This is a genomic window from Desulfobacter vibrioformis DSM 8776 (assembly GCF_000745975.1).
Classification (GTDB): Bacteria; Desulfobacterota; Desulfobacteria; order Desulfobacterales; family Desulfobacteraceae; genus Desulfobacter; species Desulfobacter vibrioformis.
In genome coordinates this window covers 1-230,686 of record NZ_JQKJ01000001.1, presented here as the reverse complement: position 1 = coordinate 230,686, position 230,686 = coordinate 1, and the positions used below count along the sequence as shown (strand labels likewise).

At 48.6% G+C, this 230,686-nt stretch carries 194 protein-coding genes, 2 tRNA genes and 1 pseudogene (1 of these 197 cut by a window edge); 83 read left to right on the top strand and 114 right to left on the bottom strand.

Going from position 1 to position 230,686, the window contains the following annotated elements; translation table 11 throughout:
• Positions 1–1,628, bottom strand: the 5' portion of a protein-coding gene (locus Q366_RS00965) for a hybrid sensor histidine kinase/response regulator (protein ID WP_035235515.1). The gene continues 124 nt to the left of window position 1, outside the view; the window shows 1,628 of its 1,752 coding nt (coding positions 1–1,628); its start codon is at positions 1,626–1,628; the stop codon falls past the left edge of the window.
• A gap of 313 nt (positions 1,629–1,941) precedes the next feature.
• Here Q366_RS00965 and Q366_RS00960 point away from each other — a divergent pair, with 313 nt between their 5' ends.
• Entirely contained in the window at positions 1,942–3,045 is a 1,104-nt protein-coding gene (locus Q366_RS00960) for a GGDEF domain-containing protein (protein WP_035235512.1), read from the top strand.
• Between the two features lie 13 nt (positions 3,046–3,058).
• On the opposite strand, the gene Q366_RS00955 is transcribed toward Q366_RS00960, so the two are convergent.
• The 12 genes from Q366_RS00955 to Q366_RS00905 all read right to left on the bottom strand — a co-directional run bounded on the left by Q366_RS00955 (position 3,059) and on the right by Q366_RS00905 (position 14,784).
• Positions 3,059–3,685, bottom strand: a complete 627-nt coding sequence (locus Q366_RS00955; RefSeq protein WP_035235510.1) for a thermonuclease family protein — start codon at positions 3,683–3,685, stop codon at positions 3,059–3,061.
• A gap of 9 nt (positions 3,686–3,694) precedes the next feature.
• Positions 3,695–4,507, bottom strand: a complete 813-nt coding sequence (locus tag Q366_RS00950; protein WP_035235507.1) for a 50S ribosomal protein L11 methyltransferase — start codon at positions 4,505–4,507, stop codon at positions 3,695–3,697.
• A complete protein-coding gene (locus tag Q366_RS00945) occupies positions 4,494–4,853 on the bottom strand; it encodes a hypothetical protein (RefSeq protein WP_035235505.1) in 360 nt (119 codons plus the stop codon). The genes Q366_RS00950 and Q366_RS00945 overlap by 14 nt, the downstream gene beginning before the upstream one ends.
• Entirely contained in the window at positions 4,846–5,496 is a 651-nt protein-coding gene (locus Q366_RS00940) for a YkgJ family cysteine cluster protein (RefSeq protein WP_035235502.1), read from the bottom strand. The genes Q366_RS00945 and Q366_RS00940 overlap by 8 nt, the downstream gene beginning before the upstream one ends.
• Positions 5,497–5,657: 161 nt before the next feature.
• A complete protein-coding gene (mnmE, locus tag Q366_RS00935; protein ID WP_035235500.1) occupies positions 5,658–7,034 on the bottom strand; it encodes a tRNA uridine-5-carboxymethylaminomethyl(34) synthesis GTPase MnmE in 1,377 nt (458 codons plus the stop codon).
• Positions 7,035–8,003 carry an RNA-binding cell elongation regulator Jag/EloR gene (gene jag, locus Q366_RS00930; protein WP_035235498.1) on the bottom strand — a complete coding sequence of 323 codons (969 nt, stop codon included), beginning with the start codon at positions 8,001–8,003 and terminating at the stop codon, positions 7,035–7,037.
• A 9-nt stretch (positions 8,004–8,012) separates the two neighbouring features.
• Positions 8,013–9,686, bottom strand: coding sequence for a membrane protein insertase YidC (gene yidC, locus Q366_RS00925; protein ID WP_035235497.1), 1,674 nt, complete (start codon positions 9,684–9,686; stop codon positions 8,013–8,015).
• A gap of 91 nt (positions 9,687–9,777) precedes the next feature.
• Entirely contained in the window at positions 9,778–9,990 is a 213-nt protein-coding gene (gene yidD, locus Q366_RS20640) for a membrane protein insertion efficiency factor YidD (protein ID WP_084691647.1), read from the bottom strand.
• Positions 9,991–10,338: a ribonuclease P protein component gene (rnpA, locus tag Q366_RS00920; protein ID WP_035235495.1), complete on the bottom strand. Its 348-nt coding sequence runs from the start codon at positions 10,336–10,338 to the stop codon at positions 9,991–9,993. It abuts the gene before it with no gap.
• Between the two features lie 16 nt (positions 10,339–10,354).
• Entirely contained in the window at positions 10,355–10,492 is a 138-nt protein-coding gene (rpmH, locus tag Q366_RS00915; protein WP_004070715.1) for a 50S ribosomal protein L34, read from the bottom strand.
• A 167-nt stretch (positions 10,493–10,659) separates the two neighbouring features.
• Positions 10,660–12,246, bottom strand: coding sequence for an Rne/Rng family ribonuclease (locus Q366_RS00910; RefSeq protein WP_035235492.1), 1,587 nt, complete (start codon positions 12,244–12,246; stop codon positions 10,660–10,662).
• A gap of 24 nt (positions 12,247–12,270) precedes the next feature.
• Entirely contained in the window at positions 12,271–14,784 is a 2,514-nt protein-coding gene (locus tag Q366_RS00905) for a TIGR03960 family B12-binding radical SAM protein (RefSeq protein WP_035235490.1), read from the bottom strand.
• Between the two features lie 82 nt (positions 14,785–14,866).
• Here Q366_RS00905 and asnS point away from each other — a divergent pair, with 82 nt between their 5' ends.
• The 5 genes from asnS to Q366_RS00880 all read left to right on the top strand — a co-directional run bounded on the left by asnS (position 14,867) and on the right by Q366_RS00880 (position 22,283).
• Entirely contained in the window at positions 14,867–16,246 is a 1,380-nt protein-coding gene (gene asnS, locus Q366_RS00900) for an asparagine--tRNA ligase (RefSeq protein WP_035235489.1), read from the top strand.
• A 274-nt stretch (positions 16,247–16,520) separates the two neighbouring features.
• Positions 16,521–17,108, top strand: coding sequence for a hypothetical protein (locus Q366_RS00895; RefSeq protein WP_051957742.1), 588 nt, complete (start codon positions 16,521–16,523; stop codon positions 17,106–17,108).
• Positions 17,109–17,224: 116 nt separating this feature from the next.
• On the top strand, positions 17,225–18,556 hold the full coding sequence (gene yjjJ, locus Q366_RS00890) for a type II toxin-antitoxin system HipA family toxin YjjJ (RefSeq protein WP_035235486.1): 1,332 nt from the start codon (positions 17,225–17,227) through the stop codon (positions 18,554–18,556).
• 82 nt (positions 18,557–18,638) lie between these two features.
• Positions 18,639–19,703, top strand: a complete 1,065-nt coding sequence (gene corA, locus Q366_RS00885; RefSeq protein WP_035235484.1) for a magnesium/cobalt transporter CorA — start codon at positions 18,639–18,641, stop codon at positions 19,701–19,703.
• Positions 19,704–19,709: 6 nt separating this feature from the next.
• The gene (locus Q366_RS00880; protein WP_051957741.1) at positions 19,710–22,283 is read left to right on the top strand and encodes a mechanosensitive ion channel family protein; all 2,574 of its coding nucleotides are present in this window, start codon (positions 19,710–19,712) and stop codon (positions 22,281–22,283) included.
• A gap of 25 nt (positions 22,284–22,308) precedes the next feature.
• Here the strand turns inward: Q366_RS00880 and Q366_RS00875 are convergent, their stop codons facing one another.
• From Q366_RS00875 to Q366_RS00865, 3 genes are all read right to left on the bottom strand, one after another.
• The gene (locus Q366_RS00875; RefSeq protein WP_035235481.1) at positions 22,309–22,536 is read right to left on the bottom strand and encodes a type II toxin-antitoxin system Phd/YefM family antitoxin; all 228 of its coding nucleotides are present in this window, start codon (positions 22,534–22,536) and stop codon (positions 22,309–22,311) included.
• A gap of 154 nt (positions 22,537–22,690) precedes the next feature.
• Entirely contained in the window at positions 22,691–23,869 is a 1,179-nt protein-coding gene (locus Q366_RS00870; protein WP_035235479.1) for a thiolase family protein, read from the bottom strand.
• Between the two features lie 12 nt (positions 23,870–23,881).
• Positions 23,882–26,290: a 3-hydroxyacyl-CoA dehydrogenase/enoyl-CoA hydratase family protein gene (locus Q366_RS00865; protein ID WP_035235476.1), complete on the bottom strand. Its 2,409-nt coding sequence runs from the start codon at positions 26,288–26,290 to the stop codon at positions 23,882–23,884.
• A 176-nt stretch (positions 26,291–26,466) separates the two neighbouring features.
• On the opposite strand from Q366_RS00865, the gene Q366_RS00860 reads away from it, so the two are divergent.
• Together Q366_RS00860 and Q366_RS00855 are read left to right on the top strand one after the other, a co-directional pair.
• Entirely contained in the window at positions 26,467–27,507 is a 1,041-nt protein-coding gene (locus Q366_RS00860; RefSeq protein ID WP_035235473.1) for a hypothetical protein, read from the top strand.
• A gap of 3 nt (positions 27,508–27,510) precedes the next feature.
• Positions 27,511–28,230 (top strand): acyltransferase, encoded by a 720-nt coding sequence (locus Q366_RS00855; protein WP_035235471.1) that lies wholly within the window; start codon positions 27,511–27,513, stop codon positions 28,228–28,230.
• On the opposite strand, the gene Q366_RS19955 is transcribed toward Q366_RS00855, so the two are convergent.
• Positions 28,208–30,919 (bottom strand): ATP-binding protein, encoded by a 2,712-nt coding sequence (locus Q366_RS19955; protein ID WP_051957740.1) that lies wholly within the window; start codon positions 30,917–30,919, stop codon positions 28,208–28,210. The two genes, Q366_RS00855 and Q366_RS19955, sit on opposite strands and share 23 nt — an antisense overlap.
• A 591-nt stretch (positions 30,920–31,510) precedes the next feature.
• Between Q366_RS19955 and Q366_RS00845 the strand changes: the two genes are divergently transcribed.
• From Q366_RS00845 to rffA, 21 genes and pseudogenes are all read left to right on the top strand, one after another.
• Positions 31,511–33,292, top strand: coding sequence for a hypothetical protein (locus tag Q366_RS00845; protein WP_035235468.1), 1,782 nt, complete (start codon positions 31,511–31,513; stop codon positions 33,290–33,292).
• Positions 33,292–33,852: a hypothetical protein gene (locus Q366_RS00840; RefSeq protein WP_035235467.1), complete on the top strand. Its 561-nt coding sequence runs from the start codon at positions 33,292–33,294 to the stop codon at positions 33,850–33,852. Before Q366_RS00845 ends, Q366_RS00840 begins: the two co-directional genes overlap by 1 nt.
• A 15-nt stretch (positions 33,853–33,867) precedes the next feature.
• Positions 33,868–34,359 (top strand): hypothetical protein, encoded by a 492-nt coding sequence (locus tag Q366_RS00835; RefSeq protein WP_035235465.1) that lies wholly within the window; start codon positions 33,868–33,870, stop codon positions 34,357–34,359.
• A 22-nt stretch (positions 34,360–34,381) separates the two neighbouring features.
• Positions 34,382–36,100 carry a type IV pilus secretin PilQ gene (gene pilQ, locus Q366_RS00830; protein ID WP_051957739.1) on the top strand — a complete coding sequence of 573 codons (1,719 nt, stop codon included), beginning with the start codon at positions 34,382–34,384 and terminating at the stop codon, positions 36,098–36,100.
• A gap of 5 nt (positions 36,101–36,105) precedes the next feature.
• A complete protein-coding gene (locus Q366_RS19950; protein ID WP_051957738.1) occupies positions 36,106–37,758 on the top strand; it encodes an ExeA family protein in 1,653 nt (550 codons plus the stop codon).
• A 24-nt stretch (positions 37,759–37,782) separates the two neighbouring features.
• Positions 37,783–39,491 (top strand): annotated as a pseudogene (locus Q366_RS00820) (GspE/PulE family protein).
• Between the two features lie 3 nt (positions 39,492–39,494).
• Positions 39,495–40,715 carry a type II secretion system F family protein gene (locus Q366_RS00815; RefSeq protein ID WP_035235462.1) on the top strand — a complete coding sequence of 407 codons (1,221 nt, stop codon included), beginning with the start codon at positions 39,495–39,497 and terminating at the stop codon, positions 40,713–40,715.
• Between the two features lie 77 nt (positions 40,716–40,792).
• A complete protein-coding gene (locus tag Q366_RS21685) occupies positions 40,793–41,170 on the top strand; it encodes a prepilin-type N-terminal cleavage/methylation domain-containing protein (protein WP_035235457.1) in 378 nt (125 codons plus the stop codon).
• A gap of 1,991 nt (positions 41,171–43,161) precedes the next feature.
• A complete protein-coding gene (locus Q366_RS21170; protein WP_156968079.1) occupies positions 43,162–43,734 on the top strand; it encodes a hypothetical protein in 573 nt (190 codons plus the stop codon).
• 18 nt (positions 43,735–43,752) lie between these two features.
• Complete coding sequence (locus Q366_RS00800; RefSeq protein WP_211251850.1) at positions 43,753–44,835, top strand: LuxE/PaaK family acyltransferase; 1,083 nt, start codon at positions 43,753–43,755, stop codon at positions 44,833–44,835.
• Complete coding sequence (locus Q366_RS00795) at positions 44,828–46,048, top strand: acyl-CoA reductase (protein WP_035235454.1); 1,221 nt, start codon at positions 44,828–44,830, stop codon at positions 46,046–46,048. The genes Q366_RS00800 and Q366_RS00795 overlap by 8 nt, the downstream gene beginning before the upstream one ends.
• On the top strand, positions 46,045–47,031 hold the full coding sequence (locus tag Q366_RS00790) for a glycosyltransferase (protein ID WP_035235451.1): 987 nt from the start codon (positions 46,045–46,047) through the stop codon (positions 47,029–47,031). Before Q366_RS00795 ends, Q366_RS00790 begins: the two co-directional genes overlap by 4 nt.
• 163 nt (positions 47,032–47,194) lie before the next feature.
• A complete protein-coding gene (locus Q366_RS00785; protein WP_035235449.1) occupies positions 47,195–47,674 on the top strand; it encodes a 3-hydroxyacyl-ACP dehydratase FabZ family protein in 480 nt (159 codons plus the stop codon).
• A gap of 16 nt (positions 47,675–47,690) precedes the next feature.
• Entirely contained in the window at positions 47,691–49,484 is a 1,794-nt protein-coding gene (locus tag Q366_RS00780) for a thiamine pyrophosphate-binding protein (protein ID WP_035235448.1), read from the top strand.
• A gap of 36 nt (positions 49,485–49,520) precedes the next feature.
• A complete protein-coding gene (locus Q366_RS00775; RefSeq protein WP_084691645.1) occupies positions 49,521–50,552 on the top strand; it encodes an N-acetylneuraminate synthase family protein in 1,032 nt (343 codons plus the stop codon).
• 234 nt (positions 50,553–50,786) lie between these two features.
• Positions 50,787–51,509 (top strand): hypothetical protein, encoded by a 723-nt coding sequence (locus Q366_RS00770; protein ID WP_156968078.1) that lies wholly within the window; start codon positions 50,787–50,789, stop codon positions 51,507–51,509.
• A 60-nt stretch (positions 51,510–51,569) separates the two neighbouring features.
• Positions 51,570–53,183: a B12-binding domain-containing radical SAM protein gene (locus tag Q366_RS00765; protein ID WP_084691644.1), complete on the top strand. Its 1,614-nt coding sequence runs from the start codon at positions 51,570–51,572 to the stop codon at positions 53,181–53,183.
• 52 nt (positions 53,184–53,235) lie between these two features.
• The gene (locus Q366_RS00760) at positions 53,236–53,472 is read left to right on the top strand and encodes a hypothetical protein (protein ID WP_035235440.1); all 237 of its coding nucleotides are present in this window, start codon (positions 53,236–53,238) and stop codon (positions 53,470–53,472) included.
• Complete coding sequence (locus Q366_RS00755) at positions 53,456–54,871, top strand: AMP-binding protein (protein ID WP_035235437.1); 1,416 nt, start codon at positions 53,456–53,458, stop codon at positions 54,869–54,871. The genes Q366_RS00760 and Q366_RS00755 overlap by 17 nt, the downstream gene beginning before the upstream one ends.
• A 39-nt stretch (positions 54,872–54,910) precedes the next feature.
• The gene (locus tag Q366_RS00750; protein ID WP_035235434.1) at positions 54,911–55,282 is read left to right on the top strand and encodes an EamA family transporter; all 372 of its coding nucleotides are present in this window, start codon (positions 54,911–54,913) and stop codon (positions 55,280–55,282) included.
• Positions 55,283–55,302: 20 nt separating this feature from the next.
• Positions 55,303–56,448, top strand: a complete 1,146-nt coding sequence (gene rffA / locus Q366_RS00745) for a dTDP-4-amino-4,6-dideoxygalactose transaminase (protein WP_035235432.1) — start codon at positions 55,303–55,305, stop codon at positions 56,446–56,448.
• Positions 56,449–56,598: 150 nt separating this feature from the next.
• On the opposite strand, the gene Q366_RS00740 is transcribed toward rffA, so the two are convergent.
• Both Q366_RS00740 and Q366_RS00735 read right to left on the bottom strand, forming a co-directional pair.
• On the bottom strand, positions 56,599–56,925 hold the full coding sequence (locus tag Q366_RS00740) for a DUF2442 domain-containing protein (protein WP_035235429.1): 327 nt from the start codon (positions 56,923–56,925) through the stop codon (positions 56,599–56,601).
• Positions 56,906–57,142 (bottom strand): DUF4160 domain-containing protein, encoded by a 237-nt coding sequence (locus Q366_RS00735; RefSeq protein WP_035235426.1) that lies wholly within the window; start codon positions 57,140–57,142, stop codon positions 56,906–56,908. Before Q366_RS00735 ends, Q366_RS00740 begins: the two co-directional genes overlap by 20 nt.
• 271 nt (positions 57,143–57,413) lie before the next feature.
• Here Q366_RS00735 and Q366_RS00730 point away from each other — a divergent pair, with 271 nt between their 5' ends.
• The 6 genes from Q366_RS00730 to Q366_RS00705 all read left to right on the top strand — a co-directional run bounded on the left by Q366_RS00730 (position 57,414) and on the right by Q366_RS00705 (position 64,411).
• Entirely contained in the window at positions 57,414–57,668 is a 255-nt protein-coding gene (locus Q366_RS00730; RefSeq protein WP_035235423.1) for a type II toxin-antitoxin system HicA family toxin, read from the top strand.
• Positions 57,665–58,000 carry a type II toxin-antitoxin system HicB family antitoxin gene (locus Q366_RS00725; RefSeq protein WP_035235421.1) on the top strand — a complete coding sequence of 112 codons (336 nt, stop codon included), beginning with the start codon at positions 57,665–57,667 and terminating at the stop codon, positions 57,998–58,000. Before Q366_RS00730 ends, Q366_RS00725 begins: the two co-directional genes overlap by 4 nt.
• A 51-nt stretch (positions 58,001–58,051) precedes the next feature.
• Entirely contained in the window at positions 58,052–60,766 is a 2,715-nt protein-coding gene (locus tag Q366_RS19945) for a GAF domain-containing protein (protein ID WP_051957735.1), read from the top strand.
• 246 nt (positions 60,767–61,012) lie between these two features.
• Entirely contained in the window at positions 61,013–61,228 is a 216-nt protein-coding gene (locus Q366_RS00715) for a type II toxin-antitoxin system Phd/YefM family antitoxin (protein WP_035235419.1), read from the top strand.
• Positions 61,229–61,334: 106 nt separating this feature from the next.
• Positions 61,335–63,008 carry a DUF2868 domain-containing protein gene (locus Q366_RS00710; protein WP_035235416.1) on the top strand — a complete coding sequence of 558 codons (1,674 nt, stop codon included), beginning with the start codon at positions 61,335–61,337 and terminating at the stop codon, positions 63,006–63,008.
• Entirely contained in the window at positions 63,005–64,411 is a 1,407-nt protein-coding gene (locus Q366_RS00705; RefSeq protein ID WP_035235413.1) for a DUF3482 domain-containing protein, read from the top strand. Before Q366_RS00710 ends, Q366_RS00705 begins: the two co-directional genes overlap by 4 nt.
• 139 nt (positions 64,412–64,550) lie before the next feature.
• Here the strand turns inward: Q366_RS00705 and Q366_RS00700 are convergent, their stop codons facing one another.
• Positions 64,551–65,387: a LysR family transcriptional regulator gene (locus Q366_RS00700; protein ID WP_051957734.1), complete on the bottom strand. Its 837-nt coding sequence runs from the start codon at positions 65,385–65,387 to the stop codon at positions 64,551–64,553.
• A 107-nt stretch (positions 65,388–65,494) separates the two neighbouring features.
• Between Q366_RS00700 and Q366_RS00695 the strand changes: the two genes are divergently transcribed.
• Complete coding sequence (locus tag Q366_RS00695) at positions 65,495–65,941, top strand: PACE efflux transporter (RefSeq protein WP_051957733.1); 447 nt, start codon at positions 65,495–65,497, stop codon at positions 65,939–65,941.
• A gap of 276 nt (positions 65,942–66,217) precedes the next feature.
• On the opposite strand, the gene Q366_RS00690 is transcribed toward Q366_RS00695, so the two are convergent.
• From Q366_RS00690 to Q366_RS00675, 5 genes are all read right to left on the bottom strand, one after another.
• Positions 66,218–66,517, bottom strand: a complete 300-nt coding sequence (locus tag Q366_RS00690; protein WP_035235410.1) for a helix-turn-helix transcriptional regulator — start codon at positions 66,515–66,517, stop codon at positions 66,218–66,220.
• A complete protein-coding gene (locus Q366_RS20635) occupies positions 66,507–66,779 on the bottom strand; it encodes a type II toxin-antitoxin system RelE family toxin (RefSeq protein ID WP_084691643.1) in 273 nt (90 codons plus the stop codon). Before Q366_RS20635 ends, Q366_RS00690 begins: the two co-directional genes overlap by 11 nt.
• Before the next feature lie 146 nt (positions 66,780–66,925).
• Positions 66,926–67,001: transfer RNA gene (locus Q366_RS00685), tRNA-Thr, on the bottom strand.
• A 416-nt stretch (positions 67,002–67,417) separates the two neighbouring features.
• On the bottom strand, positions 67,418–68,803 hold the full coding sequence (locus tag Q366_RS00680) for a sigma-54-dependent transcriptional regulator (RefSeq protein ID WP_035235407.1): 1,386 nt from the start codon (positions 68,801–68,803) through the stop codon (positions 67,418–67,420).
• A complete protein-coding gene (locus tag Q366_RS00675; RefSeq protein ID WP_169742914.1) occupies positions 68,800–70,626 on the bottom strand; it encodes an ATP-binding protein in 1,827 nt (608 codons plus the stop codon). The genes Q366_RS00680 and Q366_RS00675 overlap by 4 nt, the downstream gene beginning before the upstream one ends.
• A 256-nt stretch (positions 70,627–70,882) precedes the next feature.
• Between Q366_RS00675 and Q366_RS00670 the strand changes: the two genes are divergently transcribed.
• Complete coding sequence (locus Q366_RS00670; protein WP_051957731.1) at positions 70,883–71,311, top strand: Spy/CpxP family protein refolding chaperone; 429 nt, start codon at positions 70,883–70,885, stop codon at positions 71,309–71,311.
• 93 nt (positions 71,312–71,404) lie between these two features.
• Here the strand turns inward: Q366_RS00670 and Q366_RS00665 are convergent, their stop codons facing one another.
• Both Q366_RS00665 and Q366_RS00660 read right to left on the bottom strand, forming a co-directional pair.
• On the bottom strand, positions 71,405–72,676 hold the full coding sequence (locus Q366_RS00665) for an aspartate aminotransferase family protein (RefSeq protein ID WP_245619834.1): 1,272 nt from the start codon (positions 72,674–72,676) through the stop codon (positions 71,405–71,407).
• 101 nt (positions 72,677–72,777) lie between these two features.
• On the bottom strand, positions 72,778–73,623 hold the full coding sequence (locus tag Q366_RS00660; RefSeq protein WP_035235741.1) for a hypothetical protein: 846 nt from the start codon (positions 73,621–73,623) through the stop codon (positions 72,778–72,780).
• Between the two features lie 273 nt (positions 73,624–73,896).
• Between Q366_RS00660 and radC the strand changes: the two genes are divergently transcribed.
• The gene (gene radC / locus Q366_RS00655; protein WP_035235402.1) at positions 73,897–74,559 is read left to right on the top strand and encodes a RadC family protein; all 663 of its coding nucleotides are present in this window, start codon (positions 73,897–73,899) and stop codon (positions 74,557–74,559) included.
• A gap of 10 nt (positions 74,560–74,569) precedes the next feature.
• Here radC and Q366_RS00650 read toward each other — a convergent pair whose 3' ends face one another.
• The 6 genes from Q366_RS00650 to Q366_RS00625 all read right to left on the bottom strand — a co-directional run bounded on the left by Q366_RS00650 (position 74,570) and on the right by Q366_RS00625 (position 81,145).
• Positions 74,570–75,871, bottom strand: a complete 1,302-nt coding sequence (locus tag Q366_RS00650; protein ID WP_035235398.1) for a TRAP transporter large permease — start codon at positions 75,869–75,871, stop codon at positions 74,570–74,572.
• Complete coding sequence (locus tag Q366_RS00645) at positions 75,868–76,353, bottom strand: TRAP transporter small permease (RefSeq protein WP_035235395.1); 486 nt, start codon at positions 76,351–76,353, stop codon at positions 75,868–75,870. The genes Q366_RS00650 and Q366_RS00645 overlap by 4 nt, the downstream gene beginning before the upstream one ends.
• 10 nt (positions 76,354–76,363) lie before the next feature.
• Positions 76,364–77,383, bottom strand: a complete 1,020-nt coding sequence (locus tag Q366_RS00640; protein ID WP_035235392.1) for a TRAP transporter substrate-binding protein — start codon at positions 77,381–77,383, stop codon at positions 76,364–76,366.
• 99 nt (positions 77,384–77,482) lie between these two features.
• Positions 77,483–78,772 carry a phenylacetate--CoA ligase family protein gene (locus Q366_RS00635; protein WP_035235389.1) on the bottom strand — a complete coding sequence of 430 codons (1,290 nt, stop codon included), beginning with the start codon at positions 78,770–78,772 and terminating at the stop codon, positions 77,483–77,485.
• A 4-nt stretch (positions 78,773–78,776) separates the two neighbouring features.
• A complete protein-coding gene (locus tag Q366_RS00630) occupies positions 78,777–79,325 on the bottom strand; it encodes a 2-oxoacid:acceptor oxidoreductase family protein (RefSeq protein ID WP_035235386.1) in 549 nt (182 codons plus the stop codon).
• Positions 79,326–79,330: 5 nt separating this feature from the next.
• Positions 79,331–81,145, bottom strand: a complete 1,815-nt coding sequence (locus Q366_RS00625) for a thiamine pyrophosphate-dependent enzyme (RefSeq protein ID WP_035235383.1) — start codon at positions 81,143–81,145, stop codon at positions 79,331–79,333.
• A 554-nt stretch (positions 81,146–81,699) separates the two neighbouring features.
• On the opposite strand from Q366_RS00625, the gene Q366_RS00620 reads away from it, so the two are divergent.
• The 6 genes from Q366_RS00620 (at position 81,700) to Q366_RS00595 (ending at position 87,058) form a co-directional block, all read left to right on the top strand.
• The gene (locus Q366_RS00620) at positions 81,700–82,347 is read left to right on the top strand and encodes a class I SAM-dependent DNA methyltransferase (RefSeq protein ID WP_035235380.1); all 648 of its coding nucleotides are present in this window, start codon (positions 81,700–81,702) and stop codon (positions 82,345–82,347) included.
• 155 nt (positions 82,348–82,502) lie between these two features.
• Positions 82,503–83,717, top strand: coding sequence for an ABC transporter substrate-binding protein (locus Q366_RS00615; protein ID WP_035235377.1), 1,215 nt, complete (start codon positions 82,503–82,505; stop codon positions 83,715–83,717).
• 12 nt (positions 83,718–83,729) lie between these two features.
• The gene (locus tag Q366_RS00610) at positions 83,730–84,608 is read left to right on the top strand and encodes a branched-chain amino acid ABC transporter permease (protein WP_051957730.1); all 879 of its coding nucleotides are present in this window, start codon (positions 83,730–83,732) and stop codon (positions 84,606–84,608) included.
• Positions 84,605–85,603 carry a branched-chain amino acid ABC transporter permease gene (locus Q366_RS00605; protein WP_051957729.1) on the top strand — a complete coding sequence of 333 codons (999 nt, stop codon included), beginning with the start codon at positions 84,605–84,607 and terminating at the stop codon, positions 85,601–85,603. Before Q366_RS00610 ends, Q366_RS00605 begins: the two co-directional genes overlap by 4 nt.
• 2 nt (positions 85,604–85,605) lie before the next feature.
• Positions 85,606–86,352 (top strand): ABC transporter ATP-binding protein, encoded by a 747-nt coding sequence (locus Q366_RS00600; protein ID WP_035235374.1) that lies wholly within the window; start codon positions 85,606–85,608, stop codon positions 86,350–86,352.
• Entirely contained in the window at positions 86,336–87,058 is a 723-nt protein-coding gene (locus tag Q366_RS00595) for an ABC transporter ATP-binding protein (RefSeq protein ID WP_051957728.1), read from the top strand. Before Q366_RS00600 ends, Q366_RS00595 begins: the two co-directional genes overlap by 17 nt.
• 465 nt (positions 87,059–87,523) lie before the next feature.
• On the opposite strand, the gene Q366_RS00590 is transcribed toward Q366_RS00595, so the two are convergent.
• The 5 genes from Q366_RS00590 to Q366_RS00570 all read right to left on the bottom strand — a co-directional run bounded on the left by Q366_RS00590 (position 87,524) and on the right by Q366_RS00570 (position 91,514).
• Positions 87,524–88,318, bottom strand: coding sequence for a hypothetical protein (locus tag Q366_RS00590; protein ID WP_156968077.1), 795 nt, complete (start codon positions 88,316–88,318; stop codon positions 87,524–87,526).
• Between the two features lie 47 nt (positions 88,319–88,365).
• Positions 88,366–88,995 (bottom strand): hypothetical protein, encoded by a 630-nt coding sequence (locus Q366_RS00585; protein WP_156968076.1) that lies wholly within the window; start codon positions 88,993–88,995, stop codon positions 88,366–88,368.
• A 4-nt stretch (positions 88,996–88,999) separates the two neighbouring features.
• Positions 89,000–89,791, bottom strand: coding sequence for a TIGR04255 family protein (locus Q366_RS00580; RefSeq protein ID WP_035235734.1), 792 nt, complete (start codon positions 89,789–89,791; stop codon positions 89,000–89,002).
• A gap of 400 nt (positions 89,792–90,191) precedes the next feature.
• The gene (gene tnpB / locus Q366_RS00575; protein WP_035235369.1) at positions 90,192–90,548 is read right to left on the bottom strand and encodes an IS66 family insertion sequence element accessory protein TnpB; all 357 of its coding nucleotides are present in this window, start codon (positions 90,546–90,548) and stop codon (positions 90,192–90,194) included.
• A 93-nt stretch (positions 90,549–90,641) separates the two neighbouring features.
• Positions 90,642–91,514, bottom strand: coding sequence for a hypothetical protein (locus Q366_RS00570; protein ID WP_245619833.1), 873 nt, complete (start codon positions 91,512–91,514; stop codon positions 90,642–90,644).
• Positions 91,515–92,076: 562 nt separating this feature from the next.
• Between Q366_RS00570 and Q366_RS00565 the strand changes: the two genes are divergently transcribed.
• The 3 genes from Q366_RS00565 (at position 92,077) to vapC (ending at position 94,902) form a co-directional block, all read left to right on the top strand.
• Positions 92,077–93,957 carry a DUF294 nucleotidyltransferase-like domain-containing protein gene (locus Q366_RS00565; RefSeq protein WP_035235367.1) on the top strand — a complete coding sequence of 627 codons (1,881 nt, stop codon included), beginning with the start codon at positions 92,077–92,079 and terminating at the stop codon, positions 93,955–93,957.
• A 295-nt stretch (positions 93,958–94,252) separates the two neighbouring features.
• Complete coding sequence (gene vapB, locus Q366_RS00560; RefSeq protein WP_020586094.1) at positions 94,253–94,486, top strand: type II toxin-antitoxin system VapB family antitoxin; 234 nt, start codon at positions 94,253–94,255, stop codon at positions 94,484–94,486.
• A complete protein-coding gene (vapC, locus tag Q366_RS00555; RefSeq protein WP_035235365.1) occupies positions 94,486–94,902 on the top strand; it encodes a type II toxin-antitoxin system tRNA(fMet)-specific endonuclease VapC in 417 nt (138 codons plus the stop codon). Before vapB ends, vapC begins: the two co-directional genes overlap by 1 nt.
• A 118-nt stretch (positions 94,903–95,020) precedes the next feature.
• Here vapC and Q366_RS00550 read toward each other — a convergent pair whose 3' ends face one another.
• Entirely contained in the window at positions 95,021–95,431 is a 411-nt protein-coding gene (locus tag Q366_RS00550; protein WP_035235364.1) for a zinc ribbon domain-containing protein, read from the bottom strand.
• 383 nt (positions 95,432–95,814) lie between these two features.
• On the opposite strand from Q366_RS00550, the gene Q366_RS00540 reads away from it, so the two are divergent.
• Positions 95,815–96,567 carry an MBL fold metallo-hydrolase gene (locus Q366_RS00540; RefSeq protein ID WP_035235361.1) on the top strand — a complete coding sequence of 251 codons (753 nt, stop codon included), beginning with the start codon at positions 95,815–95,817 and terminating at the stop codon, positions 96,565–96,567.
• A gap of 91 nt (positions 96,568–96,658) precedes the next feature.
• Here Q366_RS00540 and Q366_RS00535 read toward each other — a convergent pair whose 3' ends face one another.
• The 3 genes from Q366_RS00535 to tnpA form a co-directional block, all read right to left on the bottom strand.
• Positions 96,659–97,432 carry a class I SAM-dependent methyltransferase gene (locus tag Q366_RS00535; protein ID WP_035235360.1) on the bottom strand — a complete coding sequence of 258 codons (774 nt, stop codon included), beginning with the start codon at positions 97,430–97,432 and terminating at the stop codon, positions 96,659–96,661.
• Positions 97,432–97,638, bottom strand: a complete 207-nt coding sequence (locus Q366_RS00530; protein WP_211251849.1) for a hypothetical protein — start codon at positions 97,636–97,638, stop codon at positions 97,432–97,434. The genes Q366_RS00535 and Q366_RS00530 overlap by 1 nt, the downstream gene beginning before the upstream one ends.
• A gap of 289 nt (positions 97,639–97,927) precedes the next feature.
• Entirely contained in the window at positions 97,928–98,362 is a 435-nt protein-coding gene (tnpA, locus tag Q366_RS00525; protein ID WP_035235357.1) for an IS200/IS605 family transposase, read from the bottom strand.
• A 251-nt stretch (positions 98,363–98,613) separates the two neighbouring features.
• On the opposite strand from tnpA, the gene Q366_RS00520 reads away from it, so the two are divergent.
• Both Q366_RS00520 and tsaA read left to right on the top strand, forming a co-directional pair.
• Entirely contained in the window at positions 98,614–98,832 is a 219-nt protein-coding gene (locus Q366_RS00520) for a hypothetical protein (RefSeq protein WP_035235356.1), read from the top strand.
• A gap of 16 nt (positions 98,833–98,848) precedes the next feature.
• Positions 98,849–99,325 carry a tRNA (N6-threonylcarbamoyladenosine(37)-N6)-methyltransferase TrmO gene (gene tsaA / locus Q366_RS00515; RefSeq protein WP_035235355.1) on the top strand — a complete coding sequence of 159 codons (477 nt, stop codon included), beginning with the start codon at positions 98,849–98,851 and terminating at the stop codon, positions 99,323–99,325.
• 135 nt (positions 99,326–99,460) lie between these two features.
• On the opposite strand, the gene Q366_RS00510 is transcribed toward tsaA, so the two are convergent.
• Positions 99,461–100,636 carry a pyridoxal phosphate-dependent aminotransferase gene (locus Q366_RS00510; RefSeq protein WP_035235354.1) on the bottom strand — a complete coding sequence of 392 codons (1,176 nt, stop codon included), beginning with the start codon at positions 100,634–100,636 and terminating at the stop codon, positions 99,461–99,463.
• Positions 100,637–100,922: 286 nt separating this feature from the next.
• On the opposite strand from Q366_RS00510, the gene Q366_RS00505 reads away from it, so the two are divergent.
• Entirely contained in the window at positions 100,923–101,576 is a 654-nt protein-coding gene (locus Q366_RS00505; RefSeq protein ID WP_035235353.1) for a nitrite/sulfite reductase domain-containing protein, read from the top strand.
• Between the two features lie 36 nt (positions 101,577–101,612).
• Positions 101,613–102,362, top strand: coding sequence for a ParB N-terminal domain-containing protein (locus Q366_RS00500; protein ID WP_035235351.1), 750 nt, complete (start codon positions 101,613–101,615; stop codon positions 102,360–102,362).
• 43 nt (positions 102,363–102,405) lie between these two features.
• On the opposite strand, the gene Q366_RS00495 is transcribed toward Q366_RS00500, so the two are convergent.
• The 4 genes from Q366_RS00495 to Q366_RS00480 form a co-directional block, all read right to left on the bottom strand.
• The gene (locus Q366_RS00495) at positions 102,406–103,137 is read right to left on the bottom strand and encodes a DUF1722 domain-containing protein (RefSeq protein ID WP_035235349.1); all 732 of its coding nucleotides are present in this window, start codon (positions 103,135–103,137) and stop codon (positions 102,406–102,408) included.
• 19 nt (positions 103,138–103,156) lie between these two features.
• Positions 103,157–104,002, bottom strand: a complete 846-nt coding sequence (gene nfo / locus Q366_RS00490; RefSeq protein WP_035235347.1) for a deoxyribonuclease IV — start codon at positions 104,000–104,002, stop codon at positions 103,157–103,159.
• 26 nt (positions 104,003–104,028) lie between these two features.
• Positions 104,029–105,426 carry an MATE family efflux transporter gene (locus tag Q366_RS00485; protein WP_035235346.1) on the bottom strand — a complete coding sequence of 466 codons (1,398 nt, stop codon included), beginning with the start codon at positions 105,424–105,426 and terminating at the stop codon, positions 104,029–104,031.
• A 316-nt stretch (positions 105,427–105,742) separates the two neighbouring features.
• Positions 105,743–106,672, bottom strand: coding sequence for an alpha/beta fold hydrolase (locus tag Q366_RS00480; protein WP_035235344.1), 930 nt, complete (start codon positions 106,670–106,672; stop codon positions 105,743–105,745).
• A gap of 232 nt (positions 106,673–106,904) precedes the next feature.
• Here Q366_RS00480 and Q366_RS00475 point away from each other — a divergent pair, with 232 nt between their 5' ends.
• Positions 106,905–107,348 carry a PPC domain-containing DNA-binding protein gene (locus tag Q366_RS00475; protein WP_035235342.1) on the top strand — a complete coding sequence of 148 codons (444 nt, stop codon included), beginning with the start codon at positions 106,905–106,907 and terminating at the stop codon, positions 107,346–107,348.
• Here the strand turns inward: Q366_RS00475 and Q366_RS00470 are convergent.
• The 5 genes from Q366_RS00470 to Q366_RS00450 form a co-directional block, all read right to left on the bottom strand.
• Positions 107,338–107,763 carry an OsmC family protein gene (locus Q366_RS00470; RefSeq protein ID WP_035235341.1) on the bottom strand — a complete coding sequence of 142 codons (426 nt, stop codon included), beginning with the start codon at positions 107,761–107,763 and terminating at the stop codon, positions 107,338–107,340. The two genes, Q366_RS00475 and Q366_RS00470, sit on opposite strands and share 11 nt — an antisense overlap.
• Positions 107,764–107,814: 51 nt before the next feature.
• Entirely contained in the window at positions 107,815–109,698 is a 1,884-nt protein-coding gene (locus tag Q366_RS00465) for a GNAT family N-acetyltransferase (protein WP_035235339.1), read from the bottom strand.
• 8 nt (positions 109,699–109,706) lie between these two features.
• The gene (locus Q366_RS00460) at positions 109,707–111,434 is read right to left on the bottom strand and encodes a YcaO-like family protein (RefSeq protein ID WP_035235337.1); all 1,728 of its coding nucleotides are present in this window, start codon (positions 111,432–111,434) and stop codon (positions 109,707–109,709) included.
• Positions 111,435–111,455: 21 nt separating this feature from the next.
• The gene (mutY, locus tag Q366_RS00455) at positions 111,456–112,532 is read right to left on the bottom strand and encodes an A/G-specific adenine glycosylase (protein ID WP_245619832.1); all 1,077 of its coding nucleotides are present in this window, start codon (positions 112,530–112,532) and stop codon (positions 111,456–111,458) included.
• Between the two features lie 107 nt (positions 112,533–112,639).
• The gene (locus tag Q366_RS00450; protein WP_035235336.1) at positions 112,640–114,181 is read right to left on the bottom strand and encodes a leucyl aminopeptidase; all 1,542 of its coding nucleotides are present in this window, start codon (positions 114,179–114,181) and stop codon (positions 112,640–112,642) included.
• A 233-nt stretch (positions 114,182–114,414) separates the two neighbouring features.
• Here Q366_RS00450 and Q366_RS00445 point away from each other — a divergent pair, with 233 nt between their 5' ends.
• Positions 114,415–115,290: an HDOD domain-containing protein gene (locus Q366_RS00445; protein WP_035235334.1), complete on the top strand. Its 876-nt coding sequence runs from the start codon at positions 114,415–114,417 to the stop codon at positions 115,288–115,290.
• A 15-nt stretch (positions 115,291–115,305) separates the two neighbouring features.
• Here the strand turns inward: Q366_RS00445 and Q366_RS00440 are convergent, their stop codons facing one another.
• The 7 genes from Q366_RS00440 to Q366_RS00410 form a co-directional block, all read right to left on the bottom strand.
• Positions 115,306–116,661 (bottom strand): sensor histidine kinase, encoded by a 1,356-nt coding sequence (locus Q366_RS00440; protein WP_035235332.1) that lies wholly within the window; start codon positions 116,659–116,661, stop codon positions 115,306–115,308.
• Positions 116,662–116,663: 2 nt separating this feature from the next.
• Positions 116,664–118,034 carry a sigma-54-dependent transcriptional regulator gene (locus Q366_RS00435; protein WP_035235330.1) on the bottom strand — a complete coding sequence of 457 codons (1,371 nt, stop codon included), beginning with the start codon at positions 118,032–118,034 and terminating at the stop codon, positions 116,664–116,666.
• A gap of 171 nt (positions 118,035–118,205) precedes the next feature.
• Positions 118,206–118,655 carry a chemotaxis protein CheW gene (locus Q366_RS00430; RefSeq protein ID WP_035235327.1) on the bottom strand — a complete coding sequence of 150 codons (450 nt, stop codon included), beginning with the start codon at positions 118,653–118,655 and terminating at the stop codon, positions 118,206–118,208.
• Positions 118,656–118,666: 11 nt separating this feature from the next.
• Positions 118,667–120,463, bottom strand: a complete 1,797-nt coding sequence (locus Q366_RS19940) for a methyl-accepting chemotaxis protein (RefSeq protein ID WP_051957726.1) — start codon at positions 120,461–120,463, stop codon at positions 118,667–118,669.
• Positions 120,464–120,533: 70 nt separating this feature from the next.
• Positions 120,534–122,507: a chemotaxis protein CheA gene (locus tag Q366_RS00420; RefSeq protein ID WP_035235324.1), complete on the bottom strand. Its 1,974-nt coding sequence runs from the start codon at positions 122,505–122,507 to the stop codon at positions 120,534–120,536.
• Positions 122,508–122,528: 21 nt separating this feature from the next.
• A complete protein-coding gene (locus tag Q366_RS00415; protein ID WP_035235321.1) occupies positions 122,529–122,894 on the bottom strand; it encodes a response regulator in 366 nt (121 codons plus the stop codon).
• 25 nt (positions 122,895–122,919) lie between these two features.
• Positions 122,920–124,665: a methyl-accepting chemotaxis domain-containing protein gene (locus Q366_RS00410; RefSeq protein WP_156968075.1), complete on the bottom strand. Its 1,746-nt coding sequence runs from the start codon at positions 124,663–124,665 to the stop codon at positions 122,920–122,922.
• A gap of 471 nt (positions 124,666–125,136) precedes the next feature.
• Here Q366_RS00410 and Q366_RS00405 point away from each other — a divergent pair, with 471 nt between their 5' ends.
• The 3 genes from Q366_RS00405 to Q366_RS00395 all read left to right on the top strand — a co-directional run bounded on the left by Q366_RS00405 (position 125,137) and on the right by Q366_RS00395 (position 130,511).
• The gene (locus Q366_RS00405; protein WP_035235315.1) at positions 125,137–127,458 is read left to right on the top strand and encodes a sigma 54-interacting transcriptional regulator; all 2,322 of its coding nucleotides are present in this window, start codon (positions 125,137–125,139) and stop codon (positions 127,456–127,458) included.
• A 329-nt stretch (positions 127,459–127,787) separates the two neighbouring features.
• Positions 127,788–129,590: an acyl-CoA dehydrogenase gene (locus Q366_RS00400; RefSeq protein WP_035235313.1), complete on the top strand. Its 1,803-nt coding sequence runs from the start codon at positions 127,788–127,790 to the stop codon at positions 129,588–129,590.
• Between the two features lie 78 nt (positions 129,591–129,668).
• Entirely contained in the window at positions 129,669–130,511 is an 843-nt protein-coding gene (locus tag Q366_RS00395; RefSeq protein ID WP_035235311.1) for a 3-hydroxybutyryl-CoA dehydrogenase, read from the top strand.
• Between the two features lie 6 nt (positions 130,512–130,517).
• On the opposite strand, the gene Q366_RS00390 is transcribed toward Q366_RS00395, so the two are convergent.
• Both Q366_RS00390 and nifJ read right to left on the bottom strand, forming a co-directional pair.
• Positions 130,518–131,426: an HpcH/HpaI aldolase/citrate lyase family protein gene (locus Q366_RS00390; RefSeq protein WP_245619831.1), complete on the bottom strand. Its 909-nt coding sequence runs from the start codon at positions 131,424–131,426 to the stop codon at positions 130,518–130,520.
• Between the two features lie 176 nt (positions 131,427–131,602).
• Positions 131,603–135,121 (bottom strand): pyruvate:ferredoxin (flavodoxin) oxidoreductase, encoded by a 3,519-nt coding sequence (nifJ, locus tag Q366_RS00385; protein WP_035235307.1) that lies wholly within the window; start codon positions 135,119–135,121, stop codon positions 131,603–131,605.
• A 633-nt stretch (positions 135,122–135,754) separates the two neighbouring features.
• Between nifJ and Q366_RS19935 the strand changes: the two genes are divergently transcribed.
• The 3 genes from Q366_RS19935 to Q366_RS00370 all read left to right on the top strand — a co-directional run bounded on the left by Q366_RS19935 (position 135,755) and on the right by Q366_RS00370 (position 138,722).
• Entirely contained in the window at positions 135,755–137,767 is a 2,013-nt protein-coding gene (locus Q366_RS19935; protein WP_051957725.1) for a methyl-accepting chemotaxis protein, read from the top strand.
• 82 nt (positions 137,768–137,849) lie between these two features.
• Positions 137,850–138,128 carry an autotransporter domain-containing protein gene (locus Q366_RS00375; protein WP_169742913.1) on the top strand — a complete coding sequence of 93 codons (279 nt, stop codon included), beginning with the start codon at positions 137,850–137,852 and terminating at the stop codon, positions 138,126–138,128.
• 108 nt (positions 138,129–138,236) lie between these two features.
• A complete protein-coding gene (locus Q366_RS00370; protein ID WP_035235303.1) occupies positions 138,237–138,722 on the top strand; it encodes a MaoC family dehydratase in 486 nt (161 codons plus the stop codon).
• A 149-nt stretch (positions 138,723–138,871) separates the two neighbouring features.
• On the opposite strand, the gene Q366_RS00365 is transcribed toward Q366_RS00370, so the two are convergent.
• The 5 genes from Q366_RS00365 to tig form a co-directional block, all read right to left on the bottom strand.
• On the bottom strand, positions 138,872–139,624 hold the full coding sequence (locus Q366_RS00365) for a J domain-containing protein (RefSeq protein WP_156968073.1): 753 nt from the start codon (positions 139,622–139,624) through the stop codon (positions 138,872–138,874).
• Between the two features lie 511 nt (positions 139,625–140,135).
• Positions 140,136–142,487 carry an endopeptidase La gene (gene lon / locus Q366_RS00355; RefSeq protein ID WP_035235297.1) on the bottom strand — a complete coding sequence of 784 codons (2,352 nt, stop codon included), beginning with the start codon at positions 142,485–142,487 and terminating at the stop codon, positions 140,136–140,138.
• Positions 142,488–142,503: 16 nt separating this feature from the next.
• Complete coding sequence (gene clpX / locus Q366_RS00350; protein WP_035235295.1) at positions 142,504–143,763, bottom strand: ATP-dependent Clp protease ATP-binding subunit ClpX; 1,260 nt, start codon at positions 143,761–143,763, stop codon at positions 142,504–142,506.
• Positions 143,764–143,766: 3 nt separating this feature from the next.
• Positions 143,767–144,393: an ATP-dependent Clp endopeptidase proteolytic subunit ClpP gene (clpP, locus tag Q366_RS00345; RefSeq protein ID WP_035235293.1), complete on the bottom strand. Its 627-nt coding sequence runs from the start codon at positions 144,391–144,393 to the stop codon at positions 143,767–143,769.
• Positions 144,394–144,492: 99 nt separating this feature from the next.
• Positions 144,493–145,842, bottom strand: a complete 1,350-nt coding sequence (tig, locus tag Q366_RS00340) for a trigger factor (RefSeq protein WP_035235291.1) — start codon at positions 145,840–145,842, stop codon at positions 144,493–144,495.
• Positions 145,843–146,137: 295 nt separating this feature from the next.
• Here tig and Q366_RS00335 point away from each other — a divergent pair.
• Positions 146,138–146,214 (top strand) — tRNA-Pro (locus tag Q366_RS00335).
• A 248-nt stretch (positions 146,215–146,462) separates the two neighbouring features.
• Here Q366_RS00335 and Q366_RS21680 read toward each other — a convergent pair.
• From Q366_RS21680 to Q366_RS19930, 4 genes are all read right to left on the bottom strand, one after another.
• Complete coding sequence (locus Q366_RS21680) at positions 146,463–146,816, bottom strand: hypothetical protein (protein ID WP_211251848.1); 354 nt, start codon at positions 146,814–146,816, stop codon at positions 146,463–146,465.
• An 8-nt stretch (positions 146,817–146,824) separates the two neighbouring features.
• Positions 146,825–147,982 (bottom strand): class-III pyridoxal-phosphate-dependent aminotransferase, encoded by a 1,158-nt coding sequence (locus Q366_RS00330; RefSeq protein WP_035235289.1) that lies wholly within the window; start codon positions 147,980–147,982, stop codon positions 146,825–146,827.
• 247 nt (positions 147,983–148,229) lie between these two features.
• Positions 148,230–148,694 carry a GNAT family N-acetyltransferase gene (locus tag Q366_RS00325; protein WP_035235287.1) on the bottom strand — a complete coding sequence of 155 codons (465 nt, stop codon included), beginning with the start codon at positions 148,692–148,694 and terminating at the stop codon, positions 148,230–148,232.
• 162 nt (positions 148,695–148,856) lie between these two features.
• Positions 148,857–153,290 (bottom strand): response regulator, encoded by a 4,434-nt coding sequence (locus Q366_RS19930; RefSeq protein ID WP_169742912.1) that lies wholly within the window; start codon positions 153,288–153,290, stop codon positions 148,857–148,859.
• A gap of 307 nt (positions 153,291–153,597) precedes the next feature.
• On the opposite strand from Q366_RS19930, the gene Q366_RS00315 reads away from it, so the two are divergent.
• The 3 genes from Q366_RS00315 to Q366_RS00305 are packed head-to-tail and all read left to right on the top strand — an operon-like array spanning position 153,598 to position 157,089.
• Positions 153,598–154,191, top strand: coding sequence for a DUF4158 domain-containing protein (locus Q366_RS00315; RefSeq protein ID WP_035235285.1), 594 nt, complete (start codon positions 153,598–153,600; stop codon positions 154,189–154,191).
• 59 nt (positions 154,192–154,250) lie between these two features.
• Positions 154,251–155,771 (top strand): HAMP domain-containing sensor histidine kinase, encoded by a 1,521-nt coding sequence (locus tag Q366_RS00310; RefSeq protein WP_169742911.1) that lies wholly within the window; start codon positions 154,251–154,253, stop codon positions 155,769–155,771.
• On the top strand, positions 155,764–157,089 hold the full coding sequence (locus Q366_RS00305) for a sigma-54-dependent transcriptional regulator (protein WP_035235281.1): 1,326 nt from the start codon (positions 155,764–155,766) through the stop codon (positions 157,087–157,089). Before Q366_RS00310 ends, Q366_RS00305 begins: the two co-directional genes overlap by 8 nt.
• 17 nt (positions 157,090–157,106) lie before the next feature.
• On the opposite strand, the gene Q366_RS00300 is transcribed toward Q366_RS00305, so the two are convergent.
• The gene (locus Q366_RS00300; protein WP_084691639.1) at positions 157,107–158,090 is read right to left on the bottom strand and encodes a calcium/sodium antiporter; all 984 of its coding nucleotides are present in this window, start codon (positions 158,088–158,090) and stop codon (positions 157,107–157,109) included.
• A 270-nt stretch (positions 158,091–158,360) separates the two neighbouring features.
• On the opposite strand from Q366_RS00300, the gene Q366_RS00290 reads away from it, so the two are divergent.
• From Q366_RS00290 to Q366_RS00255, 8 genes are read left to right on the top strand one after another with little or no spacing between them, the layout of a single operon-like run.
• The gene (locus tag Q366_RS00290) at positions 158,361–160,187 is read left to right on the top strand and encodes a sensor histidine kinase (RefSeq protein ID WP_035235277.1); all 1,827 of its coding nucleotides are present in this window, start codon (positions 158,361–158,363) and stop codon (positions 160,185–160,187) included.
• A gap of 9 nt (positions 160,188–160,196) precedes the next feature.
• Positions 160,197–160,901 (top strand): sigma-54-dependent transcriptional regulator, encoded by a 705-nt coding sequence (locus Q366_RS00285; RefSeq protein ID WP_035235275.1) that lies wholly within the window; start codon positions 160,197–160,199, stop codon positions 160,899–160,901.
• Entirely contained in the window at positions 160,891–161,331 is a 441-nt protein-coding gene (locus Q366_RS00280) for a potassium channel family protein (protein ID WP_035235273.1), read from the top strand. The genes Q366_RS00285 and Q366_RS00280 overlap by 11 nt, the downstream gene beginning before the upstream one ends.
• Positions 161,328–161,990, top strand: coding sequence for a potassium channel family protein (locus Q366_RS00275; protein WP_035235271.1), 663 nt, complete (start codon positions 161,328–161,330; stop codon positions 161,988–161,990). The genes Q366_RS00280 and Q366_RS00275 overlap by 4 nt, the downstream gene beginning before the upstream one ends.
• A 15-nt stretch (positions 161,991–162,005) precedes the next feature.
• Positions 162,006–163,517: a TrkH family potassium uptake protein gene (locus Q366_RS00270; RefSeq protein ID WP_051957723.1), complete on the top strand. Its 1,512-nt coding sequence runs from the start codon at positions 162,006–162,008 to the stop codon at positions 163,515–163,517.
• A gap of 12 nt (positions 163,518–163,529) precedes the next feature.
• Positions 163,530–164,102: a hypothetical protein gene (locus Q366_RS00265; RefSeq protein ID WP_035235269.1), complete on the top strand. Its 573-nt coding sequence runs from the start codon at positions 163,530–163,532 to the stop codon at positions 164,100–164,102.
• Positions 164,099–165,460, top strand: a complete 1,362-nt coding sequence (locus Q366_RS00260) for a TrkH family potassium uptake protein (protein WP_035235267.1) — start codon at positions 164,099–164,101, stop codon at positions 165,458–165,460. Before Q366_RS00265 ends, Q366_RS00260 begins: the two co-directional genes overlap by 4 nt.
• Before the next feature lie 12 nt (positions 165,461–165,472).
• Positions 165,473–166,132, top strand: coding sequence for a potassium channel family protein (locus Q366_RS00255; RefSeq protein WP_035235266.1), 660 nt, complete (start codon positions 165,473–165,475; stop codon positions 166,130–166,132).
• Between the two features lie 20 nt (positions 166,133–166,152).
• Here Q366_RS00255 and Q366_RS20625 read toward each other — a convergent pair whose 3' ends face one another.
• The 7 genes from Q366_RS20625 to cobU form a co-directional block, all read right to left on the bottom strand.
• Positions 166,153–166,407 (bottom strand): helix-turn-helix domain-containing protein, encoded by a 255-nt coding sequence (locus Q366_RS20625; RefSeq protein ID WP_281175455.1) that lies wholly within the window; start codon positions 166,405–166,407, stop codon positions 166,153–166,155.
• 220 nt (positions 166,408–166,627) lie between these two features.
• Entirely contained in the window at positions 166,628–167,434 is an 807-nt protein-coding gene (cbiR, locus tag Q366_RS00250; RefSeq protein ID WP_035235263.1) for a cobamide remodeling phosphodiesterase CbiR, read from the bottom strand.
• Positions 167,435–167,436: 2 nt separating this feature from the next.
• Positions 167,437–168,393 (bottom strand): adenosylcobinamide-phosphate synthase CbiB, encoded by a 957-nt coding sequence (gene cbiB, locus Q366_RS00245; RefSeq protein ID WP_035235261.1) that lies wholly within the window; start codon positions 168,391–168,393, stop codon positions 167,437–167,439.
• Positions 168,394–168,395: 2 nt separating this feature from the next.
• The gene (locus tag Q366_RS00240; protein WP_035235259.1) at positions 168,396–169,490 is read right to left on the bottom strand and encodes an aminotransferase class I/II-fold pyridoxal phosphate-dependent enzyme; all 1,095 of its coding nucleotides are present in this window, start codon (positions 169,488–169,490) and stop codon (positions 168,396–168,398) included.
• Positions 169,491–170,171, bottom strand: a complete 681-nt coding sequence (locus Q366_RS00235; protein ID WP_211251847.1) for a winged helix-turn-helix transcriptional regulator — start codon at positions 170,169–170,171, stop codon at positions 169,491–169,493. It abuts the gene before it with no gap.
• Between the two features lie 145 nt (positions 170,172–170,316).
• Positions 170,317–171,084 (bottom strand): adenosylcobinamide-GDP ribazoletransferase, encoded by a 768-nt coding sequence (locus Q366_RS00230; protein WP_035235257.1) that lies wholly within the window; start codon positions 171,082–171,084, stop codon positions 170,317–170,319.
• Positions 171,081–171,683 (bottom strand): bifunctional adenosylcobinamide kinase/adenosylcobinamide-phosphate guanylyltransferase, encoded by a 603-nt coding sequence (gene cobU / locus Q366_RS00225; protein ID WP_051957722.1) that lies wholly within the window; start codon positions 171,681–171,683, stop codon positions 171,081–171,083. The genes Q366_RS00230 and cobU overlap by 4 nt, the downstream gene beginning before the upstream one ends.
• 106 nt (positions 171,684–171,789) lie before the next feature.
• Between cobU and Q366_RS00220 the strand changes: the two genes are divergently transcribed.
• The 3 genes from Q366_RS00220 (at position 171,790) to Q366_RS00210 (ending at position 174,774) form a co-directional block, all read left to right on the top strand.
• Entirely contained in the window at positions 171,790–172,869 is a 1,080-nt protein-coding gene (locus Q366_RS00220) for an HDOD domain-containing protein (protein ID WP_035235255.1), read from the top strand.
• A gap of 179 nt (positions 172,870–173,048) precedes the next feature.
• The gene (locus Q366_RS00215; RefSeq protein ID WP_035235253.1) at positions 173,049–174,569 is read left to right on the top strand and encodes a sigma-54 interaction domain-containing protein; all 1,521 of its coding nucleotides are present in this window, start codon (positions 173,049–173,051) and stop codon (positions 174,567–174,569) included.
• 13 nt (positions 174,570–174,582) lie between these two features.
• Positions 174,583–174,774 (top strand): YgaP family membrane protein, encoded by a 192-nt coding sequence (locus Q366_RS00210; protein ID WP_035235250.1) that lies wholly within the window; start codon positions 174,583–174,585, stop codon positions 174,772–174,774.
• 156 nt (positions 174,775–174,930) lie between these two features.
• Here the strand turns inward: Q366_RS00210 and Q366_RS00205 are convergent, their stop codons facing one another.
• Positions 174,931–176,184 carry a type I glyceraldehyde-3-phosphate dehydrogenase gene (locus Q366_RS00205; protein WP_035235248.1) on the bottom strand — a complete coding sequence of 418 codons (1,254 nt, stop codon included), beginning with the start codon at positions 176,182–176,184 and terminating at the stop codon, positions 174,931–174,933.
• A 26-nt stretch (positions 176,185–176,210) separates the two neighbouring features.
• The gene (locus tag Q366_RS00200) at positions 176,211–180,443 is read right to left on the bottom strand and encodes a PEP/pyruvate-binding domain-containing protein (RefSeq protein WP_035235246.1); all 4,233 of its coding nucleotides are present in this window, start codon (positions 180,441–180,443) and stop codon (positions 176,211–176,213) included.
• Positions 180,444–180,776: 333 nt separating this feature from the next.
• Between Q366_RS00200 and Q366_RS00195 the strand changes: the two genes are divergently transcribed.
• Entirely contained in the window at positions 180,777–181,328 is a 552-nt protein-coding gene (locus tag Q366_RS00195; RefSeq protein WP_035235243.1) for a hypothetical protein, read from the top strand.
• Positions 181,329–181,573: 245 nt separating this feature from the next.
• On the opposite strand, the gene Q366_RS00190 is transcribed toward Q366_RS00195, so the two are convergent.
• From Q366_RS00190 to pncA, 5 genes are all read right to left on the bottom strand, one after another.
• Positions 181,574–183,277, bottom strand: a complete 1,704-nt coding sequence (locus Q366_RS00190) for a restriction endonuclease subunit S (RefSeq protein WP_084691636.1) — start codon at positions 183,275–183,277, stop codon at positions 181,574–181,576.
• Positions 183,267–183,992, bottom strand: a complete 726-nt coding sequence (locus Q366_RS00185) for a PDDEXK nuclease domain-containing protein (RefSeq protein WP_245619830.1) — start codon at positions 183,990–183,992, stop codon at positions 183,267–183,269. The genes Q366_RS00190 and Q366_RS00185 overlap by 11 nt, the downstream gene beginning before the upstream one ends.
• An 11-nt stretch (positions 183,993–184,003) precedes the next feature.
• Complete coding sequence (locus Q366_RS00180) at positions 184,004–185,470, bottom strand: type I restriction-modification system subunit M (RefSeq protein ID WP_035235238.1); 1,467 nt, start codon at positions 185,468–185,470, stop codon at positions 184,004–184,006.
• Positions 185,471–185,496: 26 nt separating this feature from the next.
• Complete coding sequence (gene hsdR / locus Q366_RS00175; protein ID WP_035235236.1) at positions 185,497–187,881, bottom strand: EcoAI/FtnUII family type I restriction enzme subunit R; 2,385 nt, start codon at positions 187,879–187,881, stop codon at positions 185,497–185,499.
• Between the two features lie 112 nt (positions 187,882–187,993).
• Positions 187,994–188,620, bottom strand: a complete 627-nt coding sequence (gene pncA / locus Q366_RS00170; protein WP_035235234.1) for a bifunctional nicotinamidase/pyrazinamidase — start codon at positions 188,618–188,620, stop codon at positions 187,994–187,996.
• 86 nt (positions 188,621–188,706) lie between these two features.
• Between pncA and pncB the strand changes: the two genes are divergently transcribed.
• Complete coding sequence (gene pncB / locus Q366_RS00165) at positions 188,707–189,870, top strand: nicotinate phosphoribosyltransferase (protein ID WP_035235233.1); 1,164 nt, start codon at positions 188,707–188,709, stop codon at positions 189,868–189,870.
• Positions 189,871–189,895: 25 nt separating this feature from the next.
• Here the strand turns inward: pncB and Q366_RS00160 are convergent, their stop codons facing one another.
• Positions 189,896–192,100 (bottom strand): HDOD domain-containing protein, encoded by a 2,205-nt coding sequence (locus Q366_RS00160; protein WP_084691635.1) that lies wholly within the window; start codon positions 192,098–192,100, stop codon positions 189,896–189,898.
• Positions 192,101–192,326: 226 nt separating this feature from the next.
• Here Q366_RS00160 and Q366_RS00155 point away from each other — a divergent pair, with 226 nt between their 5' ends.
• Positions 192,327–193,916: an imidazole glycerol phosphate synthase HisHF gene (locus Q366_RS00155; protein WP_035235230.1), complete on the top strand. Its 1,590-nt coding sequence runs from the start codon at positions 192,327–192,329 to the stop codon at positions 193,914–193,916.
• Positions 193,917–193,954: 38 nt separating this feature from the next.
• Here Q366_RS00155 and Q366_RS00150 read toward each other — a convergent pair whose 3' ends face one another.
• From Q366_RS00150 to Q366_RS00115, 8 genes are all read right to left on the bottom strand, one after another.
• Complete coding sequence (locus tag Q366_RS00150) at positions 193,955–194,488, bottom strand: single-stranded DNA-binding protein (RefSeq protein ID WP_035235227.1); 534 nt, start codon at positions 194,486–194,488, stop codon at positions 193,955–193,957.
• Between the two features lie 29 nt (positions 194,489–194,517).
• Positions 194,518–196,932 carry a DNA topoisomerase (ATP-hydrolyzing) subunit B gene (gene gyrB / locus Q366_RS00145; RefSeq protein ID WP_035235225.1) on the bottom strand — a complete coding sequence of 805 codons (2,415 nt, stop codon included), beginning with the start codon at positions 196,930–196,932 and terminating at the stop codon, positions 194,518–194,520.
• Complete coding sequence (gene dnaN / locus Q366_RS00140; RefSeq protein ID WP_035235222.1) at positions 196,929–198,050, bottom strand: DNA polymerase III subunit beta; 1,122 nt, start codon at positions 198,048–198,050, stop codon at positions 196,929–196,931. Before dnaN ends, gyrB begins: the two co-directional genes overlap by 4 nt.
• 113 nt (positions 198,051–198,163) lie before the next feature.
• Complete coding sequence (mobB, locus tag Q366_RS00135) at positions 198,164–198,661, bottom strand: molybdopterin-guanine dinucleotide biosynthesis protein B (protein ID WP_035235219.1); 498 nt, start codon at positions 198,659–198,661, stop codon at positions 198,164–198,166.
• 11 nt (positions 198,662–198,672) lie between these two features.
• Positions 198,673–199,284, bottom strand: coding sequence for an FmdE family protein (locus Q366_RS00130; RefSeq protein ID WP_035235216.1), 612 nt, complete (start codon positions 199,282–199,284; stop codon positions 198,673–198,675).
• A 12-nt stretch (positions 199,285–199,296) separates the two neighbouring features.
• Entirely contained in the window at positions 199,297–200,616 is a 1,320-nt protein-coding gene (locus Q366_RS00125; protein WP_035235213.1) for a TRAP transporter large permease, read from the bottom strand.
• Positions 200,613–201,107 (bottom strand): TRAP transporter small permease, encoded by a 495-nt coding sequence (locus Q366_RS00120; protein ID WP_035235210.1) that lies wholly within the window; start codon positions 201,105–201,107, stop codon positions 200,613–200,615. Before Q366_RS00120 ends, Q366_RS00125 begins: the two co-directional genes overlap by 4 nt.
• Positions 201,108–201,112: 5 nt before the next feature.
• A complete protein-coding gene (locus Q366_RS00115) occupies positions 201,113–202,102 on the bottom strand; it encodes a TRAP transporter substrate-binding protein (RefSeq protein ID WP_035235208.1) in 990 nt (329 codons plus the stop codon).
• 278 nt (positions 202,103–202,380) lie between these two features.
• Here Q366_RS00115 and Q366_RS21160 point away from each other — a divergent pair, with 278 nt between their 5' ends.
• Entirely contained in the window at positions 202,381–202,524 is a 144-nt protein-coding gene (locus Q366_RS21160; RefSeq protein ID WP_156968072.1) for a hypothetical protein, read from the top strand.
• A 149-nt stretch (positions 202,525–202,673) separates the two neighbouring features.
• Entirely contained in the window at positions 202,674–203,198 is a 525-nt protein-coding gene (locus Q366_RS00110) for a lysophospholipid acyltransferase family protein (protein WP_245619829.1), read from the top strand.
• On the opposite strand, the gene Q366_RS00105 is transcribed toward Q366_RS00110, so the two are convergent.
• Both Q366_RS00105 and Q366_RS00100 read right to left on the bottom strand, forming a co-directional pair.
• A complete protein-coding gene (locus Q366_RS00105; protein ID WP_245619828.1) occupies positions 203,195–203,965 on the bottom strand; it encodes a phytochelatin synthase family protein in 771 nt (256 codons plus the stop codon). The two genes, Q366_RS00110 and Q366_RS00105, sit on opposite strands and share 4 nt — an antisense overlap.
• The gene (locus Q366_RS00100) at positions 203,966–204,430 is read right to left on the bottom strand and encodes a DUF1285 domain-containing protein (protein WP_035235715.1); all 465 of its coding nucleotides are present in this window, start codon (positions 204,428–204,430) and stop codon (positions 203,966–203,968) included.
• Positions 204,431–204,531: 101 nt separating this feature from the next.
• On the opposite strand from Q366_RS00100, the gene hrpB reads away from it, so the two are divergent.
• Positions 204,532–207,165, top strand: a complete 2,634-nt coding sequence (gene hrpB / locus Q366_RS00095; protein WP_051957721.1) for an ATP-dependent helicase HrpB — start codon at positions 204,532–204,534, stop codon at positions 207,163–207,165.
• A gap of 10 nt (positions 207,166–207,175) precedes the next feature.
• Here hrpB and Q366_RS00090 read toward each other — a convergent pair whose 3' ends face one another.
• From Q366_RS00090 to ilvC, 7 genes are all read right to left on the bottom strand, one after another.
• Positions 207,176–207,595 carry a hypothetical protein gene (locus Q366_RS00090; protein ID WP_035235200.1) on the bottom strand — a complete coding sequence of 140 codons (420 nt, stop codon included), beginning with the start codon at positions 207,593–207,595 and terminating at the stop codon, positions 207,176–207,178.
• 74 nt (positions 207,596–207,669) lie between these two features.
• Positions 207,670–208,251 carry a plasmid pRiA4b ORF-3 family protein gene (locus Q366_RS00085; protein WP_035235197.1) on the bottom strand — a complete coding sequence of 194 codons (582 nt, stop codon included), beginning with the start codon at positions 208,249–208,251 and terminating at the stop codon, positions 207,670–207,672.
• The gene (locus tag Q366_RS22260) at positions 208,248–208,379 is read right to left on the bottom strand and encodes a DUF6880 family protein (protein WP_342668556.1); all 132 of its coding nucleotides are present in this window, start codon (positions 208,377–208,379) and stop codon (positions 208,248–208,250) included. The genes Q366_RS00085 and Q366_RS22260 overlap by 4 nt, the downstream gene beginning before the upstream one ends.
• A gap of 18 nt (positions 208,380–208,397) precedes the next feature.
• On the bottom strand, positions 208,398–211,664 hold the full coding sequence (locus Q366_RS00080) for an AAA family ATPase (protein ID WP_245619827.1): 3,267 nt from the start codon (positions 211,662–211,664) through the stop codon (positions 208,398–208,400).
• 8 nt (positions 211,665–211,672) lie between these two features.
• Positions 211,673–213,001: an exonuclease SbcCD subunit D C-terminal domain-containing protein gene (locus Q366_RS00075; RefSeq protein ID WP_035235191.1), complete on the bottom strand. Its 1,329-nt coding sequence runs from the start codon at positions 212,999–213,001 to the stop codon at positions 211,673–211,675.
• Positions 213,002–213,138: 137 nt separating this feature from the next.
• Positions 213,139–214,380, bottom strand: coding sequence for a PDDEXK nuclease domain-containing protein (locus Q366_RS00070; protein ID WP_051957720.1), 1,242 nt, complete (start codon positions 214,378–214,380; stop codon positions 213,139–213,141).
• Positions 214,381–214,836: 456 nt separating this feature from the next.
• Positions 214,837–216,309, bottom strand: a complete 1,473-nt coding sequence (ilvC, locus tag Q366_RS00065) for a ketol-acid reductoisomerase (protein WP_035235188.1) — start codon at positions 216,307–216,309, stop codon at positions 214,837–214,839.
• Between the two features lie 159 nt (positions 216,310–216,468).
• On the opposite strand from ilvC, the gene ilvY reads away from it, so the two are divergent.
• On the top strand, positions 216,469–217,350 hold the full coding sequence (ilvY, locus tag Q366_RS00060) for an HTH-type transcriptional activator IlvY (RefSeq protein WP_035235184.1): 882 nt from the start codon (positions 216,469–216,471) through the stop codon (positions 217,348–217,350).
• A gap of 39 nt (positions 217,351–217,389) precedes the next feature.
• Here the strand turns inward: ilvY and Q366_RS00055 are convergent, their stop codons facing one another.
• The 11 genes from Q366_RS00055 to Q366_RS21150 all read right to left on the bottom strand — a co-directional run bounded on the left by Q366_RS00055 (position 217,390) and on the right by Q366_RS21150 (position 230,264).
• Entirely contained in the window at positions 217,390–217,995 is a 606-nt protein-coding gene (locus tag Q366_RS00055) for a DUF1007 family protein (RefSeq protein WP_035235181.1), read from the bottom strand.
• A 149-nt stretch (positions 217,996–218,144) separates the two neighbouring features.
• The gene (locus Q366_RS19925; RefSeq protein ID WP_051957719.1) at positions 218,145–220,664 is read right to left on the bottom strand and encodes a methyl-accepting chemotaxis protein; all 2,520 of its coding nucleotides are present in this window, start codon (positions 220,662–220,664) and stop codon (positions 218,145–218,147) included.
• 261 nt (positions 220,665–220,925) lie between these two features.
• Positions 220,926–222,113, bottom strand: a complete 1,188-nt coding sequence (locus Q366_RS00045; RefSeq protein WP_035235178.1) for a BaiN/RdsA family NAD(P)/FAD-dependent oxidoreductase — start codon at positions 222,111–222,113, stop codon at positions 220,926–220,928.
• A gap of 75 nt (positions 222,114–222,188) precedes the next feature.
• A complete protein-coding gene (locus tag Q366_RS00040; RefSeq protein WP_035235176.1) occupies positions 222,189–223,805 on the bottom strand; it encodes an ABC-F family ATP-binding cassette domain-containing protein in 1,617 nt (538 codons plus the stop codon).
• 239 nt (positions 223,806–224,044) lie between these two features.
• Positions 224,045–224,860 carry a formylglycine-generating enzyme family protein gene (locus tag Q366_RS00035; RefSeq protein WP_051957718.1) on the bottom strand — a complete coding sequence of 272 codons (816 nt, stop codon included), beginning with the start codon at positions 224,858–224,860 and terminating at the stop codon, positions 224,045–224,047.
• 143 nt (positions 224,861–225,003) lie between these two features.
• Positions 225,004–225,189: a formylglycine-generating enzyme family protein gene (locus Q366_RS00030; protein ID WP_211251845.1), complete on the bottom strand. Its 186-nt coding sequence runs from the start codon at positions 225,187–225,189 to the stop codon at positions 225,004–225,006.
• Positions 225,183–225,857: an RNA-directed DNA polymerase gene (locus Q366_RS21155; protein ID WP_035235170.1), complete on the bottom strand. Its 675-nt coding sequence runs from the start codon at positions 225,855–225,857 to the stop codon at positions 225,183–225,185. Before Q366_RS21155 ends, Q366_RS00030 begins: the two co-directional genes overlap by 7 nt.
• Positions 225,858–225,881: 24 nt before the next feature.
• Complete coding sequence (locus Q366_RS00020; protein WP_035235707.1) at positions 225,882–226,358, bottom strand: HRDC domain-containing protein; 477 nt, start codon at positions 226,356–226,358, stop codon at positions 225,882–225,884.
• Positions 226,359–226,463: 105 nt separating this feature from the next.
• Positions 226,464–229,157, bottom strand: coding sequence for a formylglycine-generating enzyme family protein (locus Q366_RS21675; protein WP_211251844.1), 2,694 nt, complete (start codon positions 229,155–229,157; stop codon positions 226,464–226,466).
• Positions 229,157–230,116, bottom strand: a complete 960-nt coding sequence (locus tag Q366_RS00010) for an AAA family ATPase (RefSeq protein ID WP_084691631.1) — start codon at positions 230,114–230,116, stop codon at positions 229,157–229,159. Before Q366_RS00010 ends, Q366_RS21675 begins: the two co-directional genes overlap by 1 nt.
• A 1-nt stretch (position 230,117) precedes the next feature.
• The gene (locus tag Q366_RS21150) at positions 230,118–230,264 is read right to left on the bottom strand and encodes a hypothetical protein (RefSeq protein WP_156968071.1); all 147 of its coding nucleotides are present in this window, start codon (positions 230,262–230,264) and stop codon (positions 230,118–230,120) included.
• A gap of 161 nt (positions 230,265–230,425) precedes the next feature.
• Here Q366_RS21150 and Q366_RS00005 point away from each other — a divergent pair.
• Positions 230,426–230,686 (top strand): Druantia anti-phage system protein DruA (locus Q366_RS00005; RefSeq protein WP_169742909.1); only part of this gene is annotated, 261 nt, incomplete at its 3' end.

Sequence of the window (230,686 nt, the reverse complement as noted above, 5' to 3'; positions counted from 1 at the left end):
GCAATAATGGCTTTTTGGTCCGGTCGTATTTTTTTGATCAGCCGGTAAGTTTCAAGCCCGGAAATGGATGTGGTCATGACCATGTCTAAAAGTATTAGATCCACAGGGGTCTGCATGATGAAAGAAATGGCACTGACCCCGTTGGCAACGCTGAAAACCTTGTATCCCAATTCTTTAAGGATGGTTTCTGCAATTTTACGCTGGCTTTCCAGGTCATCCACAACCAGAAGGGTTTCCCCTTTTCCCCTGATCTCCTCGATGGCGGCGGGGTGATTTGCCATGGGCAGCTCCGAGCGCAGGGCCGGAAACAGCAGTGTGAACTTTGTACCGGTTTCATCAGACGCCACAAAGATTTTTCCCCGATGGTCGAGAACCGTATTTTTTACCAGGGTCAGGCCAAGCCCGGTGCCGGATCGGCCCATCTCCTTCTGGATGAAAAAGGGCTCAAAAATTTTATTCAGGCAATCTTGGGGTATCTCTTTGCCGGGGTCCAGCACTTCAAGCATCACATATTCGCCAGGGGACAGATGGTGTTCCGTGTGCCCGTTTTTCTCACTGTCCACATAATAGTTGGCCGTTGAAAGCACGATTGTGCCGTTGCCCGGGCCTGCCGTTGCCGCAATCGACCCAAGTGCATGGACCACAAGATTCATAATGCTTTTTTCAATATGTATATATGAGCCGGATATGGTTAAAAGTTCCGGTTCAAGGTGCATGTCAATCTCCACCTTCCCGTATGCAGCTTTTATTTTTTTAAACTCGGGTCCAGCCATAAATCGCGCAATAATCGTATTGATGTTCAGGATCTGACACTCCTCCCTGATATCGCTGGAAATGGTTAAAAGGTCATTGACCACAGCAGAGGCGTTCTGGCCGGATTTTTTGATAATGCCAAGGCTTTCCCGGACCTTGGGTTCCAGGTTACCTTCGAGAAGAAGTATTTCAGGATAGGTGGCAATGCCTGCCAGAATGTTGTTCAGATCATGGGCAACACTGCCGGCAAGAAGGCCCAGGTTTTTTAATTTTTTTGAGCTGTTCAGTTCTTTTTCAAGGGCCTGCAGTTTTTTTTGATCGGATATATCCCGTATGACGCCGTGAAATATATCCTGCCCGGATCCATGAATGGGCGAGGCCAGGATCTGTACCGGAAGTGTCGAATTTTCACCGTTGGAAATACGGCACTCCATGGAGAAGGGCTGGTTTTCACGGATACGGGTATTAAAGCAATCCCTTGCATCCCCGGGTAAAATGGACGCCAACGGTTTATTTAGAAGCGCCATGGCGGTGTGACCGGATATATGTCCGGGATCTCCGCAAATGGCTGTAACGTTCAGCCGGGAATCCACGGCCCACATCAAATCCCTTGAATTAGACAATATCAATCCGGTCTCTTTCATAAATGTGTTCATGCGCTTAACCCATGAAAGCAACAGGATAATCAATACGCCGTTGAGCATGAAGAAAATCAGACAAAGGGGCTTGCCTGTCAGGGCAGGCAAAAAAAGAATCAACAGAACGAACAAGATAAACAGAACAGCCGAGATCTGCAGGACTCCGGTGATTTTATGTGATAATTTCCTGTATCTGGGGAAAATCAGAGTCGTGTTATTCTTTTCAAAAAACGGCATTAAACCGGGCCTGTTTCATTCATTGACTTGTCAATAGCTAAGGTTATCGAAGTTGCACCCTAATAGATAACTTGAAAAAGCAACAAATGACAAGGAAATATCATGACAGAAAAAATTAGATGTCAGGCCTTTGGCGGAGGTCCGGCAGGCCCCTGACGCACAACCCTGCAAAATTTTCCTGCTTGTTAGATTCGCGTCAAGTGTGGAATTGGGATAATAGCCTGAAATCTAAGGATATAACTTTATATCAAAAGAGTTGGCGCACTTTTTGCTTTAATATTTCAAAAATTAATTTTAAATAATAGGAAGTGCCATGAATAAAACCCTTGATAGATTCAGCCACAGATTATCAGACGTCTTCGGCCTGGTATTCGGATCTTCACTGCACAGGTCCCAGGCACAGAACAAACTGGCCCGTCACATTGTGGCTTTGAATGAAAAAACATCCCCGGCAGAAATTATAAATGAAGTGGCGGACTGCCTGAAAGATATCCTTGGATACAGGCTCTTTGCCTTTGTGAACAAAAAAAATGCCGGGGTGGATGTATGGCTGGACCCCAGAATGTATAAAACCTCCATAGAAGATATTATCATAAAAGATTTCCAGATTATGGATGCCAAGGATCTGGTTTATCTGAATGCCCATGAAGATCAGGATGCGTGCCTGGAAAAATTCAGTCTGGATTCCCTGGTCCATTACGACCATAAAGAAGAAAATTGTTATTCACGAATTTACATGATGCCCAGCAGACCCATCACTTTATTTCATGATGATGTGGTCAATATTGTGCTTAGGGGCTGTTCTGCGGCCCTCTCAAGACAGATTAAGATCCAGCAGCTTCAGAATGCCGCAGCCATTGATCCGTTGACCGGCTGTTATAACCGCAGGGCTTTTGAGGTTCAGCTTAAAGGGCATGCAGCCGGTGCCGACCGGCACAAAAATCCATTATCTGTTTTTATGTTTGATCTGGATCATTTTAAATCTGTAAACGACACTTACGGCCATTTAGGCGGCGATGAGGTATTAAAGGAAGTCAGCCGACTGGTCCGCCAGAATATACGCACAGAAGATGTCTTTGCCCGGTACGGTGGTGAAGAATTTATCGCCATCCTGCCGAAAACCGATAAAACCTATGCCATTGAACTTGCAGACAGACTCAGACAAAAAATATTTGCATTAAACATCCCCTTTAATCATTTAAACATACGGGTTACTGCCAGCTTTGGCGTGGCTCAGTTGGGGGCCGGTGTCGATATTGTAAAACTGGTTGAGGATGCTGATTCCATGCTTTACAAGGCAAAACTCAACGGACGGAATACGGTTATGCCTGGATTGATAAAGCTGCACAGGAATGAGGACGCACAATCATTGACCCAGGCAAAAAAATCACTTTTCTGTACGACGTTACAGGGTTAAATTCAAAAGCATTTTATCTGGGATTTTCTTTCCGCCATGTTTTGGGACTCTTATAAGTCTTCCCCTGGGACCACATGCCTGCATTTCTGCGCCTGGCATCAGCCTCAGCCTTCTTGTAGGGGCCGGGATCAAGATGTTCAGGGAGTCTGCCTCGGTAAACTTCGGCAAGCCCCTGGCGGACCATGGCCAGATTAATGTTGATGCCCTGGGAAAAAATTTCTGCCAGAATCCGGTTGTACCCGCCGGTACCGTATTGTTTCAGCCGGACTTTTTTACCTTGAATGAGTTGCTTTAAAACGTTTTTCGCTTCCTGGGAATAGGGCTGGCCCTTGTTTTTTGATCCGCCGGTTTCCGGGGCGTCAATGGCCACCATGCGAATTATAAATTCAAGATCCTGCCCTTGAACCTGCACCGTATCCCCGTCAAAAACCTTTGTGACCAGAAAATTGGATGTGTCTGCTTTCTTTGGGCCGGAACTGACAGATTCTCGTATTTGTGTTGCCTTTTTTCCCTGGGGAGAACTGACATTGGAAAAGTGTCTGATCCCGTTTTCGTCTGTCCAGCTGTACACATCACATCTGGCCTGGGACACGCCCAAAACCAGAAGCACGGGTACAAGAATTTGAATGGCAGGATGCATGCTTTCCCCTTATGGCTTTTTTGTCAGGGCCAGGGCCCCCCACTGTTTTGCTTCCCGTTCCCAGTCTATGGAAAATCCCATGGCCCTGTAATGGGTTTTCAGATTATCCATTTCCCAGGCCCTGACCCCTGAAAGAATCAGATGTCCGTTGGGTACCAGGATGGAACAAATGTCAGATGCAAGTTGCTTAAGGGTGGGAAACCTTAAATTGGCCATAACAAGAGAAAGCTTTAAATCCTGGGTTGACATGATGCCGTGAATGACATTTACCCTGTTTTCAAGACCGTTGGCTGCCACATTCCTGCAGGCCTCGCAGACGGCATTGGGGTCTGTTTCCCAGGCCATGCATTGGGACATGCCGGCAAGGCAGGCCGCCATGGCAAGCACCCCTGACCCCGTGCCGATATCCCCTGCTTTGCCGCCCTGGAGGTGGCCTGGAAGGCCTGTTGAGAAAAAAAGCCTGTCCAGGGCAGCCAGGCAAAGCCGGGTGGTGGGGTGGTGGCCGGTGCCAAAGGAGATCCCCGCGCTTATCCGGATATCGATATCATTGGGACCGGCAATGCTTTCAATACCAGGGGGCAGAATAAAAAACCGGTCCGTGATCCGGACCGGTTTTGAAAAGCTTTCCATGACATAGGTGGATCCATACAGATCCTGGTAAGCCACATCCTGGCGCGCCACAAGGGATGTAAGCACTTTTTTTGCCTGGAATGGTGTCAGGTCAAATTCCCGGCTGATTTCACGGATATAAGCCCTTGCCGTCAGGCGTGCCGTGGCATTATTCAGAATCTCCAGGGCGCGGTCCCGGTCAAAGGGGATCATGTCCCTCTTTTTCAAGCAGTCTTGTATACCAGTGGGCAAAATCAAACATGCCCCTGATTTTTTCCTCGTCATTGATGATGCCAAGACACATTTCAAGGGCGCCCTGGGCATAGCTGTTGGAATAGTCATCCGCATCAATGGCTGTGAGAAACTCCCGGATCAGCTCCTGGGAAGTCCGTTTGGTTTTATCCTTGCGGATGTCAATGGGATCCTTGGGTTCCTGGAACGGATCCCAGTTGTCATACCCTGTTTTCATGATCTGCCGCTGGCCCCGTTTTCCCATGGCATCGAAAATGGCCTTTTTTCTTTCTTCAATTTCCTCCGGGGAGAAGTAGGTCTCACTCATCTTTTTTCACTCCAAGAAATTCATCGTTAAACAGGGTGACCATGGCCATGGATACAGGGATAAGCAGTTCATGCATCCGAATGTTGGACGAGTTGATCTCCTTGACCAGTTCCGCAGACAAAAGCTGAAGCTGGGTGTAAATTTTGTCCATGTTCAGGGTGGGATAGGCCTTGCCTTGAACAAAATTGGTCCGACCGCAGATGTGGGAGGCTCCGGCCGTGGAGGTGGGTATCCCGTATACCCTGCAGGTAATGGGGCGGTACTCGTACATCAGGCACAGATTGTTTTCACCCAGAAGGGGGCAGCGGACCCGTTCCTGGGACATTTTTGCCACAATTTCAAGCTGGTCAGCCCCGTCCTTGACTTTTTTGTAGGCGTCCCGTTTCATTTTGGCCAAAGCCCGGTCTGTTTTATCGGCAATGGCGATCAGATCAGCTTTTTCATTGCCTGAAAATTTTTCATTAAACTTGTGGTTCAGGTACAGGGCCTCTATCAGGGTCAGATCAAAAATGGCATAGCAGCAGTCAGAACATTTTTCCCTGCAGAACACCTCTTTGGAGAACTCCTTTTTAACCCGGTCAAAGACCTGGTCCACCATACCGACGACCGCTTCATATTTTACAAAATGTTTATCCAAGTCCATGGGTATACCTTTTTTCATGAAACTAAAAACAAGATACAAGAATCAAAATGGCGAAGCGCCTTGGCCGCCCAATGTTATCCTGTATTTTTTAATATCTTTTGTTTCATTGTTTGTTGCGGGCTTCAGCCCGGGTGTTTATAGACCTGACCATCCCATGGCTGTTATTTCCCAATGCAGAAATTATTAAAAACAGCGTCAAGGATATCCGGAGGCGCAGTGTCCCCGGTAATTGTCCCGAGATGGTCAATACAATTTTTAACATCCAGTGCCAGGGTTTCTTCTTCCTGGCCGTTTTCAAGCCCTTCCATCAGCGTTGTCATATGCCCAAGTGCCTGGACCAGGGCGTTTTTATGCCGCAGATTGGGAATGACTGCATCACCTCCAATCTCAAGGTTGCCGATACAGGTTTCCAGAAGCCTTGTTCTAAGGCGATTGATGCCTTGCCCTGTGAGTGCAGAGATTTCCAGGGGGCCAGGATCAGCATATTTCTCAGGCAAATGGGGCGGATCAAGTTCATCAGCCAGGTCCATTTTATTGATGGCAAAAATGACCGGCTTATCTTCTGTAAAGATCTTTGATACGGTTTTCCAGGGAAAGGGTTTTCCCGGTTCAAGCACATACAGAACAATATCCGCAACGTCTATCTCGTCCCTGGCTTTTTCAATGCCGATGATCTCCACAAGATCATCGGTCTGGTGGATACCGGCCGTATCAACAATGACAAAGGGGATACCCTCAATGGTCAGGCTGTCTTCAATGGGGTCCCGGGTGGTGCCGGGAATGGGCGTGATAATGGATTTTTCCTTTTCCAGAATCCGGTTCATGATGCTGGATTTTCCAACATTGGGCTCTCCGCAGATGGCCAGGCGTATGCCGGTTTTCAAAAAACAGGCATCCTTGTGTTGCTGGATAAGCTCCCCTATTCTGTCTGCAACAGATTGAAGCTTGGGTTTATCCTGGCTGGTGTAGGAAAAGGCACCGGCATCATCGGGAAAATCAATGGCAGCCTCAAGCCGGGCAAGAAACTGGGTCAGGACAGATATCATGTCCCGGATACTTTGGCGCAGCACGCCAAGATTCTGGGAGGCGGCAAATTTAAGGGAGGAGTCTGACCGTGCATTGATGATGTCTGCCACAGCTTCGGCCTGGGTCAGGTCTATGCGGCCGTTTAAAAAGGCCCGCCGGGTAAATTCCCCGGGTTCTGCCGGGCGCGCCCCAAGGCTGAACAGCAGGTCTAAAATGCGTCGAAGCACAATGGTGCCGGAATGGGCCTGGATCTCCACAACGTCCTCGGCTGTATAAGACCGCGGGGCTTTCATGGGGATGACAAGCACTTCGTCAACCGTGGTATCCCCGTCACAAATAAAGCCGTGGCTTACCCTGTGGGAAATAAACTGCGGTGCCTTTTTTTCCCCATCGGCCGGCGTCTTTGAAAAAATTTTAGCAGCCAGATCAAAGGACGCGGGTCCTGAAATCCGTATGACACCGATGCCGCCGCTTCCAAAAGGGGTGGCTATTGCGGCAATTGTATCTGTCATTTACTTTTTAAACCGTTTTTTTCCCCGGTACCCATTGCGCTTTTTGGGGAAAATAACCAGACGTCTGTAATATCCATCTCCCATGCTCTGGGTGCGAACCTGGGCATCTTCCTTCAGGGCAAGATGAACAATACGGCGGTCCTGGGCACTCATCTGGTTAATGGTGGCAGGCCGTCCGGTTTTTTTTGCTTTTTCCGCCATTTTCAGAGCCAGGTGCTTCAGGTTGGCCTTCCGGGTCTCCATATAGCCTTCAATGTCAACTTTGACCCTGACCCGGGCCTCGCTCTGGCGGTTGATGATTTTATCCACAAGAAACTGCATGGCGTCCAGGGTCTGACCTTTGCGGCCGATCAGAATGCCGGTGTTTCCGCCATTGATTTGAAGGGTCAGTCTGTCATCTTGCGTTATGGCTTCAACATGGGCGTCTTCGGTGATCAGATCTGCCATTTTTTGTACCGCTTCAACGCCCAGGTCAATGGAGGTCTGGGATACAGGCACCGGCGGCAGTTCCTCTTTGGCAGGCTTTTCAGATCTGGGTGCCGGGTGGGAATCCCATCGGCCGGTATCTTCATCATCAAATTCCGGTTTGGTTTCGGTTTTGATTTCGGGATTCTGAAATTCTTTATCCAGGCTGTCAGGTGCCTCTTCCGGTTCTTTTTCTTTTGGCGGTTTGGGTGCCGGTGTCGGCTTTTTGGGGGCAGGAGCTGTGGTTTGGGGTTTGCTCTGGCCAAAGGCCTCATCCACAATGGAAAGAATGCCTTCCTTGTCTTCCTTAGATTGCGCTGTCGCGTTGGCAGGAACCGTCACCCGGATACGGGCGTCCTTGCGGCCGACAATACCGAAAATACCGGTTGTTCCCGTTGAGACCACATTATATTTTAATTCTTTTTTGGGGATGCCAAGCTGCTTGCAGGCCGCCTCAACTGCTGAAGCAACATTCTTTCCTGTAAATTCAAGAGGTTGATTCATGCGTCCTCCTTAGGCTGAAATCTTTTGTGTGTAATACTGCTGGCCCATTGAGATGATGTTGTTGACAAACATGTACAGGACCAGGCCTGCCGGAAAGTTAATAAACAGAACCGTCATGAATATGGGCATGAGCATCATCATTTTTGCCTGCATAGGGTCCCCGGCCGTGGGTGTCATTTTCTGCTGGAGCAGGAATGATGCGCCCATCAGAAGTGTCAGCACCGGGATACCGTAAGGGGCGTCCATGAAAGGGATGGCAAAATTAAAGTGAAACAGGCGGTCCGGACCGGACAGGTCCCTGATCCATCCCACAAATGGCGCGTGGCGCAGTTCAATGGCCATGTAGAGCATGCGGTACAGGGCAAAGAAAATGGGCATCTGCACCAGCAGCGGCAGGCACCCGGAAGCCGGGTTGACCTTGTAGGTTTTGTACAATGCCATGATCTCCTGGTTCATGCGCTGCTTGTCATTCTTGTACTTTTCCCGGATCTGCGTCATCAAAGGCTGCACTTTTTTCATCTCATTCATGGACTTGTAGCTTTTGGTGCCCAGGGGCCAGAATATCAGTTTGATGAAGATGGTCAGAACAATGATGGCCACCCCGTAATTGGGGATAATATCATGGATGAAGTTCATGGCAATAAGCAGCGGCTTGGCCAGGATATCAAAAAAACCGAAATTAACGGATTTTTTCAAAAGATTGTCATATTGACTTAAAATTTTATGGCTTTTTGGGCCCATATAAAGGGTAAAAGACTGCTGGTTTTGTTTTGCCGGATCTATCCTGGGCATCTGGGAAACCAGCCGGTTGGTTACAACCTCATGGGCAAAAGACAGTTTCAAGGAGGCTGCTTCAGGTGTGTCGGGCATAACCGCCGTCAAGAAATAACGGGAGGTGTAACCGGCCCAGGCCACGGTTCCCGAATAGGTGTCCTTGTCTTCAATATCCTTGGGTTTTATGGTGGTGAATTTGTTGTCAATATAGGCCACCGGACCTTCATATGCGAACCGGGAGCGATGCTTGACCTCGTCATTGAAATGACCGGGAATGCAAATGACCATGGAGTCGCTGATCGGCATGTTCGAGCCGTTCTGAACAAGAATGTTGCAATGGATCAGATAGGAGTCCGCTTCGAAGGTCAGCACTTTTTTTACGGTAATGCCGTCCGGGTTTGTCCAGGAAAATGCAATGTTTTTTTTCCCTTCATTCAGGGAAATATCCGTGCTTTCGGCATCGGCCGAGAAAACAGCATCGGCCAATCCCCTGATGCTTCCCTGGGCCGTATAAACGGAAAAGATCCCGCCGGTAATATCGGCCAGTTCCCGGGGTACCAGCTGTTTTGCGGGAGAGCCTTCATCATTGGTTTCCCTGTAATCCTTCAGGGTCAGGCTTGTCACCGCAGCTTTATGCTCATTGACGGCAATGGTGTAGTATGGGGTGGACAGCGTAATGGTTCGAAAATCCCGCAATTCCGGCCGGGCTGCCGGCGCAGGTTCCGGTTCTGTCCGGGGGGTAAAATCAGAAACCTTGGCGGAATCGGATTCAGACGAATCCATCGTATTTGACGGGGTCCCAGGGTTTTGATTATCAGGCTGCGGTGCGGCGGCGAAAAAAAACTGATAGCCCAAAAGGACTGCAATTGACAGCACCACAGCTAAAAATAATCGTTTTTGCTCATCCATCTTCTCTCCTAAAACAAGGGGGTTGTCTTAAAACTGTAAGAATAAGAAGAGGAAGGCAGGCGACGCTTAACAGGCTGTTTTTAAGGCTGGTTTAAGGGACCGGATCATAACCTCCAGGCCGGAACGGGTGGCAGCGCAATAATCTTTTTATTGCCAACATGCTGCCTTTTGTACTGCCATATTTTTGAATCGCTTCCAGCGCATAGTGCGAACACGATGGCACATACCTGCAATGGGCACCAAGGAGCGGCGATATAAAAATCTGATAAAACCTGATCAATATGGATAACAGCTGTTTGCTCATTTATGTTGATGCTATTTTTTCAAATAGGTTATTAAGCTTTTCATTAATCTGTTTATTGGACAGTGTTGTCAGACCTTTTCTTCCAATTATGCTGATGTCGTTTGTTCCGGATATAAAATCTTTCCTGTGTCTGAAAAACTCTCTTACAAGCCTTTTTATTCTGTTGCGCGCGACCGCATTCCCCACTTTTTTAGATACGGTAATTCCAATTCGATTGTTTTTTTCTGTTCCCTTGGAAACAGCAGCTATGAAATGACTGTTTCGTATCTTTCTGCCATGTTGTGAAAGCGTTACAAATTCGACCCGTTTCCGGAGCCGAACATCTTTGGGTAAAGAAAAGTTACTCAATAAACCCCTGAAAGATTTAAACCGTGGTTAGTCTTTTTCTTCCCTTGGCCCGTCTGGCATTAATAATGCGTTTGCCGCCCGGGGTGGACATTCTTTTCAGGAATCCGTGTTTTCTGGTTCTTTTCCGGTTGCTTGGCTGATAAGTGCGTTTCATAAAGTCCTATTTCCTTGTCCTGTCTTGTTATTATTTATCAATATATCAATTTCATAACCTGCCATAAACATGGAATACTAATCCATATGTTTATTAATGTCAATCAAACTGAAGATGGTTTTTAAAAATCAACCAGAATAATAGAAATTGGCGCTATTGAACGGTCCCTAGGGCAGATTTTCTCCCTTTGCCGGTTTCGGGATAAGGGATTCAAATATGTGGTATTCCTCTATGTGGTAATGGGCTTCCGGGTAAATGGAAATGGGTTTTGAAAATTTTGATTCCAGGGAAACCAGCAGATGGTTTTCACTGCCGTGGAAAAGCTGGGCAATTTCCGGATGTACTTTTACCGTAAACCGGTTGCCCATCATGTCCCTGGCTTCGGCGGCCAGGTCCCTGTAAATTTTGTAGCAGATGGATTTGCCCGACAGCAGATAGCCGTTTCCATTGCAGTAAAAACAGGGCTCACAAAGGGTCCGGGTCAGATTGCGGCGGGTGCGCTTGCGCGTCATCTGAACCAGGCCAAGTTCCGTGAGGGGAAGAATATTTGTCTGGCTTTTATCCTTTTTCATGGCTTCGTGCATCTGGGCCATGACCTTGTCCTTGTGGGCGGTTTTACGCATGTCAATGAAGTCAATGATAATGATGCCGCCGATATTGCGCAGCCGGATCTGGTAGGCGATCTCCTTGATGGCTTCCAGGTTGGTTTTCAGAATGGTTTCATCAAAGTTGCGTTTGCCGACGTAACGTCCTGTGTTTACGTCAATGGCCACTAAGGCTTCGGTTTGCTCAATAACAATATACCCGCCTGATTTGAGCCAGATTTTCTTTTTCAAGGCCCGGGTGATGTCGCCTTCAATATTGTACGCGTCAAAAATGGACTCTTCGCCCTGGTACAACTCAACGGAAAGATTAACATCGGGCATCAGTTTTTTCAAAAAAGTTTGAACCCGTTCATATTCATTTTTTGAATCAATGATCAGTTTGTCCGCTTCATTGGCCAGCAGGTCCCTGACCGCCCGGAAGGTGGCATTCAGATCTTTGTAAACCAGGGCTGTGGCCGAAATGGTCCGGTTTCTTTCCTGGATATCCTGCCAGGTATTGTTTAAAAATTCGATCTCTTTTGACAACGTATGTTCATCAATATCCTTGGCCTGGGTTCTGAAAATATAACCGAAATTATTTTTGCGCAGCCCTTTGAGCATATCCCGCAGCCGGGTCCGTTCCGTTTCGTCCGTGATCCGCCTGGAAATGCCGATGTGATCCACCGTGGGCATAAGCACCATGTACCTGCCGGCCAGGGAAATATGGGTGGTGACCCGGGGGCCTTTGGATCCTATGGATGATTTTGCCACCTGGACCAGGATTTCCTGGCCTTCCACAAGAAGGCCTTCTATGGCGCATTCAGGTGCGGGGGCTTTCCATGATTCGGATTCTTCATCCATCTCATCAACCGCCAGTCCGTCATCATCCCGTTCTTCTACATCTGCATCCTGTTCCAGCTGTCTGCAAAACTTGAGACTGGCGGAATCCAGAACATCATCCACATAGAGGAATGCAGCCTGGTCGAATCCGATATCCACGAACGCCGCCTGCATACCCGGCAGCACCCGCTGGACCCTGCCTTTATAGATGTTGCCTGAAATACTTGTGTCATCCCTGCGTTCATTAAACACTTCGACAATGGTCCCATTTTCCAGCAGGGCGACCCGGGTTTCATGGGGCGCACAATTGACAACAAGCTCTTTGAGCATAACAAATCCTTATGATATATTAAATTACCCTTTAAGTTTTTTTATTCTTGCATCCTTGACAACGGTATCATCAACACCAAATCCCCTGGCCAGAACTTCTGAAGGCCTGACGATACGTTCGTTATAGGATGTCAGCGTCATTTCAAGACAGATAGGGGAGATCAGCCGGACGGATGAAAGCGCTCTTCGCAAATCTGTTTTTCGAATTTTACCTTTTTTGCTGAGATCTTCAACCATAAATTCAGGCAGATCCAAAAACCGGTCCAGTTCGGGCTGGTGGATACAAGGGCGTGCAAATGAAATCTGATAGGTCGCCCGGGGTGTGGGGTTTTGGGGTGTTTTACGGAAAAGCGTGCACTCTGTAATCTGGATTCCCCGGGGAAGCTGGGCATTCAGGGCGGAGATGATTCTGCCGGGTTTCAATCCTTTTTCAAAATAGATGTAAAGCCGTTCCGCTTCGCTTTCCATCCCTAAAGGCAGGGCCGTGGCAAAGGACATACGCATGGACGGGTTAAACCCCCTGGAGTATTTTACGGCAAAGCCGGTGCGTTTGACGGCCCGCTCGAAAATGGTGGCCATTTCCAGGTGGCCGAAAAATCTGGCGTCTTCCAGTTTGGAAAATTCCAATTCATATTTGATAAACGCGTCATCCAAAAGGATGTTTGACGGTTCATTTCTGGGTTTATCCAAAGGCGCGTCCTGAACCCCATCATTTTTTTGAACCACAGGCGCAATGGTTTTAAAGTTGCAAATGCCGCATCCGGTGCAGGCATTTTCCCGGCAGTCCGGTGTCAGGGCCATGTTTTCCGCTTTTTTACATTCGCTTTCCAGAAACGCTTTTTTAATCCCGGAATCAATGTGGTCCCAGGGAAAAGGCTCGTCAGGCGCTCTCTGGCGGGAGGTATAAAAGGCAGGGTCAATACCTGTGGCCTCAAAAGCCTGTTCCCACAGCCTGAAATTGAAAAGATCACTCCATCCGTCCAGGCGGCATCCCAGTTCAAATGCCTTGACCAGTAACGGTGCCAGAGCCCGGTCGCCCCTGGCCCAGACCCCTTCCAGAAGGCTCATTTGAGGGTCCTGCCATTTCAGATTGACCTTGGGGTGCCGCAGATTATCCTTGAGGTACTGCAGTTTTTCACGGGTCTGGTCCAGGGTCATCTGGGCATGGCCCTGGAACGGGGTGTGGGCTTTGGGAATAAAGCAGGTGACCGATACATTGATCACCTGTTTCCCTTTGGTGTAGGTGGCGGCCAGGCGCCGGGAAAGATCGGCAATGCCCTTTATATCACCCATCTGTTCAAAGGGAAGGCCTGTCATAAAGTAGAGCTTGATGTTTTTCCAGCCCAGGGACAGGGCGTTCTCAACAGTCTTTTCAATGCTCTCTTCGGTAAGGTTTTTGTTAATGATATCCCGCAGGCGCTGGGTTCCGGCTTCGGGTGCAATGGTAAAACCGGTTTTACGGACACTTTTGATCAGCGCCATGAGCTGGGGGGTCAGTTTTTCCGCCCGGATGGACGGCAGGCTGATGGCATTGCACTGGCCCTGGCTCAGCATCAGAAGTTCTTCCATTAATGCGGGAAGTTGAGAATAATCGCCGGTGCTCAAAGACAAAAGGGAGATATCCGAGTAGCCCGTGGCAGCCAGGGAGGCTTTTGCGATCTTAAGAAGGTCTTCCAGGCTTCGTTCCCGCACTGGCCTGTAAATCATTCCGGCCTGGCAGAACCGGCATCCCCTGGAGCACCCCCGGGCGATTTCCAGGCGCAGACGGTCATGAACCGGTTTTCCAAAGGGCACGATGGGTGCAATGGGAAAATCGGCAAAGGTCAGTTCCGGAAGAATGGCCCGTTTGATACGGGAATGGTCCTCGTAATGCGGGGTCAGGATCTGGTGGCCGGCATCATCCCGGGATACGGTAAAAAAGGAGGGCACATACACGCCCTCAATCCGGGAAAGCATTCTGAGCAAGGTCTTTTTTTTACCGTCGCCCTCCTTTTTAAAGGCAATAACGGTATCTGCCACCTGGATGATGACTTGTTCTCCGTCGCCGATGACAAAGGCATCGAAAAAATCAGCTAAAGGCTCGGGATTAAAGGCGCAGGGACCGCCGGCAATGATCAACGGAAAGCTGTCATCCCGCTGGTCTGCGTAAAAGGGGATGCCGGACAGATCAAACAGGGTCAGAATATTGGTAAAATTAAGTTCATACAAAAGGCTGACGCCGATGATATCAAAACGATCCAGGGGGGTCCGGGTTTCCATGGAGAGACAGGGCACCTTTTTTTCCCGCATCAGGGCTTCCATGTCCGGGGCCGGGGCAAAGAACCGTTCTGCTGCAACATCTTCCCGGTTGTTCAGAATGGAATAAAGGATTTGAAGCCCAAAGTGGGAGGTGCCGATTTCATACAGGTCCGGAAAGGCCAGGGCAACGGTCAGATCAACCCGGGACCGGTCTTTTTTCACTGTGTTGATTTCATTGCCGGAATACCGGGTCGGGGTCTGGACCCGGTTAAGGATGTATTGATAATTTTGTTCGTGCATGATACTGAATTTCTTTATATTCTAATCTTTACATTACTTGTTTGAAAATCAGTAAATATATATTTTTAAAACGGAAATTGCAATGAAAAGAACCAAGATAAAGGCAGTGCTGGAGATGGCCAACCCACCGGGTGAGGTTTTTGTACAGGGATGGGTCCGGACCAAAAGGGATGCCAAGGATTTTAGTTTTATTGAGCTTAATGACGGTTCCTGTCTGGCCAATATCCAAGTCATTGCCGGAAACGATCTTTCTGAATACAACCAGGTGGAAAAACTGACCACCGGTTCTGCAGCCGGCGTAACCGGACAGCTGGTGGAATCTCCCGGCAAGGGCCAGAAATGGGAAATCCGGGCCACTGCCGTGGATGTTATCAGCATTGCGCCGGAAAATTATCCGTTACAGAAAAAACGGCATACAGACGAATTTTTGCGCAGCATTGCCCATCTTCGGCCCCGGACAAATAAATACGGGGCTGCTTTCAGGATCAGATCCCGGATGGCCCAGGCCATCCATACCTTTTATCTGGACAAGGGATTTTATTATCTTCACTCCCCTTTGATCACAGGCTCTGATTGCGAGGGCGCAGGAGAGATGTTCCGGGTTACAGGTCTTGATCCGGCTGATGTTCAAAAACAGGGGAAAATGGATTTTTCCAGGGATTTTTTCGGGCGGGAAGCCAATCTCACCGTATCCGGCCAGCTCTCTGCCGAAATGTTTGCCCTTTCCCTGGGCGATGTCTATACCTTCAGCCCGGCCTTCCGGGCGGAAAATTCAAACACCCGGCGCCATGCCGCAGAGTTCTGGATGCTGGAACCGGAAATGGCCTTTTGTGATCTTGACGGCGATATGGACCATGCCGAGGAGCTGGTTAAATACCTGGTTGGGCATGCCATGGATCATTGCCGGGAAGATCTGGACCTGTTCATGCATTTTGTGGACAAAACCCTGGGGCCGCAGCTGGAAACCCTGGTCAGTAAACCCTTTGCCCGTCTGCCTTATACCCAAGCCGTGAAAATTTTAAAAAAATGCGGCAAAACATTTGAATATCCGGTTGCGTACGGCATTGATCTGCAGTCTGAACACGAGCGGTTTCTGGCTGAAGAACATTTTAAGACCCCGGTGTTTCTCACGGATTATCCAAAACAGATCAAACCCTTTTACATGCGCATGAACGATGACGGCACAACCGTGGCCGCCATGGATCTGCTGGTGCCGGGCATCGGCGAGCTCATCGGGGGCAGCCAGAGGGAGGAGCGCTTAGGCCCGCTGGAAGCCCGGATGGATGAGATGGGCCTTGATAAGGATGCCTACTGGTGGTACCTGGATTCCCGCAGGTTCGGCACCGTGCCCCACGCCGGCTTTGGCATGGGGTTTGAGCGGTTTTTGATGATGATTACCGGGATTTCAAATATCCGGGATGTGATTGCTTTCCCGAGAACCCCGGGTTCCATTGATTTTTGATCAATGCTTGAATATAATCCTAAAAATTAGGAACAGATTATCCCCGTTGAAAAATTAAGATACCTGACCTTTTTGACCATAAGCATTTGTTTTCAAAATCGTCAATTTTATGACAGTCCAGTTTAAAATTTGAAAGATTAATTCAAGAATATCCCCAGCTATCCGATGTCACAACTAAATACAATAGATTAAGGTTGTTTTGGGTATACTAGTTGCATAGCTCTAAAATAAATCAAAAAGAGTGTATTTAAACTGTATGTTAAAGGAGAATGTCATGAAAAAAATGATTTGCCTTGTTGCTGTGTTGCAATTGCTTTTTATATGTTCCTGTTATTATAGGGCCTATGCCCCCAATACAGCTGGCCGTAGCGTAATTGAAGAAAGCAAGCCGTTGGATAATGACCGTGTTGTAGTGTTTAAAGTTACTGGAAAAGGCATGGCTCCAGAGACTGCTGTACGGCGCGGTGAAGCAATGATTTTAGGAGAAAGGGCAGCAGTGTTAGATGGATACAGATTGCTTTTAGAAAAACTGAGAGGCGCTTTGATAGACACATACTCCAAAAGAACGGGTGTTGATGTCACTATGGATACAATATCCTCGCATGCCCGATCCTATCTAAAAGGCGTTGAGATTTTGGAAACAACGGTTGATGAGTATGGCGTTTGCCACGTAGACATGCAGGTCAGAGTATTTTTTGCCTACAACAATGAGTTAATATGGTGGCCATCTGGACTAAGTACAAGCATCACACCTTACCCTGCAGCAATATACGAAGCAAGAATTGCCCCATCACATTATGTTCGTTGTCAAAACCACCCGTGGTGCGAAGGTTACTACTATTACCAAAACCCAAGTCATTAAAAAATTAGGGCTCATGTCGCGTTTAAGGGTTTTTTGTTGTCAATTTTTTTATAGATATTTTTTGGCAAAATAGTTTCAAAAAGAAAGATCTGACTATATTAGTCACTATTTCAGTTATGCCACTATCAATTATAGAATATTTGGAACGAGGCCCTTCAACTTCGAAAGAGATCCAGGCAGCGACAGGCCTAAGTCAGACTACCATTGCACGAAAGATTAGAAAAATGGAAGATCAGGTCATCGCTATCCCTGAAGGGCGCACAGTCAGATATGCGGCAACGTGTAACGCATTTAACAATGGAAATAATATACCATTGAGTATTGTTGATGAAGTTGGCAAACCACACTTAATTGCCCATATCCGCCCATTGATTCATGGCGGATACTTTGTTGAACCTATTAAAAATATCCCATCTTTATTGCTTGGTGAGAGTCGAATAGGTTTGTATGATGATCTGCCTTATTTTCTTTATGATCTGCGGCCACAAGGTTTTTTGGGGCGGCAGGTTGCTAAACGGATTGCATCCCGATGTGATGATTTTCCATCAGATCCAAGAAACTGGAATAGCAATCACATTGGTCGATATCTTATTTCAAATGGTGATGATCTCCCGGGTAACTTTATATTCGGTGATCGTGGTTTGATTGGGGCCGGACCACAATTTTTACTTGCCACAGAAGAGGATTATCCTGATCTTGCCCAGAAAGCGATACAAGGGGAGATTGCAGGATCATCTGCCGGCGGTGAACAATCTAAGTTCACAGCATTCAATAAGAATTCCCAATGCCATGTAATTGTAAAATTTTCACCCAAAGACAATAATGAAATTGCTGAGCGGTGGCGCGATCTCCTAATCACTGAATATCACGCTGCTGTGGTGCTTAATGAACGGATCTTTTCAGCTGCGGTACCAGGCCTGATTGATATAAATGGTCGTCTGTTTTTGGAATCTCAACGGTTTGATAGAATCGGCACACTTGGACGCAGCTCCATGATATCCCTTCAAACGATTGACTTAGAATTTACCGGTCTTGGGAGCAACTGGCCAAGGGTTATGAAAGGCTTGCTGGAAAAAAACTTAGCAATCCGTGAGGATCTTTTTTATGCAGAATCTTTATGGTGGTTTGGACGACTTATAAATAATTCTGACATGCATTTAGGAAATTTGAGTTTATCGATACATAACGATAGGTTCAGGTTATTGCCCATTTATGATATGTGCTCAATGGGCTTTGCCCCTAAGAGCAGTGGAGAAGTGTCTCCTTTTATTTTTGACCCTCCAGATCTGGATAGTATCGGTTTACCTGAAGATCAGCGCGGGATGGTAATAGAGGCTGCCTATGAATTTTGGGAAAGAGTTTCAATGGATAGTAAAATTTCTGATCAATTCGGGGCATATTTACAGGAAGGCAATCCTGTTGGGCATTTGATTTCAACCCGGAAATGAACCGGATGAAACCGGTTATTTTCAATAGTGACGGCGGTGCATCAAATTTAGAATCAATAGTGAATTGAATGGAAGGTCTACCATGCCCAGGTTTTTTAGGAAATCAGAAAAAAAAGCCGGATCTCCGCCAGGCCTGCAGATTGAGACTCGGGCTGCTTTGGGCACAGGGTCTGATATCTGTGTTTTAAGCTATTCTAAAGATTCGCTTGAAACATACTACCCCCCGGACATTGACGCAGCCCTGCCTTTGATTCAAAAAGAAAAAACCACATGGATTCAGGTGACCGGCATACATGATCATTTTGCCTTTTCAAGGATGGGTGAGTTATTCAATATCCATACCCTGACTCTGGAGGATATGGTTAACCCGGCCCACCCTCCCAAATTTGAAGATTTTGACAACTATTATTATGTCACACTGAAACAACTGGCCTTTGACCCCAGGAATCATGAGATATCAGAGAATCAGGTCAGCCTGGCTGTCATGGATAACCTGGTGATTTTTGTCCAGGACAAACCGTCCCCCTGTCTTAGAGCAGTGGAGAAAAGACTTGAGGCTGGAAGGGGAAACATACGCACGGCCGGTCCCGGTTACCTGGCTTATGCCCTGATTGATGCTGTTGTTGACCAGTCTTTCGATGTGGTAGGACAGATTGTGGAGACCGTGGAATCTGTTGAACGTGATATGCTCGAAAATTTAAATCCCGATCACCTTGAGCAGATACACCGGCTGAAGCGTGAGGTGATCTTTTTCAATAAGCAGCTCCGGCCGGTACGCGGGGCATTGCTCAGTTTGATAAAATCCGAATCCCCGCTTGTTCCCGATGCCACCATCCGTTTTTATGCGGACATTCTGGATCATGTCAATCATATTCTGGATGCGGTCAGTTCCCTTCAAGAGATTTTGTCCAGTATGCTTGATTTTTATATGTCAGCCCAGGGCAACCGTATGAATGAGGTCATGGCCACCCTGACCATTATCTCCACCATTTTCATCCCCTTAAGCTTTCTGGCAGGAATTTACGGGATGAATTTTAAATTCATGCCTGAACTTGAGTGGCAGTGGGGATATTTCGCTTTATTGGGGGGCATGGCAGCGATAGGCGGTGCAATGGTTGTATATTTTAAAAAGAAAGGGTGGTTCTAGAAAAATATGGCATTACATAAAACTGTAGCAAATTTAACTATTCTATTTATTTTTAGATTTTTTGTGATTCTGTTTGCCGGAGTGACTGTTTTCAGCGGATTTTCTGCTGCTTTTGCCGAACCTGGCCAGGACTCGGCATCCCAGTTGATTGATGAACTGGGTACGATCCTTGAGAAATCCCTGAATGCCGAACTCAGTGACCTTGAAAAATATAAAAACCGTATAACAAACGAAGAGCAGGACCAGGTGTCCCTGACAGCGGCATATAACGGGTACCGAGTCCAGTTGTCCTCTTTCCGGAATGTGCTGCTGGCCGAGGATGTTGATGTTGCCCAGCTCCAGAAAAGCAGGGCAGAACTGAAAACCGCCATGATTGACGCCCAGAAGCTGTTTCAGGAGCTGATTCCGGGAGAAGAGGCCCTGAAACAGGAGCTTGAACATCTGGATAATCAAAAGCTTCTTGTTGACAAACAACAGGCGGAACTTGCCAGTGTTAAAGAGAACACCGTTTCCGGTGGCAAGTCCCTGACCATTAAAAAGACGGCAACCCGTCTGGCCCGGGTACTCAAGGAAAAAAAGGAGCTGGTGTTCCGGCTGGATCAGATATACACGGAACGTCTGGACAAGCTGGCGGAAATAAAGGAAGCGTATACAACCCTGGATGCACAATTTGAAAAAACCATTGAACAGAAAAAAGCAAAAGGGTTATTTGAGCGCACAAAAAAGGAAGCGCGATTTGTTGCGCTTAATACGCTTCGGCAGGATTCCAAGACCCTGATTGAACGAATCGGCCTGGTTTTTGATCCCCAGTTCTGGGTCGTGGGGATTCAAAAGCTGTGGCAGAACGCGGAACTTCTGGCGGTATCATTTTTCTTTGTCCTGGCCGCTGTGCTTGTTATTCTGAGGCGGCTCAGAAAAGAGGCTTCGGGGTTAACGAATCTGCCTGTTGTGCAAACGCTTGGCGTCTGGCATCAGATGGCCTCGGATTTACTGGTCATGACCATCATCCCGGCCGGGACTGCCCTGACTATTTTTCTGTACAGTCGTCTGGACCGGATGCTTCTGGTGTCCGGACTTTTTGGGAAGGCTGCCCTGGTGATAATGATTCTGCTTGGGTGTAAATGGATCTGCCGGGCGTTGAAAACAGTTTTTACTGATGTCGTGGGCGGGGAAGCCAATGCCCTGAATCTGATCCGTTTCACCCGTTCTGCTGCTGTTTTTATTCTTGTCCATGGGCTGGTACACGCCGTTTTGGAACAAAGTTCGGGTTTGCTGATCCTGCTGCGCATGACAGGTACATTTATCATGCTTGTCTGGACCCTTAAAACCTGGCGGGATATCAATTTCAATACACTTCAGTCCCGGGGGAAAAATCATCAGGACAGAAATCAGCTGATCCGGCTTCTGACCACCAAATATGCGATGCTTCTGATTTCCGGTGTTTCTCTCATGCTGGACATGACCGGTTATGAACTGCTTGCCGCCCACTGGATACTTTCCTGGATTCAGAGCCTTGTGGTTTTTTTCTGGTGGGCGATTCTTTTTCATCTGTTCCAGGAATGGGATCACTATTACAGGGAGCAAAGCCATACCAGAAAGGAAACCTTTGTTTATGACGATTATCCTGTCCAGTGGCTGGCCATCCGGGCAGGCCAGTTGTGCTGGATGGTTACCCTTTTAATTGTCCTGCTGCTGACCTGGGGTGATCCAAAGACCGTGCTGGGTCATCTGTACCAGGTTCTGGCCCTCCCCTTAAGCATCGGCAACATGCAGTTCAGCTTTTTGGGGGCGGTTAGTTCAGGGCTTGTGCTTATTTTCACCTATGCCCTGGTGCGGATATGGAAATGGCTGTTCCAGAAAAAATTTTTAAGCCGTTCAGGCATGGACCAGGGCCTGCAGGAATCCATCACAACCATCTCGGTTTATATGATCTGGGCATTGGGTCTTCTCATTGCCCTGCATGCCTTTGGGCTGAACACGGCGTCCCTGGCCGTCGCCTTTGGTGCCCTGGGCATTGGTATCGGATTTGGCCTGCAGAACATTTTCAACAATTTTATATCCGGCATTATCCTGTTGTTTGAGCGGCCCATCCAGGTGGGGGATGACGTGGAGGTCAACGGCGTCTGGGCCAATGTAAGAAAAATAAATGTCCGATCCACTATCGTGCAGACCTATGACAATGCTTCCCTGATTATTCCCAATGCCGACCTCATCAGCAACCAGGTGACCAACTGGAGTTTCAAGGACAAACGGATCCGGCGCAAAATCAGCGTGGGCGTGGCATACGGATCTGATGTGGAACTGGTGAGGACGATTTTACTGCAGATTGCCGGGGATGTCCCCAATGTCCTTGGCTACCCGACGCCGGACGTGCTTTTTACGGATTTTGGCGACAGTGCCCTGACTTTTGTGGTGCGGCTCTGGACCGATATAGACCATATGCTGGCGGTGGATACGGAGATCAGGTTCAGGATCGATAAACAGTTCAGGGAAAACAACATAGAGATCAGCTTTCCCCAGCGGGATATTCACATCCGGTCCATTGAAGGGGCTGACCGGTTTTTCAGCCCAAAAGAATGAAAATGTTCGGGGGGTATGGCCGGTATCAGTAGTGGTAACGAAGCTGGGCTATTGACTCCAGCAACCGTTTTGCGTTTTGGGGTGACCGTAAAAGATAGGCTGTTTCTTCAAGGGCTTCATAATCTTCAAGAGACATAATGACCACGGCATTTGAAGATTTTCGCGTTACAATTACCGGCGAGCGGTCATTGCATACTTTTTCCATTGTTTTGGCCAGGTTCTGCCTTGCAAATGTGTAGGATATCGCTTCCATATCAATCCCTCCTGTACATTTTGTTGTACATATTTTTATGGTCTTGTCAATCCGAAGTCAGGGCCTTGGGAAAAATAAAAGACGCTTCATGTTAAAAACCGGTTTTACCCAAAAGGCAAACCGGTTTTTTTAAACGAATTGATTTTACGTACTATCAGAGTTTTTCAAATACCGCAGCAGCACCCATGCCGCCGCCGATGCACATGGAAACAACACCATATTTGCCGCCTACTTCCCTGAGGTTGGCAATGCATGTGGCTGTCAGTTTGGCACCGGTGCATCCCAACGGATGGCCCAGGGCGATGGCGCCACCATGGATGTTGATTTTATCCATGTATTTTTCAATGCCAAGTTCCCGGATGCAATGCAGGGCCTGGGAGGCAAAGGCTTCATTGATTTCATAAATGTCGATGTCGTCAATGGTCATTCCCACCTGTTTAAGCACTTTGGGGATGGCGTATTTGGGGCCAACGCCCATTTCATCTGCCTTGCAGCCCACGGTGGTGTAACCGACCAGCCGTGCAATGGGGGTCAGACCCAGTTCCTTGCATTTTTCTTTGGAAGCGATGATGGAGGCAGCCGCGCCGTCCGTGGTCTGGGAAGAGTTGCCGGCAGTAACGGAACCGTTTACTTTGAATACCGCTCCCAGTTTGGCCAGCCCTTCCGGTGTGGAGAGCCGGATACCGTCGTCATGCTCAACAATAAAGGTCTCTTTTTTGTAGGTACCGTCAGGCTGTACAACATATTTGTAGGCCGGGGTGGGAATGATTTCAGTAAATTTTCCGTTGTCTCTGGCTGCAGTTGCTTTGGCCTGGGATGCTGCGGCAAAGATATCCTGATCTTCCCTGGACACCTTGTAGCGGCTGGCCACGTTTTCAGCAGTGATCCCCATGGATACGTACATTTCCGGGTAGGTTTTTGAATATTCCGGATGGGGCCGGGGAACATTGCCGCCCATGGGTACAAATGTCATGGACTCGCAGCCTGCACCAACGCAGATGTCCGACCAGCCCGCAGATACCCGTACAGAGGCCAGGGCAATGGCCTCAAGGCCGGATGCGCAGAACCGGTTCACCGTGGCACCGGATACCTCGTCCGGGAAGCCTGCCATTTTAGCCGCGATCCGGCCCAGGTTCAGGCCCTGTTCCGCTTCGGGGAAGGCGCAGCCCAGCATGACATCGTCAATGTCTTCGGGTTTCAGGTTAACGGTTCTTTCAACCGCTTCCTTCATGATAAAAGAAATCAGCTCTTCGGGCCGGGTCTGGTTGAACAACCCTTTCTTTTGCTTGCAGCCCGGGGTCCGTACGGATTGTACTATATATGCGTCTCTCATTATTTTGTTCTCCTAGTTTCTAAGCGGCTTCCCGGTTTTCAGCATATGGTCAATTCTGGCAATGGTTTTTTCTTCCCTGCACAAGTCCACAAACGCTTCCCGTTCCAGTTTGAGAATGGCTTCTTCACTGATTTCGCTGCCCTCATTGGCATCTCCGCCGCTTACGACATAGGCAATGCGTTTGGCCAAAAAGGCATCATATTCGCTCATGAAATTACCGTTGAGCAGGTTAAACAGCTCCGCATTGACCATGCCCTGACCGGCATTGCCAATCACTTTGAGCTTTTTTTTCAGCGGGGGAACATATCCGTCATCCACCATTTTCAGCACTTCTTTCTTGGCTTCGCCCACAAGGTTGTCACGGTTCATGACAATCCGGTCGGCAAGGCCAAGAAACCCGTTGTCCCGGGCCTGGGCTGCTGACATGGATACGGCGGCCATGGCGATTTTCATGAATGCCTGGACAAAGAATTTGGCCAGATCCACCTCTTTTACAGTTTTGCCGGGCAGGGCATTTACATATTTTTTCCACAGGTTCATGCAGCCGCCGCCGGCAGGCAGCAGGCCCACGCCGATTTCAACCAGGCCCATGAAAAGCTCGGTATGGGCAACGATGCGGTCAGCGCCCAGGCAGGTTTCGCAGCCACCACCCAGGACCATGCCGTAAGGTGCGGCAACAACAGGGAAGGGTGCGTATTTGGCTCTCTGGATGCCGGCCTGGGCTTTTGCCAGGAAGGCATCGATTTCAGTGTATTTTTTATCGTGGCACAGTTTGGATACAAAGGAGAGATCCGCACCGGCAGAAAAAGCACCGGGCATGCCGCCGGCTTCATTGCCGATAACAAGGCCGGCACCGTTTTCTTCGACATAGTCAAGGGCTTTGCCGATGGAATCAACGATCTCGCCGTTGATGGCATTCATCTTGGTGTGGAATTCAATGCAGAAAACATCATCTCCGATGTCCACCAGCGCTGCAGAGGCATTTTGAAAAACTGTTTTATTATTGCCTTTGGCAGCAGCAATGGAAACCATATTTTTGGAAACCGGAACCGCCTTGTATTCGCCTGCCGGGAAATCATAGTAGTAACGGATACCGTTTTCAAGTTTGTAAAACGATGTTACGCCCTTGGCCAGCATGTCCGTCACATTGGCCGGTACATCAAGGCCTTGGCTTTTCATCCTTTCAACGGCTTGTTCAACCCCATAGGCATCCCAGGTTTCAAAGGGACCCATCTCAAAGTTGTAACCCCATTTCATGGCGTTATCGATTTCGACGATGGTATCGGCAATTTCAGGTACCCGGTTGGCCGCATACTGGAACGCGTTGGCCTGGCATTTCCAGGCAAATTGGGCGCCCTTGTCATCACCTTTGAGTACGCAGGCAAGTTTCTCTTTCAGTGTGGCTTTTTTCCTGGCTTCGGCCAGACAGGGGAACGAGGCTCTTTCAAAGTCTTCATATTCCAGGGTGTCAACATTGAGAACCTTGCGCAGTTTTTTCCATTCCGGGGTCAGTTCTGTTTTGTAAAACCCCCCACGGGTTTTGTTGCCCAGCATATTCTTGTCTACCATTGTGGAGATAAATTCAGGCAGGACAAGTGTGTCGCGCTGTTCGTCGTCTTCGCACAGGTCATAGGAGTTCTGGGCCACATGGAGCATGGTGTCAATGCCAACCAGGTCCGTGGTCTTGAAGATGGCGGTTTTGGGGCGGCCCAGGGCCGGTCCGAACAGGGCATCCACTTCGGGGATGGTCATTTTATCTTCAAGCATGAACTTGATGCAGGCACCAATACCCTGAACACCGATTCTGTTGCCCACAAAGTTCGGGGTGTCCTTGGCCCAGACAATGCCTTTGCCCAGGTTTTTTTCACCAAACCGGGCAATGAAATCCATGACTTCGGGTTTGGTCTCAGCGCCCGGGATAAGTTCGAGCAGATGCATGTAGCGGACCGGGTTGAAGAAATGGGTGCCCATGAAGTGCTCTTTGAACTCCTGGGAAAAGCCTTCACTCATATCCTTGAGGGGAATCCCGGATGTGTTGCTGGTAACAATGGTGCCTTCTTTTCTGACCTTGGCAACCTTTTCGAACAACGCTCTTTTGATTTTCAGATTTTCCACGACCACTTCAACAATCCAGTCGCATTCTGACAGTTTTTCAATGTCATCATCCAGGTTTCCCGTGCTGATGCGCGAGGCGTCTTTTTTGCTGTAAAATAAAGAGGGATTGGACGCCAGTGCCGCTTCCATGCCGGCCTGAACAATGCGGTTTCTTGCCCCAGGGTCTTTTTTTTCTTTATCTGTTAAATCAAAAGGGACAATGTCCAGCAGCAGCACGTCAACACCGGCACCGGCAAGAAGGGCGGCAATTCCGCCACCCATGATTCCGGATCCGATGACTGCCGCTTTTCTGATCTTTCTTACCATGATTTTCTCCTCAGGTTGGGGTATAAATAATCGGAATTAATTATCCTGAATGACTATTCAGTTTTATTTACATAAATGGAAATGGATTGTCAATGATGAATCAGCTTGTAAAATAGAGACGTGTCTGATAATTTGACCTATTTTCATTGAGAATATTATTTTTTTTAAGAGCGTCCATGTACCCTATAAATGCAAAGCTGCACCCTGACTCACCTCTGAACCCCGACTCAGTTGCGCGTATGATTGCCGGTCTTCAAAGGGGAAATGGGGACATCCCCTGGCATGCCGGAGGAAAAACCGATCCCTGGGATCTTGTGGAGTCTGTGATGGGACTGAATATCGGCGGTTTTCATGACCAGGCAATGGCTGCCCTGGACTGGCTGGCCGCGCTTCAGAATGAAAACGGATCCTGGTATTCATCCTATATGGATTCCGTTCCCGCGGACCGGACCACCGAAAGCCACATGGCCTGTTATCTGGCAGTGGGGCTGTTTCACCAGTATTTAATAAAAGGAGAGGCGGCTGATCTGGAAAAATTCTGGTCAACCATGTCAAAAGGTATTGGATTTGCCTTAGATCTCCAGGCGGCCACAGGAGAGATTTACTGGGCAAGAAGCCCCGGGGGAACGGTTGATCCCATGTCCCTGCTGTCAGGCAGTTGTTCCATATTCATGAGCCTGAAATGTGCCCTGGCCATTGCCGGTATCCTTGGCCATGACCGTCCGGAATGGGAGAATGCGTTTAAACGCCTTGGCAGATCCATCAGGGAAAATATTTTTACGTATAACGTGTCCAAGTCCAGATTTTCCATGTACTGGTTTTACCCAGTACTGTCCGGGGCATTGCAGGGAAACAGGGCAGAGACACGTATTGACAGATCCTGGCATAAATATGTCATCAAGGGACAGGGATGCCGCTGCGTGTCCGACCAGCCCTGGGTTACCATTGCCGAGACCTCGGAACTGGTGCTTGCACTCCACGCCATGGGGCGTCGTCAAAAGGCTGGTATTGTTTTTTCATGGATTCATAACCGGGTGTTTGAGGATCAGACCTTCTGGTGCGGGTATACGTATCCGGATATGGTGGTCTGGCCCGGGGAGAAAATATCCTGGACCAATGCCGTGGTGTTGATGGCCGCTGATGCCCTGTACAGCCTGACGCCCGGGGCCCGGTTGTTTGACCATGATGCGTGGAACGGCTGTAAGTTTAAAATGTAAACGATGATCCGGGATAAACGCCCATACTATATTAAACAGGCCTGGTACCGGCTCCAGGATTTTTATGTCCGCCGTTATCTTGTTCCCCAGCTCACGTCCCTGGGCCCCCATCCTTATATAATCAAACCCTGGTATATTGAATTGTTCGGCGGTCCCATCTCCATCGGCAGTCATGTGACCCTGCTGGGATGCCCGGATAAAAGAACCCGGCTGACCGTGTGGTCCCAGGAAAAAGATATTGATGGTATCCATATCGGGGACCATGTGCTTATCTCCCCGGGCGTGCGGATTTCAGCGGCCAACTCCATCTGTATTGCAGACTCCTGTATGCTGGCCAGCCACGCCTACATTACGGATTCAGACTGGCATGGTATTTACGACAGATCGTTGCCGCCTGCCACCCGGTCAAGGGTGGTTCTGGATGAAAATGTGTGGATCGGTGATTCCGCCATTGTGTGCAAAGGCGTAACCATTGGCAAAAATACCATTATCGGGGCCGGGGCCGTTGTCACCTGCGACATCCCTGCCAATACTGTGGCAGCCGGAAACCCGGCCAGGGTCATCCGGGCGCTTGATCCGGCCCGGGCAATCATCACCCGCAAAGACCGGTACAGCGATACGGAAAAGATGACAAAGGTTCTGGAAACGGCTGAAAAGGACTGCCTGGAAGGAAATACATTTTTAGGGTGGATTCGCAGTCTTATCGCTCCCGATAGGGAGTAATCCGGTCGATGGTCCGGATAAAGTATTCAAGAAAGGTCTGGATCTTTTCAATGTCAAAGGTTTTACATAACTGAAAAAGCGCTTCTCCAAACGCGTTGAATGCGTCGATGTTAAAAGCGTTTCCGGTTTCAGAGATCCTTAGGGCAAACCGCTGGACATCGGATATTTTCATTGCCTCCCGGGTTTGCGGGATATGGGGGATAATATCCTTGTGCAATCTGTCCATAAACTCTCCGGACAGACTATCCTGGTCCAGGGTGTCCAGCCGGCTCAGCGCAGCAGCGCCCTGCGTGGAATCAGGCGCCGGGCTGATGAATCGCGTCAAAACGGCCATCAGGTTGTCGATGGCAATGGGCTTGGCAATGGTACAGGCAAATCCCCGGGATTCAAGTTCCTCTTCGGACCACAGCGTCATGCCCGCGGTCATCAGACATATGGGAATATGGGCAATGTCCTGGTCTGCTTTCAAACGGGCCGCGGTTTCCACGCCGTCTATTCCCGGCATCTTCAGATCCATGAATATCAGGGCAGGCTTCTGGGCCCTGGCATGCTCAAGCGCCTGGCAGCCATTTGCCGCTTCAATAACGTCAAGATTGATTTTTTCCAGAACTTCCCTGAGCATGAACCGGATATCTTGCTGGTCATCCACAATAAGAACCCGATCTTTGACAAATTTCCTGCAGGTCCAGGCTGATTTGCCTGCAGCCGCAGGCGCGGGAATGTGAGTGTGATATTTTTCAACACCGGGCAGGAGGATGGTAAAGACACAGCCTTGATACGGTTTGCTTGATACGGAAAGATTCCCGCCCATAATCTCGATCAGTTGTTTGCAGATGGCCAGCCCCAGTCCGGTGCCCCCGAATTTCCGGCTGGTTCCGGCCGATGCCTGTTCAAACGCCTCAAATATTTTATCCTGCTGGGTTTCGCAAATGCCAATGCCTGTGTCTGCCACCTGGATGATAAGGTCAGCGTACTTTTCCTCATTTTCCTGGCTGGCACAAATTTGTGCTTTAAGCGTGATCGTGCCGAATTCAGTGAATTTCAGGGCATTGCCCACCAGATTGGTAATCACCTGGCGTAAACGCATCTCATCCAGAATCAGGGAGCCTGTGTCATTTTCAGGCAGTTCAATGAAAAAGTTCAGATTTTTTGTTTTCAGTTTTACCCTGAACAGCCGGTATATTTCATTGAACAAAGACTTTAACAGGACAGGTTCCCGGTTCAGTTCCAGTTTGCCGGCCTCCATTTTGGACAGGTCCAGGATGTCGTTGATCAGGTCGAAGAGGTTTTTCCCGGCTGTGTTTATGGCTGAAAGGTAGCTGGCCTGCTGTTTTTCACTGATCATTGTTGCCAGAAGTTCGCTGAACCCAAGGATCGCATTCAAAGGTGTTCGAATTTCATGGCTGACATTGGCTAAAAATTCACTTTTTACCTGGTTCGCCCGTTCCAGCTCCTGTTCCTTTTGTTTGCGGATCTGGATTTCATTATTCAAGGCTTTGTTGGCTGCCTGCAGATCCCTGGTTCGCTCCTTTACCCGGTTTTCCAGTTCCTGGTGGGACAGCTTCAGGGCCTGTTCCGCTTGTTTGCGTTTGGTGATATCCCTTAAATTAACAACCATTCCCTTGATGGTGGGGTGATCCATGAGATTTTTGGACGTGCATTCAAGAATGCACCAGTAATTGGCCCTGTGTATGAACCGAATGGCTGTCTGATGTGTCTGGACCAAAGAGGTCACCCTGGGGGTAAATATTTCGGTCAGTTCCTCTTTTTCCCGGGGATGTATAAATTCCTGGAAACAACGGCCCAGAAGTGCTTTAGGCTGATACCCGAGAATCCGGAATGTAGACGGGCTTACATAACGAAACACCCCTTCCCGGTCAAGAATCCAGATCATATCACTGGCATTTTCAATTAAAGCCCTGAAATGCTCTTCATTCTGTTTTAATGCGGCCAGACTGTCCTGGAGCCTGAATGCCATCCGGTTGAATTCCTTTGCCAGAAGACCGAATTCATCGTCGGATTGAATATTGATTCTGGTGTCAAGGTTGCCCTTGCCAAAGGCCTGGGTGCCGATAAGAAGCTCCTTGAACGGACGGGTCAGGCGCGCGGTTAAGCCCATTAAAACCAGGGAAATGATAATGGCGGCTGAAATAAACAAACTATACAGATAGGGCTGCATCCGGTTGATGCCGCCGTACACCTCATCCATGGGGTCCACCGCCAGAACATACCATTCCCAGGGCGCAAAATACCCAAATCGCACAAGAAGACGCTCCCCTGAAAGGTCGATAATTTTTCTGCCCCCTTGATCTGTCAGAGAAGAGAACCATTTTTCACGGCTCAGATCCGTATCACTAAGGCATGTATTGGGATGGAAGATAACAGCACCGCTGCGATCCATTATAAAAATAAACCCTTTATTTCCGATGGTGATGTTCCGGATACGGGCAATTGCGTCCTGTTTTGCCTTGGCAATGCTGGCCGGAATGATTTCCGGGCCGTCGCCATGAAGCATTTTTTCCTGGTCGCGGGTAATTGTCATGGCCATAGCCAGCTGCGTGGAAAGCCAGGCGTCCCCGAGATCAAGAAGGGCTGTACGTGAAAAATGGTAAGTAATTGCAATGGTTACCGCCAGAAAGAAAAAAACGAGCGGGAGCGTTGGAATCAGAATTTTGGTGTAGGTTTTCATGTTAAGGTCATTACAGGCGTGTTTGCAAGCCGATTAAATGTCTAATAAGTTTAAATTGCCGCCTTTCGGACGGGTTGGGTTTCAGTTTTAGGTTTTAGGAAATGGCAATTCCTATACCATCAAATTATGGCATATTTCATGTTGCCTTTGTAGCATTTGCGAATAATCACTATACATAAAAGCATCCGGAAAATAAATTTTAAATATCTATAATTTCAAGAAGTTATAATTTCATATATTTTGCTTTAATATCAACTGATTATATTTTTATAATGGTTGTGTTAGGATAAAAGTTAATGATTCCAATGTCTATGATGACTTGATGGTGAGAATATAATTGACAAAGCCTGAAAAGTCGGATTAAGCTAGTGTCCTTTGATACAAATTGCGTGATTAGTGAAGGTTTTTTAATAAAGAAAAAGCACAGGATTGTTCATTAAGATAAAGCGTGTAAAGTGGAGCTTAATCTTAAACAAAAATAATAAACCGGTGAAATTTTACCGGTACTATTGTTTTTCTGTCAGGTGTATTTTGTTAATTAGTCTTCTTAAGAATATATAACAAAATTTAGAACCATTAAAAGAGGTTGCTGTGACAGATTCCAGTGATTTAAGCTCAACTGAGAAACTTTTGGATTCCATTCGGGGGGGCACCCCGCCCCAGGCATTTTCCCGGGAACCTGTTTCTTCCCTGCCCGAATCCAAGGGGTGCAGTTCCCTTAAGGGCAATACCCTGAATAACCTCTGTGCCGGGGCATACCTGGGGGGCGATTCTCTGTCCCTGGTCCTGGCCGGCGAGACAAAGCGCGGGGGCGCAAAAGAGGTTGTTAAGTGGCAGGTCTTTCCATATCCCGAAACTACGGACATAAAAAGCGAGCGGTTCCCTGCATTCCTCAGATCCGCACTGGCCTCGTTTCTAGCAGACTGTAAAAACGTCCCCATCTGGGCCGCCATTGAAACAAAAGATGTTAAACTAAGACAGCTGACCCTGCCCAACATACCGGATGCCAGGCTGGCCAATGCTGCCATGTGGGCATTGAAAAAAGAAATTGACATAGACCTGGTCAATGAAATTTTTGACTATGAGTTTATTTCAGATGTCCATGGCAGTGGTGTGAAGAAGAAAACTGTGGTGGCGTTTTCCGGTGACAGGGCTGCTGTAAAAGGACTGAAAACCCTGTTCAAATCAGCCGGGTATTCCCTGGCCGGCATTACGGCCACCCCGTTTGCCATCCAGAACTGCATTCTTGCCGGGCAGCCCGACACCGGGGGCCAGCCTGTGGTGATTGTAAATATCCGGCGGCACCGGTCTGAAATCTTCTGTATGTCTGAGCAGGGTATATTGGTGGCAAGGAGTATTAAAACAGGGTCGTACAGCCTTGTGGAACCGTCAATGGAATCCGGGATGGTGGATGGGAAAATTACGGATATTCCCTGGATTTTGGCCGCAAGGGGGCGGCTGGATGACCCCGGATTTGAAGAGATGGAAGCAGCTGCCCGGCGGCTTTTAGGTAAAATTCAGCGCACCGGTGAATACTGCTCCAATATGTTTCTGGAAAATGAACCGGTTGCAAAATATTATTTTTTCGGAGAAACAGACGACAGCCGGGCATTCATAAGCTTCAGTGAAGAAATGATACCTGGCCGGGTTACCCTTTTCTCTCCATTTCAAAATGACCCGGGTGCCATGGGTCTGGCCATGCCCACCAGCGCAGCAGACAGGAACGGCGTTATTCCGGCCCTGGGCATTGCCCTGTCCGACAAAGCCATGACGCCAAATTTTCTTTATACCTATAAGGAAAAGGCCCTTGACGCAAAAGCCCAAAAAATCAATATGGGGATCATCGCTGCAGGAATTGCAGGGCTTCTGATCTGTGCCGGTGTCTGGTTCTGGTTTGACCGGATGGAAAACCAGGAAGTTGCCAAGCGTACATCCGTAGAAACCCAGCTTGCAAAATATGATTTCCAGATCACCAAGGATGTAATGAATAAAAAAAATGACCAGGCTAGAAAAAAAATAGAGATGATCCGTCAGTATGTCAATGACTATGCCTCCTTGTCCGTTATCAGCGAAGTATGCGCGCTGACGCCTGAAAATATAGATATTCTTACCCTGAAAGCCGAACTTGCAGAATCCGTGGATAACGACCCAAAAGCAAAAAATAAAAAAAAACTTGAGGACCGTGTACGGCATATGCGTCTGCAAGGGCTTGTGTCTGCGGAGTTCACCGCCCTTGAATCCACGCTGACAGGATACGTCATGGCCCTGGATGGCTCGCCCCTTTTCGGTAATATTGATGTTGAGAACAAAAAAATAGAACAAAAAAAAGACCTTAATACGCTCAATTTTACTGTGGATATGGAGATTTTCTGATGACGAAAAAGGAAACAGAAAAAATTTCCTCCACAACCCTTGGTCTGATTGTGGGCTGCTTTGTGGTGATTCTTGCCCTTGCCCTGGGCCTGCTTTACCCAAAATTTAAAAATATTCAGGCGGTCAAAGCGGACTGGCTCGCCAAAGCCATTCGCCTGGAAGATCAGAAACAGTTTTATTCGGTATATGCCCAGGCATGTCGCCTGGCAGATACAAAGTTTGATAATGCCCTGCCTCTCCCGCAACGCAAGGCGATTCCCAGGGATGAGGTCTCAGGCCTGACCCAGGTATTTAAACAGATTGCCGAAGGACAGCGTCTGATCCTGTCGGAAAACCGGATGGATACGGAATCTTTTAAAACCGGTGCCGATCTGATTTCCGTGAACATGACTTACAAGGGAGAGTTCCTGCATTTCAGGCCCGCTTTGATCGAACTGATCAAACTGCCCTGCTTCAAACGACTTGAAACCGTTGAAATCCGAACCGATAGAAATAATGTCAGGTATTGCAGTATCCGGTTCAGGATTGCCATAGAACATAATGGTTTTTCTAAAAATTAAGGGCAGACCGGGACAATGAACAAGAGAGAGGTTATAATCATTGGGCTTGCAGGTTTGCTGGCTGTATACGGACTATTGAATTATTTTGTGCTGGATAAAAAGAAAGGCAGTACGGATGAAGAAAAAATTCAAGCGGCCATCAAAGCGGCTGACGCCATCGGCAAAACAGCACAGACAACGATGGCCGCACTAAAAAAAAACGGCGGAAGGGATCTTGCCTATCTCAAAACAAAAGCCGAAGACATATGGTCCAGGGATCCTTTTATCTATTATGGTGAAAATTCAGGGAAACTTGATGATGGGGCATCAGATAAGCTGCCGGATATGGTCTATTCCGGATTTATTCAGCTAGGCGAGAATTTTCTCGGCATAATTAACGGTATGGAATATAGTATCGGAGACCTGGTTATAGACATTGGGTACAAGGTGCTTGAAATTACGCCGACAAAGGTAACGTTGCTGACCCAGTCCAACAGGCAGGTTACGCTATATTTGCAAGAAGATTAAATTAATCGGTGATGGAAATAAAATGAGGAAATATGTTCAAATATATTTTTTGGCACTGATGCTCATGGGCCTTGGTCTTGGGTGTCAGGCCACTCAAAAGGAAGCAAAACCGCCTGACCGGTTTGAAAAGTGGCGGGTAATGGCGGAAAATTCGCCCAAGGTCACGCCGGACGCCCGTCCTTATATTGAAGAGATAGACAGAGACGTCCAGCAAAAAATCAAGGCGCTTGAACAAGCGAATAACGCCAGGGAGCAGAAAACGGAAGACCCGCTTGAACCGCAAAAAAAAATGCCTAAAATGCGGCTGACCATGAAGATGCATGATGTCCCGGTACCTGTCCTTCTACGGACCCTTGCCAGGGCAGCCAACGTCAATATCCTGATTAATGAAACGGTTTCGGGCCAGGCTAAAATCAATATCTCCAACGTACCCTGGGATGAAGCCTTTACCGGTCTTCTGGACTCCTATGGGCTGACGTATAAGTGGAGCGGCGATATTTTGCGGGTGATCACCGTGGAGGACCTGAACAAGGAAATTGCACTCATGGAAGCCAAGCAGAACTATCAGAAAAGTAAAAAAGAACATGCGTTGACCATGGAGGCGATCTCCAGAAAACAGGAGTCATATGAACCGTTGATGACCCGGGTGGTGAAAATCAATTTTGCAGACCTGGATGAGCTGCGTGAGAACCTGGAAAAATATCTCCAGGCCAACTCCAGGGAAGCCGCTCTGGAAAAAGCGGTCACAGAGTCCATTGATAAGAAAAAAGCCCTGGAGAAAACCAATTTCAGAGGGGCTATATTAAAAGATACAAATACGAATTCCCTGGTAATTCAATCTACTCAAACGGAGTTGAATAAAATTCTGCCCATCATCCAGGCATTGGATAAACCCAGTCTGCAGATTCTGATCGAAGCCCATATTGTGGAGGCGACATCGGATACCGCAAGGGAACTTGGTGTCCAGTGGGGCGGGCTTGGTGCCACAACATATGACGGCGGTACAAAGTCCACCCAGAGCATTCTGGGGACATCTGCCTTTAGCTCAGAAACAGATGACGACGGTAATAACACCATGAATTTTATCAGTAATGTTATTCAGGACGGAACAAAGGTGGCAAGTGAGGGTGGTTTGTCTTTTGGTCTGCTGACACAAAAAGCCGGGGAATGGGCGCTTTATACGGAACTGAGCGCCCTGCAGAAAGAGGGCAAGGTCAATATCCTGTCCAAGCCCTCCATTACCACCCTGGATCACCACAAAGCCAGCATTGAGTCCGGCAAGGAAGTTCCCTTCCAGACCGTAGAGGATAGTGAGGTTTCAATTGAATGGCGCAAGGCTGTCATCAGCCTGGAAGTTACGCCCCACGTGATCAACGACAATATTGTCCGGCTGGAAATCATTACCCACAAGGATGAGCTGGATTTCTCCAACACCGTAGACGGCAATCCCACCATTATTACAAAAAATGCCGAGACCATGGTCAATTTGTTTGACGGACAGACCACGGTGATCGGGGGGCTGAACAAGGAAAATATCGAAGAAGGCAAATCAGGGGTTCCGGGATTGATGGATGTGCCGGGTCTTGGATGGCTGTTCAGAAATACAACCAATTCAGCGGACATGGAAGAGCTGCTTATTTTTATTACACCGCATATCCTTAAAGGACAAATAACGCCACCACCTGTGGCAGACGCTGCCGCGGCATCCCAGGTTCCGGCAGTATCCGGAGGAACCAAGTAAGATCCATGGCCTATTACCGGACGTTACATCTGGAAAAGGAACCCTTTTCCAACTCACCTGATCCCGGGCTGTTCTTTAACGCCCGGCAGCATTTAACTGCCCTGCAAAAGCTTGAGATCGCCATCAGGCTGCGCAGGGGGCTTAACGTGATCACAGGGGATGTGGGAACCGGAAAAACCACGGTATGCCGGCAACTGATCCGGAAAATTGATAATGATGAAAAGATCAGGTGTTTTTTGATCCTTGATCCGGGGTTCACTTCTCCGGCAGAATTTCTGGCCTGGATACTTTATCATTTCACCGGTCTACCTCTACCGGCAGATCAGCATGGCAATGAACTTGCGCTCAAGGAAAAGATAAAAGCCAACCTGTTTTCAACAGGGGTTGAGGACGACGTAACCACGGTATTGCTGATTGACGAAGGCCAGAAACTGCCGCTTTACTGCCTTGAAACATTAAGGGAACTGCTTAACTACGAGACAAACGATAAAAAGCTGCTCCAGATCGTCATTTTTGCCCAAAAAGAGTTTGACCGGATGATTGCGGGCATGGAAAATTTTGTGGACCGGATCAATTTCAGGTTCACGTTTTCACCCTTGAGCTTTGCGGAAACCCGAGACCTGATCCGGTTTCGAATCAACCAGGCCGCTTCTCCGGACTATTTTGACGACGACCAGCTTCCCAGGTTTACTTTTTCCGGATTCTGGGCAGTTTACCGGATCACCAAAGGGTATCCCAGAAAAATTATCAACCTGTGCCATCATGTGCTTTTAACCATGATTATTCAGGACCGGCAGTGTGTCGGCTCCTTTTTTGTTCATGCCTGTGCCGGGGAAATTTTTCCGGATTACCAGAAAAAAATAAAAAGGTTTCTGATACCGGCTTTGTCCGTATTTGCCATGGTTTTAATTTTTTTTATTGCGTTTCATGCCAATACAATCGTGCAGGTCATGCCTGAACCGGTTCAACAGAGGGTTGTTCAATGGGTGTCTTCAGATTCTTCCAACGTTCAGCACGCAGATGCCGGACCTGCACCTGCACCGGTTACATTAGAAGTTGTTAAAAAATCTCCGGCACCAGCTCAACCGGATAACCCGCCTTTGGCAACAATTGTTCAACCGGAAACCAGGGCATTGGTTCAACCTGATCCTGATATTCAACAACCGGTTCTTGATAAAACTGCCGAATGTGAACCCAATTTTCTGGGATCTGTAAAAATATCCGGTGAAGACAATTTGTATGCTATGATATCAATTATTTATGGATCATACTCAAAAAAACTTCTCAGGCAGGTTATGCAGGACAATGGCAGCATAAAAGACCCAAGTCTGATCCTTAACGGAGCGCTGATCTGTTTCCGGGTTGTCAGTGATGCGTCCGCACACTGGCGTTCCGGACGGATTTGTTTGACATCAGATAGTTCTGGTGATTTGAGTCACGCCTATGTAAAAGCACGGGAATACAGGAAACAGGGACTGAATATCCGGATTCTATCGTCCTGGAGTGCGGAAAAAGGATTTATGTTTTATGTGGTTTTGAACCAGGTATTCGCAGATAAACCGGCTGCACAGGCCGTTGCAGCAAAGCTATCTGAATCTTTCTGTGAATTCCGGGAGACCGAGATTTCTGCTTTAGTAGAAGGTAGAACGATTTTATGAATTTAAGCGCAAATAAAGAGGATAATGATGGCATCTAAACGCAAACGCCTTGGGGAGATGCTGGTGGAAGCTGGAATGCTCCAAAAGGACCAGCTTGAAAAATCTCTGGCCGGCGCCAGAAATAGTGGGAAACGCCTTGGTCAGTATCTTATTGCGGAAGGAATTGTCAGCGAAAAAGATATTGTAGCGCTTATCTCCTCCCAGATGCATATCAAGCGCTATAATCCCAGTGAATATGCCATTTCCACAGATCTTGCCAATATTTTCGATGTGAATACGGCCCAGAAATTTCAGGCTGCGCCCATCCATAAAAAAGACGGCATACTGCTTATCGCCATGACAGATCCCCTTGACATCAACGCCTACGATCACATAGAGGTTTATACGGATACTGAAGTAGAGGCCGTAATCTGCACGGAACAGGAGTTGTCCACCCTGATTTCTTCGGTTTACGGTACTTACGCCGGTGCTGACGGCGTCATGGAAAATATCCAGGAAATGCAGGAGATGGACGCCAAAGACGAGGTTGAAGATCAATACCGGAAAAACCTCTCCTCACTCATGGACATGGCTGAAGAAGCGCCGGTTGTCAGGCTTGTCAACTCCATCCTTACCCAGGCCGTTAAGGAAAAGGCCTCGGACGTTCACCTGGGACCTGAAAAAGATTATGTTGAAATCCGGTTCAGGGTAGACGGCAAACTGCACCATATCCCTGCACCGCCCAGGAACATGTTCACATCCATTGTATCCCGGTTGAAAATTTTGGCCAATCTTGACATTTCCATATCCAGAATTCCCCAGGATGGCCGTTTTACAGTTTTTGTCCAGGACAAGGAAATCAATATCCGTGTTTCTACCATTCCCACCGTGTATGGGGAAAATATGGTTCTTCGACTTTTGGATACAAGCACAGGCATTTATTCCCTGGACAAACTGGGTATGGCTCCCAAGGATATTGTCATCATTGAAAAAATGATTAAAATGCCCTATGGCCTCGTGCTTGCCACAGGCCCTACCGGATCAGGAAAAAGTACCTCGCTTTTTTCCATGCTGAAAATTATTAATAAACCGGATGTCAACATTATCACCCTTGAAGATCCGGTGGAATACAGATGGAGCATGTGCGCCAGGGCCAGCTCAACAGGAAAGCCGGTATGACCTTTGCGTCAGGCCTTCGTGCGATTCTGCGCCAGGACCCGGATGTGATTATGATCGGCGAGATCCGTGACAGTGAAACCGCAAGTGTTGCGGTCCAGGCTGCTTTAACAGGGCACATGGTGCTCAGCACGGTTCATACAAACGACGCTGCCGGTGCCATCACCCGTTTTGTGGACATGGGTGTTGAGCCTTTTCTGGTCTCTTCGGTTATGCTGATCACCCAGGCCCAGCGCCTTATCCGAAGGGTCTGCCCCCATTGCAGGGAGTCTTATTCCCCACCTGTTGAAGTTCGAAGATTCTGGGGCCTTGAAAATGCCCAGGGTGTGGATTTTGTCCGGGGCCGCGGATGCATGCAGTGCAAGGACACCGGTTACCTTGGGCGTACCGGCCTTTACGAGGTACTCCACGTTAACCAGGATGTTCAAAAAATGATCATAGCCGGCAAATCAGCCCAGGAAATTACGTATATCTGCTCAGAATCCGGTCATCTGAAAACCTTGAAACAGGATGCTGCCCTCAAGGTGGCCAATGGCATTACCAGTCCTGAGGAGGCAGCTTCTGCTGTAATGGTGTAATCCATGGGTACGTATGCCTATACCGCCATTAATGAAACCGGATCCATTGTCAAGGGAGAGATTGAAGCCTCGTCCCGGGAGGACGCTGCTGACAAGGTTGCCCAAAGAGGCTTACTACCTGAAAAAGTAAAGGAAAAATCAGGCAGTGCCTCAAGCTTCTTATCCTCTTTTGAGGATCGATTTACGTCAGTCAAGGCACGTGATCTGGTGCTGTTTACCAAGCAGTTCAAGACCCTGATTCAGGCAGGCGTTCCCATGATGGAAGTCCTGACAACCATGGAGGTCCAGACGGAAAATAAGCGATTGAAAAAGGTTGTTTCACAGATTCGGGCCGATATCCGGGAAGGCGCAAATTTATTCACCGCTTTTTCCAAACACAGAGATGTTTTTTCAGAGCTTTACTGCAACCTGCTGAACGCCGGTGAAGCCTCAGGCGCGCTGCCTGATGTTTTGGAACGGCTCATTTATATCATTGATCATGAAGATAAGCTCAGATCAGATATTAAATCAGCCATGCGGTACCCGATGATGGTAATAGGGTTCCTTGGCGTTGCTTTTTTTATTCTTCTTAATTTTGTCATTCCCAAATTTGTAATCATTTTTCAATCTGCAAAACTTGAACTGCCCTTACCAACAAAAGTTTGTATAATTATGCATAAGGCGATGCATGATTACTGGCTTATTGGAATTATTCTTATTGGTGTAACCTTTTTTCTTGGATACTATTTTTTCTTTAAAATGCCTTTGGGAATACTGCTCAGGGATCAGGCCCTTTTAAAAATGCCCATTGTCGGACCGGTCGCGTCCAAAGCTGCCATGTCCAGATTTGCTTCCATTTTTGCTATTCTTCAGACCTCAGGCATAACGGTTCTCGAATCAATTGATGTGCTGGCTGAAACCATTAACAATGCCGCCATTACAAAAGAATTTATAAAGATCAAGGAGATGCTTACTGCAGGCAAGGGGATTTCCCAGCCCTTGAAATCATCGAAGTATTTTCCTCCCATGGTGATCAACATGGTGGCGATCGGGGAGGAAACAGGAAATCTGGACGATATGCTGGCTGAAATATCCCACCATTATGATGCAGAAGTAGAATATAGCACCAAGGCAATGTCTGAAGCCATTGGCCCTATTCTGGTTGTCGGGTTGGCTACCGTCGTCGGTTTTTTTGCCCTTGCCATTTTTCTGCCTATGTGGGATTTGACGAAGATGGTAAAATAGATGAAGATAGTGAAATAAAGGATGTGCAACGGTTTGTCCCAATTGGGATATTTTAATTATTATTTTAGGAGGAAAACATGAAAAAGGTTCTTAGAAACGAAGAAGGTTTTACTTTAATCGAAATTATTGCTGTATTGATTATCCTTGGTATTCTGGCCGCGGTAGCAGCACCTAAATATGTTGATATGATGGATGAAGCTAGGAAGAAAGCTCTTAAAGGGGCTTTGGGTGCTGGTGTCAGCAATGTCACCTTGGTGTATGGATCAGCGCTATTGTCTAATGGTGGAGACGACTCTGCTGCGCTTACACACGCCGTAGCTAATGCCGAGAAAAGCCTTGGCGATTATTCTGCTTCCTACGGAGAACCAACTCCCGCTGATGGCACGTTTACGGTTTCAGTAGTTGCTTTAGACCCCCCTAGCTCTTCAGACTCAAAGACTTATTCGGCGTATTAATTGTTTAATGGGATTTTATAAAAAAAGGCTGAGCTATAACATCACTTAAACGGCGGGTATAAGCGAGGGAATATCTCCCCTCGCTTTATATTTTATGAGTCATGCATCGTTTGCGTATTATTTTTTGATGCTGTAGATATTTCCGAATTGCTTATCTTGCGGTGATGTTATATGGCTTATCCATAAATTTATTTAGTTTTTATTCCTGTGCCTGAAAAAAACAGGCCAAGTTGTAGAATCCCTTGGAAATATATTTTCCCAAATCAAATTTGTTGCCAGCCTATAGGGTCTTGCTTTTATCTCTATTCACAGGGTTAACTGAAAACATATCATATCCTTTCGTTGGAAACGAGGGCTGCTTTTCGATTGAAGATGATTCCTTTGGGTTCCGCGATAGTAATAATTGCATCGTTTCAGTATTGGATAGTTAAAATATGAAAAATGCCAAGCAATGCTGCAACTCAATTATCTCTCATAAATATTTCCGGCTTGGTTTGCTGCTTGTCGGATTATTGTGGCTTATTCTGAAATCGCCTTTGGTTTTCATTCCATTACTTAATAAATTCCGCCAGGCCGGATTTGCTGAAAACCCGGTGGAAATATATTATTTCTGGATTGAATTCGTGGCCTGGATTTTATGTTTCATTCCCGGCTTTATTTTCATTTTTTCGTTGTTGGATTTAAAAACATATTTATCCAGATATCGAATTTCCATTTTAGTGGTTATTAATTTTTTTTATGCACTGTTCAGAACGTTTAAGACCCTGGATGTCACGGATACCGGGTTCCATTTTACCAAAGCCTGGGGATTATTCCACGGCAGCGTTTCTCAAAATATTGACTTTCTCGTGGGCACAAGTTTTTTTAACGGGTTATGGCTCTCCATGATAGGTGTTCCCAGTGTGTTATGGGCAAGGTTCGGATATGTACTTGTGGTTACAGGGATCGCATTTGTCTCTTTCAAAATCTATTCTCTTTATTTCAAGCGGTTAGTTGCATGGCTTATTTTTGTTATTCTTTCGGTTTTTTTTATTCATTACAATTATTATCTGTCGATCAATTATGATAACCTGCCGGTCTTATTTGCACTCATAGGCATCTGGCTGCTGCTCGGCAGACATACCAGTTTTGTTTCCTGTTTACTCGCCGGCGTATTTTTATGCCTTACATTCTGGGTAAAATTTAACTTCATTTTAATTTTTACATTTCCGCTTATTTATGCCTGGGCGCTATTCGAAACTAATAAACCCTGGATACGTCCTTGTATTTATTTATATTGTGGATATCTAATCTGTCTGATATCCGGGTTTCTTCTGCTGTACAGTAGCGGGAACCTGCATACATATGTCAACTACCTTAATGAGAACTTTATTAATAATGAAGCAAATGGTTCGGCACAAGGTATTGATTCTGCCTCGATGGCCGGGAAAAGTATATTATCAGAAGGCTCTGCATCGACTGTTTCCAGCGACCCTTTTTATTTTTTAGATTCAGACCAAAGAAGCACATCTGAAAGGATGGACCCGCTTTATTCGACTCCCGAAAGAGATTCTCATGGTCTTAGGAGGCTGTTTATCAGCTATTTCGCCAGCGCCTGGTATGTATTGCAAAAAGGCGCTGTCTTAACCGTGTTGATATTTATTTTGCTGTTTATGCTGGGGGAATCTCTTTCGGTAAAACAGGTCGTCATTCTAGTGTTATCCGGATTTATCATCTATTATGTCACCTATTTGCGAATTGAGGGGGCGTTTTTTATATATATGACAGTATCCATTCTGCCGGGATACTTTTTTTATATTTATTCCCTTGGATATGATAAAAAACTTATTACTCCCACGATATTGATTCTTATTTTGGCGTTATTCAGTTTTCCAGGTTCCGACCTGTCCTTTAGTGTTATCTACCGATCCGGTGCGGGCCTATTATTTTTTGCCTTTCCTCTTGCATTTATGATTGATAAGAAAATGACAGTTAACCTTCGGGTTTTGAATATGAACAATTACGTCATTATATTTGTTGCAGCTATCATTTTCGGTATTGTCAATCCCTGGGGATATAACAGGTCCCACAGGGATCTTGGGGACAGGTCGGTTCTTGTAGATATGTTTAAATCCCCCCAGCTTTTCGGCATTCATACCTTTCCCCAGCGGGTCAAAGTCATGGATGAGGCCCTTGAATTTTTCAACCATGAAACATATGAAAGAGATAATACCCCGGCCCTGTTTTTAAGCTGGATACCAATGATGTACTACCTGACCCAGACCAACTGCCTGATGAACAATCCATGGCATGGGTGTATATCTTTCAAGGATTTCCAGGAGGAATTTGAAAAGGCAACGAAAGTCCGCTCTCCCGTATATATAACCTTTTCAAAAATCATGACAAGGAATCCCGGGTGGCCCCTGGAAGATGAAGCGTACAGGAAACGGGACAAGGTATGGATACCGGATTTGAAAAAGTTTGATTATCTCCGGTACTGGATGAAGGATAAAAAGTATTCAAAGGTGTTTGAGAATGATATGTTTGAAGTATATAAACTGTCTCAGCCGCCCTCAATTGAGTGATGATCCGAGGGAATAATTTTGGGACATACTGCAATGCTGGATTATGATCAGATATTGGCTGTCACACCCTATTCTCTGGTAAAAGAGAAAAAAGCGGGGTTTCTTTTGGGTATAATGCAGCATCTCACCGCTCACCATTACGCCAAATGCCCGGAATATCGCAAGCTTCTGGATGCTTTTGGAAAATCCCCTGAAAAGATCAAATCCATGGTTGATGTTCCCTTTCTTCCCGTCCGTCTTTTCAAGGCGCATGCCCTGCGCAGTGTAGAAAAAGATGAGATCATCAGAACCATGACATCATCCGGAACCTCCGGGACAGCGGTGTCAAAAATTTTTCTGGACCGGAAGACGTCGGCCAATCAGACAAAAGCGCTGGCCAGGATTGCTGTGTATAGTATCGGGAAAGCCAGGCTGCCGTTAATTATTCTTGATACCAGTGCGGTGCTCAAAGACCGAAAGATGTTTTCGGCCAGGGGGGCAGGAATCTTGGGTTTTTCCATGTTCGGCAGGGATAAAATCTATGCCCTTGATGAAGATATGAATCTGGACATCAAAGGCATTGAGAAATTTCTTGAAACCCATGCCAATGAAAACATTTTACTGTTCGGGTTTACCTTCATGATCTGGCAGCATTTTTATGAACTGCTTAAAAAACATAAGTTTCACCCGGATCTGTCACAGGGGGTGATGATTCATGGCGGTGGCTGGAAGAAACTGGCGGATAAGGCGGTATCCGCTGAAAAATTCAACCAGGCGCTGAACAGGGTCTGCGGCATTGCCCGGGTGTATGAATATTACGGCATGGTGGAGCAGACAGGGACCATATATATGGCGTGTGACACCGGTCATCTGCATGCAAGCGTCTATTCAGATATCATTATCAGGCGGCATGACGACTTCAGCCCGGCAGAATATGGTGAGAAGGGAATTATCCAAACCCTTTCCGCCCTGCCGTTTTCCTATCCGGGGCATTCCCTGCTTACAGAGGATGAGGGGGTGGTGCTCGGGGAAGATGATTGTCCCTGTGGGCGCAAAGGAAAGTATTTCAAGGTGCTTGGACGGATAAAAAAGGCCGAGATAAGAGGGTGCAGCGATGCCTAGGCAAGCGAATTTTCCACAGGTTAATTTTTTAGTTAAGGGTGATGCCGATCCCGGGCAGATGCCGGGGTTCAAGCCGTTTCCCATTTTTCACCCTGCAATGACCGGTTTTCTGTCTGATCTGTCAAAGGTGCTCAGAAACGATAAAGAGGCCGGGCAATATCCGGATGTTGTTACCTTTGCTTTTTTTTGCAGAAGCGCCAACCTGGCTGCCCTGGAAAAACCATACGCCTCACTTAAAAAAAGTTGTGTGGGTCGGGGTGTAACCTTTCATATTGCCCCGTCCAATGTCCCGGTGAATTTTGCATACAGTCTTGCTGTCGGGCTGCTTAGCGGAAACGCGTGCATTGTAAGGCTTTCGGAAAAACAGTTTCCCCAGGTGGATATTATCTGCAAGGCCATTCAGGGGGTGTTGCACCGGAAAGTCCATGCCGGAATCAGAGATTACCTGGCAATTGTCAGGTATGCACACAGCGATGAAATTAATGCCTGTTTCTCACGGATTTGTGATACTCGAATCATCTGGGGCGGAGATAATACCATTGCCCGGATTCGCCGGGCGCCGCTGCCGCCCAGGGCCTTTGATGTCACCTTTGCCGACAGGTATTCAATGGGTGTGATTGATGCTGAAGCGTACCTGGCGCTGGATGACAAGTATGGGGTTGCAGTCGGTTTTTTCAATGACACCTATCTGTTTGACCAGAATGCCTGCACCTCGCCCCGGCTGCTGGTATGGATCGGCTGCGAGGAAACCGTTGAAAAGGCAAAAGCCGTGTTCTGGGGAGCGGTTGACCGGGTGCTTGCCGATAAAGGGTATAGCAATGAACCTATTACCGTGGTTGATAAGTTATCCGCAGTGTGCAGCGCAGTTTTATGTCTGGCGGACATAAAAGTTGAGAACAGCCGTAAAAACACAGTCATGCGGGTAAAACTCAACAGGCTGGATTCAGCTTTGTCCGACCATGCCTGCGGCGGCGGGCTTTTTTATGAATATGCAGACACTAGTCTGGACGCCCTGATGAAGATCATAAGTCGGAAATATCAGACCCTGACCTATATCGGTTTTGACCCCGGGGCGCTGCGTGATGCCGTTATTGAAAACGGTGTGACCGGCATTGACCGTATCGTCCCTTTTGGCCGGGCATCTGACTTTTCATTGATCTGGGACGGCTATGACTTAATCCGGCAGCTTTCAAGGATGGTTGATGCGCAATGATAAATAACCTGATCAGTTTTGTTATCCCGTGTTACCGCAGTGAAAAAACAATCACGATGGTGATTGATGAGATTATCGATACTGTGGGCCAGAAACCGCAGTTCAGTTATGAGATAATTACGGTCAACGATTTTTCCCCTGACCGGGTGTATGATGTCCTGAAAGGGCTTGCGGCAGAAAACCCAAATATCAAAGTGATAAATTTTTCAAAGAACATGGGCAAACATGCTGCGGTGCTGGCCGGATATGCCGTAGTCCAGGGGGAGTTCGTGGTTGACCTGGACGATGATTTTCAAAGTCCGGTCTGTGAATTGTGGCATCTGATGCAGCCGGTGTTGGACGATGAGTGTGACTATGCCACGGCAAAGTACCCTGAAAAAAAGGAAGCTCGGCTGCGGATTCTGGGAAGTGATCTGAATTCACTGATGTCCTCCTTTCTGCTGGACAAGCCAAGGGGGCTGCGGTTTGAGAATTTCAGCGTGATGAAAAATTTTGTCTGCCGGGAGATAATCAAGTACAAGAACCCGTACCCCTACCTTGAGGGGCTTGTGCTGCGGGTGACCGGCAGGATAAAAACCGTGGAGATGGCTCAACGGGAACGCGCAGATGACAACGCCACCGGCTTTACCCTGCAGAAATGTATGTCGCTCTGGGCCAACGGACTGACCGCTTTTTCTGTTAAGCCTCTCAGGATGGCGTCTCTGCTCGGTGTTGTGTTTGCCGTATGTGGTTTTTTATGGGGCATCGGCACCATTGTCCATAAAATTTTAAATCCAGCGGTACCGGCCGGGTACAGTTCGGTGCTTGCAGCCATACTGCTCTCTTCCGGCATTATTATGGTGCTGCTGGGGTTGATAGGGGAGTACCTGGGCCGTATATACATCTGTATTAATGATTCACCGCAGTATGTCATCAAAGAGACCGTCAATATCGGTGTGGACACGATAGATGCGGATACAGGGGTGCCGGATGAAAGTTGTTAATGCTGCCGGGGAAAAAGAAATCTTGGCGTTGACGGCAATAGATAGCCGTAGAGACCAAAGATGCGGTTCCGACAATAGAACGTGATATTGCAGAGTATTTTAAATGTCACGTCTTTTTTTGAAAAAACTTACGACTCTCGAGTTTTTAAAAGGAATCATTGTAATGGATGAGACACCTATAATTCTAAAAGACCTGGATGTGGTTGTCATTCAGAAATACCAGCAGAACCGGTATCCTTTGCTCTTTGTTGACGGTATTGAAGAGGTGGTGCCGGGGAAAAGTGCAAAAGGATATAAAAACTTTACCTTTAATGAGTGGTTTTTCCCTGCCCATTTTGAGGATGAACCCAATGTGCCCGGATTTGTCCAGATTGAAACGCTGACCCAGGTTTTTTTAATGAGCTTTTTGACCCTGCCCGGCAACAAGGGTAAAAAAACTGGATTTGTCTCCATCAATAATGCCCGGTTTAAAAAGAAAATCGTTCCGGGAGACCGGTTGGATATTGAAGCTGTGTTGAAGTCCTATCGCAGAGGGCTGGCCCAGGGTTCCGTTACCGGGTATGTGAAAGGGGAAACGGCGTGCTGTGCGGATTTGGTCATTGCAATACCGGATGTATTGAATCAATTTAAACCACTTCGTTAAACAGGAGTTCCGGCGTATGATGCGTGTGGCCGATTACATGATTGAAAGGCTTTATGCTCTGGGGGTAAAGCACCTTTTTCTAGTTACGGGGCGCGGCATCCTGTTTCTTTCCGATGCGGCGGCACGGCATAAAGAACTGAAAAGTATCTGTGTCCACCATGAACAGGCCGCCTCTTTTGCTGCCATGGCGTATACCCAGTGTAATGAAACCATCGGGGCGTGTCTGGTCTCCACGGGATGCGCTGCAACAAATGCACTCACCGGCCTGCTGTGCGCCTGGCAGGATGACGTGCCCTGCGTGTTTGTTTCCGGACAGAATAAGCTTGCCCAGACAACCCGGTTTTCAGGCATTCCTTTGCGCACATTCGGCCAGCAGGAAGCTGATATCATCAGTCTGGTTTCTCCCATAACAAAATATGCCGTCATGATTACCGACCCAGGGAAAATCGGTTATGAAATGGATAAGGCCTTTTTCATGGCCCAATCGGGGCGCAATGGACCTGTCTGGATTGATGTACCGCTGGATATCCAGAATATGAGGGTTGCACCGGAAAAACTGGAGCGGTTTGTGCCTGACACTCATGTTAGCTGTTTTAACCCCCAGGGTTCGGATATCGAATATGCTATAGATTGTTTTGAGAATGCACAACGTCCGGTACTACTGATCGGCAGCGGAGTCCGATCGTCTTCCGGCGCATTGGCACAATTAGAGGCGTTCGTTGAAATGTTTCCGGTGCCGGTTACATTTACGGCTTCGGCTGCCGACGTTTATGGTGAAGCGAATAAACTGTCCATGGGCGCTGTGGGGAGTATCGGCGGGACCCGTGCCGGCAATATGGCCCTTCAGAATGCAGATCTTCTTATTGCATTGGGGTCTAGATTGTCGCCCATTACCACAGGGGAGACTTACAGCAAATTTGCACGGAAAGCTTTGATCATTGCCGTGGATATTGACAACGTAGAGCACAGCAAGAATACGGTAAAAATTGACCGGCTCATTGTTTCTGACGCCGGATGTTTTTTAAAGGCGTTAGGGAACAGGGGAATTAGACCCGCCGATCCAGGCTGGATAGATAAATGTCTGCACTGGAAGCAGGTGTTCCCCAAATGCGAAGAAAAATATAAACAATCGGAAAAGGTTGATCTTCACTATTTAGCCGCTTGCCTGTCCCGGCTGTTGCCTGAAAAGGGTGTCTTGATAACTGATGCCGGTTTGGAAGAATTGATTATCCCCTCCACAGTGAGCTTTGGCAAAAGCCAGCGCTGTATCCATCCCGCTTCCCAGGGAGCCATGGGGTATGCCCTGCCTGCAGCCATCGGGGTATATTATGCCCATGGCACCGACATCATTGCCGTGATCGGGGACGGCTCCATCATGATGAATCTTCAGGAATTGCAGACGATTAAATACAATAAAATTCCTGTAAAGATACTGGTGGTTAATAATAACGTATACTCGGTGATCAGAACCCGTCAGCAGGAACTGTTCCGAACCCGGACAATAGGAACGGATCCCGGTAACGGTGTCAGTTGTCCCGATTTTGAAAACGTTGCCCGGTGTTTTGATATACCGTACTTGAAAATCGGCAGCAGTTCGGAATTGTTTGGGTCCCTTGAGCATATCATTAAAACAGTGCAGGGACCGCTGCTTTGTGAGATTATCGCAAGGCCGGATCAGGAATACCTGCACAGTGCCTATGCCCATAACAAAGACAGAAAAATCGTCAGCAGGCCCCTGGAAGACCAGGCACCGTTCATGGACCGGGAGCTGTTTTTATCCGAAATGGTCATTGATCCCATAGACCAGTGATTCAATTCATCAAGAATAAACAATAGCGAGGAAAGTATGGCTAAAAGTGTATTGAGAGACGGAACTGATCTCTCAGATTTTGGAATGCCTTATATTGTTGCGGAAATTAATACCAGCCATAATGGCGACATCGAAACCGCAAAAGAGATGATTGGTGAGGCGAAAAAGGCAGGGTGCTCCTGTGTCAAGTTTCAGTCCTGGTCCAAAGAATCTCTGTACTCTAAAACCTATTATGATCAGAACCCGGTAGCAGGCAGAATAATGGAGAAATTTGCCCTGTCCGAAGCGCAGTTGATGGAGATGGCCGAATACAGCCGACAGTGCGGCATTTCCTTTTCTTCCACGCCCTATTGCAGAAAAGAGGTGGATTTTCTGCTGGAAAAATGTGATGCCGCTTTTGTAAAAGTCGCCTCCATGGAGCTAAATAACTACCCGTTTCTTGATTATATTGCCCGCACAGGAGCCCCCATGGTTCTTGCCACAGGGATGGGCAGCATGGACGATGTAAAAAAAGCGGTTGAAACCATTAAGAATGCAGGGAATACCAGCCTGTGCATATTGCATTGCATATCCATCTATCCGCCGGAACTGAGCACCATTAGGCTGAAAAATATTTTGGGGCTGCGGCAGGCGTTTCCCGATTGTCCTGTAGGCTTTTCGGATCACTCCATCGGCATTGAAGTCCCGGTAGCCGCCGTTGCACTGGGGGCCGCGCTGATTGAAAAACATTTTACCCTGGATAAAACAAAAATAGGGATGGATAATCAGATGGCCACAGAGCCCGACGAGATGTCCCGGCTTGTTCAAAGCTGTCGGAATGTGCAGATGGCGCTTGGAGGCACCGAACGAATTGTCCTGGAAGCCGAACTGGTCCAGCGTCAGAAGATGAGGCGCAGTATTATTGCCTCACGGGATCTGCAGGCCGGAACTGTGATCAGGGAAGAAGACTTGGATGCCAAACGGCCTGGCACCGGTCTTGCGCCTGAGAATATAAAAGACTTAATCGGCAAAACATTAAAAGTGGCTGTGGAAAAAGATACTCTGCTTTATTCAGAGGCTCTTTTTTAAGAGAGCCTGAACTTTTTTGTCACACAGTGAATTCTCTTTATTGAATTTTTTCTGGTATAATAAAGTCAATGCCGTTTCCTTAAGGAACTATAGTTCTGATCAAATGACTTGATATCAAATCTCGACTTTAAATCCTTAAAAAACAGTTTATTAGGATTAAAAATCGGTTTCAAGTCATGTGACCGGAACTATAAAAGAAAACAATTTATATTTCCGTTAATTAAGGGTCAGAAAATGAAAATCGTAAATGCGGTATGGGAAAAAAGAAATCTCGGTGTGGATTGCAATGAAATAACGATTTCACCGGACGATTCTCTTGAAACAATAAAAGATGAAATTTCCAAGTATGAAACGGAATATACAGTCGTAAAAATCCCGACAGGTAATATTGAGGCATTATTTTTATTCCAAAAACTCGGTTATTGTTTCATTGAGACTTTGACAGTTTGTTATCATACTGGAGAAGATTTCAATTTAAACAAGATTCAAAAACGCATACTTGAAAAAATTACCTACCATAAAATGAACAATGACGACATTGATCATTTGTTTAAAGAAATAAAGCAAGGCATGTTCCAAACAGATAGAATATCCATGGATCCGTATTTTTCAACAGTCCAGGCCAATCAAAGATATATTTACTGGATAAATGACGAATTGGATAGAGGATCTCAACTTTATAAAATTTCGTATAATTGTAAAGATATTGGTTTTTTTGCTTTGAAAAAATTGACTGATACAGAGTATTTTGCATTCTTGTCTGGAAATTACTTAGAATATTTGTCATCCGGGTTGGGTTTTTGTGCTTTTTATTGCGAAGTCACTGAAGCAAAAAGGCAAGGAGCTAAAAGAGTGGTGGGATCATATTCATCAAACAATAGAGGAACCACTGCAATTCTTCTTAGCATAGGCCACATTTTACGTATGCAATACTACGTTTTTGTGAAGCATAATTGATAAAAATGGGTAAGACTTGGCCCTTGTAGTAACGCTTTGTACTTTAAAGGTTTATTGAGTATGAAAGATAATATAATTTTCACTGGTCGACGTGAGCAAATAAAAAAATTGGATTCGCTGCCAATAATTAATAGAGGGCTAATAGATTATAAAAAATATAGTAAATTTGTCGGACAATCAGGAATCAAAAATGCGTTTTCAGTCCAGGCGACACGAGGCTGTCCATACAGATGTTTTTATTGTGATGTTCACAATATGACGCCAATTCACAGGCGGAGGTCGGTGGATCATATATTTAATGAAATTATCTTCTTGCATGATTCAGGCGTAAGAAAAATTGAAATTATTGACGATGCTTTCAATGTAAATATAAAACAGTTTATCGCATTTTTTAAAAAAATTATTGAAAGTAAGCTGAAAATAAATTTTTATTTTCAGTCTGGATTGCGGGGCGATTTATTAACGTTTGAAGCAATTGATTTAATGGTTCATGCTGGCGTGAAAAGTGTAAATTTTTCATTGGAAAGCGCATCTGAAAGACTGCAGAAATTGATGCGGAAGAATCTAAATATTGAGAAATTCAAAAAAAATGTTGATTATATTGTAGAAAACTATCCGACTTTGATTATCGGCATGAATGCCATTCATGGCTTTCCAACAGAAACAGAAGAAGAGGCAATTTCTACAATAGAATTTATTAAAAATATTAAATGGTTACACTTTATTCAGTTGCACAATTTGCGAATTTTTCCTGGTTCACTGGCCGAGCAAATAGCGTTGGAAAATGGTGTAACAAAAGAACAAATTAATGAATCTTTGACCATGCCTTATAATATGATCCCTACAACTATCCATTTTGATAAAAATTTTTCAAGAAAAATAAGGCTGAGCCTGCTTAAAGATTATATTTTTAACAAGGAGAGATTGTCATATATAATACCAAAACAATTACAGGTATGTTCTAAAGAAGAGTTAATATACAAGTATAAATCAATATTTCCAACTCAAATAGAAACCTTGGATGATATTTTTAAACTTGCCAAAATAGACAAAGAAGATTTGGCAATAGAAGAAATCGCAGATAATAACTGGGGTGAGTTGGAGATAAATTTTCCTCAACAAAACGATATCAATAAAACACTTCAGTCCGTTCCGCCGTTAAAGTTACTGCTGATTGATGCAAGTCAATATTTCTCAGATAGTAAATTGGCTGAATTAAAAATTTCAGAACCACCATTGGGATTAATGGCTATTCTGAGTTATGTTAATATGTTGTTTGGTGAACAGATACAAGGAAAAATTCTCAAATCATATATAGATTACGATAGTTTTGATGAATTGGAAATTATTTTAAAAGACTTCAAACCTGATATTATCGGCATCAGAACCCTTTCTTTTTTCAAGAATTTTTTTTCTGATACGGTGGAGACTATACGATCATTTGATAAAGATGTGTTCGTTGTTGCAGGGGGACCACACCCTACCATTGATTATGAAAATGTTTTAAACGAGAACGATATTGATGTCGTTGTCATCGGGGAAGGCGAAGTCACATTCAGTGAAATTTTATCGAAGATGATAGATGGCAGACGAACATCCAGGCCCCTTTTGGTCGAGCAACTTCACACAGTGAAAGGGCTTGCGTTTAAGCATGGATGTGGATGTTCGCTTTGAGAACGCCTGACCTTTAATTTTAACACGGTAAATTTAATTTATTGGAGTGCTTATGACAAATATTGAAAAGTATAATAAGGTGTTTATTGAATCCTTTGCGATCACAGAATCCGACCTTAAAAGTCTGGAGTATCAATCCATCGAACAATGGGACAGTGTCGGGCACATGAGCCTGATAGCCGGGCTTGAAGATGAATTTGAGATTATGATGGATACGGATGATATTATAGACTTCAGTTCCTACGTAAAGGGCAAAAAAATCCTGGCAAAATATGATCTGGAATTTTGAAACATTCGGCAGCAATCCTGCGGTTATAAACCAGAACGGTACAACCGTCAGCTATGCCGATCTTCTGTTTGCATCAGACAGGGTGGCACAGCATATTCCCGGGCGATGCCTGGTCTTTAATCTATGCGCTAATGAGACAGGCTCCCTTCTGGGCTATGTGTCGTTTTTAAATAACAGAATCGTCCCTTTTCTGGTTGAGGCTGGCCTGGATTCGGCCCTGTTGGCCTCGCTGTTGGACACCTATCGGCCTGATTTTATATGGTGCCCGTCACGGATGGCATCCGGGTTCAAATCGTTTCGGCCGATCTATCATGATTTCGCCTATTCTTTGTTGAAAACGCCGTACAATAATGAATATCCGTTATATGAGCACCTGGCCCTGCTGCTGACCACATCCGGATCAACAGGCAGCCCCAAGCTGGTGCGTTTAAGTTATGAAAATATTCAATCCAACACTTCTTCCATTGCCCGGTATCTGAATTTATCCAAAACCCAGCGCCCCATTACGACTCTGCCTATGAGTTATACCTACGGGCTTTCCATCATCAACGCCCATCTTTATGTGGGCGCAGCCGTGATTCTTACGGATAAGACATTGATGCAGAAAGCGTTCTGGCAGCAGTTGAAAGCGTTTGAGGCAACCTCTTTCGGCGGTGTTCCCTACACCTATGAGATGCTTGATAAGCTAAGGTTTTTCAGAATGGATCTGCCTGCGTTGCAAACCATGACCCAGGCAGGGGGAAAGCTGTCCCCTGAACTGCATAAAAAGTTTGCAGAATATGCGCTTGCAAACGGCAAGAATTTTATCGTGATGTACGGACAAACAGAGGCCACGGCCAGAATGGCCTATCTGCCCGGGGAGAAAACCCTTGAAAAATGCGGCAGTATGGGCATTGTCATTCCCGGCGGCTGCTTTTCCCTCATTGAGGATGACGGGAAAGAGATTGATGGCCCTGATATGGCCGGCGAACTGGTGTACAAGGGGAAAAATGTCAGCCTCGGGTATGCCCGGTGCGGTGAAGACTTGAGTTTGGGTGACGAGCGAAACGGTGTCCTTGTTACCGGAGATATTGCAAAGCGGGATGCTGACGGATACTATTATGTCGTGGGCAGAAAAAAACGATTTTTAAAGATTTTCGGCACCCGTATCAACCTGGATGAGGTTGAAAGGATGATGAAAACGGCATTCCCGGACGTCGACAGTGCATGCGCGGGCAAAGATGATCTCATGTTTGTTTTTTTAACAGATGACACGCTGCATGATTCTGTGAGGCGCTTTTTAGCGCAAAAAACAGGATTGCATTTTTCTGCGTTTAGGTGTCAGGCTGTGTCACAGATCCCTAAAACCGATGCGGGAAAGACCCTGTATAAAGATTTGGCCCGGTACTATGAGGCCTGATCCGTATTTCATAGATAAAATTTAATCGTGTGGCGAATTATGGACTACCTGTATATTTTCGGATGTATTTTTTTTACCTGCTACGGGCAGATTGTTCTCAAATGGCGGATGGCTCTTCATGGGGCAATGCCTGAAAATCATCTTGATAAAATTGCCTGGCTGATAAAAACCCTGTTTACCGATCCGTTTATTCTGTCAGGTATGGGCAGCGCTTTTGTCGCCAGCCTGTTCTGGATGGCTGTAGTTACAAAGTTTGATTTAAGCTATGCGTATCCGTTTATGAGCGCTTCGTTCGTACTGGTGTTTTTTTTGTCCATAATATTATTCAAGGAACCCTTTTCTTTATATAAACTGTTGGGGTTGCTGTTTATTGTCATGGGGATTGTTATAACAAGCAGGGCACCGTATTAGGAATAAAGGAGAGGAATATCTTGAACGAGTTTATCCCTTACAACAGGCCTTTCATTGCCGGTAAAGAACTCTATAATATTGCCCAGGCTGTTATCAAACATTCCCATCTGGCAGGGGACGGATATTTCACAAAGCAATGCCAGGACTGGCTGCGGAGCCGCCTGGGAAGTCCGGCCCTTCTGACCCATTCCTGCACGGCCGCCCTTGAGATGGCAGCCATCCTTGCCGACATTGGCCCCGGGGATGAGGTGATCATGCCGTCCTATACCTTTGTTTCAACGGCCAATGCATTTGTGCTGCGGGGCGGTGTGCCTGTGTTTGTGGATATCCGGCCCGATACGCTTAATATTGATGAAGCATTGATAGAACCGGCAATAACGGACAGGACAAAGGCCATCGTACCGGTGCATTATGCAGGTGTGCCCTGTGCCATGGATATGATCATGGATATTGCAGGCAGGCATGGGCTCATGGTTATCGAAGATGCGGCCCAGGCCCTGCTTTCTTCGGACAGCGGCCGGTTTCTGGGCACCATCGGGGATATGGGCACCTTAAGTTTCCATGAAACTAAAAACATTATCAGCGGCGAGGGCGGGGCCCTTTTGATTAACAACCCGGATCTGCTGGACCGGGCCCATATTATCTGGGAAAAAGGTACCAACCGGCGCCAGTTTTTCCAGGGTCAGGTGGATAAATATACCTGGGTGGATATAGGATCCTCTTTTCTGCCGTCGGATATGACAGCGGCATTTTTGTATGCCCAGCTTGAGCAGGCTGAAACCATTATTCAAAAAAGACGGGAGATCTGCGACCATTACCGGGCAAGGCTGGTTTCTCTGGAAGAAAAGGGCCTTATCCGCCTGGCCCACGGGGAATCCGCAGCCGGTAGCCACAACGGGCATATATTTTATATTGTCACCGGGGAATTGGAAGAACGGTCCAGATTAATAACCTGTCTTAGAAATGAAAATATTCATGCTGTATTTCACTATATTCCTCTGCATTCATCCCCTGCCGGAAAGAAGTTCGGCAGGGTTGCCGGGGATCTGAAACATACACAAAATTTAAGCGAAAGGGTGCTGCGGCTGCCCCTGTATTACGAAATGAGCCTGGATGATGTGGACAGGGTGGCAGATGTTATCAGCTCATTTTATAGCCGTGGATAGTTCTTCGCACAATTTTATCCTTATTCGTCAGGTGTTTGAATCTTAACCCGGGCTTCACACAAAACCGTTACCAGTTATGCATGCCGAGGTAAGAAACTACCGGTGATACGGCAGGTTAATTTGTATTAATTAACAATAATATCAAGTAGTTCATGTCGCACCCTCTCCAGGGTTTTGTTGGGCTGATCGTTTAGCCAGCCATTTTTTTAATGATAAATTGCTTTCCCCAGATGCTTTCCCAGCTAACAGTCCCTCAACACTAATATCTTCGTCAATATCTTCCCAGTGTATCCCTTCACCCCGGCCAATTATGCGCCAGTTATCCCGTTCTTTCTGATCAGCGTATACTAACCTCGGAAACCAGGCTAATGGGACTGAGATGCTGCGTCCATCGCTTAAATCAATATTTAATAGCTCTGGTGTTACGATAACATCTTGTGCATATGGCACTTCAATTTCAATTGTTAAAGTACTCATTCCAAGCCTCTATAATTTGTTCTTGATTATCCTGAACTTTTTTCTGAAGATCATTAATTTCTCTTGCTCTAAATCCGCCACTCTTTTGAAGTCTTACCGGATCAAGCCAAAATTTTGCAACATTATCTTCTTTTTCGACGTGAATGTGTACCGGCTCATCTCGATCTCCAGAGTAAAAGAAAAATCGGTAAGCTCCTATTTTGAAAACGGTTGGCATTTTAACGCTTTCAACTGGTTTGTATTATTCCAAGTTTTTTATTTTACCTTACTGTTTATACTGTAAGTTTGCAACAAGTAGTGCGCCCATGAGGTTTGGGAACCCAGCAATAATATCATCTGTCGCCCAGGCATAGTTAAACGCGGCATTGAGTAACAGAAGCAGTGGGGTAAAAACCGTTCTAATTTTTATGGTTAAAAATTCCCTGACAGACCTTAACCGATTGCAATCATTGATTGCAATCGATGATAAATGAAATTATTATCAAGGCATGAACACAAAACACCGAAAAATACAGGCAGCTATTTTTCAAGATCCAATAAATAGCAATTTGGAATGGAAAAAAATAGAGTCTTTGTTTGTTGCCGTGGGATGCCGGGTAATAGAGGGCACCGGTTCAAGTGTTACATTCGAAAAAGATGGCGTGAGAGCCTGTTTTCATAGGCCTCACCCCGAAAAAGAGGCCCTGAAATACCGGATTAAAGCAGCCCGTGAATTTTTGATCAAAATAGGAGCGACCCCATGAACGGAATGAAGTATAAAGGCTATTATGCCAGGATTGATTTTGACCCGGACGATAAGATTTTTGTTGGCCGGGTTGTTGGTATTAACGACGTGGTTTGCTTCCATGGGGAAACGGTGCCAGAGCTTGAAGCGGCTTTTGCCGAGTCGATAAATGACTATGTTTCGGCTTGTGAAAAATTAGGGCAAAAACCCAATAAAACATATTCTGGAAATCTTATGTTGAGGATACCGGCGGATATTCATGCTGCGGTGGCGACCGCAGCAGAAATAAATGGTCAAAGCATTAATCAATGGGTTGCCAGGGTGCTTGAGGCGGCTGTCCACGCGCATTGAAACGGGAGGGCTCAGGATAATCGCATATAAAAAAATCAGAGGCAGACATTCATGATCTATCTTGATTTGATAATGAATCTGGCAATGCTGGTATCAATAACAATTATCTCAGGATTTATTGATAAATACAGAGACCGCCATACCATGGCAGGTCTGCTTATGCAAGGGGGGCTCTTTGGCGCCGGCTCAGTTATCGGGATGCTACGACCGCTCAACCTTGGGCCTGGCCTGATCTTTGATGGCAGATCAATCATGATAAGTCTCTGTGCGCTGTTTTTCGGGCCGTGGGCTGCTACATTTGCCTGTGTTATAACAACAGCCTGTCGCGTCTGGATAGGGGGCTCTGGTGCGGTTACAGGTTCACTTGTCATCCTCTCCTCTGCGGCAATTGGACTGTTTGAGCACGTCAGGCTCAGATCAGCGGCTGCGCCACCATCTGCGTTGAGGCTCTACATTTTTGGTATTGCAGTTCATCTTGCCATGCTCTGCCTGATGTTAACGCTGCCAGAAGGGGCTGGGGTGGCGGTTGTAGCGCGTATCGGGCTACCTGTACTGCTCATGTACCCTCTTGCAACAATTCTTGCGGGTAAAATTCTGTCAGATCAGGTGGCTGCTGCCAGAACCATGGCTGACCTGCAACAGGCAAGAGAGAATCTGGAGAAACATCAAAACTACTCTCAGAGTCTGATGCAGATCCGACTGACTCTGCTGGAGTATGTGGCAGACCACACCCTGGATCAATTTCTGACAAAAGCCCTTGATGAAACATGTGAATTTGTTGATAGTCCCATTGGGCTCTATCACTGTGTTGAGGAGGATCAGAAGAGCCTCTCCTTGCAGCAGTGGTCAACGAGCACGCTCAAAAAATTCTGTCAGGCAGAGGGAAAAGGGCTGCACTATGGTATTGATAAGGCTGGTGTCTGGGTGGATTGTATCCACCAGAGAAGAGCGGTTATACACAACGATTACGAGTCTCTGCCACACAAAAAGGGGATGCCCCAAGGTCACGTAAAGGTGATCCGAGAGCTTGTGGTGCCAATTATCCATGCAGATAAAATTGTTGCCATACTTGGCGTCGGGAACAAACCTGCGGACTATACAGAGAGGGATGTGGAGACTGTAAGCTATCTGGCAGATGTCATCTGGCAGATCGTTGAAAAAAAACGGAGTGAAGAGGCGTTACAGAAGAGTGAAGCAAAATACAGAAATCTCTTTGAGAATGCACCGGTCGGCATTTTTACCACCACATCAAAAGGAGAAACACTCTCTGTTAATCTTGCCATGGCCAATATCCTTGGATTCAGTTCACCTCAGGAGACAATATCACATTACAGCTCTCTTCAGAGACACCTTTATGTAAATCCGGATAGGCGCAAAGAGTTTCTCAGAGCGCTTCATGAAAGAGGGAAGGTTGAGAATTTTGAATATCAGGCATATACAGCAGACAACAGGAAACTGTGGCTCAGAATGAATGCCAGAATTTCTCAACAGAACCAGACAAGCGTTCAACAGGAGACAGCGCTTCAGGAACAGGAGATAAATTCTCGGCAGAGCGGGGATAACTTCTTCATTATAGAAGGATTCACAACTGACATAACTGACCAGAAGAGGGTTGAAGAGCAGTTCCGTCAGGCTCAGAAGATGGAATCCGTTGGACGCCTTGCAGGTGGCGTGGCTCACGACTACAACAATATGCTCAGCGTTATTCTAGGCTATACAGAACTTGCCCTGGAAGAGGTTGGACTATCTGACCATCTTTATGACCATCTTCAGCAGATTCTGAAGGCAGGAAGACGTTCTGCTGATATCACACGGCAACTGCTGGCCTTTGCCAGAAAGCAGACTATTGCTCCACGGGTGCTGGCTTTAAACAGCACTGTTGAAGGAATGCTCAAGATGATCCGGCGTCTTATAGGAGAGGATATTGACCTTGCATGGCTGCCAGATGGCCAACACCTGTGGCCAGTAGAGATAGACCCATCACAGCTTGATCAGATTCTGGCAAACCTGTGTGTAAATGCCCGTGATGCCATTCATGGCGTCGGCAGAATAACCATTGAAACAGGCATGGTGACATTTGACAAAGCGTATTGCAACGACCATATAGGCTTTATTCCCGGTAATTTCCTCCTGCTGGCTGTAAGTGATGATGGGTGCGGTATGGATAAAGAGACCTTAGATAAACTTTTTGAACCCTTCTTTACAACAAAAGAGGTAGGCAGAGGCACTGGCCTTGGGTTAGCCACAGTTTATGGTATAGTCAAACAGAATAGCGGTTTCATAAATGTTTACAGCGAGCTGGGCAAGGGGACAACCTTCAGAATCTATCTTCCGCGCCACAAGGGAGAGAGCGTCACCCTTCTTAAAGAACACAAGGAGAAAATTCAGTTCGGCCATGGAGAGACCCTGCTTCTGGTGGAGGATGAACCTTCAATACTGCAATTGGGCCAGAATATGCTTCAACATCTGGGATATATCGTACTTACAGCAAACACAACGAGCCAAGCGCTTGAACTTGCCCACGCTCATGCCAGCGAAATACGTCTTCTAATCACAGATGTTGTTATGCCGGAGATGAACGGCAGGGCGTTGTCAGAACAGGTTATTCAGATAAACCCTGATCTGAAAATTCTCTTCATGTCTGGTTACACGGCAAATGTTATTGCCCATCACGGTGTACTGGATCAAGATGTTCTATTTATCCAGAAGCCTTTTTCCATCAAGGAGCTTGCAGCTAAGGTGCATGAAGCATTGACAATGGCGTAGAACCGCATCTTGCTGTTCCAGCAAGGATTTGATGGATTCCAGCAAAACATCCATATACCCCCCCCATGGGCCGCAAGCCCACAACGAACAATGAAACTAAAGACGCCAACAATGCGGGTCTAAAATGGGCGCTCCAGGCGCTTCGCCCTCTTGTTTCCAGTATCTTGTCTCCAGGTTCTTATAAATTGACATTTCAGGGGTCGAATTGTACAATTCGCTGGTATAAAAATTCAAGGAGGCACAAACATGCAAACCGTTGCCGTAAGTGAATTAAGAGCCAATATGATGAACATTATAAAAAAAATTGAAAGCGGGGCAAGTATTCAAATAAGCTCCCGGGGAAAAGTGGTTGCCAAACTCGTACCTCCTGATCGCAGCAGGGAGTCAGCGAGAAACAAACTGGCCGAGATTGGAAAAAATGCCGTGATACATGATGTTGTTTCTCCTGTTGATGTTGATTAGTGCCACTTCTATATTACAAACACACCATTGATAACAGCCGATAAAAATTTAAGCACATCGGAAAAAATTAAAACTATATGGTAGAAACAGAATTTAAAGAACACTCATGATTCTGCCCCTTAAAGATATTATTGATCTTGATTTCCTTCTAAGCCTGGATGAGGGTCCGGAGAATGTCGATACAGACGCCATTGTGTCCCGGGACAGGGATATCTTCCGCCAGCTTAAAGATGGCGACCGTCTGGATGATGCCGGGCTGATTGCAGGATGGCTGGAATACCGGCGCCTGTTGTTTTTTCATGAGACCGGAAGCGGCGGACCCGGAGCTAAGCTTCCAGGTGCGTTATTTGAGTCTTTTTATGCCTGGACTGCCAGGGGGATGTTTGCCTGCGGCCTGGCTGCCGGAGGCATGGGGGCGTATTCGTTTCTGGCTTACCATGGCAGCCGGCCCGTGAATGTGACCTTGTTTATTGCAGTGTTTGTTTTGTTTCCGGCATTGCTTTGCCTGGCTGCTGCACTGGTGGGGGGCCATCAGTTCCGGTCAGGCCCTGCCGGGTCGGGCTGGGCCGGTGTGATGCATCGGCTGTCCATGCGTCTGTTCATTGATAAGTTTATGGGACGGCTGCAAAAATGGGCTGCACCTGTTCAAAAGCATTTCCCTAAATTTTCAAAGGATGCCGGTGATCTGCTGCATCTGGATACCCGGCCTTTTCGAAGTATTTTGTTCTGGCCGGTGTTCATTGTGCTCTCTCTGGGCGCGCTGGGATTTTCAACCGGTGCGCTTGGCGGTACGTTTTTCAGAATTATAGTTACGGATATGGCCTTTGGGTGGCAGTCCACGCTTTTGACTTCCGGGGAGAGTGTACACCGCCTGGTGAGCTGGATGGCATTGCCCTGGTCCTGGGCCATGCCTGATATTTTTGTACCTACCCTTGAACAGATAGAAGGCAGCCGGATTGTGCTCAAGGAAGGTATTGCCGGACTGGCCAACGAACATCTGGCTGCCTGGTGGCCGTTTCTGTGCATGGGGATGCTGGTGTATGCCCTTATGCCACGAATTATTCTGGTGGGGTTTGCCCATGCTGCCAGGACAATGGCCCTTGCCCGGTTTGATCTGTCCAGGCCCGGGTACCAGCGTCTGCTTATGCGGATGCGTACCCCCCGCATGGGTATGAACATCAAAGAGACCGGGGGCTCCCGGGCGGAATTCAGAGCGCCCTTGCCCAGGCCGGAACCCGCGCCTGGGGTAGAAAAAAATGAAAGATTGGTTGTTATGCCTCAACCCGGTGCGGTTTTAAACACGCCTGAATCTGAGCCTGAACCCCGGCCTCCGGTTGTACCGGATGAATCCCGTGTCAATAATAATACGCCCGGGGCCCTTGTGCTTGGATCGGCCCGGGGCTTTGGGGAAAATGATATGAAACAGATCCGGGCCGGTCTGGAACAGCAGTTTGGTATCCATGTTGCCGCCACCGTTGGCATCCACTTTGATTTTGATGCAGACCAGGATCAGATAGCAGCCCAGGTCAAGGATTTGGGCCGGGGACCTCTGATCGTTCTCCAGGAGGTCTGGCAGCCGCCCATCCGTGGGCTGCTTTATTATTTTGTTCAAATTCGGCAGATTTTTTCTGATTCTCCCCTGTGGATTGTAATGATTCAGACCATGGACCAGGGTGAAAAAAACGTGGTGCCTTCTGATGTGAATTTCCAGGTGTGGAAGAGTGCCGTAAATCAGCTCAACGATCCCCAGATACTCATTGAGCGGTGGGTGTCGCCATGATGGCGTTGCCTGAATTTGCCGTTCTGGGGCACCCCAATGAGGGCAAGTCCTCGGTGGTGTCCACCCTGACCGAAGACGACCGTATCCAGGTCAGCCCGGTGCCCGGTGAAACAAGGGTTTCCAAGTCCTATTCCGTTACCATGGATGACAAGGAGATCATCCGGTTTGTGGATACCCCGGGGTTCCAAGTGCCCCGGCAGACCCTGGCCTGGTTCAGAAAGAATCCCGGCCCCGACATTGCAGCCCGGTTCATTGCCGAACATGAAAAAGACCCGTTCTTTGCCGACGAGTGCGAACTGTTGACACCGGTGGCCAATGGGGCAGGCATTATTTATGTGGTGGACGGGTCCCGGCCCGTAAGGGAAGATGACCTGGCTGAAATGGAGATTCTGCGGCTCACGGGACGGCCCAGGATGGCTGTAATCAATGCAAAATCCCATACCCGGGATAATACAGAGGTATGGAAGGAAGAGTTCCGCAAATTTTTCAACGTGATCCGGATCTTTAATTCCAACCAGGCCGATTTTTATGAGCGAATCCGGCTTATGGAAAGCCTTAAAGCTATTGACCAGGACATTGAACCTTTGATGGAAGGCGTGATCCAGGCCTTTACCGTGGAGTGGGAAAAGCGCAACCGTATGGCCTGCGCCTATATTGTCCACGGCATGGAACAGGGTTTGACCTTTTCTTTGGCCCGCAGGCTGAAAGCCGACATGGATCCCGTGGCCCTCAAGGAAGACCTTACCCGGGAATACCAGGAAAAAATTCGGGGTATTGAACACAAAATGTTTGGCCATATCCGCTCATTGTTCCGCCATCATCTCTATGATTATCCATTGCCTGCCTGTTCCATTCTCAGGCATGACCTGTTTTCAGACCAGACCTGGGAGATGCTGGGCCTGACCCGGGCCCAGGCTGCCACCGCCGGTGCTGTGCTGGGAGGAACTCTTGGGGCTGTGCTGGATACGGCGGCGGCCGGACTGACCTTTGGGATTTTTACGGCCATTGGGTCTGCCGTGGGTGCAGGCTCCGCTTTTGTGGGTATCCGGCGTCTGGCCAATGCGTCATCGGGTTTTGGGGGTGATCGGGTCCAGGTGGGCCCCAATGAAAATATCCAGTTTTTGTATATTCTTCTGGACCGGGCGTTGCTTTACTACACCCATATGAGTCGGCGGGCCCATGGCAGGCGTGATGTCCCTGAAACGGAATCCCAGCTTGTTTCCAAACGGGAAAAGGCCGGTATATCCACCTTGTTGACAGCAAAGCAGCACCGGGTTTGCGTGGAATTTTTCAAAGCCTGCCGGAAAAAGAATTCTATGTCCGGTAAAAAAAATTCGCCGTCCTTTGCCCTGCTGGTGGCGTCTTTGCTGGAAGATATCCTTAAAAGGAATATCAATCCCTGATAATTCAGCAATTATAATCGACTGGCACCCGCCCGACCGCTTTACAGAGCGACATTCCCACGGATCTCAGTAGGTGATCCAGACAGATAGATTTCTTTTTTTGGGCATAAGCATCTTCCTATTTTCTGGTATTTTTCAGCTATAGTATCTTTTCATAGCCGAAAAAAGCCAGTCTCCGGCACGACCCAAAGGACGATCCTTGGATTGGTTTGCGTCCCGCAGATAGGTCATCCTTTATTAAGTGCTCGGGCAGAAGTCCCCAGCCCATCCCCTGGAGTAGGAGATCCCTGATCAAATATTCGTTTTCCACCCACCAAACCCTGCTACTGAACACTGGGAGCTGCGTTTCCTGTTCCCCTCCCCTAGAAGTCACCTCTATTTGTAGAACCAAGTCAAGGGCAGAAATGTCTAATCCGGCCTTTCCCAGACCATATGTGGGGTGGGCCACCGGAATAAAATTCATCTTTCCAACAATTTGAAAATCCGACCGGGACTTCCATCGGTCCAAAAGGAGTTCTGTGGGCATCATCACGCCAAAATCAATCCGGTCGCAATCAATCATATCCCAGACATCATTAAGAGAGCCCGAAAGAATTTCCAGCTCGGTCTCAGGAAACTGGGCTTTAAAGCGCTTGAGCAACATGCCATCCTTAAAGGCGATGTTCGGGAGGGATTCAGAGACAGCCAAGCGGACCCGGCTCTCCATGGTTTCGGACAACACCGCCGCTTTGATTTGCATGGACCGACAACGGGATAATATAATTTCAGCGTCTCTTAGAAACAACTCTCCGGTCAGGGTCAGCACGGGATATTTTTTTGCCCGGTCAAAGAGTTCCAGCCCCAAATCAATCTCCAAATTGGAAATCGCCGTACTCACGGCAGACTGAGCTTTGCCCAGCTTTCTGGCAGCAGCCGAAAAAGAACCTGTTTCAGCACTTGCCAAAAAGGCTTTCAATTGATCCAAGGTAAAATCCATGGAACAAACCTATCAATAATTTAGATAGATCTCAACTTTATTCCATCTATCACCAATGATAATTAAACGTTGTTTCTAATTTTAGTAGTTGAAAGAATGTACTGGATATGAACAAAAAAACTGAAATGAGATCCGGTTTGGATAGACTTCGCCATTCCATTATTTATGAAGGCGTTTTTCTATTTCTCACCGTATTGATCCTCAAGGATATCCTCAATCAGCCTGCCGCCCACATAGGCAGTTTTGGAATCATCATGTCACTCATGGCCATGATTTGGAACTTTTTTTACAATTACGCCTTTGATCATGTCCTGATCTTTTTCAAACACCCCCTTTATCCCAGGGGATTTAAGCTGAGAATTTGTCATTCAGTGTATTTTGAGGTGGGATTCATGCTGGCATCAGTCCCTTTTACGATGATTTGGATGCGTTTTTCTTTTATCCAAGCGCTTACCATGGATATTGTCTTTACCATGGCGGCTCTAATCTACACGTTGATTTTCAATTATGCTTACGACGTTATCTTTCCAGTGCCCCCAGCCGTTCCAGACTGAGCGCCAGGAAGGAATAACAAACGTAGCCAACACCACGAATAATATGTGTTACAGCGTTCAAGTACAGATAACCCACATTGAGCAGGTGATTTTTTTAAAAAAATAATTTACAGGTGCTCACCCGCTAATACTTTGATTATGAAACGGCTCATAGGATAATTAGCATTTTTTCTTTTTCAAAGTATTACCGGGTGAGCACCAAATTAATTATCTGTTCTTGAAAAAAGTTAAAAATCCGTGCAATGAGCCGGCTCCTTGGATTTACCTTGGGGGATTTTATGCCACGGAAATTCTATAATTCAATCCAGCGTCAATAAAAGAATCCTGAACAGCCAGCTGGACCCACATTTTTTCCGATTGCCCTAACTGTTTAGCAATCTTGGCTGCCCGGCGAACGGTGGGAATAGTACGCCCTTTTTCTAAATCACAGAGACTTGAAGATGATATACCCAAAGCGTGTGCTAGTTCCGTCTGGGTCATTTCTTCGCCTTTCCGGTATGCCCAAATGGCACGACCAAAAGTGACAGGTCCATATTCTTTTTTCAATTTTTCGGAAAGTGTTTCTTTAATATTCATGTTTATTTACCTCTATGACTTCAACAATTATATTATCTTCATGTTCAACGTATATTGCTCTGTAGGTTTTTGATAATCTTATCGATCTTTGACCAGACCTTTGTCCCCTCAACGGCTCATCATGATATCCCTGAACGGTTCTTGTACTTCCAATTCCGTTTGACTCAACATCCTGAACCCAGATCTGAAAATTAATTCTTATGTAAGCCGGGATCTTCTTTAACTGTTTTTCAGCTTTTCTATGTAAAATAACCAAATTCATAACAATAATTTACGTTGAACTAACGTAAGAGTCAAATATAAAAAATGGAACGGATTTCACGCTCCTTTTTTTGTCAAAAAACAGAGAAATAAAGAAAAAAGCGTTTCCGTTAAATTTCCAGAAACGCCTGATAGCCTTGATTTTGCTGGAGCCGGCGCGCGGATTCGAACCGCGGGCTTTCTCATTACGAGTGAGATACTCTACCAACTGAGTTACGCCGGCTATTTATTAAGAGTTAACTATATAACAGGGACTTCCATGCTTTTCAATAAAAAATATATCCCGCAAAATGGCGCAAAACAGTTTCTTTTCCCTGCATATGCGGGAAAGATGCGGAAAAAAGAATAAAATTCTCGCTACTTAAAGATCCACAGGGTGATTTATGAAAACAATATCTGAGTTGAAATTGTTGATTAAGGATGGAATGAAACTTCGGTCTGATTCTGATGAGATTACAATACGGAGATTTCCCAATAATATAATCATGATGCACGGGAAATCCATTTCCTGGATCTATTTTCAGGATTTGTTAACAATATGAATATTGTTTATCATTTCAGATAGATAGCATTTACATCAAAATAAGCCCCCCCAAAAAAAACACAACATGAGCCTTAAATTATTCCAAGCCGCTGCAATTATGGATTTGCCGGCAAAATCTTATCCAGATCCAGATTATTCCGCTTAAGCTTGTTGTTCAACGTTGTTCTTGTAATGTTAAGAATCCTGGCCGCTTCGGTTTTGTTGCCCTTTGTCTGCCGAAGCGTCTCAATCAGGGCAATGCTTTCGATTTCATCCAGGGTTTTCCCTCCCCCGGAAAGCGGGTGCCGTACCAGGTTTTCCGGTTCATAATCCTTGATCACATTTGAGGGCAGATCTTTTTCACAGATATACTGCCCCAGACACAGGATAATAGCGCGTTCAATGATGTTTTCAAGTTCGCGTACATTGCCCGGCCAGCGGTATTTGACCAGGGCATCCATGGCCATGGGGGTAAACCCTTTAATGATTTTTTTGTTCTCTTTTGTGTACTTGTTTAAAAATTTCTGGGCAAGCAAAGGGATGTCATCTGCTCTGTCCCGCAATGGGGGCACTTTGACATTAATGACATTGAGCCGGTAAAACAGATCCTGCCGGAAAGCTCCCTTTTCCACCTCTTTTTCCAAATTTTTGTTGGTGGCCACAATCACACGCACGTCAATGCTTTTAATCTTATCAGAGCCCACTTTCTGGATCTCTTTCTCCTGGAGAACCCTGAGCAGTTTTACCTGCATGGATAAGGGGATTTCGCCGATTTCATCAAGAAAAATCGTGCCCTTGTCCGCAGATATAAAAAGGCCGTCCCTGGGTTTGTCCGCCCCGGTGAACGCCCCCTTTTCATGGCCGAACAATTCAGATTCCAGCAGGGTCTCACTTAACGCGGCACAATTCACCGAGATCAACGGGTGTTCTTTTCGTTTGCTGTTTTTGTGAATGGCCTTTGCCAACAGCTCCTTACCGGTACCGCTCTCCCCGGAAATCAAAATGGTGGCATCGGTGGGGGCTGCAATTTTAGCCGTGTCAATGACCTCTTTGATGGCCGGACTTGTACCGATAATTCCGGAAAAGTCCCCATCGCCCAGCAGTTGTGCCTTAAGCTGGCTGTTTTCCAGGGATAATTGCAGATGTTTTGTTACCCGTTCTATGGAGAGTTTGAGCTCCTCAAAATTCAAGGGTTTGGTCAGATAATCATCCGCCCCCAGCCGCATGGCCTCAACCGCTTTATCCACCGAAGAGTATGCTGTCATGATAATAACCGGTATGGCGGGGTTGATGTGCTTTATCTCTTTGAGTGCCTCCATACCGCCCACATTGGCCATCCTGACATCCATGAGAACAAGGTCATAGGGGGTTTCTTGTACTTGCCGGATGGCATCGGCACCGTCTTTGACACATTCAATGGCGTAAGAAAGACTTTTTAAAAGGGTTTCAAGCATTGACAGATGGGCTGCGTCATCATCAACAATCAGTAATCGACCTTTCATATCAGCTCCTCTTTATTCTGACCCGGTTTGTTTTGTTCCAGGGGGATTGAAATCACAAATGTGGTGCCCTTGTTTTTCAGGCTTTCAATGGTGATGGTCCCGCCATGGCTTTCGATGATTTTAAAGGCAATGGCAAGGCCAAGGCCTGTGCCGCGTTTTTTAGTTGTAAAGTAAGGATTGAATATATTGTCCTGGTCCTGGGGCGATATGCCGCTGCCCGTATCCAGGATTTCAAACTGCAGCCTGTTCTCCATGGCCTTAACGTTGACGGTTAACGTGCCACCCGACGGCATGGCCTGGATGGCATTTATAAAAATATTGAGCAGCACCTGGGTCAGCCGGTCTTTATCCACCTCAACTTCGGGCAGATCCGGTTCAACGGAACTGATAATCTTTATACCTGCCGGATCTGCTTCATATTTTATCAGCCGCAATGCCTTGTCCACCAGTTCAAAAATTCTGGTTTTCTTTAATTCCAGTTGAATGGGCCGGGCAAACTCAAGCAGCTCTGAAATGACCCGGTTCACCCGGTCAACCTCTTCAGCCATGATGTTGGCGGCTTTTTTATTATCGCTTTGCGGGTCAAACAGGCTGCTGAAATAGGTGGCGTAACCTTTTATGGAGCTCAGGGGATTTCTGACTTCATGGGCCACACCGGCAGCAAGGATACCCACAGCCGCAAGCTTTTCTTTCTGTTTGATCTCAAGTTCCAGGGCCCTGATCCGGCTTAAATCTTTAAGAATAAAAACATGGCCGATGAAATTGCCCTGGGCACCGACAATTTTTGTAATGGTTACAGTGACCGGAATTGCCCGGCCTGTGTGCTGGGACGGCAGTTTCAATTCCTGTTCTGAAACAAAACCGCCTTTATCCACCTGGTCAAGCCGTGTCAGCAAAAAAGGCGGCAGCACCTGGGCAGCTTTTTTACCTTTTATCTGGCCAAGTTCTTTTCCCAAAAGGATGGCGGCGGTCTCATTGACATAGATGATTTTTGCGGCATCATCCACCGCCACAATCCCCATGGGCAGGCTTGTTACCAATTCTGTGGCAAATGCCCGTGTATCCAGAAGAAGCCTGCGGGAACGGGCATGATTCTGGGCCCAGAACAGGGAAACAATGCCGCCCAGCCCCAAAAATAAAATCAGTACAATGCTTGTGATGCTGTTCTGTATATCTTCCTTCCGGGCGTGTTCAAAGGGTGCAATATCCATCCCGATGAATATGGCCGGCCGGTTTTCAGGGTCTAAAAGTCGCTGCCGGGACAGACCTTTTATCCAGCCTGCCGCACACTGATGGGAATCGCCCATATGGCCTCCCATCATATGTCTCCTTAACCCTTTGCCCTGCCCCCGGCCTTTTAATGCCGGCAGAAAGGTTTTATAAACTTCAAAATAGTCTTTTGAGCCCTGGCCCTTGACTGTGCGCCATTGGGGGTGATCAGAGGGCTGGGCATCGGCTTTGGAAAGGGGAGGCGTAAACGGGGTTCCTATTTTATCCTTTTGATTATGTGCAAGAACAATCCCTGATTGATCCGCGATGATGATATAGGAGATGTCCTCCTGGGCCGCGGTTTCCTCCATTAAGGTCTGAAGATGCGCCTCACTTCCCATCCGGCCCATCATCCCGGTGATGGTTCCCGCCTCAAAGGAGCGAATCAGTGCCGCGCCTTTTTCCGAAAGGATCTGTCCCATATATTTTTTTTCACGGTTATAGTTCATGGCGGCTTGGGTGACCACCACCCCCACAAGGACAACACTGATTCCAATGATCACCCAGGGTGATATGGACCGGTTTAAATAGAGTGCTTTGTTATCTGACATCATAATCATCTTCTGCTGACTGATTAAATTTTAATCACTGGCATCCGGCAAGGTGATTAAAATTTAATCATGACATCTCCTTTTTACAATGGATAAAAATAGATTAAAATAAAAATCTTTTAATTACAATATGTTATATTTTTAAAACCCGTCTGGCATACCGGTTGCAATATCCAGTCCATGAAAGCCATGAAGTTCGAATGGTGTACGCGGTTTAAAAACTAAAATTTTATCATCAGTTAATTAAAAGGAGTTTATCATGAAAAAAACGATCACAGCAGTCACAGCAATTTTTATCGTGGGATTTTTTGCAGTCAGTGCATATGCCTGGGGATGCGGTTACGGATCCGGAACAGGTATGCGCGGATATGGAAAACAATTTAATAATCAGTCCGCGGGCAGCCCCGCAATCAATCAGGAAGACTTGGACGCATTTTTCAAAGATACCCAGGCCCTTCGGGCATCAATCTCCGCCGACCGGGCTGAGTTGAATGCATTGATGGCAGGCACAAACCCTGATCCCAAAAAAGCCAGGGCCCTGTCCGAAAATATCAGCAAAACCCAGAATGAGCTGAGAGCCAAAGCCCGGCAGTACAATATTTCAGGTCCCATGGATGGCCAGGGATACGGTCCGGGGGGCGGGTATTGCGGCGGCCAGTACCGCAATCAATCTGCCAGATGCTGGTAGACCCTGTCTGTGAAAAAAAAGGGAGGCTGATCGTTTGATCAGCCTCCCTTTTTCATGGGAATTGATTTCAGAGACTGAACATCTACTGAACACTTAGGGAACCAGAACCCGTTCCAGTCGTTCCACCATGAAATCCATCTCCTCGTCATTGATGACCAGGGGCGGAGAGATACGAATGGTGTGGCCGTGGCTGTCATTGACAATAAGCCCTTCCTTCATCAGTTTGCGGCAGAACTCCATGGCATTGGCGTCTTTCACTTCAATGCCGATGAAAAGACCCAGGCCCCGGACCTCCTTGACATGGGGAGAGCGTCTGCCAATATCTTCAATGCGTTTTTTTAAACGTGCGCCCTTTTCTGCGGACTGTTCATCCAGTTTTTCTTCCTGGAATACCTTCAGGGCTGCGATACCGGCTACACAGGCCAGGGGGTAGCCACCGAATGTGGAACCGTCAGACCCCTTGGAAAAAATCATATCCATGATTCCGGCGTTGGTCATGAACACGGACAAGGGCACCAGGCCGCCGGAAAGGGCTTTGCCCAGGATTAAGCCGTCAGGTACAATGCCTTCATGCTCAAAGCAGAACCGTTTACCCGTGCGGCCCATGCCCACCTGGATCTCATCACAAACCAGGAACAGGTTGTTTTCATCAGCCAGGGCCCTCAATCCTTTGAGAAACCCTTTGGGCGGAATCACCATACCGCCTTCTCCCTGCAGCGGTTCCACAAGAATACCGCAGGTGTTGGGGGTAACTGCTTTTTTAACCGCGTCCAGATCCCCGAAGGGCACAGAGACAAAGCCCGGTGTTAAAGGAGCAAATCCTTCTCTGTATTTTTTGCTGGAAGAAAAGGAGACCACAGAAATGGACCGGCCATGAAAATTGTTGTTAAATACAATAATTTCCTGGTTGCCGTCTTGAATTCCTTTTTGTTTGAATCCATAGTAACGCATGGCTTTTATTGCCGTTTCAACGGATTCCACACCACCGTTTTTGGCCAGGACCTTGTTGCCGTGCGCTCCGAATCCGGGGGCAAGCTGGGGGGCAAATGCCGCACATTCGGAAAGAAAAATCCCTAAAGGATCAGTGAATACCACATTGGAGATAACCGATGCATAATTGCCGGTGAGTGCGTTGAGCAGCGCATTGGTAATGGTGGGGTGATGGTGCCCCGGATTGGCAGCCGAGTAGGCGGCCAGGCAGTCCAGGTATTTGTTTCCCTTGTCATCGGTGAGCCAGCAGCCTTTGGCGCCTCTGACCACCAGGTTGATCCTGTTATAGTGGTGGGCGCCGAATTTATCTTCCAGATTGAAGATGGAATTGTCGGATTCCGTGGAAAACCCGTTGTAATTATGTATTTTCCTCATACTTGTCATGGGAAGCACCTCTCTGTGGTAAAAATGATGCGGAAAACTATTCAGTTTCTGTCAACGAAGGAATCGGGCAAAAGGGCTGCTTTTCTAGAAAATTATTTAATTGAGACGATAAATGTATGAACCCCCTCAATATTCTTTTGGGGCTCAAATTTCAAAATTTCCTGTGTTGTACGATTTTTAAGAAGCTGACGAATTCTTATCTTGGGAACACGCTGTCCGGCCGGGCCTGTTTTTGTCATTGCAATGGTGATTTTATTTTTGTCCTTGCAAAGCCCACCTATCACGACCCCGGACCAACTCGCTGTGACCGGCTGCTGGGGGACATCGTTAACCGTAACCTGAGCCTGGTAACCATAGCTGAATACATCAAGCAAAGCTGTTGAATACGGCGTCTGGACCAGGGCCGGGGCTGGTTTTATATTTCCGTCCATGGCACAGTCCGGTCGCAGGTCTGACAGATAAAATTGTGTTTTCCGGCCATCATCCTGATACATTGGCTTGTCGCAATTCATGGTAGCGTCCACTTTCCACCCCGACTCCTTTACAAATTTAATGGCGCTGAACGTCACTTTGGATTTGCCGTCAGCGTCTTTTTCTCCTGAATCCCCGGCATATACAAGGCCTGCGGTATCTCCTTTCTCAAGCACCCGGACAAATTCCATTTTGGAAATATCAGGGCTGTATTTTGCAAAACTTTTTATGATTTCAGGGGTTAAAACCCGCTGGGCAGAAACCAGTCTGTTTTTCAAGGCGCAAAGGCTGTAGGAAGACATTGTTTTTTCAAGTTCCGATTCATCTCCTGATCTGCTGGCCTGAAGATAGGCATGCCAGGCATTTTCCAGAGTGGGCTGCAAAGACTGGGCAAAAGCGCCGTCAGAGGTCAGAACCAAAAAGCCTGTAAAAATTACAAAAAAAAGCGTGTTTATCCGTAACGCCATGTTTTGAATCCTCCATTTCCAAGGGTTATTTGTATCAAAATTTTTTTTGAGACCAAATCCATCGATCATCAATTCTTAGGATAGGCACTCCCTTTTGTCAACAAACGCATTGAAATATTTAGCTCATATATGCATTTGCTGCACTTAATGTAAAAAATACCGGAATGAATGTAAGGCGAAATTGAAGATTAAATGCTCATTTATTGTTTGTTTTTTGGGTTGAATTGATTATAGGTAATAAATCGTAGATCCTCTACCGATTAAAGGAAAAAAATGCCAAAACGGATTTCAGATATCCCGGAACAAGACCGGCCCCGTGAAAAACTTCAGAAAAATGGCGCTGATGCGCTGTCAGATCTGGAGTTATTGTCAATTCTGATTGGTTCCGGCACATCAAAAAGCCACGTAACCGCCATAGCAAAAAAAATCGTAAGTGTGATTGATGAAAAAGGAATCCGGCTTGCCGTAAATGATTTGACAAAGGTGAATGGCATCGGGATGGCCAGGGCATCAACCATAATTGCCGCGTTTGAATTTGTCAGAAGAAGAATAAAACCGGAAGGGTTAAAAATAAAAAAACCGGTAGATGTGCTGCAACTTATTCAACATTACGCGGACCGGCCCCAGGAACATTTTATTGCCATTTCTGTAAATGGCGCCAATGAAGTGATGAATATACGGGTAGTTACCATTGGATTGGTAAATCAAAGCCAGGTTCACCCCAGAGAAATTTTCGCGGATATTATTACAGATAGGGCCTCTGCCCTGATCATCGCCCATAACCATCCCTCCGGAAATTTAGCCCCAAGCCGGAATGATATTTTAGTCACTGATAAAATCAAATCAGCCGGTCAAATACTTGGCATCAATTTGCTGGATCACATTATTTTCGGGAAAAAGGGATACTATTCATTTCTTGAACAAAAGCAATTGTAATCGTTGCTTTTTACAGCAGTCCCGGCAAAAAGGTAATAATCCAGGGAAAAACCATGAGCAAAACAATGCAGATCAGGTAGGCCGGCAGAAAAAAAGTAACCCCTTTAAATACTTCATTCAAGGTGCTGCCCTTGGCCATGCCTGCCACCACATAGGTGGTGGCACCCACGGGCGGGGTGACTGCGCCAAGGGTCGTGACCACGGTGATGAGAACCGCAAACCAGATGGGGTCGCAGCCCATCTGGGCGGCCACGGGGAAGAAGATGGGAATGGTGATGAGCAAAAGGGCCAGGGCATCCATGATGGCCCCGCCAATGGCGTACATGCCGAAAATTACGGCCAGGATTACGGGGTCGGGGACGTTCAGGTCCGCCACCCACGAAGCCATGTTAAACGGAATACGGGTGATCGTTAAAAATTTGCCCAGGATCATGGCCCCTGCGATAAGCATGATGACCATGCAGGAAACCCGCAGGGTATCCATGGTGGCCTTTTTGAAATTTTCCCAGGAGAGCGTCCGCTGGACCAGGCTGATGACCACGGCGAAAAAGGCCCCTGCCCCGCCGGCCTCGGATGGGGTGAAGTATCCGGCATACAGCCCGGTCATGATCAGAAAAAACAGAATCAGCATCTCAGTGGCACCGGACAGCGATTTAATGCGTTCGCTGAAATTGGCCCGGGGGCCGGCCGGTCCCCATTCGGGGTTCAGGCGGCAGACCACATAAACCGTGAGCAGCATCAGTAGGCACAAAAGAAGGCCGGCTCCGATACCGCCGTAAAAAAGCCGTGCAATGGACTGTTCCGTGGAAAGGCCGATGATGATCAGCACCACGGACGGCGGGATCACAACCCCCAGGGTAGAGCCGCAGGCAATGGACCCGCAGGAGAGCATGGGCTTATACCTGAAATTGGACATCTGGGGAAATGCCACCGTGGTCATGGTGGCAGCGGTGGCGGTATTGGATCCGCAGATGGCGGCAAATGCAGCGCAGGCCATGATGGTGGCCATGGCAATGCCGCCCCGGATATGGCCGACCCATTTATATGCGGCCTTGTAAAGGCGTTCGTTGACCCCGGAATAAAAGGCAATCTGCCCCATAAATACAAACAAAGGGATCACGGTGAGTCCGTACTTGGAAAACACCGACCAGATCTCCTGGCTGACCATGTTTACTCCGGCATTGAGATTCAGGATATATGAAAAGCCGCCAAAGCCCACCAGGGCCATGGCAAAGCTCACAGGCATGCCGAACACGAACAGCAGCAGCAGCAGGATGGCAATCCCGAGGATGCCCACCAAAGTCAGGCTCATTTGGCACCTTTTAGAAAAAACAGTTTGAGCAGATCAATAAAGAGCATGGCAGCCAGCAGAAAACAGCCGAATGCAACGACAAAGGCAAAGGGGTAATAGGCCATTCTAAGGGTTTCCGATACCTCGCCTGTTTCAAGAAGGGTCATGCCCCGAAGGCACACAAACCAGGCCGCCACAAGGAAAAAAACTGAGCACATCGCGGTGTTCACGGCAAAAACAGCCTTTTTGACGGCCCGGGGAAACCGGCTGATCAAAATGTCCACATGGATGTGCTCTCTTTTTTTCTGGGTAAAGCCCATGGCAAGGGCCGTGATTACGGCCCCTGCAAATCCCATGATTTCATAGGTGCCCCGGATGGGCACCCAGACCCTGCGCAGCACAATATTGCCCATGGTCAAAAGGATCATGACCCCAAGGATGATCCCGGCGATGATCCCGGCCCACCGGTTAAGGATGTCGCTTATTTTTTCAATGGTTTCCATGAGCGTCTGACTATTTTGCGGTGCGTTTTAAAACAAGTGTTTTAATATCTTTTACAATCTGGTCTCCGGGCAGGCCTTTTTCCTTGGCTGTTTTGATCCAGTTTTCCGTAATGGGGGCCAGTTGCGCATTCCATTCAGCCTTTTTTTCAGGTGACAGCGTAATCACCTCAACCTGATGTTCTTTCTTTGACCAGGCAATGGAATCGCTGACATGCTGGTCCATGTATTCGCCGGTCCAGGCAGACTGCTCCTCTATCATGCTGTCCATGACCTGTTTTACATGGCCGGGCAGATTGTCCCAGGTGCCTTTGTTCATGATTACAGCAAAGGGATAGATCACGGTGTCGGTGATGGTGATGTATTTGCAGATTTCAGCAAATTTGAGATCCTTCATGACCTCCAAAGAGGAAAAAAGCCCCTTGACCACACCTTTTTGCAGGGCTTCGGGGGTGTCGGACATGGGCATACCCACCTGATTGGCGCCCCAGGCTTTAAGAATCTGGGCAGCGCCGCCGGAGGCACGCAGGTCCAGCCCCTTGAGGTCGGAAAGCTCGGCCACCGGTGCCTTGGACATGATGTTGGCCGGTGCTGTGACAAACATGGTTAAAACCTTGACCTTGTCAAAGGCCTTGGGCTGGTATTTGTTGTACAGGTCCAAAAGCACCAGGCTGCCGGTTTTGGCATCGGGAATGTCCAGGGGCAGACTTGTGGCATTGGTCACGGTGAAACGGCCAGGCTGGTAGGCCATGCAGATGCAGCCGATGTCGGCCTGGCCATTGATGACCCCGTCCATCATGTCTTTGGCGCCCAAAAGCGTGCCCCCGGGAAAGGTATGGATCTGTACGGCGCCGTCCGTGCGTTTTTCAATTTGTTCTTTCCATCGTTCCATCTGCACGCAGGGAAAGGTGGGGGCCGGGGGGAAATTGGCATAGTTCAGGCTGACTTTTTTGGCCTGAACCGTTCCAGGGACTGTTCCGGAAACAAGGGCAACGGCTGCCAGAACACAGAAAAATAATGATACCTGTTTCATTTTAACTCCTTTGTCTTTCCCCGCAGGGAGTAACTTTAAAGTATAGGAATTTCCATTTCCTAACACCGAAAACTTAACACCCGCCCCAAGGGCGATAATTTATTCAGAGGAGCGGTTGTCAAACACCCGTTTGCTCTTTTTTTCTGTCCGGGGCAGATGGCCGTAATCCACCATTTCAACCCGGGACCTGACCAGCAGTTTTTTACGGATCTGGGCGGACACCTGGTCAGCCAGGCCGTTGTTTTCTCCTGCACCTGCATCCTTGGTGCGCTCCACCCGGATGGTCATGTAGTCCCTGCCGTCGGCATCCTGGTTCAGGTGGATCTGGTACTCGCTGCCCACCCCGTCAATACCGCCCAGGATATGATCAATCTGGCTGGGATAGATGTTTACGGCCCTGAAAATGAACATGTCGTCAGTACGGCCGGAAATTCGGGCATGCCGGGGAAAGGGGTTGCCACAGGCGCATGCCCCGGGGATCAGCCGGGTCACATCATGGGTGCGGTAACGGATTAAAGGCGTACCTTGTTTTTTCAGGGTGGTGACCACAAGCTCTCCTTCTTCTCCGGCGGGCAGCGGTTTCAGGGTGACCGGGTCAATCACTTCAAAGATAAAATGGTCGGCCCAGTAATGGAGCCCTGCGTGTTCTGTGCAGTCAAGGCCGGTACCGGGGCCGTAAAGCTCGGTCATGCCGTAGATATCATGGATATGTTTAGCCCCGGTGATCTCCTGGATGCGTTTGCGCATGGACGCACTGTGGCGTTCGGCGCCCAGGATGATGGTTTTCAGTTTGATTTTGTCCGTCAGTTTGCGCGTTTCAAGCTCTTCGGACAGAAGAAGTGCCATGGACGCAGTGGCGCAGAAAACCGTGGATTCAAGATCCAAAAGCATGTCAATGTGCATGTCCACGTTGGCAGGCCCCATGGGCACGGCCATGGCGCCCAGGCGTTCGCAGCCGTTCTGAAAGCCGACACCTGCAGTCCAGAGCCCGTAGCCCACGGCAATCTGAACCCGGTCCGTTTTGGTGATGCCGGCCAGTTCATAGCACCGGGCAAAGATGTTGGCCCAGTTGTCCACGTCCTCTTTTGTATAGCACAGAATCTTTCTTTTGCCCGTGGTTCCGGAAGATCCGTGGATTCGTACGATGTCGGACATTGGGGCGGACCGCAGTGGAAAAGGGTAATCCTCAAGAAAGTCGTGTTTATCCGTAAAAGGCAGATTTTCAAGATCATCCAGGCTTTTAATATCTTGGGGACGGCAACCTGCGGCTTCTATCTTTTTTTGGTAATAGGGGCTGTTGTTATAGGCGTGGGAGACGGTCCATTTCAGACCCTGTTCCTGGATATCGGCTATTTGTTCGCCGGTTATGTTTGAAGGAATAAAACTCATTAATCTACCTTTTTTCAAATAGTTGCATGCCTGACCCAAGCAGGTTTAATACGTTTTCAGCCACTGCAGGTTTTGCCTGGAACTTCTCCTTGATCATACGGGCAAGGCTGTCCGGGCTGAATATATGGGTGTCATTTTTCATGGCACCCAGGAAAAATCCCAGCATGGCCACGTTTTCACTGCGCACATTGCCGGCTTTTTCAGCCAGGGCAGTGGCGTCTCCACAACATACCCGGTATCTGTCATCTTCAACAGGATTGGGGCTGTTCACCACGGCCAGACCGCCGGGTTTAAGAAAATAAGAATGATGGGCAAAGCTTTCTGGTTTCAGGGCAATCAAGGCATCTGCCGTGGCAGGCCGGATCAGCGGTCCTGAAAATTCGCCGATTTTTAGATAGGAAATCACATTGCCGCCCCGCTGGGCCATGCCGTGGGTTTCCGATGTAAGTACGGGAAGATTGTCCGCCATGGCGGCGCCTGCAAGCAGTTTTGTAATGAAAAGAACCCCCTGCCCGCCCAGACCTGAAATGATAATCTGCTGATTATTTGACATGATATTTACTCCTGATTTTCAAGTACAAGTGCGTCCTTGGGGCAGACAAATGAACAGACAGCGCATCCGGTGCAAAGGCCAGGGTCAATGCAGACCTGTTCGGTATCGTTGTTCAGACCCAGGGCCGGACATTCAAAGTGGCTTACGCAATATCCGCAGCCGTCACAGATATCCTTGTTTACGATTACTTTTTTAAAGGATGCTTTGAGTTCGGCCCTGTCCATGTCCAGCAGACAAGGATGTTCGGCAATGACCACGGCTGGTCCGTTTTCTTTGCAATAGGCTTTTGCCTCTTTGAGAATGTCGATAAATGCGGGCAGATCATACGGGTCTGCAATTTTGATGAAATTCACCCCGCAACCTTTGACAATGGCAGGAATATTCACGGCAATACAGGAATCGCCCGAGGCGTCCCGTCCCGAGGCCGGTGTTGGCTGGTGCCCGGTCATGGCCGTGGTGCGGTTGTCCAGAATCACCAGAACAAAAGGAATTTTTTTGGTGACGGTTTCAATCAAGCCGGGAATACCGGAATGGAAAAAGGTAGAGTCACCAATGGTGGAGAAAACAGGCGGTTGCTTTTCGTTTTTGGCATAGGCAATGGTGAAGCCGGCAGCCTGGCTGATGCCTGCGCCCATGCAGGTGACCGTGTCCACGGCCCCGAGGTTGCAGCCCAGTGTGTAGCATCCGATGTCGCTGGTGAAGATACCCTTGGGGGCAGCCTTTTTAATGGCGTAAAAGCTGGCCCGGTGGGGGCAGCCTGCGCACAGGGTGGGACGTCTTCCCGGCAGCATGGTGATCTGCGGGGCCTGATAATCCACACCGGCAAAGGCGCAGATCCGTTCTTCCACGTTTTCGGGCAATAGTTCGCCCACCGGAGAGATAAAGCCCGTGTTTTTCCCTTTGACCCGGTTTTTGTCTGCCAACTGCATCTCGATGACCCCCCAGGTTTCTTCCAGAACCAGGATCTCGTCGTAGGCATTCATTTGCCTGATAAATTCCTTGTGTAAGGGAAAGGGCTGGACCACCTGGTACACGGGGATGTCCAGGCTTCTTTCTTTAATAATATCCCTGGCATTGGCCGCAGCTACACCTGCCACGACAATGGCCTGGCCACACCCTTTGGCCGTGCCGGATACCAGCCGGGGGCGGGTGGGTTCGTAATCTGCGATTTTGGTAAGTTTGGCCTCCAGTTCCTTGTGGAGCTGGAGCCGGAATTTAGGCGTTGCCGCCCATCTGCCCGGATTTTTGTCAAACGCTGCCTCACGCCGCGTCATCTCAATTTTTTCCACATCCATGCTCTGGCGGGAGTGACACACCCGGGTGGTGGGCCGCAGCATCACCGGAATCTCAAAGGCTTCGGACAGTTCAAAGGCAATACCCGCAAGTTCGGCCGCCTGGCCCGGGGAATCCGGATCCAGCACCGGCAGCTTGGCCATGACGGCCATCAGGCGTGAGTCCTGTTCGGTCTGGGAGGAGTGGGGGCCTGGATCATCGGCGCTGATCACTAAAAATCCGCCCTTCACGCCCAGGTATACGGAACTCATCAAAGGATCGGCAGCCACGTTCAGTCCAACCTGCTTCATGGCAACCGCTGTTCTAAGCCCTGCCTGGGCCCCCGCGTAAGCGGTTTCAAATGCCACTTTTTCATTCACGGCCCACTGGGCGTGAATATCCAGATCCATCTCTTTTTTCAAGGAAACAACAGCGGACAATATTTCCGAAGAAGGGGTACCCGGGTAGGCGCAGGCCATCTGGCAGCCGTTTTTGAGCAAACCATAGGCCAATGCCTCATTTCCCAGTATTAATCGTTTTGTATTCATTATTTATATAAAACCTTAAATCATAGTTATTCGTTTCTGCGGACAGTAACATGTCAAAAAATCAAATAAAAATCAATTTATTTGTGGGAAGTTAAGCGCTTTTGCGCATGGGCCGGCAAAGGCGCTGTATAAAACATGGATTATGCGTGGATGGTATCGTTCCCGGACCTGTATTTTATTTCCAGCACGATATAGTGAATCCGATAGAATCAATCTTGATTCCAACCGGTATAAATATTATATATTTAGAATATTTTAATAATCATAATAGAATGTTGATTTTTTATGCCCGGCATGACACCACCATGCTGAGCCAGCAATAAATACATGTTAAAATGACGTCAAACCGGTCCTAACACAAACAAAATATATCGATCCCTATATATTTTTCCTTGACCTTGTATGGGATATTATGTAGATAAAGTAATGTTAAAAAAAAATATGTGAGAATTAAAATTACAATCGCGTTGATTTTTTACGGGATTTTTAGGTTCTGTATTTAACATAACGGCGGATGAATACCGGTCCGCTAACCAAAAAGTAAGGAGAATGTTTTGGCACTACAAAAAGAAGCCCTGGGCAATGACAAATGGTTTGCAGAAGGTAGTCAGGCAGATAATGAAGTTGAGGAATATTACAACACATGGGGCAAAGACTACGAAGACTCAGTAAAAAGCTGGGATTATGACGCACCGGAAAAAGCCGCTGCACTATTGAAAAAATACACGCAGGTTGACGGCACCGTATGCGATGCCGGATGCGGCAGCGGACTAACCGGTGAAGCGCTGAATGCCAGCGGATTTAAAAGCATTGTCGGTTTTGACCTAAGCCCTGATTTTGCCGCCGTTGCCATGGAAAAGGGGGTGTATGAAGATGTACACATTGTTAATATGCATGAAAAACCCTTCCGTTATGACGATAACCAGTTTGCCAATCTCATCTGCATTGGCACACTCACCTATGTGCAAGATGTGCCTGATGTTGTCCGCGAATTTGCCCGGATTACCACACCCGGCGGCATGGTGATTTTTTCCCATCGTACAGATATGATTGATGATGAATTTACCGGACAACTTGAAGCCATCAAGGCCGACAAGACCCTGGAAGAGGTCCTCGTTTCCTCCCCCAAGCCTTATCTGCCAGGGAATAAAGACTTTTCTGATAAAATAAAAATTGTTTACTACGCATACCGCGTATTGTAATCCTCCCGCCTGAATAAGACGTTTCCATAACGTCTTCAGCCCTGGGACCGGCAGCTGTGCTGCCGGTCCCAGGGGCGACCGTACGGCCGGCACAGCCATTGCTGCCGATGCCGGAAAATAATTTTCGCCAAATTGCTTTACCAGGAGGTTCTCAGATGAAAAGACTTATCACGATTTCATTAAGTATTATGATCGCTGTAATGTTCCTTGCACCCTGTCCGGTGTGTGCAAAAAAGCCTGTTAAAATAGGAGTGCTGGTACCCCTGACCGGAATTGCCGCCCAGGGCGGACTGGAAATGAAGTACGGCATTGAAATGGCTGCCCAGGAAAAAGGAACGGTTCTTGGAAGTCCCATTAAGCTGCTGGTTGAAGATACCCAGGTAAAACCGCCCATTGCGGTTTCAAAGGCGGAAAAACTGGTTTACAAAGATGACTGCAAGGCATTGATCGGTGTTTTATCCAGTGGCGTGGGCCTTGCCCTTGCCAAAAACATTGACAAGCTGAATGTGCCCTTTTTAAGCACCCATGTCATGACCACCAAATTTTATGGTCTGCACCCCATGGTTTTCAGATCCGGACAATTGGCCAATGACCAGACAGCCGTCGGCAATGTCAAGGGAATCCTGGCACGGCCCGACCTGAAAAACCGAACCTATTACGTCCTTGTCCACGATTATTCCTGGGGGCATGATGCCGGGGAAAGATTTATCGCACTGGCCAAAAAGAACGGGATTAAAATTTATAACGAAAACTATGACAAAGCCCCCATCAAGACAAAGGACTGGTCATCTTATATCAGTAAGATCAAGGCGTCCGGAGCAGATGGCGTATACATGGCATTTATCACCAACGTGATTCCGGTTTTTGCCAAACAGGCCGCTGATTTCGGCCTCCAGGGCAAAGTGAAACTGGTTTCCGCCGCAGCCCCCGGCCCCCTGGAACTGGCAGCCGGCGGAACGGCCTGCCACGGTATTTTCGGTGTATCGGACTGGTCCTGGGATGTTAACAACCCGACCTCTGACGACTGGGAGATGCGGTTCTGGAACACATATAAAACCATCCCCTCGGATGCGGCCGTTCACAGCTATGTGGGGGCCATGAACCTGTTTAACGCCATTGACAAAGCCGGGAGTACGGATGCCAAGGCCATTGCGGCAGCCCTCAAGGGAATCAGTTACGACGGTCCCTACGGTACGGTACGGATCTCCGCAAAAGACAACTGCATGCGCAATGATGCCGTTCTGACGGAAACCATGGCCGCACCGGACAATCCTTTTGGTGCCAAGGTATATATGAAAGTGCTGGATACATTCCCGGCAGCCGAGCTTGGCCCTCCTGAACAGGAGACCCATGACGATACAAAGGGATAGTGACCTTAAATTATGAGCGGAACACTGGGTATTATAGTCGATATTACATTGAACAGCCTTGTTCTCAGCGGCGTGTTTCTCATAGTAGCCATCGGTTTGAACATTACTTACGGGCTGAGCCGTATAATGAATATGGGGCACGGCGCCTTGTACGCCGTGGGAGCCTACGTAGGTTTTTCACTTGTGGCATCGGGGTTAAACTTTTTTGCCGCACTTTTGATTGCCCCCCTCATTGTGGGGGTGATCGGGCTGATCATCGAACGCACCATTATTGCCCCCATGCGAAAAAGATCCATGGCATACACCTTGATCCTGACCTATGGCCTGATGTTTTTTCTTGACGGCTCGATCAAATACATCTGGGGGAACAAACCCCGTTTCATCGAGCTGCCGGGATTCATGCAGGGCACCCTGCCCATACTCGGTACGGACTACCCGGTTTTCAGGCTGATGACGCTACTGCTGATTATACTCATCATGGGCGCTTTAATGCTGTTTTTAAACAAGACAAAAATCGGGATTATCCTCAGGGCATCCAGCACAATCCCCGAAATGGTTTCTTGTCTGGGCGTGAACATGAGCTATGTGCATATGGGGGCATTTGTTCTTGGATGCGTCATGGCCGGACTGGCAGGAATTATTGCAGGCCCGCTGACCACCATTGATCCGCTGATGGGCGGGGAAATGCTGATCAGTTCTTTTGTGGTCATTGTTATCGGCGGGCTTGGAAGCCTTCGCGGCGCAGTCATTGCAGCCCTCCTGGTCGGCGTGGTCCAGACGTTGGCTGAATTTTTTATAACAGACCTGGCAATGGTAATTGTTTACATCCTCATGGCGGTTATCCTTGCCTTCATGCCCCGTGGTCTTCTTGGTGAGGGAAAGTTTGAATGATGAATCGCACAACAACCATACCCGGCATCAGATCAGGGTTTCATCCCGTTAAAATTGTTTTTATTATCATTCTCCTTTCCGGCCTGGCCGTGTTTCCTTTTGTCTCGGGCAACCGGTTTTACATCAGCCTCATCACTGAAATGATGATATACGGGCTACTGGCCATGAGTCTGGACGTGCTTTTAGGTTACACCGGCTTGTTGTCGTTCATGCACAACGCCTATCTTGGAATCAGTGCCTATGCGGTGGGATTGTTTTTAATCCATGTATCCCCGACATCCTTCTGGCTGGCCTGTTTGGCCGGCATTGCCTTTACCTGTGTTGTGGCCCTGCCCGTGGGGTGGGTCCAGGTCAGGACCGGGGGGCTGGCCTTTGCCTTGCTGACCCTGGCATTCGGCATGATGTTCCATACCATTGTATGGAAATGGTATGATGTAACCGGCGGGGATGACGGATTAATGGGAATGCCCAATCCGGATATCAGCCTGTTCGGTATCTATATCGGAAATTCCGGGGACCCGCTGGTGATTTACATGTTCACACTGATCATTGTAACCTTTTGTTTTTTCCTCACCCGGAGAATCATCAATTCACCTTTTGGCGCGGCCCTTGAAGCCATTCGCGAAAATGAGAGCCGGGCCGCCTTTATCGGTATTAATGTTAGAAAATACAAACTGCTTGGCTGGATGATGGCCTGCCTGCTCGCCAGCATCGCAGGGGCCTTATTTATCCTGTATAAAGGCTATGTCGGCCCGTCCACCATGAGTGCCTTTGCCGGGGCCGGTGTCCTTATGATGGTCCTTTTGGGCGGCATGGGATCACTTTGGGGTCCTCTGGCGGGTGCGGTCTTCTTTATTTATATCCAGGACTACATCAGTACGATGACAGAGCATTGGGAGATTTTTCTCGGGCTTGTGGTCATCTTTCTTGTCCTGTTCATGCCGACCGGATTTGCCGGCCTGGCCGGTCATATCAGACGATTGAGAAAGGAGTAACCATGAAAGGATTACTTTGTACACAGAATTTATGCTGCCAATTCGGCGGTGTAATGGCAACCCATGATGTTTGTTTCAATGTTGACCACAATGGATTAACCTCGATTATCGGTCCCAACGGTGCCGGAAAGACCACTTTTATCAATATTGTCACCGGAAAAATCGGGGCCAGTTCCGGCAAGGTTTTGTTCAAGGATAAAGACATTACCAACACGCCCACCCATGAACTGGTTAAAATGGGTATCTCCAGGACCTTCCAGATCAACAGCCTGTTTGAAAACTTAAGTGTATTTGAAAACTTGAGAATTGCCAGACAGGCCAAAGTCGGGGGCTCTTTTCGCATATTTTCTTTGAAACAAAAATTAAAACCGGTCATTAAAGATACATGGGCCATGCTGGAACGGCTGGGGTTAGAGAAGATGGCTGCCCTGCCGGCCAAAAACCTGGCCTATGGTGACCAGCGGGTGCTGGAGGTTGCCATTGCCATGGCCGGAGACCCCAAAATTCTGTTTCTGGATGAACCAACAGCCGGCATGTCACCTTCGGAAACCCATCATATTGCAGACTTGATCAAAGATCTGGCCAGTGATATCAGCGTTGTCCTGGTGGAGCACGATATGGATATGGTCATGCGGATTTCAGACCGGATCACGGTCCTCCAGGACGGTTGCATCATTTCAGAAGGTACACCCCAGGAAATTCGCAACAATCAGCAGGTCAGAGAGGCATACCTTGGAAAAGCGGCATAAGATCCTTGAAATTGAAGATATGCAGACCTATTACGGCGACAGCCACGTTATCCAGGGGCTTTCCATGCACGTGTACGAGCAGGAAGCCGTTTCAATTATCGGGCGTAACGGTGCCGGGAAAACCACAACCTTAAGATCCATTATGGGCCTGACCCCGCCCCGGTCCGGCAACATCTATATTGACGGCCGGCAAACCACCCGGTGGCAGCCCCACAAAATTTCCCGGCTGGGGGTAGCCTATGTGCCTGCGGAACGCCACATTTTTCCGGGATTGAGTGTTGAGGAAAACCTGCGCCTGGCAGCCAGGCCAGGCAGCGGTGAAAATGCCTGGACATATGAAAAAGTGTGCGGGCATTTTCCGGTGCTGGCCGACAGATCCCATCAGGACGGCGCCACCCTGAGCGGGGGTCAACAGCAGACGCTGGCCATTGGCAGGGCCCTGATCAGTAATCCCCGGATCATTATCATGGACGAGCCCTCCCAGGGTCTGTCACCGATCCTGGTCCAGACCATTACGGATGTGGTTTTAAAATTTTGCGTCCAATCGGGGATCACCCTTTTGATTGTCGAGCAAAATTACCAAATGGCACTCAAGGTCGCCGACAGGCACTATCTTATGGACACCCGGGGGGAAATTGTCAATAATCTGACCACCCGACAGCTTGAGGATAATCCTGAGATCATTCAATCCCATTTATCGGTTTAAACCCGGCATAGGAAAAATTTTTGATCACCACCACGGGTAAACCGGGCATTTGACCCGGGTCCCCCCCCACACAACAAAATCCGAAAGTCAGCTCCCGGTCTGCCGAAGTGTCTCCCATAAATACGGCACAAAGACAAATCAACACGAAAACAGATATAAAATGAGCTTTCTGATTTCATATTTTCGCACCTTTAAGAGTGCTAATGATGGGCTGAAAATAGCCATGGCTATTAACAATAGTCTGGACCTCTGAACCCATCATTGGAGGGATTCCGGTTTTGACATAGTCTGCAGTTTGAAAGTTGAGCTAATCCCCCACAATGCTTCTGTTATTGAGCGCTGCTTTGAAATAGGCCTTGGCGAGCATAAATAGACATAAGTGTCGCTTTAACTGTTTTAAACTTTAAGAATCAAAAGAGGCGCTCCTTGATTTCTACCTAAATAAGGTGACAACAATAAAGTCCTTTAATATGTAAGCAGCGGTTGTACCGGATCATCACGAAAGCTAAGATAGTCAATATTCCACTTTTTAAGTTGTTGAGATTGAGCATAAGTTATTACCTCATCTGCAATTGGCTGGCAACCGACGAGCTCAATATTTTGCCAACTGCCGCTATCAGCGTTAAAGCAAAACTTTTTAAAGGCTTCGGAAATAGATTGTGCTGCCTTTTGGGTTGCAGCTTCTGCCGCTAAGGGGTTTATCTCTGTGCTATATAAAAGATAAATATCAAGCAGATATAAATCATCAGCTTCTTTTTCAACATTTTCACCATTGTCGATGTCAAAGAAAACAGCGATAATATGCTGACCTAAAGGCTTAAGGGTTTTAAAAATGGCTTTGTACAGTCCCTTCTGCTCTTTAAGACGACGGTCAAATTCATCTGGAAATGCAGAACGATGATACCTTGCTGCCAACCAGCGCTGGAGAGTTAAAAGTTCTTTTCCAAGAAGCTTAAATCCATAATCAGGCTGCAATGGAAGTAGGCTCTGCTTAGATATTGACTGTTTACTCGTCGCCCATAGTTCAAAGTGAGCGTCAGTGTCCCCATGCTTTGCCGATAAATGAAGTTTTCTAGCGTTCTTGGAATGGGTACAATTCCCGTCGATAGCCGTAATGATTGTTCCAATAATGATTTCTATTTCAGGTTCAACTTCTGGGTTGTTGGAGATATCACAATCATGAGAAATGATAATAGGAATTTCTAAACCCTTTTTCTCCGGGGCTACAAGCTTAAGAGTTACAGCGTCATCTCCAGTCATGAACTGTCCTTGCCGCCATAGTATTCCCCCACGCTCCCAATCCACCATTAAATATCAACCTTCTCGTTGAAAACAGGAGTACCAAGATCATCATAGCTGTTACGGGAGAGGCGAGGTCTATTACCAAGCTTTGTTTGCAAGGAATTGCGTTGGCTATCTTCACGACGGAGGATTTCAACCAGTGTATAGGCTGCTGTTTGGGCTGAACCTCCATCTCTAACTATTTCGAAGAAATTTTTTCCTTCTGAGATACGTCTTTTAAGTATCTGTGCAGTTGCAATTAGCCCTTCCTTTGCAAAAACATCCGCCGCTTGAGCAAGATCGGCTAAACGAGCAGCATTTTCTGGCGCGATTGCTTTTCCTGCTTGCCATGAGTAGACTGCTTGACGAGAAACTCCAAGTGCATTTGCAAGGTCTGTCACTGCTGGATGTAAAATACTTCTAATTTGATCAAGATTATCTGCTGGGCTACGCACTCCAGCTAATTTACTTGATGTTATGATTGGGCTATAATTTGCAAATGCATATCCTTTCGTTCCTCTCTCCTTCATGTAAGCGGGAGTGGCTGCGCCACCCGTTCCGACACAAAGGCCAAATGCTATAACTCCAGCAGCAACAGCTTTTTGACCAGGCCAGCGCATCTTCCTGTAATTTTCATCAGATCCTGTTGAATTCATAGAATCACTCCCAGACTTTCAAGGCATTATCCGTAATAGTTAAACGAAAGGCCTTGATAATCTCATTATGTATTGCATCAACACGTTCACGTACTTTTTCCAGGTTAAAAGATTCACGTAGTTCAATAAAGCCATCCGTATCAAGAATAGCATGCAACCCATGTAAATTTATAAATTTTTCGTCAATTTTAAGCATACTCGAATGTATGTCGGGAGGCAAACCCAATTTCCCATTTTGAATAATCGTCCTTGCAAGAAGATTAATTTCATCCTTTCTTACGAGCGTTTCGGAAAATGAATGTATTGTGTTTCCTTCCAATTTATCAGCGATCCCAAGAACTGATTCCGTCAAATACTTAGATAGATTCTCACCATCCTTGGGAAAAACTGCATCAAGATAACGAATGCCAATTCGGTCAACGTAGGATAGTTCAACCACCTCGTGCACTACTTTTAACCCTTTTAAGAAGTCTTCTGAGAACTTCTCAAACGTTTCATATTTTGTAGTTTGAAGGGTCAAGGCGCCCTCATCAAGAATAAACCCCGATGTGCCTTCCATGTTGGAAAACATAAATCGACGAGTTTGGCTCACTGGTATGTGGGGATTACCCTCACCCTCAACCATTGGAGGAGAAATATTTAAGGTGGAGATGACCCCTCGCTTTACATCTGGATACTGCTGTTTCCTCAGACATTCTTGAATCTTTGGTGCATACGATTCCAACGCAAGGATGGAATTGAATCGCACCTGTGCAATAGTAAAATACACTGGAGCATTACTCATTTTTTTGCCCATATCCATCCCTCCCCATTTTAAGTTTACATCTTACTTGACACTTTACATCCTGATTGACAGTGTGTCAAGATTGGGATTTCGTTGAAAACAAAAGTCTCGATTCAGGATCGGTATGCTGACTGTAATTCCAGTGGGAACTAATAATTATTTCTTGGGAATCAATCATAGCGTAGAAACGCGAGGGACACTTTCTTTATTTATTATTTCCGTTACTGTACGAAAACTCACCAAAAACAATTTAATGACATAAAATAGACTGAGCAATTATGGTATTTATGTAGTGTGTAATCCTTGCCAGTAAAGGCGTTGATTTCATTTGTTATTGTGGGCCTGATATGCAAAATCAGGCAGATCAAATCGTAATATTTGAGGCGCTGTTTTCATTTAAAAAAATTGCGCTTTACCGCTTTAGATTCTGAATTGGTTTCCACATATCTGGCATTTTAATTTTGCTGGGATTACCACCCCAAAGCATGATTTGTAGATCTCTTGGCAACAATTGTACAACTTCAGTATCATGAGGCCACCAACTGATTTTTCCCTCTGAGTATCTTTTTATACACCATTGAATTCCATGGCCATCATAGGTTAGTAAGCCTATTTGGATTTCATTTTTATCTCTGAAGGCATAAATATCTCCTGAGAAATAATCTAATCTGTATCTTTTACAAATGCCTGTTATTTGATCGATAGAAATATCAAAACTGATATGTTCTGGAATCGCGAAAATAATTGACTGTGGTGGTATGTATATCATGTTTTTTGTCGATTCCTTAAGCCTGTCAAAGGTTTATCCGATGCTTTCATTGGTTATAAATATAATCAAAACCTGACCCGATCCCCCCCCCCTCTATTTTTCGGGTTTCGGTGATGGCAACATCAGTTGCAAGATCTGCTCGAACACATTATTGAGCGAATAATCGCTATTTCCTTGCCAATGCTGCATGGCAATTATTTCTCGCAAGGAGAGACGCCCCTTTAGGCTGGATATCCCATCTTCATAGAAATGAATGGGCATACGTTCAACTTCCGAAATGGATTTTTGAAACCCTTCCATCATTAGGGGATATGCGGCATTGGCTTTTTCTATAGGGTTCTCGATAGTGGACGTATCCCTCCTCAGGCCGTCAATCAGGCCATCGGGATCAATCACCTCTTCCAGTCCCTTATCGAAAAAATCCTGATGTTTAGGGACAAAGCCTTTCGAACCATCATGAAACTTGTTCAAAACAGTGATGTCTTTGGCCTTAGCGGCTTTTCTTGGTAAATACTTGTCGAAAAACACGACTGCTTTGATGGCCCGGTCAAAGGAATTGAGATCCAGAATCATTTCCCCCTTGTTTCTGAAGAAAAAAGCCCCAAGAACGATCGGTCTTCTTTCAATAGGAATATCCTTATATGTGCCCTTGAACTTCAATCTCTTAGCTTCCGCCTCGTACAGCCATACCCATCTATCTTGAACCGGATCATGTTCCATACAACGAAGCTTTAAAAACACCCGACTTATTTTTTCTGGATTCAACAAATCATAATGCAATCTGGCCAGCATATAAATTTCTTTGGTCATCGTAGTTAGGAGCCTTCTCCCGTCATTCTCACCTCGAGGCATTGAATCCTCTGACACCTCTATTCTGCGCGCCAGCGATTGCCTGTTGGTGGTATCATGGATTGACATCTTTTTCTTAAGTCTCCTTTTCTTCATCTTTTTCGCTTTTTTCCCCACAAGCTACTCCCAATGATTGAATCACCAGGAAAACGTGCTTTCTCCGATTTTTAAGTTCTTATCCTTACTCTCTATCTCTTTTAGATGCAATTCATATATTTCCAAAGCCTTTATGGAAGCGCTGTTGGACCCTTTTGTTATTGAGGACCTGAGATATAAAATTGGGCCGATCAAACTGAAGTGTTTTAGGTGAAGACTACCTCCAAAACAAGATCCATTTTTTGTATGGAAGACCACCTTGGAGTTTCCCTGTGAAGCAAGTGGCTGTCAAGAAAAAGACTTTTCCGCTTTACCCAGTTCCTAAAATTCTGCTTGTAAAATGTTATCACCGATGAACAGGTGTTGGCGGTCATGGCCGGCGGTAAAAGTTGACTTAAAATTTTTACCCTTCGGGGAAGCCATGAAAATTTTATCTTCGGCGTTATCAAAGTTTTGTGGTAGATTACGACAACTTCAACCGTATGCCTTGAAGCTCAAATCCTTATGACGTCTGCAACGTTGGGGTTAATCATCGATTTTAAGGATGGTTTTCGCCGGTTTAAAAAGGAATTAAATAAGGTAGATGAATATTGAATTACAGGAAATACGCAGCTTTCTGGCAAACAACCATCCATTTGGCCTATTGTCGGAAAAAACCTTGTCCGACTTGCCGGAAAAGCTACAGATACGCTATTTTCGCAAAGGTTCCGAGATACCCGATACCGGAACCCTGTTTGATCACTTTTACTTGATCCGTACCGGAAAGGTGGAACTTAATACAGCAAACGGTGAGCTGCAGGCCCGCCTCGGTGAAAATGATATGTTTGGATATCGTTCATCCCACGTCGGAAGCCGGGACAAGCTCAAAGCATTTGCCATGGAGGACACCCTGGTATATCAGCTCTGCGCTGCTGATCTATGCTGGATTTGCGATCAAAATGCCCAGCTCAACAGTTTCTTCGATACCTCGGATGAAGTGCAAAGTAGATGGCAGCGTCAAGCCATAAGCCTGTTCAGTCAAAGTGATCAGGCCCAGCTCAACTTGATGCTTACACCGGTCAGGGAACTGTTACGCCGCACCCCGGTCAAAGTGCCGGTTACAGCCACCATACAGGAGATTGCCCAGGTAATGAACCAAAAGCGTGTATCTTCAATCCTTATATACCACGAACCAGAACGCCGCGAACAAAAACTGATCGGGATTGTTACCGACCGTGACCTGCGCAACCGGGTTATTGCCAAGGACCTGGATCTTAACGACAGGGTAAGTGAAATCATGACCGAGAACCCGGCTAGGATTAACAGCAGCGATTTTGTTTTTAAGGCCCAACTTCAAATGGCCCGCTACAACGTCCATCATATGCCGGTGATGGCCAACAACCGCCTGGCGGGCATGATTACCGCCACGGATCTCACCAGACAGCACACCTGCTCTACGGTCGATATTGTCGGTGATATCTACAAACACACTGATATTGACAAGATAAAGGAGGTAACGGCAAAGATCCCCGAGCTGCTGGTCAATCTGGTCGCCTCCGGGGCAACAGCCATGAGCGCAGGGCACCTGATTACGTCTATCACAGATGCCGTCACTACACGTCTGCTTCAGTTGGCCGAAAAAAGACTGGGGCCTGCTCCCGTGACCTACGCCTGGGTCGCCGCTGGCTCCCAGGCCCGAGAGGAACAGATTGCCAAGACGGATCAGGATAATATCCTGATCCTGGCGGATGATTACATTCCCAAAGAGCATAGCAAATACTTCAGTCTGCTGGCCAGACATGTCTGTGATGGACTCAACGCCTGTGGTTACGTCTACTGCCCCGGCGACATGATGGCGACCAACTATGATTGGCGCCAACCCCTGAAAGTCTGGAAAAAAAATTTCAACCAGTGGATTGACCAGCCTGAGCCCGAAGCCCTGATGCTGACCAGTGTTTTTTTTGATTTACGTTGCATATACGGCAACCGGAGCCTGTTTCAAAACCTGCGTGAGCATGTATTAGGCAAGACCCGCGGCAATCGTATCTTCCTGGCCCATATGACAAGGAACGCGCTTTCCCGCCAACCACCACTTGGATTTTTTCGTAATTTTGTATTAATCAAAGGAGGAGAACACGACCATACATTTGATGTCAAGCTCAACGGCATTGTCCCCATTGTGGACCTTGTCCGTATCTACGCCCTTGCCCTGTGCAGTAACGCAATCAACACCCTGGATCGCCTTTATTTGATGGAAAGCAGCAAAGCTATCTCTAACGACAGTGCCAGGGATCTGCACGATGCGCTTGAGTTTATAAGCAATCTGCGCATCCAGCACCAGGCAAGACAGGTCAAAGCCGGCAAGGAAATGGACAACTTTGTGTCACCGGACAACCTTTCGCATGTTGATCGCAACCTCCTTAAAGAAGCATTCCTGGTGATTCGTAACATGCAGTCAGTGATGAAGTATCGATACCAGCGGTAGACCAGAAATTATGTCAATCTGGAAATATCTGTTCAGCCTTGACAAGAGGTCACAAAATTCACCGTAAAGCTTTGGATTAAATATTTTCATTTGGTTGCGGGGTTCCCGCGTTAGGATAAATCACCACATCAGACTATCCCTGTTACTCCTGCGGAAGCTGAAAACGTGGTAGATAAGTTTAAGTGGTTGGGAGGAAAAATCATATGTACAAAAATCAGCACTATCTACCATTGCTGAATACACTTCCATGCTATATACTTTACATATATAGCGAACTAATTATAGGAGACTGGCCATGGATGTAGGAACCGTCTTTGTAAATAATAGAACCCAAGCGGTAAGATTACCGGTTGACAGCCGATTCCCGGAAAATGTGAAAAAAGTTGTTGTGCGTGTTGTCGGCAAAGACCGTATACTTTCACCTGTGGAAAACACATGGGATAGCTTTTTTCTTTCTGAAGATGGCGTCTCAGATGATTTTATGACGGAACGTGCTTCACAAGAACAATCAGAAAGGGAATCTTTTTAATGCTGAAATATATGTTGGACACCAATATCGTTATTTATGTGATTAAGCGTCGACCACTTGAAGTATTGGACATTTTTAACGCCCATGCAGGCCGGATGTGTATTAGTTCAATCACGTTAGCAGAATTATTACATGGTGTTGAAAAAAGCGCTATGGTGTCACACAATCTGCGAAAAGTAGAAGATTTTGTATCCCGTCTGGAAGTCCTTCCCTATGATGATAATGCCGCCGCCCACTATGGAAATATCAGAGCGGATTTAGAAAAGAAAGGTACCTCTATCGGGGTCAATGATCTGCATATTGCAGGCCATGCCCGAAGTGAATCTTTAATCCTGGTTTCTAACAACATACGTGAGTTTGTGAGAGTCGATGGTTTACGGCTCGAAAATTGGATAGAAACAAGCTCAAGCCCTTAATCTTTTTTATGACGTTAGTGCCTTACTCCTGAGCTTCTGTCACAAAAAACAAGAAATTGTTAGACTCCTTTCTTCTTGTTTCTAGTTTCCAGTCTCTATTTTCTGCGGCTCTGCCGCCTTAGAACATTCTTATCAGCTCTGCAATGCTCTTGACGAGTTGTCCATGTCCTTCGTGAAGGTAGATTCCTATTTGCGCGATCAACGAATATGCTACGGCAAATTGGGCCAGAGCATAGCCGGCAACAGTGAACTGGCTGACGCTGATAACACCAAACCCGAATTGGGATAATGTGAAAATGCCACATGCAAATTGTCCGATGGCGATGATGCCTTTTGCCGGGACAGGTATCCTGTTTGGACTGTACTTGAATGAGATGTGAACCCATGGCCACCCGAACAGGATTGCTTTTGATTTGTATTCAAAACCCCAGCCATCCCATTTTTCTTTGGCTGGGAACGGTGCTCCGCACTGCGGACAAGCCATTGCTTGTTCGGATATCTGGTGCCGGCATTCGCGACAAGGTTTCATCTCCCCTCCCCCTTTTTTCAGCCAATCAGATAAGTGCCGGTTCCTGTAGCGATCCGGACATCCTGTTCATTGTAAAGGTCAATTTTTGATATCAATTCCAAGAACCTTGTTGAACGGCAGCATCTCAAGGTAGTATTTTCTTATATTCTCAATCACATGTTCACTCATACAATTCTGCTCAATTTTAAATTTTAGATTCCGTGATATATATCGTACCAACGGCAGCGGCACAATGAACGAGATTATTGATTTTTCAAATTGTTTTATGTAACGTGGATAAAATTTACACGCACAAATGGCTTTGACGGCATCCGGCAAGTTTCTCCTGGTGCCAATATCTGTTTTCTATGATGCCATATGTTTGAATTAAGACGGAGAAGAAAATGATACTATTTTTATTGGCAGGCATGGTTTCATTGGTATTTGTATTCGGAATGGGAATTTATGCTCAAGCAGCCGAAACAGACATAATTCCAACGGCAAAAGGCGATTTGAAAATAACCTTGATCGGCCACGGAACCCTTATGTTTAAATATAGCGGGAAAATAATCCATGTCGATCCATGGACAAAGGTTGGAGATTATACATCCCTACCAAAAGCGGATCTGATCCTGATTACGCATCATCACCGAGATCACTTGGATATAGCGGCTCTGGAACAAATCATAAAAGATAACACCATTGTTGTGATGACTCAAAAATGCGCTGAACAAATCGAAGCCATGAAATGGTCTCCGATCCTCATGGCAAATGGAGACAAAAAAACAGTGAGTGGATTTCCAATCGAGGCCATCCCGGCATACAACCTGGTCCATAAACGTGAAAACGGTACGCCCTTTCATCCAAAGGGTGAAGGCAACGGATACATCCTCACATTCGCAGATAAGCGCATTTATGTGGCAGGAGATACTGAAAACACGCCGGAGATGAAAGCTTTGGAAAAGATTGATGCGGCCTTTATTCCGATGAATCTGCCATATACCATGGATTCAGCAATGGCAGCCGATGCCGTTAAGGCATTTAAGCCCAGGTTGGTTTATCCTTATCACACGACAAGCAACGAAGAGGATCAAGTGCCGGGCTTCATTGAATTAATGAAAGGATTTGATGACGTTGACATCCGGATTTTAAAATAGCGCATGTTTCCAATTCACCGGGGAGCTGTATGCCACCCGGTGAATTGGCCGGCGATATGCCGTCTTTTGTATCGAAAATTTAAAAAACGGTTTAAATTTTTTTCCCTATATAAAAAGCATACCCATAGTAATCTTTGTACTTTTGATATAGTTGAGCTTCATGCCGCTGGTTTGCGATAAATTCTTCGGCATTTTTGTTGCCGGCATTCTGTTTCAAGAAAACTTCATCTGCTTCTACTTTGGGCGCAAAGTAATTTGCCGTCCAGCAGTTTTCAGGCAAAATAAAAGCGGCGACCGGCATATACCCGGATTTTTGCATCTGCGCCACCTTATTGGAAACCGTGTCTATTTCCGGATAGGCATCCATCCAGAACGCTTCGATCTCTGCAGGGCGTTCCTCTGTAAACCATGTTCCTTCCGAAACTGCAAGATAGCCCCCTGTTTTCAGAAATTTGCGCCATTCATTAAGTCCCCGTTCAAAGCCAATATTGTAGATCGCACCTTCGGACCATATAAGATCCAACTGCCCATCCTTGAAGGGAAGATCATCCATTGATTTAACAATACCTTTGACTCTATCCTGAAGATCAAGTTGTTCAGCATTCTGATTAAACAGGTCGATAAAGGCAGGAAATATGTCGATCCCTGTAATATTCCCCGGTGCATGCTGTGCTAATATCATTGTCTGTCCACCTGATCCGCAGCCAATGTCTGCAACAAGTGATTTATCGTTAAGATTGTCGATAAAACTCAATGCTTTGATGGTTACTTCCGGGCTCCCCGGCCCCTGTCGTTTCAGACTCGCAAAATATTGGCCGATCAATTCCAAATCAAACTTATGAATTGATTTATATTCATCGTTCATTATTCTCTCCAATGCTGAGGCTGGTTAAGTACATCAGAACATTCCACCGTTCCCTTGGCTTTGCCGATAATCCCGGAAGAAAGCTCAATTACCATCCAGGCGCCCGCATGTTCTTCCGGGATCGGATATGGTGCTTTAAACCCTAATTTGCCGGCAGGAGCGAAACCCGTGTAGATTCCCATGAACGAATCCTCTTTTTTTCTCAAGCTTCAATACCTATTGAAACCTAAAATCAATGAGTTACGAATGTACTTTGATTAAATTTGAAAAGGTATCGGCCATGAGAAAAAAAATCTCACTTTTAAAACTTGGCGTAACATCCTGTTATCAAAATGAATTTAAATGCGTCCCAAGTTATTTTACAAAAAAATATCTTTTTCAAATTCAACCACTATGGGCTGGAAGCCCATAGAATGCTATCGAGACTGAAAGTCTCGCTCTCAGCTAAAGCTGACTGAAAGGGGCAAGCTAAAGCTTGTGTGTTACGATTGAAAATCATTCAATCACAAAATTATCATCCTGATGATTGGGATGATTTTCATGATGCTTCAAGTATTCCTGAATCATGTCGTCTGTCACATGACCAGAACTAAACGCGGCATAACCAATTCCCCAAAAGTGTTTACCCCAGTAGCGTTTACCAAGTTGAGGAAATTCTTCCTGGATTTTTCGGGAGCTTCTCCCTTTCATGAAACGGACCATATCGCTTATCGAAAGTTTGGGCGGATATGAGACATAGAGATGGACATGATCCTTACTGACACGGCCTTGGATAATATGGATATCATAACTATCGCAAACCTGGCGAATGAGATCTCTCAATCGGTACCCAACCTCTTCAGTCAGCACTTGATACCGATATTTAGTCACCCACACTAAATGGACTTTTAAATCATGTACCGTATGTGAACCTTTTCGATATGACCTCATACAATTCAGATACTAAAAGTCTTGGACTAAAGTCCATAGTTTTTACTACCGACTGGGACAATAAAAAAAATTTAGGTATCTTAAATAAAGAATCGTAGCCCCCCCCCTCTTATCCCCCCCAAAGGGGGGAGGAGGATGCCAAGGCATGGGCGGTTCCTGCTATCTTAAAATTCCCATCTTACGAGAAAGTTTTTTTCCCGTGAAATGTAACTGTAAGTGAGAATTTTTGCCGAATCTCAGGTACTCAAACGGTGGAATCTACAAGCGCAACACAGGCAGAAGAAACAACCAGATCATGGGAACAATTGTCTCATACCGTACAAAAATCAAACCTTAAACAAGCCATTGAGAAAACTGAACTAAATCAGATGTATTATGAAAATAAGGGACGGGAAAAAAATGTTTTGACCTGTGAAACGATCATCAGGATATTGAAAACAAAACTTGAAGAAATCAATCAAGAAGAATGATCAAGAAGAGATTATTATGCAAATCACTTACATCGGTACAATAGAGACACCGTTTGAAGACCGCGAAGGCATGCCGATTCAGCCTGCCGGCGCCAAAGATGTTCAGGGCCGGATTATCATCCATCCGGAGTATGAACAAGGCCTGTCAGACATTGACGGATTTTCTCATCTGATCCTGCTCTACCATTTTCACCAGTCCGAGGGATTTGATCTTGTGCTCACGCCTTTTATGGATACTGAACCAAGGGGGCTGTTCTCCACCCGGGCGCCCCGGCGTCCCAACCCCATCGGGCTGTCCATTGTTCGCCTGGTCAAAAGGGAAAAAAACACTATTGATATTCTGGATATTGATGTTTTGAACAACACCCCGCTCATTGACATTAAGCCGTATGTGCCGGGCTTTGATGCCAAAACTGAAAATGTCCGGTCGGGGTGGCTGGAGGAAAACCAGGTTAAAGCCCAAACCATGACCTCAGACAGCAGGTTTATCTGACAGATTCAGCCGATTTCATTCATTAAAATGCTGTGAACCTCATTAATTAAAAAAAATTTTTATGCAACGTTGGGGGTAATTCGGGGGCAGGCATTAATTACATGCATGTCCCCGAATTCACGAATTAATATAAAATTAACCCGTTGCCTGTGCCATAGCCCGTTTAAACCCGGCCATTGAGTTTACAATGGCCTGTTCAGGCACAGCATAGGAGAGCCGGATATGGCCGGGGCCGCCAAATCCGGAACCGGGAACGGCCAGGATGTTCTCTTTTTTAAGCAGACCCGCAAATTCCACATCATTTTCAATGGGGGTCTTGGGGAACAGATAGAATGCACCTTCGGGGATGTTGAATTCGTAGCCTGCAGCCGCAAGCCCCTCACAAATCATATCCCTGCGTTTGCGGTAGATGTCGATATCCACACACACGCCCTGCAGTTTTCCCACCACCTGCTGGAACAGGGCCGGGGCGTTCACAAACATCATGGTGTTGGCCACGCCCGCGGCTACCGCAATCAGTTCCGCATCTTCAGCCCCAGGATGAACCGCAAGATATCCCACACGTTCGCCGGCCAGGGAGAGTTCCTTGGAATAGGAGGTCAGGACAATGGTATGGTCATATACGCCGAACATCCAGGGCACATCCACATCATAGGCGATCTTGCGGTAGGGTTCGTCCGAAAGCAGGTAGATGCGTTTACCAAACTCCCGGCTTTTCTTTTCCAGAAGCTGACCCAGTTCGTCCAGCTCCTGTCTGGTGTAAACCACGCCCGTGGGATTGTTGGGGGAATTGATGAGCATAACGCGGGTATTTTTATTAATGGCTGCTTCAATGGCCCCAAGATCCAGATGAAAGTCGGGCCTGGCAGAGACGGTTTTAAGGCTGGCTCCGACAATAAAGGCGTACTGGTTGTACCCCACAAAATAGGGGGCCGGCACCAGGATCTCTTCGCCGGGATTGACCAGGGCTTTTAAGGTATCATTCAAAGCACCCGCGGCCCCCACACTCATAATCACCAAATCCGAAGTCATCCCAACGCCGCACTGGGCGTTCAGGTAATCGGCTATGGCCTGGCGCACCCAGGGATATCCTGCATTGGGCATATATCCATGGGAGGTTGCGGCATCGTTGACCAGGTCCAGAACCGTTTCCTTGACCACCGGCGGCGGCGGCACATCGGGATTTCCCAAAGAAAAATCAAACACATTATCAGCCCCGAACTGTTCTCTCATCCGGATGCCTTCCTCAAACATTTTTCTGATCATGGATGCGGATTTTACTATTCCGACCATCTTGTCTGCAATGGGCATGGCAGTACCTACCTCTTTTGTATGTTAAGTGTAAATCAGTATTTAAAAAAGCCACCATAACGTAAAACGCATTAAACCAAAACTTTTAATTTTTCCACACACAGGGCAATCTCATGAAACATATTCTGGTGATATCCTGCGGAGCAGACGATTCATCCCAGTCCGGCAGAACAAGATCAAAAGAGACTTGAGCCCTTGAATTTGATAAATATCGAATTATATTCCAACGGTGTTTTGCTAAAGGCAACGGCCCTCAACCTGTAACAAAAATCCCCGGAGACCCTGTATGTCACAAGAAAAACCCCTTCCCCCCGGTGTAATCCTGCAACGGGACGGTAAAACATTTGCCGCCCGCATCACGCCGCCTTCCGGGAAACTCAGCGCCCGGGATCTGGAAAAAATGGCTGAACTTGTCCGGGCCTATGAGGTGCCGGCGGTGAAGCTGACCTCGGGACAACGTATTGAATTTTACGGGCTCAGCAGGGAAAAGATCCAGGCCCTGTGCGACGCCATGCCATTCAGACCCGGCGGACACTATGTCCAGGCATGTCCGGGGACCCAATGGTGTAAATTTGGCAAGCAGGATGCCATGGGACTTGCCCAAATCCTTGAGGAAAAATTCGGCTCCGTTCCAACACCGGCCAAAATCAAACTGGGCATTTCCGGCTGCACCTTCAGCTGCGCAGAATCCCGCATCCGGGACATCGGATTCATCGGCACACCCAAAGGCTGGCGCATGTTTGTGGGCGGTAATTCCGGCATGAAACCCAGAATCGGTGATGAACTGGCAAAAGGCCTGTCCACGCAAAAGGCCCTTGAGCTTTGCCAAAAATTTCTCGATCTTTACTGCGAAACCGCCCCGGCCAAGCAAAGGACCTCCCGTTTTGTTGAAAAGATGGAGATCCAGACCATCAAAGAGAAGTTAGGTCTCTATCTTTAGCCCAGGAACGTCTTCAATATTCATTCGGAAAAAACAATGGAATTAAACACAACCTTTGTAAACCCTGACACCTTAACCACCCGGCACCCCTTTGACAAACTGTTCCCCATCCAGGAAGAGACCCTGGCTGCCATAAGCCAGGACATGGAGGTAAATGGGTTTGATCCGGTATGTCCCCTGGTGGTCTGGAAAGAGGAAAATGTACTCGTGGACGGCCACACCCGATTTGCAGCCGCCAGAAACATGCACCTGGATCAGGTGCCGGTGGTATATAAATCCTTTGAGGACGAGGATGACGCCCTGCTTTACAGCTTTCATGCCCAGCGAAACCGGCGCAACATGTCTGACGATAATATTGTAAAGTGCCTGGCGCTTTTGGATGACATGCACAAAAAAGATGACGCGGATCAAAAAACCACGCGCAAGGCGGAAAACGAAATCCGGGCCAAAGAGCTGGGCATCAGCCCCCAAAAGGTGGATAAAGCCAGAAAAGTCATGGAATACGGCAGTCCAGATATCCAGGAACAGGTTCAATCCGGGGAAAAATCCATTAACAAGGCCTTTAACGAAGTCCAGGCCCAACGCCGTGAAAGTGGTGAAATTCGAGGCAGGGAGACCGACGGGCTCGGGCTTTCGGCAAAGTACACCCAGTCCCTGGGAAAATTTCTCAAAGAGCTGACCCGTATCCGGGAAAACGGATGGCAGGAGGTCAGCCAGGAGAAAGCCGTGGCCGATCTTGAAGCGATCCTTGACCTGATCAGGGACCAAGGGCCATGGAAACAATAAAATCCACCATAGTGGGTGGACCTTTCTTCTGTTTAAAAATACATTATAATCCGCATGAGCCGTCCGAAACTGACATTACGTCTATCCACACAGCAAGTTCGCTTAGCGCAACGGATTCCATCAGATACGGCTGCCGGTATCTGAACGCCATGTCCTGAATCCGCGCCAGCAAAGCGGCCATGGACCAGTCGTTCACCGGCTCCCGGGATTCTTCATACCGGTCCGACACATACCCCCACATATGCTGGAGCGCGTTTTTTAATCCACCCCGGGATGGCGGGGTTCTCAAGGTTTCCACCAGAAGGCGGGCCAGGCTGCTGAAATCATCCCCAGGACCCATACAGGCCACATCTGCGCCGATTCTTTTGTACAGGGGCACATCCCGGGCCATGACCGCGTATTTATGCTGACGCCACATCTGCTGGGCATTTTGGGGCAACCGAATGCGTCCCGGTTCCTTGTTCCGGTATTTTTCCATGAGCAGCCGGATCTGGACATAGGGTTCATCAATAAATGTATCAGGCCACAGTCCTTTGTTTTTCCGGATGCGCACAGGCGATTGCTCATTATACCCCCGCAACTTCATCTCTGCGGCTAAAAGCTGGTGGCGTTTGTTCAGTGCCCAGCCAAAATCCATCCAGCGCAGGGTTTCCGGGTGCCGGGAATAGCCTTTTTTGTGGTTGACAATAATGGAAACCACGCCGTGAAGTTCCCGGTGTTCGCCTAATAAACTCTGGCGGTTCAGGTATCCTGGATGAAGATCCCAGATTCTCATGAAAATTCCTTAACTGGGCTCAGGTATTGATCAACGATTTGAGCAGGGAAATCTCTTTGGCCCAGATGTTATTGTCAGGTGTTTCCAGAATCATGGGAATATTGTTCAGGCGCTTGTCTTCCATGATCTGCCGGAAAGCGGCAAGGCCAAGCTGGCCCTTTCCTAAGCTTTCATGCCGGTCCACCCTGGAATTAATCTGCTTTTTGGCATCGTTCAGGTGCATGCCCTTTAATTTTTCAAAGCCGATAATTGAGTCAAACAGGTCCCAGGTTTTCTCATACCCTTCCCGGGAAACAAAATCATATCCGGCAGCAAAGGCGTGGCAGGTGTCAATGCACACCCCGATGCGGGATTGATCGTCCACCCGCTCAATAATGGTTTTTATCTGTTCAAAGGCAAATCCCACATTGCTGCCCTGGCCTGCGGTGTTTTCAATCACAGCCATGACATCCGGCACCTTTTGAAGGGCAAGGTTAATGGACTGGGCAATGGTTGCAAGACACTCATCCATGCTGATTTTCTTTAACGTGGAACCCGGATGAAAATTGAGCATGGCAATGCCAAGCTGACGGCACCGCTGCATTTCATCCATGAACCCAAGTCTGGATTTTTCCAGGGCCGCTTGTTCCGGGTGGCCCAGGTTGATGAGATAGGAGTCGTGGGCAAGAATCTGCCCGGGCCCGAACCCCAGATCCCTGCAGTTTGCTTTAAACTCATTGATGCTTTTGTCTGATAAGGGCCTGGCCTGCCACTGCCGCTGATTTTTTGTAAAAAGGGCAAAACAGGAGGCGCCTATTTTTTGGGCATTGATCGGCGCGTTTTCAACGCCGCCTGCCGCACTCACATGGGCACCCAGATATTTCAATTTTTTCTCCTTTTATGACAGATAGTTCAAGGATTCTGCCCAGGGCGTATTTCCGGATCTGCCACAAGATCTTTAATCCATTTCTTTGAAAAAAACCGCGGCAACCCGATAATCAGCTTGAACATCTCTTCCAGGGCGATCAGGGCCATGACACCGTACACGGGCCAATGCAGAACAAAGGCTCCTGTGAACGCCATGGGCACACCAATGCACCACACCGCACTCAGGTCCATGAAAAAACCGAACCTGGTGTCTCCCCCGCCCCTGAACACCGATACCACCGTTGTAAAATTGGTGGTCTTTGCCCAAAGGACTAGACCCGTGGTCAGCATCAGGTAGTAGGCATTGGCGTGGGCGGCAAAGGAAATATTGTAAAATCCAAGGATGAAATTTCTGCACAGAATGAGCACAAGCCCTGCGCCAAGGGCCATGGGAAGCTGGGCCAAAAGCATGAATTTGCCATAGGCAAACGCCTGGCTGTATCTTTTTGCCCCGATGCTGTTGCCGATGAGAATGGACCCGGCATGGAACATGCCGAAAAAGGGAACAAATAAAAATTCCTCAAGGGTGGCCACGATATTGACCGCAGCAATGGACTGGGTCCCCATGCGGGCGTAAACCAGTTTGTACATGCTCACGCCCGTAACCCAGAAAACTTCATTGAGGAACACAGGCCAGCAAGTGGCCATGACCCGCTTGACAAAGGCAAGGTCGAACCCCAGCATTTTTTTTACTGACGCGGCAAGGGGATAGGGTTTCAGGTAGATGATCGCCGTTAAAAGGCCGGTTTCAATCAATTTTGCCGTGCAGGTGCCAATGGCCGCACCTGTAACACCCATGGCGGGAAAGCCAAAGTTGCCGAAAATCAGGCAGTAGTTGAGCACAATATTGACAACTACGGCTGCAAGTGAAGCGATCAAGGGCACGAAGGCAAACCCCATGCTCCTCATATTGGTCATAAAGGAAAACGTGACGCAGAAAGGAACAAAGGCAAATCCCACAATACGAAGGTATCCGGCCCCAAGGCGTACAACGTCGGCATCACTGGAAAATACTGAGATCATGGCCCCGGGAAAAAACAGAGCGGCCCCGGCAAACACGCAACCTATGGCAAAGCCTGCCAGTATCCCAAGACCGGACAACTGGTGGATTCGTGAGATATCCTGTTTGCCCCAGTACTGGGCCGTAAATATGGCTATGCCCGAGTGGATGCCGAACTGGATGACAAAAAAGATAAAAACAAACTGGTTGGCAATGCCCACGGCAGCCACCGCAGCATCATTAAGCTGGCCGATCATGAGCATGTCTATCACAGCCATGGAACAGGTCAGAAGGTATTGCAGGGAAATGGGCAGGGCCAGGGTAAAAAGCAGGCTTAAAAAAAGTCTTGGGGGAAGTACTGTCTCCCGGTCTGTGACATGCATATAAAAAGGCCTGCTTTAGATTAAAATAGAAAATCCTATATCAGCAGGGGTGTCAGGTCAAGGCTATTTCCGGACGGACATGAAGAATGGACTTCATGGTAAAAAATCAAGCCCAGCCGGTAGAGTGGGCACGCTTTTTTGTGCCCACCGTTGGAGGATATGGCGGGCACCGCACAATTGTGGGCTGGTCAAATTTATAATTGCTGCAATCCTTACCGCGGCAATGATGGCCTGGTTGCCGGGTCCGCCCGCAAGGCAGGGATGGTCTTCGGGATGGGCGATCTCAATCAGGGCCTGGACCCGTTCCCAAAAGCGTCTACCCGCATATAAAATCCAGCATGTGCCCGGCCAATTTTTTGGGGCCCTCCAAATGGGGAACGTGGCCATATTCCTCATAGATATGAACCTGTGCACGGGGAAATAATTTTTCTACAAACAGCGCTGTTTCCCAGGGCAAAAGAGAATCATGGCGTCCCCAAAACAGCATAACAGGCATGGTAATCGCTTTGCAAAGATGATTTAAAGAGGCCTGTTCCAAAGAGATGTTGCCGGACTTTATTGAATCCATGTCCATCAGTTCATCAAATATCTTGGCAAGCCACGTCCGGTCCCCCATGGCCTTTAAAATCATATACTCCTTGACACACGCAGGAAGCGGCGGGCTTTTTCTAAAAAGTCTTGATTGTAAACTCTCGAAATCCGAGGGAGAACTTATATGAAAAATATTGGACCCGGCCAGGGCCTCATCATAAACAGAGTGCTTCCCGGGCAGGTAAAAACCGGCCGGGTCCACCAAAGACAAGGATTTGACTCTGGAAGGAAATTGGGCCGCAAACTTTGCGGCAATGGCCCCCCCCATGGAACATCCGGCAAGGTGGAACGATTCCGGACCGGTTTGTTCAATGAACCGCCCCAACCAGTCAATATAATTCTCCAAACTATAAACAAGATCCGGGTCCATACAAGACTTTCCAAACCCCGGCAGATCCGGAATAACAAGATTCAGCTTTTCTTTTAAAAATTTTGACATGAAATAAAAGCTTTCTTTTCGGTCCCCAAAGCCATGAATCATGACCAGGGTCTCTTTTTTGTCCGATCCGATTTTGGCCCACGCCATAAGCGGCGGGCCCTGGTGGGTATGAAGGGTCACCCCCAGCTGCTTGCCGATTGTTTTACTAAAGGCCTCTACCATAGCCTCCCCGGCCTTGGCTTTGGCTCTAAACGCGATAGATGGTTTAAATGTCATGGATTTATCCTTGAATTTAAAGTTTAACAGCAAAAGATTCAGGTCCCTGCCACATTTTTGATGTAATGGATTACGCCATCTATTTTATGATTGTCAAGACAAGTACATTGCCGGGCAACGACCGCTTTTATTGTCAGTGCAGCTTTTTTCTGATATTGAACATGGAATGCTTTTTATCGAGTCATGCAGAAAAATAACTAAAAAATTTATATAAAAATAAAGAGATTAACACATGAAGTACTCACAGGCAAAACAGGGAAGAATCTACATTATTCGTCTTGAAGACGGCGATATCATACACAAAGAGATTGAAAAATTTGCGAATGAAAAAGCAATAAAGGCGGCGGCGTTAACCATTATCGGAGGCGCTGATAAAGACAGTAAGCTCATTGTCGGGCCAGAGCATGGACGGACAGAATCAATTACGCCAATGGAACATATTCTCAATAATGTGAATGAAATCGTGGGAACAGGCACAATCTTTCCCAACGAGAAAGGGGAACCCAAATTACACATGCACATCGCTTGCGGAAGAGAAGATTCAACTGTAACCGGATGTATCCGCAACGGTGTCAGGACATGGCATATATTAGAGGTTATTTTATTTGAATTAATTGATACTCGTGCTGTACGTGTGTTCGATCCAATTACAGGATTTGAATTGCTCAACCCATAATCTCTTTACCGTTCAGGTAAATTTTAGGGATAATACGGCTGTTTTTTGCCAGCATGGCAGAGACCCCGCAATAGGTTTCCATGGACAGGGACACGGCCCGTTTTATTTTGTCTGCATCTTTTTCATTGCCGGTGATGTGGTAAGACAAGGTAATTTCCTTAAATACCGAGGGCGCTTGGTCTGTCAGCTCGGTTTCTGCCGTGATTTCCATATCCTGGATGCCCACCCGCATTTTGCCAAGGATCATGGCCACATCAATGCCGGTACACCCGATCAGGCCGCTTAAGAGAAGGCCTTTGGGCGATGGACCTTTGCCTTCGCCGCCAGCGCTTTCAGGGGCATCAAGGGTGTAGGTGTAGCTGTCCTGATTGATTTCAAAAGCCAGTTTTCCGGTTTTTCTGCCTGATATTTTCATGGGGGATTTGCTTCCTTATTTTTCGGGTTCACGTTTTTGTTACACATACCATCAATGTGCCCCAGGTCTGGCGCCGGGTTTTGTCAAATCAATGCTGATGGCGTAAGCCCCATCGTCAAGTTTGGCAGTCAGGGGATATTCGCCCTTTTCAAAGACCTTGAGCATGGCCCGGTTGGAGGAGAGGACATCAGCGGTTATTTTTACGGCCCTGCGCTCCTTTGCCAGACGGGAAAGCATCTTAAACAGAAAAGAGGCAATGCCAATGCCCTGGTATGCCTCGTCCACAACAAAGGCGATATCCATGAACGGTTTGTCCGGATGCTTGGCAATTCTTGCCTCGGCAATGATGGTCTGGCTGCCGGGTTCACCCACAAGGCCCACCACGGACAGCACTTCCCTGTAATCCACGTTGACATAGGCCTGCATTTTGGCATGGGGCATGGCTTTGATGGGTGCAAAGTAACGGTAGTAAATGGCGTCATCGGAAAACCGGTAAAACAGCCTGCGCATCTGCTCTTCATCCGACGGCTTGATGGCCCTGAACCGAACCTGCAGATTCTCGTTGAAAGTCTGGGTGGTTTCGATCTCCTTGGGATAAAAATGGGCGGAATCGGCAATGAACATCTGGTCCGGATAGAGCAGATTCTCTTTTTTGCCCCCTTCCACAAGACCTTGGCGGTCTTCGGGATGGGCAATCTCAATCAGGGCCTGGGCCCGTTCCCGCAAGCTTCTGCCCCTGATGTGGGCCACCCCGTATTCCGTGACCACAAGGTCAATGCATTCCGGAAAACTGAGCTGGTCCGGGGTATCATCAAGAAACAGACGGATATTTGGCACGTTGTCCTTGTTCCGGCTGGGAAGGGCCACAATATTGTACCCGCCCCGGGAGAGCTCGGCCCCATTGAGGATATCTGCAATCTGGCCCGAATCTGCGGAAGTATTGGCAGAACTGGCGAAAAGGGCCACCCGGCCGGACAGGGCCACCCGCCGCACCGGCAGGACCATGACAAACTTTTTGTTACGCCCGATCTGCAATGGGTTGAATATCTTGTCAATACCCTGGAACTCCACCATGGGATTTTTGTCCAGCCACGCCATCAGCTTTTTGGAGCCCAGGGCATAGGTGGTCAAAGACCGGCCCCGGAACATCCCCTTTTCCCGGTTGGTGACTGCCCCGCTTTCAACAAGATCCATGAGCGCATCCGTGAAAAACGGGGTATGGATGCCCAGGCTTTTTTTCTTTGCCAGGTGCCGGGCCAGGGCCTCGTAAATGGGACCGTAGGTAAAGGCAACGCATGATCCGTCATCAATCACCGAGGCTGCATTTTCAGCGATTTTGTCAAACACCGGGTCCACGGGGTATCTTGGGAAATAAAAGGGCGGAACCCGGGCCTGGACCAGCATGTGAAATTCGCTAATATGGACAAAGGTGTCCCCCAGGGTAAAGGGAATGTGTTCATTGATCTCAGCCACCACAAAACTGGCCTGCTTCATCACCTGCCTGGCCACATCCACACCCAGGCCGAAGCTGCAATATCCGCTGTCATTGGGCGGGGTAACCTGGAGAAAAGCCACATCAATGGGTATCAGTCCGTCCCTCATGAGCAGGGGAATCCCGGAGAACCGGGCAGGAATCAGGTCCACCAGGCCTGCGGTGATAGCCAGGGCTGACACCCATCCGGAAAAAAAGGTTTTCAAACGAAAACGATGGGATTCCAGCGCGTTATAGGATACGGCATCTCCGAAACTGAGCAGCTGGATCAGGGTCAGATCCTCCAGGTTGCAGCCGTCGGCGCTCATGAGCGCATTCACAAGGGTTCTGGGTTCGGCAGTTCCCGTACCAATAAAAATATGCATGCCCGGCTCAATCTTGGACAGCACTTTCTCTGTGGACACACACTGTTTTTTCCAGGCAGGTATTTTTTTCCTGAACATAAGGCAGGCTATTTTTTTAGTTTTTTAATATTATCCCGTGCAAATTCAATGGTCGGATCTATGTTTAAAGCCATTTCATAAAATTTAACTGCAAGTACCGGTTCTTTGAGTTCCCGGTAACAGGACCCCATATTGGCATAATTGATGGCCTGGCTCGGGTCCACATCCAGGGCTTTTTCAAAATAGGTAATCGCGGTTTTGAAATCCTTTTTCATAAAACAGCAGGCCCCGGCCGTGTTCAGGATATCAGGGCGCTGGGGGTCGGCATCAAGACCGGTTTGACAGGTATCAAGGGCCGGGTCCAACAGTCCTGAATCTTTCTGGGCCGCAGCCATATGGGAACATATATCAGGCAGGTTGCGCCTGGAAGGGCCACGGTCAAGGGCGGCCTGGAACTGTTTGATTGCATCTTCCCCCTCTTCCAGGGCGCTGAACATCAATCCTTTGTAGAAACTGGTGTAGTATTTTCCCGGAATCAGCGCTTCCAGTTCATCCAGCCGGTCAAGGGCCAGCATGGGATGGAAATTTTCCGTAATCAGCCGGGCCGCAAACATGCCCACACTGGCCTCATCTGCCCGCTCCCTGAAATGGGCCCCGGGCATGATGGTGTAAAAGGCCGGGATATCAAGACCTGGGTGGGTGGTGCAAATGGAGAGCAGATGAAAGCCTTTATCCCCAAGAATCCGGATCAGGCGTTCCACTTCCACCCGCATATTGTCGGCAGACAGGTCCGGCAAATCAGCGGCATCCACCATGGTTTCAGGATGGGTGATATATCCGGCGGCTTCAATATCCGTAAATTTGGGCAGGCCGGATGCCGCGTAATTGGACCCGGTGTTGAAGTCCCCGGCAAGCTGGGCCACTTCGGTCAGGGCCCGGCCCATGGCCTTTTCCGGGGACGGGGCCGTGCCCGCGGTCCATACGATCTCGCTTGTGTCCGGAAAGGTGGAGGGATCCCAGGCCAGCACCGCTATGGTGGGAACGCCCGTGTCAAGGCTGAGATCACTTGCATAGACCCTGATGCCCTGGGTTTCATATTTGGCAAGAAGTTCCCGCACAAGGGGATCTTTAAAGGAATCCAGGCGGATGCCGGGCACCTTTAATTTTTCCCGGGATACCCGGGAACAGACATGACGCTCCACAAGCTCACAAATGCCCTGGATCAAGGCCTCTTCCGTGCAGTTGCCCGCACTGGGGCCGTTAAACTCATTGATCATATAAAACCAGTTAAAGGGGATATTCACCTCTTTTTTATCGGTGAGATCATATCCCCTGGTCCATTTCAGGGGCAGAGAATCAAACACGGGTTTGACTTTTAACGCTTCGGCTTCATCGTCATGGACAGACTGGGTGATCAGTCCATAATCCAGGGCCGTTTCCCCAAGCTGACCAGGCGTGGCATGGATAAAGTTTTTTTCATCTTCGGCAAAGGAGAAAAAGCTGAACCGCTCCACCAGTTCCATGACAGCGCTTGCCTCGGACTGTTCCGGGGTCCCGCCTTTGCCCATCTGTTTATTGGTGCCGGTCACCTGTTTTGCATCCGCACCGCACTCAGAATAAAATACCGGAATATCCAGGCGGCCGTTGTCGATGCGCCGGGTCCGGCTCAGGATATCAAGGTCCAGAGTGGCTGCCTTTTCCCGGAACCGCCGGACAGTGTCCGAAGGAGAGATGATCTTATCCTGGTCAAAGGTATAATTTTTCGGGGCGTCTTGGAGTATTATTTTATAACCCATGGGGTTTAAAGCCTTTCACATTTATTTAGTAATCAATTCCATGAACTTAAGATTGGCCCGGGGAAAAGGAAACTGGTAAAGCTGACCTACCCTGACCCATTTATGGTCAATGGGACCGTTGAGAATCACCCGGCCGGAGATATAATCGCAGAAGAACACATCCATTTCAATTTTAAAGTGGGTATAGGCGTGAAAAACCCGGGTTAAAAATTGCGGATTTCCCGTCTCAATGCCGGTTTCTTCCCGGATCTCACGGATGCAGGCCTGTTCAGGGGACTCTTTGGGTTCCACCTTGCCGCCGGGAAATTCCCATAATCCGCCCAAAAGCCCGTCAAGTTTTCTTCGGGTGATCAGGACGTTTCCGTTTTTCCTGACAATGCCTGCGGCAATATGAACCGTGGGCACCTTTTTTTTCTCCAGGCGCCGGGGAAAAAGAGCGGTTACCTGCTTTTCACAGGCCAGGCATTCCCGGGCCAGGGGACATGCGCCGCAATCCGGTGTTTTGGGGGTGCAGACCAGGGCGCCAAGCTCCATGACAGCCTGGTTGTATGTGCCCGGGTCCTTTTCATACAAAAGCCTTGCGGCAATGGCCTTATATGTTTTGTGGGCAGCACTGTGGTTCACAGGCGTGTCAATGCACAAAAGCCTTGCCAGAACCCGCTTGACATTTCCGTCCACCACGGCATGGGGCTTTGCCCCGGCAATGGAGAGCACAGCCGAGGCAATATAGTCCCCTACACCCGGAAGATTTTTAAACCCCTCATAATCATCCGGAATAATGCCGCCCATATCACGGACCACCATACCGGCAGCCTTGTGGAGATTTCTGGCCCTGGCATAATAGCCAAGGCCCTCCCAGGCCTTAAGCACGGTCTCAAGGTCGGCGGCGGCAAAGGCCTTAAGATCAGGCCAGGTTTCCATGAACTTGAGATAATAGGGAATCACGGTTTTGACCTGGGTCTGCTGGAGCATCACCTCACTGACCCATACCCGGTACACGGAGCTGTCCCTGCGCCAGGGAAGCTGTCGGCAATTGTCCCGGTACCAGGCCATTAAGGCGGATTGAACGATTTTTATTTTTTCAGGTCCCAGGTTCATCACCGCGTCCTTTTGCATTCATTTTATGTACCCAGTGTTTGGACAAAAAGTTGCCCAGATGCAAATTTTCCTGCAACGCCGCAGGTGGGTGACTTTTTGTTCAAACATTATTTTATTTTGCCGGGTTTCCAGTTTCGCACCAGATTAATAAATGTTCTGGTGGCCGTTCCCGAAGGCCCCTTGGGGATATAAGCCTTTTTGGTAAACTCCCAGGCCGTGCCTGCAATGTCCAGATGTGCCCAAGGGGTTTTACCCACAAATTTTGACAGATAAGCTGCTGCGGTTATGGTGCCGGCTGGTTTTCCCCCGGTGTTTTTAATGTCCGCCACATCGGATTCGATCTGTTTTTCATAGTTTTTATTCAGGGGCAGACGCCAGACAGGTTCTCCGGCCAGACTTCCGGCAGCCTCAACCGCCTTGGCCAGGGCGTTATTATTGGACACAAGCCCGGTATAATGATGGCCAAGGCCAATGATGACCGCGCCTGTCAGGGTCGCCGCGTCAAGCACGCAGGCGGGCTTGAAATGCTCAATGCCCCAGGCCAGGGCATCGGCCAGGATAAGGCGGCCTTCGGCATCGGTGTTGACCACTTCACTTGTCACCCCGTTGTAATGGCTGATAATGTCGCCGGGGTGAAGGGCCCTGGACCCGGACATATTATCCGTGGCAGGAACAATGGCCACAACACCCACATCCGGCTTTTCCAGGGCCACGGCCTGCATGGCGCACATGACCGCCGCACCGCCGCACATGTCATATTTCATCTCCTCCATACCCGCAGACGGCTTGATGCTGATGCCACCGGAATCAAAGGTCAGCCCCTTGCCCACAAGAAGGATGGTTTCGGTTCTGTTTTCCGGCAAATATTCAAGGACCACCATGCGTGCCGGCACATAGGAGCCCTGGTTGACGGCAAGTATCCCGCCCATGCCCATCTGTTCCATCTCTTTTTTTTCCAGACACCGGTACCCCAGCCCCGTGTCTGCGGCAAGCTGTTTGGCATATGCCGCAAAATCAGCAGAGGTCCAATGATTGCCCGGCTCATTGGCCATATCCCGTGCCGTACAGGCGGCAAAAGCCGCATTTTTTGCCTTCTCAACGCCCTGGTGAACAATTTTAAGATTATCTTTGCATACAAACTTTATCTCATCAAGCCCGGGGTAATCGGTTTTCTTCCTGGTGCTTTCCTTATATTTTTCAAACCGGTAATCCCCAAGGATGATGCCTTCGGCCAGGGCGCCCGCAGATATTTCCGGATCAGTCAGGGCCGGGGAGAGATGTTTTGGGGGTGGCAGGCAGACCACCACATCCCTGGCCTTAACCGATGCACACACCTTGGCAACCTCTCCGCCGACCTCCCGGAGCATGTCCAGGGCAGCCCCTTTATCCTTTTCCTTATTCACAGGGCCTGTACCTAAAACCAGAACCCGGGCAGCAGCAATCTTTGACCGGGCCGGCGGGTAAAACAATATCTGTTCTGCGGCCTTGCCGGAAAAATCCTTTAATTCAAACGCCTTTTTAACCTGGGAGTGTACAGCAGTATCGCATTCAGGCATTTTACCCTTTGCCTCCACGGCAAAATAAACCAGAAGATCGGTTTCAATTGTTTCGGCAGTTTTGTTTATAGTGGTGATGCGGTCTTTTTTCATGGGGACACCTTTTTTACCAGTTGTTTGAAAACCAATTATTTGAACAGTTCAAAATGATTGGAATTTACCATAAAACCCGGGCCAGGTAAAAAGCGTTTTCCTGCCAAGGCCGGTGCCGGGGGAGGCGCTGTTCATCCGCATGGCGAATTTTATGGCAAATTGTACACTGATTCGGTAGAATAACGCTTGTAAATTTTCTTATCCAAATCTGCAAGGCACTTGGTGAAAAAAATATGACAACCGTCCAGACCCTGGTCAGGGAAATAAAAAATCTTAAACCCGTACCCGCAGTGATCCACCCCCTGCTGGATGCGCTCAACAACCCCAATGCCAGCATGGCTGAAGTGGCAAAAATTATCCAGTATGACCCGGCCATCACGGCCGCGGTCCTGCGAACAGCCAATTCGGCGTTTTTCGGGTTAAAACATCCCGTGGAATCCATCAAAGATGCCGCGGCCCTCCTGGGCATGGACCAGATTATCAACCTGGTGCTGCTTAAATCCGGTGCAGACATATTCAACACACAACCGGACGGACAGAGCCCAAGCCAGGGAGCCATCTGGAAGTATTCGGTCTCTTCAGCCCTGATCGCCAGGCAAATCGCTGATGAACTTAACATGCCGGGCTCGGCCGGTATTTTTACGGCAGCCTTGCTCAAAGATATGGGAAAGACCGTTCTGGACAGATTTGTTGACAATGCCAATGAAAAAATCTGTGGCCTGATGGCAGATAAGGACCTTAGCGCCATGGCGGCTGAAAAAGAGGTGATCGGCGTGGACCATGCCGAACTTGGGGCAATGATCGCCACAATGTGGAAATTCTCCCCCAATATGGTTAAAATCATTCGCTGCCACCATATCCGCGACATCAAAACAATGCAGGATATGAATATCACCGTGGTCTACCTGGCGGACTGCATCTGCATGATGATGGGTATGGATATTGGATCAAATGAAGCGGACGGAGCAGATCGAGCGGACGGCTTGACCGGCAGGTTCCATAAACAGGCATTAAAACGCACCGGATTTCGGGTGGAGGATATAACCCGGATCATTTCAGATTTTTCCTTTAAAATAAGGGAAGTGGAATCCTTGTTAAAGGTGTTCTGACCGTTATGGCCGTCACTATTCATTCCTGAGGTCTGGCAGGATGATTTTGAAAGCAGCTCCTTTCCCGGGCGTGCTTTCCACCTCTATATTCCCCCCCAAAGAGGAGACCAGATTATGGCATAAAGACAGCCCTATGCCTGTGCCCTGGTCCGAGGACTTGGTTGAAAAAAAAGGGTCAAATGCCCTGGATACGGTTTCCTTGTCCATTCCGCAGCCGTTGTCGCTGACCTGGATAATCAGCCTGGGTTTTGGAAAATTTCTATATTCCACACTGAGGCAAACATGGGAATCGGGTTTATCACAGGCCTGGGCCGCATTGATCAGAAGGTTGATCACGGCAATTTCCAGCACCTCCGGTTCGGTGTAAATCTTGGGCAGATCATCGGGAATCCTGACTTCAAAATGGCGGACCAGTTTTTTCATCTTGGCATCGGAGATATCAATACACCCCCGGATTAATGCGTTAATATCGGATTTTTGATACTCCACGTTCCGCTTTATATGAACAAAGGATCTGAAATTCGAGACTATTTTATTGATGCGGGCAGACCCGTTTTCAATATTGTTGGTCAGTTTGACCACATCTTTTTTAAATTCCTCATAGGGCATGCAGCAAAGTTCAAGCCCCTTGTTTTTCAGCGCATATTGGTCTGCAATGGAAAACAGGCCCCCAAGGTATTCCCGGAGAATGGGAATATTAAATGAGATCAGACTATTGGGGTTATTAATCTCATGGGCCACCCCCGAGGCCATGAATCCCAGGGAAGCCAGTTTTTCATTCCGGATGACCTGGCGCGCCATGGCTTTGCTTTCGGTGATATCCTGGATAACCCCCCGGATCTCCTGGGGATGCTTGTTCGGGTTGTACAAGGTGGTGATGATCACCCGGATCTCCCGGATCGTACCTTTGGGCGTGACAATCCGGTATTCCCGGTCAAAGGGGGCAAAGTATTTTTTGAAAAGGTTAATGTCTTTTTCAAACCGGTCCAGATCCCTTGAATGAATATGATCTTTCATAAAGGAGAAATCCACAGGGACCTGGGCAGGTTCATAGCCGAACAGCCTGAAAAATCCGTCCGAGCAATCCATCTCAAAATCAGGGGGAAAGGCAAAGAAACTGCCCACCGCAGCAATGGCCTGAACCGCTTTAAGATGTTTTTCCTTTCTCAGCAGGTCATCCCGTGCTTTGAGTTTTTCCTTGATTTCATTTTTAAGATCCTGGTTGGCCGCTTCCAGTTGGGTGGTTCTTTTGGCAATTCTGAATTCAAGGTCGTCAAGGGCCTGTTCAAGGATCTGACAGGCGTTTTGATTATCCCCCGCACCCGTAATGGTGACCTTTTTTCCCCCTGAAGACGGTTTTGAAAAAACCATGGTCAGTTCACACCGTAGGCGTGCAGTTTCCGCCTCAGGGTATTTAACCCGATATCCAGCAGTGCAGCGGATCTGGATTTGTTTTTTCCGGTCATTTCGTAAATGCTGAGAATATATTTTTTTTCAACACTCTTTAACGTTTCGGGCGTTTCTGACACCCCGGGGGGTGGAACACAGGCCCTGGGTGTGTTTTTTCGAAACTGGGCCGGGAGGTGTTTCGTGCTGATCTCCTTTTCACGGCACAGGTTGGCGGCGCTGAGAACAATGGATTTCAGTTCCCGGATATTGCCCGGGAAATCATACTCCTTTAGCCGGGCCATGGCTTCGGGGTGAAAACTTAAATCCCTGCCGATATTTTTTGCCGGTTTTAAAAAATATCCGGCCAGCAGGGGAATGTCCTCTTTGCGCTGCCTTAAAGGCGGCAAATGGAGCCAGGCCCCTTTGAGCCGGTAATAAAGATCGCTGCGAAAGGTATGGTCAAGGATCTGTGATTCAATATCTTCATTGGTGGCGGCAATAAAGCGCAGATCCGTTTTTACGGGACTGTCTTTGCCAAGGGGGATATGCTCACCCTCCTGAAGGACCCTGAGCAGTTTTCCCTGGAGTTCCAGGGAAAGAGAGCCGATTTCATCCAAAAACAGGCTGCCCCTGTTTGTTGAACAAAGATATCCTTCCCGGCTGGCCTGGGCCCCGGTAAACGCCCCTTTGGTGTGTCCAAAAAACTCGGCATCAAAGAGGGGGGCGGATATGGCAGCCATGTTGATGGCTGAAAAAGGACTGTCGTGCCGTGGACTTGCATTGTGGATCGCCCTGGCTAAAAGCTCCTTTCCGGTGCCGCTGTCCCCCGTGATCAGGATGGGGACATCGCTTTTTGCATGAAGCTCGGCTTCCCTCAAAACCCGGATAAGTGATGCGGACTGGGTTATAATCCCTGAAAAGGCAGCCGGGTTATCAAGATCACTTAGGGACTGGGATTTTCTGATATCCAGAATTTCAAGCATACTTTGACGTTCCAGGGCCCTGGAAAGGCTTACGAAAAGGTCATTCCTGGAAATGGGCTTGACCAGGTAGTCATAGGCCCCTTTCCGGATACAGTCCATGGCCATGGACGCTTCGTTCAGGGCCGTGACCATGATGCATTCGGTATGGGGGCTTGCGGATTTGATCTTTCCCAGCAAGGTAATACCGTCCATCCCGGGCATGGTGATATCAATGAGTGCTGCATCAAAATTTTCACCATTTTCGAAACGCTGAAGGGCCTGGGAAGGGTCGTTCTCAAGTGCCACCTTCCGGTAACCGGACAGGACCAGCCCTCTTTTCATGGTTTCCAAAAAATCTTTTTCATCATCAATGACAATTATCTGCTTTAACATTTTCCAGAATTCCGATCAAAAAAGGTCCGGCGCCTGGCAATATAAATAAACTCAGTGATGATTTCAATGAATTTGTATGAAAGCATTTTTAACCTAATATGTCCTTAATAATATAATAACAATATTGTTGCAGACAGTTCCCGGTTGGATAACCCAAGGGGCCCATGACTGTTATTCCGGCAGAAGACGGTCAATGGCCAGTATGATAATAAATTCATCTTTGACCTGCCCTACCCCTTCAATAAATTTTTTGGGAATGTTGAACCCCATGTCCGGCGGGGCCAAAATCAACTCGTTGTCAAGGGAGAGGACCTGATCCACAGCGTCAACCCTGACACCCAGCCGGCAGGTATCTTCTCCCTGGCCGGTCTCCACAATGGCAATGCTGGTATCAATGCTTTGGGCGGTCTGATTAAGGCCGAATCGCAGACAAAGGTCCATGAGCGGCAGCACCTCTCCTCTCAGGTTGATGGCACCCAGCATATATTCGGGCATCCTCGGCACCGGAGTAATGGGTACAGGATCAATGAGTTCTTTGACTTTCTTGATATTAAAGGCAAATATAATCTGGTCCAGCCGTACGGTTAAAAACTGAAACTGTTCCGTTCTATTGGGTGACATGGCGTCCTCCTTTATGCATAGGACTCAAATGCCTGGTCCAGGGCGGGTCCGGACTCAAACCCGGGCTCTCCCAGGTCAAGGTCAATCCCCCGGGGTCTTTCCCGGCGCTCGGGAATCCTTGCTTCAAACCGTTCTTCAATAATTTCGGATTGCGTTTCCGTTTTTGGCCTTTCCTTCCGGTCTATGGAAAAAAGGTGGATGGAAGTAAGCAGGTGTTCAGCCTGGGAGGCCAGGGACTGGGACGTACCGGCCATCTCTTCCGAGGCAGAAGCATTCTGCTGGATCACCTGGTCTAACTGGGTCAAAGCCTGGTTGATCTGTTCGGCCCCGGCGCTCTGTTCTACGGATGATGCATTGATCTCCTGGACCAGTTCCGATGTTTTCTGAACAGCAGGGACGATTTTATCCAGCATCTTTCCGGCAGTTTCTGCGATGGAGACACTGGATATGGAAAGCGTGGCGATCTCGGCTGCGGCAGCCTGGCTTCTTTCGGCAAGCTTTCTGACCGCATCTGCCACCACGGCAAAGCCCTTGCCGTGTTCCCCGGCCCTTGCCGCTTCTATGGCCGCATTCAGGGCCAGCATATTGGTCTGGCGGGAGATTTCTTCAATAATGGAAATCTTGTCTGAAATATCTTTCATGGCCCCAAGGGTCTGATTTACGGATGCTCCGCCCTGGGCCGCATCCAGGGCAGCCTGGGAGGCCAGTTTCTCGGTAAGCTGGGAATTTTCTGCGGTTTGGCGGATATTGGCGCTCATTTGCTCCATGGAAGAGGCGACCTCTTCCGCGGAAGCGGCCTGCTCGGATGCACCGGCGGAAAGCTGCTCTGAAGCTGCACTCAATTCCTGGCTGCCCGAGGCCACACTTTCGGCCCCGTTGATAACGTCAAAAATAGTCTGCCTTAAGGTGGCCACCATTTTTTGGAGAGCCTTGCCCAGCATGTCCTTCTCCGAATGGGGCTTGACCTTAACGGTCAGATCTCTGTTGGAAATATCCTGGGCCACCTGAACCGTCTGCTTGAGGTTGGCTGTCATCTGGTTCAGGCTGGCAGCCAGGCAGCCGGGTTCATCCCTCTGGTCCAAATCAAGGGTCCCTGTCAGATCACCGATGGAAATGGCCTGGGCCAGGCGCATACACTGGTTGATGGGCCGGGTGATCTTCCGGGCAATGAACACGGTCAAAAGAACGGCCACAAAAATAATCCCTGCGGCAATGGATGACACCTGCACATAGAGCGCCCGGATCTCCTTTTCCAGGTCATCGGTGTAAAGGCCGCTGAAAATAACCATGTCCCAGGGCGCGTAACTCATGGCAAATGATATCTTTGGCACCGGTTCTTCAGATCCAGGCCGGGGCCAGTAATAATCCACAAATACCTCTCCTTTTTCCAGGGCCATCCCAATCAGATCCTTCATAAAGAACTTGTTGTGGACATCTTTGAGCCCGGACACGTCTTTACCCACAAGTTCCGGTTTAACCCCGTTCGCCAGGGAGATGAACCGGCTGTCAACCACCATATAATATTCGTTGGCGCCGTATCTTAAATCTGTGATGGCTGCCAGGGCATTTTTTTTGGCAGTTTCCAGGGGCAGACTGCCGGCGTTGGCAAGATTGTTGTAATGGTCCATGATATCCCGTGCCACCTCAACGGTTTGTTTGAGTCCCAATTGACGTTCGGCAGTGATCTGCTTTTTCATGTCAGGCAGGATGATGAAAAAGAGGCTTATCATCATAATGAGGATAATCAGCAGGCTGATGAGCCCGATTTTTGAAAAAAGATTCCAATTTTTAAAACAACAACTGTTCATAATAACTTGAATTCCTTTAATTTATCCCTTCGGACATGGCCGAAGGGCGGTTGGATTTTTTAGGGTACCGTTAAACTTCAAGTACCTTGTTGACATCCAAAATCAGGGCCACCCGCCCGTCTCCCAGGATGGTGGCACCGGAAATATCACGGGCCTGCCTGAATGCGTTGCCGATATTCTTGATCACGGTCTGGTGGCTGCCGATGACGTTGTCCACCACAAAGCCGGTTCGGCCGCCATTCACCCGCATGACCACAACCTGCTGGAGTTCGGGTTCATCCCGGGTGATCCCGTATTCGTCCCGAAGCCGGATATAGGGGACCATATCGCCTCTGATGTTAAGTATCTGGCGATTTTTTTTCCTGTTTTTATTCTGTTCACTCATGGACAGTTCCACGCACTCCTCCACCGATGACAGGGGAAGAATAAAATAATTGTCGGCCAGGGTAACCAAAAGGCCGTCAATGATGGCCAGGGTCAGGGGCAGTTTCAGGGTCAGGGTGGTGCCCTTTCCCTTGACACTTTCAAGCGCCACCTCACCGTTCAGGTTTGCTATCTTTCTTTTTACCACGTCCATGCCCACACCCCTGCCTGAGAGGTCGGTCACCTGGGCCGCAGTTGAAAATCCCGGGGCAAAAACCAGTTGAAGGATCTGTTTTGGGGTAAGGTCATCTCCGGGTAAAATCAGCTCCTTTTGCACTGCTTTCTCCCGGATGATTTCAGGATCTATTCCCCTGCCGTCATCCTTTATACGGATCAGGACATTGGCCCCTGAATGCTCTGCACTCAGATGGATGCTGCCGGCAGGTGGCTTGCCCTGCTCTTTTCTGATCCCGGGGGCTTCAATGCCGTGGTCAATACTGTTTCGGATAATATGGACCAGGGGGTCTTTGAGCTGTTCGATCACGGTTTTGTCCAGCTCTGTTTCACCGCCCGAGGTCGTCAGTTCGATTGCCTTGCCCTGTTCATCGGACAGATCCCTGACCAGACGCCTGAACGTGGAGAATGTGGAGCCGATCTCAAGCATTCTTAAGCTCATGGCGTTGTCCCGAAGATCCGATGACAGCATCTCCACATCCTCTGCAATGGAAACCAGTTCAGGGTGCTTATGGCCTGCCGCATGTCTGCTCAGACGGGCCTGGACCGTAACCAATTCTCCCACCAGGGCCACCAGTTGGTTGAGTTTGTCCACTGGGACCCGGAGACTGGCAGCGGCCGCTTTTTCTTTTTTCTGCCTGAGCTGCTGCTTTATCTGTTCCTGTTCTGTCAAGGGGGCCCTGACATCACTTGGGGGGGGCTTATGTTCCGCCTCGTCCTTCCGGTCATCATAAACCGGTTCAAGGACCAGTTCACAATCGTCTTCCACAAAGATAAAAACATCTTTAATTGCGTTTTCCCCTTTGTCCGTTGTCAGTAAAATATCCCAGAGCAGATAACAGGACCTGGGGTCAAGGGATTCCAGATCAGGGATATCCCCGGTGTGGGCCACCACACTGCATTGGCCCAGTTCACGCAATTCATCCAAAAGCAAGCGGGGATTGTTGCCCGTGGACAGCAGGTGGGCAAAGGGCTTAAACCATATCCGGAATGTCACCACGGCAGGAATGTCCCGGGCATCATTGGGCTCCCCTAGGGGAGAGGCGTCTTGGCCGGTGCCGTTTTCGCCGGCATCAGGCATCATTTCCCTGAGTTTTTTGATTAACGCATCCCCTTGGGCCAAAAGGCCGTCATCGGCAGGGCCGTCCAGGTCAAGCAGCGTTGAAATATGATCCCGGGCGGTCAGGGTCAGGTTGATCAAGGGTTTGCTCACCGCAACTTTGCCGTCCCTGACCAGGTCAAAGGCAGATTCAACATGATGGGTGAACGCCGAAGCCGCATCAAATCCAAACATGGCACCGGAGCCTTTAATGGTATGCATGGCCCTGAAAACCCTGCCCACAAGATCCATGTCTTCGGGAGTTTCCTCAAGTTCCAGCAGGGCAGTCTCCAGCTCTTCTAAAAGATCGCAGGCTTCTTCTTTAAATGTGTCTGCTGAAATATCCATTCCTGTCTCCTTGGGGTTCCATTACCCCAGTACTTTTTTGGCAACGGCAACCAGTTGTTCCGGTTTAAAGGGTTTGACGATCCATCCGGTGGCACCGGCCTGTTTTCCCTGTTTTTTCTTTTCCTCCTGGGATTCGGTGGTCAAAAGGATAATCGGAACAAATTGATGGCTGTTCCCGGACCGGATCTGCCGGATCATTTCGATTCCGTCCATCACCGGCATATTCAAATCCGTGATGACAAGATCCATTTTGTCCCGGGAAAATTTGTTCACCCCGTCTTTGCCGTCCTTTGCCTGGATAACATTAAATCCTGCATTGTTCAGGGTGAGCGTTACAAGCTGCCGCATGCTGGCCGAATCATCGACGATGAGAATGGTTTTACTCAATTTCCTTTGCTCCTTTTCTTAAACGTTAGAAAAATTCTATATTATCCCCCAGACCGTCCCCGGAACCGGTTTGTTCCAATGCCTCAGTATCCAATGCGCAAGGGCCGTCCTGTCCAAGGACTTCCCTGTGGACAAGCCGTTCCGAAGCCATGGTGTATCGCTCATAAAAATAAGGATCATTGAAAAGAAGTTCGTCAGCAGGTTCGCCAAGGCATGAAAAGTACTCTTCCAGGGGCCCCAGTTCAGCCTGGATATCTTCAAGGGATCTTGACAACAGGCCGATGGCGTCAAGCTCTATAACCGCCTCTTTGACAGACGCCGTGAGCAGGGCACATCCGGAAACCACAGCGTCCATCTGTCCTGCCAGGTTCTGATACAAAGATGCCAGCAAGTCTTGGGGACGGTCTTTATCAAAGGATTCTTTTGTTGATCCGCCCGGGGGTTCTGTGGAGATTCTCCCTGTGGCATCTGCGATTTTTGCAATGGCCTGCTCTGTGTTTTCAGCCAGCCCGGATATATGGGTGACCCGGTCCTTAAGTTCCATGGCCAGAACATGATAAACCGATCCGTCCCGCCTCAGCTTATGGGCGGCGATAATGGCATTCAATGCCTTGATATGGGCGTCCTCACTGACATCCCTGACCAGGGAGACCTGCTGGGAAAGATTTTCACCGGCACAAACGGATTTATCTGCAATTTTTTTAAACCGTGCCAAAATGGCCAGGCTCTGCTTCCGAATGGCAGCCAGCTGGGCCATGCCTGCTGAAAGACCTTTAAAAATCCGGGTATAGTTTTCCCGGGTTCCGGTGTCTTCAAACATCTGCCTTAATCCTTCGATCTGACCGGCGATCCGCTCAAACGCCTCAAAATTATTCTGGCAGGCCTGGTTCAAGTCTGTGATAACCAGATTCAACTGTGACACCTGGAGCCGGTAGATGGTAAAGGCCAGACGCGTTCTTTGTTCAGGGGTGTAAGGGGAACTTCCAATGGCCCGGTCGGAAAGTACAAGGGTCCGGATATCTGAGAACCCCTGGTTAATGTGGCTGATCCGCTGACTGATATTGTCCTGCATCTGCAAGGACACAATGATCTGTCCGATCTGGTCATTAATATTTTTTGATATACCGGTGGCCGACTCAAGGGAGGTGACGGAAAGGGCAGCCAGTTCCCGAATTTTGTCCATGGCCTCTTCCACAGAGGTTTCAGCCTTTTGTGCCAGCCCGGCCAAATGTTCACTTTCCCGGGTAACGACCGTTTGTGACCCCTCAAAGGTTTTTTTTACCTCCCGGGACTCCAGTCTGATTTGATCTGATATCTCAAAGGTTTTGCTGGACAGCGCTTTTATTTCATTTGCCAGAACGGTAAAATTCATATCCAGATTTCCGATCCTGGCGGTTTCCGCCATAAATTCCAATGCAATGGTGCTGACCATCCTGGCGGCCCTGTCGATATCCTCCAAAAAAAGAGCCAGGTGCCCCAAGTGCCTCAGGGCCCTCGGAAAAATCCGGATGTTGTCCTGGATATTTTTTTGGATGAAATTAAGCCTGGCAATATCTTTTTCAGCCAGATTTGAGATTTGGTCAAGGCGATTGCCTTCCTTTTTCTGAACCGCCTTAGCAGAGGCTATCGTCTGGTCTGTCAGGCCCCCGGCCTTTTCGTAGATGGACTGGAGCCGTTGCACCAGGAGAAGAAACTGTTCTTCAGAGGCGTCAACAACTTTATCCAGGGTATTCATGGTGTGGGGTATAAGGGATACTATTGACTCTTCCATTGACAACAACCTTTTAAGGTAATTTTTATTCTTTAACAGCCTCAGCTAGCATTTACCATACCACCTAATTTTAAACTAATAAATTTAAATAGAAAAGCACGCAAAATAAAATATATAAATATGAATTCAGATGGTTAGAACCGTTTTGGTAATTGTTGACGATATGCCGGAAGAGAGAACCCTTAAAAAAAAGGATTAAAAACCGCAGAGAGAACCTATGCCAATCCGGCATACATGGATCGTTTGAAAGCAGAAAATCCCTGAAAATTAATGCATAAAATTAATTTTTCAGACAACTGTGTCATTCTGGACCCCCTGCCAATATGGACCACCACACAAGTACCAACTGGCCAAATTTATAATTGCTGCCCATTTTTTTTGAATTTGACTCATATACGCATATTCACTATCTTTTTACTTTTACCGACTGACCATTGCTGAAATTTAAACCGTGATTCATGCAGGTGTGCTATGACAAAAAAAACCGGCCCGGATCAGGCCGGACATGACATTGTGATTCAAACAGGCCGGATACCGGCGGATAGGATGTGGTTGTTCAAATTTTCCCGTCTGTGCCACCGCGCCATGCTGCATGCCACTGACGCCACAGAGCTGCTGGATGCAATTGTTGCGGCGGTTGAAAGTCAGACACCTTATTATACGGTTTGTTTCAAATCTGTTCTCTATCCCGAACCCGGCGTTGATGGCCGTGGCATTGGCGGGTCCCATACCGGCATAGAGGATTTGTCCCTTTTTCCCGGGACCTGCGTAAACCCGAAAACAAAACGTGTGAAGGTGGCCAGGGATACGGATCTTCCCCAATCCGTGCAAAACCGCCTGGGTCTGAAAAGCGGAACCCTGGCCATGGCAGTTTATTTCCCCATACATGACCCTTGTGAAAACGGGGAGAGGTGTCAGGTTTTTTATGGACCCAACGGGTATGTGCTCGACGCCCTGGAGATGGGTATTTTAGAAGAACTTTCGGCAGATCTTGGCAGAACCTTGCACCGGCTGCACAGGGACAGGGGCGTGGAAGAACAGCTCCTGGAACTGACCCGCCAAAAGGAGATGTACCACAGCGTTTTTGAAAACACCGGAACCGGAACCATCATCATTGATCCGGATATGCTGATTCTTTATGTGAATGCCAAATTTATGGATCTGGTGGGACTTGAGCGCAACGAAATCGAGAACCGGATGCGGTGGTCCCAGTTCGTGGTACCCGGCGACAATGAAATGATGCAAAATTACCATTACGGCCGGCGAAAGGGTATTCCCGGTATTCCCACCGAGTACGAGTGCCGGGTCTTTGCCAAGTCCGGGGACATCCGGTATATCGATATGAAGGTGGGCATGATTCCCGGGACCGGTAAAAGCATTGCTTCGTTTATGGATATCACAAAAAGAAAACTTGCCGAAGGCCGCCTGCGGCAAAGCGAGGCCCAGCTCAGTGATATCATTCACACCTTTGAGGGATTGATCTATATTACATCTGAAGATTACCGGGTTGAGTTCATGAATATCGCTTTGCAGGAAAAAGCCGGCCAAAGCGGGGTGGGGGAAAAATGCTACGGGGTGATCCACGGGCTGGACACCCCCTGTCCCGGGTGCCATCTTGGGTCGATTTTTTCAGGAAACACCCGCAGGTGGGAATTGAAGAGTCCCCGGGACGGCCGATGGTACTGGTCTATCCAGTCTCCGGTCTACGACAACCGGGGGCGGATTGTCAAAGCCCAGACCATTCATATGGACATCACCGACAGAAAACGCCGGGAGGAGAAGATCAGCGAAGATGCGGATCTGCTCAGAAATGAGAACATCGTCCTCCGGTCCGCCATGAAGGAGCGGTACCGGTTCGAAAACATCGTGGGCAAAAGCCGGGCCATGCAGGAGGTGTATGAACTGGTGGTGCGGGCCGCCGCAAGCAACGCGCCTGTGATCATATACGGCGAATCCGGAACCGGAAAAGAGCTGGTGGCCCGGGCGATTCACAACCTGAGCAACCGCAGCGAAAAACAGTTTGTACCTGTCAACAGCGGGGCCATCAGTGAAAATATTGTAGAAAGTGAATTTTTCGGCTACCGCAAGGGGGCATTCACCGGCGCGGAAAAGGACAAGAAAGGGGTTCTTGGCACGGCTGACGGCGGCACCCTGTTCCTGGATGAAATCGGAGATCTGGGACCCAATCTTCAGGTCAAACTGCTCCGGGCCATTGAAGGCGGGGGATACACCCCTGTGGGCGGTACCCGGGTAATTAAGCCCGACCTGAGAATCGTGGCCGCCACCAACAAGAATCTCAAACGCCTGGTGGAAAAAGGACTGATGCGGGAGGATTTCTTCTACCGGGTGCATATTATCCCCATCCGGCTGCCTGCCCTGCGGGAACGTAAGGAGGATATTCCATTACTGGTGGACTTTTTTTTATCTGCCTTTGGTGACCAGGGGCAGACGCCCCCCATGGGGGGTAAAATTATGGAAGCCTTTCTCCGGCACGACTGGCCTGGAAATGTCCGGGAACTTCAGAACGTCCTCCACCGTTACATGACCCTGGGAAAAATCGATTTCATGGAAAGTTCGTCTGATCGTGGGGAAGACGGCCTGGCACCGGTTCGTTTTATCCGGGAATCACCTGACCTTTGCGGGTCTTTGAATGAGACGGTGACGGAATTTGAGAAAGGGATCATCCTGAAAGCCCTGGCGGAGAACCGGTGGCAAAAGGCCAGGACAGCTATATCCCTGGGAATTCACAGAAAAACCCTGTTTACCAAAATGAAAAAGTTCGGACTTGAATAGCCCCAAAGCGTGGCGATACGGCCACGCTCGTGTAATATTCTGAATTTTAATAGTATTATTTGTATTTCCATTGCAGATTTTAATTTTCGTGGCGTTATCGCCACGTATGTCCACATGACTGCCTGGATCTAAAATATTTATAAATACAAAAAAATATTTAAAATCAATTGGTTGTCAAACACTGTATTTGATTGGTGTAATTATTGCTATCCCTATCCAATGCTTTTGAACAGTCGTTCAGTTTCAGTTTGTTGAACCCATGGACGTAAAAACCGAAGACGCCCGTGGCCGCTTGTAACCTTAAAAGCTTTTATAAAGGAAAAAGTCTTATGGCACAATTGATTGCAGACCGAAGGGATGTGGATTTCGTATTACATGAACAACTTGACGTGGACAAATTAAGCAAGGCAGAACGTTTTGCCGAGTTCGGGAAAAAAACCATTGACATGATCGTAAGCGAAGCCAGGAACCTTGCGATTAAAGAGATTCTGCCCCTCCAAACGATAAGCGACCAAGGCTGCACTTTCAATGCCGGTGAAGTAAAAGTCCCCGACGCCTTTCACAGTGTTTATGCCGCTTATAATGAGGGTGAATGGCTGGGTATGACCGATGATCCCGAATGGGGCGGGCAGGGGATGCCAAAAACCGTTGCCATGGCTGCCAATGAGTATTTTTACGGGGCTTGTAACTCCTTTATGCTTTACAACATGCTCACCCATGGGGCCGCCAAACTTGTGGAGGTGTTTGGCACGGATGATCAAAAGCAGACCTACCTTAAAAATATGCTGTCGGGAAAGTGGTCCGGCACCATGCTTTTAACCGAGCCGGATGCGGGTTCCGACCTTGCCGCCGTAGAAGCCACGGCCAAGCCAAACGGGGACGGCACCTATTCCCTGTCCGGCAACAAGATTTTCATCTCCGGCGGGGAGCACGACATGGTGGAAAACATCATCCATCCGGTTCTGGCCCGCATCGAAGGGGCGCCCGAAGGCATTGCCGGCATTTCCCTGTTTCTGGCACCCAAATTCAGGGTGAACGCCGACGGCAGCCTGGGAGAATTCAACGATGTGGTCTGTACAGGCATTGAGCACAAAATGGGTCTGCACGGCAACGCCACCTGTTCTTTGACCCTGGGAGGCAAATCAGGGTGTATAGGCACCCTTTTGGGCCAGGAAAACAAAGGCGTTGCCGCCATGTTCGAGATGATGAACGAAGCCCGTCAGATGGTGGGTCTCCAGGGTTTTGCCAATGCATCGGCCTCATATATATATGCCCTTAATTATGCCAGGCAGCGCATTCAGTCCCGGGCGCTTAAATCCCCGGCCGGTTCAAAACCGGTTTCCATCATCCGTCATCCTGATGTGAAACGCCAGTTGATTACCATGAAAGCCTATGTGGAAGGGCTGCGCAGTCTTAATTATTTCTGCGGTATGTGCCACGACCAGGTTGCCGTGTCCACGGACGCGGATCACAAAACCCATTATGAATATTTACTGGAGGTCCTGACGCCCATTATCAAAGGGTATGGCACGGACAAGGCCTTTGAGGTGTGCAACCAGGGCATTCAGATCTACGGCGGTTACGGCTTTATCGAGGAGTTTCCCGTGGCCCAGCTGCTCAGGGATTCCAGGATCTTCATGCTGTACGAGGGAACCAACGGCATCCAGTCCATTGATCTTCTCGGCCGCAAACTCTCCATGAAAAAAGGCGCGGCCTTCAATGCCTTTCTGGATGAAATCAAGAAAACTTTTGTCCTTGCCAAAACAGCGGACGGCCTTGACGATCTCACCGCCCGGCTGGAAGGTTTTTTCAATACCTACGCGGAGGTGGCTGCCGCACTGCAGGCCAAGTCCCGGTCAGATGAATTTTTGACGGCCTATGCCTTTTCATACCCCTTCATGGAGGTCACAGGCGATCTTGTCATGGCCTGGATGCTTTTGTGGCGGGCGGCAACAGCCACAGCCAACAAGGGCAAAAAGAAGAAAGACGACATGTTTTATGACGGGCAGATCAAAACGGCCCGTTTTTTTATCAACCAGATCCTTGCGGTGACTGCAGGAAAAATGGACGCGCTCAAGGCGTGTGACAATGCAGTGGTTGAGATGGATGAGGATGCGTTTGGAAGCAAGTAGCAGGGGTGGAGAACCCCAATTTTAATAGGGAAAAAACTGTTTTTTCACACAGATGATTTGATGAAAGGTCATAATTATATGAAACAAATATGTGTAGTCGGTGCCGGTACCATGGGGGCCGGAATCGCCCAGGTCTTTGCCGCCAATGGCTATCTGGTGGTGTTACGGGATATTGAACAGGACTTTGTTAACAAAGGCCTTTCGATCATTTCCAAAAACCTGGGCCGCCAGGCATCCCGGGGCAAACTGGAAGAGGTCATGATCCAGCCGATTCTTTCCCGGATTATAGGCACCACAGATCTTGCAAATGCCCGGGATTGCGATCTTGTGGTGGAAGCTGCCGTGGAAAACATGAAGATTAAAAAGCAGATTTTCAGTGAACTTGACAATATCTGCAAACCGTCAACCATCCTGGCCACCAACACCTCTTCCCTTTCCATTGCCGAGGTGGCCACGGCCACAAAACGTCCGGATAAGGTGATCGGCATGCACTTTTTTAATCCCGCGCCTGTCATGGCCCTGGTGGAGATCATCAGGGGGATTGCCACATCTGACGAGACCTTTGACGCGGTGAAGGCATTGTCCCTGAATGTCGGCAAACAGCCGGTAGAGGTGGTTGAAGCACCGGGATTTGTGGTGAACCGAATATTGATTCCCATGATCAACGAAGCCGCCGCCATCTATGCCGAAGGCGTTGCCAGTGCCCAGGATATTGATACGGCCATGAAACTGGGTGCCAACCATCCCATCGGCCCCCTTGCCCTGGGAGACCTGGTGGGACTGGACGTCTGCCTGGCCATCATGGATGTCCTTTATGAAGAGTTCAAGGATCCCAAGTACAGGGCCACGCCGCTGCTGCGAAAATATGTCCGTGCCGGCTGGCTCGGTCGAAAAAGCGGCAAAGGATTTTTTGACTATTAAAACCCCTTAAACTTGTCCGAGGAAAACGGCCTGGTCCCAAACCTTTTGGGCCAGGCGCATGGTGGCAAAGTCAACCATGCGGCCGTCCACAGCCACGGCGCCCCGGGGCCGGGCATTTTTCGCTTCCAGAATCTGCCTGGCCCGTTGGATCTCTTCTTTTGAAGGGGTAAACACCTGGTTGACCGTGTCGATCTGGTCGGGGTGGATCACCCATTTGCCGTCACACCCGAGTGCCTTGGCCAGGGCGGCTGATTTTTTCAGGCCGTCGGCATCCTTAAAGTTTCCATAGGGTGCATCCAGGGCCACAAGTCCATTGGCTTTGGCAGCCATGACCATGCGGCTGATGGGAAAATGCCACCGGTGGCCGGGGTAGACCTGTTCCTCGTTTTCTCCGTGGCCGGACAAAGAAACCAGCCCGGCACCGATGCTTGTCTGGTAATCGGCAATGCCAAATGCCAGAGAAGAGATCCTGGAATCGGCCCGGGCAATTTCTTTAATCCGGAAAAGTCCCTGGGCCGTCTCGATACAGGCCTGGATCCGGATCTGCCTTTTTTGTCCCAATGCCATTTCGACGCCGTCCAGGAACCGGCTTACAAAATGGATGTCCCCCTCATGGTTCACCTTGGGCACCACAATGGTATCAAAAGAATCGCAAGCCGCCTCTGCCACCTGGATCAAATCTTTGTAGGCAAAGGGAGTGTCCAGGCTGTTTATGCGAAGATCTACGCGCTTTGAGTTAAAATCCAAAGACAGAAGCGAATCAATAACCGTTTTACGGGCAGCCTCTTTTTGATCTGCAGGCACGCTGTCTTCCAAGTCCAGCATGATGGCGTCAGCATTGGACGCCGCAGCCCCGGCATGCATCTTTTTATTGTTGCCAGGTACGGAAAGCATGGTCCGGCAGGGTTTATCCATTTTTATTCTATCCATATTCATTCTATCTAACGTTGTTTTATTTTTCATGTTGGCAACTTAACAGGCCGTGAAAGGGATTGTCAAATTCATAAATAGGATCAAACGAATAAAAAAGGGGCGAAACGCATAAAACGCCCCCGCCCCTAAATCACAATGATTTTTATTATGAATGAACTTTATTTTTCTTTGCCGGCATCTGCCATCATTTTGAGCATGGCGTATTTTTCCTCAACTTCTTCTCCAAGGGCTGCTCTTAAACGTTTGGACTCCTCGGGAAAGCTTTTTTCCAAGGCCGCAAACCGCACTTCCCCGCTCAGGAACTCCTGCAGGGTGCCGTCGGGTTGTTTGGAGTCAAGGGTAAAGGGATTTTTCCCTTCACGGGTAAGCTGGGGATTGAACCGGAACATGGGCCAGTAACCGGATTCAACAGCCAGTTTTTCCTCTGCCTGGGTTTTGCCCATACCTTTTTTAATGCCCTGGTTGATGCACGGCGCATAGGCGATAATCAGGGAGGGTCCGGGATAACTTTCCGCTTCCAGGATCGCCTTCAGGGTCTGGTTCTTGCTGGCACCCATGGAGATGGTTGCCACATAGATGTAGCCATAGCTCATCATCATCCGGGCCATATCTTTTTTCCCGATTTTCTTTCCGGATGCGGCATATTTGGCAATGGCACCGGTGGGCGTGGCCTTGGAGGACTGGCCGCCCGTGTTGGAGTACACTTCTGTATCCAGCACCAGGATATTAATGTCATCCCCGGATGCCAGTACATGGTCCAAACCACCAAAACCAATATCATAGGCCCAGCCGTCACCACCGAAAACCCAGTGGGATTTTTTCACGAACAGGTCTTGTTCATCATGGATCTCTTTAAGAATGCCCTGGCAAGACCCTTTGAGCAGACGCTTAAGATCGTCACCGTATTTTTTTGATTCTTCAAGATTGTCCTTGCCGGCGATCCAGCCTTCCATGGCAGCTTTGATATCACTGGAAACACCCTGTTCCATGGCCTTTTCCATCTTTGCAGCCAGGGTTTTGCGTCTGGATTTTGTGGCCAGCAGCATACCGTAGCCGTATTCGGCAGCATCCTCAAACAGGGAAGATGCCCAGGCAGGACCCTGGCCGTCGGCATTGACGCAATAGGGCATAGACGGCGCAGATGCACCCCAGATGGAAGAGCAGCCCGTGGCATTGGCAATGGTCATTCTCTCGCCAAAAAGCTGGGTGATCAATTTTACATACGGGGTTTCGCCGCAGCCTGCGCATGCACCGGAGAATTCAAACAGCGGTTTCCACAACTGGCTGCCCTTGAGGGTGTCGCGTTTCATGACATCTGTCTTGAATGGAACGGTCAATGAAAATTTGTGATTTTCTTTTTCCACGTCCACCTGGGAGGCCAGAGATTTCATTTCAAGGGCTGGTGTTTTGGCCGGGCAGATATCTGCACAATTGCCGCAACCCTGGCAGTCAAGGGGGTTGACCTGCATTCTGAATTTGAACTGCTCCAGACCCTTGCCCTTGCCGTCAACGGTGACAAAGGATGCCGGGGCATCTTTAAGCTCTTCAGGTGTTGCCATAATGGGGATAATGGCGGCGTGGGGGCATACAAAGGAACACTGGTTGCACTGGATGCAGTTTTCGGCAATCCACTCGGGTACATTGATAGCCACCCCGCGTTTTTCATACTGGGATGTGCCTGCTTCAAACACGCCATCCACTGAAAAGGCTGATACCGGCACATCATCACCTTCCTGGGCATTGATCTTACGCATGACCTTGTCCACAAAGGGTGTGGCAGTCTCCTCAATTTTGACTTCGTCCACGGCGTCTTTCCAGGACCCTGGAACATCGACTTTCACCAGGTTTTCCAGGGTTTTATCCACGGCCTCAATATTCATGTTGACTATGGCATCGCCCTTTTTGCCGAATTTTTTCTTAATATCGCCTTTCAGCAGTTCAATGGCCTGTTCAACCGGAAGCACATTGGCAAGGTTGAAAAAACAGGTCTGCATAATCATATTGATGCGGTTGCCAAGGCCGACTTCACTGGCAATTTTTACGGCGTCAATGTTGTAAAAGTTCAGTTCTTTCTCATATATGGTGCGGCGGACATGGCCGGGGATATGTTTTTCCATATCTGCAATGGTGGACCATTCCGAGTTGAGCAGGAAGGTGCCGCCCTTTTTCATCCCCTTGAGGACATCGTAGATCTGCACATAGTTGGATTTGTGGCAGGCTACAAAATCCGAGGACTCAATCAAATAGGTACTTTTAATTTTTACATCCCCAAAGCGCAGATGGGAAACGGTCAGCCCGCCGGATTTTTTGGAGTCATAGGCAAAATACCCCTGGGCATATTTGTCGGTGTTGTCACCGATGATTGTAATGGCAGACTGGTTGGCCCCCACGGTTCCGTCGGAACCCAGGCCCCAGAACTTGGCGGAAATGGTACCTGCCGGAGCGGCGTCAAAACCTTTTTTCACGTCCAGTGAGGTATGGGTGACGTCGTCAATGATCCCCACGGTGAAATGGTTTTTCGGGGACATGGCCTTCATGTTGTCATATACGGCTTTGATCATGGAGGGATTGAATTCCTTTGAGGACAACCCGTAACGGCCACCGATGATCCGGGGGCCTTCCCCATGTTCCATAAATGCGGTGCAGATATCCTGGTACAGGGGTTCGCCAATGGCGCCGGGCTCCTTGGTCCTGTCAAGCACTGTCAGGGTTTCCACGGAAGCCGGCACGGTGCGCAGAAATTCCTGGATATCAAAGGGTCTGTATAAACGCACTTTTATCAGACCCAGGCGTTCACCCATGGCATTGAGTTTTTCAATGGTCTCTTCAATGGCTTCACAGCTGGAACCCATGGCAACAACAACGCGGTCCGCTTCAGGATCACCCACATAATCAAAGGGCTGATAATGGCGCCCGGTAAGATCGCCCACCTTTTTCATATATTGCTTAACAATGGCAGGCACTTTGAGGTAAAAAGAGTTGGTTGCTTCCCTGCCCTGGAAATAGATATCCGGATTCTGGGCGGTTCCGCGGGTGTCAGGATGTTCCGGGTTCATGGCCCTGGCCTTGAATGCCCAGTAAGCGTCATAGTTGAACAAAGATGCCATGTCCTCGTATTCAATCATTTCAATTTTCTGAATTTCATGGGAGGTTCTGAACCCGTCGTAGAAATGGAGGAAAGGAACCCGGGCGTCTATGGTTGCAAGGTGTGCCACAAGGGCCAGATCCTGGGCTTCCTGAACAGAGCAGGAGGCCAGCATGGCGAATCCGGTCTGCCTGGCTGCCATGACATCCTGGTGGTCTCCGAAGATGGACAGGGCATGGGCGGAAATGGCGCGGGCTGTTACATGAAAAACACAGGGGAGCAGTTCGCCTGCAATTTTGTACATATTGGGTATCTTGAGCAACAGCCCCTGGGAAGCTGTAAAGGTGGAGGTCAACGCGCCTGCGGCAAGGGAGCCGTGGACAGCACCGGCAGCACCGGCCTCGGACTGCATCTGTTTGATATCAAGGATCTGCCCGAAAATGTTTTTTCTCCCCTGGGAGGCCCAGGAGTCGGCAATTTCACCCAGAGGGCTGGAAGGTGTGATCGGGTAAATCGCTGCTACCTCGCTCATGGCGTATGCCACATGGGTTGCCGCAGTATTCCCGTCAATGGTCTGCATTCTTTTTTTCATAGTCTTTCACCTCGTTGAATGGTAATGCGAATAAGATTTCATCCCAATATATAGAATCCATTGGACAATATAACAAAAAGAACCGGCTTGTAAAGAATTCCGCAAACCGGCCTTTTAAATCATTCTAGTTCATAAATAAGCAATCTATAGCTTATAATCCTGTTTCTATATCTCACAACTGAAAAAACCGGTCAAGACCTATTTTAAAAATGGGCACACCGGGTTAATCCAGCTATCCTCTATGATCAAAGCCAATTCACACCGGCATGATTACAATAGCGACAAGATATAGGATGCAGACCTAAGTTTACGCGGTATTTCTATCCCGGCAGTGGGAGTAGAACAATAATTGTTTATTCTAAAATAAAAACAGGATGTTACATTAAAATGAAAAATTTTATTATTAAATTTGCTGCCTGCCCCCATGCCCTCTTTTTTATTGACAACGGATGAACCCGCCTTTATCGTAGGACAATAATACGAAATTCATAATTATAATTCGTCAAGCTTTAATACGGGGATTATCCTGCCTGAACAGCAAGCGGAGAGATATTCTCTTTTTAAACAGCGACGCTGAATAAATAAGACAATTTCAACTTGGCTGGAGATTCTCAATTATTTAGGATTATTGCCATGAAAATCAGGACAAAAATGTTTCTTGTTTTTGGATGTTCAGTTTTTTTTATTGTTTCCATGCTTTCCATTGGGCTCTATCTCTTTATTGAGAGCCGCGTAAAATCAGGACTTGACAGCGAAATCACCCATACCATCTCCGCCGTTAAGAAGAGTATGGGAGGGCTTGAGAATATCGCCATTAAAAATTATCTCAGGGGCATTACGGAAAAGGATAAAGACGTGGTCGCTTCTCTTTATGGGAGGTTTGAGAAAGGCGAAATCTCCAAAGAGACGCTTTGGCAAAAGGTTTCCGAGATAATTTTAAGCAAAAAAATTGGTGTTACCGGATATGTTGCCGGTGTTTCCAGTAAAGGGATCTTGACAATTCACCCGAAAGCCAAAGGCGCAGATATCAGTAAAACCTCATTCTGGCCCAAGGTGGAAGCCTTGCTTAAAAACGAAGCCAAGTCAGGATATCTTGAATATGACTGGAAAAATCCCAATGACGACAAGGCCAGAAAAAAAGCAGGCTATATAACCTATTTTGAACCCATGGACCTTATCCTCTGGGCCACTTCCTACAAAGCCGAATTTGCTCAATTTATTAAATCCGAAGATATGCATGATGCCATTCTTGCCATGAAGATTGGCCAGGACGGGTATCCGTATGTATTCAACTATAAAGGGGATATGATTATCCATCCTTATCTTGAAGGTAAAAATGTTTACAACGTCAAAAGTGAAGACGGCCAACGTATTGTCCAGGCCATGATCCGGGGAAAAAAAGGCAGACTTGATTATGACTGGAAGGATGCCGACGGCAAGGTGCGTGAAAAAATACTTTTATACGACAATATCCCTGATAAACAACTTATTGTTGCTTTAGGCGTTTATCGGGCGGAGCAGTATTCTTTATTGTATGAAATTAGAAACGTACTCCTAGTGGCCTTTGGTGCCAGCATGACCATAATTGTTTTCTTAGTCCTGTTTTTCAGCAACAGGCTGACAAAACCCATTATCAGAGGCGTTGAATTTTCAGAAAAAATGTCCCGGGGGGATTTCACAGGAAAACTGGAAATCAATCACAAGGATGAAATTGGGCAGTTGGCAAGGGCATTAAATCTTATCACCGAAAATATAGGAACAATTTTCAAGCAACTCCAGGACAGCATTGGAGATCTATTATCGTCCTCAGAAAATTTAGCCGGTATTTCCCAAAAAATGTCCCATAATTCTACCCAAATGACCGGGAGTTCCGATTCCCTGTCCCTGGCCGCGGATGAAATGAACATCAATCTTGCCACGGTCTCCGGGGCCAGTGACAGTGTCATGGAGAATATCAATTCAGTGGCTTCGGCCACAGAGCAAATGTCCGGTACAATAAATGAGATTGCAAAAAGCTCTGAAACTGCCAGGTCAATATCGGATAAAGCCGTCACCTTCGCAAAGGAGGCCTCAGACCTTGTGGATACCCTTGGCAGGACCGCCTTTGAAATCAACCATATAACCGAAACCATAGAAGACATATCCAAGCAGACCAACCTTCTGGCCTTGAATGCAACAATTGAAGCGGCAAGGGCAGGAGAGGCAGGTAAGGGATTCTCTGTTGTGGCAAACGAAATTAAAGACCTGGCTGGGCAGACTTCAGAAGCCACCGAACAGATCCAAAGTCAAATTGGCAAAGTTCAACATGCCACCTCTGAAACCGTTGCAAAGATAAAGGATATCTCCGGCATAATTCAGAATGTGAATGAAATCGTATCCGGCATTGCTACTGCTGTGGAAGAGCAGTCTGTCACCACCGGCGAAATTGCGGAAAATATGAACCGCACTTCATTGAAAATGCAGGAGGTCAATGAAAACGTGTCGAAAAACGCTGGATTTTCAAAACAAATCGCGGAACAGATTTCCGGGGTTCACAAAGTGGCTTCTGAGATGGAGGAGATCAGTACAGCAATTGACCAGAATTCAGGATCATTCAGGCAACTTGCCCAAGCGGTCCAGACAATGTTATCTAAATTTCGTCTGTGACACCCTAGGACCGCAAATTTTATAAAAGGCCTCCACGTCAAAGGTGATGGGTTTTCCTTTGTTGACAATAATAGGGCGCTCAATGATGCTTTCCAATTCCCGGATGTTCCCGGGGCAATGGTCGGCTGGTGCGGCATGGCAGCACGAATACCTTGACAACCGGTCTCAATCCGATGTGTCCTGCGCCGGGGAAGTTTATCATTTTTCATCCCCTTCAAAGAACCGGGATTCCCTGGGCCTTTTAGCAGGCCTGCGTCTGTCCCGGGGAGAACGGTATTCTCTCAGCCTGAATTATAACGGAACCTGGGCCGGTGACGCCATGGCCCAATCGTTTGATCTTGCTTTTGTGTTGGCCTATTAAAAGTAGGCGGATGTTAAATAGTTTTGGAAAAAAGGTAGAAATTGATGATACAATCCCGATAACCATGCAAACAAATATTAAACTAAACTAAATTAAGAGAGCAAAACGATGAGCGATCAAGAAAAATGTCTGGCGTTTTTAAATTTTATCAAACCACAGATTGGTCAACAGATTCATGTAGGCCCCTGGCTTGAGATTGACCAGAAACGAATTAATGATTTTGCTGAGGTTACCGGTGATGTGCAATGGATTCATACAGATGTTCAGCGAGCCAAAGAAGAGTCTCCTTATAAATCAACAATTGCACACGGGTATTTGACATTGTCTTTATTGCCGTATTTAACTGAAAGCAATCATCCTGATTTTTTCCAGAAAAATTATCCTGGCATGACGTATCGGGTAAACTATGGTCTTAACCGGCTTCGTTTTCCCTCTGCTGTTAAAGCTGGAGCCAAAATTCGGGCAAGAACGACAATCCATCAAGTAGAAGAGGTGAAGGGCGGTATACAGATCTGTTATCTTATTACCATTGATATTGAAGGTAGTGAAAAGCCTGCCTGTGTTGCCGAATTTCTGGCACGCCTTTACCCTTAACCACAAAATTGGTGCCTTAAAGCTCGCAACAGTGGCATACCTTCAGTAGTGCAAGGTGAATATTTGTCTAAGACTATTAATGGATGCCACTCCGTTGTGTCAAATTAAGTGCAGGAGCATCCGAAAATATTATGAGAAGGGCGATATGATTATTTAAATGTTGCATTCCGGTTATGGTGTTTCTGTTTTCTTACCAGCCGTTCCAGTACGTCAGGCCTAAATCCGTATTTCAGTAAATAATGGCCAATTGGGCGTTGAAGTTTTTTTTGTTCGTATAAAAGTGCCAGAAGGTTACGCTTTGTAAAATATTCATTTCGAACGGCATACTCACCAAATTTTTCACTGAATTTACGATGGGCGAGAATATACTGTAGCTGGCCTGAATCAATTAAACCCCAGTTAACCGCAATCTGACCGATCGGCGGACGATCTCTGCGTTGCCGGACAATAATATCAACAAGTGTATTCCAGGATATATATCTGGAATAATACAGGTATTGACCGATTAACAGCTTCCGTTTGGGTACAGCTCCCTTATCGGAATAAAAATGGTCATTCCCAGGATATGGATCAGGATTTTGGGTCGGTTTTCGATCCCCTGGTCGGCGCTGGGGTGGCCGGGGCTTTGATTGTTGCATCAAAACGCGTCCATCCCCTTTTATAGCGCCAATTAAACGTTCATAGGCTTGTGTGAGCGTTTTAAACCGCTCATTTAAGAATTCTTCATCCTGACCCAATGCAGCAGCACGATCCGGATGCGTTTTAAATGCCTGGCAGCGGTATGCATCCTTAATTCCAGACGGTTGCAGATATTTTAAAAATTCTATGGAAACCGCGACTTCAGGACCAAATAACACACCACAGGCATCAAATAACTCTGAGGCGCTAGAATATTGATTCATTGAGTCTCCCAGTTCATATTTTAATTTAAAAAGAAACGATGATATGGGCATCATTAAAATATTAACAGCATATGAATAAATATACCCTAAATTGTCAAGACCGATTTTCGAATTTTGCAGGGCGATTCTATGTAATTTGCTCACAATTTGATGTTAATTTCGAAAGGATCATACGGATGTATCCACTTATTATAAGAAACTAGAGACAAGATACTGGAAACAAGAGGGCGAAGCGCCTGGGCCGCCCATTTTACTCTGCATTGTTATCGTTGTTGATCCGTATGATCACCGGAATTTCAAGTCCGATGAGAATGCCGGTCACGGAAACAAAAAAGTAAAGCACCACACTGCAGCGGCGGGGATATCCGCAGGACAGGCAGGTCAGAGGTCAGAGAGGGGGGGGGAATCCCCCCGGGTAATGCACGCGTAATTTTAATGCCGACAAAGGCATATATCAGGCGTTTCTTGGAAATCCCGGCCTGTACCAGGCTGCCAAAACCCATTCAGAACATCATCCCAGGGCATGCTCAAGCACTTCAGACATGCTTTCCACATAGACAATATCAAGCTGTTTTTGAATCGCTTTGGGAACGTCTATGATGTCTTTTTTGTTTTCCTCACTGAGAATGACCTTTTTAATTCCATTGGCATGGGCGGCCAACAGTTTTTCCTTTAAGCCGCCAATGGGCAGCACCCGTCCGCGAAGGGTAATCTCCCCTGTCATGGCCACTGTCCGGCTTACGGGCCGGCCGGTGAGAATGGAAACCACTGCCGTACACATGGCAATGCCGGCTGAAGGCCCATCCTTTGGAATGGCCCCTTCTGGCACATGGATGTGGATGTCTGTATCCTTATAGAAATCTGCCCGGATGTTTAAGCTGTCACTCCTTGAACGGACATAGGATACAGCCGCCTGGGAGCTTTCTTTCATCACGTCGCCAAGCTTTCCGGTAACCATTACCTTTCCCTTGCCCGGCATGGTCACAGCCTCAATGGTTAAAAGCTCACCGCCTGCCTGGGTCCAGGCAAGCCCTGTCACAATGCCGGTTTTATCGCCCTGTTCCAGAATGGAATTTCTAAATTTGGACTGCCCCAGATATTTTGAAACGGTATTTGCTGTGACCAGATGGCTTTTACGTATATTGGTCCGCACAATTTGCGTGGCAATTTTTCTAAGCACAGAAGAGATCTCTCGCTCAAGATTTCTCACCCCGGCTTCCTTGGTGTACTGCTTGATAATCATCTGAACCGCAGCTTTGGAAAAAGAGACATCCCCTTTATCCAGCCCGTTTTCATGCATCTGTTTGGGAATCAGGTAACCGGTGGCAATTTCGTATTTTTCATAATCAGTATACCCGGGGATATGGATCACCTCCATGCGGTCACGCAGGGGGGCGGGGATTTCATGGAGGGTGTTTGCTGTGGTGATGAACAAAATTTCAGACAGATCGTAATCAATTTCAAGATAATGATCGTTAAAATTTTTGTTCTGTTCAGGATCCAGTGCTTCCAGAAGGGCAGAAGAGGGATCTCCTCTGAAATCACTGGTCATTTTATCAATTTCATCCAGGCAAAACACCGGGTTGTTATATCCTACTTTTTTCAATGTCTGGATAATCTTTCCGGGCATGGCACCTACATAGGTTCTTCGGTGCCCTCGAATCTCTGCCTCATCACGGACCCCGCCCAGGCAGACCCGGGCAAATGAGCGTCCGGTAGCCGCGGCCACAGACCGGGCAAGGGATGTCTTGCCAACCCCCGGAGGGCCCACCAGGCACAAAATCGGACCTTTTATCTTTTTAACCAGGATCTGCACAGCCAGATACTCAAGGATTCTCTCCTTGGGTTTTTTCAAGCCGTAATGGTCCTGGTCCAGAATCTGCTCAGCCTTTAAAAGCTCATTTTTTACCCGTTGTCTCCGGTACCAGGGCAGGGAGACAATCCAGTCAATGTAATTTCTAACTACGGTTGCTTCCGAAGACGCTGCAGACATCAGCTTGAGCTTTTCCAATTCCGTGCGCACAACACCTGCGGCTTCCCTGGGCATACGCTTGGCCTTGATTTTTTTTTCAAGATCACCAAAATCACTGCTCTGGCCATCCTCGCCCATTTCCTTCCGGATGGCCCGCATCTGTTCGTTCAGGTAGTGGCGTCTCTGAAGTTTATCCATCTGCTCTTTGACCCTGCCCTTGATCTTCTGGGACATGGAATAGACTTCTGTCTCCTTCTGAATAAGCTTTAAAAGCAGAAAAAAACGTTTCTCAATATCACCGCACTCCAGCAGCTTCTGTTTATCCTGAATTTTGAAGGGCAGCTGTGCGGCAATGATATCGGCATACCTTGACGGATACTGCTCCAGGGTATCCAGTCCCTTGAAAAAACTTTTGGAAACCACGCCGGATAGACCGGCATAATGCTGGAACGCTTCATGAACTGTCCGGATGACAGCCTCGGTGTTGGCCTCGGACAACGGATTTTCAGGGACATCCACATAATCAACAACCTGGTAACCGTCCTGGTCCGCCATTTTAACGATACGGCCTCGGTCGACCCCTTCAACCAGCGCCTTTACCGTACCATCGGGCAGGCGCAGCAACTGGGTGACCCGGGCTTCGGTACCCACCTGAAAAATATCCTGAATAGTGGGGTTCAGAATTTCCGGGTCTTTCTGGGTCGTAAGAAAAATTTTCTTATCACCGCCCATGGCCTGGGAAAGGGCCTTGATGGATTTTTCCCTTCCCACAAAAATGGAGGTTGTAACAAAGGGGTAGAGGACAACATCCCTCAGCGGCACCAAAGGAAGGGTTTTGTTCTCCTTTTCAAGTCCGTCCTCGGGATTGAAAAAACGGGAAATACTAATCATGGATGCAAATTTCTATTTAAGCCTGCTTTTTGGGCTGTTCATACAGCAAGATGGGATCTTCGTTGTTTAATACCACTTCTTCGCCCACCACACACTCAACCACATCTTTTTTGGAAGGCAGTTCATACATGATGTCCATCATGGTTTCCTCCATAATGGCGCGAAGCCCCCGGGCACCGGATTTTCTGGCAACAGCTTCCTTGCCCATGGCTTCAAGGGCCTCGTCCGTGAACTGCAGGCTCACCCCTTCCATGCGGAAAAGTTCCTGATACTGCCGAACCAGTGCGTTCTTGGGTTCGGTCAGAATCTTAACCAAAGAGGTTTCATTAAGTTCCCCTATGGACGTGATAATGGGCAGGCGTCCTAAAAACTCGGGGATCAGGCCGAATTTAATTAGATCTTCGGGCTTTACCTGCTCCAGCAGTTCGCCGATATTCACATTTTTTTTATCGGCAATTTTGGCACCAAATCCCATGATTTTCTGAGTTAAACGCCGCTCAACAACTTTTTCAAGCCCCGTAAAGGTTCCCCCGCAGATAAACAGGATATTGGAGGTATCCACCTTTACATAATCCTGCTGGGGATGTTTTCTTCCCCCCTTGGGTGGTACCGAAGCAATGGTGCCTTCAATGATCTTGAGCAGGGCCTGCTGGACCCCTTCCCCGGAGACATCCCGGGTAATTGAAGGGTTATCCCCCCGCTGGGAAATTTTATCTATCTCATCAATGTAGATAATACCTTTCTGGGCCTTTTCAATGTCGTAATCAGCGTTCTGAACCAGGGAGAGAATAATATTCTCCACATCTTCTCCAACATAGCCAGCCTCGGTCAGGGCCGTGGCATCAGCAATGGCAAAAGGGACATCCAGAAACCGGGCAAGGGTCTGGGCCAGAAGGGTTTTTCCACATCCGGTGGGTCCGATAATCAGAATATTGCTTTTCTGAATCTCCACCTCATCACCGCTTTTTGCCAGATGTGACGCCAGGCGTTTATAATGGTTATAAACCGCCACGGCCAAGACCTTTTTTGCACGGTCCTGTTCTATAATATATGAATCAAGCTGGGCCTTGATCTGCTTTGGCACCATGAACTCCTTGGCAATCTCGGGCTCGACAGCCAGTTCCTTTTCTTCATCTTCAATAATCTCACCGCACAGCTTAATGCATTCATTGCAGATATATACGCTGGGCCCGGCGATCAGTTTTTTTACTTCCTTTTGGTTTTTACCGCAGAATGAACAGAAAAACTGATCGCTTGTATCATCTTTTTTGGCCATATTTTATGACTCCTTTGACCCCTCCTGCTCAGAGGTCTGTTCCAATTGGCTTCTGTCACTGACCACACGGTCAACGATACCGTATTCCAACGCTTGCGCCCCGGACATGAAAAAATCACGTTCCGTATCAGCCGCAACCTTTTCAATATCCTGTCCCGTATGCTTTGATAAAATTTCGTTCAAAGTATCTTTCATTCTTAAAATTTCAGTGGCTTGAATCTTGATGTCAGTGGCCTGGCCCTGGGCACCACCCAGCGGCTGATGAATCATAATCCTGGCATTGGGCAGGGTAAACCGTTTACCGGATGTTCCGGCAGCGAGAAGAAACGCCCCCATACTGGCTGCCTGGCCGATACACACCGTTGACACATCCGGCTTGATGTACTGAATGGTATCATAAATGGCCATGCCTGCTGTCACAACGCCACCAGGAGAATTGATATAAAAATTGATATCTTTCTCAGGATCTTCGGATTCAAGAAACAACATCTGTGCAACAATGAGGTTGGCAACTTCATTGTCAATGGGTGATCCTAAGAAAATAATCCTGTCTTTTAAGAGCCGAGAATAGATATCATAGGCACGTTCTCCCCTGTTGCTCTGCTCAACAACCATTGGAATAAGAGGCACAATTTAACTCCTTGTCATGATCTGAATATATGTTTTTAACCTTGTTACCGCCCAAGCGTTTCGGAATAGACCCGTTTCAATAAGCTTACGGATTTATTTTTACGCTTGTGTACTTTCTTCTTCAGTTTGTTGTGCAACTGCAGCTTGCGCATCTTCCGGCGCCACTTCAACTACATTGCTTTTTTCTATTATAAGATCAATGGCCTTTTTTTCAAGCTGGGTATGTTTATAATATTCGAGCTGGCGTGGATCCAAATTGAAGAAATTCTTGATGGCGTCCTTTGTCGCACTCATGGCCTGGGCCATATCTTCAAAGCTTGCATCAAGTTCTTCATCGCTGAGTTCAATTTTTTCCTGGGTAATCATTTTATCCAGAATCAGATGGCGGCGGGCTTGTTTTTCAGCCACATCTCTGTATTTTTCCTGCATGAGTTCCCGGGTTAAGCCGACTGCTTCAAGGGAGGTGTTATTCTGGGCATAGGCCTGTTCCGTCTCGGAAATAATGCCGTTTAGTTCGCCTTCAACAAGGGCTTGGGGAACTTCAAAATCTGTTTTTTCGAGCAAGGCCTGGAAAATCTGTTCACTTATCTCGTGTTTAACCCGCTGAACAATACCCTTTTCAAGATTTTCACGAATAGAGGTTTTTACCTCATCAAGGGATTCAAACTTTCCAAGTCCTTTAACAAGATCATCATTGGCTTCGGCCAGAATCTCTTCCTGGATCTCCTTGAGCGTGACTTTATAAACAATGGTTTTTCCTTTCAGATTCTCGTCATGAAAATCATCACCGTAAACCACTTCAATTTCCAGCTCCTGAACCGGAATGGCACCGATAAGTTTTTCGGAAAACTCCTTGGGTAAAGGACTCTGGTTAATATTTATTAAATAATTTTCAACTTTAGGGGTATGCTCAAAGGCTTCTCCATTTAAAAAGCCTTCATAATCAATCAGAACAAAGTCGCCTTCTTTTACCGGACGTTCCTCTTCAACCTTCTGCTTTGTGGCCATGGTCTTTTGCAGCATATATATCTGGCTTTCAATATCGGCATCGGTTACTTCATAGAGCACCTTTTTAATTTCAATGCCCTGGAAATCAATATCATCCAGTTCCGGTTTAACTTCCACAGTGATCTCAAACGCATAGTCAGCGTCCGGCTTAAGCTCCGGGGGGTCGAGTTGGGGTCCGCCCACGATATCTAACTTATGATTTTCAACAGCCTCAATAAAAGCCTCCTGAATCAGGCGCGGGGCAACCTCGGCATGAACGTCTGCGGCAAACCGGTTTTCAAGCACTTTTCTGGGAATTTTTCCTTTTCTAAAGCCTTTGATATCTGCGTTTTTCTTTAAATCGGCATAGGCTTTATTTAACTCTTTGGAAATTGTTTCCTTAGGAATTTCAAAAGAAAGCACTTTTTTAACACTGCTCTGGTCTTCGATTTTTACCTGCATGATTTTGTCCTGTTATATCCTGTTATTGGCGCTATTCTAAACGCACCTTCAAAAAATAATAATTATACCTTAACTGATTTATACATACTGCAAACACTTTACACAAAGTCTACTAAAATACCCCGTCTTCATGGTAGTGTCAAGGAAATTGCCATACCCTGTAGATAGGGCCAAAGCCTGAGCCATGTAACCTCTTAATCCATTTCAAAATTATGGCGAAGGCCTGAGCGACAAGATTGATATTGATTTTTTTTATTTCAAGTGATAAATACTTCCTCCAACTTAATCTTAAAATCGGGGCGTAGCGCAGTCTGGTAGCGCGCCTGCTTTGGGAGCAGGATGTCGGAGGTTCGAATCCTCTCGCCCCGACCAGCATGATTAGAGGCTTTCAGTGTTTTTTCTGGAAGCTTTTTTCGTTTCTGGTTGCGGTTTCTGGTTGCGGTTTTTCAATTTTTGGCGCAAATCTCCCGGATATGGAATCCATAGCACTCTCTATGGCACCATCCAGCTTATGGAGGTATATTTCAGTTGTCCGGGCTTCTGAATGGCCTAAAATATTCTGAATCGTTTTCGTTGAAATTTTGGGGTTGTCAGCTAAGAGAGGGGTCATAAGATATCGTTCAGCCGATTATAGATTGCATATTCATCGATGTAAACCAAAGTCCCTGGTATCCAGACTTTGAGAGAGATTGATGATGTCCTGAAAAAATTGTGCCGGTAAGATCATCGAAACGCTTTCCGCAGTCTTTGCATTCATAACGCTGCTTGGCAAGATTCTGTTTCATCAAAACCTCTTCTGATAACCTTATGGGATTCACAAAACGGACACTTCCTTCAAATTTTTTATGTTTACCTGCATCTGTTGGACTCCGTTCACGGGTGAAAAAGGGAAGTCGACTGCAGGAGAAAAGCCCTGGTGAACCAGAATAGTTAACGCGGCTAATCAGCCGCGCTGCTTTTTGCGTCGGCTGCATTAGCCATGTTAGCCCGTAGCTTCTATGATTGATTCTATGCACGCCAGCAACCGTTCGATCTCTTTTTTATCAACCGTCAATGCTGGATCGAATCGCAGAATATTTCCATTAGGATAATACCCGACCAAGAAACCCTTTGCCAGGAGCGCATGATAAGCCCAGGTTGCTGTAATTTGGGCATGTGGATAGAACTCCAACGCAAGTAATAGACCTCTTCCACGTGTATCTTTTACAACATCAAATTTTCTTTCAATTCGTTTCAACCCATCAAGAAAAAAGGCTCCGATTGTATTGCCTTTTTCAATTAGGTCCTCATCCTTAAAAATAGTGATTACCTCTTTAGCGATCGAGCAGCCCAGAGGATCATTTTGATGGGACTGAGCGTAACCAAACCCACTGCATTCTATCTTTTCAGCGATATCCCGCCTCACCGCGACCGCACTGACAGGGTATCCATTTCCAATGCCTTTTCCAATAGCAACGATATCCGGCTGGATGTCATAATGCTGGAAACCGAACCATTTCCCTGTGCGACCGATACCTGTTGTGATTTCATTGACAACGAGAAGACCTCCCTGTTGTTTAACTCTATGGGTAATGTCTTTTACAAGTTGTTTGGGAGGGAATTTTACAAACCCAGATCCACTTCCGCCAGGCTCAAAGACAAAACCGCCTATATTTTCAAATGGGATCTTATCTAAACAATCACATTGACCATCATGTTCACAGGCACTCCAATCAAACAATTGCCATTCATCAGCGTCCTTTTTCCCGGCAGAACCGTATGCCGCAAGATAGGAGTTCGAGAATGTCAGAAACAATGGCTTTTCTGTTACGCGTCTTGCTATTTGCACGCCGAATTCAACCGCCTCGCTGCCAGAACTAAGAAAGACACATTTGCCATTTTCAATCCCAACGATATCAAGAATGTCTTTTGCGGTTTCTTGGGCAGTAAAGTGAGGGTAGCGCGTGCCAAGATGAACGACTTTTTTAATTTGAGCTTCTATTGTTTTATTGATTCGAGGATGGCAATGTCCGAGAGCAGTGCACCAAATACCTGACTCAAAATCAACATATTGTTTACCCTCTTTGTCATATAGATAACAGTTCTCTGCCTTAACAAAATCGGTTTTAACGATTTCATGGCATTGCAAGATGTTGTTCATTCGAAATCCTTTAAATGAGGTTAACGTAGCAAATAACCGGTGAAAATGGCGCGCAGTGAAATTTGCATCCGTGTTAATTTGCCTTGTTCTGCTTCGGTGGGATCTCCCTCCTGAATCATTCAAAGCAAAACCCTTATGGCAAAAAAATGGACTTGGCTCCGGTGCCGAGCTCCTTGAACAAAGGATTGAGATCGCCCCCATCAGATGTGATTCAAACTTGTAATTTGGGTCGATACAATCCTAAAGGTTATGTGCCCGGCCAGTTAAATTTTAGGCTTAATCTGAGCATGTCTTTAAGTTGTATGCCTTCTTCATAAATAGGTTCGAAATAATTATCAACAAAGAAATTTTTCCGAATACTTTCAACTCTGAATCCAAATCGTTGATAAAACAACAATTGGTAACCAAATGTGCCAGTACCTAATTCAAGCGACTTTGCACCTATCTCTTCGAAATAATTGATTACAAACTCAAGAAGTTTTTTCCCAAACCCTTGTTTCTGTTTCTCCGGAATCACAACAATATTATATATTTCCCATGCATCAGCATCGTTCAAGTTTGTTACACACACGCCAACTAAAGCGTTTTCAACAAATGCGCCAAAGCATTTTGATCCGGGAAGATATTTATCAATACATTTTTCTGATGGGTCTGCATGAAGCAACATACTCATCGGTACTTCTTTTTCCGAAATCTGTCTGATGGTTATCATCTATATGTTCACATCTCCTGTTCGCACATAACGTCACTGTTCAGGGTCCGCTGCTTTTTGCGGTCCGCTGCAAAATCATGAAAAACATTCGAAACATTAGAATGACATAAAACAATAAAATAGTTAAGGAACGAGTCTTAAATAACTTGCCCATTTTCCCATTTAGGGCGTTTTTAGACACTCCAGGTCAAGTCCCATTTCCCGGCAAAGATTTTGAAGGGTATCCTGGGCTTTATCAAAATCGTATTCGCAAATCTCCCGGGTAAGCTGATCAACCAGGCCGTCCCTAACATCTCCCGGAATCTGATTCCTGATCTGTCTGACCATGCGAAGGGCTTGGGTATCGTTCTCGTCGAGCATTTTTTGAAGCGTTATCAGCTGCAGTTTGAGCGCACCAGGGGCCGAGGCAGGGCCATCCTGTGATTGTTTTAGTCCGTCCTTACCTGTTTCAAGGCGATTGATTTCCTGAATAACTTCTGAAAGACAGGCAGAAAAATCAGGCAGCAGGGCCATGGCCGCCTGAATGTCTTTGTTTTTGAGTGCATCGTCCAGACGTGTTGCTGATTCAAAAACAAGGGTTGCGCTGATATTGCCTGAAACGCCTTTAACAGTATGGGCAAGTCTTTTCGCGGTTTCCATATCCTTGGCGATCAGGGCCTGGTGAATTTTATCTGCCGTATCTGCCTGATTCCCGGCAAATTTTTTTAAAAGATTCCGGTACAAAAGCGTATCCCCGGCCAGGCGATCCAGCCCCTCCTGGATGTTAATGCCCGGCACAGGCCCCAAATTTTCAGATAATGCGCCACTGTCAACTTCTTTCTTGGGCGGGGATTTCCTTCCCTGGCCAGATCTTTCTCTGGCAGGCTTTATCCATGTTCTCAACGTATTGAGCAGCTCCTTGACATCAATGGGTTTGGCCACATGAACATTCATTCCCGCAGCCAGGGCTTTTTCCCTGTCACCAGCCATGGCATTGGCTGTCATGGCGATAATGGGCAGGGCCTTAAACCCCGGCAGTTGTCGGATTTCACGGCTGGCGGTGTAACCGTCCATTTCCGGCATGTTGATATCCATGAGCACAGCGTCATATTCTGTTTTCTGCACAGCCTCCAGTGCCACAACGCCATTCTCTGCCAGATCCACAACAAAACCATTTTTTTCCAGAATTCCCCTGGCCACCTGCTGATTCACCTCGTTGTCTTCGACCAGCAGAAGTTTTGCGCCCCGGATTTCCGCCACGCTGGGAAACGGCTCTTTATGCTGCGCAAAAGCGCGTGGATGCATTTTTTCTCCCAGTGCCGTCATGATTGCATCGGACAATAAAGACGGAAAAACCGGTTTAACCAGATAGCCGTCAAGTCCCAGGCGATTGGCTTTATGCATCAGTTCCTCCCGGGCATAGGCCGAAACCATGATAACCGAAGGGATCTTGCCTCCCAAATCGGTTTTTATCTTTTCAGAGGCTTGCAGTCCATCCATTCCCGGCATCTGCCAGTCCATGAGCACCAGGTCAAAGGGATCACCCTGTTTGCGGGCCATCACCAGCACCTCCAGACCGGCCTCTGCACTGTCAGCCTGGACCACCTTGAAGGACATGGCCTTAAGCATTTTTTCCAGCACCGTACGGGAGATGTGATTATCATCCACCACCAGGACTTTTTTCTTTGGGATGTCGGCGGCGGCAAAGCGGGATGCAATCGTTTGTGAGCCAATACGCTTTAAACGGACGGTGAAAATAAAGGTGCTGCCCTGGCCATATTCGCTTTGCACCCGGATATGGCCGTTCATCATTTCCACCAGGGATTTGCAGATAAACAGGCCCAGGCCTGTGCCCCCGTATTTGCGGGTGGTGGTGGAATCTGCCTGGGAAAAGGCCTGAAATAATTTGCCCTGCTCGGCTTGGGTCAGTCCGATGCCGGTGTCCTGGACGTAAAACTCAAGCCGGGCCTCATCTGCATCTTCGTCAAGCAAGGCACACCCCAAAACAATCTCCCCTTTTTTTGTAAACTTTACCGCATTATTGGTCAGATTGAGAAGAATCTGGCCCAGCCGGATGGGATCCCCTATAAGACTACGGGGAATGTTGGGATCAATGTTATATATCACCTCAAGGCCCTTTTCCTGGGCCTTGATCCCCACAAGATTGGTAACGGTATCCAGAACATCTTCCAGAAAAAATTCAATGGACTCCATGCTGAGTTTACCGGCCTCAATCTTGCTGAAATCAAGGATATCGTTGATAACGCCGATGAGCGCCTTGGACCCGTTTTGAATTTTATGGAGATAATCGTACTGGCGTGAATCTGGCTCTGTCTGAAGGGCCAGATGGGCAAAGCCGATGATGGCATTGAGCGGGGTGCGGATTTCATGGCTCATGTTGGCCAGAAAATCACTTTTGGCCTTTGTGGCTTCTTCGGCCACCTGCCTTGCCTCTTCCAGTTCAAGGGTCCGCTCTTTTACCAGGTCTTCCAGGTGATCCCGGTAGGTTTCAAGTTCTTTTTCCGCCTCCTTGATCCAGGTAATATCCTTGGCAATGGATGCGATGCCTAAATGTTTGCCTTTGTCGTCCTTTAATAGGGAATAGGTCAGCAGATGGGGAAGGACGATCCCATCCTTTCGGGTCCGGCTGCCCTCGATATTTTTTAATACTTCTCCCTTGATACAGCGCTGGTAAAGGGTGCTGCCCCTGATCTCAGCTTCTTCCGAGGCAAGGATCCCGATATATTTACCCAGAAGCTCTTCCCTGGAATATCCGTAAACCTCAATGGTGGCTTCATTCAGATCCATGATGTTTCCGGAAAGATCCGTGATCAGAATCGGATCCGAGCTGTCTTCAAAAACCTTGGATAACAGGCGAAGCCCCTGTTCCGCCTTTATTTGCTTTGTAATATCCTTGGCCGCGCCCGCAAGCCCTATGATATAGCCGTTTTTGTCCAGGACCGGTTCATAGGCGCAGGAAACCCAGACCTGACTGCCGTCCTTGCGCCGGACACGGATCTGTGCCTCCTGACGGCCTCCCCCTTCAAGGGCCGCGTCTGTGAGATTTCTATAAGCATCCCAGTCCCGTTTATCGTATATTTGAAAAGGATAGTCATCCATCTCCATACACTCGGCCACAGTATAACCTGTTACTCTTTCAACGGCCTGATTCACCCAGACCAGTTTGCCGTCAAGATCCCGCCAGGATTGCCAGTCGTGGGTATGCTCCGATATAATTCGCAGCTGCTCCTGGGAGCGGGTAATTTTTTCAAGCAGAGTGTACCGTTCTGTAATATCCATGGTCAGGCCTGCGATTTCGGATACCTGATTCTGGGCATCCCATTCCACGACCTGTCCTGCGGAATGGATCCATATCCATCCGGATTGTTTACGGCGCAGCCGGTAATCTCTTTTTAAGGTTGTTTCACCTGAAAAAAATCGCTGAAATGCGTCATCAAGCAATGCAATATCATCCGGGTGAACAAAAGAAAAAAAGTGATCCAGGGTCAGCGGTGCCTCCTGTTCTGAATAACCTGCGGAAACAAAAATCTGTAATGAACTATACGTAATTTTCCGGGACTGCATGTTGATCTGCCAATGATAGGCGTTGGCTGCATTCAGGGCAAAGCGGAGGCGTTCTTCGCTTTTTAATAATAGTTTTTCAGTCTGCTGGCGTTTGACAATCTCTTTTTTCAATCTCCTGTTGACGATTAACACCACCCCAATGATGACCAGGAAAATAAGGACGGCAGGGATTGCCACCTCCAGAACTTTATGCCAGGCCATCTTCTTTTCATAATCAAGGGAGATCCATCGGTTGCGGATGGCAGTTGTTTCCCGGGGTGTCAAAGAGGCAACGGCTTGATCCAGGATACCGGCAAGCACTGGCCAGTCCTTGCGCACCCCCATACGAAGCTGAGTTTCTAAGCCTTCCAGAGCCGCCGCAATCTTCAGCTGGTTTAAGTTGTATCTTTTTATATGGTAACTTGCATAGGCCGCATTCACCACGTAGCCGGCAGCCCGGCCAAAGGCAACGGCCTGCAGCCCCTCCAGCGGGTTTTCCACAGGAACATAGATCAGTTCCGGATATTGCATACGCAGTTGTTTGCTGATGGAGTAAGCATCCACCACAGCAACTTTCTGGCCGTTAAAATCGGAGACTTTTTTGGATATGTTATTATTCCGGTCAACCACCAGAACATAAGGCAAATCAAGATAGGGCCGGGTGAACGCAAGATAGCTTGCCCGTTCCTTTGTCTTTGCCAGGCCGGCCACACAATCTATTTGCCTGTTTTCGGCCGCCTTTAGTATTTGTGCCCATGAAAGCCGGGAACCGTCTTCTTTTTCCATACGTTTAAAGCTCACCTGAAGACGGCTTGCGATCAATTCAACATAGTCGGCAATTATTCCCTGGGATTGTCCCTGGCCATCGATAAAATCAAAGGGGGGACGGTCAGACGCCATCCCGAGTCTGATCACCGGATGGGCTTTAAGCCATTGCAGCTCTTCCTGGGTCAGCGATTTAAGAAAATCACCGGTATCGCTATCATGGGCATGGCAATGGTCTGGAATACTATATAACAGCAGGAAAAAAATTACGAAAATAAATTTGTACATAAGCCGCATTATCGTATCCTGACATTACCTTTCTTTGGGTGGGGACTAATTTGTTCACAGAAGATTTAATTGGATCAACAAAGGGTTTATCTATTGTGACAAAAATACCAGAATCAACGCGTTGAGTAAAGCTGAATCATGGTGCATGGTTGTGTTTTACCGGATTGATTTTATTAAATAATGTTTGAACTAAAAGTCACCCACCTGCGGCGTTGGCCCAATGACCACATAGCTGCATAAAGTGCCATCTTTTGACAAATGCAGATATCTTGGTATTCTGTATCTCCAATTTCGATGGAGGGCTGACATGAAAAGAGTCTGGGATACAGATGAATTGGTGAATATCTGGGGTTTAACTTATGACGAACGTCAATTACTGAAAACGAAACCACCTCGAAATCATCTTGGTTTTACGATTCAACTCAAATATTACCAATATTCTGGTAGATTCATAAAAAGTCACAGCGAAATTGCAGAGACATCACTCCTCTACTTATCAGAACAACTTGAAGTGCCGGTGACAGATATTGATGATTATGATTGGGATGGTCGATCAGGAAAACGTCACCGAACCGAAATTTTATCATTTCTTGGAATTAATCGGCTCTCGGAACCAGTTAAAGAGTCTTTTTCTAAATGGCTTGTAAACGAAATTTATCCCCAGGGACAGACAATTCCTGAAGCAATAAATCTGGCATATAATTGGTTCAAAAACCACCAGACAGAAAGCCTTATCGATGCTGTTCTGAATCGACTTGCCCGGGCAGCGGTCAACCAGCATGAAAACAGGCTCTTTGGAAAAATAATTCGATCCCTATTAATCTATAACCATATAAACCCTTACGGAATTTTTGAGTTGGATATGGATCTGAGGTTGCCGATTGAGTATGCAACAGCATAACAATGATACTAAGATAAGGCAGAAATAGAATGGTCAACATGAAATTTAAATGTAACGGAATGATATCACATATCCCAAGGCGATCAATAAGATTCAAAATTTTTCTGGTAAGCCTTCTGCCAACGATTGCGCTGATCGCAGCCGCATTTCTTAATCATCAATATCTAACAATCCTGGGAGAAAGCGCAGAACAAATCCTGTCCAAAAACTACAAAAGCATTAAGGCAGCCCAGGAGAGCAGAAAATTATTGGAAGAGATACGAAATCTTTTTCTTGCCCCGGTTAACAGAGAAGCGCGTTTAGCGGATATCCCTCCGGAGCTTGTAAAAAAAATTTCTGATGCGCTTGATATCTGTAGAGACAACATCACGGAAAAGGGTGAACTTGAACTCATTGAACAACTGCTCCAAAGTTATTCTCAATATAAAAAAGCAGTTTCTCTCTTGGACAAAAGAAGATCAAAAGTATGGGAGCAGGAAATTTTCGACATATTTGCCATTACGGCAGAGATGATTCTGACGATTGATGAGCTTGTCTCGGTTAATGAGCAGGCTATGGAGCGGGCCGAAATAGAGACCCGGACCCTTGCAGGGCAGGCCCAGAGAAATGCCGTGGTGTTCTTCGGGATTGTTATTGTAACCCTGTTGAGTTTAAATTATTTTTTTTCACACAGAATCGCAATGCCTATTATTAAATTGGCCGATCAACTGTCCACAATTAAAGAAGGAAGTGGCGATTATCCCAATATGCCTGTAAAAACCAATGATGAAATCGGGGTTCTTGCCGGAGCGTTCAATCAACTTTTCAAACGGATTTCACACTATGACAATCACCGGGATAATATTATTGCTGCAGAAAAAGAGAAGGTGCGACAGAGCGAGGAGGCAAAAGGCAAATTCATTGCCGATATCTCCCATCAGTTGAAAACGCCTATGACATCATTAAGCATGAGCCTGGGTCTGCTGCAGAGCCGAGGGGAAAAGTTAATCCCGGAAAAACAAAAAAAGCTCTATGATACGGCTATTGACGATTGTTCGAGACTGGCTTCTCTGATTAATGAGCTGGTGGATGTTTCCCGCCTCGAAACCATGTCCCAGCCTCGCCCTAAAGAGACCCTGGATATTAAGATGGTGATCACCGAGTCTGTCACCCCCTTGATAAAACAGGCTGAGAGAAAAGGGCTTTCAATTCATTTGGATATTCCGGATAATTTGCCTGACGTCACCATTGACTCCTTTCGATTTCCCTGGGTCATAACAAACTTGATTGGAAATGCGCTGAGGTATACCTCAAAAGGAGGAGTTGTACTTTTCAAGGCCTACCGGCAGGGGCAACGATGCTATTTCCAATGTTCCGATACGGGAGAAGGAATAAAGCCTGAATATATTCCACATATTTTTGACCGCTTCACCCAATTTTCAGAACGGGGGAAAAGCGGCACTGTCGGTCTGGGACTGGCCATTGTAAAAGATATCATTGACCAGCACGGCGGAGATATCAAGGTAAAAAGCCGAGTGGGTGAAGGAACGAGCTTTACATTCTGGATACCCGGTAGCATCAAGGAGAATACAGATGAATAAAGTCCTGATCATTGACGACGATTCCAATATTGTGACGACACTGGAGATTTATTTTGAAGAGAATAACTTTGAGGTCTTCAGCGCAGAAACCGCAGAAAAAGGGCTTGCGTGTGCTAAGAGCCGGCTTCCTGATTTAATCCTGCTGGATCTGAAACTGCCTGACAAAAGCGGCCTGGATGTTCTCCAGGAAATTATTGAAAGCGGAATCAAAACTCAGGTGCTGATGATTACGGCATATGCCAGTATAGAAACTGCTGTAAATGCAGTAAAAATGGGGGCTTTTGACTATCTACCAAAGCCTTTTGTACCGGGGCAGTTGGATCTTGTGCTGGAAAAAATTAAGCGGTTCAGTCAAATGGAAAACGAAATTGCGTCCCTCAAGGGCATCTTCTCCGAAGGCGGTTTTATAACCCGCAATCCAAGGCTTCTGAAAATTCTTAAAACAGCAAGGCAGGCTTCGGACTCTGATGCCACCATACTCATCGGCGGTGAGAGCGGAACCGGTAAAAGCCTTCTGGCCAGGCTTATTCATGACTGGAGCCCCCGATCGGAAAAACCCTTTGTCGTGGTGGACTGTGCCGCCTTTCAGGAAAATCTGTTGGAGAGTGATCTTTTCGGCCATGTTAAGGGAGCCTTTACCGGGGCGGTCAAGAATAAGCTTGGCAAACTCAAGATAGCGGACGGGGGAACAGTTTTTCTTGACGAGGTGTCTGAAATCCCGAAATCGATTCAGGGGAAACTGCTCCGTTTTATTCAGGAGCATGCGTATGAATGTATTGGAGATCCGGAGGCAAGATCTGTGGATGTTCGTATCATTGCAGCAACCAACAGAGACCTGGAAGCCCTGGTCGAGGATGGTGCCTTCAGAAAGGACCTTTACTTCCGTCTCAATGTGATGGAGCTTTTTCTGCCCCCGCTCAGGGACCGCCCGGAGGACATAAAGCTGCTGTCCGAAATGTTATTAAAAAAATCCTCACGGGTAAACGGGAAAACGATCCGAAGTATGAACCAGGCTGCACTTGAACGATTTCAGGCTTACCCCTGGCCGGGTAATGTCAGAGAGCTTTCCAATATCATTGAGCGGGCCGTAATTTCAGCCGGTGGTAAGGTGCTCACAGAAAAAGATCTATCCCCCGGTATATTAAACTATAATCCGGACCAGGCTACGCATGAAAAATTGGAATGTCTGGCTGAAATTGAAAAACAGCATATCCGGAACGTCATTCTGAACACGGTATCCCTTGACGAAGCCGCAAAAATATTGGGGATTGATCCTGCAACGTTGTGGAGAAAAAGAAAAAAATACCAGCTTGACTGATTCAAAAAAGTTTATTCTTATGCCTTCAGTGTCAGACGTGCCAGGTAGATGGTATAAACAATGTAAACCAATAACAGCATAAGCCCCTCTATCCTGTTTATCCGGCCGGGCCTTCCCCTGAAACCAAACCCGATAATGAAAAGGGATAGGGTTAATCCCGTCATCACCACCGTATCCCTGACAAGGGCTTCGGCAGGGATTTCAAAGGGATGAATGACACCGGCGATTCCGACAACCGCTAATGTATTGAACAGATTGGACCCTAAAACATTGCCAAGGGCAATATCGTGCTCTCCTTTTTTTACAGAAAGGATCGAGGATGCAAGTTCAGGAAGAGAAGTGCCCAGGGCAACAACGGTAAGGCCGATGATCATATCACTGACGCCTAAAAACATTGCAATTTGCACAGCCCCCCAGACCAGAATCCGTGAACTGATGATCAGAAGAACCAGCCCGATAAAAAGCCATAAAACAGCTTTGCCTAAAGGCCTTTGATCGGATTTCAACTCCCGCTCCATTTCCATGCCCATGGGATCTGCTTTTTGATGGATTCCCTGTTGGAGTGTCCAAGAAAGGAGACCGATAAAAAGAACCAACAGTATGATTCCATCAATCAAAGATATTCGAAGATCCATTAAAAGGACAATGGAAACGCCCGTAATGATTGTAAGAATGGGAAGTTCTTTTCTCAATATGTTGGAGCGAAACATAATCGGATTGATCAGGGCGGTAATCCCTAAAATTAATCCAATGTTGGCAATGTTCGACCCGTATGCATTTCCTATGGCGATACCGGGGCTGTTCTTCAATGCGGCCAGTGCAGAAACAAGCATTTCCGGGGTAGATGTGCCGAAACCAACAATCACCATTCCAATAATCAACGGTGGCACGCCAAAATGTCTTGCTGTTGCTGCGGCTCCTTCAACAAAGCGGTCTGCACTCCATACAAGCAGCAGCAAGCCGAATATCAGGGCCGGTAGTGCGACGGTTATATCTCCCATGTAAGTTTTATTCCTTGTTTTTTTAAGGCATTAATACGTTTTTCAATTAGGCACTCAAAATATCAGACTTAAAAACTCGTGCAAAGTGCAATACGGTTTTATTGCAAAATTCAAGGTTTTTGAATTGAACAATTTTAACTTGACGTCGAAAAAGAGCCAACCGGCTGTAAATAAACCCAAAAAATACAAAGGCATTCTTTTTGCTCAGTTCCATGGTTATGGGGACGACATAGAGGTGATTGATCAAAAAATCAGGTGGGATACATCATAATGACATTAAAAAAGAAAATTCTGACCGGCTACGGTGTGGCCTTTGCCCTCATGGGACTTGTGTTCGTATGGTCGGTTGCCAACCTCGTCTCCCTGGGCAAAGCTTCGGATGCGATCCTGAATGAGAATTACAGAAGCATCCTGGCTGCGGAAAACATGGTGGATGCCCTGGAACGTCAGGATAGCGGCATTCTTCTGATCTATCTTGGAGAGTCGGAGACAGGGATCTCACAGTTCAGGGAGAATGAAGCCTTGTTTCTGCAATGGCTGGTCCGGGCCAAGGATAACATTACCATCACGGGGGAGGCGGACTTGGTTCGTGAAATTGAGGCTGGATACCGGGCGTACCGGTACGGGTTTTCCCAATGGACCGATTTAAAGGTCCGGCCCTCCTCCGTGTCCGCCTCATACCGGAAATTCGTTTATCCCCTGTTCACAAAGGTGAGGGACGCCTGTATCGACCTGCGCCGGCTCAATGAGGACACCATGTATGCCGCCAGTGTAAAGGTCGGTGTTGTGGCCAACCGGGCGATCTGGTCCACATCATTTGTGGCGGGTGCCGCATTGGTTGTGGCCCTGATCTTCAGCCTTTTTCTCGCGGAAAGAGTGGTACGGCCGATCCGGGGCTTCATGGCGGCCTCAAGAAAGATCTCGGCTGGGGACTACGCCGTACAGGTGCCTGTGGAAACCGACGACGAACTGGGAAGCCTGGCCAGGGAGTTCAACGAGATGGCGACAAAGCTTCTCCGGTATCATGAGATGAATATCGAGCAGATCATCTCTGAAAAAAACAAGGGAGAGGCCATACTCTCAAGTATTGAGGACGGATTGGTGGTGTTTGACATCAAGCTGAACATCACCAGTATCAACCCTGCCGCAAGGGAAATGTTGGGGATGACCCTGGCGGAGACGGTCTTGCTGCAGTGCACGGATATCCTGCCCGATTCAAATCTATGCGACCTGATCCGGGAAACGATCGAAACCGGCTCTCATCCGAGTATTCCGGAGGATGAACGGATGGTTGTCCTGACTGCGGGTAACCGAACTCGGCACTGCCTGTTTTCGGTTACCGCTATCCTGGGCAAGGACCGCCGTCTTTCGGGAATCGTGCTTCTGCTCCGGGATATAACCCGGCTCAAGGAGGTTGAACAACTCAAAAGCGAATTTGTCATGGCCGCATCCCATGAGCTGCGCACCCCTCTCACCAGCCTGGGAATGAGTGTAGATCTTCTGCTGGAACACGCTGACGGTGCGCTGAAGGAAAAGGACCATGATCTCCTTCGGGCCGCCCATGAGGAGGTCCTCCGCATGAAAGCCCTTGTCAATGATCTGCTGGATCTTTCAAAGATCGAAGCCGGCCGGATCGAAATGGAATATGACAGCGTCCGGGTCGTGACCCTTTTTGAACATGTCTGGACGGTTTTTAAAGGCCAGCTGGATATGCAGGCGGTTGACCTGGTGTCGGAGATTCCCGGTGAACTGCCCAGGGTCCGGGCGGACGCAAACAAAATCACCTGGGTCCTGACCAATCTGGTTTCCAACGCCCTCCGTTATGTGGGCAGGGGCGGGCGCATCGCGCTTCGGGCCCAGAGAATCGGGCCGAATGTCCACCTGTCTGTTCAGGACAATGGGCCGGGAATCCCCCAGCCCTATCAATCGAAAATATTTCAGAAATTTGTTCAGGTTAGAGGCCGGGAAGCAGGAGGCACCGGTCTGGGGCTTGCCATCTGCAAGGAGATTGTAAGAGCCCATGCCGGTACGATTTGGGTGGATTCGTCCCCGGATACAGGAAGCACGTTCACCTTTACTTTGCCCATAAATCAATAGGAGGATGCAATGAAAACAAAATCCATACTGATCATTGACGATGAAAAAAATATACGTCTGACCATGGACCAGTCCCTGGAACCGCTGGGAATTCCCCTCCGGACAGCGGTGAACGGCGAAGAGGCGCTTCAAAAGCTGGAAGACACGCAGGCTACCCTGGTGTTCCTGGACCTGAAAATGCCGGGAATGGACGGGATGGCGGTGTTGCGCAGAATCAAGGAGGAATGGCCCGAAACCCGGGTGATCATTATTACCGCTCATGGAACGGTCGAGTCGGCTGTGGAGGCCATGAAGCTGGGTGCGGTCGATTTTATCCAGAAACCCTTCAGTCCTGCGGAAATTCGAGAGCTGGCAATCCGGATCATGGCGCGCGAGGCATTGGAAGCGGAAAGCGCGGTTGACTACTCGTCCCTCATTGAACTCACAAAGCGCTGCATTTCGGATCGGAAATTTTCCGCTGCCCGTGAAACGGCCAGAAAAGCTATCGCAGCAGACCCAGCCCATCCCGAAGCATACAATCTGCTCGGGGTACTGATAGAAATCAAGGGGGACGGATTAGAGGCCCAGAAGTTTTACCGGGCGGCGTTGGATATGGATCCGACGTTCAAATCGGCCTGGGCAAACCTTGATAGAACGACCTCCTGGCACAAGTTAGGAAAGATAGACCTGGGTCCGGACGGAAAAGAGGAGGCAGGGGAAGCTAATGAAAAATAGCAGATATATTGTGGTGGTGGGCTGCGGGCGGCTGGGGTCCCTTCTTGCGAATCGCCTCAGCCGGGACGGGAATTCGGTGGTGGTGATTGACCGGGTCGAAATTGCGCTGGACGATTTGTCCCCGGATTTCAGCGGGTTCCGGATTAACGGCGACGCCACTCACATGGCGGTACTCAAGGCGGCCAAACTGAAAAATGCCGATGTGCTCATTGCCACGACCCATGAAGACAATGTCAACCTCATGGTGGCCCAGGTCGCCCAAAAGATCTTCCGCGTCCCCCATGTCCTGGCCCGGGTTTTTGATCCCAGACGGGAGGAGGTATACGCCCAGCTGGGGATTGACACCATCTGCCCCACGTCGGTGGCCGCAGACATGTTTCTGGAGGCTGTGGCCAACGGCGGAACGCATCAAGACGGAGGGGTGTCGTGAAGATCATTATCGTCGGAGGGGGCAAACCCCTGTTTTTTCTTTGCCGTAATTTTACCGCCAAAGGATACCGGGTCACCATAATCAACCGGGATAAGGGCGAATGTGTGCTGTTGAGCCGTCAACTCACGGCCACGGTCCTGTGCGGAGACGGCAGTGACCCGGAAATTCTCAAAGAGGCCGGTGCAATGGGTGCGGACGCAGTACTGGCGGTCACTCCCAATGATCAGGACAACCTGGTGATCTGCCAGCTGGCCACCCTTAAATTCGGCGTGCCCAAAGCGATTGCCCTGGCCAATGATCCGGATAATGCCGAGACATTTGAAAGGCTTGGCGTTTCCGCCTTCTCAACCACCCGGATCGTCGGCAGCCTGATTGAACAGCGGGCATCCATGGAACAGATTCTCAACCTGCTGCCCGTGGGTGAAGGCCGGGTCAATGTGACGGAAATTGTTCTGGAGGCAGGCTCCCCTGTGGCAGGCAAGCAGCTCAAGGATATCGATCTTCCTGAAAACGCCCTGATCGCGGTTGTTATACGGGATAATCGCCCCATGGTCCCCGGGGGAGAAAACGACCTTTTGGCAGGAGACCGCATCGTGCTGATCACCCTGCCGGAGAACCACGGTCCAGCCTTAAAGGTGCTGACCGGAGAGGAAAGGTAGTAGAGAGGAGGCCTTATGCGGGAAAAAGAATATCTGAAAAAACGCTATGCTGCCATGTTTTCTTCAATCGGCATGATTCTCCTTCTGTCCGGAGGGCTGATGCTGACGCCGCTTCTTATCCTGGTATCCAACCCCGAAGAATCGGCCCATGTTCTGTGGTTCTGTCTTCCCGCAGGAGGCCTTATCATTCTGGGAGGAATCCTGTGGCGGCTGTTCCGGTCAGAGGCCAACACAACCTTGTCGGTACAGGAGGGGGGCATTATCGTTATCGTGGGCTGGATGACGGTCATCCTTTTCTCTGCCTGGCCCTTTGCCTCTGTTCTGGGGCTGCCGTTTTCCCGGGCGATTTTCGAGTCCATGAGCGGCTGGACGACCACGGGACTGTCGGTTGTGGATGTCACGGCCGCAGGCCCGATGGTACTGCTCTGGCGCAGCATTATCCAATTGGCGGGCGGTGCAGGCCTGGCCATTATCATGATGTCGGCCATTGTCGGCCCCTCCGGAGTCGGCATTTCCAGGGCCGAGGGACGAGGCGACCAGCTGGTGCCCCATGTCAGGCAGTCAGCCCGCCTTGTTTTGATCATTTATTCCGCCTATGCCGGGGCAGGGTCTCTGGCCTACTGGGCGGCAGGGATGTCTCCTTTCGATGCAGCGAACCACGCCTTTGCCGCCGTGTCCACAGGCGGATTTTCAACAAGAGTGGAAAGCATCGGATACTGGAACACCCTCCGTGTCGAAGCAGTCACCCTGTCCCTCATGGTGCTGGGCAACCTGAGCTTTGTGACCGCCTGGTTCCTGTGGCGGGGGAAATTAGGCGTGGTGTTTAAAAACGGTGAAATCCGCCTCCAGGCCGTCTTGATACCGCTGGCTGCCACAGCCGCCTTCATCTGGACCTGTCAGGCCCTCTATCCTCACATGGGCAAGGCGGTGCGGGTTGCTGTGTTTGAAACTGTGTCGGCGCTTACAACCACGGGGTTTTCAACGGTCGGATACGGCAACTGGAATGCCTTTGGCGTGGCCCTCATGACCGCTCTGATGCTGATTGGCGGGGGCACATGTTCCACGGCCGGGGGAATCAAGCAGTTCCGTATCTATCTTCTGTTTAAGATGCTGGTTTGGGATATCAAGCACCACCTCATTCCAAAGACCGCTGTGGCGGAACTCCCGGTATGGGAAGGAAACCAGCGTGTTTTTATGAATGACACCGGGCTGCGGCAGGTGACGATGTTTGTCTTCCTTTACATGACCACCTATGGGTTGGGTGTTATGGTGCTCTGTGCCTATGGCTACACCCTGAGAGATTCCCTTTTCGAATTCGCCTCTGCCCTGGGCACCGTCGGGCTTTCCATAGGGATAACTTCCGCGGCCATGCCCGACGGTGCCTTGTGGGCGGAAATCCTGGCCATGTTTTTTGGCCGGCTTGAATTCATTGTGATCATCGTAAGCCTTCTCAAAATCAGCCGGGATATGCGCGTGACAGGCCCGGTGGTCCATGGCTTTGTTCAACGGCACAGCCATACCAACTAGGAAATTGGAAAAATGTCATCAAACTCAAAAAAAATATTGATCTGCTGGCTGCTTCCGGATCAGAGGCCTCAAATCCGGGACTTCTGTGACATATCCGTCAGCCCCTTAAGCTGCTTGAGCCAGGCGACATCAAACCATCCGGATCTGATTGTCATCTTTTTTAACACCAGGGACATCCAGGGGCACAAAGAGGTGATTGAATTTTGCAAGATCCTTAAGGAACATCCGTTGACAACAAAGGTAAAGGTGGCGGTTTTCTTGGAAAGACTCCACCAAAAACTCATTTTAGGACTGACACAGACCGGCGTGGATTTTGTCAATATTCATACCGGTATTGAATCGGACAGTATCGGGAAAAATATTTGTCAATTATGGAAATCTCATTCCCTTATGCCGGCACAAAGCGTTTTGGAAAAACTTTGCCCTTTTCTTAAGTACCTGCCAAGCGGGGATCAATACGAGTTCCCGGTCTGCGGCGCTTATCGAAACAGGATGTTTTTAGGGGGCTACCGGCTTCATGAAATATGCCATACCATGAATCACCATCACTGTGAATATTACATGAACCCCAAGGTGGTATCATGACTGTGCGACGCAAGCTGTTAAAACTGCATCCGGCTGCACTGGTTCTGATCAGCTTTCTGGCTCTCATTCTGATCGGCACACTTTTATTGCGCCTACCGGTTTCTTCAAAAGAAGGGCCGTTACAGATCATAGACGCCTTATTTACCTCGACCTCGGCAGTCTGTGTTACCGGACTGGTTGTGGTGGATACCGGAACCCGGTTCACCCTTTTCGGCCAAATCATTATTCTCGCTCTCATCCAGATCGGGGGGCTGGGGGTCATGACGCTCTCCGTGCTCCTCTTCTGGATGATCGGCAGGAAAACCTTCTATCACCAGCGGATGGCGGTACAGGATATGTTTTTGCACACGCCTCACGATGATATTTTCAAAATCGTCAAAAACATTATCTATATGACTTTTTGCATCGAAACTGCCGGTGCCGTTTTTTTAACGATTTACTGGAGCCGGACCCTGCCGGTTAATGAAGCCGTCTATACCGCTGTCTTCCATGCCATATCCGCCTTTTGTAATGCCGGTTTTTCCCTGTTCCCGGACAGCCTTTCAACCTTCGCAGGCAGTTACCTTCTAAATTTTACCGTCTGTATGCTTATTGTGACCGGCGGCATCGGCTTTTCGGTACTATATGAATTTAAAAACTGGATAAAGCTCAGAAAGAAAAAACGGTTTCGATTTTCTGTGCAGACCAAGACCGTATTGTTGACCACGGCCATTCTGATTTTTGGTGGTACGGTTTGGTTATTCGTGCTTGAACGACACGGGGCTCTGGAAGGCAAAGCCCCGGCATACCAATTCCTGGTTGCCCTGTTTCAATCCATTACCTGCCGGACGGCGGGGTTCAATACCGTTGATATTTCTGCGCTTAACGAGGCAACCATCACCATGATGCTGGTTCTGATGTTCTTCGGGGCCTCACCAGGGTCCTGCGGGGGCGGCGTGAAAACAACCACCCTGGCATTGCTGACCGCTACTACCATCACCCGGATCAAGCGGATGCGGCGGGTGAATCTGTTTAAAAAAAGCATTCCGGATGAAACCGTTCGCCGCTGCACAACCCTGATCCTGGTCTCGGTTGGAGTCATCGGCATGGTCTTGTTCATGATTCTTTCAGAAGGGGCTATCACAGAGCAAACCGTCCGTGGCGCATTCCTGTCTTATCTCTTCGAAGTGGTATCTGCCTTTGGGACTGTCGGGCTCTCTCTCGGGGTCACAGCGGATTTAAGTGTATGGGGGAAATCCTGGATTGTTATAACCATGATTATTGGCAGAGTTGGAATTTTAACCTTCTCGTACATCATTATCGGAACCAATCCAACAAACGGTTTTGAACGGGCCGAAGAGAACATGATGATCGGATAAACAGGAGATACAATGAAACGATTTACAGTGATAGGGTTAGGGAATTTTGGATTTTATGCGGCCAAAGCCTTATACGAGGACGGTAATGAAGTCATTGCCGTGGATATGGATAAAAACCGGGTGCAGGCAGTGGATGCGCATTGCACCGAAGCGATCCTCCTGGAGGCCACGGACAAGGAAAAATTAAAAGCCCTTGGCCTGGAAACCATGGACGGCGTGATTCTATCCACCGGCACCAAGATCAGCGTCAGTATCCTGATATGCCTCCATCTGCACGAGATGGGGGTCAGGCAGATCCTGGCAAAAGCCTTGGATGATGATCACGCCAAAATACTTAAAAAAGTGGGTGCCACTAAAATCATTCATCCGGAAAGGGATGTGGCGTTGCGGATTTCCCAGAGTTTATCCCGACCGAATATTATGGATTTTATTCCTCTTTCTGAAGGGTTTGATCTTGTACACATAGAGTCGCCGGCAGAATTTATCGGAAAAACTTTAAAAGAGATCAACCTTCGGGCAAAATTTAATGTTCATATTATCGCCATTAAAGAATTGGTGCCTGAAAATTTTATTTTAGTGCCCCCCCCTGAATTTGTGATCAAAGGCAGCGATATGCTCATGATGCTGGGGAAATCCGAGGATATCAAACGTATTAAAGCACTAAAAGGATGACATTCTCATAAAGTCATTGTTTATTTATCAGGGATTGATGCGTCTTGTTCCCTCAGATATGAATATAATGTTGTCTTTGATATTTTCATGAGATCACAGATTTCTTGAATAGATAAATCTCTTTCATCGTAAAGCCTTTTGAGCATTACTCTTTTTTTTGAATCGAGTGCCTTTGGTCTCCCTCCTTTTTTACCTCTCGCCCTGGCTGCGGCCAAGCCTGCCTGGGTTCTTTCCTGAATCAAGTTCCTCTCAAATTCAGCCAGAGCACCAAAAATATGAAAAATTGGGGTTGATCATAAAATGGGCCACTATATGGGAGATAGAATCCTGTTCATCGCAACTATCTGTAATGACAACATTTATTTTCAATTGCTAAAATTACATCACAAGGTGGCCGACGTTATGATCAAGCCCCAATTTTTTTTAGCACCTTGCATCTGGGCAACTTTTCGTCCAAACACAGGGTTTTCGTTCAGGCATTAAATAACTACGGATTTATATACAGGGGATGCCGTTAAAAATTTTGGCCAGTGCAGCCAGAGACCCTTGCAGATCCGCAAGTTTAAATACTTCCAGACAGACGGTTCCCGTGTAGTGTTTCAACGGGTCCATGATTTTTTTAAAATCGTCTGGTGCTGTTTTGTCAAGGTCGATGTGGTCTTCTGGGTATTTACCGGGCAGTTCAAGGCGGGTGTTTACGCCGTGGAGGTGAATCAGGCGGATTTTTGGGCCGAACAGTTCAAAGGTGCGGGGTATGTCATGCCCGTATTTGATATGGTGACCAAGGTCGGCGCAAACGGACAGACCCAAGTCAGTGACGATATTTTTTAAAAGATCCGGGGGGTACCACAGGGTTTCCACGCCAATCTTTGCCGGGTCTTCCAGGGCCGGAACCAGCAATTCAAGCCCCTGTCGTGCATTTTTTTGCCAGGCCCTAGTGTCGTCTTTTGACGGCATGGGCTTATCCATCTCCAGATGAAGCGTGAAACTTGTGACAGGCCCAGGGGAAAAGCGCTCAATTACACGTTTCAAGATATCAGCGGCATCCTGGCGCACCTGACAATCCGGTGCACATAAGCGGATATCCGTGGGAAGGTGGACATTATAGGTCAGATCCAGGTCCCGGGCCAGGTGGGTCAGTTCCGTTACATCTGCTTTGGACGGGAGCACCTCTTCGGGTTTACTTTCAAACACCAGAAGTTCAATTTCGTCAAAAAAGGCGCCGATTTTTTTGACATTGGGGATGATATGATCCGGATAGATAAAGGATGTCGTGCCCAGTCTGAAAGGTCTTTTGATCATACTCAAACAAAACCCCAGGCCAACACACAGCCCAATACCACGGAAACAAACGCCGACAGCATCATTAATTCACAGGCCTTCCCAATGTGGGCAGGTATGGGATCATTGAACGTATCGCCGATATAGGGTTTGTCCACAAGCTTGCCATGGTAGATGTTGGGGCCGCCGAATCGCACACCAAGAGCGCCTGCAAAGGCTGCCTCGGGAAACCCTGCATTAGGGCTTTTGTGATTGCGGCCCTGGGTCAGTGCTGTGAAAAACGCCCGCCTGCCCCGGGAAAGGGAAAACGCTGCTGCTGCCGGTGTAATCATTAGGATGGAGAGCCGGGCCGGAATATAGTTGGCCACATCGTCAATGCGGGCCGCAGCCCTGCCGAACAGAATATAGGTGTCGCTTTTATACCCCACCATGGAATCCAGGGTATTGATCATCTTGTACATCATGGCACCGGGTGCCCCGAGTACCAGGGCAAAACACAAGGGGGATAAAAATCCGTCCACGAAATTTTCCGCCACGGTTTCACAGGCGGCCCGGGTGACGCCTGCCTTATCCAGATCTTTGGTCCGGCGACCCACAATATATCCCACCTTGATTCTGGCCTGGGCCAGATCGCCCAGGGCCAGGGGCTCAAATACATCCATGGCGGCCCTGTACAGGCTTTTGGTGGAAAAACTGTAAAAAATCAGTACAACCTGAACAATGGCAGCCCCAACCGGATGAATCAGGGCGGCTGTGAAAACAACGGCCCAGGTCAGGCCAAAGGCTGTGGCAATCAGGCAAAGGGCAAAGAAAAGACCTGCCCGTAATTGATTTTCAATCCGTTTTCTGAATACAGGCTCAAAAAACGAAATGGCCCGGCCCATCCAGATAATGGGATGGGGCAGCCATCCCGGATCTCCGGCCAGGAGATCCAGGATAAAGGCGGCAGCTAAAATTTGCCAGGTCACATCAAAAAGCATGGTTAACCCTGTTCCCGGGCCAGGGCCAGGGCTGTTTTGATGCTTTGGGCCAGGGCCAGGTTGATTTCATTTGTTTTCAGGGAAAACCGGACAAACCGGCGGGACAGCCCTTTAAAATTGGAACAGTCCCGGATCAGGAATCTGTCATCTCCCACCCGGCGGCACAGCTGGGGCGCCGGGATCCAGTCCAGCCGGGCCAGCACAAAACAGACCGGTGTATCAAAAAGCAGTATTCCGTCTGTTTCAGCCAGGGCATGGACAAAAGTCCGGCGGGCTTTAACAATAAATTCCCGGGTCTGCCGGTAAAAAGGCAAAATGTCTTCAGGATGGTTGTAAATGTCCTTGATCACTGCCTGGGCCAGGGCGTTGACGCTCCAGGGCTGGTAATGGGCCATGACTTTTTGGATCAAGGCTTTGGCCCCGCTTAAAAAACCTGTGCGAAGCCCCGGAATCCTGAAAATTTTGGACATGGAGGAGAGCACCACAAGGTTGGGCAGGTGCGTTTGCGTTACAAGGGAAAATCCTTCTGCATCCGGCACAAAGGGCAGATAAGATTCATCTACCACAAAACAGGTGTCTGTGTGGCGCCGGATCAAGGTCTCCAGATCCTGTTTGGCAATCAGGGCGCCTGTGGGATTGTTGGGGTTGCAGATAAACACCAGGTCTGCCTGCCCGGCACCGGCGGATAACTGATCCAGATCCGGAACAAAATTGTTTTCGGCAAGGGTCAGACAGTGACAGGTCTTGACATGATGGGTTGCACAGGCATCTTCATAGTCGGCGTAGGCAGGTCCCAGGATCAGTGCCTTTTTTGCCCCCAGGGCCAGGGGCAGGCTATAAATGAAAAAGGTGGTGCCATTGCCGGCAATCACACAGCCGGAATCAATGCCGTGATAGGCTGCAAATCCCCTTGACATGCCGGCGGCATCAGGTTCGGGAAGGGCATGGATCAAATGGATATTTTCCCGGATAAATGTGTGGATACGTTCAGGCGGCCCCAGGGGATTGAGGTTGGAACTCATATCAATGATATCTTCAAGCCTGCATCCCATACGGTCTGCAAGATGCTGCTTATTTCCGCCATGTCCTTGAATCATTTATTCTCCTTTTTCTATGATAATTTCCCAGTGTCCGCGGGTTCCTCCGATGCGTTTTAGAACTCCCTTCTTTTTCAGAGCATTCATGTGTTTTTCCAGCGCAGATTGATTGATGGAGAGCATTTTGCCAATTGCCCGGTAGCTCACAGTTGGATTATCCTTTATGGCGGCAGAGGTGATCTCCAACCGATCCGTGAAAATTTCAAATTTAGGAACAAGCTCAGTGGCATAGTCGTTGTGAATAATCGCATTGATTACCGCCTCACGGAGTGCAACGGTATCCCAGTATGGACGGTCGATCCGCTCTTTGGGTGTAATCTGGTTGATCACTCGATTCTCAACCGCTTCCAGCCGATCCAAAATCATCTTGCACGTTTTCACCAGACAACAAAATCCGTAATCTTTGCTCTCCAGAAGATCCACCCGATCGGTTCCGGCATACTTTGCCACCTGCACGGAATTTCCGTTCTGATCAGCCAGCAAATAAGCAGTATAATTGTAGACACTATCTTCAGTCAGCAGCTCCAAATTGGCGGCAAATTTATCGTTGAGGGTCAGCCCCGCTTCCTGATAATAAATTTTAAGCTGTTCAAAGCTCAAATCCTGCCGAATTGACCGAATGCGCGAAATGGAGTTTCGTGTGCGTTGGGAAAACAGATCCTCAATCATGCGGGTCGGCATGGGTTCACTGGCACTGCCAATGCGAATAAAACACCCCTTTTCCGACATGCCGTATTTACGCAAGTGATAGGGCTTTTCCGAGCCGCTGGCCACAATTAAAGAATTTCGGCCGTTTTGGGCGTAGCCCCCTGACCGTCGCCGATTATTAGACAATATTCATACCGGCAACCATGAACAGCCAGGCTTCCATCACTTCAGCCATGGCACCAAGCATGTCCCCTGTGATGCAGTTCATTTTCTGTTTGTAAAATTTTAAAATGGCAACACACCCAAAAGCAAATCCTGAAATTAATATCAGGCCTTTATAGCCCAGAAACAGCGAAAACCCCAGGGGGATCAGGCACAGGTAAAAATCGTTTAAATTAAGGGGCCGGTCGAACAAATCCTTGCCCGTGCCTTTGCCTTTTCTGCCGTAATTGAGGTATTTTATGCCAAAGATCATGGCGGACCTGGAAAAAGCGGGCACCAGGAAAAATATGACCATGGCCTGAACCGGAGAACACTGGGTTTTCACCGACCAGATCCCGGCAAGTTTTGCAGCCAGTCCCAGTACAACGGCAACCAGGCCCATCATGCCGGTTCTGGAGTCTTTCATGATTTCCAGGGCCCGCTCCCGGCCCCGGTGGCTGAAGATCCCGTCTGCGGTATCGCCAAGGCCGTCCAGGTGGAAAGCACCGGTCACGGCCACCAGAAAAATGAGATCAACAAGGGCTGCGGCAGGGGCTGCCCAGACCATGGATGCAAAAAAATCGGTGATGACCAGAAGGGCACCGATGATCAGCCCCACCACAGGAAAAAAGCGGATCATGCCCAAGGGAGAATATACCGGGTTCTTTCCCGTGGGCAGAATGGTAATAAAGGCCATACAGGCCCGTAAGTCTGCAAAAAATCCAGGATTCTCCGACCGGGTCATTTAAATTCTCCGTTTCCAAAATCCTGGCCAATGCCGGACCCGGAAACGATCCGGTCGGATTTTATTTGGCCAGGTTTTATTTGGATTGGGATACCGGCCATGCTCACAACAACCTTGTCAACGGACCGGGCCACCCGCTGGTTAACAAGCCCTGCCATGTCCCTGAACCGCCGCGCAAGGCTGTTTTCAGGAACAATCCCATACCCCACTTCATTGGAAACCAGGATAACAGGGCAGGCAGACCGGTCTAAAGCGCCCGCAAGCAGGTCCACCGCCGCCATGATACCGGCCTCATCCTTTCCCTGGAACAAAAGGTTGGAAGTCCAGAGGGTCAGGCAGTCCACCAGAATCACCGTTGCCTGGGTACAGGTCCGGTCAATGATTTCATGGATGAGTACCGGTTCTTCAATTGTTTCCCAGTCCGGTCCGCGGTCATCCTGGTGGCGTTTAACCCGCTCTTTCATTTCCCTGTCCAAGGGCACAGAGGTGGCCAGATAGATTTTATTGTCCATGGCCAGATTATCTGCGGCCTGCTTGGCAAAACGGCTTTTACCGCTCCTGCAGCCGCCAAGCACAAGCATATTCTTTATGTCGGTCATAAGTATTTAGTTGAAAAAATTAATATTTTTGCTTAACCTTAATTATCTTCTTTAATCCTTCAGGATGGCTTTGCGTTTTTATTCTCTTAACACAAAAAGGAATATCATGATTACGATCTTAAGTATAGTCGGTGCCCTGTTCCTGCTTATAATCGCTTTTATTATTAATAGAAAAAGCGGCTCCCAGGGGGAAGATGAAATTGATCCCTTCCCCGGGACAGCCTCGTCCACTGATTCAAAACCCGGGACTCGACCTTCGGACGATTATGAAGGTCCTGAATTTGAATACACCTGTTTGGATAACAGCATCTCTCTTATAGATGGGAAAAATCTGGCACCCGGACTGTCGCACACACTTCGCCAAAAGGTCAAAACAATGACGCCGGTAACATCTGCAGCCTTTAAGCCCCTGAAACTTCTTGAGACCCCTGGTACCAAAGCCGAGCAGATAGCTGCGGTGGTGGCCACAGCCCCGGTTTTTTCTTCACATGTTTTAAAAACCGTCAACTCGGCGCGTTTCAATCTGCCGTCAAAGGTGAATTGCGTGGGCACAGCCATTCTGGTGATGGGCTATCATGAGTTTAAGAAAATGGTCATGGCCTATGATTTAAAAAAATTTTTGCCCAACGCCCAGGATGAAGCCCAATTAAAAAAGTACAATGATCTGTGGCTGCACTCAGCCTTGGTTTCAACCTGCGCTGCCTATCTTGGGCAAAACGTTTTTCATCGCTATGAACAGGAACTGGGCACAATCGGACTTTTGCATGATGTCGGCAAGAATTATCTGCCGTTGCTTAAAAAAAAAAGACCGACAGCAGGTCAGATATCTTCCTGTATTGAAGAGGATGAGGCATATGGGTTCAACCATGCGATTTTAAGCAGTTATGTCGCACAAGAGTGCAACCTGTCGGATACCATTGTTAATGCAGTCTATTACCATCATCATCCCCAGTTCTTTCTCCCCGATAAAATTCCCATGGATTATCGTCTGCCCAGTTTTATCCTCTGTCTGGCAGACCTTATCTGCAAGGCCTACGGTTATCACGGCAAGGGAAAACAGATATACCCCATCCGCGAAGAATATTTCGAGATGTATGATATTGACCTTAAATCAATTTTTTCTAAAAAGCTGGAAATGGACCTTAACAGGTGCCGTTTCACTGTGGAATCGTTTATGAAAAGCTGAAAACGATCAGGATTCAAAGCCGCATTAAAAAATTCAAAATTGTATTTTTTAATTTGATTTTTATGCTATAAAACTGTATTTCCATTAAGCAATTTTAATTACGGCAGGGACAGCAGCTTTCTGCAAATAATAATTACGACGGAAATAAATGCAAAACTACTGATGTGGAAACTCCCTTTATGAAGTCCATTGAAGAAACTTCTCTATTATACGAGATCAGCCAAGCATTAAACCAGCACATGGACATGAAAAAATCCCTGTTTAAGGTTTTAAGTGTCTTATCTGAATCACTGAATCTTGTAAGGGGAATCATATTTCTAACAAATACCGAAACCGGAGAAATCCGCATTGAAATAGCCCACGGCATTTCCGAAGACACAACCCGGCAGATCAAATACCTGCCCGGGGAAGGCATCATCGGTAAAGTGATCCAGAACGGTAAACCTGCCGTGGTGCCAAGAATCAGTGAAGAGCCTTTGTTTCTTGATAAAACCCATTCCAGGAATCTTGCCCAGGGCCAGGACTACTCCTTTATCTGCGTGCCCATAAAAAAAGAGAACCGGGTGGTGGGTGCCATCAGTGCAGACCGTCCCTATGAAGGCAAACGCTCCCTTGAAAATGGTGAAAAGCTGCTCACCGTGGTGGCAACCATGGTTGCCCATCACGTCATCAACATTGAAACCGTCCGAGTGGAAAAAGAGCAGCTGAAAACCGAGAACCTGCGGCTGAAATCAGAGCTGGAAAATAAATACAGTTTTTCCAATATCATTGGTAATTCCAACAAAATGCGTGAAGTGCTCCAGATGATCTCCCAGGTATCCTCCTCTTCGGCAACGGTATTGATCCGCGGAGAAAGCGGCACGGGCAAGGAGCTGGTGGCCAATTCCATTCATTACAACTCAGAACGCAACCAGAATCCCTTTATCAAGATCAACTGCGCGGCCATTCCCGAGAATCTTATTGAAAGCGAGCTGTTCGGCCACGAGAAAGGCGCCTTTACCGGGGCCTCCTTTACCAAAAAAGGTAAATTTGAAATAGCCAATACAGGCACCATTTTTCTGGACGAAATCGGCAACATGGACTTAAGTGCCCAGGTAAAGCTTTTACGGGTGCTCCAGGAAAAGGAATTTGAACGGGTGGGCGGATACAAGCCCATTAAAGTAGATGTCAGGATCGTGGCCGCGACCAACTCCAACCTGGAAGAGATGGTCCAGCAGGGCAAATTCAGGGATGACCTCTATTTCCGGCTCAATGTATTTCCCATTTACATTCCCAGCCTCCGCATGCGCAAAACAGACATTATTCTTCTGGCTGATCATTTTCTGGAAAAATACAAAAAAGAGCATGGCAAGGAGGTTAAACGCATCACCACACCGGCCATTGACATGATGATGGAATACCATTGGCCGGGCAATGTCCGGGAGCTTGAAAACTGCCTTGAACGGGCTGTCATTCTGTGCAACGAAGGGGCCATTCACTCCTACCATCTGCCGGCAACCCTTCAGACCGGTACCAAGTCCAAGACCCTTCCCTTGTCCCTTGAAGATGCCGTGGCAAGCCTTGAAAAGGAAATTCTAATGGATGCCCTGAAAAATTCCCGGGGAAATATCAACAAGGCTGCCAAACTGATCAACATCACAGTAAGAAAATTTTCCTATAAAGCTGGTCGGTACAATATCAATTATAAAGATTATCGGTAAAGGAGAAATTATCATGAAAATGGAACATTATATCCGCGCCATTGCCGGCAGTGTTATTCTGATCACCCTGATTCTGGCCTGGCTGATTTCGCCCTATTGGCTTCTGTTTACAGCCTTTGTGGGGATAAATCTTGTCCAGTCCGCATTTACCGGAGTTTGCCCCATGGAAAATATTCTGGAAAAGGTTTTCAAGGTGCCCCGCTGAAACGTCACAGATTAAAACCACGAAGAACACGAAGTTTAGCTCTCTAATATCTTCGTGAACTTCGTGTTCTTCGTGGTAAAATAAAATCTCAATGCTTAAGGGCCGCGGAAAAAAATAAAGCTAAGCCAATCCAAATCCCTTTATTGCCAAGCCCCTTTATTCCATGGACTCGGCAATGGTTACGGTTCTGTCCCCCAGCATGTTCACATAAGACGCCATTTCATTGTCGTACCATCCGTAAATGACCGCCTGGGTGACCTGGATGGAACCGACACGGTCCTTGATATTTTCCAGTATATCCTTGTCAATGCCCTGCATATGTCCCAGGTTGATGGAGATTGAAGCCGTGCGGGTATGGGTTTCATGACCCTCGATGACCGCTGCGGCCCTGGGGGTACCAATGATATCCGAGGAGACATTCTGTTTGTCCGTGAAGATCAGATACCCGTCGTCCGACTGTTTTTGGGCCCTGTCCTTATAGATCTGGTTGATCAGGTCCCTTCTGACCGGCGGCTTGCCCAGTTCTTCCTGCAGGTTGATGACCAGAATAATCAAAGATCCGCTGGCGGTGGGGATACGCACGGACTCGGCAATGAAACCGATACTGGCCATTTCCGGGATAACCTGTTGCAACGCCTTGGCCGCACCCGTGGTGGTCAGAATAATGTTATTCATAATGGACCGGTTTTTTCTCAGATCTGTTTTCCCGGTTTTGGGCAGCCGGTCCAGCACCTCCTGTGAGCCCGTGGCCGCATGAACCGTGGCCATGGATGCGGACAGCACACGATCCAGGCCAAAGGCATCCAGCAACGGCTTAACCATATGGGAAAGACAGGTCGTGGTACAGGAGGCATTGGAAATCAGACAGTGGCGGACAGGATCATAGTCTTTATCGTTTATGCCCATGACCGTGGTCACGGCATCATCGGGCATCATGGCCCCTTGTTTCAGTTTAAAAGGTGCCGAGGCAATCACTTTCCTGGCACCGGCCTCCAGGTGTCCCCGGATGGAGCCCTTTGGCGCGTCTGATTCGAGATTGGGGTCAAGAAACTGGCCCGTGGTATCCACCACCAGTTCCACATGATTATCCGCCCATGCGATATCTTTGGGGTTGCGGTCTGTGAAAAGTATTTTTATTTTCACCCCATTCACCATCAGGGTGCCGGAACCGGGATCAACATCCGTAATCACAGATTCTCCCCTGAAACCGTGTAAAAACGCCTCCAGGCGGCCGTAGGTGGAATCGCGTTCAATATAATGGATAAGATCATCCATGCAGGTACCGACTTCTCTGCCCACATTGATGACGATTTCATCAAAAAATTTTCTGCCGGCATGGTGCCATAACGTCAGCTTTCCAATTCTTCCAAGTCCGTTAATGCCCAGGATCTTTGATGCGTCTGTGCTCATATTTCCTTTGCCTTTTATTCGATTTATTAGATTAAGGTTAACTGGTTGCTGATTTTCATCTGTCCCTGGTAGACAATGCCTTTATGGCCGTCCAGACTGATGAAATCCCCTGTATTCATTTTCACACCATTAAGTTCACAAAAGCCTGCCTCTTCGTTGCAGACCAGATTTTTACACCCCACCACACAGGTTTTCTCAAGATTGTATGCCACCACGGCGGCATGGGACGTCAGTCCTCCCCTGGCTGTTAAAATGCCGTCTGCCGCATCAATTTCCAGGATATCATCGGGCACGGTGTCATTGCGAAGCAAAATCAGGCTGGTGTCCGGATCCTGCCGCCTGAAGCCGTCAATCTCTTCCAGGGAGAATACGATTCTGCCGCTCATGGCACCGCCGGACACGCCGATGCCCTGGCCTAACCGGATTTTTTCAAGCCTGTCCGGTGCAGCCTCAAACCGCTTGACTTTTTTTCTGTCCCGTAAAGACAGGTCCCTGGCCTGGAGAATAAACACATCTTCAACCTGTTGTCCCTGAAAGGTAAATTCCATTTCCTGGGGATTCCACCCTTCCTCGTAAATCAATTTCTGAACAATGGTTTTCAATTTTTCATAAACACTGGGAAACTGCCCCTCCAGGCTGATCTTGACGCCCCGGCCTTCCATCTCCCGTTGTAATTCGGATATGGGCAAGGTTTTCACCAGACCGGATACCACATCTTCCCCCTGGTTGCCAATGGTAAAATCCCCCCAGAGCCGGATGGCGTCTCCGGGCAGTTTGGGGCTGTGGGTGAACACCACCCCGGACCCGGATTCCCTGGACCGGTTGCCGAATACCATGGACTGAACCGTCGCAGCCGTGCCCCAGTCATCGGAAATCCCCATGATTTTCCGGTAATTTTTGGCCCGTTTGGAGTTCCAGGATGAAAACACCTTTTTAATGGACAAAAATAACTGGTCCATGGGGGCTTCCACTATTTCTATGCCCTGGTCCAGCAAAAGCTGCTTATACGCCAGGGCCACCTCGTGCATCTGGTCTCCTGTAAAATACCGTTTGAAGCGGATACCGGCCTTTTCCTTGTGGCTTCGGATGATGGCATCAAACCGGTCTCTCTGGATGCCGTACACCATGCCATAGGCCTGGATAAATCTGCGGTATGAATCCCATGCAAACCAGGGGTTTCCCGATTTTTCCGCAAGATTTTCGGCGATTTGTTCATTAATGCCTACGTTTAAAAATGAATCCAGCATTCCGGGCTGGGAAATGGACGAGCCCGAGCGAACGGACAGCAGCAACGGGTTTTCCGGATCCCCGAATTTTTTACCCTCAGCCTTTTCAAGCTGGGCAAGCATATGGGCCACCAACTGCTGGAAATTCACCGATGCCGGAATGTAGTTGTCAATGAGGTCCAGACATTTGAACACCTCGGTGGTGATGATGAACCCGTCCGGCACCTTAATCCCCAGGCGCTTAAGTTCGATCAGGTTCAGCCCCTTGTTGCCCAGGTAAATGATATTTTTGCTGAACAGCTCCCCGGCATCAATGGGGCAGACCGCTGCCTTCGGGTCGTAGTTGAGAAGGGCTGACAGTTCATCCTGGGTCAGCCGTTCGGACTGGCGGAACAGGGTGTTTAAAATCCGGTTTAAAAATACATCCAGCTGCTGGAGCCCAAGGGATGTGGCAATCCGGTCCCGGAAAAAAATATCAGCCACCCGCTGGTCCAGTTTTTTGGCCATTTTTACGGCTGCCGGGGTGTTGGGGATATTGGCTGCCGTACCAAATCCTTCGGGCAGATATTTTTCAAGTATATTTTCCCGGCCGATGCGGTTGTCCAGGTTGATCAGGTTCCGGGAGTGCAGGTTGTTGAAATGGTCGTTTACCGCATCGGCAACGGCCCGGGTAAACCCCTTGAAAATATCCAGGTACTGGGTAAAGGAGCAGGTGGTGATGTTGATGGCGTATTTTAAGAAGACCAGCTGGGTATCCAGCTTGTTAGATACAATGCCGTCCAGGGCCAGGGCCTGGCGGAAAAGATTAAGAACGGAAAAGATCTTCACAAAGGTGGGTTTGGTGATCAATCGCAAATCAATGCTGTTGATCAGATCCTCAAACAAGACATTGATAATGCTTTCAAGTCTTAACGTCATGCCCAGGGCATCAAATTTGGCCTCGCTGTATGACCCGTACATGGACGGGATGTCAACGGCAATGTGACGCTTGTGGTAAATGGATTCGTTTACAACAAATTTTTCCTTGGACAGGATAATGTTTTTCAGCTCCGCCATATAGGCCAGAAGTCCGCCGATCCGGCTTTCCAGATCCGTTTCACCCAGGGCATGGAGGATATTCCTGGGATCAGGCAGGCCCTGGGAAATATGGGTGTTGACATAGCTTGCAAGGTCCAGGTTTTCAATGCCGTATTTTTCATTGAGCAGAGCGTGGAACCGGATCATCAGTTTTACCCGTTCCCTGTCCAGGTCTGTTACGTCTTCTGTCTTGTCAATGATGGCCTCAATGTCGGCTTTTGGGACGGCAAAAAAATCAGCCGGGGTTTCCAGCTTGTTCCGGGCCAGGGTGCGGAAAACGGCATGGGGACCGTCAATGTATTTCCCGCAGGTTGGGATATCATTATAAATGGACGGCGGCAGATAGGGCTTAAGCGGTGTTTTATCCAGGGTTTTCCAGAACATCATCACTTCCCGGATAAAGTCCACGATCCTCGATGAGCTTTCCACATGGCATTGTTTGCGCAGGAAATGAACCAGCCGGTCCCTGCGGAAAACCGATTCATCCAAACGGGTGGAGATATCCCGAAGCTCCCCTTCTGCGCCGATTTCATTGAAAAAAGTGGGAAGCAGCCGGGCCAGTTGTTTGACCAGATTATACACCGGTGCGATGTCGGCATTTAAGAATGTGGTAATGTCCCGGGGAAACAGGTCCGTATCCCGGATAAACACGCCGCCCACGGCCAGGGAGGTGATCAAGGCGGACAGCAGGCGTTTGGATTTTTTCGGGTGCCTGGCCACCAGGGTCAGAAATACCCGGATATTTTTCACATGGGCCACATTGCATTTGATCTGCCAGTCTTCTCCGGTTCCCGAGATATCCGGGAACTGAAACCCATGGTCCACGGCCCGGTCAATGAAATGGTTGATCAGCTCGATTTCGTCGGTATTGTATACGGCATCCCCGATTTTATGAATGCATTCCAGAACGGTTCCCGGATACCGTCCTTTGTGCTCTTTAAGCAGGGCAAAGGTCTGGTCAACAATGACCATGTCCTTTTTATAATCCTTTCGTTCTCCGATCAGGGTGATCAGGGTGCGGTGAATATCGCCCAACGCTTCCCTGTGTATGATGGAAAGCCCCGGTGCATGAATAATATAAAAGAGAAATGTCAGTTTAACATATTTTCCATAGGTCTTTTCCGGGGCCAGGGAAATGATCTGCCGGGGGATGTCCCTGAACCGTTTGACGTGGTCCCTGTGTCCAGTCAGCTCCATTAAGGCGGATAAGGCTGTCATGTCATCGGGTGCCAGGGCTTTTATCTGCGCCAGGGCCTGTTGCTGTTTTTGAATCCGCTCCCGGGACACCTGGTTTAAAAGCGTGAGGATATCCGGCCCGCCCCGCCACTCATCGATATTGTTTTTCATCCAGGCCAGGGGATCGTCCTGGCAGAGCCAGAATGCAAAAGAGACGTCAAAAAAGCGAATTAAAAATTTATTTAAGGCAATTCGTAAATTGGGGTCGTCCGGGAATGCATCTTTTTTTGTCATCAGCTTGACCATGATGTCGGGCTGGTAATAAGAGCAGACAAAAAAGAAAAAATCAGTGTCCTGAAGGGCGACAATCCGTTCAACTTCATGGATCATTGTGTGGTTGAACACATGAAGTCCTTGTGTCCCGGATTTGGCGATATAATGCAGAATCTGCATGAGATTGTCTGCGGCATTGGATTTGATTTCAGAATCAGATACAGATTCAAATGCCGAGCTGAAAATATCGCAGAGCAGATCAAGAACCTTTGGTCCATTGGGCTCGCTGGTATACAAATGAAAATAGTGAAGGGAAAAATGCCGGGACTCGCTGACAATGAAGGCCCAGTTCCGGTATGGATGGGATAATTCCTTTAAGAAAGTTTCCAGGCGGTTGACAATGCCTACATATCCTTTAAAAAAGTCAAGAAGCAGAAGATACCGTTCATCAATGGTGACGTCTGCCCGGGTATCTGAAAGATTGACTTCAAGGGCTTTTGATTTCACAGAAATGACCTCTTATTCTTTTTAAATGGTGGAAAAAGTTTTTTTAAAATTAAAACGCTTCAGTTTATCATGGCCGCACGGGTTTGTAACCTAGGTTTTAGGTTAGTTTCCATTTGTGTCTGCCGTCCAATTCATCTACTTAATCTACGGAAATAAGGAGAACCACCTGTTCATATTTTTTTAATCCCTGCCTTGACGCAGGTTCCAGCTTGCTTATCTTACCGGATTTTTATAAGATACCATCTTGATTTATCGAAACAGCATTCAATTAAAAAATAAAATCTAACCTGGGTTTTTTAATTTGGTGAACATTTAATGTGAGGAGTAACAACCATGAATAATGATCCGTCTCAATTTACACTCTACAGTGGCGGGCACAGAGGCGCTGAAGCCGAATTTGGAAAACTTGCAGAAAAATACGGCGTCAAAGAAGTTAATTTTTCCTTTGAAGGCAATATTCTTGACAGGGATTCAGGCATGCGGCTGCTGAACCAGGAGGAGCTTGAAAAGGGGAATATCTCGATGGATATTGTCTCGACCCGCCTGGGCAGATCCTTTTCAAAAGGCAATAGAATCAGAAAAGTTATCCAGTCCATTTTTCATATGGTCAATAATGGATACCAGATTTTTACCGTGGGGTGGATCCTGCCGGACAAAACCGTTAAGGGCGGCACCGGATGGGGTGTGGAGCTGGGCAAACTGTTCAACCGTCCAATATATGTTTATGAGCAGGACAGGAAAGCCTGGTTTTCCTGGGTGAATAATGACTGGCAGATGGCCACCCCCATGATTCACCATAAAACCTTTGCAGGAACAGGCACCCGGAATCTCACCAAAGATGCTGCCATTGCTATGCAGGATCTGTTTGAGCGCAGTTTCAAATAGCGGGTGTTTGAACGAATAGTCACCCACCTGCGGCGTTGCAGAAAAATTTGCAATTCTCACATACTTTAGTATGTTCCGGTTGCAGATTTTTCTGCGCCTTGCCTCTGGGCAACGATTCGTCAAAACACAGGGAGCTGTCAGATAAATGGGGTCAGCGGTAGTTATTCGAAAATTTCGAATAGCTGAATTTTCCCCTTGCTCACTGTTTGAAAACACCTATTCAGATGGTAATTGATAGCAGTTCCCTATACCTGGGCCATCACGGCGTTGAGAAGAGCAGCTTGCTTGCCGCTGGCGGCGTCAATCTGCTGTTCCAGCGCGTCGCACAGGGCCATCAACTGGTCAATGCGGGCAACGATTCGATGTTGCTCTGACAATGGGGGAAGAGGAACAAAACAAAGGGAAAGCTTTGTACCATTAAAATTCGCCTGTCCACACTGCTGTACAATTTCAGGTTCAATCTGAGTTGATCTGAAATAAGGTGCGTTCATCGCCTGGCTTATGAACACCGGGGTCAGTAGCGCATCAAACAACCTGACTCTTATCAAATAGGACGCGAATGTCGCATGCTCGACAGGGCCTGTGTAGCGTGCTGATTTTCCAACCAGTTCATAACTATTCGTACGGTTAAAAAGAATATCGTTTGGCTGAAGAAAGAGGCGGGGCAGTTCGTCGGTATCTGGCGCAATATATTTGAATCCTTCGTCGATCAACTGTCCATTGATGATGTTGCCCATTCGATAAACTGGAATAAGCGAAGAATCATCACAAGTTTTTTGTGACGTTCCGTAATCTATGGATTCCGCAAGTTCGATAATTCTCACCCACAGCCAATTATCAGGAATTGGAAATGGCTCATCGGCTTGAGAAATTGAAGGTACCGGCTTGGGCTTTTTGATTTTCTTTTCTTTGATCAATCGCTGCTTTTCGGCTTGGATCTCTTTAAGCAGTTCGCTGGCAGGCGGGTCATTGGGGTCCTGGGGAACGAGGCGGCCCATGACAGCGAGCTGGAGGATGGCCTTGCGCAGTTCAGCGACGTTTTCCTTGACGGTGTAGAGTTGTCCGAAGTGTTGACCGATAAAATGCCAGGCTGAGTCATCCGAAGCATTGAGCAGCTCTCTGATGGCGGCGGCGTGGACAGCCAACCGCTTTTCTTCCCGCTCCTTGCGCAGCTTTTCCAGCGCATCGCAACGGGCCATCAACTGGTCGATGCGGGCGACAATGCGGTGTTGTTCTGGGAGTGGAGGAAGAGGAACAAAGAAGCCTGTTATGTCGCCCATCGAGATATTATCGTTAGTGGAATTTTTGGCTTTTTGAATGACTGCCTGTATTAGATCTGTCTGGATCAACCCATTTATAAATTCAGGGACAACTCCCGTTGCCATTTTGATCGTGGCAACACGTTGATTAACAACCATCTGCTCTGGAAGTGACTTGACTAACAAACTCTTGCCAACAGTGCCGCCGGTCATAGCCATTAGAAGATTGTTTGCTTCAAGACTGAAAATACTGAGGTTGTCAGAGTATGGATATCGAACAATCTTATCGTTTTTGAAGCCGCTTTCGTCGAAGTCTGATATCCGAATAACTCTGACGCCGTCATTTGAATATTTTGAACTTTTAAATGCAAAGCCACCGTTGACTTCCGCAACTGTTCCCAACCTTACCCATTTCCACCCCTGCGGCAGTTTATAAGGCACTTCCTCCGTCTTGATGGGTGGCAGGGCTTTGGGTTTCTTGATTTTACCTGCCTTCACCAGCCGCTGCTTTGCAGTTTCGATCTCTTTCAGCAGTTCCGAAGCAGGCGAATCATTGGGATACTGTTCCACCAGCCTGCCCTGCATGGCAAGGGTCAGAATCAACTCCCGTAATTTAGCGCCGCCGTCAGGCGCGGCAAAGGCGGTATCGAAGTGCTGTTCAATCAGGTTGGCGGTTTCTTTATTCATCATCGCCCTCCGGGTTACCGAATGCCGCTTCCAGTTCCTCAATGGAGGACAGGCTCGGTTTTAAATTATCCGGCAGTGCCCGGGTGAGCTTATATTGTGAAACACCCATGGGTTTATGGATATCACTCAAGGCATATTCCACCACCACCTTGTCCCGGGATTTGCAGAGCAGAATACCGATGCTGGGCTCGTCACGTTCACCACTCAACTGTTCATCCACCGCTTTCAAATAAAAATTATAGGAATCTTTGATCAACTGCTGCGCCAGATAGGACTGGGGAGCGGGGAGCGTCTTCGCAAAATTGGTGACCGCCTTTCCTTCGCGCAGGTATAAGCCACTCTCAATTTGGTGAGTCAGGACATTGCGGCTCCACGGGATCCGAACCAATTGTCCAACAGGCTGTTGGCCAATTGTGCAACAGCCTGCTGCACAATTTTTAGCCCCTACCGAATAAAACAAATTCCATTGGCGGATGTATTTGATATTGGAAAAAGAAAACCCCTTCATATCCGGGAATTCCGCCATCAGATCCGCGCTGAATTGTTTCAAAAATCCACTGCCCCACTTGGCCGTTTTCTGACGTTTCACAATATCCGCGCCCAGTCCCCAATAGAAGGTCAACAGGGCCGTATTCACTTGCACCGCGGCTTTGACCTGGGCCTTCCGTAACCGTTGCTTGATCTCCTTCAGCCAGTCGCGGTAATCGGGATTTATCAATATCTTCCTGCTCATGGCTTGCCCCCAAGACAAGCCATCAACTCGGTTTTCAAGGCCTGCTGAGCCGCTTCAAGTTGCTTCACGATGTCTTGATATTCGGCCATCAATTCTTTGGGATCACGGTGGTTGACTTTGATCTCGTATGGATTCTTGCAGTCGAGGTTGTAGTTGCGCTTGGCGAACTCCCTGGCCGGGACTTTCCAGGCATGCCTGGTGGTCTTGCGGCCACGGCGCGCGGCTCCGCCCCACCAGCCTTTTTCAAGATCGAATTCAGCAATGGTCAACGGCTTTGAACGGGAGTAGGATTTATAGCCTTTCGGATACGGGTGCTCAAAGAACCAGACGTCTTTGGTCGGACCGCCTTTTTCAAAGAAGAGGATGTTGGTGGCAATACTGGTATAGGGGGCGAAAACTCCCTTGGGCAGGCGCACAATGGTATGCAGGTTGAACTCTGCCAGCAGTTCACGTTTGAGCGTGGTTTTAACCCCTTCACCAAAAAGAAAACCGTCGGGAAGCACAACAGCAGCCTTACCGGTGTCATGTTTCAGCCGGTGCATGATCAGCGCCATAAAAAGATCGGCAGTTTCCCGGGTCTGGTATTTTTTCAGAAAATTGGACTCAATGCCGTCCTCTTCCATGCCGCCGAATGGCGGGTTGGTGATGACCAAATCTATCCTCTCTTTTGGTGTGTAGCTTTGCAGTTGCCTTGCCAGGGTGTTGCCGTGGCGGATGCTGGTGGGCACATCAATGCCGTGCAGTATCATGTTGGTCATGGCCAGCATGTACGGCAGGGGTTTCTTCTCAACGCCCTGGATGGACGCCTGCAGGCGCATACGGTCGTCGGCGGTTTTGACCTGCCTGTCCAGATGCTTGATGGCGCAGGTGAGAAACCCGCCGGTGCCGCAGGCCGGATCCAGGATGCTTTGACCGAGCCGGGGATCAAGGATATCGACCATGAACTGGGTGACGGCCCGGGGGGTGTAGTACTCACCTGCATTTCCGGCGGATTGCAGGTCGGACAGAATTTTTTCATAGATATCGTTGAACAAATGACGGTCGCCGGATTTGTTCAAATCCAGGTTCTCTTCAATGGTGTTGATCACCTGGCGCAGGAGGGTGCCGGACTTCATGTAGTTGTAGGCGTCCTCAAATACCGACCCCACCACTTGGCCACGGTCTGTGACCCCGGCTTTGGTTGCCAGATTTTTCAGTGCCGGAAAAAGATCATTGTTCACAAAATCAACCAGCTCCTCACCGGTCATTCCTTCCGGGTTTTTGGCCCAGTTGCTCCAGCGAAAACGGCTGGGCAGCGGCGATGTGTAGTTGGGCACCGTGAGCTGCCACTCCTGCTCCTTATCATCAAAAATTTTTAAGAAAATCAGCCAGACCATCTGGCTGATGCGCTGGGCGTCGCCATCGACACCAACATCCTTGCGCATGATGTCCTGGATGGATTTGACCAGGGTTGTCAGTGACATCTGTGGGGTATCTCCAGTTCTTTTTTTCAGGCGCTGTATAGCGCCTGTTCCAGTTCGTTAATCGCTTGCTGATACTGATCAAGCCCGCCAAAGGCGCGGATGATTTCCAATGGGGTGCCGAATTGGGTAAACGGGGCAATGGTGAGAATCTGCGTCTCTTCGATATGGGCCACGCCTTCATCGGCATATTTGTCAAGCAATGCATCCAAAACACGGCGCGCTTGTTCCCCATACCTGGTGAAGTAGTTACGTTTTTTCACCTGTTCCGCCCGTTCCTTTCGGGTAAGAGGCGGCATATCCCAGGCAACATGGCAGACCAGGTCAAAGGGGTCGAATTGTTTCCCGGATTGTCGCCCGATCTCATCGGCAAGGGCTTCGAAGAACACGCCCTGTTCTGAGAGTTCGTCGATAATGGCCTGCTTTTTGTCACTGCTGCCCCACCGGCCAAGAAAATCATCAAGAGACGCATATTCTTTGCTCAGGGCCTTTCGGGTGTAATCTTTGAGGGATTCGGTGATCAATTTTCCGTTCTCATCAAAGTATTGAACCCGCTCGGCGGCAACCTTAACCGCTACATTGGCCACCACGTAACGGCGCACGCCGCCGCCCTCTTCCCCTGGGTCTGGTTCGGCAACGCCGGCCCAGTCCTGGCCTTCTCCGGGGTCCGGGTAGGTGGTGTCACCGCCACTTTCGTCTTCCCCGGGAACATCCGGCGGCACCGGTGATTCATGTCCCTGGGGTTCGTAGATCTGCACTGGATCACCGTCGAAATCCGGGTCGGCAAACAGTTCGGTGGCTTTTTTGAAATCAATGATGGTGAAATAATACTTGCCGTAATCTTCATTAATACGGGTACCGCGCCCGATGATCTGTTTGAACTCGGTCATAGACTGGATGCGCTGGTCGAGCACGATGAGTTTACAGGTCTGCGCATCAACACCTGTGGTCATCAGTTTGGAAGTGGTCGCAATGACCGGGTATCTGCTCTCCGGAAAAATAAAGTTATCGAGCTCGGCCTTGCCCTCCTCGTTATCACCGGTAATGCGCATGACGTACCTGCTGTTCTGTGCTACCAGATCGGCGTTTTCATTCACCAGGGCCTTACGCATGCGCTCGGCATGATCAATGTTCTCGCAAAAAACGATGGCTTTGTCGAAGCGGTTGGTCTGCCTGAGGAACTCGGTGATCTTTTCAGCAACCAATTGGCTGCGGGTTTCCAGGACCAGAGTCTTGTCAAAATCCTTCTGGTTGTAAATGCGATCCTCTATCTCGTTGCCGTACTTGTCAACCATGCCTTTGTCAGGCCGCCACCCGGTCAGGTCTTTGTCTATGTCTATGCGCACGACTTTGTAGGGTGCCAGAAATCCGTCGTTGATTCCCTGCCGGAGGCTGTAGGTATAGATGGGGTCGCCAAAGTAATCGATATTGGAGACTTCTTTGGTCTCCCTGGGGGTAGCGGTCAGACCGATCTGGGTGGCGGAGGTGAAATATTCGAGGATTTCACGCCAGGCAGAATCGGCGGCAGCGCTGCCCCTGTGACATTCATCAATGATGATGAGATCGAAAAAGTCGGGGCTGAACTGCTTATAAATATTTTTCTCCTCCTCATTACCGGTCACGGCCTGGTAGAGGGAAAGGTAAACCTCGTAGGATTTATCGGCCTGCCGCTTGTGTATTTTGGTCATGGCTGAACCAAAGGGTTTAAAGTCGTTGGTCATTGTTTGATCGACCAGAATATTGCGGTCTGCAAGGAAGAGGATTCGTTTTTTTGCCCTGGACTTCCATAAGCGCCAGATGATTTGAAAGGCAGTGTAAGTTTTGCCGGTGCCGGTTGCCATCACCAGCAGAATACGATTTTGACCCTGTGCAATGGCCTCGATGGTTTTATTTATGGCAAGTAGCTGGTAATAACGAGGCGTTTTGCCGCTTCCGCCGCTGTAATAGTCCTGCTGGATCAACGCATTCTGCCGGTCGTTCAGCCCACGGTGTTGCGCCCACAACTGCCACAATGTTTCCGCAGATGGAAATTCGTGGCGTGCAATCTCACGCTCGACAATGCCGTCCATGGCAATTTTGTTGTGGAACAGAAAGCCATCACCGTTTGAACTGAATATAAACGGCACCTGCAACATATCGGCGTAGCCAAGAGCCTGTTGCATGCCATCACCTATGGAATGGTTATTGTCCTTGGCTTCGATAACGGCAATGGGAATATTGGGCTTGTAGAAAAGGACATAGTCGGCGCGTTTGTGCCTGGCCCGGGTATGCAGCTTGCCACGCACGATGATACGCCCCATTGTGAGGGGGTATTCTTCTCTGACCTGGGTTGCTATATCCCAGCCGGCCCGGGCCAAGGCCGGGGTGATGAATTTGGTGCAAATATCGCGCTCGGAGAGTTGTTGCTTATTCATCAGCCAAAGCTTCCTGCTTTTTTTGTTCCCACGCTCATCACCTCATGTCTGTCGGGTCATGTTATCAATCACCACAAAATATAACATCTGCCAGCCTGACAAAAATTTGTTTTCAGCAGATATCGACACCCGCGGCTTTCATCTCTTCCAACGCCGCTGCCGTGCTTTCCGGGGCAACGCCCCGGCACAGGTCTTTGATCAATATCACGTCAAACCCGAGCATTATCGCATCCATGACCGTGGCCCTGACGCAATAATCTGTGGTCAATCCGTAGATGATAAGCTTTTTTATGCCTGCGTTTTTAAGGATATCTGCCAGGCCGGTCTCTTTTTTTCCGTCATCAAAAAAACCGGAATAGGAGTCAAAGGCCGGATCCATGCCTTTTTTTACAATGGCCGTAAAAAGGGTTTCATCCATCAGAATCCGGGCATTGGGGCTGTCCTGGACACAATGGGGAGGCCATAATATCTGTTGGCGGCCCTCAATTTCAATGACATCATAGGGTTTGGCATTGTCGTGGTTGGAAAAAAAGGAAATATGGTTTGCCGGGTGCCAGTCCTGGGTGGCATATACCGGGTAACCAAGGGCCTTGAGCCGGCGGGTTTCGCGTTCTGCCGCATCAAGATATTCCCGGTCAGCGCCGTCAACGGCCAGGCTGCCTTGCATGGCCTGGGTAAAATCGGCCTGGATATCCGTTACAATCACGGCTGTATGGTCTTGTTTTGTATGTATCTGCATAAAGTATCTGTCCTTTTTGAAAATTATACCCTAAAATAATCCTTTTAGACTTCATATACAAAATTTTTTTAGAATAGTTTACCCCCATGATTGAAACCATACTTGACAATGATCTGTATAAATTCACCATGCAGCAGGCCGTGTGCCGGCTGTATCCCAAGGCCCGGGTCAGGTATGAACTGACGAACCGGAGCCACACCCCCTTCCCTGCAGGCTTTGACGTATTGATTAAGAACCGGGTGGCACGGATGGCAGGCTTAGGCTTGACCCGTGATGAAAGAGGGTGGCTGGAAAAGGCCTGCCCCTATTTTACAAAACCATACCTGGATTATCTGTCTTCATACCGTTATGACCCGGACCAGGTGGAAATCTCCCAGCAGGGACATACGCTTTCGGTCAGGGTTGCAGGGCCGTGGAGCCGGACCATTTTATGGGAAGTGCCGCTGATGGCCGTGATTTCCGAAACCTATTTCAAGGTTACTGCACCTGACATTTTATCCAGGCAGGCCATCCGGGAGCGCAACCAGACCAAGGTGAAACTGATGTCCGATGCGGGTCTGACTTTTGTGGAATTCGGCACCCGGCGGCGGTTTTCATCAGCCAACCACGCCCATTTTTTAGAGGATGTTCTGGACCTGGACCACCACGGCCTGGCCGGTACCTCCAATGTGCATTTTGCCAGAATTTACGGGCTTGTCCCGGTGGGAACCCTGGCCCATGAATGGATTATGTTCCATTCGGCCCTGACCGACTATGCCAGGGCCAATGCCGCTGCCATGGATGCCTGGCTTAAGGTCTACCCCGATGTGCTGGGTATTGCGTTGACCGATACCTTTACCACGAAAATTTTTTTAAAGGCTTTTACCAGGGACCGGGCCGGCCGGTTTTCCGGGGTCCGCCACGATTCCGGAGACCCTGAAATCTTTACCCGGAACATGATCAGCCATTACCGGAAAAAGGGTATTGACCCGGCAGCCAAGGCCATTGTGTTTTCAGACGGCCTGGATGTGGAACGGGCAATAAACATTCATAAGGTCTGCCGGGGACAGGTCAAGGACTCTTACGGGATCGGCACAAATCTGACCAATGATGTGGGCGTTGACCCGTTGAATATTGTGATCAAATTATCCTGGGTAGAGCCTGAACCCGGCATGGAAGGCCGGCCCACGGTCAAATTGTCCGATGATCCGGGCAAACATACCGGTGATCCCGAAGAATTGCTATACTGCCGAAAAGCCCTTGGCCTTTGATTTTTCCCGCTCTGCCAGCCAGGTTTCAAAGTCCAGGATAACGTATCCGGGGCCTTCCTGTATCATAATCTGCCCGGTTTTTATCATGACATGACCTCATCCCCGGGATGGCCGCATCGGGAGTCAGGGCAATGAGGATGGTGAAACAAGCCCCCTTGCCCTGGCAGTTGTCGCAGGTAATGCGGCCCTGCATTTCCCTGACAATGGAATGAACAATGGAAAGCCCCAGCCCTGAATTGGCAGACTTGCCCTTACTTGAATTATAGGGCTCAAAAAGCCGTTCCATAATATGTGCAGGGATGCCCGGGCCGTTATCCTGGACAGTGATTTCCGCCAAACCGGGAAGCGTTCTTTTTTCATCTATCAACACCTTGGCTGAGCCGGGAACAAACCTTGTTTTAAATCGGATTTCATCTCCTTTTTCAAGGGCCTCGGCAGCGTTTTTAACCAGATTGATAATCACCTGTTTCAATCCGTTGCTGTCCAGGGTGGCCTTGGGCATGGCGTCATCCAGATCAGTTTGAATCCGGATCTGTCTGGGCAGAAGAATGGATTTATTCAACACCAACAGCACGCGACGGCACATTTGATTGAGATCAATGGATTCCATACCCCCACCCACCCTGGGTTTTGAAAACGAAGTCAGCCCTTCAAGCAGGGATGCAACCCTGCTCATTTCTTCTTTGACAACGGTGAGTTCTTCCTGGGCCGGGTGCTTTTCCGGCAGTTTGAGCGTCAAGGTTTCAAGGTAATTTTTAATGATGGCAACAGGGTTGTTGATCTCATGTACAACCTTGTCTGTCAGGATTGCATATGCTTCCATTTTTTTATCACTGATATCCCTGGCATATGCCTTACGGAAATCAAAATTTTCAAGACAGGTACCTGCCTGACGTGAAAAAAGTTCCAGCAGGGTTTTGTTTTTGTCCAGGGTTTGGACAAGATCGCTGTCCACCCCCAGAACCATGGCGCCCGAACAGCCATTGTGTCCGGGAATGGGAATGGCATAAAGGGCCGGTGTTTCAAGAAAGCGGATAATCTGGGTATCGGATGCGGCCGGAGTTTCTTGGCCCAGGCTGGTCGTGATTTTGCCTGTATTGACCGATTTTACAACCAGACTGTCATTGTTGTTCATGGCAAGGGCCATGCCTGTGACAATGTTGTAATGGCGGTCCTCTTTTGCGCAGGTTCCGGTGAGCAGCCCCGTTCCCCTGTCCGGAAGAAAGAAAAAGATCCGGGGAATATGAAAAATGATTTCCAGTCCCCGCTGGACCGTCTTAAGCACCGTTGCCACATCCCTTGCCCGGAGCAGATTGTCAAGTGTACCGAAAAACAGTGACATGTCCTTAAGATCACCTGCCAGAAGATTATTTTCCGGTTCCGGCGCAAAAGCGTTCCCGCGGCTTTTATCCGGAACAAGGTTCAGGCTTTTGGCCATTTGACGCACTTCGTTTTCAGCCCGGATCGCGATGTCATTCAACACGGCTGCCGGCATGTTTGTCAGGAAAAGTACATCCTGTGTCACATTGACACTTTCCGGATCTGCCATGAGGTTGGCCATGTAGAGAATCTTAACATGGATAAACTCTTTGGCGATGCGTACCAGGGGCTGACTTAAAAACTGCACGGAATCAGATGCCATGTCGTTCAGGTGCCACTGGTTGAACAGCCAGGAACTGACCTTTGGGCCATCTATCTTGAGGATGTCGGCCTGGGCCTCAAATTCATTTTGTCCCTGGTTTATCCTGGCTTCAATCCCCTTGTATTCCTTTGGAAAGGTTGCCATGAGAACCAGGGTGCCGATATCATGGAGAAGGCCTGCCAGGAAATACTGGTCCGGATTGGCCTGATTTTCTTCAAGGGCGATGCGCCGGGCCAGAACCGCGCATTTGTACGAATGATACCAGAACCTGTTGATGTTGAAATTGTCTGTTACTTTTGAAAATTTAAAAAACTGCATGGCCGAAGAACTAATGGCAATATTGCGTACTGTATCCAGTCCCAGATACACCACTGCAGATTTGATGGTGGTAATCTGTTTTGCCAGGTTTACATGGGGAGAGGAAATGATGGAAAGCAGTTTTGCAGTAAGGGCCGCATCCCGGCAGATAATTTGCGTTACTTCGTCAACATCGGTTTTATCACTGCCGCAGGCCCGGATCAACTGCAGTATGACCTGGGGAAGCTGGGGCAGGTCAGATCTTTTTATCTTTTCAAAAATATTTTTCATGGCATATTAATGTCGATGGATCAAGTAACGTAACCTCAGCCATCTGCCTTGTATAGGGGTTTCGGTTTGATAAATCAAGTTTAACCTGAATAGATACAGGGCAATCGCATGTAACCTGGGTTTACCCTTAAAATGAACTGGACACCTGAAAAGGAATTGGCTATCTTTCTTATTTTGTTCCCTTGGGAGCAAGACATGTTAATAACAACGCGGCTGGAATAAAATTATGAAGATTACCGTATTAGACTATGGGGCCGGCAATGTCCGCAGCCTGATCAATGCTGTGGAAAAAATGGGCGGCAGCATTAAAATGGTTGAGAAACCTGAAGATATTCTGGCAGCTGAAAGGCTGATTTTCCCCGGTGTGGGCAATTACGGGGCCATGCTTGAAATCCTTCATGAACGCGGATTTGTAGCGCCCCTGCGCGAATATCTCAACGCAGACCGGCCGTTTCTGGGCATCTGCGTAGGCATGCAGGCCCTTTTTGAAGGCAGTGAGGAAGAACGGGTCCCCCATGAGAGCATTGGTTTTTTTAAAGGCCAGGTGAAACGTTTCAGGACAGAGCTGTCCGTGCCCCACATCGGGTGGAACGGAATCCACATCAAACAGGATTCCCCTTTTCTTGACGGGGTGGACCCGGATACAAAATTTTATTTTGTCCATTCCTACCATATCGTGCCCGAGAATCCCGATGTAATTCTGACGACAACCACCTATGATTACCCCTATGCCTCGGCTGTGCAGCAGGGCAATGTCATCGGCACCCAGTTCCATCCGGAAAAAAGCGGGACCGCCGGCATGAAGCTGCTTGATAATTTCATCCATTCAGACCGCCTTAAAGCCCGGGGACCCGCGGACATACCGTCGAAAGGCCTGTCAAAAAGGGTAATTGCCTGCCTGGATGTCCGGTCCAACGATAATGGGGATTTAGTGGTCACCAAGGGGGACCAGTACGATGTCAGGGAAGCGGGCAGCGTCAGAAATCTTGGCAAACCCGTGGCGTTGGCCCAAAAATATTACGAGCAGGGCGCGGACGAGATCACCTTTTTAAATATAACCGGATTCAGGGATTTCCCGCTGGAGGATATGCCCATGCTAAAGGTCCTGGAACAAACCTCAAAGCAGGTGTTTGTACCCCTGACCATTGGCGGCGGCATCCGGGAATTCACAGATGCCCGGGGCCGGCACTATTCGTCCCTGGATGTTGCGGCCCGGTATTTCAGGGCCGGTGCAGACAAGGTGTCCATTGGATCTGATGCGGTTTATATTGCCATGGCATACCTTGAGTCCGGACAGAAAACAAAAGAATCCGCCATTGAAGAGATCTCAAGGGTTTACGGGGCCCAGGCTGTGGTGATTTCCGTTGATCCAAAAAGGGCATGGGTTACCTGCCCGGAAGATGCCCCCAGACACCATGTGGTCAAGGTGACATCCGGGGAAAAAGGCCCCAGCGGGGAAGTATATTGCTGGTACCAGTGTACGGTGAACGGAGGCCGCAAAGCCATGGACATTGATGCGGTGGCCCTGGCAAAGGCCTGTGAAGAACTGGGGGCAGGAGAAATTCTGCTCAACTGCATAGATAAGGACGGGACCAACTCCGGATTTGATCTGGACCTGGTCAATGCCGTACGCAACAATGTCACCATCCCGGTGATTGCCTCGTCCGGTGCCGGGTGTGAAGCGCATTTTTCCCAGGTGTTTAAATGCACAAAAGCGGAAGCGGCATTGGCCGCGGGCATTTTCCACAGGGAAGAAGTGCCCATTCAGTCAGTGAAACAGCATCTTGCCGAGCAGGGCATTGAGGTGCGAAAGTAACGATTGTTTAGCCGCACCTCATCAGCGCTGAAACTTTTTTAAAACGGGATATCATCATCCGGAATGGATTGGTCATGCCCGTCCGGCATGCCGGGCTGGGCAGGCCCCTGGAAATTATCTGAATTGGGCGGCCCAGGCCGGTTCGGGGTATATCCACCGCCACCACCGGAATCCGGCTGATTCTGATATCCGCCTCTCTGGTAGCCGGCACCGCTTGAACCGGACGGCTGGCTCCCGCCATCCCGACCGCCCAGAAACATGAAGTTTGAGACAACAATCTCCGTGGTGTAATGTGTCTGGCCCTCTTTTTCCCAGGGCCGGGTCTGGAGCCGGCCTTCTATATAGACTTGTCTCCCCTTGGACAGGTATTTTTCACAGGTTTCAGCCTGTTTGCCAAAGACCACAATCCTGTGCCATTCTGTTTTTTCCTGACGCTCTCCGGTGTTTTTGTCCGTCCATTGCTCACTGGTCGCCAGGGTAAAATTCACCACAGCCAAACCCTGCTGGGAATACCGGATTTCAGGATCTCTTCCCAAGTTACCGATAAGAATGACTTTATTTAAACCTGCCATATTCAACTCTCCTGTGTTAAGGATTTTTATTAATAATCCAGGGAAGATACTTCCAAGGCATGTTTCTGGATAAAATTGCGCCGGGGCTCCACCTCTTCGCCCATGAGCAGGGTAAATATCTCATCAGCCTTTTCCGCATCTTCGATATCCACCCTGAGCATAATCCGTTTTTCAGGATTCATGGTTGTTTCCCACAACTGGTCCGCATTCATCTCACCCAGACCTTTGTAGCGCTGTATGTTGATCCCCTTTTTGGCTTCGGCCATGAGAAACTCATAAAGGCCTTTTAAATCATCAAGGATCGTTACGGTTTTTGCATCAGCCGCCTTTGAGGATATGGAAAAGGGTGGCTGGTTCAAATCTTTTATTTTTTCATAGGCCTGACGCATCTTCTGGTAGTCGGCGGTGCCAAGGATTTCTTTTCCCACTCGCAGCAGCTTTGTCTGCCCTGCGTTATCCAGAATATCCATTTCATAGATATTGCGTTCCTGGTCAAATTCAATCTCATGGGGGGTGTATCCTTTATCCGTCAAGGTCATGGACAGGGTCTCCAGGCTGATTCGATCCTCCAGAAAACGTTTTGAGCTGACCCCCTCCTTGATCAGGGTAAACAGAAGATCCGTATCATAATCGCGTTTGTGAAGCTGGTTCATGCTGTTGTCGTAGTCTGTCATGTTCAGCAGAAACGCATAGAATTCATCTTCGGTCAGAGGCGTATCGTGGCCGTTGAGTACGATCTGTTTCTGGAAAGAAATCCTGCGGATCAGGTAATCGGCGTATTCGGTTTCATTTTTCAGGTATGTGCCGTTTTTCCTTGATCCCACCCTGAAAAGCGGGGGCTGGGCAATATACAGATAGCCACTTGATATCAGGTCCGGCATCTGGCGGTAGAAAAAGGTGAGAAGCAGGGTCCGGATGTGTGAACCGTCCACGTCCGCATCCGTCATGATGACCACTTTATGGTAGCGGATTTTCTCTATGTTGTACTCTTCCCTGCCCGCGCCTGTGCCCAGCACCGTAATGATATTTTTTATCTCGTCGCTTCGAAGAATTTTATCGAACCGGGCCTTTTCCACATTGAGAATTTTACCCTTTAATGGAAGGATGGCCTGGAAGCGCCGGTCTCTCCCCTGTTTGGCAGACCCGCCTGCAGAATCGCCCTCCACAAGGAAGAGTTCACGCTCTGCAGGATCGGCAAACTGGCATTCGGCAAGTTTGCCCGGCAACGTGGAATCAAGCAATGTCCCTTTTTTACGGGCAAGCTCCCTGGCCCGTTTGGCCGCATCCCTGGCCCGGGCCGCATCCACGCCCTTGGCGATGATTTTTTTGGCGACATTGGGATTTTCTTCCAGGAACTGGCCCAGTTTTTCATTGAGCAGGGATTCAACAATGCCCTTGACCTCATTGTTGCCCAGTTTTGTCTTGGTCTGGCCTTCAAACTGGGGTTCCATAAGCTTGACCGAGATGATAACGGCCAGGCCCTCTCTCATGTCATCGCCGCTGATTTTGATGCTCTGCATGTTTTTGGGCAGACTGGTGTTGCCTGAAATATAGGCATTCACCGTGCGGGTCAAAGCCCCTTTAAACCCGGATACATGGGCTCCGCCCTCAATGGTCCTGATATTATTGGCAAAAGAATACAGTTTCTCCTTAAAGGTATCATTGTACTGGATGGACACCTCTATCTGGACATCGTTTTTATCCCCTTCAATATGGATGGGATCGTGCAAGGGCGTGCAGGACCGGTTCAGATATTCCACAAAGGAGACGATTCCGCCTTCATAATAAAACTCATCCTTCTGGGCAGAACGTTCGTCCTCGATGACGATCCTGATCCCTTTATTCAAAAAGGCAAGTTCCCGCATGCGCCGGGACAGGGTTTCATAACTGAATTCATTTTGATTCATAATGGTGAAATCCGGAGAGAACGTGATCATGGTCCCCTGTTTCTCCGTATCACCAAGGGTTTCAAGTTCAGTGAGTTTGTGGCCTTTGGAATAGGTCTGGTGGTAGATTTTGCCGTTTTTGAACACATCCATGCTCAGATGCTCGGACAGGGCATTGACAACAGAGATGCCGACACCATGCAGTCCGCCGGAGACTTTATAGGCGTCTTTATCGAATTTGCCGCCGGCATGCAGCTTGGTCATGACCACCTCGCAGGCCGGTATATGCTCGGTTTCGTGCATTTCAACCGGGATCCCCCTGCCGTTGTCCTCCACACTCACGGACATATCCTCGTGGATGGTGACAAGAACCGTGTCGCAGTACCCTGCCATGGCCTCATCAATACAATTGTCCACCACCTCATATACCAGGTGGTGCAGGCCTTCAAGGTCCACGTTTCCGATGTACATGGACGGTCTTTTCCGGACAGCTTCAAGGCCTTCTAAAACCTTGATGTCGCCGGCGCCGTAATCTTTACTTCCTTGGTTTTTATTCATGATAGATGGATGGACATTATTACGCAGATAAGGTTATTGTTTTTCATGCTTTTAACGATGCAGGGGCTTTTGCTGTCTTTGATGTTCAAGGTCACAATTTCGTCATTGAACAGATTAAGGGCGTCCATGAAATACCTGGGGTTAAACGCGCTTTTTATATCTTCGCCTGAAAAACCAACCATGAGCTGCTCTTTTGACTCGCCGATCTCTGGGTTGGTGATGGTAACGGTCAAATTATTTTCCGTAAAGTTGAATATACAGCTTTTATAATCTTCCGAGGTAAGAATGGATACCCGTTTCATCAGTGTTAGAAACATTACCCGTTCAACTTCAATGGAGATCATGTCCTCAAAATTAAGGACAAGCCTGTAATCCGGATAATCGCCTTCAAGCAGCTTGATCATTATGGATTCATTGGCCCGCTGGAACACGAAATGATTGTCCTTGACGCCCACCTTGATGGTTTCTACATTGGAATCAATGAATTTGCCAAGTTCGGCCAGCCCTTTTTTGGGAATGATCACCCGGGACTCCCCCAGATCAAGAACGCCTGTAAACGGCGCATCAAAACAATGAAGCCGTCTTGAATCCGTTGAAACGATCCGCAGCTTTTCTTCTCCTTCAACCACGGCCTTTTCGATCAGGGAGCCCAGGACATAGGTTCTTTTTTCCTCGTTCTGGAATCCCACCACCGAAGAGACGCCCACCATCTTTTTCAGATCCTGGGCTGCAATCTCTATGAAATTGACGTTTTCAATCACAGGGGTTTCAGGAAAATTTTCATAATCCGAGGAAACGATGTGGTAAATACTGTCCCCGGACCCTATCTCAACCCACCGGTTTTCAACCTCGTTGATGCAGATATTTTCATTGGGATATTCCCTGATGATTTCAAAGAATTTTTTTGAGTTGACAGACAGAATCCCAGGGGTTTCAACCTGGGCCTCATAGGTGCCGGTGAAAACCGTTTCAAGGTCATTGGCCGTGATGGTTATCTTTGACTCAACCGCCGTAATCAAAATATCCGAGGTGATTTTTAAATTTGTTTTTCTGCCCGTGATACCCTGAATTCTTGCCAGAACTTCCAGGATATCCTTTTTATTGAAGGAAAATTTCATTTAGAATCCTTTTTTATCATCTGTTAAACCAACTAAGTCTATAATAAACTGTCTGATTTTTCAAGAGGAATGGCAGAGACGATACACCTTGATACGCTGATTTATGCGCCTGTTCAGGCCGGTGGGCAGATAAAACCGGCAAGGCCCGGAATATCATCCAGGGCAAAAATTTTGGGGCATGGTTTTCCTGTGTCTGCCGGAACACTGTCGCACGCCAGGGCACAGACCTTTTCCACATCTGTAAACAACGGCGTTTTACCCACACGTTTCCGCCAGACTTCTATTTTGGGATAGGGCCCTGAAATCCATCCTTCAATAAGAACGAGGTCTGCATGGCAATAATAGGTTTGGATCAGTTTTTCGGGGCAGGTGAAATCAGAGGCCGGAAAATATAAGGCAGCCATCTTAGCGTTGACCATGGCGGCGGGGCTTGCCCCGGCTTGCCTGTGTACATGGGAATCCTTGCCCGGCTTGTCCAGTTCATAGGTGTGGCTGGAATGCTTCAACGTGCCGACACACAGGCCTTGCCCCGAAAAATAGCGCACCAGTTCCGCCACCAGGGTGGTTTTGCCGGAACCGGGCTGGCCGATGACCTGGACAATGGTCTGCATGGGATTGCCCTTTAAATGCGTTTACCACAAGAATGGATGCTGACAGGCTCATAATAGGTGCCCAGGGCACAGGGCCGGCACAGGATCCGGTTGTTTTTAAAAACCTCTTTTTTATCCCTGACCACAATGCCGCACCGGGAACATACAGCCTTAAACCGTGTGGGACCAGGCATGTCCGATGCCGGGACATTGACGCTTACCTGGGTAATCGTAAACAGGTCTGAATCTTCCATGATTTTGTAGGCTTCAAGTTGGGCAAGCCTTGGATCTTCAATGTGGGGCATCAGCTTTGGGGCAAGATCCCGGGCTGTTTCCGTGGATACGATCCTGAACGCCTTTCCTGTTTCAAGATTCACAAAGGTAGCGGCCATGATGCCGTTGTCAATGAATTTTAAGGACCTTCTGCCTAGCTTCACGCCTGTGACATAGGCGATGGCGTCCGTGGCACACCGGTCCATCTCCACATATACAATGATTTTTTTAATCTGGGGCAGTATTGACGGTTCGTCCAGGCCAATGAGCCGGCATCCGAGCATGGCCATGCGTACCCCGATCACCTGGCCCGGGCACAGATGACCATGGGCCTTTGCCGATCCTTCAAGCAGTGTCGTAAAATCTTTCAATTCAATTGGATCCTAGCCGTACATTAAATGAGGCAGAAACAAAATAATGCCGGGAAAGGCAATGAGAATGACTATCCCGATAATCAGGGCAATCAGAAACGGGATAATGCCCTTGAATATTTTTTCCAGGGCCACGTTATGGGACAGTACCTTTTGGGCCACCCCGTACACAACGTAGACATTGATGCCCACAGGCGGCGTAATAACCCCCATCTCCGTGACCATGACAATGATAATGCCAAACCAGATGGGATCATACCCCAGCGCCATGACCACCGGAAAAAATATGGGAACCGTGAGGGTGACAAAGGCCAGGGCATCCATGAAACAGCCGCCCAGAAAATAGATAAAAATGATTACGGCAATGACCAGGGCCGGGGCCATATCAAGCCCGCCCACCCAGGATGCAATCTCAAAGGGAATCCGGGTGACGGCCAGAAATTTACCGAAAATCACGGCCCCTGTGATCAGCATTAAAACCATGCAGGAGGTGGTCAAAGTTTCCATTAAGGATTTCACAAACCCCTTCCAGGTGAGGCGGCGTTGGAGCACCGCAATGACCAGGACACTGAAAGCGCCTATGGAAGCCGCTTCCGAGGGAGTGAACAGGCCGTAGAAAATGCCGCCCACCACCAGGGCAAAAATAACCAGGGTCTCTCCAAGGCCCAAAAGCGCTTTGAACCGCTGGGCCCAGGAAAATTTTTCCCCGGCAGGCCCGGCGTTTTTGTCCATAAGACAGGTGATATAAACAGCGGCGATAAAAAGCAGGGTAACAAGAAGGGCCGGAAATATACCGGCCACAAAAAGCTGACCAATGGATTGCTCCGTTAAAATACCGTAGATGATCAACACCACGGACGGGGGCATGATCATGCCGATGCCGCCGCCCGAGGCCACAGAGCCCGTAGCCAGACCATCATCATAGTTGAACCGCTTCATTTCCGGCAACCCCACGGTTGCCATGGTGGCGGCGGTGGCAGGACTTGAGCCGCATACGGCCCCAAAGGCCGTACAGGCGGTTACCGTTGCCATGGCAAGGCCCCCGCGCACACTTCCCAGGAATTTATACCCGGCTGAATAGAGGCGCTTGGATATGCCGGCGTTGAACCCGAGCTGTCCCATGAAAATGAACAGCGGGATGGTGGTCAGATCATAGGAGGCAAAGGTTTCATAGATATTTCTGGATAACAGGACAAGCCCTGCGTCCGGGCTTGTCATGAATGAGAACCCGACAACCCCCACCAGAGCCATGACAAACGCAACAGGCATCTGGGTCATGAACATAATGATCATGGCGGCAACGCCGACAATGCCTGCAAGAACGGGGCTCATCGGGTTGTCCTTTTTTTTAACTGGTTGACGGTATCAACAATCTGCTGGAGGATGGTGCCTGAAAAAAAAGCAAGGCTTATTGCCAGGACAAGGACAATATAGTGCAGCGGAAATTCCAGGTTCATGGAAACTTCGCCGGCCTGCTGCATGTCTTTGGCATAAACAAACATCTGCCAGGCAACCACTGAAAAAAGAATCAAGGTCAGGGTCCGGGTAAACAGGTCCAGCAACAGGCGGGCCCTGCGGGGCAAAAGACGGGTGATGATCTCCACACCCACATGCCCGCCGACTTTATAGGTGTGGGGCAGGGCCCCGGCAGCCACGGCAACCGCTAAAAAACCCACAATCTCCACAGATCCGAAAATGGGATGTTTGAAAAAACGGCCTGCCACATCAGCCACGGTAATGAGCATCATCAGTGTCAGGGCAAAGGCCCCGGCAGATCTGAGCAGGTTGGAAACAAGATTTAAAAAACGGTTCAGCAATGTCATAAATACTACATGTTGGCTTTTATGAAATCCACAACAGCCTGACCATCGACACCCTTTTCAGATACTTTTTTGACATAGTTGTCAATGACCGGCTTGGCAGCCTCACGCCATTTTGCCGCTTCTTCTTCTGACTGGGGGATGACAACTCCTCCTTTTTCCTTGAAAAACGCCATGCCCTCCTTGTCGGATTCGTCCCAGGCCTCTCCGTGTTTCCCTGCCCACTCCCGACTTATTTCCGTAATGGCATTCTGCTGTTCCGGCGTGAGTTTGTTCCACTGATTTTTGTTCATAAATACACCAAAGGTGGTGGTATACGCGGTGGAAAAATTCTGGATCATGTAATGGACCACTTCGCCCAGTTTCCAGCCTTTGTTGGATTCAACGGGGTGGCAGGAGCCGTCCACCACGCCTTTTTGCAACATCTGGTAGCATTCGCGCATGCTTTTGCCAACCGGAGACGCGCCCAGGGCACCCATGACCAGGCCGCTGGTTCCTGTGCTTCTGATCTTAAGACCCTTTAAATCTTCAAGGGTGTTTACTTCCTTATCCCGGGTGTGAATCAGGCCAGGACCATGGGCATGAAAGAACAGGATATGAGCGTCCTTGAATTCTCCGGGTTTGAATTTTTCGTACATGGCATTGGCCACGGCCGTGGCCTGGACCCCGGAGGTGTATCCCATGGGCAGGTCAATGGCCTCTGCCACCGGAAACCTGCCCCTGGAGTATCCCAAAGCGGTCATACCGATATCAGCAATGCCCTGGACCACCTGGTCGTAAGTCTGGGGCGCTTTTGTCAGGGTCGAGGCCGGGAAATACTGAATAACCACTTCCCCATGGGTTCTTTTTTCAACTTCCTTGCACCAGTTTTCGGCAAGCTGGCTCTGGATATGTGTGGGCGGAAAAAAATTGGAGTATCGAAGGGTGGTTTTGGCTGAAACATGGGATGCCCAGGACAGGCACAGTAAAAGAACCAATAACACAGACCATTTTTTCATGGTACCTCCAACATTTAAATAAAAGTGATTACAATGTAACTATAATTAAGCTAAGAGCACCTTCATATTCTATCCGAGCAGGACTGGGTGTCAAGTAAAAACCCGCGCGATTGGGGGAGCGTGCTGTGTGGATTTGGTTGCATTGTCAACCATGTCTCTTCGGAAAAACACAAGACTATGGCGATTTTTAAGAATTTTTTAAAAAAAAGCTTTATTGAAGCTGTTTTTTAGCTTGCCCTGGTCAGTTCAAGCCCTGAACTGGCGGATAGAAAAATTTTATGGGCCATAATTTACTGGTCGTTGCACTGTCAACAAATAATAAATCCGTTTATCAGCCCAGCATGAGAATCATCGGGGTTATTCTTTTTCCCCTTGCCTTTTTCCTCCTGTCTGATACCTTCATGGGCATTACCCTCCCCTAAAACCTTAAAATCTTAAAACCCTAAAAATGCTCAAACAACTTAAGTTTATAATTTATACCCGCCCCTTTATCGGTTTTATATATTATTTCATACGCCTTTATGCTGCGACCTTCCGCTTAAAGGTTGAGAATGAAAAGCACTGGCAGGCCATGCGCAATGAAAATCAGGCGGTAATTCTGGTGACCTGGCACCAGCAGTTTTTTTCGGCCATCGGACATTTTAAAAAATATGCCCGGTATAATCCGGGGCTGATGATTTCCAGAAGCCGGGACGGCGACCTTATTTCCGGCGTGGCCCGGCGGTCCGGATGGCGCACACCCAGGGGCTCATCCTCAAGGGGCGGCAAAGCAGCCATGGCAGAAATGATTTCGCATCTCAACACCCATGGCTTTGGCGCACACATCCTGGACGGTCCCACCGGTCCCATGGGCAAGGTGAAACCGGGCATCATAAAAATGGCATTGCAGACCAATGCTGTTCTGGTCCCTTTTTTTACCGATGCGGACCGGGCCTGGTTTTTTAATTCCTGGGACCGGTTCATGATACCCAAACCCTTTGCCAGGGTCAGGCTGCGGTTTTTAGATCCCATCCATATCTGCGGGGAAAAAAATGAAGATTTTGAAGCCCTGCGTGAACGGCTTGAAAAGATTATGCTGCCGGGCCTGCACCGTTAGTCCAGGTGAATGACCACAACACCGCCCCGGTCATACCCGAAAGGCCTGAACACGCCTGCGTACCGGGTGGAGATACCCTTGTAAAATCTGTTAAACGGGATGCGGTACGCTAATTTCTGGTCAGGGTCAACATCCAGAATGGTGACCCAACCGGTTGAGGGATCAAATCCACCCACAGGCGAAATATGAGGAATGTTCAATTCCTTTATAAAAGCGCCCTGGTCAAAATGGGCAATGATCAGGCAATTGTCCGAAAATTGGAAATTTTCCAGGTGCCCCAGAATCTGCTGCCTTTCCCCGGCCCGTCCCTGTGTTAAGGCGCCCTGGATCATTTCAACCCGTTTAAAGGGGACATCATAGGCCACAAGGCTGTCCCGGACCACTGCCGCAAGAACTGCCAGGGGCAGTCCCCGCCGCCCCTTGTAACCGTCCGGTCCCATGCGCTCTTTCCAGTGGGCAGTTCTCACCTTTTCCAGAATAGCCTGCTGGGTAACTGCCGGGCCGGGGCATCCATACCGTTCCCTCAGCACATTGACCACACTGACCACCGAGGCCACGGAACACGAAGATTCATGGTATTGCTTTACATGGTGACGGACCAGGGCGGCCTGAAGACGCTGGCCGTTGGACAATCCGGGGGACAAAGTGATATGCTTGGCCTGGCCCGGGCCAAAACTGCCTGTGCGCGTCACCCGGTGAAAAAAATATCTGATCGCCAGGTAAGTTCGGATAATGTAAAATCTGAAAAGGTTCATCATAGCATTCATTTATTTTTCACGAATAACCGTCTGTGTCCGGCCAAGATCCAAAGCAAGGCCCTGGGGGGTCTCTGTTAGAAACGGTGACATCCGGGCCAGGGCTTTCTGGGTGAATTTGACCAGATGGACCTCTGTTTCCATAAAAAGGGCGTCCTCTTTTATGTAAAGGGCCCCGGGGTCAAGGTCAATGGTGTCAAGGATATTTAAGGTCAACTCAATGCCGGCGTCTGTCTTGACAAGATCCACCACAAAAACCGCAGTATCTTCGTAAGGAAAATAGACCTTTTCTTCAACATCATTCAAGGTCTGGCATAAAAAATATCCCTGGTCGTCTTTTTGGATGGATTGATTGAAATATTTTATAATTTTGGGGTGTTCCAGTTTTCCGTGTTCATTGTGCCAGGTGCCGTCTCTGTCCATCCAAAAAACGGCCTGCGCTTTGGGGATGATGTTCTGTTTTTTGGGCTGGGCCATGGGTATTGCCTCAAGTTTTGGATTTAAGGTTTCCTTGTATCTGAAAACAAAACCGGATACAAGTGGCAAACCGCTTTAATGACATGGAGAATCACCTTGTTATGACCCGCCGTTTGGAAAATGGCCTTTCCCTGCTGCCCCAAAAGGTAAGAAATATTCCCGGCATTGCAGACTTGCCTGTGGTGCCGGTGCTGGGGCAGATGGACAAAGCCTTGGAACAAAACAGGTGTGCCCTGCTTGCGGCCCCGCCGGGGGCCGGAAAGACCACCCTTGTGCCCCTAAGTCTGATGAACCGGCCCTGGCTTAAAAATAAAAAAATCATCATGCTGGAGCCCCGGCGGCTGGCGGCCCGGGCCTGTGCCGCCCATATGGCTGCACTTCTCGGGGAAGCTGCGGGTCAACGTATTGGATACCAGGTCCGCATGGAAAGATGTATTGGCCCAAAGACCCGGGTTCAGATTGTCACCGAGGGGATACTTACCCGCAGGCTGCAGTCTGATCCCGGGCTGGAAGGCGTGGGGCTTGTTATTTTTGATGAATTTCATGAACGCCATATCCACGGGGATCTGGCCCTGGCCCTGGGCCTTGATGCGGCGGCAGGATTTGCCGAAGATCTGCGCATTGCCGTCATGTCCGCCACCATGGATACCCGGGCGTTGTCCGGGCTTTTGGGAAATGCCCCGGTTATTTCATCCCAGGGCAAAACCTGGCCTGTGGAAACCATATATGTGGATCCGCATCATCAAAAGGGCTCATCCGGTTCCGGGACCGGATGGGCCGGGATTCTGCCCACCTGCCTGAACACCGTGGTCAAGGCTGTGTCCTGCCATGACGGCGACATCCTGGTATTCCTGCCCGGTGCCCCGGCCATCCGGCGTCTTGCTGAAAAACTGAATGAAACATTTAAACAGGATCCCGCTGTAAAAGTCATCCCTTTATTCGGCAGCCTGTCTTTCAGGGACCAGAAAGCCGCCATTGCGCCATCAGCACCAGGCAACCGTAAAATTGTTCTGGCCACGCCCATTGCAGAGACATCCCTGACCATCCAGGGTATCCGGGTGGTGGTGGATACAGGCCTTGTCAACCAGCCTGAATTTTCACAGGGTCGGGGCATGACCCGGCTTGAAACCCGGCCTGTGTCCAAAGCATCTGCAGACCAGCGCCGGGGCAGAGCAGGCCGCACCGCGCCGGGCATCTGCTACCGGCTGTGGCCCCAATATGTGCACCAGGGCCTTGTGCCGTTCAACCGCCCGGAAATCCTCAGCGCGGATCTGACCCACCTGGTCCTTGAGCTCTCTCTTTGGGGGGTGCGTGATCCGTCTGAGCTCAAGTGGCTGGACATCCCTTCCCCCCGGGCTGTTGCAGCGGCAAAAGATCTGCTTGTTTCCCTGGGCGCCCTGGACCATGAAGGCGCAATCACGGCCCATGGCCGGGAGATGCTGGTTGCCGGCATCCATCCCCGGCTGGCCCATATGGTTCTCCGGGCCAAAGAGATGGGTCACGGCTTTTTAGGGTGCTGTCTGTGTGCGCTGGTTGAAGAAAAGGATATTGCTGCTTTTGAACATGGACGCCGGGATCCCGATATCGTACTGCGCCTGGACATTCTGGCCAAACTATCACAATCAAAAACCCAGAACCAAGCTTTTCCCCACCGGGAACGGGCCTTATCCATCCTGGCCCAGGCCCGGCGTCTTGCAGGCCTGTTTAATATCCAGGACCGGGGCATGGATGTAAATGCAGCCGGAAGGCTTCTGGCCCAGGCCTTTCCGGACCGGGTGGCAGTCAGGCGCAGTGCCGGTGCATTGTCCTTTCTGACTGCCAAAGGCAGCGGTGTGTTTTTTGACACGGACAATACCTTGTCTGCCCGTGACTTTATTGTGGCTGTTGAGGTGGACGGCCAGGCAAAGAATGCGCGTATTTTTCTGGCTGCAGCCCTGGACCGGGCAGATTTGGAAAATGATTTCTCAACAAAACTGGTAACCCGGGACACCGTGGAGTGGGACCCGGGGACCGGTTCTGTAAAGGCGGTCAGGCAAACCCTGTTTGGCCGGATTGTTGTCAGCCAGACCCCTTTGCCCGAACCGGACCCGGAAGCGGTGAGATCCGCCATGATCCGGGGGCTCAGGCAAACCGGCCTTCAGATCCTTGACTGGCAGAAAAAAACCATGGATTTCAGGCACAGGGTAATTTTTCTGAAACGTCTTGCCAGGGCCTGTGCGGATTTTGCCCGGTTGCCCGATGTGGGGGATAAGGCCCTGGCAGACGCCATGGAAGACTGGCTTGGCCCCTTTCTTTCCGGGGTGGCCTCTGCTGCCGGACTCAAGCGCGTGGACCTGGATGCTGCCCTCAAAGCGCTTTTCACCTGGGACCAGTTAAAGATGGTGGACCAGCACGCCCCCACCCATATCCGGGTGCCGTCCGGATCTGCCATCCCCATCCGGTATGCGGACAAAAACGGGCCTTTGGAATCTCCGGTGCTTGCGGTCAGGATACAGGAAGTGTTCGGCATGGCCGCCACCCCTGTGATTGCCGCAGGCCTTGTGCCTCTGACCATTCACCTGCTGTCGCCTGCATCCCGGCCAGTTCAGATCACAACTGACCTGGGTCATTTCTGGGCACATACCTACCAGGAGGTGAAAAAGGATCTCATGGGACGTTATCCCAAGCATTACTGGCCCCAAGATCCGCATACAGCCCAGGCAACGGCCAGAGCCAAACCCAAAAAACAAAGGTAAGTTTCCTTGACTATTCCCCTAGTTTGGACATTTCATCGCCCATGTTTTCCATGGCTTTCTGAACCGCTGGATCCATCATGTATGACACGGTTTTCATCATGGCTGACGACACCCTTGCAGCCAGATCTTCCAGCCTTTCAGCTTCTTTTTCCAGTTCCTTGGGGACCTTTCCGCTCTTGTATTCAGGATATTTTTCATTCAGGCTTTGAATCCGGGGAATCAGTTCCTGCATAGCGGCTGTATATGCGTCAATGGTCTTGGCCACATCCTGGGCACTGGTCGCCTTTTCAAGGTTGTCCACAAATTTTTCCATAACATCGGCATGCGCCTTGATAACATCGACTGCATCATCACCCGGGGAGGCGCCGCAGGTAAAAACAAGTAACCCGGCCACTGCAAACACTGCCATAATAGAAGATATCTGTTTCATATGTTCCTTCTTAAAAAATGTATTTGTATAGAAGCCACAATAATTTATTGAATTACGTTCATGTTTCACTCAACTCATCCCCAGCGTTGATATCTGTCCCGGGACCAGCGAAGGTATTTCATAAGCTCCCAGTTAACACCACTGACATCAAAACGTTCACTGTCGTAATCCCCGCCGGACCATTCCATGTACCCGTCATGCGCTTCATGAGTCGGGTCTTTCAGGATTTTACAGAATTCAAAGAAACCGGGCACACCACCCACATCTTCCGGCGGGCAGGCCCGTTCGCCGTCAATACAGGCCAGCTCCGTTCCCAGATCCGGATCAAAATAGCGGCTTTCTTCGAGAACAAGCTCATGGGTCCAGTCGTCTCCAAAATCATACAGATAATGAAATACGCGGCCTTTGAGTTTAATCAGATCCCCAAGACGGTACCTGCCGCACACAAGCCCGTCTTCCTTTGATTCCGGATATTCGGTGTATCGTTTCTTCCCGATGGTGAACTCGTGAAGGTGGCTGTCGGTCCAGCCCATGACAATTTGAATGACATCGTGCAACCGGTCCAGCGTGATGCTGGCGGGCACGACAAAACGCCGCCATATTTCAGGTTCTATACCAACCAGTTGAATTTTCAGCAGATAAAATCGTTGGTTCATTTTTTCTTCTCCTCATATTTTGACCAAAAGCTGTGTTTGCGACCATGGTTCTGATAAATCCGGTCTTTAAAAATATCATGATGATCAAAACCTTTCCAGTCGGAAACGGTTACTGCAAGCTTGTCCAACTTCTTCTGGAATTATATTCAGTCATTTGCCTGTCCTCCAACTTTTGTACAGCCCGGGCCGGATAAAAAACTGCGTCCGCCGGAGACGGGTGTTATGTTTATCTGTGTGCCGATTCTTTCCTTCAGTGCGGATACATGGGAGATGACTCCGATCAGCTTGCCGTCCTGCTGAAGGCCAGACAATGTTTCCAGAGCGGTTTCCAACGATTCTTCATCCAAGGAGCCAAAGCCTTCATCAAGAAACAGAGAGTCCACCCGGACTTTCCGGCTGGCCATTTTTGAAAGCCCCAGTGCCAGTGTCAGGCTCACGATAAAGCTTTCACCGCCCGACAGGTTCCGGGTCGACCTGATTTCACCGGCCTGATAATTATCAACGACATTCAGCGCCAGGGGCTGCTGTTCATCACGGATCAGCAGATAGCGGTCAGTCATTTTTTCAAGCTGCCGGTTGGCATGGGAAACCATCAATTCAAAGGTCAGGCCCTGGGCAAAATTGCGGTATTTTTTCCCGTCAGCTGAACCGATAAGGCCATGCAGTTTTTCCCAGCGATGGCACTCTTTTTTCTGGGCCGCGATGGCAATCTGTTTTTCCTTGATCCGCTCTTTGGCTGCCGCATTCTCGCTCAGTTTGTGTTTGAAACCAGCAATGGCGTCGCGCAATTCTTTCAGGGATTCTTCATATTCTTTGAACTGCGGCGCAAGCTCCCCAAGCATTTTATCGGTGAGCTTTTTGGCGATCTCCGTGGCCAAACGCGTCTCCCGGTCTTTCTGTCTGGCGTTGAGCGCTGTCTGGGCATTTTCCAGTTCCTTTGCCCGGGAAGATAAAGAGGCCCGTTCCTCATTGGACAGTCTGGCCCCAAGGAACGATTTTTCATCTGCAAAGCCTGCAGGGACCAGTGCGGCTGCAAAATCTGCCTCCGCTTGATTCAGGTCCGGTGCTCTCTGCCCAATACGCTTTTTCAGGGATTCAACATGGCGCTTAGCTGTCGTCAGTTTCTGGTGCAGCTCGGTGTTCAGGATTCCGGCTTTCCTTTCTGCTTCCTCGGCCTCTGCAATAGCTTTGTTCAGACGGCTTTCTTCAACGTCCGGCTTTTTGTCTCCATACAATTTCCTGCGCTCATCCGTTCCTGCGGCATGTTCCTTTTTCAGCTGCTCCAGATTTTCCTGCTTTTCAGCCAGGGCCTTGTCCTGGGTTTCAATCACGGCATCCAGGCGCTTTATTTCGCTATTGATGGCCGCGACCTGTTTTTCGATTTCACTTTTTTGCCGCACCTGTTCCTGCCATGCTTTCAGCCGTGATTTGAGAGATTCAAGCAGTGATGAAACCCCTGATTCCGGTATTTGCGTTATGCCCAGTGGCCCGAGCTTTTGAAATACCGCCACCTTGAGCTGTTCAAAGCTGGTCCGAAGTTTCGTGAGTCCATCCTTCAATTCCGCCAGTGTTTTTTCAGCGGCCTTCTTGTCGCTGGCAGCATTGCTTTCCAGCTTCTCGCTGTCATTTAGATTTTTGCAGGCAGCGGTTTGTGTTTCTTCCTGTTTTTTGATGGCGCTTTCCTGATCCTCTGCCCTGGTGATCAGTTTGGTTAGCGACGCGATCCTCTGCTCAATTTCACCGGGCACCGGAACATTTCCCTTGGCAAAAGGGTGCTCGTTTGAACCGCAAAGGGGACAAGGCTTGCCATCTTCCAGCCTGGTTCGATGATCTTCAAGTTCCTCGATCTTTCTGATGTATGCCATTTCACGGAGCAGGGTTTCCTTTTCGGTGCGATATTCCCGGAGCAATTTGTGTCCCAGCAATTCATCTAAGGCCTCTTTGCCTTGCTGAAGGTTTTTTTCGGCCGCATCCAGTTCCTGTTTGCGGACCTCACACCGCCTGGTGGCCGCGTCCAGCTTTTTTGAAGCCTTTGTCACGGCCGTACCGGCATAGTTAAGATCGATCTCTTTTTGTGTGATCTCCTTTTGTCTGGCAAGCAGATTGCCGAACTGTTCTTCAATACCGGCCAGACCACTGATCAGCCACTCATCCTGCGCATGCGCGTTGAGGTATTGCTCTGCCGTCTCCAGGGTTTTTTCGGCCTTGGTTCGCTTTTCCTGCTCATTCACCCGGACCTGCTTATCCGTCTCAATCTTTGCGGCTTCTTTCGCGCAGGTTTCAGCGTCTTTTGCCACAGCCTTTGCCAGTTGGGCAATCTTTTGATCAAGGGATCGAATCTGCATGATCCGCGGTGCTTGCGCTTTCAGATCCGCTTTGGCTTTAAGCGTGAACTGCCCGGCGGTCTTAAGTGATTCAGCTTGGGTATTTGCGCAGGCCTCCAGTTCAGGCAGCCCGGCTTCCTCGGTTTTCAGCGCCGCCTGATCGTCTAACTGCTGTTTGCGCAGGGCCGTGAGTGTTGCATATATCCCATCCAGGGCCCCAGCGTTGACAGCCTGTTCAAGTCTGGCACGTTCCGGTTTGAACGCGTCAACATTAGTCTGCAGTTTTGCTGTTTCATCAGCAAGGTTATGGATTTCTTTTTTCAGGCCCTCAATGGTGGTAAGCCATGTAATGGCCTTGCCTGTTTCGATTAATTTACCGGCAAGCCCGGTTTCCTGTTTCTGCGTTGCCCCAAGGTTCTGGGCAATCTCTTTTTCCTGTTCCGGCTCCAGAATCCCAATGCCGGATGTTTCGGCATGCAGCAGATTCAGCTTTTCCCGCTCATCCCGCTGGCGTTCGTGAACGCGCCGTGAAATTTCTGAATAAATCTCTGTGCCGGTGATCTGCTCCAGTATCTTTGATTTTTGCTCAATATCAGCCTTCAGGAAGGTATCAAAACCGCCCTGGGCCAGCAGGATGGAGCGGGTGAAGCGGTCAAAGTCCATTCCGGTTTTTTCTTCAATCACACCGGCCACAATACTTTTCTTGGTTTCAATGGGCTTTCCGGTATCGGCATCCGCAATCTGATGTTCCTGATCCTGAAGATTGCCATCTGTTTTTTTTCGTGCACGGCGCTGTTCCCAGTGGCAGCGGAACCGGCCAGCCTGGGATTCAAACAATACCTCGGCATAGCACTCACCGGTCTGGCGGGACATAATCTCGTTCCCGCTCTTAGTGATTCTTCCAAGGCGGGGCGTCGCTCCATACAGGGCAAGACAAAGGGCATCAAGAATCGTGGATTTACCCGCACCCGTCGGGCCGGTCAGAGCAAAAATTCCATTAGACACATATTCGGAATCGGTAAAATCAATACGCCACTCACCATAGAGGGAGTTGAGGTTTTTAAACCGGAGTTCAAGTATCTTCATCATCAGTCTCTTTATTCCGCATTTACGTCTTGTTCATGGAGAGACTTGATTATTTCGTTATAGGAGGATGTCAGCCCCTGCCGGTCTTCATCCGGTACATCAAATGTTTCCAGGCAGCGAATAAACACGTCATTGGCATCCAAATCATCAAGGGTTTCATTTTCGGCAATCGTACTCATTACCCGGTCCATGACCCGCCGGTTTTTTATCCGCCTGATTTCCATGGTGGAGTCAGCTATCGCCCCGTCGAGCACCTCGCGCAGGTTGCCGGTGATGTTGCTGCCGGTGTATTCAATCTCAAGCCATGCTGAGCTTTTTTCCTTTTTCAGCTCGTCCAGTTTTGCATGGATATCATCCAAAGACCCCACGATGCGGACCATCTGCTGAAAGCACGGCACTGTTTTTTCTGTTATCCGCAGATTTCGCTGATTACCGCTGATCTCTTTTTTAGTGCTTTTATCTGGGTCCATCCCTGTAATCTGCGGATTGAACTCAATGAGGACGACCTTTTTCTCCTGGGCAGCTTCCCCATACCCCATCGGTATGGGTGATCCGCAGTACCGTATATGTTCAGCACTGCCGACCGCCTGGGGAACGTGCAGATGCCCGAGAGCGAGATAATCAATGGATGAAGGGAATACCTCCCCGCCGACATGGGCCAGTGAACCGACATACAGATCTCTCACGCCATCACCGTCAACGGTTTTGCCGCCTGCTGTGAACAGATGCCCCAAGGCAATTATCGGAATATATTTATCCGCAGATTGTGCGGATTTACACAGATTGTATCTTTTTTGTTCCGCTAATGAAACGACTGTTTCATAATGCTTTTTGATCCCATCCACCAGCTTTCGGTTCTTATCATCAATGGTCTCACCCGGCTCAACAATGCGAATATCCCGATCTCTCAGGTAGGGCACAGCACATATAATCGCGTCAACACCATCTGCGTCAATCTGCGAAATCTGCGGATTTTTCCTAAGAACAATCACCTCATCATCCAAGGCGTCGGTTACCGAGCCAACCACATATACATTCAGAGCCCGTAACAGTTCCCTGGGGGCATTGAGAAATGACGGTGAATCATGGTTCCCCGCAATAACCACAACATGGCGGCAGCAGGATGCCCCAACGCGGCAGAGGAAGCGATAGTAGAGTTCCTGTGCCCGGTTACTGGGCGTGCTTGTATCAAACACATCCCCGGCGACAAGCAGGGCATCAACTTTTTCATCTTCAATGGTCCGGGCCAGCCAATCCAGAAACGCCGAAAACTCCCCATAACGTTTCCGGCCGTAAAGGCAGCGGCCTAAATGCCAGTCTGATGTGTGGAGGATCTTCATTGTCTATTGTCTCGCATATCGATAATGACCTTTTATTTCGGCATTTAGGCTATTATTCATACAGGTCTGCCGTTTGTCATGCAATCGAACTGTCAAGTATTCTTTGACAGTTGCCCACGAGGCCTTATCTCCATACATTATTCGCAATTTACTTCCCTCCCTCCCTTGCTGTTATCAGAACGCTTTTTATTTCCTGACTTTCTGACTACCGAGGAATCCTCAATAGTTTCTTCCCATTCAGCATGGGCTTCTTCTAATTGCTTTTTCAGTGCCTCCTTATCGGGAAGATAAAGCTGGTACTCCGATGCATAAATATTGGCATCCGCGGGCAACGTCAGCTCCACCAATTCGTCACTTTTGGTGAGACAAAGCAGAATGCCCACAGTCGGTTTTTCATTTTTCAGTTTTACATATCTGTCAAAGTAGTTCACATACATCTGCATCTGACCAAGGTCTTGATGCTTCAGGTCGCCAATTTTTAGATCAATGACGACATAACAACGTAAAAGTCGATTATAGAAAACCAGATCTACATAAAAGTGGCGATTGTCGAAGGAAAAACGCTTTTGCCGGGATTCAAAGAGGAAGCCTTTACCCAGTTCCAGAAGGAAGTGCTCAATCTTATTAATCAATGCGGTTTCCAAATCATATTCGCTGTAAGATTTACGCTCTTCCAGTCCTGTAAATTCAAGGATGTATGGGCTCTTGATAATATCTGATGCGTTCTCAACAATCTGACCTTCAGCATTCAGTCGTTTAACTTCGTCTTTATCGCGACTTAACGCCAGACGCTCATATAGTGCTGAGTTGATTTGTCGCTCCAGTTCACGATATCCCCAGCCATTCTCCGCAGCCTCCAATTCATAGAATCGTCGTTCTCTCGGATTTTTCACTGTTAAAAGAGTAACATAATGCGTCCAGCCAAGAATAAAGCGTTCGGTCAATTTTGACGCTGCCGATTGAAGCGTTTCGGGAAAAGTAACAGACAGTGCCTGTTGAATCTTATTAATCCCTGGAGATTGCGCAGGCAGTGCCTGCGCAATCTCCGAATAAGCCAGATAAAATTTTCGATATTGTTCCAGTGAACGTTTGGAAAAGCCTTTGCCAAGTGTCTCGGTCAGTTTGCAAGAAAGCTGTTTCATCAATTCTTTCCCATACATTTCAGCCCGTTTGGCACCGCCGTTTTCAAATTCCACAATATACCAACCGAACAGCCAGTTGCGCACCACCAATGCAATATCCACCGAACGAGCTGCCTGCCTCTGCATGGCAGCCTGAGTCTGCTCAAACAGCCCAACCAAACCATCAAATTTTATTTCTGTGTTTTCAGTGTCTTCCGTGGTTAACTTCTTCTTTCCTGTCTTTTTGTGGTTCTCCATCACAGGCTCCTTACATCGACAATCAGCCTTGTGGTCATTTGATTACTCCGGGACCAATCGACAACCTGGCGTGAAAAAAGGTCTATACTGCTTCGTCTTTTGACACCTCCGTGTGGATTATTAACCCACTCTTAGAGAAGTGTCCACAATTACCCGACCACCTCACAACGTATAAGTAGCCATTTGCATACAAAAACAATTATATTGTCAAGGAATGCGATTAGGATTTTAGGATTTGGGGCTTTCCTGAAAAAATGATTATTCAGCGGAAAAAATGATTCGGATTGGGCGTATGGCTGCAAAAACGGGGAGCAAGCGTTGGTGCAGGAGGGCTGCACCAACGCTTATGTCGCACCTGGCAAGGTGTCGTTCCAGCAAAGAACTGCTGGGGATTAAAACGGATTCGGGGTCATCCGGAAATTGGACGAAAACACTATTTTTTTAAATAGGTATCGGCTAACGCAGGGCTTTCATGGCCCCCATATACCCACGCAGTTTTTTACCCACAATCTCCACAGGATGGTTCCGGATTGCATCATTGACCTGGATCAGACGGATGTTGTCCACACCATTGTCTTCAAGGGCCTGGCCTTTGCCGATCACATCTGTACCAAGGCCTGCCATGAAGTCTTTGAGCAAGGGAGCCGCGGTATGGGCAAACAGGTAACAGCCGTATTCCGCAGTATCTGAAATCACCACGTTCATTTCATACAGTTTTTTCCTGGCAATGAGGTTGGAGATCAGGGGCACCTCATGCAGGGATTCATAATAAGCGGACTCCGCAATAATACCGGCTGACACCATGGTATCAAAGGCCAGCTCCACGCCTGCCTTGATCATGGCCACCATGAGAATGCCGTTGTCAAAATATTCCTGCTCCGGGATGTCCGCGTCCTGGGACGTCGATTTTTCAAACGCCGTGTTCTGGGTCTGGGCACGCCATTTGAGCAGATTGGCGTCATCATTGGCCCAGTCTTCCATCATGGTCTTTGAGAAAAATCCAGTCATGATGTCGTCCATGTGCTTGTTGTACAAAGGAGCCCAGATCTCCTTGATCTGCTCGCTTAATTCAAAGGCCTTGATTTTAGCCGGATTGGACAGCCTGTCCATCATATTGGTGATGCCGCCGTGTTTCAGGGCTTCGGTCACGGTTTCCCAGCCATATTGGACCAGTTTGGATGCGTATCCTTCATCCATGCCGTTTTCAATCATCTTGTCATAGCACAGCAGCGCGCCTGTCTGCAGAACCCCGCATAAAATGGTCTGCTCGCCCATGAGATCCGATTTCACTTCAGCCACAAATGAGGACTGCAAAACACCTGCCTTGTGACCGCCTGTTCCGGCTGCATAGGCTTTGGCAAGTTCAAAGCCTTCTCCCCGGGGATCGTTTTCCCGGTGTACGGCAATCAGGGTGGGCACGCCAAAGCCTCTTTTATACTCTTCCCTGACTTCGGTTCCCGGGGATTTGGGAGCCACCATGATAACGGTGAGATCCTTTCTGATCTGCATGCCCTCTTCAACAATATTGAACCCGTGGGAATAGGAAAGGCAGGCATCCTTTTTCATCAAAGGCATGATGGATTCAATCACATTGGAGTGCTGTTTATCCGGGGTCAGGTTGATAACCAGATCTGCTGTCGGCAGCATCTGGTCATAGGTACCTACGGCAAAACCGTTCTCCGTGGCATTTTTCCAGGACTGCCGTTTCCCGGCAAAAGCGGCTTCCCGTAACGCATAGGACACATCCAGGCCGCTGTCCCTTAAATTCAAACCCTGGTGCAGGCCCTGGGACCCGCATCCCACAATCACAATTTTTTTCCCCTTGAGCGCGTCAACCCCGTTAAATTCCGAAGGGTCCATGAACCGGCACTGGGACAGTTCTTCAAGTTGCAGCCGCAATGGCAGGGTGTTAAAATAATTGGTGCCCATATTTTATCTCCTTTAAGTGTAAATGTTCCGTGAATAAAATGGCTTAAAACGCTCGTTGCGTCAAATGAATCATTTGCAATTTTATGTTGCAAATACTGAAATAGACTTTTAAAATATTCAAAATAACAATATGTTACCCTGTTGAGGCAAAAAAAAGAGATGGATATACGCACCCTTGAATTATTTTACCACCTGGCCGGTTCCCTGCATTTCTCCCGGACAAGCCAGGCGTGCAATATTTCGCCGTCAGCCCTTACCCGGGTAATCCAGCGCCTGGAAACCGATGTGGGAAAACAGCTTTTTATCCGGGGCAACCGCTGTGTGGAGCTGACCTATGCCGGACAGGCCTTTAAAAAATATGCCGAGGATGTGCTTGGCCGGTTTGAACGGCTCCAGGGGGAATTATCAAAGGGCGCTGTCCTGACCGGCCAGCTTTCCCTTTACTGCTCGGTGACGGCAGCTTACAGTATCCTGCCCAGATTTATCCCCCGGTACCGGGCCCTGCACCCCGGGGTGCAGATCCACCTTGAAACAGGCGACCCTGCCCAGGCGTTAGACCGGCTGATGCACCGGGATGCAGATGCTGTAATTGCAGCCCTGCCGGCAAAACCCGGTGTCCAGATCAGTTTTTTAAACATGGCTGTCAGTCCCCTGGTTTTTATCGGGGCCAGGCATTATCCCGATGTCCTGGTAACAGACAGCAAAGGGGGCCCGGACTGGGAAAAATTCCCCTTGATTCTTGCGGACAAAGGCCTGAGCCGGGAGCGTATTGATCAGTGGTTTGCTGAAAATGCGGTTGTCCCGCGCATTTACTCCCAGGTCACAGGCCATGAAGCCATTATCGCCCTGGTAAACCTGGGATTCGGTATCGGCCTTGTACCCCGGCTGGTTCTTGAAAAAAGCCAACTTTACCAGGATATTGTTGCACTGGACAACATGCCGGAACTGCCCGCTTATGAAATAGCCCTTTGCACACGAAATACAAACCTGTCCAATCCCCGGGTCCGGGCCCTGTGGGATATCGTAGCAGGGGCGTCTTGACTTCGTTTTTAAATGAACTCCGCGCCCTTTGGGCAGGCTTTATTTTCGCTTGAACGAGAGAAAAATCGCCATGGGATTGACCATATCATAATAAATCAACGTGGATTTATCCCTGGCTGTCTGTGTTTTTATGGAGAATGGATCTGTGTTTTCCATGTTAAAGGGCGCCTTGTCCGGAAAATAGATATCTGAATAATATTCCGGGTCATAGGGTGACAAAACAATCTGCTTGGGCGTTTCCAGGGCCGTGATATGGCAGGGTATGAAAAATTCATAATTGACAATGCCGTTGTCAAGCCATGCGTTGAACTCTTTGATGAACTTTACCTCAAAAGGGGTCCCGTCAATTTTGACATGGATGTAATAGTTGTACGGGGCAATATAACCAAAGGCTTTTTCTCTGATCACTGCCACTTCCTTTGAATCCAATGTCTTATTATGATCTGTGTCAAAATCCTCACTGATCATAACAGAAAACATCTCGTCAAAGGTCCAGCTCACCCGGAAACCGGCCAGCCCCTGGTCGTCAAAAACAAATCCGGTGCGCTGGGAAATGAACACATGGGGATGGGGAATCCCGGGAAGGGGGCACAGGATAATTAAAAAAGCAGGCACTAGGCAAAAAAACCAATTGGGTCGGGGCATGGGTGTAACCGCTGTTATGTGTGTATCAGTCCTTTTTCATTTTTCTATTTATATCTGTATCAGCCTATATTTTCAAGGCTGCACATGAACGCGGCCGCTGAAACAGGGGTGCACATTCTTCTGCTGCCTTTAATTTTGCCGGGTCCGGATCAAATGGTAAACTGAGCCATCATTTCATGAAGTTCCTCTGCCAGTCCGGACAGCGCTTCTGCACTGGTCCGGATCTCATGGCTGCCCGATTCCACGGATTCCGTGGCCCGGCTCACATCTGTAATATCCTGGGTGACTTCCCTTGATACAACCGATGCCTGGTTAATGTTGCTGTTGACCTCATCAAGGCCGGTGACCGCTTCGCTGACGTTATTGGATATCTCCCGGGTTGTGGCGGACTGCTCTTCAATGGCCGAGGCAACCGTGCTGACAATGTGGTTGATCTCATTGATCACGTCCACAATGGTGTTAATGGCTCCCACAGATTCTGTTGCAGTGGCCTGAATCGCGCTGATTTTGGCACTGATATCCTGGGTGGCATGGGCTGTCTGCTGGGCCAGGGCCTTTATTTCACCGGCAACCACGGCAAAGCCCTTGCCTGCCGAGCCTGCCCGGGCCGCTTCAATGGTTGCATTTAAGGCAAGCAGGTTTGTCTGCTCTGAAATTTCTGCAATGGTTTCCGTAACTTTGTTGATCTCTTCTGCTGCCCGGTCAAGTTCCTTGACTTTAACGGACACCTCTTTGGCTGTATCAACGGCTCTGCATGTGCTCTCACTGCCTTTTTCCGTATTATGAGAAACCTCCTGGATGCTGGCGGCCATCTCTTCAATGGCTGTGGCAATCATCTGCAGGTTCATGGTAGTCTGCTCCGTGGCTGCGGCAACATTGTTCATGGTGGCACTCATTGTTTCGGCGGATGTTGACACATGACTTGTTTTTTCCGAAGTTTGGCCTGCGTTGGCCTCAATCTGCCGCGATACACTTGACAATTGCATGGAAGACGCTGTCAACGTGCCAACCCCGGCCACAACATCTGAAAACATCAGCCGTAAATTTTCAGACATGTTGTTCAGTGCTGATGCCAGGGTACCGACCTCATCGGTCTGATTGATATCGAGCCGTTGGGTTAAATCTTTGCCGGCAATGGTTCTGGCAAAGGCAACGCCCTGGATAACCGGACGGCTGATGCTTCTGGAGATAAAAAAGGTCAGCCCGATACCGATCAGGATGGCTGCAATCCCCATAAAGAGCACACGGTTTCTGACGATCCTGGCATGGGCCAGCATCTGTTCATCTGTCAGGATAGCTTGTCTGATCTTTTTTTGTATATCAGCCATAAGGTGTTTCATCTGCCCCATGGCCGGCATGGTACGGGTGGTGAATATTTCCTGGGCAATCACTCTGCTCTGGGTTAATTGGGTCTCGGCACGTATTGCCTGGTGAAACAGGCTGTATACCTTGGCCAGGGCCGGCTGGGTCTTATTTACCAGCACATTGATGGCCCAGGACATATCCATGTCATTGATGGCGGTTTCAATTTCCCAGGCCGTTTGATGCAGTTTCCTATGGTCTTCCGCCAGTTGTGTTAACACAGGCTTAATCTGAGGAAAAGAAGAGATGAGCGCGCGGGTTTCAGGCGCAGATAAAAATTTGCCGAAACTGCACTGGTCGGAATTCAGCTCTATATTCAGCTTAAATGGGTTTCCCTGTGCAACATCCCCTACCCGGTCCATAAGTTTTTGATTGGCGGCATCAACGTGAAGGCAGGCACAGACCACCCAGTCCCACAGCGCAAATTTTTTGGCAAAAACCAGCACGGGGGCTGGATTAAGGCCGTCAAAAAGGCTTTGGTCAAAGGCCACAAACCCCTGGCCTTCATTGAACGGTGTTCGGAGTATTTCATCAAAGGGCTTCTGGCCGTTTTTATCTTCTGTATCACGCAGATTTTTTCCCGCCAGGGACGATTTTAAAGGATGCATGACAACGGTGCCGCTGGTATCGAGTACAAAAAAATAATCATCTTCCAGACTGCCGAAACGCATCTGCCTCAGGCTGTTGAGAACCGCTTGTTTCTGATCCAGCCCAGGGGTCTCAATCCCACGTATGGACTGAATCAGGTCAACGGCTTTTCCGGCTGCGGCCCGCAGCCGGTTCTGGCAGGTATACATCCCCCCGGCTTCTTCGGCCACTGCCTTGTTGAGTTGTCCCACCCAGTTAATATGGTCTGCCAGATGGTCTGATAAAACCTGGGCCAGGTCCCCGTGATTTTTTTTTAATGCCTTATTTATGGCAATAGCGGATGCGTGCAGTTCCCTGTGGGGTGTTTCAATGGCCTTGAATAAGGGCGTCAGTCCGGGAATCAGGGCCTGGGCTTTCTTTCGACTGTCGCTGTACAACCATTTGCCAAAGCTGCACACATGGTCATCGGTTTCCACGTCCAGGCTTGTGAGGCTTTCATCGGTAAATAAACGCGTGACATCAGCAACCCAGTTCAGATGATCCACCTCCTTTTGCGCCATAATACCGGCCAGCTTGTTGCCGGCAATCACTTCCCCGGCGTCCTGAACAATTCCTTGTACCCCGAAATAACTGAGGATGCTCATTATGCCTAACAAAAAGACAACGGTGCCGATTCCGATGCCGATTTTGTTTTTGATCTTAATATTTTTCCAGCTCAATGCGTTCTCCCCAAATAAAATATGCTTTAAATTTTAAACAGGCAGGTATACTCAACGCGTTTACCTTTTGCAAAACCGTCGTCTATATATAGATGATTATTATTAGAATTGTATTTTGGAATAAATTAACGAACCGGGGAAATATGAAAGAAAAAACAGCCCAGTTAAAAAATATTTACGCAGCCTTTAATGCAGATACCCGTGACCTGATCCAGGATGGAAAGAAAACCCTGGGCCTAAGGCAGGTTGTTACAGCAACACCTAGACCACCTGTCCGGCGGCCCAGGCCGAAGACCAGGCCCACTGGAAATTGTATCCGCCCAGCCACCCGGTGACATCCAGCACTTCGCCGATGGCGTAAAGTCCCGGAACATCCCGGGATTCCATTGTTTTTGAAGAGAACCTGCGGCAGTCAATGCCGCCGACGGTCACCTCGGCGGTTCTGTATCCTTCGGTGCCGCCGGGCTGGATGTGCCAGGCATGGATCTGGTCAGCCGCACGCTTGATCCCCTGGCGGGAAATGGCGTGAACCGGGCTGTTCAACAGCTTTTCATCCAGACGGGCCTGGACCAGACGGGTTGGAAGATGACCGGCCAGGACGGATTTCACATGGCGTTTGGGCCGGATCTGCTGTTCTGTTTCCAGAAGTTTTTCCAGATTTCCATCCGGGAAAAGGTCGATGGCCACCGGGGTTCCGGGCTGCCAGAAGGATGAGGCCTGCAGGATCACAGGGCCGCTCAGCCCCCGGTGGGTAAACAGAAGCTGCTCTTTAAATGAGGCAGATCCGGTGCAAACCAGGGCCTTGACTGAAATCCCGGCCAGGGGCGCCAGAACCGTTTTATCCCCGGGCTGAAGCGTAAAGGGAACAAGGCCGGGCCTGGGTTCTACCACAGGAATGCCGAACTGCCCGGCGACCTTGTATCCGAAGGACGTGGCCCCGGCTGAAGGCATTGATACCCCTCCGGTGGCAATGACAAGAGACGGGGCCTCCATGCGTTCCCCGGATGTGCAGATCCGGAACCCCCGGGCCGAAGCCTGTCTGTCAATGCTGGTGACGCTTGTTTTGAAGGATAAGCAGACACCGGCGCTGCGGCACTCTGCCAGCAGCATGTCAAGGATCTGCCCGGCACTGTCCGTGCAGAACAACTGGCCGTGTTCCCGTTCGCTGAAGCTGATCCCGTATTGCCGGACAAGGGCGATAAAATCCTGGGGCCGGTACCGGCTGAGCGCGGATTTTACAAAGTGGGGATTGGATGAAATATAATTTTGCGCACTGACCCTACGGTTTGTAAAGTTGCACCTGCCGCCGCCGGACATGAGAATCTTGCGCCCGGGCTTGGGGCCGTGGTCCAGAACTTTTACACGTCTGCCGCGTTTTCCGGCCTGGGCCGCGCACATCAGCCCCGAGGCCCCTGCCCCGATAATCACCACATCGTATTGGGTTTTCATACTCTTTTTTTGCCTGCCTGCCTGTCTGCCCGTTCGGCCGTCCGGCCGTCTGTCCGTGCCGCCCTATCCTGTTGCCTACGCGCTCATTTTTTCCCGGACCCGGTCAATTTCCGGGCTTTCAATGTACTCGTCATAGGACATGAGGCTGTCGATGATCCCGTCGGGCGTTACTTCGATGATACGGTTGGCAATGGTGTTGATAAACTCATGGTCGTGGGAGGTGAAAAGAACCACTTCGGGGAACGCCACCAGGCTGTCGTTAAGGGCGGTGATGGATTCCAGGTCCAGGTGGTTGGTGGGGTCATCCAGGATCAGGACATTGGAATGGGCCAGCATCATCCTGGACAGCATGCATCTGACCTTTTCGCCGCCGGAGAGCATATGGGTCTTTTTCAGGGCATCGTCACCGGAGAAGAGCATCCGCCCCAGGAAGGTTCTGGCAAAGCTTTCACCCTCGGTGGGCGGGGCAAACTGGAGCAGCCACTGGATCAGATTGAGGTCCTGTTCAAAAAAAGCGCCATGCGTTTTGGAAAAATAGGAGTGGCTGGTGGTGACCCCCCACCTGAAGGTGCCTTCATCAGGTTCGGTGTTCCCTGACAGGATATCGAAAAGCGCGGTTCTGGCCAGGCTGTCGGGACCCACAAAGGCAATCTTATCCCCGTTATTGACCACGAACGAAATATTATTCAGGACTTTTTCACCCTCAATGGTCTTGGAAAGCCCCTCCACTTCCAGGATAATATTTCCGCACGGCCTTTCAGGGTCGAACCGTACAAAGGGATATTTTCTGCTCGATACGGGCAGCTCTTCAATGGTCAGCTTATCCAGCAGCTTTTTCCGGGATGTTGCCTGCTTTGACTTGGATGCATTGGAAGAGAACCTGCGGATAAAGGATTTCAGCTCTTCGGCCTTTTCCGCCACCCGTTTGTTGTCCGCCAGCTTCTGCCTCAGGTTGAGCCGGCTGGCCTGGTACCAGAAATCATAATTGCCCACGTACACGGAAATCTTGCTGAAATCAATATCGGCAATGTGGGTGCATACCTGGTTCATGAAATGCCGGTCATGGGAAACCACAATCACTGTATTTTTAAACCGGAACAAAAACTCCTGGAGCCAGGCAATGGACTGGATATCCAGGTTGTTGGTGGGCTCGTCAAGGAGCAGGACATCCGGGTTGCCGAACAGGGCCTGGCCCAGAAGGACCCGCACTTTTTCACCGCCCTCAAGCTCTTTCATTTTTTTTGCGTGCAGGGCTTCGGCAATGCCCAGGTGCTTGAGGAGCACGGCTGCCTCGGCCTCGGCCTCATACCCGTTCATCTCCTCAAACGCGACCTCGATTTCGCCGGACCGGATACCGTCTGCTTCGGAAAAATCAGGCTTGGCATAGAGGGCCTCCCGCTCGGCCATGAGCTGGTACAGCTTTTCATGGCCCATGATTACCGTCTCAACCACCCCATACTCGTCAAAGGCAAAATGATCCTGGCGCAGGACAGCGATCCGCTCCCCGGGCCCCACGGAAACCGTGCCGGTATCCGGCTCAATCTCATGTGCAAGAATTTTTAAAAAGGTGCTTTTTCCGGCACCATTGGCCCCGATGAGGCCGTAACAGTTACCGGGTTTAAACATGATGTTGACATCTTTGAACAGGGGCCGCTTGCCATAGGCAAGGGATATGTTATCTGCGAAAATCATTAATATGGTATTTCCTCAATGGTAAACTCGGGGCAATGCCCGACTGCTCCGGCATTGGCAAAAATGCGTATCCTGCCGTTTTTTCAGAAAAAAATCAAGTTTTTTTTCGGTTAATGCCGGTAACCCGGCTCACCTATCACTTTAATTGCCGAACCGCCGGCTTCGATCCCCGGCCGCCGGGTGGCTCCGCCTCACCCGGCCGGCAGGGGATCTACCTGGCCTGCCGTACCTGCCTGTTATTAATGACCTTGGGCCAGGCGGAAGCCAATGCTGAAGCTCCGGTAGGAAGTCGTGTTCCTGAACCGGCAAGCAGACCGCAGGTCCCTGGCGTTGAAGCTCCAGGACCCGCCGCGCAGCACACGGAACCCGCCCGTATCAGGCCTCTCAAGATCAACCAGGTGTTTCAGGTCATAATCACCATACCAGTCCTGGCACCATTCCCAGACATTGCCGTGCATCTGGTAAAGCCCCCAGTTATTGCAAGGAAGAGCTTTAGCCGGAACGGTCGTCTCCCTGTATTCTCCTTTCTCTCCACCGGCATAGGGATAATTACCATCAAAGTTGGCCTGGTCGGTTGAAATGCCCCGGCCAAAACTGAAAGGGGTCCGGGTGCCTGCCCGGCAGGCATATTCCCATTGGGCTTCGAAAGGAAGGTTAAAGTTAAGTCCGGGCAACAGGCCATTTATCCGTTCCAGAAAATCCCGGCAATCCTCCCAGGAGACACTGTCCACCGGACGCTCATTTCCCTTGAATTCACTGGGATTGTCTTCCATCACCGCCTGCCACAGCGCCTGGGTGCAGGCAGTGTCGGCCAACCAGAAGCCCCGGGTCAGGGTGACTTCATGATGCGTTTCATCATCTCTTCGCTCGGGCTCATCATCGGGTGATCCCATCATGAACTGTCCCGGCCGGATCCATCGAAAAACCTGGGCAATGCCCCGATACACCAGGGCCGACCACAGGCCGTATTGGTCCTGGCCCCATTCCCCGGCCCAGTCAGGGGGAAATTGGGGCGGGTCTGCCGAATGAATGTTAACCTGTTTTTGACCGCTCATCTGTCATATCTTTTTATCAAAAAAAAAATTCAGGCAGCCGGCAAGCTTTCAATACCGGTGTCCCCCGGACTTACTCACATACCGGCGCCCGTTTCCTTTTTGCCGTACCTTTATCAAAGCATACGGACCGGATGGCGCCCTGGTCATTTGCCGCCCTCCGGCGTAAACTGAGTTTGGGCCAGGCGGAAGCCAATGTTGTTGTTCCGGTTGGAAGGCGTGTTCCTGTTCCGGCAAGCAGACCGCAGCCTCCTGGCGTTGTTGTTCCAGGACCCGCCGCGCAGCACACGGTTCTCGCCCGTTTGCGGGCACCACCCATTGTTTTTTACCATACAGGGGCACCGGATTTTTTCAACTGTAATTTCCGCCATTGCCGGCTGTCGGCGTGGCAAAGGGACGCTGACACGGCGTCATACCCCCGCGCCAGTTCACTTTCCGAAATCATCCCGTTGGCGAACCATTGCTCCCATTTTTTACGAAGCCGGATATATCTTCTTTTCTTTCTTTGTGACAGCCGGATCACCCCGGGATAGATGCGGTATCCGCAAAACAGGACGCCACAATTGCTTTTCCGGATCTGCACCTGGGAATTTTTCACCGTTAAAAGCAGTGGTGTTTCCACAAACCACCGAACATTTTTCAACAGCAGCCTGGCCGAAGCCTTGGTGTCACACCAGAAAATCATGTCGTACATATACCGGACACAGGCACGGGCGCGGCAGGATTCCATGACAAACCGGTCCAGGCGGTCCAGATAAAAATTGGCAAAATGCTGGGAAGTCAGGGTTCCGATGGGCAGGCCTTTCCCAGGACGTACATGATAGATGGATGACAAACCGTCTGAAATCCGATACCGGAAGATCCAAGCGGATGATGTGATCTGCGATCCGGGCAAGCCTTGCATCAAAATCCTGGATAAAAGACCGTACTGCGGCGCTGTGCCGCTTGCCGGCGGCGGCCCGGTAAAATGCACAGGCAAGGTTATCCCAGGCACAGACATCCGATATCGCCACGGCAACCCGTTTCACGCGGCCCCGTCCCCGGATTCTGTTTGCCGGGGCAATTGTTCCTTGAGAAGGGCCAGAAACCGGTCCCCGTATTTGTCCACCCTGGCCTGTCCAACGCCTTTAACCGATGCCAGTCTTGTCTTTGACATCACCTGTTCCACAACCATGGCTGCAAGCTGCTCATTGGTGAATACCGCATAGGCGGGAACGCCATCCTGCTCAGCCAGTTCTTTACGAAGTTCCCTGAGCTTTACAAAGACGCTGAAATCCTTTTCATTGAGCACCTCCTTGTAATCCACCCGCTTCCTGTCGGCAGCGGGGAGTATTTGCGTGTTTTTCCTGTAGCTGATACTGAAAGCCCAGAAACTGAATTCGCCTTTGTCCACAAAGACCTTGTCCACCTGAATCACCTGATGGCCGGACAAAAATGCATTAAGCAGGGCTTCAGCCGATTCCGGCTCGGACACCGGTATTTTAAAAAATTTATATTTCATATGTTTTCCTGACTTGACGCTGCCGGGAACCGGAGCCGTCAGATGGGCTACCGCCTTCATCTGAACGGCCCCGGCCCCCGGCAGCTACCTGTTCTTGCCTGCTGTTTATAAATGACCTTGGGCCAGGCGGAAGCCAATGCTGAGGTACCGGTAGGAAGGCGTGCCCCAGTTCCGGCAAGCAGACCGCAGGTTCCTGGCGTCGTTGTTCCAGGAACCGCCGCGCAACACACGGTCCTCGCCCGTATCAGGCCCCACAGGATCAACCAGGTGTTCCAGGTCATAATCACCATACCAGTCCCGGCACCATTCATAAACATTGCCGTGCATCTGGTAAAGCCCCCAGCCATTGCAAGGCAGAGCTTTGACTGGAACGGTCGTCCTCCTGTATTCTTCTTTTTCTCCACCGGCATAGGGATAATTACCATCAAAGTTGGCCTGGGCCGTTGAAATCGTCCGGCCAAAGCTGAAAGGGGTCCGGGTGCCTGCCCGGCAGGCATATTCCCATTGGGCTTCGGTGGGAAGACCCAGGTTAAGTCCGGACAACAGGCCATTGATCTGTTCCAGAAAAAACTGACAATCTTCCCAGGAGACACTATCCACCGGAAGGTCCTCTCCCTTGAACTCACTGGGGTTATTTTTCATCACCGCCTGCCACAGCGCCTGGGTGCAGGCAGTGTCGGCCAGCCAGAAACCCCGGGTCAGAGTGATTTCATGGCGCGTTTCATCATATTCTCGCTCGGGTTCATCACCGGGCGACCCCATCATAAAAATCCCCGCCTCAATCCAGCGCATTCGGAACGTCACCCCTCTGACCAGGTAATCCGTATAGATTCCGAACCGATCCTCACCCAGGTCTCCCCAGGGGTGGTATATTTTCTGATCCGATTTCGGAAACCGGAAGAACAGCCCGGATTTGTCCCGGCCCACGGCCCCGGCCACAGCGGGTTTGGAAATTCTGTCAATAACGGCATTCACCCTGTCCGTATCAATCCGCACCCTCCCTTCTTCAGGCAGGTCCATCCAGAAATCCTCACCCACAGAGGCTTTGGCGCCGTTGATACTGTAATCACCGGATGTTTCAAAGGAAACAACAGGGCTGCCCAGGGAAAACCCATTGTGATCCGGCCCGTCCGTTGGGCCCTGCCGGGGCAGAAACGCCAGTTGGCAGCCCACCTGATACACGGTAATGGTTTGCACAGGGCCATCTTTTATGATGAGCCAGGCGGCATGGGCCAGGTCCGCCCCCCTGGGCAGAACAGCCGTGCCCTGGTGCCAGGCTTTCCAGTTGACCACAATAAAGGCGGGGGTCAGCACCCGGCTGTTGGCGGACCAGGTCGTTTCTGTCAGGCGATCGGACAGCCGGTTGAACCAGGCTGCCATCTCTTCGGTGCCCCGGGCACCGGACACGGTTCTGAAAAATATTTCAAGAAACTCGCCGGCCCAGGGGGCAGGTTCCCTCCTGCACAGGCTGGCAGCCACCATTTCCTCTTCGCAGCGGACTGCTTTGGCAAGCATTTTATGCCATGCGTTTCTCAGAATAATGGTTTTCTCGGCCAAAGGCCATTTTTGTTCATCGACAGCAAGCCGGGCAAACCGGTCCCTGTAATCAGCCAGGGCTTTATTGTCAAAGGAACCGGCAACAGGACTTGGTTTCATGTGGCTGTGGTTCCAGGCCATGGCTTCGATCCCTGAATCAGCGGTTCCCGGAGGCAAGGCAAACCGCACGGCCCGCAGCAAACCCGGTTCCACCCGGATGGCGCAGGAGAGCAGGGCCAGAAGAGTCTCAACTTTTTCTTTTGGGTTTTTAATGGCTGCAGCCCGCCGGACGGAAGTCATCCGGTTGCGGGAATCAGGCCGGGGAAGTTTTTGGCCCCGGTCCCACCAGACCATGGTAAAAAACGAACCCAGGCGATTGTCCCATGAATAGGAAGGACAAGGGGTAAGCACCACAGGGGTAATTCCTTTTGCCCGGCAGGCCCTGCCAAACCGTATCCATGCGGTCAACCGGTCACGGGAAGCTGAAAAACAGCCCAGATCACTCAGGATCAGGACCGGGGTGCCGGCGGACGGCGGACGAAAAGGATAAAACCTGAAATCAGTGTCGCCAAATTTTCGGAATCCCTGTTGGGGGCCTTTTTCCAGGATGCGCACCCCAAGCCCGGCGCATCCGCGCATCCTCAGGATCAGCTCCAGCATCTGCCGGATATCACGCCAAAAGGGCATGAGGCGGTCATGGAAATCAAATACAACGCAGGACCTGGCATGCCAGGTCAGACGGGTTACCATGGGCAGCCGGTCCATGGGGGATAAACTTGCAGCCAGGGGAACGGCTTTTTCCATGTCCGGATCTGCCGTGGCTGTCAGGGCACCAAGAGCCGCCTTGATAAACGGCCAGATCCGTGAAGTCGTTTCCAGGGGTAAATAAGCGGGCGGTTTAAACGTCTGTTTTGCCCGGCTGTCTGCCTGGGTAAGCGAACTTCCTTTCCGGGCCCATTCCGGGGCCTGGGTCCTGATGTCGCCGGGATCTTTCTTTTCAAATTCAGTCAGACACCAGAACTTTATTTCGTCCCCGGGCTCCAAAAACACATGCGCTTCCCGGGGAGGCGGGCCAGGGCTGCCTGCAACTGATTGTCCGGCCGGTTGAGCCCCTTGTTCAGCCTGCTTTTCTTGCCTGGTATAGCCGAATAACGGGGCGGTTTCATCCAGGCGAATACCGCCGCCGGCCTTTAACAGACGGATCAGGTCGGCACGGCCGGTTCGGGTGATACGGATCACTCTGTCAGGCAGATCTCCTGTCATCAGAACCGTTCATCCGGATACTTTTTAAAGGCAAAATCCTTTATCTCGGCCATAATTGCCAGTTGGTCTGTTTTATTTTCAGCCATATCCTTCAAGGCCCTTAAAACATCCAGGTATTCGGCCTGGCCGGGCGCCGGCTGGCAGGCGTCCAAAGCGTCTTTTCGGTCGTTCCAAAGCTGACGGGCCGCCTCTTTTCTGACATCATCGCTGTGATCATCGGGAAAATGAATCCGGCCCCGGTCTGCCAGAAACGCGATAAAGTCGTCTTTTGTGGTGGGCAGGCCGATATGAAGGACCATGCACCGCCGTAAAAAAGCGGCGGGCAGTTCCCGCTCTTCATTGGTGGTAATCATGACCAGGGGCGAAGGCACATTTTTGGCCAGGCAGACCGTATGACGGGTGTAGGGAACGGAAAATCCGCCGTTACCAAGGGTTTCCAACAGTCCATTGGGCAAATCAGCATCAGCCTTGTCGATTTCATCCAGCAGCAGCACACTGCCCTTGGACATGTCCCAGCCGTCAGGGGGAACCGGGCCTGCAACACCGCAGATACTGTTTTTGGCCTGGGCCATGGCCGTGTCCCAGTTCAGACACCACCACAAAGGTCCGGGGCTCAGAAACCGGATGGGATCCAGTCGGACACCGGCATCGGCGCCTGCCGCACCAAGGGCCTGGGCCTCACCCAGGCGCCGGACTGCATCAAAATGGTACTGGAGGTCACGGCTTTCACTTTTCGCATTGATGACCTCGGTTATAAACACCCGGCCCAGTTCCATGGCAGCGGCCCGGGCCAGTTGGCTTTTTCCCGTGCCCGGCTCGCCCCGGACCAGCAGGGGGCGCCGGGCGGTAAGTGCCGTGTTTACTGCCAAAACAGCGGTTTTCTCCCATACATGAACCGAAGCCGGCCAGGTCCCCTGGGGCGGCAGATGGGTTACAGCGTTTTCTTTTATGTGCAGCATGTCAATACTCCGGTTTGTTTTCGAAGAATTCGGTTAAATCAGCATTAAACTCAGGTTCTGGTACGATGAGTGCCCTTTCTTCGCCCATGCAAACCATGATGATATCCAGATCAGGTATTATTTCTTTCAAGGTTTTATATACATCCATGAGGCAAACCGGATTGTGGCTGTCTGATTGCCTGGGCAATAGATAATAATGAAACCCTTTTTGTTTTCTACGCTTTAACACTGCAGCGACATATAAAATAATAGACAGAACGTTATTGATCTGATATGCTGATCTTCTACATGAAAATTGTGGAGGACATTGTGCAAACAAATATTGATACCATAGAAAAGCAAACACAATTAACCGGCTCATTGGAAGAATTTTCCCCGGCATACCTGCGGCAAGTTCGTGGGGGTGACTTCGAACCGCTGTGGGATGAGCTTGTACAACGGTATCATTATTTAGGTCACAAAAGGCTTTTAGGGAAAAGGCTGAAATATTTGGCATTTATTGAAGATTACCCGATTGCCGCTTTGTCATGGAGCGCTCCTGCCAAAAGATTGGGAGCCAGAGATCGTTAT

Bases quoted from the DNA above. Each gene is read 5' to 3' on its own strand.
- Q366_RS00110 (WP_245619829.1), top strand. From the start codon at position 202,674: ATGCGCAATGAAAATCAGGCGGTAATTCTGGTGACCTGGCACCAGCAG.
- vapC (WP_035235365.1), top strand. From the start codon at position 94,486: ATGCTGAAATATATGTTGGACACCAATATCGTTATTTATGTGATTAAG.
- Q366_RS00840 (WP_035235467.1), top strand. From the start codon at position 33,292: ATGACGAAAAAGGAAACAGAAAAAATTTCCTCCACAACCCTTGGTCTG.
- Q366_RS00725 (WP_035235421.1), top strand. From the start codon at position 57,665: ATGAACGGAATGAAGTATAAAGGCTATTATGCCAGGATTGATTTTGAC.
- Q366_RS00910 (WP_035235492.1), bottom strand. From the start codon at position 12,246: ATGCTCAAAGAGCTTGTTGTCAATTGTGCGCCCCATGAAACCCGGGTC.
- Q366_RS00085 (WP_035235197.1), bottom strand. From the start codon at position 208,251: ATGAACCAACGATTTTATCTGCTGAAAATTCAACTGGTTGGTATAGAA.
- Q366_RS00790 (WP_035235451.1), top strand. From the start codon at position 46,045: ATGATAAATAACCTGATCAGTTTTGTTATCCCGTGTTACCGCAGTGAA.
- Q366_RS00160 (WP_084691635.1), bottom strand. From the start codon at position 192,100: ATGAAAAATATTTTTGAAAAGATAAAAAGATCTGACCTGCCCCAGCTT.
- Q366_RS00010 (WP_084691631.1), bottom strand. From the start codon at position 230,116: ATGCTGCACATAAAAGAAAACGCTGTAACCCATCTGCCGCCCCAGGGG.
- nifJ (WP_035235307.1), bottom strand. From the start codon at position 135,121: ATGAAAAAAAGAATGCAGACCATTGACGGGAATACTGCGGCAACCCAT.
- Q366_RS00855 (WP_035235471.1), top strand. From the start codon at position 27,511: ATGATCCGGGATAAACGCCCATACTATATTAAACAGGCCTGGTACCGG.
- mobB (WP_035235219.1), bottom strand. From the start codon at position 198,661: ATGCAGACCATTGTCCAGGTCATCGGCCAGCCCGGTTCCGGCAAAACC.
- cobU (WP_051957722.1), bottom strand. From the start codon at position 171,683: ATGACCGACATAAAGAATATGCTTGTGCTTGGCGGCTGCAGGAGCGGT.
- Q366_RS00580 (WP_035235734.1), bottom strand. From the start codon at position 89,791: ATGGGCAAAAAAATGAGTAATGCTCCAGTGTATTTTACTATTGCACAG.
- Q366_RS00220 (WP_035235255.1), top strand. From the start codon at position 171,790: ATGATTACGATCTTAAGTATAGTCGGTGCCCTGTTCCTGCTTATAATC.
- Q366_RS00210 (WP_035235250.1), top strand. From the start codon at position 174,583: ATGAAAATGGAACATTATATCCGCGCCATTGCCGGCAGTGTTATTCTG.
- pncA (WP_035235234.1), bottom strand. From the start codon at position 188,620: ATGCAGATACATACAAAACAAGACCATACAGCCGTGATTGTAACGGAT.
- Q366_RS00270 (WP_051957723.1), top strand. From the start codon at position 162,006: ATGCGGGAAAAAGAATATCTGAAAAAACGCTATGCTGCCATGTTTTCT.
- Q366_RS00400 (WP_035235313.1), top strand. From the start codon at position 127,788: ATGGCACAATTGATTGCAGACCGAAGGGATGTGGATTTCGTATTACAT.
- Q366_RS00870 (WP_035235479.1), bottom strand. From the start codon at position 23,869: ATGAGAGACGCATATATAGTACAATCCGTACGGACCCCGGGCTGCAAG.
- Q366_RS00150 (WP_035235227.1), bottom strand. From the start codon at position 194,488: ATGGCAGGTTTAAATAAAGTCATTCTTATCGGTAACTTGGGAAGAGAT.
- Q366_RS00045 (WP_035235178.1), bottom strand. From the start codon at position 222,113: ATGAAAACCCAATACGATGTGGTGATTATCGGGGCAGGGGCCTCGGGG.
- Q366_RS00565 (WP_035235367.1), top strand. From the start codon at position 92,077: ATGAATATTGAATTACAGGAAATACGCAGCTTTCTGGCAAACAACCAT.
- Q366_RS00775 (WP_084691645.1), top strand. From the start codon at position 49,521: ATGGCTAAAAGTGTATTGAGAGACGGAACTGATCTCTCAGATTTTGGA.
- Q366_RS00605 (WP_051957729.1), top strand. From the start codon at position 84,605: ATGATGAATCGCACAACAACCATACCCGGCATCAGATCAGGGTTTCAT.
- Q366_RS00405 (WP_035235315.1), top strand. From the start codon at position 125,137: ATGACAAAAAAAACCGGCCCGGATCAGGCCGGACATGACATTGTGATT.
- vapB (WP_020586094.1), top strand. From the start codon at position 94,253: ATGGATGTAGGAACCGTCTTTGTAAATAATAGAACCCAAGCGGTAAGA.
- Q366_RS00475 (WP_035235342.1), top strand. From the start codon at position 106,905: ATGAAGTACTCACAGGCAAAACAGGGAAGAATCTACATTATTCGTCTT.
- Q366_RS00640 (WP_035235392.1), bottom strand. From the start codon at position 77,383: ATGAAACAGGTATCATTATTTTTCTGTGTTCTGGCAGCCGTTGCCCTT.
- Q366_RS00290 (WP_035235277.1), top strand. From the start codon at position 158,361: ATGACATTAAAAAAGAAAATTCTGACCGGCTACGGTGTGGCCTTTGCC.
- Q366_RS21160 (WP_156968072.1), top strand. From the start codon at position 202,381: ATGGGCCATAATTTACTGGTCGTTGCACTGTCAACAAATAATAAATCC.
- Q366_RS00750 (WP_035235434.1), top strand. From the start codon at position 54,911: ATGGACTACCTGTATATTTTCGGATGTATTTTTTTTACCTGCTACGGG.
- Q366_RS00230 (WP_035235257.1), bottom strand. From the start codon at position 171,084: ATGACCCGGTCGGAGAATCCTGGATTTTTTGCAGACTTACGGGCCTGT.
- dnaN (WP_035235222.1), bottom strand. From the start codon at position 198,050: ATGAAATTTTCCTTCAATAAAAAGGATATCCTGGAAGTTCTGGCAAGA.
- Q366_RS00235 (WP_211251847.1), bottom strand. From the start codon at position 170,171: ATGCCGACCCGCATGATTGAGGATCTGTTTTCCCAACGCACACGAAAC.
- tig (WP_035235291.1), bottom strand. From the start codon at position 145,842: ATGCAGGTAAAAATCGAAGACCAGAGCAGTGTTAAAAAAGTGCTTTCT.
- Q366_RS00680 (WP_035235407.1), bottom strand. From the start codon at position 68,803: ATGAAAGGTCGATTACTGATTGTTGATGATGACGCAGCCCATCTGTCA.
- Q366_RS00765 (WP_084691644.1), top strand. From the start codon at position 51,570: ATGAAAGATAATATAATTTTCACTGGTCGACGTGAGCAAATAAAAAAA.
- Q366_RS00510 (WP_035235354.1), bottom strand. From the start codon at position 100,636: ATGCCCATTGCAGACAAGATGGTCGGAATAGTAAAATCCGCATCCATG.
- Q366_RS00960 (WP_035235512.1), top strand. From the start codon at position 1,942: ATGAATAAAACCCTTGATAGATTCAGCCACAGATTATCAGACGTCTTC.
- Q366_RS00265 (WP_035235269.1), top strand. From the start codon at position 163,530: ATGTCATCAAACTCAAAAAAAATATTGATCTGCTGGCTGCTTCCGGAT.
- Q366_RS21150 (WP_156968071.1), bottom strand. From the start codon at position 230,264: ATGGATGTATATAAAACCTTGAAAGAAATAATACCTGATCTGGATATC.
- Q366_RS00760 (WP_035235440.1), top strand. From the start codon at position 53,236: ATGACAAATATTGAAAAGTATAATAAGGTGTTTATTGAATCCTTTGCG.
- Q366_RS00040 (WP_035235176.1), bottom strand. From the start codon at position 223,805: ATGATTTTCGCAGATAACATATCCCTTGCCTATGGCAAGCGGCCCCTG.
- Q366_RS00585 (WP_156968076.1), bottom strand. From the start codon at position 88,995: ATGAATTCAACAGGATCTGATGAAAATTACAGGAAGATGCGCTGGCCT.
- Q366_RS00950 (WP_035235507.1), bottom strand. From the start codon at position 4,507: ATGATCCCCTTTGACCGGGACCGCGCCCTGGAGATTCTGAATAATGCC.
- Q366_RS00030 (WP_211251845.1), bottom strand. From the start codon at position 225,189: ATGGTAAAAAACAATGGGTGGTGCCCGCAAACGGGCGAGAACCGTGTG.
- tnpB (WP_035235369.1), bottom strand. From the start codon at position 90,548: ATGATATACATACCACCACAGTCAATTATTTTCGCGATTCCAGAACAT.
- Q366_RS19950 (WP_051957738.1), top strand. From the start codon at position 36,106: ATGGCCTATTACCGGACGTTACATCTGGAAAAGGAACCCTTTTCCAAC.
- Q366_RS19940 (WP_051957726.1), bottom strand. From the start codon at position 120,463: ATGAACAGTTGTTGTTTTAAAAATTGGAATCTTTTTTCAAAAATCGGG.
- pilQ (WP_051957739.1), top strand. From the start codon at position 34,382: ATGAGGAAATATGTTCAAATATATTTTTTGGCACTGATGCTCATGGGC.
- Q366_RS00370 (WP_035235303.1), top strand. From the start codon at position 138,237: ATGAGCGATCAAGAAAAATGTCTGGCGTTTTTAAATTTTATCAAACCA.
- Q366_RS00875 (WP_035235481.1), bottom strand. From the start codon at position 22,536: ATGGAAGCGATATCCTACACATTTGCAAGGCAGAACCTGGCCAAAACA.
- yidD (WP_084691647.1), bottom strand. From the start codon at position 9,990: ATGAGCAAACAGCTGTTATCCATATTGATCAGGTTTTATCAGATTTTT.
- Q366_RS00600 (WP_035235374.1), top strand. From the start codon at position 85,606: ATGAAAGGATTACTTTGTACACAGAATTTATGCTGCCAATTCGGCGGT.
- Q366_RS00310 (WP_169742911.1), top strand. From the start codon at position 154,251: ATGATATCACATATCCCAAGGCGATCAATAAGATTCAAAATTTTTCTG.
- corA (WP_035235484.1), top strand. From the start codon at position 18,639: ATGCCCAGGTTTTTTAGGAAATCAGAAAAAAAAGCCGGATCTCCGCCA.
- Q366_RS00470 (WP_035235341.1), bottom strand. From the start codon at position 107,763: ATGAAAATATCAGGCAGAAAAACCGGAAAACTGGCTTTTGAAATCAAT.
- Q366_RS00645 (WP_035235395.1), bottom strand. From the start codon at position 76,353: ATGGAAACCATTGAAAAAATAAGCGACATCCTTAACCGGTGGGCCGGG.
- Q366_RS00440 (WP_035235332.1), bottom strand. From the start codon at position 116,661: ATGGTTTTTTCAAAACCGTCTTCAGGGGGAAAAAAGGTCACCATTACG.
- radC (WP_035235402.1), top strand. From the start codon at position 73,897: ATGCCAAAACGGATTTCAGATATCCCGGAACAAGACCGGCCCCGTGAA.
- Q366_RS00675 (WP_169742914.1), bottom strand. From the start codon at position 70,626: ATGATGTCAGATAACAAAGCACTCTATTTAAACCGGTCCATATCACCC.
- lon (WP_035235297.1), bottom strand. From the start codon at position 142,487: ATGATTAGTATTTCCCGTTTTTTCAATCCCGAGGACGGACTTGAAAAG.
- Q366_RS00495 (WP_035235349.1), bottom strand. From the start codon at position 103,137: ATGAGAATCTGGGATCTTCATCCAGGATACCTGAACCGCCAGAGTTTA.
- Q366_RS00670 (WP_051957731.1), top strand. From the start codon at position 70,883: ATGAAAAAAACGATCACAGCAGTCACAGCAATTTTTATCGTGGGATTT.
- Q366_RS00715 (WP_035235419.1), top strand. From the start codon at position 61,013: ATGCAAACCGTTGCCGTAAGTGAATTAAGAGCCAATATGATGAACATT.
- Q366_RS00125 (WP_035235213.1), bottom strand. From the start codon at position 200,616: ATGAGCCCCGTTCTTGCAGGCATTGTCGGCGTTGCCGCCATGATCATT.
- Q366_RS00660 (WP_035235741.1), bottom strand. From the start codon at position 73,623: ATGGCGTTACGGATAAACACGCTTTTTTTTGTAATTTTTACAGGCTTT.
- Q366_RS00705 (WP_035235413.1), top strand. From the start codon at position 63,005: ATGATGGCGTTGCCTGAATTTGCCGTTCTGGGGCACCCCAATGAGGGC.
- Q366_RS00710 (WP_035235416.1), top strand. From the start codon at position 61,335: ATGATTCTGCCCCTTAAAGATATTATTGATCTTGATTTCCTTCTAAGC.
- tsaA (WP_035235355.1), top strand. From the start codon at position 98,849: ATGCAAATCACTTACATCGGTACAATAGAGACACCGTTTGAAGACCGC.
- jag (WP_035235498.1), bottom strand. From the start codon at position 8,003: ATGAATCAACCTCTTGAATTTACAGGAAAGAATGTTGCTTCAGCAGTT.
- Q366_RS00070 (WP_051957720.1), bottom strand. From the start codon at position 214,380: ATGGAGAACCACAAAAAGACAGGAAAGAAGAAGTTAACCACGGAAGAC.
- Q366_RS00755 (WP_035235437.1), top strand. From the start codon at position 53,456: ATGATCTGGAATTTTGAAACATTCGGCAGCAATCCTGCGGTTATAAAC.
- Q366_RS00430 (WP_035235327.1), bottom strand. From the start codon at position 118,655: ATGTCACCCAATAGAACGGAACAGTTTCAGTTTTTAACCGTACGGCTG.
- Q366_RS00835 (WP_035235465.1), top strand. From the start codon at position 33,868: ATGAACAAGAGAGAGGTTATAATCATTGGGCTTGCAGGTTTGCTGGCT.
- Q366_RS00785 (WP_035235449.1), top strand. From the start codon at position 47,195: ATGGATGAGACACCTATAATTCTAAAAGACCTGGATGTGGTTGTCATT.
- Q366_RS00315 (WP_035235285.1), top strand. From the start codon at position 153,598: ATGAAAAGAGTCTGGGATACAGATGAATTGGTGAATATCTGGGGTTTA.
- gyrB (WP_035235225.1), bottom strand. From the start codon at position 196,932: ATGAATAAAAACCAAGGAAGTAAAGATTACGGCGCCGGCGACATCAAG.
- Q366_RS00905 (WP_035235490.1), bottom strand. From the start codon at position 14,784: ATGCACGAACAAAATTATCAATACATCCTTAACCGGGTCCAGACCCCG.
- Q366_RS19945 (WP_051957735.1), top strand. From the start codon at position 58,052: ATGATCTATCTTGATTTGATAATGAATCTGGCAATGCTGGTATCAATA.
- Q366_RS00330 (WP_035235289.1), bottom strand. From the start codon at position 147,982: ATGAACAACATCTTGCAATGCCATGAAATCGTTAAAACCGATTTTGTT.
- Q366_RS00610 (WP_051957730.1), top strand. From the start codon at position 83,730: ATGAGCGGAACACTGGGTATTATAGTCGATATTACATTGAACAGCCTT.
- Q366_RS00240 (WP_035235259.1), bottom strand. From the start codon at position 169,490: ATGATTCAAGGACATGGCGGAAATAAGCAGCATCTTGCAGACCGTATG.
- Q366_RS00550 (WP_035235364.1), bottom strand. From the start codon at position 95,431: ATGAAACCTTGTCGCGAATGCCGGCACCAGATATCCGAACAAGCAATG.
- Q366_RS00080 (WP_245619827.1), bottom strand. From the start codon at position 211,664: ATGATGAAGATACTTGAACTCCGGTTTAAAAACCTCAACTCCCTCTAT.
- Q366_RS00395 (WP_035235311.1), top strand. From the start codon at position 129,669: ATGAAACAAATATGTGTAGTCGGTGCCGGTACCATGGGGGCCGGAATC.
- Q366_RS00180 (WP_035235238.1), bottom strand. From the start codon at position 185,470: ATGTCACTGACAACCCTGGTCAAATCCATCCAGGACATCATGCGCAAG.
- Q366_RS00770 (WP_156968078.1), top strand. From the start codon at position 50,787: ATGAAAATCGTAAATGCGGTATGGGAAAAAAGAAATCTCGGTGTGGAT.
- Q366_RS00155 (WP_035235230.1), top strand. From the start codon at position 192,327: ATGAAGATTACCGTATTAGACTATGGGGCCGGCAATGTCCGCAGCCTG.
- Q366_RS00055 (WP_035235181.1), bottom strand. From the start codon at position 217,995: ATGCCCCGACCCAATTGGTTTTTTTGCCTAGTGCCTGCTTTTTTAATT.
- mutY (WP_245619832.1), bottom strand. From the start codon at position 112,532: ATGAACCTGGGACCTGAAAAAATAAAAATCGTTCAATCCGCCTTAATG.
- Q366_RS00695 (WP_051957733.1), top strand. From the start codon at position 65,495: ATGAACAAAAAAACTGAAATGAGATCCGGTTTGGATAGACTTCGCCAT.
- Q366_RS00780 (WP_035235448.1), top strand. From the start codon at position 47,691: ATGATGCGTGTGGCCGATTACATGATTGAAAGGCTTTATGCTCTGGGG.
- Q366_RS21675 (WP_211251844.1), bottom strand. From the start codon at position 229,157: ATGACAGGAGATCTGCCTGACAGAGTGATCCGTATCACCCGAACCGGC.
- pncB (WP_035235233.1), top strand. From the start codon at position 188,707: ATGATTGAAACCATACTTGACAATGATCTGTATAAATTCACCATGCAG.
- Q366_RS00365 (WP_156968073.1), bottom strand. From the start codon at position 139,624: ATGAATCAATATTCTAGCGCCTCAGAGTTATTTGATGCCTGTGGTGTG.
- Q366_RS19935 (WP_051957725.1), top strand. From the start codon at position 135,755: ATGAAAATCAGGACAAAAATGTTTCTTGTTTTTGGATGTTCAGTTTTT.
- Q366_RS00460 (WP_035235337.1), bottom strand. From the start codon at position 111,434: ATGGGTTATAAAATAATACTCCAAGACGCCCCGAAAAATTATACCTTT.
- Q366_RS00505 (WP_035235353.1), top strand. From the start codon at position 100,923: ATGTCACAAGAAAAACCCCTTCCCCCCGGTGTAATCCTGCAACGGGAC.
- Q366_RS21680 (WP_211251848.1), bottom strand. From the start codon at position 146,816: ATGCAGCCGACGCAAAAAGCAGCGCGGCTGATTAGCCGCGTTAACTAT.
- Q366_RS00630 (WP_035235386.1), bottom strand. From the start codon at position 79,325: ATGTCAAATAATCAGCAGATTATCATTTCAGGTCTGGGCGGGCAGGGG.
- Q366_RS20635 (WP_084691643.1), bottom strand. From the start codon at position 66,779: ATGAATTTGGTTATTTTACATAGAAAAGCTGAAAAACAGTTAAAGAAG.
- Q366_RS00540 (WP_035235361.1), top strand. From the start codon at position 95,815: ATGATACTATTTTTATTGGCAGGCATGGTTTCATTGGTATTTGTATTC.
- Q366_RS00865 (WP_035235476.1), bottom strand. From the start codon at position 26,290: ATGGTAAGAAAGATCAGAAAAGCGGCAGTCATCGGATCCGGAATCATG.
- Q366_RS00740 (WP_035235429.1), bottom strand. From the start codon at position 56,925: ATGAGTACTTTAACAATTGAAATTGAAGTGCCATATGCACAAGATGTT.
- Q366_RS00665 (WP_245619834.1), bottom strand. From the start codon at position 72,676: ATGAGGAAAATACATAATTACAACGGGTTTTCCACGGAATCCGACAAT.
- Q366_RS00020 (WP_035235707.1), bottom strand. From the start codon at position 226,358: ATGAAATATAAATTTTTTAAAATACCGGTGTCCGAGCCGGAATCGGCT.
- tnpA (WP_035235357.1), bottom strand. From the start codon at position 98,362: ATGAGGTCATATCGAAAAGGTTCACATACGGTACATGATTTAAAAGTC.
- Q366_RS00325 (WP_035235287.1), bottom strand. From the start codon at position 148,694: ATGATAACCATCAGACAGATTTCGGAAAAAGAAGTACCGATGAGTATG.
- Q366_RS00305 (WP_035235281.1), top strand. From the start codon at position 155,764: ATGAATAAAGTCCTGATCATTGACGACGATTCCAATATTGTGACGACA.
- yidC (WP_035235497.1), bottom strand. From the start codon at position 9,686: ATGGATGAGCAAAAACGATTATTTTTAGCTGTGGTGCTGTCAATTGCA.
- ilvC (WP_035235188.1), bottom strand. From the start codon at position 216,309: ATGGGCACCAATTATTTTAACACCCTGCCATTGCGGCTGCAACTTGAA.
- Q366_RS00195 (WP_035235243.1), top strand. From the start codon at position 180,777: ATGAATAATGATCCGTCTCAATTTACACTCTACAGTGGCGGGCACAGA.
- Q366_RS00120 (WP_035235210.1), bottom strand. From the start codon at position 201,107: ATGACATTGCTGAACCGTTTTTTAAATCTTGTTTCCAACCTGCTCAGA.
- Q366_RS00650 (WP_035235398.1), bottom strand. From the start codon at position 75,871: ATGAGCCTGACTTTGGTGGGCATCCTCGGGATTGCCATCCTGCTGCTG.
- Q366_RS00690 (WP_035235410.1), bottom strand. From the start codon at position 66,517: ATGAATATTAAAGAAACACTTTCCGAAAAATTGAAAAAAGAATATGGA.
- Q366_RS00860 (WP_035235473.1), top strand. From the start codon at position 26,467: ATGTACCCTATAAATGCAAAGCTGCACCCTGACTCACCTCTGAACCCC.
- Q366_RS00730 (WP_035235423.1), top strand. From the start codon at position 57,414: ATGAACACAAAACACCGAAAAATACAGGCAGCTATTTTTCAAGATCCA.
- Q366_RS00435 (WP_035235330.1), bottom strand. From the start codon at position 118,034: ATGTTAAAGCAGATAATTGTCATTGATGATGAAAAAGATTTTTTGGAA.
- Q366_RS00940 (WP_035235502.1), bottom strand. From the start codon at position 5,496: ATGGACTTGGATAAACATTTTGTAAAATATGAAGCGGTCGTCGGTATG.
- Q366_RS00410 (WP_156968075.1), bottom strand. From the start codon at position 124,665: ATGGAAGAGTCAATAGTATCCCTTATACCCCACACCATGAATACCCTG.
- Q366_RS00895 (WP_051957742.1), top strand. From the start codon at position 16,521: ATGAAAAAAATGATTTGCCTTGTTGCTGTGTTGCAATTGCTTTTTATA.
- Q366_RS00090 (WP_035235200.1), bottom strand. From the start codon at position 207,595: ATGAAACAGATATCTTCTATTATGGCAGTGTTTGCAGTGGCCGGGTTA.
- Q366_RS00285 (WP_035235275.1), top strand. From the start codon at position 160,197: ATGAAAACAAAATCCATACTGATCATTGACGATGAAAAAAATATACGT.
- Q366_RS00625 (WP_035235383.1), bottom strand. From the start codon at position 81,145: ATGAATACAAAACGATTAATACTGGGAAATGAGGCATTGGCCTATGGT.
- Q366_RS00795 (WP_035235454.1), top strand. From the start codon at position 44,828: ATGCCTAGGCAAGCGAATTTTCCACAGGTTAATTTTTTAGTTAAGGGT.
- Q366_RS00215 (WP_035235253.1), top strand. From the start codon at position 173,049: ATGAAGTCCATTGAAGAAACTTCTCTATTATACGAGATCAGCCAAGCA.
- hsdR (WP_035235236.1), bottom strand. From the start codon at position 187,881: ATGAATAAGCAACAACTCTCCGAGCGCGATATTTGCACCAAATTCATC.
- cbiB (WP_035235261.1), bottom strand. From the start codon at position 168,393: ATGCTTTTTGATGTGACCTGGCAAATTTTAGCTGCCGCCTTTATCCTG.
- Q366_RS00115 (WP_035235208.1), bottom strand. From the start codon at position 202,102: ATGAAAAAATGGTCTGTGTTATTGGTTCTTTTACTGTGCCTGTCCTGG.
- Q366_RS00815 (WP_035235462.1), top strand. From the start codon at position 39,495: ATGGGTACGTATGCCTATACCGCCATTAATGAAACCGGATCCATTGTC.
- Q366_RS19930 (WP_169742912.1), bottom strand. From the start codon at position 153,290: ATGTACAAATTTATTTTCGTAATTTTTTTCCTGCTGTTATATAGTATT.
- Q366_RS00375 (WP_169742913.1), top strand. From the start codon at position 137,850: ATGATGCTTTCCAATTCCCGGATGTTCCCGGGGCAATGGTCGGCTGGT.
- Q366_RS00635 (WP_035235389.1), bottom strand. From the start codon at position 78,772: ATGAGTTTTATTCCTTCAAACATAACCGGCGAACAAATAGCCGATATC.
- Q366_RS00035 (WP_051957718.1), bottom strand. From the start codon at position 224,860: ATGAGCGGTCAAAAACAGGTTAACATTCATTCGGCAGACCCGCCCCAA.
- Q366_RS00615 (WP_035235377.1), top strand. From the start codon at position 82,503: ATGAAAAGACTTATCACGATTTCATTAAGTATTATGATCGCTGTAATG.
- Q366_RS00590 (WP_156968077.1), bottom strand. From the start codon at position 88,318: ATGACTGGAGATGACGCTGTAACTCTTAAGCTTGTAGCCCCGGAGAAA.
- hrpB (WP_051957721.1), top strand. From the start codon at position 204,532: ATGACCCGCCGTTTGGAAAATGGCCTTTCCCTGCTGCCCCAAAAGGTA.
- Q366_RS19955 (WP_051957740.1), bottom strand. From the start codon at position 30,919: ATGAAAACCTACACCAAAATTCTGATTCCAACGCTCCCGCTCGTTTTT.
- Q366_RS00390 (WP_245619831.1), bottom strand. From the start codon at position 131,426: ATGGATAAACCCTGCCGGACCATGCTTTCCGTACCTGGCAACAATAAA.
- Q366_RS00420 (WP_035235324.1), bottom strand. From the start codon at position 122,507: ATGGATATTTCAGCAGACACATTTAAAGAAGAAGCCTGCGATCTTTTA.
- Q366_RS00255 (WP_035235266.1), top strand. From the start codon at position 165,473: ATGAAACGATTTACAGTGATAGGGTTAGGGAATTTTGGATTTTATGCG.
- Q366_RS00465 (WP_035235339.1), bottom strand. From the start codon at position 109,698: ATGTTCAGGAAAAAAATACCTGCCTGGAAAAAACAGTGTGTGTCCACA.
- Q366_RS21170 (WP_156968079.1), top strand. From the start codon at position 43,162: ATGAACAATTACGTCATTATATTTGTTGCAGCTATCATTTTCGGTATT.
- Q366_RS00300 (WP_084691639.1), bottom strand. From the start codon at position 158,090: ATGGGAGATATAACCGTCGCACTACCGGCCCTGATATTCGGCTTGCTG.
- Q366_RS00100 (WP_035235715.1), bottom strand. From the start codon at position 204,430: ATGGCCCAGCCCAAAAAACAGAACATCATCCCCAAAGCGCAGGCCGTT.
- asnS (WP_035235489.1), top strand. From the start codon at position 14,867: ATGAAAAGAACCAAGATAAAGGCAGTGCTGGAGATGGCCAACCCACCG.
- clpX (WP_035235295.1), bottom strand. From the start codon at position 143,763: ATGGCCAAAAAAGATGATACAAGCGATCAGTTTTTCTGTTCATTCTGC.
- yjjJ (WP_035235486.1), top strand. From the start codon at position 17,225: ATGCCACTATCAATTATAGAATATTTGGAACGAGGCCCTTCAACTTCG.
- Q366_RS00735 (WP_035235426.1), bottom strand. From the start codon at position 57,142: ATGCCAACCGTTTTCAAAATAGGAGCTTACCGATTTTTCTTTTACTCT.
- Q366_RS21155 (WP_035235170.1), bottom strand. From the start codon at position 225,857: ATGTCTGTGCCTGGGATAACCTTGCCTGTGCATTTTACCGGGCCGCCG.
- Q366_RS00280 (WP_035235273.1), top strand. From the start codon at position 160,891: ATGAAAAATAGCAGATATATTGTGGTGGTGGGCTGCGGGCGGCTGGGG.
- Q366_RS00480 (WP_035235344.1), bottom strand. From the start codon at position 106,672: ATGACATTTAAACCATCTATCGCGTTTAGAGCCAAAGCCAAGGCCGGG.
- cbiR (WP_035235263.1), bottom strand. From the start codon at position 167,434: ATGATCAAAAGACCTTTCAGACTGGGCACGACATCCTTTATCTATCCG.
- Q366_RS00190 (WP_084691636.1), bottom strand. From the start codon at position 183,277: ATGATGAATAAAGAAACCGCCAACCTGATTGAACAGCACTTCGATACC.
- Q366_RS00535 (WP_035235360.1), bottom strand. From the start codon at position 97,432: ATGAACGATGAATATAAATCAATTCATAAGTTTGATTTGGAATTGATC.
- Q366_RS00955 (WP_035235510.1), bottom strand. From the start codon at position 3,685: ATGCATCCTGCCATTCAAATTCTTGTACCCGTGCTTCTGGTTTTGGGC.
- Q366_RS00500 (WP_035235351.1), top strand. From the start codon at position 101,613: ATGGAATTAAACACAACCTTTGTAAACCCTGACACCTTAACCACCCGG.
- Q366_RS00205 (WP_035235248.1), bottom strand. From the start codon at position 176,184: ATGAGCACAGACGCATCAAAGATCCTGGGCATTAACGGACTTGGAAGA.
- Q366_RS00700 (WP_051957734.1), bottom strand. From the start codon at position 65,387: ATGGATTTTACCTTGGATCAATTGAAAGCCTTTTTGGCAAGTGCTGAA.
- Q366_RS00445 (WP_035235334.1), top strand. From the start codon at position 114,415: ATGACAACCGTCCAGACCCTGGTCAGGGAAATAAAAAATCTTAAACCC.
- Q366_RS21685 (WP_035235457.1), top strand. From the start codon at position 40,793: ATGAAAAAGGTTCTTAGAAACGAAGAAGGTTTTACTTTAATCGAAATT.
- Q366_RS00945 (WP_035235505.1), bottom strand. From the start codon at position 4,853: ATGAGTGAGACCTACTTCTCCCCGGAGGAAATTGAAGAAAGAAAAAAG.
- Q366_RS00485 (WP_035235346.1), bottom strand. From the start codon at position 105,426: ATGCATGTCACAGACCGGGAGACAGTACTTCCCCCAAGACTTTTTTTA.
- Q366_RS00075 (WP_035235191.1), bottom strand. From the start codon at position 213,001: ATGAAGATCCTCCACACATCAGACTGGCATTTAGGCCGCTGCCTTTAC.
- Q366_RS00450 (WP_035235336.1), bottom strand. From the start codon at position 114,181: ATGAAAAAAGACCGCATCACCACTATAAACAAAACTGCCGAAACAATT.
- ilvY (WP_035235184.1), top strand. From the start codon at position 216,469: ATGGATATACGCACCCTTGAATTATTTTACCACCTGGCCGGTTCCCTG.
- Q366_RS00105 (WP_245619828.1), bottom strand. From the start codon at position 203,965: ATGAATGCTATGATGAACCTTTTCAGATTTTACATTATCCGAACTTAC.
- Q366_RS00260 (WP_035235267.1), top strand. From the start codon at position 164,099: ATGACTGTGCGACGCAAGCTGTTAAAACTGCATCCGGCTGCACTGGTT.
- Q366_RS00880 (WP_051957741.1), top strand. From the start codon at position 19,710: ATGGCATTACATAAAACTGTAGCAAATTTAACTATTCTATTTATTTTT.
- mnmE (WP_035235500.1), bottom strand. From the start codon at position 7,034: ATGACAGATACAATTGCCGCAATAGCCACCCCTTTTGGAAGCGGCGGC.
- rpmH (WP_004070715.1), bottom strand. From the start codon at position 10,492: ATGAAACGCACTTATCAGCCAAGCAACCGGAAAAGAACCAGAAAACAC.